The sequence below is a fragment of the Actinomycetospora straminea genome (assembly GCF_028737255.1).
Classification (GTDB): Bacteria; Actinomycetota; Actinomycetes; order Mycobacteriales; family Pseudonocardiaceae; genus Actinomycetospora; species Actinomycetospora straminea.
Genome location: NZ_JAQZAN010000002.1, coordinates 57,168 through 283,609, shown reverse-complemented (window position 1 = coordinate 283,609; position 226,442 = coordinate 57,168). Strand labels below are relative to the sequence as shown.

Annotated in this window: 216 protein-coding genes and 2 pseudogenes (2 of these 218 cut by a window edge); 124 read left to right on the top strand and 94 right to left on the bottom strand. The window is 75.3% G+C overall.

Annotation, left to right across the window (positions count from 1 at the left end; genetic code table 11):
* Window positions 1–1,015: the 3' portion of a dual-specificity RNA methyltransferase RlmN gene (gene rlmN / locus PH190_RS04590; protein WP_274230311.1), read on the top strand. The gene continues 167 nt to the left of window position 1, outside the view; 1,015 of the gene's 1,182 nt are visible here — the last part of the coding sequence; the start codon falls outside the window, past its left edge; its stop codon occupies window positions 1,013–1,015.
* Between the two features lie 19 nt (window positions 1,016–1,034).
* Window positions 1,035–2,297 (top strand): GNAT family N-acetyltransferase, encoded by a 1,263-nt coding sequence (locus PH190_RS04585; RefSeq protein WP_274230310.1) that lies wholly within the window; start codon window positions 1,035–1,037, stop codon window positions 2,295–2,297.
* On the opposite strand, the gene ligD is transcribed toward PH190_RS04585, so the two are convergent.
* Complete coding sequence (gene ligD / locus PH190_RS04580; RefSeq protein WP_274230309.1) at window positions 2,294–3,238, bottom strand: non-homologous end-joining DNA ligase; 945 nt, start codon at window positions 3,236–3,238, stop codon at window positions 2,294–2,296. The genes PH190_RS04585 and ligD overlap by 4 nt on opposite strands.
* 51 nt (window positions 3,239–3,289) lie before the next feature.
* On the opposite strand from ligD, the gene PH190_RS04575 reads away from it, so the two are divergent.
* Entirely contained in the window at window positions 3,290–4,672 is a 1,383-nt protein-coding gene (locus PH190_RS04575; protein ID WP_274230308.1) for an FAD-dependent oxidoreductase, read from the top strand.
* A 63-nt stretch (window positions 4,673–4,735) separates the two neighbouring features.
* On the opposite strand, the gene PH190_RS04570 is transcribed toward PH190_RS04575, so the two are convergent.
* Together PH190_RS04570 and PH190_RS04565 are read right to left on the bottom strand one after the other, a co-directional pair.
* Window positions 4,736–6,715 carry an APC family permease gene (locus tag PH190_RS04570; protein ID WP_274230307.1) on the bottom strand — a complete coding sequence of 660 codons (1,980 nt, stop codon included), beginning with the start codon at window positions 6,713–6,715 and terminating at the stop codon, window positions 4,736–4,738.
* The gene (locus tag PH190_RS04565; RefSeq protein ID WP_274230306.1) at window positions 6,712–7,017 is read right to left on the bottom strand and encodes a DUF2631 domain-containing protein; all 306 of its coding nucleotides are present in this window, start codon (window positions 7,015–7,017) and stop codon (window positions 6,712–6,714) included. Before PH190_RS04565 ends, PH190_RS04570 begins: the two co-directional genes overlap by 4 nt.
* A 107-nt stretch (window positions 7,018–7,124) precedes the next feature.
* Between PH190_RS04565 and dxr the strand changes: the two genes are divergently transcribed.
* The 11 genes from dxr (at window position 7,125) to PH190_RS04510 (ending at window position 19,399) form a co-directional block, all read left to right on the top strand.
* Window positions 7,125–8,312 carry a 1-deoxy-D-xylulose-5-phosphate reductoisomerase gene (gene dxr, locus PH190_RS04560; protein ID WP_274230305.1) on the top strand — a complete coding sequence of 396 codons (1,188 nt, stop codon included), beginning with the start codon at window positions 7,125–7,127 and terminating at the stop codon, window positions 8,310–8,312.
* Between the two features lie 70 nt (window positions 8,313–8,382).
* A complete protein-coding gene (locus tag PH190_RS04555; RefSeq protein WP_274230462.1) occupies window positions 8,383–9,675 on the top strand; it encodes a M50 family metallopeptidase in 1,293 nt (430 codons plus the stop codon).
* Between the two features lie 84 nt (window positions 9,676–9,759).
* On the top strand, window positions 9,760–10,923 hold the full coding sequence (gene ispG / locus PH190_RS04550) for a flavodoxin-dependent (E)-4-hydroxy-3-methylbut-2-enyl-diphosphate synthase (protein ID WP_274230304.1): 1,164 nt from the start codon (window positions 9,760–9,762) through the stop codon (window positions 10,921–10,923).
* 607 nt (window positions 10,924–11,530) lie between these two features.
* Window positions 11,531–13,552, top strand: a complete 2,022-nt coding sequence (locus tag PH190_RS04545) for a S9 family peptidase (protein ID WP_274230303.1) — start codon at window positions 11,531–11,533, stop codon at window positions 13,550–13,552.
* A gap of 52 nt (window positions 13,553–13,604) precedes the next feature.
* Window positions 13,605–14,438, top strand: coding sequence for a GNAT family N-acetyltransferase (locus PH190_RS04540; RefSeq protein ID WP_274230302.1), 834 nt, complete (start codon window positions 13,605–13,607; stop codon window positions 14,436–14,438).
* A 16-nt stretch (window positions 14,439–14,454) separates the two neighbouring features.
* Window positions 14,455–14,838, top strand: a complete 384-nt coding sequence (locus PH190_RS04535) for a DUF3054 domain-containing protein (protein ID WP_274230301.1) — start codon at window positions 14,455–14,457, stop codon at window positions 14,836–14,838.
* A gap of 9 nt (window positions 14,839–14,847) precedes the next feature.
* The gene (gene map / locus PH190_RS04530; protein WP_274230300.1) at window positions 14,848–15,705 is read left to right on the top strand and encodes a type I methionyl aminopeptidase; all 858 of its coding nucleotides are present in this window, start codon (window positions 14,848–14,850) and stop codon (window positions 15,703–15,705) included.
* A gap of 4 nt (window positions 15,706–15,709) precedes the next feature.
* Complete coding sequence (locus PH190_RS04525; protein ID WP_274230299.1) at window positions 15,710–16,717, top strand: dihydrofolate reductase family protein; 1,008 nt, start codon at window positions 15,710–15,712, stop codon at window positions 16,715–16,717.
* A gap of 23 nt (window positions 16,718–16,740) precedes the next feature.
* Complete coding sequence (locus tag PH190_RS04520; protein ID WP_274230298.1) at window positions 16,741–17,259, top strand: hypothetical protein; 519 nt, start codon at window positions 16,741–16,743, stop codon at window positions 17,257–17,259.
* A gap of 41 nt (window positions 17,260–17,300) precedes the next feature.
* The gene (locus tag PH190_RS04515) at window positions 17,301–17,876 is read left to right on the top strand and encodes a pyridoxamine 5'-phosphate oxidase family protein (protein WP_274230297.1); all 576 of its coding nucleotides are present in this window, start codon (window positions 17,301–17,303) and stop codon (window positions 17,874–17,876) included.
* Complete coding sequence (locus PH190_RS04510) at window positions 17,873–19,399, top strand: cobyric acid synthase (protein ID WP_274230296.1); 1,527 nt, start codon at window positions 17,873–17,875, stop codon at window positions 19,397–19,399. The genes PH190_RS04515 and PH190_RS04510 overlap by 4 nt, the downstream gene beginning before the upstream one ends.
* Here the strand turns inward: PH190_RS04510 and PH190_RS04505 are convergent.
* Both PH190_RS04505 and PH190_RS04500 read right to left on the bottom strand, forming a co-directional pair.
* A complete protein-coding gene (locus PH190_RS04505; RefSeq protein WP_274230295.1) occupies window positions 19,378–20,601 on the bottom strand; it encodes a saccharopine dehydrogenase family protein in 1,224 nt (407 codons plus the stop codon). The genes PH190_RS04510 and PH190_RS04505 overlap by 22 nt on opposite strands.
* Window positions 20,602–20,734: 133 nt before the next feature.
* Window positions 20,735–21,136, bottom strand: coding sequence for a nitroreductase/quinone reductase family protein (locus PH190_RS04500; RefSeq protein WP_274230461.1), 402 nt, complete (start codon window positions 21,134–21,136; stop codon window positions 20,735–20,737).
* Window positions 21,137–21,298: 162 nt separating this feature from the next.
* On the opposite strand from PH190_RS04500, the gene PH190_RS04495 reads away from it, so the two are divergent.
* Together PH190_RS04495 and PH190_RS04490 are read left to right on the top strand one after the other, a co-directional pair.
* The gene (locus PH190_RS04495) at window positions 21,299–21,973 is read left to right on the top strand and encodes a TetR/AcrR family transcriptional regulator (RefSeq protein ID WP_274230294.1); all 675 of its coding nucleotides are present in this window, start codon (window positions 21,299–21,301) and stop codon (window positions 21,971–21,973) included.
* 65 nt (window positions 21,974–22,038) lie between these two features.
* Window positions 22,039–22,314: a hypothetical protein gene (locus PH190_RS04490; protein WP_274230293.1), complete on the top strand. Its 276-nt coding sequence runs from the start codon at window positions 22,039–22,041 to the stop codon at window positions 22,312–22,314.
* Window positions 22,315–22,323: 9 nt separating this feature from the next.
* Here the strand turns inward: PH190_RS04490 and PH190_RS04485 are convergent, their stop codons facing one another.
* Window positions 22,324–22,965 (bottom strand): TetR/AcrR family transcriptional regulator C-terminal domain-containing protein, encoded by a 642-nt coding sequence (locus PH190_RS04485; protein ID WP_274230292.1) that lies wholly within the window; start codon window positions 22,963–22,965, stop codon window positions 22,324–22,326.
* Between the two features lie 76 nt (window positions 22,966–23,041).
* Between PH190_RS04485 and PH190_RS04480 the strand changes: the two genes are divergently transcribed.
* Both PH190_RS04480 and PH190_RS04475 read left to right on the top strand, forming a co-directional pair.
* On the top strand, window positions 23,042–24,022 hold the full coding sequence (locus tag PH190_RS04480; RefSeq protein ID WP_274230291.1) for an ATP-binding cassette domain-containing protein: 981 nt from the start codon (window positions 23,042–23,044) through the stop codon (window positions 24,020–24,022).
* Window positions 24,022–24,897 carry an ABC transporter permease gene (locus tag PH190_RS04475; protein ID WP_274230290.1) on the top strand — a complete coding sequence of 292 codons (876 nt, stop codon included), beginning with the start codon at window positions 24,022–24,024 and terminating at the stop codon, window positions 24,895–24,897. Before PH190_RS04480 ends, PH190_RS04475 begins: the two co-directional genes overlap by 1 nt.
* A 4-nt stretch (window positions 24,898–24,901) precedes the next feature.
* On the opposite strand, the gene PH190_RS04470 is transcribed toward PH190_RS04475, so the two are convergent.
* Window positions 24,902–26,284, bottom strand: coding sequence for a mycothione reductase (locus PH190_RS04470; RefSeq protein ID WP_274230289.1), 1,383 nt, complete (start codon window positions 26,282–26,284; stop codon window positions 24,902–24,904).
* Window positions 26,285–26,637: 353 nt separating this feature from the next.
* On the opposite strand from PH190_RS04470, the gene PH190_RS04465 reads away from it, so the two are divergent.
* The 8 genes from PH190_RS04465 (at window position 26,638) to PH190_RS04430 (ending at window position 34,908) form a co-directional block, all read left to right on the top strand.
* Window positions 26,638–27,489: a S1 family peptidase gene (locus PH190_RS04465; RefSeq protein WP_274230288.1), complete on the top strand. Its 852-nt coding sequence runs from the start codon at window positions 26,638–26,640 to the stop codon at window positions 27,487–27,489.
* Window positions 27,490–27,684: 195 nt separating this feature from the next.
* Window positions 27,685–29,805, top strand: a complete 2,121-nt coding sequence (locus tag PH190_RS04460; RefSeq protein WP_274230287.1) for a VWA domain-containing protein — start codon at window positions 27,685–27,687, stop codon at window positions 29,803–29,805.
* 55 nt (window positions 29,806–29,860) lie between these two features.
* The gene (gene cobO, locus PH190_RS04455; protein ID WP_274230286.1) at window positions 29,861–30,475 is read left to right on the top strand and encodes a cob(I)yrinic acid a,c-diamide adenosyltransferase; all 615 of its coding nucleotides are present in this window, start codon (window positions 29,861–29,863) and stop codon (window positions 30,473–30,475) included.
* Between the two features lie 2 nt (window positions 30,476–30,477).
* Complete coding sequence (locus tag PH190_RS04450) at window positions 30,478–31,827, top strand: cobyrinic acid a,c-diamide synthase CobB (RefSeq protein ID WP_274230460.1); 1,350 nt, start codon at window positions 30,478–30,480, stop codon at window positions 31,825–31,827.
* Window positions 31,824–32,171: a cobalamin biosynthesis protein gene (locus tag PH190_RS04445; RefSeq protein ID WP_274230285.1), complete on the top strand. Its 348-nt coding sequence runs from the start codon at window positions 31,824–31,826 to the stop codon at window positions 32,169–32,171. The genes PH190_RS04450 and PH190_RS04445 overlap by 4 nt, the downstream gene beginning before the upstream one ends.
* Before the next feature lie 72 nt (window positions 32,172–32,243).
* Window positions 32,244–33,269: a methyltransferase gene (locus tag PH190_RS04440; protein ID WP_274230284.1), complete on the top strand. Its 1,026-nt coding sequence runs from the start codon at window positions 32,244–32,246 to the stop codon at window positions 33,267–33,269.
* A 92-nt stretch (window positions 33,270–33,361) separates the two neighbouring features.
* On the top strand, window positions 33,362–33,820 hold the full coding sequence (locus PH190_RS04435; protein WP_274230283.1) for a LapA family protein: 459 nt from the start codon (window positions 33,362–33,364) through the stop codon (window positions 33,818–33,820).
* Window positions 33,817–34,908: a cysteine--tRNA ligase gene (locus PH190_RS04430; RefSeq protein ID WP_274230282.1), complete on the top strand. Its 1,092-nt coding sequence runs from the start codon at window positions 33,817–33,819 to the stop codon at window positions 34,906–34,908. The genes PH190_RS04435 and PH190_RS04430 overlap by 4 nt, the downstream gene beginning before the upstream one ends.
* Window positions 34,909–35,197: 289 nt before the next feature.
* On the opposite strand, the gene PH190_RS04425 is transcribed toward PH190_RS04430, so the two are convergent.
* On the bottom strand, window positions 35,198–35,521 hold the full coding sequence (locus tag PH190_RS04425) for a hypothetical protein (protein ID WP_274230281.1): 324 nt from the start codon (window positions 35,519–35,521) through the stop codon (window positions 35,198–35,200).
* A 114-nt stretch (window positions 35,522–35,635) separates the two neighbouring features.
* Between PH190_RS04425 and PH190_RS04420 the strand changes: the two genes are divergently transcribed.
* The 3 genes from PH190_RS04420 (at window position 35,636) to PH190_RS04410 (ending at window position 38,451) form a co-directional block, all read left to right on the top strand.
* Window positions 35,636–35,863 carry a hypothetical protein gene (locus PH190_RS04420; protein ID WP_274230280.1) on the top strand — a complete coding sequence of 76 codons (228 nt, stop codon included), beginning with the start codon at window positions 35,636–35,638 and terminating at the stop codon, window positions 35,861–35,863.
* A 99-nt stretch (window positions 35,864–35,962) separates the two neighbouring features.
* On the top strand, window positions 35,963–37,714 hold the full coding sequence (locus PH190_RS04415; protein WP_274230279.1) for a proline--tRNA ligase: 1,752 nt from the start codon (window positions 35,963–35,965) through the stop codon (window positions 37,712–37,714).
* 35 nt (window positions 37,715–37,749) lie between these two features.
* Window positions 37,750–38,451, top strand: a complete 702-nt coding sequence (locus tag PH190_RS04410) for a hypothetical protein (protein WP_274230278.1) — start codon at window positions 37,750–37,752, stop codon at window positions 38,449–38,451.
* Here the strand turns inward: PH190_RS04410 and PH190_RS04405 are convergent.
* Entirely contained in the window at window positions 38,444–39,739 is a 1,296-nt protein-coding gene (locus PH190_RS04405; RefSeq protein WP_274230277.1) for an MFS transporter, read from the bottom strand. The genes PH190_RS04410 and PH190_RS04405 overlap by 8 nt on opposite strands.
* Complete coding sequence (locus PH190_RS04400; RefSeq protein ID WP_274230459.1) at window positions 39,736–40,383, bottom strand: HAD-IA family hydrolase; 648 nt, start codon at window positions 40,381–40,383, stop codon at window positions 39,736–39,738. The genes PH190_RS04405 and PH190_RS04400 overlap by 4 nt, the downstream gene beginning before the upstream one ends.
* Window positions 40,384–40,446: 63 nt before the next feature.
* Here PH190_RS04400 and PH190_RS04395 point away from each other — a divergent pair, with 63 nt between their 5' ends.
* A complete protein-coding gene (locus PH190_RS04395; protein ID WP_274230276.1) occupies window positions 40,447–41,634 on the top strand; it encodes an ROK family transcriptional regulator in 1,188 nt (395 codons plus the stop codon).
* Here PH190_RS04395 and PH190_RS04390 read toward each other — a convergent pair.
* Entirely contained in the window at window positions 41,631–42,041 is a 411-nt protein-coding gene (locus PH190_RS04390) for a secondary thiamine-phosphate synthase enzyme YjbQ (protein ID WP_274230275.1), read from the bottom strand. The genes PH190_RS04395 and PH190_RS04390 overlap by 4 nt on opposite strands.
* A 79-nt stretch (window positions 42,042–42,120) precedes the next feature.
* On the opposite strand from PH190_RS04390, the gene PH190_RS04385 reads away from it, so the two are divergent.
* Together PH190_RS04385 and PH190_RS04380 are read left to right on the top strand one after the other, a co-directional pair.
* Window positions 42,121–42,903: an SDR family NAD(P)-dependent oxidoreductase gene (locus PH190_RS04385; protein WP_274230274.1), complete on the top strand. Its 783-nt coding sequence runs from the start codon at window positions 42,121–42,123 to the stop codon at window positions 42,901–42,903.
* Between the two features lie 80 nt (window positions 42,904–42,983).
* Window positions 42,984–44,378 (top strand): hypothetical protein, encoded by a 1,395-nt coding sequence (locus tag PH190_RS04380; RefSeq protein ID WP_274230273.1) that lies wholly within the window; start codon window positions 42,984–42,986, stop codon window positions 44,376–44,378.
* Here PH190_RS04380 and PH190_RS04375 read toward each other — a convergent pair whose 3' ends face one another.
* Window positions 44,379–44,861 carry a DUF4439 domain-containing protein gene (locus PH190_RS04375; protein ID WP_274230272.1) on the bottom strand — a complete coding sequence of 161 codons (483 nt, stop codon included), beginning with the start codon at window positions 44,859–44,861 and terminating at the stop codon, window positions 44,379–44,381.
* Window positions 44,858–45,355 (bottom strand): hypothetical protein, encoded by a 498-nt coding sequence (locus PH190_RS04370; RefSeq protein ID WP_274230271.1) that lies wholly within the window; start codon window positions 45,353–45,355, stop codon window positions 44,858–44,860. The genes PH190_RS04375 and PH190_RS04370 overlap by 4 nt, the downstream gene beginning before the upstream one ends.
* Window positions 45,356–45,585: 230 nt before the next feature.
* On the opposite strand from PH190_RS04370, the gene rimP reads away from it, so the two are divergent.
* The 8 genes from rimP (at window position 45,586) to PH190_RS04330 (ending at window position 54,386) form a co-directional block, all read left to right on the top strand.
* Complete coding sequence (rimP, locus tag PH190_RS04365; protein WP_274230270.1) at window positions 45,586–46,269, top strand: ribosome maturation factor RimP; 684 nt, start codon at window positions 45,586–45,588, stop codon at window positions 46,267–46,269.
* A complete protein-coding gene (nusA, locus tag PH190_RS04360) occupies window positions 46,266–47,345 on the top strand; it encodes a transcription termination factor NusA (protein WP_274230269.1) in 1,080 nt (359 codons plus the stop codon). The genes rimP and nusA overlap by 4 nt, the downstream gene beginning before the upstream one ends.
* Before the next feature lie 3 nt (window positions 47,346–47,348).
* Window positions 47,349–47,759, top strand: coding sequence for a YlxR family protein (locus PH190_RS04355; protein WP_337993793.1), 411 nt, complete (start codon window positions 47,349–47,351; stop codon window positions 47,757–47,759).
* 61 nt (window positions 47,760–47,820) lie between these two features.
* Window positions 47,821–51,033, top strand: coding sequence for a translation initiation factor IF-2 (infB, locus tag PH190_RS04350; RefSeq protein WP_274230267.1), 3,213 nt, complete (start codon window positions 47,821–47,823; stop codon window positions 51,031–51,033).
* Between the two features lie 99 nt (window positions 51,034–51,132).
* Window positions 51,133–51,429 carry a DUF503 domain-containing protein gene (locus PH190_RS04345; RefSeq protein ID WP_274230266.1) on the top strand — a complete coding sequence of 99 codons (297 nt, stop codon included), beginning with the start codon at window positions 51,133–51,135 and terminating at the stop codon, window positions 51,427–51,429.
* Window positions 51,430–51,455: 26 nt separating this feature from the next.
* A complete protein-coding gene (gene rbfA / locus PH190_RS04340) occupies window positions 51,456–51,980 on the top strand; it encodes a 30S ribosome-binding factor RbfA (RefSeq protein ID WP_274230265.1) in 525 nt (174 codons plus the stop codon).
* Between the two features lie 73 nt (window positions 51,981–52,053).
* Window positions 52,054–53,064, top strand: coding sequence for a DHH family phosphoesterase (locus PH190_RS04335; RefSeq protein ID WP_420791572.1), 1,011 nt, complete (start codon window positions 52,054–52,056; stop codon window positions 53,062–53,064).
* Window positions 53,061–54,386, top strand: a complete 1,326-nt coding sequence (locus PH190_RS04330) for an MATE family efflux transporter (protein WP_274230263.1) — start codon at window positions 53,061–53,063, stop codon at window positions 54,384–54,386. Before PH190_RS04335 ends, PH190_RS04330 begins: the two co-directional genes overlap by 4 nt.
* Before the next feature lie 95 nt (window positions 54,387–54,481).
* Here the strand turns inward: PH190_RS04330 and PH190_RS04325 are convergent, their stop codons facing one another.
* Window positions 54,482–55,753 (bottom strand): geranylgeranyl reductase family protein, encoded by a 1,272-nt coding sequence (locus PH190_RS04325; protein WP_274230262.1) that lies wholly within the window; start codon window positions 55,751–55,753, stop codon window positions 54,482–54,484.
* A 63-nt stretch (window positions 55,754–55,816) separates the two neighbouring features.
* On the opposite strand from PH190_RS04325, the gene PH190_RS04320 reads away from it, so the two are divergent.
* The 8 genes from PH190_RS04320 to dapB all read left to right on the top strand — a co-directional run bounded on the left by PH190_RS04320 (window position 55,817) and on the right by dapB (window position 64,696).
* Window positions 55,817–56,839, top strand: a complete 1,023-nt coding sequence (locus PH190_RS04320) for an alcohol dehydrogenase catalytic domain-containing protein (protein WP_274230261.1) — start codon at window positions 55,817–55,819, stop codon at window positions 56,837–56,839.
* Between the two features lie 35 nt (window positions 56,840–56,874).
* Window positions 56,875–57,828, top strand: coding sequence for a tRNA pseudouridine(55) synthase TruB (gene truB / locus PH190_RS04315; RefSeq protein ID WP_274230260.1), 954 nt, complete (start codon window positions 56,875–56,877; stop codon window positions 57,826–57,828).
* Window positions 57,829–57,903: 75 nt separating this feature from the next.
* A complete protein-coding gene (locus PH190_RS04310; protein ID WP_274230259.1) occupies window positions 57,904–58,854 on the top strand; it encodes a bifunctional riboflavin kinase/FAD synthetase in 951 nt (316 codons plus the stop codon).
* A gap of 101 nt (window positions 58,855–58,955) precedes the next feature.
* Window positions 58,956–59,504 (top strand): transcriptional regulator, encoded by a 549-nt coding sequence (locus PH190_RS04305; protein ID WP_274230258.1) that lies wholly within the window; start codon window positions 58,956–58,958, stop codon window positions 59,502–59,504.
* Window positions 59,505–59,701: 197 nt separating this feature from the next.
* Window positions 59,702–59,971, top strand: a complete 270-nt coding sequence (gene rpsO, locus PH190_RS04300; RefSeq protein ID WP_274198811.1) for a 30S ribosomal protein S15 — start codon at window positions 59,702–59,704, stop codon at window positions 59,969–59,971.
* Between the two features lie 284 nt (window positions 59,972–60,255).
* On the top strand, window positions 60,256–62,571 hold the full coding sequence (locus tag PH190_RS04295) for a polyribonucleotide nucleotidyltransferase (protein WP_274230257.1): 2,316 nt from the start codon (window positions 60,256–60,258) through the stop codon (window positions 62,569–62,571).
* 101 nt (window positions 62,572–62,672) lie between these two features.
* Window positions 62,673–63,965 carry a M16 family metallopeptidase gene (locus PH190_RS04290; RefSeq protein WP_274230256.1) on the top strand — a complete coding sequence of 431 codons (1,293 nt, stop codon included), beginning with the start codon at window positions 62,673–62,675 and terminating at the stop codon, window positions 63,963–63,965.
* Window positions 63,962–64,696 (top strand): 4-hydroxy-tetrahydrodipicolinate reductase, encoded by a 735-nt coding sequence (gene dapB / locus PH190_RS04285; protein WP_274230255.1) that lies wholly within the window; start codon window positions 63,962–63,964, stop codon window positions 64,694–64,696. Before PH190_RS04290 ends, dapB begins: the two co-directional genes overlap by 4 nt.
* Window positions 64,697–64,757: 61 nt before the next feature.
* On the opposite strand, the gene PH190_RS04280 is transcribed toward dapB, so the two are convergent.
* Window positions 64,758–65,351: a GNAT family N-acetyltransferase gene (locus PH190_RS04280; RefSeq protein WP_274230254.1), complete on the bottom strand. Its 594-nt coding sequence runs from the start codon at window positions 65,349–65,351 to the stop codon at window positions 64,758–64,760.
* A gap of 145 nt (window positions 65,352–65,496) precedes the next feature.
* Between PH190_RS04280 and PH190_RS04275 the strand changes: the two genes are divergently transcribed.
* The gene (locus PH190_RS04275; RefSeq protein ID WP_274230253.1) at window positions 65,497–65,988 is read left to right on the top strand and encodes a beta-class carbonic anhydrase; all 492 of its coding nucleotides are present in this window, start codon (window positions 65,497–65,499) and stop codon (window positions 65,986–65,988) included.
* Window positions 65,985–66,755, top strand: a complete 771-nt coding sequence (locus tag PH190_RS04270; RefSeq protein ID WP_274230252.1) for a hypothetical protein — start codon at window positions 65,985–65,987, stop codon at window positions 66,753–66,755. The genes PH190_RS04275 and PH190_RS04270 overlap by 4 nt, the downstream gene beginning before the upstream one ends.
* Here the strand turns inward: PH190_RS04270 and PH190_RS04265 are convergent.
* From PH190_RS04265 to PH190_RS04255, 3 genes are all read right to left on the bottom strand, one after another.
* Window positions 66,716–68,026 (bottom strand): wax ester/triacylglycerol synthase domain-containing protein, encoded by a 1,311-nt coding sequence (locus PH190_RS04265; RefSeq protein WP_274230251.1) that lies wholly within the window; start codon window positions 68,024–68,026, stop codon window positions 66,716–66,718. The two genes, PH190_RS04270 and PH190_RS04265, sit on opposite strands and share 40 nt — an antisense overlap.
* Window positions 68,023–69,315, bottom strand: coding sequence for an acetyl-CoA hydrolase/transferase family protein (locus PH190_RS04260; RefSeq protein WP_274230250.1), 1,293 nt, complete (start codon window positions 69,313–69,315; stop codon window positions 68,023–68,025). The genes PH190_RS04265 and PH190_RS04260 overlap by 4 nt, the downstream gene beginning before the upstream one ends.
* 89 nt (window positions 69,316–69,404) lie before the next feature.
* The gene (locus tag PH190_RS04255) at window positions 69,405–69,671 is read right to left on the bottom strand and encodes a hypothetical protein (RefSeq protein ID WP_274230249.1); all 267 of its coding nucleotides are present in this window, start codon (window positions 69,669–69,671) and stop codon (window positions 69,405–69,407) included.
* A gap of 99 nt (window positions 69,672–69,770) precedes the next feature.
* Between PH190_RS04255 and PH190_RS04250 the strand changes: the two genes are divergently transcribed.
* Window positions 69,771–71,015 (top strand): winged helix-turn-helix domain-containing protein, encoded by a 1,245-nt coding sequence (locus tag PH190_RS04250; protein ID WP_274230458.1) that lies wholly within the window; start codon window positions 69,771–69,773, stop codon window positions 71,013–71,015.
* Here the strand turns inward: PH190_RS04250 and PH190_RS04245 are convergent.
* A complete protein-coding gene (locus PH190_RS04245; RefSeq protein WP_274230248.1) occupies window positions 70,985–71,929 on the bottom strand; it encodes a LysR family transcriptional regulator in 945 nt (314 codons plus the stop codon). The two genes, PH190_RS04250 and PH190_RS04245, sit on opposite strands and share 31 nt — an antisense overlap.
* Before the next feature lie 76 nt (window positions 71,930–72,005).
* Between PH190_RS04245 and PH190_RS04240 the strand changes: the two genes are divergently transcribed.
* From PH190_RS04240 to PH190_RS04230, 3 genes are read left to right on the top strand one after another with little or no spacing between them, the layout of a single operon-like run.
* Entirely contained in the window at window positions 72,006–72,701 is a 696-nt protein-coding gene (locus PH190_RS04240) for a succinate dehydrogenase cytochrome b subunit (protein ID WP_274230247.1), read from the top strand.
* 2 nt (window positions 72,702–72,703) lie between these two features.
* Entirely contained in the window at window positions 72,704–74,680 is a 1,977-nt protein-coding gene (locus tag PH190_RS04235) for a fumarate reductase/succinate dehydrogenase flavoprotein subunit (RefSeq protein ID WP_274230246.1), read from the top strand.
* A gap of 24 nt (window positions 74,681–74,704) precedes the next feature.
* Window positions 74,705–75,460, top strand: a complete 756-nt coding sequence (locus tag PH190_RS04230) for a succinate dehydrogenase/fumarate reductase iron-sulfur subunit (protein ID WP_274230245.1) — start codon at window positions 74,705–74,707, stop codon at window positions 75,458–75,460.
* 29 nt (window positions 75,461–75,489) lie between these two features.
* Here PH190_RS04230 and PH190_RS04225 read toward each other — a convergent pair whose 3' ends face one another.
* Both PH190_RS04225 and PH190_RS04220 read right to left on the bottom strand, forming a co-directional pair.
* Entirely contained in the window at window positions 75,490–76,443 is a 954-nt protein-coding gene (locus tag PH190_RS04225) for a DUF4097 family beta strand repeat-containing protein (RefSeq protein ID WP_274230244.1), read from the bottom strand.
* The gene (locus PH190_RS04220; protein WP_274230243.1) at window positions 76,440–77,309 is read right to left on the bottom strand and encodes a hypothetical protein; all 870 of its coding nucleotides are present in this window, start codon (window positions 77,307–77,309) and stop codon (window positions 76,440–76,442) included. The genes PH190_RS04225 and PH190_RS04220 overlap by 4 nt, the downstream gene beginning before the upstream one ends.
* A 115-nt stretch (window positions 77,310–77,424) precedes the next feature.
* Between PH190_RS04220 and thyX the strand changes: the two genes are divergently transcribed.
* From thyX to PH190_RS04205, 3 genes are all read left to right on the top strand, one after another.
* Window positions 77,425–78,177 (top strand): FAD-dependent thymidylate synthase, encoded by a 753-nt coding sequence (gene thyX, locus PH190_RS04215; protein ID WP_274230242.1) that lies wholly within the window; start codon window positions 77,425–77,427, stop codon window positions 78,175–78,177.
* Window positions 78,178–78,211: 34 nt separating this feature from the next.
* Window positions 78,212–78,844, top strand: a complete 633-nt coding sequence (locus tag PH190_RS04210) for a TIGR03085 family metal-binding protein (protein WP_274230241.1) — start codon at window positions 78,212–78,214, stop codon at window positions 78,842–78,844.
* A gap of 76 nt (window positions 78,845–78,920) precedes the next feature.
* Window positions 78,921–80,735, top strand: coding sequence for a ribonuclease J (locus PH190_RS04205; RefSeq protein WP_274230240.1), 1,815 nt, complete (start codon window positions 78,921–78,923; stop codon window positions 80,733–80,735).
* Here PH190_RS04205 and PH190_RS04200 read toward each other — a convergent pair.
* Window positions 80,732–81,118, bottom strand: a complete 387-nt coding sequence (locus tag PH190_RS04200) for an NUDIX hydrolase (RefSeq protein WP_274230239.1) — start codon at window positions 81,116–81,118, stop codon at window positions 80,732–80,734. The genes PH190_RS04205 and PH190_RS04200 overlap by 4 nt on opposite strands.
* A 38-nt stretch (window positions 81,119–81,156) precedes the next feature.
* On the opposite strand from PH190_RS04200, the gene PH190_RS04195 reads away from it, so the two are divergent.
* On the top strand, window positions 81,157–81,759 hold the full coding sequence (locus PH190_RS04195) for a hypothetical protein (protein WP_274230238.1): 603 nt from the start codon (window positions 81,157–81,159) through the stop codon (window positions 81,757–81,759).
* Between the two features lie 138 nt (window positions 81,760–81,897).
* Window positions 81,898–83,112 (top strand): formaldehyde dehydrogenase, glutathione-independent, encoded by a 1,215-nt coding sequence (fdhA, locus tag PH190_RS04190; RefSeq protein WP_274230237.1) that lies wholly within the window; start codon window positions 81,898–81,900, stop codon window positions 83,110–83,112.
* 61 nt (window positions 83,113–83,173) lie between these two features.
* Here the strand turns inward: fdhA and PH190_RS04185 are convergent, their stop codons facing one another.
* The 12 genes from PH190_RS04185 to PH190_RS04130 form a co-directional block, all read right to left on the bottom strand.
* Window positions 83,174–84,244 carry a sodium/calcium exchanger protein gene (locus PH190_RS04185; protein WP_274230236.1) on the bottom strand — a complete coding sequence of 357 codons (1,071 nt, stop codon included), beginning with the start codon at window positions 84,242–84,244 and terminating at the stop codon, window positions 83,174–83,176.
* Window positions 84,245–84,254: 10 nt separating this feature from the next.
* Window positions 84,255–84,842: a TMEM165/GDT1 family protein gene (locus tag PH190_RS04180; protein ID WP_274230235.1), complete on the bottom strand. Its 588-nt coding sequence runs from the start codon at window positions 84,840–84,842 to the stop codon at window positions 84,255–84,257.
* Window positions 84,843–85,053: 211 nt separating this feature from the next.
* A complete protein-coding gene (gene pqqE / locus PH190_RS04175) occupies window positions 85,054–86,196 on the bottom strand; it encodes a pyrroloquinoline quinone biosynthesis protein PqqE (RefSeq protein WP_274230234.1) in 1,143 nt (380 codons plus the stop codon).
* Complete coding sequence (pqqD, locus tag PH190_RS04170) at window positions 86,189–86,470, bottom strand: pyrroloquinoline quinone biosynthesis peptide chaperone PqqD (RefSeq protein ID WP_274230233.1); 282 nt, start codon at window positions 86,468–86,470, stop codon at window positions 86,189–86,191. The genes pqqE and pqqD overlap by 8 nt, the downstream gene beginning before the upstream one ends.
* A complete protein-coding gene (gene pqqC, locus PH190_RS04165) occupies window positions 86,467–87,219 on the bottom strand; it encodes a pyrroloquinoline-quinone synthase PqqC (protein ID WP_274230232.1) in 753 nt (250 codons plus the stop codon). The genes pqqD and pqqC overlap by 4 nt, the downstream gene beginning before the upstream one ends.
* A 5-nt stretch (window positions 87,220–87,224) precedes the next feature.
* On the bottom strand, window positions 87,225–88,121 hold the full coding sequence (gene pqqB, locus PH190_RS04160; protein ID WP_274230231.1) for a pyrroloquinoline quinone biosynthesis protein PqqB: 897 nt from the start codon (window positions 88,119–88,121) through the stop codon (window positions 87,225–87,227).
* 93 nt (window positions 88,122–88,214) lie between these two features.
* Window positions 88,215–88,307, bottom strand: a complete 93-nt coding sequence (gene pqqA, locus PH190_RS04155; protein ID WP_274198783.1) for a pyrroloquinoline quinone precursor peptide PqqA — start codon at window positions 88,305–88,307, stop codon at window positions 88,215–88,217.
* A 72-nt stretch (window positions 88,308–88,379) separates the two neighbouring features.
* Window positions 88,380–89,144, bottom strand: a complete 765-nt coding sequence (locus PH190_RS04150; RefSeq protein ID WP_274230230.1) for a ribonucleotide-diphosphate reductase subunit beta — start codon at window positions 89,142–89,144, stop codon at window positions 88,380–88,382.
* A gap of 13 nt (window positions 89,145–89,157) precedes the next feature.
* Window positions 89,158–89,373, bottom strand: a complete 216-nt coding sequence (gene rd / locus PH190_RS04145) for a rubredoxin (RefSeq protein WP_274198781.1) — start codon at window positions 89,371–89,373, stop codon at window positions 89,158–89,160.
* Window positions 89,374–89,466: 93 nt separating this feature from the next.
* Window positions 89,467–89,556 carry a pyrroloquinoline quinone precursor peptide PqqA gene (pqqA, locus tag PH190_RS04140; protein WP_116706250.1) on the bottom strand — a complete coding sequence of 30 codons (90 nt, stop codon included), beginning with the start codon at window positions 89,554–89,556 and terminating at the stop codon, window positions 89,467–89,469.
* Window positions 89,557–89,598: 42 nt separating this feature from the next.
* Window positions 89,599–91,290 (bottom strand): PQQ-dependent dehydrogenase, methanol/ethanol family, encoded by a 1,692-nt coding sequence (locus PH190_RS04135; protein WP_274230229.1) that lies wholly within the window; start codon window positions 91,288–91,290, stop codon window positions 89,599–89,601.
* 42 nt (window positions 91,291–91,332) lie between these two features.
* Window positions 91,333–91,791: an MSMEG_3727 family PQQ-associated protein gene (locus PH190_RS04130; RefSeq protein ID WP_274230228.1), complete on the bottom strand. Its 459-nt coding sequence runs from the start codon at window positions 91,789–91,791 to the stop codon at window positions 91,333–91,335.
* A gap of 581 nt (window positions 91,792–92,372) precedes the next feature.
* Here PH190_RS04130 and PH190_RS04125 point away from each other — a divergent pair.
* Together PH190_RS04125 and PH190_RS04120 are read left to right on the top strand one after the other, a co-directional pair.
* Window positions 92,373–93,149 carry a hypothetical protein gene (locus PH190_RS04125; protein ID WP_274230227.1) on the top strand — a complete coding sequence of 259 codons (777 nt, stop codon included), beginning with the start codon at window positions 92,373–92,375 and terminating at the stop codon, window positions 93,147–93,149.
* Window positions 93,150–93,211: 62 nt separating this feature from the next.
* Window positions 93,212–95,977 carry an FtsK/SpoIIIE family DNA translocase gene (locus PH190_RS04120; protein ID WP_274230226.1) on the top strand — a complete coding sequence of 922 codons (2,766 nt, stop codon included), beginning with the start codon at window positions 93,212–93,214 and terminating at the stop codon, window positions 95,975–95,977.
* A gap of 40 nt (window positions 95,978–96,017) precedes the next feature.
* Here PH190_RS04120 and PH190_RS04115 read toward each other — a convergent pair whose 3' ends face one another.
* The 9 genes from PH190_RS04115 to PH190_RS04075 form a co-directional block, all read right to left on the bottom strand.
* The gene (locus tag PH190_RS04115) at window positions 96,018–98,249 is read right to left on the bottom strand and encodes a DUF222 domain-containing protein (RefSeq protein ID WP_274230225.1); all 2,232 of its coding nucleotides are present in this window, start codon (window positions 98,247–98,249) and stop codon (window positions 96,018–96,020) included.
* Between the two features lie 63 nt (window positions 98,250–98,312).
* A complete protein-coding gene (locus tag PH190_RS04110) occupies window positions 98,313–98,576 on the bottom strand; it encodes an Ada metal-binding domain-containing protein (protein WP_274230224.1) in 264 nt (87 codons plus the stop codon).
* A complete protein-coding gene (locus tag PH190_RS04105; RefSeq protein WP_274230223.1) occupies window positions 98,573–99,226 on the bottom strand; it encodes an alpha-ketoglutarate-dependent dioxygenase AlkB family protein in 654 nt (217 codons plus the stop codon). Before PH190_RS04105 ends, PH190_RS04110 begins: the two co-directional genes overlap by 4 nt.
* 112 nt (window positions 99,227–99,338) lie before the next feature.
* Window positions 99,339–100,358 carry an amidohydrolase family protein gene (locus PH190_RS04100; protein ID WP_274230222.1) on the bottom strand — a complete coding sequence of 340 codons (1,020 nt, stop codon included), beginning with the start codon at window positions 100,356–100,358 and terminating at the stop codon, window positions 99,339–99,341.
* Window positions 100,355–101,323, bottom strand: coding sequence for a fumarylacetoacetate hydrolase family protein (locus PH190_RS04095; protein ID WP_274230221.1), 969 nt, complete (start codon window positions 101,321–101,323; stop codon window positions 100,355–100,357). The genes PH190_RS04100 and PH190_RS04095 overlap by 4 nt, the downstream gene beginning before the upstream one ends.
* Window positions 101,323–102,258: a VOC family protein gene (locus PH190_RS04090; protein WP_274230220.1), complete on the bottom strand. Its 936-nt coding sequence runs from the start codon at window positions 102,256–102,258 to the stop codon at window positions 101,323–101,325. Before PH190_RS04090 ends, PH190_RS04095 begins: the two co-directional genes overlap by 1 nt.
* Before the next feature lie 12 nt (window positions 102,259–102,270).
* Window positions 102,271–103,404 (bottom strand): FAD-dependent monooxygenase, encoded by a 1,134-nt coding sequence (locus tag PH190_RS04085; protein ID WP_274230219.1) that lies wholly within the window; start codon window positions 103,402–103,404, stop codon window positions 102,271–102,273.
* Window positions 103,404–104,390: a cyclase family protein gene (locus PH190_RS04080; protein WP_274230218.1), complete on the bottom strand. Its 987-nt coding sequence runs from the start codon at window positions 104,388–104,390 to the stop codon at window positions 103,404–103,406. Before PH190_RS04080 ends, PH190_RS04085 begins: the two co-directional genes overlap by 1 nt.
* Complete coding sequence (locus PH190_RS04075; protein ID WP_274230217.1) at window positions 104,387–105,319, bottom strand: fumarylacetoacetate hydrolase family protein; 933 nt, start codon at window positions 105,317–105,319, stop codon at window positions 104,387–104,389. Before PH190_RS04075 ends, PH190_RS04080 begins: the two co-directional genes overlap by 4 nt.
* Before the next feature lie 269 nt (window positions 105,320–105,588).
* On the opposite strand from PH190_RS04075, the gene PH190_RS04070 reads away from it, so the two are divergent.
* Together PH190_RS04070 and PH190_RS04065 are read left to right on the top strand one after the other, a co-directional pair.
* Complete coding sequence (locus tag PH190_RS04070) at window positions 105,589–106,557, top strand: LysR family transcriptional regulator (protein WP_274230216.1); 969 nt, start codon at window positions 105,589–105,591, stop codon at window positions 106,555–106,557.
* Between the two features lie 86 nt (window positions 106,558–106,643).
* Window positions 106,644–107,891 carry an MFS transporter gene (locus PH190_RS04065; RefSeq protein WP_274230215.1) on the top strand — a complete coding sequence of 416 codons (1,248 nt, stop codon included), beginning with the start codon at window positions 106,644–106,646 and terminating at the stop codon, window positions 107,889–107,891.
* A 70-nt stretch (window positions 107,892–107,961) separates the two neighbouring features.
* Here PH190_RS04065 and PH190_RS04060 read toward each other — a convergent pair whose 3' ends face one another.
* Complete coding sequence (locus PH190_RS04060) at window positions 107,962–108,984, bottom strand: NAD-dependent epimerase/dehydratase family protein (protein WP_274230214.1); 1,023 nt, start codon at window positions 108,982–108,984, stop codon at window positions 107,962–107,964.
* 44 nt (window positions 108,985–109,028) lie between these two features.
* On the opposite strand from PH190_RS04060, the gene PH190_RS04055 reads away from it, so the two are divergent.
* Both PH190_RS04055 and PH190_RS04050 read left to right on the top strand, forming a co-directional pair.
* A complete protein-coding gene (locus tag PH190_RS04055; RefSeq protein ID WP_274230213.1) occupies window positions 109,029–109,709 on the top strand; it encodes a response regulator in 681 nt (226 codons plus the stop codon).
* Window positions 109,706–111,727, top strand: a complete 2,022-nt coding sequence (locus tag PH190_RS04050) for a sensor histidine kinase (RefSeq protein WP_274230212.1) — start codon at window positions 109,706–109,708, stop codon at window positions 111,725–111,727. Before PH190_RS04055 ends, PH190_RS04050 begins: the two co-directional genes overlap by 4 nt.
* Here PH190_RS04050 and PH190_RS04045 read toward each other — a convergent pair.
* Window positions 111,724–112,269 carry an amino-acid N-acetyltransferase gene (locus tag PH190_RS04045; protein ID WP_274230211.1) on the bottom strand — a complete coding sequence of 182 codons (546 nt, stop codon included), beginning with the start codon at window positions 112,267–112,269 and terminating at the stop codon, window positions 111,724–111,726. The genes PH190_RS04050 and PH190_RS04045 overlap by 4 nt on opposite strands.
* 95 nt (window positions 112,270–112,364) lie before the next feature.
* Between PH190_RS04045 and PH190_RS04040 the strand changes: the two genes are divergently transcribed.
* The 4 genes and pseudogenes from PH190_RS04040 (at window position 112,365) to PH190_RS04025 (ending at window position 116,266) form a co-directional block, all read left to right on the top strand.
* Window positions 112,365–113,882, top strand: a complete 1,518-nt coding sequence (locus PH190_RS04040; RefSeq protein WP_274230210.1) for a MiaB/RimO family radical SAM methylthiotransferase — start codon at window positions 112,365–112,367, stop codon at window positions 113,880–113,882.
* Window positions 113,879–114,496: a CDP-diacylglycerol--glycerol-3-phosphate 3-phosphatidyltransferase gene (gene pgsA, locus PH190_RS04035; RefSeq protein ID WP_274230209.1), complete on the top strand. Its 618-nt coding sequence runs from the start codon at window positions 113,879–113,881 to the stop codon at window positions 114,494–114,496. The genes PH190_RS04040 and pgsA overlap by 4 nt, the downstream gene beginning before the upstream one ends.
* Before the next feature lie 156 nt (window positions 114,497–114,652).
* A pseudogene (locus tag PH190_RS04030) lies at window positions 114,653–114,869 on the top strand (helix-turn-helix domain-containing protein); the annotation flags it as partial.
* A 545-nt stretch (window positions 114,870–115,414) separates the two neighbouring features.
* Window positions 115,415–116,266, top strand: a complete 852-nt coding sequence (locus PH190_RS04025) for a PspA/IM30 family protein (RefSeq protein ID WP_274230208.1) — start codon at window positions 115,415–115,417, stop codon at window positions 116,264–116,266.
* 4 nt (window positions 116,267–116,270) lie between these two features.
* Here the strand turns inward: PH190_RS04025 and PH190_RS04020 are convergent, their stop codons facing one another.
* The 3 genes from PH190_RS04020 to PH190_RS04010 form a co-directional block, all read right to left on the bottom strand.
* The gene (locus tag PH190_RS04020; protein WP_274230207.1) at window positions 116,271–117,086 is read right to left on the bottom strand and encodes an AraC family transcriptional regulator; all 816 of its coding nucleotides are present in this window, start codon (window positions 117,084–117,086) and stop codon (window positions 116,271–116,273) included.
* A gap of 21 nt (window positions 117,087–117,107) precedes the next feature.
* Entirely contained in the window at window positions 117,108–117,725 is a 618-nt protein-coding gene (locus PH190_RS04015) for a hypothetical protein (protein WP_274230206.1), read from the bottom strand.
* Between the two features lie 106 nt (window positions 117,726–117,831).
* A complete protein-coding gene (locus PH190_RS04010; RefSeq protein ID WP_274230205.1) occupies window positions 117,832–120,591 on the bottom strand; it encodes a helix-turn-helix transcriptional regulator in 2,760 nt (919 codons plus the stop codon).
* 96 nt (window positions 120,592–120,687) lie between these two features.
* On the opposite strand from PH190_RS04010, the gene PH190_RS04005 reads away from it, so the two are divergent.
* Window positions 120,688–121,104 (top strand): DUF2000 domain-containing protein, encoded by a 417-nt coding sequence (locus tag PH190_RS04005; RefSeq protein ID WP_274230204.1) that lies wholly within the window; start codon window positions 120,688–120,690, stop codon window positions 121,102–121,104.
* Between the two features lie 2 nt (window positions 121,105–121,106).
* On the opposite strand, the gene PH190_RS04000 is transcribed toward PH190_RS04005, so the two are convergent.
* The 3 genes from PH190_RS04000 to PH190_RS03990 form a co-directional block, all read right to left on the bottom strand.
* Window positions 121,107–121,982 carry a DNA-formamidopyrimidine glycosylase family protein gene (locus PH190_RS04000; protein ID WP_274230203.1) on the bottom strand — a complete coding sequence of 292 codons (876 nt, stop codon included), beginning with the start codon at window positions 121,980–121,982 and terminating at the stop codon, window positions 121,107–121,109.
* Between the two features lie 44 nt (window positions 121,983–122,026).
* Window positions 122,027–122,347: a hypothetical protein gene (locus PH190_RS03995; protein ID WP_274230202.1), complete on the bottom strand. Its 321-nt coding sequence runs from the start codon at window positions 122,345–122,347 to the stop codon at window positions 122,027–122,029.
* 78 nt (window positions 122,348–122,425) lie between these two features.
* On the bottom strand, window positions 122,426–124,228 hold the full coding sequence (locus PH190_RS03990) for an MFS transporter (protein WP_274230201.1): 1,803 nt from the start codon (window positions 124,226–124,228) through the stop codon (window positions 122,426–122,428).
* A gap of 152 nt (window positions 124,229–124,380) precedes the next feature.
* Here PH190_RS03990 and PH190_RS03985 point away from each other — a divergent pair, with 152 nt between their 5' ends.
* Together PH190_RS03985 and PH190_RS03980 are read left to right on the top strand one after the other, a co-directional pair.
* Window positions 124,381–125,895, top strand: coding sequence for a M28 family metallopeptidase (locus PH190_RS03985; protein WP_274230200.1), 1,515 nt, complete (start codon window positions 124,381–124,383; stop codon window positions 125,893–125,895).
* Between the two features lie 104 nt (window positions 125,896–125,999).
* On the top strand, window positions 126,000–126,812 hold the full coding sequence (locus PH190_RS03980) for an IclR family transcriptional regulator (RefSeq protein ID WP_274230199.1): 813 nt from the start codon (window positions 126,000–126,002) through the stop codon (window positions 126,810–126,812).
* Window positions 126,813–126,926: 114 nt separating this feature from the next.
* Here the strand turns inward: PH190_RS03980 and PH190_RS03975 are convergent, their stop codons facing one another.
* Both PH190_RS03975 and PH190_RS03970 read right to left on the bottom strand, forming a co-directional pair.
* On the bottom strand, window positions 126,927–127,913 hold the full coding sequence (locus tag PH190_RS03975) for a hypothetical protein (protein ID WP_274230198.1): 987 nt from the start codon (window positions 127,911–127,913) through the stop codon (window positions 126,927–126,929).
* Window positions 127,914–127,998: 85 nt separating this feature from the next.
* Entirely contained in the window at window positions 127,999–132,750 is a 4,752-nt protein-coding gene (locus tag PH190_RS03970; RefSeq protein WP_274230197.1) for an ATP-dependent helicase, read from the bottom strand.
* Between the two features lie 70 nt (window positions 132,751–132,820).
* On the opposite strand from PH190_RS03970, the gene PH190_RS03965 reads away from it, so the two are divergent.
* A complete protein-coding gene (locus PH190_RS03965; protein ID WP_274230196.1) occupies window positions 132,821–134,047 on the top strand; it encodes a patatin-like phospholipase family protein in 1,227 nt (408 codons plus the stop codon).
* A complete protein-coding gene (locus PH190_RS03960; RefSeq protein ID WP_274230195.1) occupies window positions 134,044–134,715 on the top strand; it encodes a GAP family protein in 672 nt (223 codons plus the stop codon). Before PH190_RS03965 ends, PH190_RS03960 begins: the two co-directional genes overlap by 4 nt.
* A 21-nt stretch (window positions 134,716–134,736) precedes the next feature.
* Here PH190_RS03960 and PH190_RS03955 read toward each other — a convergent pair whose 3' ends face one another.
* Window positions 134,737–134,877: a hypothetical protein gene (locus PH190_RS03955; protein ID WP_274230194.1), complete on the bottom strand. Its 141-nt coding sequence runs from the start codon at window positions 134,875–134,877 to the stop codon at window positions 134,737–134,739.
* 97 nt (window positions 134,878–134,974) lie between these two features.
* Here PH190_RS03955 and PH190_RS03950 point away from each other — a divergent pair, with 97 nt between their 5' ends.
* The 3 genes from PH190_RS03950 to PH190_RS03940 all read left to right on the top strand — a co-directional run bounded on the left by PH190_RS03950 (window position 134,975) and on the right by PH190_RS03940 (window position 137,159).
* Window positions 134,975–135,169 carry a DUF3046 domain-containing protein gene (locus PH190_RS03950; protein ID WP_274230193.1) on the top strand — a complete coding sequence of 65 codons (195 nt, stop codon included), beginning with the start codon at window positions 134,975–134,977 and terminating at the stop codon, window positions 135,167–135,169.
* Between the two features lie 257 nt (window positions 135,170–135,426).
* The gene (gene recA, locus PH190_RS03945) at window positions 135,427–136,467 is read left to right on the top strand and encodes a recombinase RecA (RefSeq protein ID WP_274230192.1); all 1,041 of its coding nucleotides are present in this window, start codon (window positions 135,427–135,429) and stop codon (window positions 136,465–136,467) included.
* An 89-nt stretch (window positions 136,468–136,556) separates the two neighbouring features.
* Window positions 136,557–137,159, top strand: a complete 603-nt coding sequence (locus PH190_RS03940) for a regulatory protein RecX (RefSeq protein WP_337993792.1) — start codon at window positions 136,557–136,559, stop codon at window positions 137,157–137,159.
* Between the two features lie 8 nt (window positions 137,160–137,167).
* Here the strand turns inward: PH190_RS03940 and PH190_RS03935 are convergent, their stop codons facing one another.
* The gene (locus PH190_RS03935) at window positions 137,168–137,635 is read right to left on the bottom strand and encodes a GNAT family N-acetyltransferase (RefSeq protein ID WP_274230191.1); all 468 of its coding nucleotides are present in this window, start codon (window positions 137,633–137,635) and stop codon (window positions 137,168–137,170) included.
* 299 nt (window positions 137,636–137,934) lie between these two features.
* Between PH190_RS03935 and PH190_RS03930 the strand changes: the two genes are divergently transcribed.
* From PH190_RS03930 to PH190_RS03920, 3 genes are read left to right on the top strand one after another with little or no spacing between them, the layout of a single operon-like run.
* Complete coding sequence (locus PH190_RS03930) at window positions 137,935–138,771, top strand: hypothetical protein (protein WP_274230190.1); 837 nt, start codon at window positions 137,935–137,937, stop codon at window positions 138,769–138,771.
* On the top strand, window positions 138,771–140,789 hold the full coding sequence (locus tag PH190_RS03925) for a fumarate reductase/succinate dehydrogenase flavoprotein subunit (RefSeq protein ID WP_274230189.1): 2,019 nt from the start codon (window positions 138,771–138,773) through the stop codon (window positions 140,787–140,789). The genes PH190_RS03930 and PH190_RS03925 overlap by 1 nt, the downstream gene beginning before the upstream one ends.
* A gap of 2 nt (window positions 140,790–140,791) precedes the next feature.
* The gene (locus tag PH190_RS03920; RefSeq protein ID WP_274230188.1) at window positions 140,792–141,661 is read left to right on the top strand and encodes a succinate dehydrogenase/fumarate reductase iron-sulfur subunit; all 870 of its coding nucleotides are present in this window, start codon (window positions 140,792–140,794) and stop codon (window positions 141,659–141,661) included.
* 77 nt (window positions 141,662–141,738) lie between these two features.
* Here PH190_RS03920 and PH190_RS03915 read toward each other — a convergent pair whose 3' ends face one another.
* The 6 genes from PH190_RS03915 to PH190_RS03890 form a co-directional block, all read right to left on the bottom strand.
* Entirely contained in the window at window positions 141,739–142,380 is a 642-nt protein-coding gene (locus PH190_RS03915; RefSeq protein ID WP_274230187.1) for a DUF3592 domain-containing protein, read from the bottom strand.
* A gap of 82 nt (window positions 142,381–142,462) precedes the next feature.
* Window positions 142,463–142,978: a GNAT family N-acetyltransferase gene (locus PH190_RS03910; protein ID WP_274230456.1), complete on the bottom strand. Its 516-nt coding sequence runs from the start codon at window positions 142,976–142,978 to the stop codon at window positions 142,463–142,465.
* A gap of 76 nt (window positions 142,979–143,054) precedes the next feature.
* Window positions 143,055–143,912 carry an amino acid ABC transporter permease gene (locus PH190_RS03905; RefSeq protein WP_274230186.1) on the bottom strand — a complete coding sequence of 286 codons (858 nt, stop codon included), beginning with the start codon at window positions 143,910–143,912 and terminating at the stop codon, window positions 143,055–143,057.
* Window positions 143,909–144,553, bottom strand: coding sequence for an amino acid ABC transporter permease (locus tag PH190_RS03900; RefSeq protein ID WP_274230185.1), 645 nt, complete (start codon window positions 144,551–144,553; stop codon window positions 143,909–143,911). Before PH190_RS03900 ends, PH190_RS03905 begins: the two co-directional genes overlap by 4 nt.
* Window positions 144,554–144,621: 68 nt before the next feature.
* Entirely contained in the window at window positions 144,622–145,521 is a 900-nt protein-coding gene (locus PH190_RS03895; RefSeq protein ID WP_274230184.1) for a glutamate ABC transporter substrate-binding protein, read from the bottom strand.
* Window positions 145,522–145,539: 18 nt separating this feature from the next.
* Window positions 145,540–146,268 carry an amino acid ABC transporter ATP-binding protein gene (locus tag PH190_RS03890; protein ID WP_274230455.1) on the bottom strand — a complete coding sequence of 243 codons (729 nt, stop codon included), beginning with the start codon at window positions 146,266–146,268 and terminating at the stop codon, window positions 145,540–145,542.
* A 232-nt stretch (window positions 146,269–146,500) separates the two neighbouring features.
* Here PH190_RS03890 and PH190_RS03885 point away from each other — a divergent pair, with 232 nt between their 5' ends.
* Complete coding sequence (locus PH190_RS03885; protein WP_274230183.1) at window positions 146,501–147,175, top strand: response regulator transcription factor; 675 nt, start codon at window positions 146,501–146,503, stop codon at window positions 147,173–147,175.
* Window positions 147,176–147,178: 3 nt separating this feature from the next.
* A complete protein-coding gene (locus tag PH190_RS03880; RefSeq protein ID WP_274230182.1) occupies window positions 147,179–148,633 on the top strand; it encodes a sensor histidine kinase in 1,455 nt (484 codons plus the stop codon).
* 46 nt (window positions 148,634–148,679) lie between these two features.
* On the opposite strand, the gene PH190_RS03875 is transcribed toward PH190_RS03880, so the two are convergent.
* A complete protein-coding gene (locus PH190_RS03875) occupies window positions 148,680–149,636 on the bottom strand; it encodes a TAXI family TRAP transporter solute-binding subunit (protein ID WP_274230181.1) in 957 nt (318 codons plus the stop codon).
* 71 nt (window positions 149,637–149,707) lie between these two features.
* Here PH190_RS03875 and PH190_RS03870 point away from each other — a divergent pair, with 71 nt between their 5' ends.
* From PH190_RS03870 to PH190_RS03860, 3 genes are read left to right on the top strand one after another with little or no spacing between them, the layout of a single operon-like run.
* Complete coding sequence (locus PH190_RS03870; protein WP_274230180.1) at window positions 149,708–151,120, top strand: APC family permease; 1,413 nt, start codon at window positions 149,708–149,710, stop codon at window positions 151,118–151,120.
* Window positions 151,121–151,142: 22 nt separating this feature from the next.
* Window positions 151,143–152,645, top strand: a complete 1,503-nt coding sequence (miaB, locus tag PH190_RS03865; RefSeq protein WP_274230179.1) for a tRNA (N6-isopentenyl adenosine(37)-C2)-methylthiotransferase MiaB — start codon at window positions 151,143–151,145, stop codon at window positions 152,643–152,645.
* 3 nt (window positions 152,646–152,648) lie between these two features.
* On the top strand, window positions 152,649–153,092 hold the full coding sequence (locus PH190_RS03860; RefSeq protein WP_274230178.1) for an Rv2732c family membrane protein: 444 nt from the start codon (window positions 152,649–152,651) through the stop codon (window positions 153,090–153,092).
* Here PH190_RS03860 and PH190_RS03855 read toward each other — a convergent pair whose 3' ends face one another.
* Window positions 153,093–154,532 (bottom strand): DUF349 domain-containing protein, encoded by a 1,440-nt coding sequence (locus PH190_RS03855; RefSeq protein ID WP_274230177.1) that lies wholly within the window; start codon window positions 154,530–154,532, stop codon window positions 153,093–153,095.
* A gap of 139 nt (window positions 154,533–154,671) precedes the next feature.
* On the opposite strand from PH190_RS03855, the gene PH190_RS03850 reads away from it, so the two are divergent.
* Both PH190_RS03850 and miaA read left to right on the top strand, forming a co-directional pair.
* A complete protein-coding gene (locus tag PH190_RS03850; RefSeq protein WP_274230176.1) occupies window positions 154,672–155,415 on the top strand; it encodes a class III extradiol ring-cleavage dioxygenase family protein in 744 nt (247 codons plus the stop codon).
* Window positions 155,412–156,326 (top strand): tRNA (adenosine(37)-N6)-dimethylallyltransferase MiaA, encoded by a 915-nt coding sequence (miaA, locus tag PH190_RS03845; RefSeq protein ID WP_274230175.1) that lies wholly within the window; start codon window positions 155,412–155,414, stop codon window positions 156,324–156,326. The genes PH190_RS03850 and miaA overlap by 4 nt, the downstream gene beginning before the upstream one ends.
* A gap of 111 nt (window positions 156,327–156,437) precedes the next feature.
* On the opposite strand, the gene PH190_RS03840 is transcribed toward miaA, so the two are convergent.
* Together PH190_RS03840 and PH190_RS03835 are read right to left on the bottom strand one after the other, a co-directional pair.
* Window positions 156,438–158,354 (bottom strand): MFS transporter, encoded by a 1,917-nt coding sequence (locus tag PH190_RS03840; protein WP_274230174.1) that lies wholly within the window; start codon window positions 158,352–158,354, stop codon window positions 156,438–156,440.
* A 65-nt stretch (window positions 158,355–158,419) separates the two neighbouring features.
* Window positions 158,420–159,022, bottom strand: coding sequence for a TetR/AcrR family transcriptional regulator (locus PH190_RS03835; RefSeq protein ID WP_274230173.1), 603 nt, complete (start codon window positions 159,020–159,022; stop codon window positions 158,420–158,422).
* Window positions 159,023–159,111: 89 nt separating this feature from the next.
* Here PH190_RS03835 and dapF point away from each other — a divergent pair, with 89 nt between their 5' ends.
* From dapF to PH190_RS03820, 3 genes are all read left to right on the top strand, one after another.
* Entirely contained in the window at window positions 159,112–159,954 is an 843-nt protein-coding gene (gene dapF / locus PH190_RS03830) for a diaminopimelate epimerase (RefSeq protein WP_420791582.1), read from the top strand.
* Between the two features lie 61 nt (window positions 159,955–160,015).
* Window positions 160,016–161,572 (top strand): GTPase HflX, encoded by a 1,557-nt coding sequence (gene hflX / locus PH190_RS03825; protein WP_274230171.1) that lies wholly within the window; start codon window positions 160,016–160,018, stop codon window positions 161,570–161,572.
* Between the two features lie 32 nt (window positions 161,573–161,604).
* Complete coding sequence (locus tag PH190_RS03820) at window positions 161,605–162,627, top strand: SdiA-regulated/phytase-like domain-containing protein (protein WP_274230170.1); 1,023 nt, start codon at window positions 161,605–161,607, stop codon at window positions 162,625–162,627.
* 46 nt (window positions 162,628–162,673) lie between these two features.
* Here PH190_RS03820 and PH190_RS03815 read toward each other — a convergent pair whose 3' ends face one another.
* The 3 genes from PH190_RS03815 to lexA form a co-directional block, all read right to left on the bottom strand.
* Window positions 162,674–163,852: an MFS transporter gene (locus tag PH190_RS03815; protein ID WP_274230169.1), complete on the bottom strand. Its 1,179-nt coding sequence runs from the start codon at window positions 163,850–163,852 to the stop codon at window positions 162,674–162,676.
* Window positions 163,849–164,517 carry a FadR/GntR family transcriptional regulator gene (locus PH190_RS03810; RefSeq protein WP_274230168.1) on the bottom strand — a complete coding sequence of 223 codons (669 nt, stop codon included), beginning with the start codon at window positions 164,515–164,517 and terminating at the stop codon, window positions 163,849–163,851. Before PH190_RS03810 ends, PH190_RS03815 begins: the two co-directional genes overlap by 4 nt.
* A gap of 111 nt (window positions 164,518–164,628) precedes the next feature.
* Entirely contained in the window at window positions 164,629–165,390 is a 762-nt protein-coding gene (lexA, locus tag PH190_RS03805) for a transcriptional repressor LexA (RefSeq protein WP_274230167.1), read from the bottom strand.
* Window positions 165,391–165,606: 216 nt separating this feature from the next.
* On the opposite strand from lexA, the gene PH190_RS03800 reads away from it, so the two are divergent.
* The 3 genes and pseudogenes from PH190_RS03800 to PH190_RS03790 all read left to right on the top strand — a co-directional run bounded on the left by PH190_RS03800 (window position 165,607) and on the right by PH190_RS03790 (window position 170,216).
* On the top strand, window positions 165,607–166,251 hold the full coding sequence (locus PH190_RS03800; RefSeq protein ID WP_274230166.1) for a hypothetical protein: 645 nt from the start codon (window positions 165,607–165,609) through the stop codon (window positions 166,249–166,251).
* 445 nt (window positions 166,252–166,696) lie between these two features.
* Window positions 166,697–167,137: pseudogene (gene nrdR / locus PH190_RS03795) on the top strand (transcriptional regulator NrdR); the annotation flags it as partial.
* Window positions 167,138–167,354: 217 nt separating this feature from the next.
* The gene (locus tag PH190_RS03790; RefSeq protein ID WP_274230165.1) at window positions 167,355–170,216 is read left to right on the top strand and encodes a vitamin B12-dependent ribonucleotide reductase; all 2,862 of its coding nucleotides are present in this window, start codon (window positions 167,355–167,357) and stop codon (window positions 170,214–170,216) included.
* A 217-nt stretch (window positions 170,217–170,433) separates the two neighbouring features.
* Here PH190_RS03790 and PH190_RS03785 read toward each other — a convergent pair whose 3' ends face one another.
* Window positions 170,434–171,225, bottom strand: coding sequence for an endonuclease/exonuclease/phosphatase family protein (locus PH190_RS03785; RefSeq protein ID WP_274230164.1), 792 nt, complete (start codon window positions 171,223–171,225; stop codon window positions 170,434–170,436).
* A 52-nt stretch (window positions 171,226–171,277) separates the two neighbouring features.
* On the opposite strand from PH190_RS03785, the gene PH190_RS03780 reads away from it, so the two are divergent.
* From PH190_RS03780 to PH190_RS03745, 8 genes are all read left to right on the top strand, one after another.
* Window positions 171,278–171,961, top strand: a complete 684-nt coding sequence (locus tag PH190_RS03780; RefSeq protein ID WP_274230163.1) for a nucleotidyltransferase — start codon at window positions 171,278–171,280, stop codon at window positions 171,959–171,961.
* Between the two features lie 19 nt (window positions 171,962–171,980).
* Entirely contained in the window at window positions 171,981–172,751 is a 771-nt protein-coding gene (locus PH190_RS03775) for a HipA family kinase (protein WP_420791568.1), read from the top strand.
* The gene (locus tag PH190_RS03770) at window positions 172,748–173,140 is read left to right on the top strand and encodes a DUF3037 domain-containing protein (RefSeq protein WP_274230161.1); all 393 of its coding nucleotides are present in this window, start codon (window positions 172,748–172,750) and stop codon (window positions 173,138–173,140) included. Before PH190_RS03775 ends, PH190_RS03770 begins: the two co-directional genes overlap by 4 nt.
* Window positions 173,141–173,253: 113 nt before the next feature.
* On the top strand, window positions 173,254–175,635 hold the full coding sequence (ppsA, locus tag PH190_RS03765; RefSeq protein WP_274230160.1) for a phosphoenolpyruvate synthase: 2,382 nt from the start codon (window positions 173,254–173,256) through the stop codon (window positions 175,633–175,635).
* 97 nt (window positions 175,636–175,732) lie between these two features.
* On the top strand, window positions 175,733–176,101 hold the full coding sequence (locus PH190_RS03760) for a hypothetical protein (protein ID WP_274230159.1): 369 nt from the start codon (window positions 175,733–175,735) through the stop codon (window positions 176,099–176,101).
* Entirely contained in the window at window positions 176,044–176,544 is a 501-nt protein-coding gene (locus PH190_RS03755; RefSeq protein WP_274230158.1) for an esterase-like activity of phytase family protein, read from the top strand. The genes PH190_RS03760 and PH190_RS03755 overlap by 58 nt, the downstream gene beginning before the upstream one ends.
* 70 nt (window positions 176,545–176,614) lie before the next feature.
* Window positions 176,615–177,514, top strand: a complete 900-nt coding sequence (locus PH190_RS03750) for a patatin-like phospholipase family protein (RefSeq protein WP_274230157.1) — start codon at window positions 176,615–176,617, stop codon at window positions 177,512–177,514.
* Entirely contained in the window at window positions 177,511–178,713 is a 1,203-nt protein-coding gene (locus tag PH190_RS03745; protein ID WP_274230156.1) for a CynX/NimT family MFS transporter, read from the top strand. Before PH190_RS03750 ends, PH190_RS03745 begins: the two co-directional genes overlap by 4 nt.
* Here PH190_RS03745 and PH190_RS03740 read toward each other — a convergent pair.
* The gene (locus PH190_RS03740; RefSeq protein WP_274230155.1) at window positions 178,706–179,422 is read right to left on the bottom strand and encodes an alpha/beta fold hydrolase; all 717 of its coding nucleotides are present in this window, start codon (window positions 179,420–179,422) and stop codon (window positions 178,706–178,708) included. The two genes, PH190_RS03745 and PH190_RS03740, sit on opposite strands and share 8 nt — an antisense overlap.
* Before the next feature lie 27 nt (window positions 179,423–179,449).
* Window positions 179,450–180,202 carry a TetR/AcrR family transcriptional regulator C-terminal domain-containing protein gene (locus PH190_RS03735; RefSeq protein WP_274230154.1) on the bottom strand — a complete coding sequence of 251 codons (753 nt, stop codon included), beginning with the start codon at window positions 180,200–180,202 and terminating at the stop codon, window positions 179,450–179,452.
* Between the two features lie 60 nt (window positions 180,203–180,262).
* Here PH190_RS03735 and PH190_RS03730 point away from each other — a divergent pair, with 60 nt between their 5' ends.
* Window positions 180,263–180,661: a VOC family protein gene (locus PH190_RS03730; protein WP_274230153.1), complete on the top strand. Its 399-nt coding sequence runs from the start codon at window positions 180,263–180,265 to the stop codon at window positions 180,659–180,661.
* Between the two features lie 21 nt (window positions 180,662–180,682).
* Complete coding sequence (locus tag PH190_RS03725) at window positions 180,683–181,171, top strand: GNAT family N-acetyltransferase (RefSeq protein WP_274230152.1); 489 nt, start codon at window positions 180,683–180,685, stop codon at window positions 181,169–181,171.
* A gap of 45 nt (window positions 181,172–181,216) precedes the next feature.
* On the opposite strand, the gene PH190_RS03720 is transcribed toward PH190_RS03725, so the two are convergent.
* From PH190_RS03720 to PH190_RS03690, 7 genes are all read right to left on the bottom strand, one after another.
* Window positions 181,217–183,286: a prolyl oligopeptidase family serine peptidase gene (locus PH190_RS03720; protein ID WP_420791567.1), complete on the bottom strand. Its 2,070-nt coding sequence runs from the start codon at window positions 183,284–183,286 to the stop codon at window positions 181,217–181,219.
* 48 nt (window positions 183,287–183,334) lie between these two features.
* Window positions 183,335–184,180, bottom strand: a complete 846-nt coding sequence (locus PH190_RS03715; protein WP_274230453.1) for an alpha/beta fold hydrolase — start codon at window positions 184,178–184,180, stop codon at window positions 183,335–183,337.
* A gap of 220 nt (window positions 184,181–184,400) precedes the next feature.
* A complete protein-coding gene (locus PH190_RS03710) occupies window positions 184,401–185,183 on the bottom strand; it encodes a PadR family transcriptional regulator (protein ID WP_274230150.1) in 783 nt (260 codons plus the stop codon).
* 181 nt (window positions 185,184–185,364) lie between these two features.
* A complete protein-coding gene (locus PH190_RS03705) occupies window positions 185,365–185,622 on the bottom strand; it encodes a DUF6295 family protein (RefSeq protein WP_274230149.1) in 258 nt (85 codons plus the stop codon).
* A 3-nt stretch (window positions 185,623–185,625) separates the two neighbouring features.
* Window positions 185,626–186,381, bottom strand: coding sequence for a dienelactone hydrolase family protein (locus PH190_RS03700; RefSeq protein WP_274230148.1), 756 nt, complete (start codon window positions 186,379–186,381; stop codon window positions 185,626–185,628).
* Window positions 186,382–186,534: 153 nt separating this feature from the next.
* A complete protein-coding gene (locus tag PH190_RS03695; protein ID WP_274230147.1) occupies window positions 186,535–187,149 on the bottom strand; it encodes a FumA C-terminus/TtdB family hydratase beta subunit in 615 nt (204 codons plus the stop codon).
* Window positions 187,146–188,027, bottom strand: coding sequence for a fumarate hydratase (locus PH190_RS03690; RefSeq protein WP_274230452.1), 882 nt, complete (start codon window positions 188,025–188,027; stop codon window positions 187,146–187,148). The genes PH190_RS03695 and PH190_RS03690 overlap by 4 nt, the downstream gene beginning before the upstream one ends.
* 89 nt (window positions 188,028–188,116) lie before the next feature.
* On the opposite strand from PH190_RS03690, the gene PH190_RS03685 reads away from it, so the two are divergent.
* Window positions 188,117–189,244: a baeRF2 domain-containing protein gene (locus tag PH190_RS03685; RefSeq protein WP_274230146.1), complete on the top strand. Its 1,128-nt coding sequence runs from the start codon at window positions 188,117–188,119 to the stop codon at window positions 189,242–189,244.
* A 115-nt stretch (window positions 189,245–189,359) separates the two neighbouring features.
* Here PH190_RS03685 and PH190_RS03680 read toward each other — a convergent pair whose 3' ends face one another.
* Together PH190_RS03680 and sthA are read right to left on the bottom strand one after the other, a co-directional pair.
* Window positions 189,360–190,520 (bottom strand): aminotransferase class V-fold PLP-dependent enzyme, encoded by a 1,161-nt coding sequence (locus PH190_RS03680; protein ID WP_274230145.1) that lies wholly within the window; start codon window positions 190,518–190,520, stop codon window positions 189,360–189,362.
* Window positions 190,498–191,913 carry a Si-specific NAD(P)(+) transhydrogenase gene (sthA, locus tag PH190_RS03675; protein WP_274230451.1) on the bottom strand — a complete coding sequence of 472 codons (1,416 nt, stop codon included), beginning with the start codon at window positions 191,911–191,913 and terminating at the stop codon, window positions 190,498–190,500. The genes PH190_RS03680 and sthA overlap by 23 nt, the downstream gene beginning before the upstream one ends.
* 247 nt (window positions 191,914–192,160) lie before the next feature.
* Here sthA and PH190_RS03670 point away from each other — a divergent pair, with 247 nt between their 5' ends.
* Window positions 192,161–193,303: a DUF4192 domain-containing protein gene (locus PH190_RS03670; protein WP_274230144.1), complete on the top strand. Its 1,143-nt coding sequence runs from the start codon at window positions 192,161–192,163 to the stop codon at window positions 193,301–193,303.
* A gap of 11 nt (window positions 193,304–193,314) precedes the next feature.
* On the opposite strand, the gene galE is transcribed toward PH190_RS03670, so the two are convergent.
* Complete coding sequence (gene galE / locus PH190_RS03665; protein WP_274230143.1) at window positions 193,315–194,325, bottom strand: UDP-glucose 4-epimerase GalE; 1,011 nt, start codon at window positions 194,323–194,325, stop codon at window positions 193,315–193,317.
* 51 nt (window positions 194,326–194,376) lie between these two features.
* Window positions 194,377–195,105, bottom strand: a complete 729-nt coding sequence (locus PH190_RS03660; RefSeq protein WP_274230142.1) for an iron-dependent transcriptional repressor DtxR — start codon at window positions 195,103–195,105, stop codon at window positions 194,377–194,379.
* Window positions 195,106–195,190: 85 nt separating this feature from the next.
* Here PH190_RS03660 and PH190_RS03655 point away from each other — a divergent pair, with 85 nt between their 5' ends.
* The 4 genes from PH190_RS03655 to PH190_RS03640 all read left to right on the top strand — a co-directional run bounded on the left by PH190_RS03655 (window position 195,191) and on the right by PH190_RS03640 (window position 200,654).
* Window positions 195,191–196,111, top strand: a complete 921-nt coding sequence (locus PH190_RS03655; protein WP_274230141.1) for a sulfurtransferase — start codon at window positions 195,191–195,193, stop codon at window positions 196,109–196,111.
* 39 nt (window positions 196,112–196,150) lie between these two features.
* Entirely contained in the window at window positions 196,151–197,347 is a 1,197-nt protein-coding gene (locus PH190_RS03650) for an acetoin utilization protein AcuC (RefSeq protein WP_274230140.1), read from the top strand.
* Window positions 197,348–197,375: 28 nt separating this feature from the next.
* Window positions 197,376–200,069, top strand: a complete 2,694-nt coding sequence (locus PH190_RS03645; protein WP_274230139.1) for a bifunctional acetate--CoA ligase family protein/GNAT family N-acetyltransferase — start codon at window positions 197,376–197,378, stop codon at window positions 200,067–200,069.
* 81 nt (window positions 200,070–200,150) lie between these two features.
* Window positions 200,151–200,654 carry a hypothetical protein gene (locus PH190_RS03640; RefSeq protein ID WP_274230138.1) on the top strand — a complete coding sequence of 168 codons (504 nt, stop codon included), beginning with the start codon at window positions 200,151–200,153 and terminating at the stop codon, window positions 200,652–200,654.
* Between the two features lie 253 nt (window positions 200,655–200,907).
* Here the strand turns inward: PH190_RS03640 and PH190_RS03635 are convergent, their stop codons facing one another.
* From PH190_RS03635 to PH190_RS03625, 3 genes are all read right to left on the bottom strand, one after another.
* Window positions 200,908–201,915 (bottom strand): sigma-70 family RNA polymerase sigma factor, encoded by a 1,008-nt coding sequence (locus PH190_RS03635; RefSeq protein ID WP_274230137.1) that lies wholly within the window; start codon window positions 201,913–201,915, stop codon window positions 200,908–200,910.
* A gap of 189 nt (window positions 201,916–202,104) precedes the next feature.
* Window positions 202,105–202,530, bottom strand: coding sequence for a D-aminoacyl-tRNA deacylase (gene dtd, locus PH190_RS03630; RefSeq protein ID WP_274230136.1), 426 nt, complete (start codon window positions 202,528–202,530; stop codon window positions 202,105–202,107).
* 7 nt (window positions 202,531–202,537) lie between these two features.
* On the bottom strand, window positions 202,538–204,046 hold the full coding sequence (locus PH190_RS03625) for a DUF7782 domain-containing protein (RefSeq protein ID WP_274230135.1): 1,509 nt from the start codon (window positions 204,044–204,046) through the stop codon (window positions 202,538–202,540).
* Window positions 204,047–204,286: 240 nt separating this feature from the next.
* On the opposite strand from PH190_RS03625, the gene acs reads away from it, so the two are divergent.
* Window positions 204,287–206,224 (top strand): acetate--CoA ligase, encoded by a 1,938-nt coding sequence (gene acs, locus PH190_RS03620; RefSeq protein ID WP_274230134.1) that lies wholly within the window; start codon window positions 204,287–204,289, stop codon window positions 206,222–206,224.
* Window positions 206,225–206,342: 118 nt separating this feature from the next.
* Here acs and PH190_RS03615 read toward each other — a convergent pair whose 3' ends face one another.
* The gene (locus PH190_RS03615) at window positions 206,343–207,215 is read right to left on the bottom strand and encodes a lysophospholipid acyltransferase family protein (protein ID WP_274230133.1); all 873 of its coding nucleotides are present in this window, start codon (window positions 207,213–207,215) and stop codon (window positions 206,343–206,345) included.
* A 12-nt stretch (window positions 207,216–207,227) separates the two neighbouring features.
* Window positions 207,228–207,914, bottom strand: coding sequence for a M50 family metallopeptidase (locus tag PH190_RS03610; protein ID WP_274230132.1), 687 nt, complete (start codon window positions 207,912–207,914; stop codon window positions 207,228–207,230).
* A 151-nt stretch (window positions 207,915–208,065) separates the two neighbouring features.
* Here PH190_RS03610 and PH190_RS03605 point away from each other — a divergent pair, with 151 nt between their 5' ends.
* A complete protein-coding gene (locus PH190_RS03605; RefSeq protein WP_274230131.1) occupies window positions 208,066–209,391 on the top strand; it encodes an SAM-dependent methyltransferase in 1,326 nt (441 codons plus the stop codon).
* Entirely contained in the window at window positions 209,388–210,200 is an 813-nt protein-coding gene (locus tag PH190_RS03600) for a DUF1295 domain-containing protein (protein WP_274230130.1), read from the top strand. The genes PH190_RS03605 and PH190_RS03600 overlap by 4 nt, the downstream gene beginning before the upstream one ends.
* Window positions 210,201–210,206: 6 nt before the next feature.
* Here PH190_RS03600 and PH190_RS03595 read toward each other — a convergent pair whose 3' ends face one another.
* Window positions 210,207–210,668, bottom strand: coding sequence for a peroxiredoxin (locus PH190_RS03595; protein ID WP_274230129.1), 462 nt, complete (start codon window positions 210,666–210,668; stop codon window positions 210,207–210,209).
* Window positions 210,669–210,773: 105 nt separating this feature from the next.
* Here PH190_RS03595 and PH190_RS03590 point away from each other — a divergent pair, with 105 nt between their 5' ends.
* The 9 genes from PH190_RS03590 to PH190_RS03550 all read left to right on the top strand — a co-directional run bounded on the left by PH190_RS03590 (window position 210,774) and on the right by PH190_RS03550 (window position 216,678).
* Window positions 210,774–211,217, top strand: coding sequence for a helix-turn-helix domain-containing protein (locus PH190_RS03590; protein WP_274230128.1), 444 nt, complete (start codon window positions 210,774–210,776; stop codon window positions 211,215–211,217).
* Window positions 211,218–211,227: 10 nt separating this feature from the next.
* Entirely contained in the window at window positions 211,228–211,659 is a 432-nt protein-coding gene (locus tag PH190_RS03585; RefSeq protein WP_274230127.1) for a VOC family protein, read from the top strand.
* Complete coding sequence (locus tag PH190_RS03580; protein ID WP_274230126.1) at window positions 211,656–212,246, top strand: maleylpyruvate isomerase family mycothiol-dependent enzyme; 591 nt, start codon at window positions 211,656–211,658, stop codon at window positions 212,244–212,246. The genes PH190_RS03585 and PH190_RS03580 overlap by 4 nt, the downstream gene beginning before the upstream one ends.
* Before the next feature lie 28 nt (window positions 212,247–212,274).
* On the top strand, window positions 212,275–212,979 hold the full coding sequence (locus tag PH190_RS03575) for an alpha/beta fold hydrolase (protein ID WP_274230125.1): 705 nt from the start codon (window positions 212,275–212,277) through the stop codon (window positions 212,977–212,979).
* 12 nt (window positions 212,980–212,991) lie between these two features.
* Entirely contained in the window at window positions 212,992–214,233 is a 1,242-nt protein-coding gene (locus PH190_RS03570; protein WP_274230124.1) for an NAD(P)/FAD-dependent oxidoreductase, read from the top strand.
* Window positions 214,227–214,973, top strand: a complete 747-nt coding sequence (locus PH190_RS03565) for a DUF1365 domain-containing protein (RefSeq protein ID WP_274230123.1) — start codon at window positions 214,227–214,229, stop codon at window positions 214,971–214,973. Before PH190_RS03570 ends, PH190_RS03565 begins: the two co-directional genes overlap by 7 nt.
* 18 nt (window positions 214,974–214,991) lie before the next feature.
* Window positions 214,992–215,519: a GNAT family N-acetyltransferase gene (locus PH190_RS03560; protein WP_274230122.1), complete on the top strand. Its 528-nt coding sequence runs from the start codon at window positions 214,992–214,994 to the stop codon at window positions 215,517–215,519.
* A gap of 4 nt (window positions 215,520–215,523) precedes the next feature.
* Window positions 215,524–216,114, top strand: coding sequence for an HhH-GPD-type base excision DNA repair protein (locus PH190_RS03555; RefSeq protein ID WP_274230121.1), 591 nt, complete (start codon window positions 215,524–215,526; stop codon window positions 216,112–216,114).
* 126 nt (window positions 216,115–216,240) lie between these two features.
* Window positions 216,241–216,678, top strand: a complete 438-nt coding sequence (locus PH190_RS03550; RefSeq protein ID WP_337993788.1) for a DUF3099 domain-containing protein — start codon at window positions 216,241–216,243, stop codon at window positions 216,676–216,678.
* Window positions 216,679–216,705: 27 nt separating this feature from the next.
* Here PH190_RS03550 and PH190_RS03545 read toward each other — a convergent pair whose 3' ends face one another.
* Window positions 216,706–218,757 (bottom strand): DUF1996 domain-containing protein, encoded by a 2,052-nt coding sequence (locus PH190_RS03545; RefSeq protein WP_274230120.1) that lies wholly within the window; start codon window positions 218,755–218,757, stop codon window positions 216,706–216,708.
* Window positions 218,758–218,871: 114 nt separating this feature from the next.
* On the bottom strand, window positions 218,872–220,446 hold the full coding sequence (locus PH190_RS03540; RefSeq protein WP_274230119.1) for a hypothetical protein: 1,575 nt from the start codon (window positions 220,444–220,446) through the stop codon (window positions 218,872–218,874).
* Between the two features lie 170 nt (window positions 220,447–220,616).
* Here PH190_RS03540 and PH190_RS03535 point away from each other — a divergent pair, with 170 nt between their 5' ends.
* The gene (locus PH190_RS03535; protein WP_274198675.1) at window positions 220,617–220,868 is read left to right on the top strand and encodes a DUF3039 domain-containing protein; all 252 of its coding nucleotides are present in this window, start codon (window positions 220,617–220,619) and stop codon (window positions 220,866–220,868) included.
* 45 nt (window positions 220,869–220,913) lie between these two features.
* A complete protein-coding gene (locus PH190_RS03530; protein WP_274230117.1) occupies window positions 220,914–222,692 on the top strand; it encodes a DEAD/DEAH box helicase in 1,779 nt (592 codons plus the stop codon).
* Window positions 222,693–223,107: 415 nt separating this feature from the next.
* Here the strand turns inward: PH190_RS03530 and PH190_RS03525 are convergent, their stop codons facing one another.
* Window positions 223,108–223,302, bottom strand: a complete 195-nt coding sequence (locus PH190_RS03525) for a DUF7455 domain-containing protein (protein ID WP_274230116.1) — start codon at window positions 223,300–223,302, stop codon at window positions 223,108–223,110.
* A gap of 342 nt (window positions 223,303–223,644) precedes the next feature.
* Here PH190_RS03525 and PH190_RS03520 point away from each other — a divergent pair, with 342 nt between their 5' ends.
* Window positions 223,645–225,000, top strand: a complete 1,356-nt coding sequence (locus PH190_RS03520) for a type I glutamate--ammonia ligase (protein ID WP_274230115.1) — start codon at window positions 223,645–223,647, stop codon at window positions 224,998–225,000.
* 7 nt (window positions 225,001–225,007) lie between these two features.
* On the opposite strand, the gene PH190_RS03515 is transcribed toward PH190_RS03520, so the two are convergent.
* The 3 genes in view from PH190_RS03515 to gvpJ are tightly spaced (at most 58 nt apart) and all read right to left on the bottom strand, a layout consistent with a single transcriptional unit that may run on beyond the window.
* Window positions 225,008–225,790, bottom strand: coding sequence for an inositol monophosphatase family protein (locus tag PH190_RS03515; RefSeq protein ID WP_274230114.1), 783 nt, complete (start codon window positions 225,788–225,790; stop codon window positions 225,008–225,010).
* Window positions 225,791–225,848: 58 nt separating this feature from the next.
* Window positions 225,849–226,139 (bottom strand): hypothetical protein, encoded by a 291-nt coding sequence (locus PH190_RS03510; RefSeq protein WP_274230113.1) that lies wholly within the window; start codon window positions 226,137–226,139, stop codon window positions 225,849–225,851.
* Between the two features lie 30 nt (window positions 226,140–226,169).
* Window positions 226,170–226,442, bottom strand: the 3' portion of a protein-coding gene (gvpJ, locus tag PH190_RS03505) for a gas vesicle protein GvpJ (RefSeq protein ID WP_274230112.1). 108 nt of this gene lie beyond the right edge of the window; the window shows 273 of its 381 coding nt (coding positions 109–381); its start codon lies off the right edge, out of view — the gene reads right to left on this strand; its stop codon occupies window positions 226,170–226,172.

The window sequence follows — 226,442 nt, the reverse complement described above, 5'->3', positions numbered from 1 at the left end:
CGAGCTCGGCCTGCCCGCCTTCCGCGCCGACCAGCTCTCCCGCCACTACTTCACGCGCCTCGAGGCCGACGCCGACGCGATGACCGATCTGCCCGCCGCCGCCCGCGAGGCGCTCGGACCGGCGCTGCTGCCCGAGCTGCTCACGCCCACCTCGGTGGTCGACTGCGACGGCGGCGCCACCCGCAAGACGCTGTGGCGGGCGAACGACGGCGCGCTCGTCGAGAGCGTCCTCATGGGCTACCCGGACCGCGCCACCGTCTGCATCTCCAGCCAGGCCGGCTGCGGCATGGCGTGCCCGTTCTGCGCCACCGGCCAGAACGGCCTGGAGCGCAACCTGTCCACCGCCGAGATCGTCGAGCAGGTCCGCTCGGCGGCGGCCGTCGTGCGCGACGGGGCGCTCGGTCGCGACCTCAGCCGGCTCTCGAACGTCGTGTTCATGGGCATGGGCGAGCCGCTGGCCAACTACCGCCGGGTCGTCGACGCCGTGCACCGCCTGTGCGACGCGCCGCCCGCCGGGCTGGGGCTCTCGCAGCGCTCGGTCACCGTCTCGACGGTCGGCCTCGTCCCGGCGATCCACCGCCTCGCCGACGAGGGCCTGCAGGTGACCCTCGCGGTCTCGCTGCACACGCCCGACGACGAGCTGCGCGACAGCCTCGTGCCGGTCAACCAGCGCTGGCCGGTCGCCGAGGTGTTCGGCGCCGCCCGCCGCTACGCCGACGTCACCGGGCGGCGCATCTCCATCGAGTACGCGCTCATCCGCGACGTCAACGACCAGCCGTGGCGCGCCGACCTGCTCGCCAAGCTGGCCTCGAAGCACCTCGGCCGGCTGGTGCACGTCAACCTCATCCCGCTCAACCCGACGCCGGGCAGCAAGTGGGACGCGAGCCCGGCGCCGGTGCAGGCCGAGTTCGTCCGGCGGGTGCGCGACGGCGGCGTGGCGTGCACCGTCCGCGACACCCGCGGCCGGGAGATCGCCGCGGCCTGCGGCCAGCTCGCGGCCACCGCCCGCCCCTGACCCCCGGCATGATCGCCGCGTGAGCACCCCGGAGGTCCGCCGCCTCGTCCCGCACGTCGTCGAGGGCGTCGCGGACGCCGACACGGTGACGTGGGCGCGGGCGATGACGGCGGCCTTCCTGCGCCCGCGGGTCGAGCCCGCCGACCTGGCGCGGGCCGCCGCGTCCTACGCCGGACAACGGCTGCGCGGGGTCTACGAGACCGGCGACCCGGCCCCGGTCGTGACGCTGCGCTCGTGGGACTCGCAGATGACGGTGCCCGGCGGCGAGGTCACCGTCGACGCCGTCACCTCGATCGGCGTGCGCTCCACCCACCGCCGCCGCGGGCTGCTGCGGGCGGTGCTCGTCGACGACCTCGCCGAGGCCGCGCGCGCCGGCACGCCCGTCGCCGCGCTGACCTCCACCCAGGGTGCGCTCTACGAGCGCTTCGGGTTCGGGCTCGCCTCCTGGACGCGGTCGCTGCGCCTCGACGCCCGCGCCGCGCGGTTCCGCGTGCCCGAGCCCACCGGCCGGCTGCGCACCCTCGACGTCGCGACCCTGCCCTCGGCCGCGGCGCCCGTGCAGGACCGCGCCCGGCGCCGCCACCCCGGCTCGATGGACCGCGTCGGGCACTCGTGGTCCGCGCTCATGACCGGCCTGAACACCTTCTCCGGCATGGTGCCCGACCGTGGCCGGCACGCCGTGCTGTGGTCCGACGCCACCGGCCGGCCGGGCGGCTACGTCGTCTACCGCGTCGCGCGGGACTGGGTCGCCGAGGACGGCGGCGAGATCGCGGTGCTCGACCTGCAGGCCACGACGCCCGAGTCCTACCGCGAGCTGTGGCGCCACCTCGCCTCGCTCGACCTCGTCGGGTCGGTGACCTGGTCGGACGCCTCGGTCGACGAGCCGCTGCCGTGGCTGCTCGACGACCACCGCCCCGTCACCGCGGGCACCACGCGCGAGATGCTCTGGCTGCGGATCCTCGACGTCCCGGCCGCGCTGGGTGCCCGCCGCTACCCGGTGACCGACCGGGTCGTGCTCGCGGTCGACGACCCCGCCCGGTACGCCGCGGGCACCTGGGCGCTCGACACCACCGACCCGGTCGCGCCGCGCGCGTCGAGCACCACCGACGAGCCCGACGTCGCCCTCGACGCCGCGACGCTCGGCGCGCTCTACCTCGGCGGCGTCGACCCGCGGGTGCTCGCCCGGGCCGGGCGGCTGGAGGAGCGCACGCCCGGCGCCGCCGGCCGCCTCGCGCGGCTGCTGGCCGCGCCGAGCGTGCCCTGGAACGGGATCCGCTTCTAGACCTCGGGCGGCTCGTCGGGCACGCCATCGTCGCGGTCGGCCCACTCGAGCAGGGCGCGCAGGTCGAACACCGCCTCGTCGATGCCGTCGGTCAGGTCGCCGACCCGCGCGTAGCGGGCCGGCATCGTCGCGATCGTGAAGTCGCCGGGCTCGGCGTCGTCGACCTCGTCCCACCGCAGCGGCGCCGACACCCGCGCCTCGGGCGTCCCGCGCACCGAGTAGGCCGAGGCGATCGTGTGGTCGCGGGTGTTCTGGTTCCAGTCGAGGAAGACCGTCCCGGGCGCGCGGTCCTTGCGCCACCAGGCGGTCGTGACGAGGTCGGGGGCGCGGCGCTCGACCTCGCGGGCGAAGGCCAGCGCCGCGCGCCGCACCTCGGTGAAGGAGTGCTCGGGGCGGATGCGCACGTAGACGTGCAGGCCCTTGCCGCCGGAGGTCTTGGGGAAGCCGACGGCGCCGAGCTCGTCGAGCACCTCGTGGACGACGGCGGCGACCCGCCGGATCGTCGGGAACTCGACGCCGGGCATCGGGTCGAGGTCGATGCGCCACTCGTCGGGCGTCTCGACGTCGGCGGCGCGGGTGTTCCACGGGTGGAACTCCACCGTCGACATCTGCACAGCCCAGATCACGTCGGCCGGGCTCGTCACGCACAGCTCGTCGGCGGTGCGGTTGTAGCGGGGGAAGTGGACGCGCACGGTGCGCACCCAGTCGGGCGCGCCCTTGGGCAGGCGCTTCTGGTGCACCTTCTCGCCGTCGACGCCGGTGGGGAAGCGGTGCATCATGCACGGCCGCTCGCGCAGCGCGCGGACGATGCCCTCGCTGACGGCGAGGTAGTAGTGCGCGAGATCGAGTTTGGTTTCCCCCCGCGCCGAGAAGTACACCCTGCCCGGGTTGGTCAGCCGCACGGTCCGGCCGTCCACCTCGATCTCCGCAGCGTCCGCCACGGCGGCACCATACCGCCGCGGCGGCCCGATCCCCGGCACGAACGGAGCCCCATGAGCAAGCGGATCGTCGTCCTCGGCGGCGACGCCACCGGCATGTCCGCCGCGTCGACCGCCCTGCGCCACGCCGGGGACGGCGAGCTCGAGGTCGTCGTCCTCGAGCGCGGGCACTACACGTCGTACTCCGCGTGCGGCATCCCGTACTGGATCTCCGGCCACGTGGAGGACGGGGACCAGCTCATCGCGCGCTCGCCCGACGAGCACCGCCGGGCCGGCATCGACGTGCGGATGCGCACCGAGGCCACGGCGATCGACCTGGAGAAGAAGTCGGTCAGCGTCCGCGGGCTCGACGACGGCGCCACTTACGAGCTCGGGTTCGACGAGCTCGTCATCGCCACCGGCGCGGTGCCGACGGTGCCGCCGCTCGAGGGCGCGGACGCGCAGGGCATCTTCGGGGTGCAGTCGCTGGAGCAGGGCGAGGAGATCGTCAAGGATCTCGCCGACGGCGACCGCCGGAAGGCCGTGGTCGTGGGCGCCGGCTACATCGGCGTCGAGATGGCCGAGGCGATGGTCGTGCGCGGCATCGACACCACGGTCATCGAGCACGCGCCCGAGCCGTTCACGCAGGTCGACCCCGACATGGGCGCGCTGATCCGCGACGCCATGGAGGGCGAGGGCATGACCGTGGTCACCGGGGTCGCGGTCGACGGCTTCGACGTCGGCGAGGACGGCCGCGTGCGCGCGGTGCGTGCCGGCGACGCCGTCTACCCCGCCGACATCGTGATCATGGGGCTGGGCGTCAAGCCGAACGCGCAGCTCGCCGCCGACGCCGGCCTGGAGATCGGGCCGTCCGGCGGCATCGTCACCGACGTGCGGATGCAGGCCGCGCCCGGCGTCTGGGCCGGCGGCGACTGCGCCGAGGTGCACCACCGCCTGACCGGCAAGGGCGTGCACATCGCGCTCGGCACCCACGCCAACAAGCACGGCCGGATCATCGGCACCAACATCGCCGGCGGCTACGGCGCCTTCCCGGGCGTCATCGGCACCGCGATCAGCAAGGTCTGCGACCTCGAGATCGGGCGCACGGGCCTGAGCGAGCGCGAGGCGCAGCAGGTCGGGTTCGGGTACGTCGCGACCACGGTCGAGTCGACGACGACCGCCGGCTACTGGCCCGGGGCCGAGACCATGACGGTGAAGGTGCTCGCCGAGCAGCGCACCGGGCGCCTGCTGGGCGCGCAGATCGTGGGCCGGGCCGGGTCGGGCAAGCGCATCGACGTTTTCGCCACCGCGATCTGGAACGGCATGACCGTCGAGGAGATGACGTTCATGGACCTCTCCTACGCCCCGCCGTTCTCGCCGGTCTGGGACGCCGTGCTCGTCGCGGCCCGCAAGGCGGCCAAGAAGGTCCAGGGCGAGGTCCCCGCCTCGCCGGTCTGAGGTGCGCTCCGCGCAGGTGAGCAGAAAGAAGTGCTCCAGCACTTCTTTCTGCTCACCTGGGCGTCAGCCCACGTGGACGGCGGGGCGGCGGTCGCGGTCGGGCTCGGCCTCGCGGAGGACCTCGCGGGTCACGGGCGCGACCTCGCCGACGCCGAAGAGCAGGAAGCGCGCGAGGTTGGTGGCCGGACTGCCCTCGTCCCACTCGAAGTAGACGTGGGGCACCCGGCCGGTGACGTCGCGCAGGTGCAGCAGGAGCGCCGCGATCGCGTTCGGGACGGTCGCGCTGCGGGCCCGCAGGATGCGGTAGCCGTGGCGCTCCTCGCCGAGGACGTAGAGGTCGCTCTCGAAGTTCGAGGGGTCGTCCACGGTGATCTCGACGAAGATCACGACGTCGCCGGACGGGATGTGGTGGTCGAGGCGCTCCTCGAGCTCCTTCTCCTCGTACTCGCGGCGGTCGCGCCGGCCCGGCTCGTTGGCGACCAGCCGGATCGTCGCGTGCGGGTCCTCCTCGCGGGCCTCGCGGACGATGCGGCGCGCGGTCTTGTCGAGGTGCACGTCGGAGATCCGCAGCTCGGTGCTGCGCAGGGCCCGCGAGGCGAACGACACGACGAAGATCGCCGCCACGAACATCAGGCCGATCTTGAGGCCCTCCGGGCGCTCGATCATGTTCGCCACGGTGGTGTAGACGAAGACGATCGCGATGGCCCCGAAGCCCATCGTCGCCGCCCGCTGGCCCTTGGCGCGCGCCGAGAGCGTCACCGCGATCGAGGCCGAGGTGATGAGCACGAGCACGCCGGTGGCGTAGGCGCCGCTCTGCGCGTCGACCGAGGCGTCGAAGGCGATCGTGATGACGATGCCGAGCGTGGTGAACACCAGCACCATCGGCCGCACGGCCCGCGCCCAGTTCGGCGCCATGCCGTAGCGGGGGAGGTAGCGCGGGACGAGGTTGAGCAGCCCCGCCATCGCCGAGGCCCCGGCGAACCACAGGATGGTGATCGTCGACAGGTCGTAGGCCGTGCCGAGCACCGGCCCGAACTGCTCGTGCGCGAGGTAGGCCAGGGCGCGCCCGTTGGCCTGGCCGTCCGGGCCGAACTGCTCGAGCGGGATGAGCAGCGTGCACACGAAGCTGGACGTGACGAGGAACGCGCTCATGATCAGCGCGGCGGCGGTGAGCAGCTTGCGCGCCCCGGCGATGCGTCCGGCCGGGTCCTTGTGCGTGTCGCCCGGCGCGCCCCGCACGAGCGGCATGACCGCGACGCCGGTCTCGAAGCCGGACAGGCCGAGCGCGAGCTTGGGGAACACGATCAGCGCGATGCCCACGATGATCAGCGGGTTGCCGTGCTGGGTGAGCAGCGCGTCGCCCCAATCGGTGACGCGCGTCGGCTCGGTGGCGACGCGGTAGAGCGCCCCGGCGACGACGACGAGGTTGAGCAGCAGGAACACGCCGACGACGACCACCGCGATGCCGATGGCCTCGGCGAACCCCATGAGGAACACGACGCCGAGCAGGATCACGAGAGCGCAGGTCAGCGGCACCTCCCACCCGTGCAGGGCGCTGCCGACCAGGGGGTTCTCGACGATGTGGGCCGTGGCGTCCGCGGTGGAGAGCGTGATCGTGATGAGGAAGTCGGTGACGGCGAAGCCGAGCAGCACGAGCACCAGCAGCTTCGACCACCAGTACGACAGCAGCCGCTCGAGCATCGCCACGGAGCCCTCGCCGTGGGGGCTCTCGCGCGCGACCCGGCGGTAGATCGGGAGGGCGCCCGCCAGCGTCAGCACGACGAGCACGAGCGTCGCGATCGGCGAGATCAGCCCGGCGGCGACGACGGCGACGGCCGGCTGGTAGCCCAGGGTGGAGAAGTAGTCGACGCCCGTGAGGCACATGACGCGCCACCACGGCTTGCCCTCGTGCTCGGGTGCCGGACGCGCGTGCGGTCCGGAGTACTGGGCGCTGCGGTCGGCGAGGCCATCGAGGAGCCACCGGCGGAGCGCCGAGGTCGACCGGCCCCGACCCTCGGGAGGCGCGGCCGGTGGGGCGCTCACCGCCGCCAGGACGTCCGGGAACGGATGATGGCACCGAGCGAGAGCGCGAAGAAACCGACGGCCAGGGCCACCAGCCAGATCTCCTCCTGGCGGCCCTCGTGGTTGCCCCAGAGCATCACCAGCAGGATCGCGGCGACGAGGAAGCCCGAGAGGCGCGCGACCTTCGGGTAGTGGCCGTGCCAGCCCCACTCGACCGAGGGCTCCTGATCGGAGGACACGCCGTTGACCACGACGCCGGCCTCGTCGCGGTGGGCGACACCACCGCCGCCCTGGTTCTGGCGGGCGGGGCTGTTCGTGGCCACGGTGACTCCTGGAGGGATCGCTCGTGCGGGCGCGCCCAACCTACCGCGCCCCCGGCCGCCGCGCCGTGGGTGTCGCACGCCGCGCGCGCCCGTGATGATGGCTCGCGATGAGCACACCCACCGAGCCGTCCGGGTCGTCCGACCCCCGCCGGCTCGTCGTCCTCGGCTCCACCGGGTCGATCGGCACCCAGGCCCTCGACATCGTCCGCGCGCACCCCGACCGCTTCGTCGTGACGGGCCTCGCCGCCGGCGGCGGGCGCCCCGACCTGCTGGCGCAGCAGGCCGCCGAGTTCGGGGTCCCGACGCTCGCCGTCGCCGACCCCGCGGCCGCCCCGGACCTGCGCGGGCGCAGCGGGGCCGAGGTCCTCGCGGGCCCGGACGCCGCCGCCGAGCTCGCCGGGACCGGCGCCGACGTCGTGCTCAACGCCATGGACGGCTCCCGCGGGCTCGCGCCGACCCTGGCCGCCCTGGCCGCGGGGTCGACGCTGGCGCTCGCGAACAAGGAGTCGCTGGTCGCCGGCGGCCCGCTCGTGACGCGGACGGCGACGCCCGGGCAGATCGTGCCGGTCGACTCCGAGCACTCGGCGCTCGCGCAGTGCCTGCGCGGCGGGCTGCCCGAGGAGGTCGCGCGCCTCGTCCTCACCGCCTCCGGCGGGCCGTTCCGCGGCCGCCCGCGCGCCGAGCTCGCCGCGGTGACCGTCGAGCAGGCCCTCGCCCACCCGACCTGGGCGATGGGACCGGTGGTGACGCTGAACTCGTCGACGCTGGTCAACAAGGGCCTCGAGCTCATCGAGGCCCACCTGCTGTTCGGCATCCCGTACGCGCGCATCGACGTCGTCGTGCACCCCCAGTCGATGATCCACTCGATGGTCACCTACGTGGACGGCGCCACGATCGCGCAGGTCAGCCCGCCGGACATGCACATGCCGATCGCCCTGGCCCTGGCCTGGCCGCAGCGCCTCGCGGGGGCGAGCCGGCCCGAGACCTTCGCCGACCCGACCAGCTGGACCTTCGAGCCCGTCGACACCGAGGCCTTCCCCGCCCTCGAGCTCGCCCGGGCCGCGGGCACGGCGGGCGGGTGCCTGCCGGCGGTGTTCAACGCCGCCAACGAGGAGGCCGTCGCCGCCTTCCTCGCCGGGCGCTGCGCGTGGACCGGGATCGACGAGACCCTCGCCGCGGTGCTCGACGACGCCGGCGACTGGGCCGCCGACCCCCGCGACGTCGCGGACGTGCACGCCGCCGAGGCCTGGGCGCGGCGGGCGGCGGGGGAGCGGCTGTCCTCGCCGGTGGGGTGAGCTCCGGAGCGGGTCGGTCGCGGGCCCCACGTCGGGCACACGGAGGTCGGGGCTACCGTCGTCGTCCGTGATGCTCGTCCTCGGGATCGTGCTCTTCGCGCTGGGGCTGCTGCTCTCCATCGCGTGGCACGAGCTCGGCCACTACTCCACCGCGCGGCTGTTCGGCATCCGCGTCCCCGAGTTCATGGTCGGTTTCGGGCCGACGGTGCTCTCGTTCCGGCGGGGCGAGACGGAGTTCGGGATCAAGGCGATCCCGCTCGGCGGCTACATCCGCATGATCGGGATGATCCCGCCGCCGCCGGGCGAGACGATCGGGCGCAGCCGCCGGTCGGGGCCCTTCCAGGGCATGATCGACGACGTCCGCGCCGACTCCGTGCGCGACATCCGGCCCGGCGACGAGGACCGCCAGTTCTGGACCCGCAAGCCGTGGCAGCGGATCATCGTCATGCTGGCGGGTCCGTTCATGAACCTGGTGCTCGCGATCGTGCTGTTCGCGATCGTGCTCATGGGCTTCGGCGTCGCGACCCCGCAGCCGGTGGTGAGCGCGGTCAGCGAGTGCGTCGTGCCGGCCTCGCAGGTCACGCCCGGCTGTCCCCCGGGGGCGCCGCCCACGCCGGCCGCGCAGGCGGGGTTCCGCGCGGGCGACCGGATCGTGTCGTTCGACGGCCGCGCCTACCCGGACTGGGAGAGCCTGCAGCGGGCGATCCGCGACGCCCGCGGCACCGTGCCGGTGGTCGTCGAGCGCGAGGGGCAGCAGCTCACGCTCTACCCGACGCTCATCGAGAACCAGGTGCCCGACCTGGACACCCCGCTCGGCGCCGACCCCACCTACGTCACCGCCTCGTTCCTCGGGCTGTCGCCGATCGAGCCGGTCATGCGCCAGAGCGTCGGCCAGGTCACCGAGCGCATGGGCGAGATGCTCGAGGGCTCGGTCTACGCGATCGCGCGCCTGCCCGAGAAGGTGCCGGCGCTGTTCGGGGCCGTGTTCCTCGGTGAGGAGCGCGAGGCCAACGGGCCGGTGAGCCTCGTCGGCGTCTCGGTCATGGGCGGCCAGGTGCTCGAGCAGGAACGGCCGGTCGCGGTGGAGATCGCCCTGTTCCTCAACCTGCTCGCCGCGGTGAACCTGTCGCTGTGCCTGCTCAACCTGCTGCCGCTCCTCCCGCTGGACGGCGGGCACGTGCTGCCGGCGGTGTGGGAGGCGGTCAAGAAGCGGATCGCGCGCCTGCGCGGGCGCCCGGACCCCGGCCCGGTGGACCTCGCCCGCCTCATGCCGATCGGCGTGGGGTTCGCGGCGGTGATCATGGCCTACGGGGCGCTGGTGATCGTGGCGGACATCGTCAACCCGATCGACCTGGGGCTGTAAGCCGCGCCACCGGCGGGTGTCCGCGTTCTGGGGGAGACTGGATCGTGACGCGCCCACGTCGTCTCTGATGAGTCGAGGAGAGAGATGACCGTCGACCTCGGTCTGCCCGAAGCTCCCGCCGTGCTCGCCCCGCGCCGCAAGACCCGCCAGCTCGACGTCGGCGGTGTCGGTGTGGGCAGCGACCACCCGGTCTCGGTGCAGTCGATGACCACCACGCTGACCGCGGACATCAACGCGACGCTGCAGCAGATCGCGGAGCTGACCGCGGCCGGCTGCGACATCGTGCGCGTCGCCGTGCCCAGCGCCGACGACGCCGAGGCGCTGCCCGCCATCGCGAAGAAGTCGGGGATCCCCGTGGTCGCCGACATCCACTTCCAGCCCAAGTACGTCTTCGCCGCGATCGACGCCGGCTGCGCCGCGGTGCGCGTGAACCCGGGCAACATCAAGAAGTTCGACGACAAGGTCGGGGAGATCGCCCGCGCCGCGAAGGACGCCGGCACCCCCATCCGCATCGGCGTCAACGCGGGCTCGCTCGAGCCGTCGATCATGGCCAAGCACGGCAAGGCCACGCCCGAGGCGCTGGTCGAGTCGGCGCTGTGGGAGGCCTCGCTCTTCGCCGAGCACGACTTCCACGACATCAAGATCTCGGTGAAGCACCACGACCCGGTGACGATGGTGCGCGCCTACGAGCTGCTCGCCGAGCAGTGCGACTACCCGCTGCACCTCGGCGTCACCGAGGCCGGGCCGACGTTCCAGGGGACGATCAAGTCGGCGACGGCGTTCGGCGCGCTGCTCTCGAAGGGCATCGGCGACACGATCCGCGTCTCGCTCTCGGCGCCGCCGATCGAGGAGGTCCGCGTCGGGCTCTCGATCCTGGAGTCGCTGAACCTGCGCCCGCGCAAGCTCGAGATCGTCTCCTGCCCGTCCTGCGGGCGCGCGCAGGTGGACGTCTACAAGCTCGCCGACGAGGTCACCGCCGGTCTCGAGGGCATGGAGGTGCCGCTGCGCGTCGCCGTCATGGGCTGCGTCGTCAACGGCCCGGGCGAGGCCCGCGACGCCGACCTGGGCGTGGCCTCCGGCAACGGCAAGGGCCAGATCTTCGTCAAGGGCGAGGTCATCAAGACCGTGCCCGAGGCCCAGATCGTCGAGACCCTCATCGAGGAGGCCATGCGCCTCGCCGAGGAGGCGGGCGAGGACGAGCTGGCGGGCGGCACCGCCGGCGGCACCCCGACGGTCACCGTCGGCTGACCGCACCGGCCGACGTCGCGGGGAGGACCCCCGGGACCTATGGCCGTGATCGTGTCGAGAGCGACGCGACGTGCCGGCTCGGCGGGTGGTTCCTGGCGGGGTCCGCGGTGTGTTCGGGCGCGTCGGCCTGGTGGTGTGCGGTCGGGGCTCGGGTCGGCGCGGGGCCGGGCGGCACGACCGGCGCAGCCCGTCACCCCGACCTATGCCGATGATCTCGTCGAGAGCGACGGGTGCGCTGATCGGGGCGACGTGGCAGCGACCACGACCATCCCGTCCCGCCTCGGTCCGTACGGCATCCCGGGCGGCGAGGGCAGGCCGGGGTCTGCAGCTTTCGCAGGGAGCGGTGGGGTGTGCTGTCTCGACGCGATCATGCGCGTAGGTCGTGTCGGACCTCGTCCTCGACCCCCGGGCGGCGAAGGGCGGGCCGGACCCGCCTGCCGCCCGCGGGCGTGAGCAGCCTGGGCGGTCTCGACGCGATCATGCGCGGAGGTCTCGGGCGGCGGTCGTCGATGGCCGGCCGTCGTCGGCCTCGACGCGATCTCGGGCACAGGTCGTCCGGCGCTGGTCCGGCGGAGCGATGCGCGCGCATGCGTGATCGGATGGGCGCGTGAGCACGTTCGACGACCTCGACGCCTTCGTCGCCACCCGCCGCTGCGCCGGCCTCGCGCTGTCCCCGGACGGGACGCGGCTGGTCACCACCGTCTCGGAGCTCTCCGCGGACGGGAAGAAGTACGGGACGTCGCTGTGGGAGCTCGATCCGCAGGGCACCCGGGCGCCGCGGCGTCTGACCCGCTCCACGACCGGCGAGTCGTCCGCGGCCTTCACCCCCGAGGGCGACCTGCTCTTCACCTCGCGCCGCGCCGACCCGACCGCCGAGAAGCCGTCCGAGGACCGCACGGCGCTCTGGCAGCTGCCCGCCGCGGGCGGCGAGGCGCGCCCGGTGGTCGAGCGCCCGGGCGGGGTCAGCGGCTTCGCCGTCGCGCGCGACGCCGGCACGCTGACCGTCGTCACGCCGAAGCCGGTGGTGGGCGACGCCGAGGAGCAGCGTGAGGCCCGGGACAAGGAGGGTGTGTCGGCGCGCCTGCACACCCACTTCCCCGTGCGCTTCTGGGACCACGACCTCGGCCCCGGTCGCGCGCACCTGCAGCGCTGCGCGCCCCCGGACCCCGCCGACCCGGAGGCCCCGTACGGCGAGCCCGAGCACGTCGCCCCGCACGGCGACGAGCGCCTCGGCGGCTCGGCGATCAGCCCCGACGGGCGCACGGTCGCGGTGGTCGTCGACGTGCCCGACCCCGCCGACCCCGCGTCCTGGCGCCGCCGTCTCGAGCTGCACACCGACGAGGGCACCGTCGTCGTCGGCGACGAGCCGGGCGCCGACCACGAGGCGCCGGTGATCACGCCCGACGGGCGCTGGCTGCTCTGGGTGCGCGAGCGCCACCCGCGCCCCGGCCGCGGCATGGCGCACACGCTCAAGGCCCGCTCGCTGGCCGACGGCGCCGAGCGCGACGTCCTACCCGAGGAGGCCCAGCAGGTCCGCGGCGTCACCGGGGCGCCGGACGGGGACGTCGTGTACGTCGTCGTCGACGAGGCCGGGCACGGGCCGGTGCTCCGGGTGTCGATCACCGACGGCACCGTCACCCGGCTCACCGCGACCGGCGCCTACTCCGACGTCGTCGCCGCACGGGACGGCTCGGCGCTCTACGCGCTGCGCTCCGCGGTCGACGCGCCCCCGACGCCCGTGCGCCTCGACCCCGAGGCCCCCGACCAGGAGCCCGCCGGCGTGGGGACCGGGGGCGTGCTGCGCGGCGTCACGGCGATCGACCCGCTGCCCGGCACGCTGACCGAGGTCCACGCCACGGCGGCCGACGGCACCCCGCTGCGCGCCTGGCTGGTGCTGCCGGGCGGGGCGTCGGCGAGCGCTCCCGCCCCGCTGGTGCTGTGGATCCACGGCGGCCCGCTGTCGAGCTGGAACGCCTGGTCGTGGCGCTGGAACCCGTGGCTGATGGCCGCGCGCGGCTGGGCGGTGCTGCTGCCCGACCCGCGCCTGTCCACCGGCTACGGCCAGGCGTTCCTCGACCCGGCCACCGGCGCCTGGGGCGAGCTGCCCTACACCGACCTCATGACCACCACCGACGCCGCGCTCGCCCGCGACGACGTCGACGCGACCCGCGTGGCGGCCATGGGCGGCTCCTTCGGCGGCTACATGGCCAACTGGATCGCCGGGCACACCGACCGCTTCGCCGCGATCGTCACGCACGCGAGCATCTGGCACCTCGACGGCTTCGTCGGCACCACCGACGCGTCGTTCCACTGGCGCCGGGAGTGGGGCGACCCGCTCGACGAGCGCGAGCGCTACGACACGCACTCTCCGCACCGGCACGTCCGGTCGATCACCACGCCGATGCTGGTGATCCACGGCGACAAGGACTACCGCGTCCCGATCTCCGAGGGCCTGCGGCTCTGGTACGACCTGCAGCGCAGCGGGGTGCCCTCGCAGTTCCTGTACTTCCCCGACGAGAACCACTGGGTGCTCGCGCCGGGGGACGCCAAGCTCTGGTACCGCACGGTGTGGGCGTTCCTCGACCACCACGTCCTCGACCGGCCGTACGAGCGTCCGTCGCTGGTGTAGCGACACGGGACTCCACTGGGAGTTCGGGTACCCGACGTGGCAGGCTGAGAGGGTGCTCCGTACCGCCGGTGCGCGGCTGCTCGACGACCGGGACCGGTCGAAGGTGCGGAGCGCCCTCGACGCCGATCCCGTCGCCACGTGCATGGTCGCGTCGCGGGTCGAGACGGTCGGGGTGGAGCCCTGGCGCCTGGGCGGCGAGCTGTGGGGCGTCGGCGGCCGGCTCGACGGTCTGTGCTTCTCCGGGGCCAACCTCGTGCCCCTGCGCGGCGAGCGCACCGAGGTCCGCCACTTCGCCGAGCGTGCCCGCCGGCAGCGTCGCCACTGCTCCTCGCTGGTCGGGCGCCGCGAGCTCGTGCTGCCGCTCTGGGAGGAGCTGCAGGAGTACTGGGACGCCGCCCGCGAGGTCCGTCCCGACCAGCCGCTGATGGCCACCGCGACGGCCCCGTCGATCGACCCCGACCCCGCGGTCCGCCAGACCCGCCCCGACGAGCTCGAGCGCTACCTCCCGGCCGCGATCGCCATGTTCCTCGAGGAGGTCGGCGTCGACCCCCGCCTCGGCGACGGCGGTGCGGGCTACCGGGCCCGGGTCGCCGAGCTGATCGGCGCCGGCCGGGCGTTCGTGCGCTTCGAGCAGGGCGAGGTCGTGTTCAAGGCGGAGATCGGCGCGCTGTCGTCGCGGGTCGGGCAGATCCAGGGCGTGTGGGTGCACCCCGACTGGCGCGGCCGCGGCCTCGGGCAGGCCGGCACCGCGGCCGTCGTCGCGCACCTCGTGCGGGCCCGGCGGGTCGCGAGCCTGTACGTCAACGCGTTCAACACCCCGGCGCGGCGCGCGTACGAGCGCATCGGGTTCGAGCAGGTCGGGTCGTTCGCGACGGTGTTGTTCTGATCATGGGCTTCTCCTGATGGTCACGCTGACCCCGACGCGCAGCGGTGCCTGGATCGCCCTCGACGCCGTCGCCGTCGTGGCCTTCGCCGCGCTCGGGCGCGCGAGCCACGCCGAGGACCTCGCCGGCACCCTGCTCACCGCCGCCCCGTTCGTCGCCGGCGCCGCGGTCGGCACGCTCGCCGGCCGCACCTGGCGGGCGCCCTTGGCCTGGCGCTCCGGGCTCGCGGTGTGGGCGGGCGCGGTGGTCGTCGGCCTGCCCCTGCGCGCGGCCCTGACCGGGCGGCTGCCGCTGTCCTTCGCGATCGTGGCCACGGTCGCGATCGGGGTGCTGGTGCTCGGCTGGCGTGCCGCTGTCCACGTGGCCGCCCGGCTCGTCACGCGGTCGCGGCGCGACGCCTAGGCTGGGGACATGCCGGTCCGCGCTCCGCTGCGGCCGGGGCAGCAGACGCCGCTGCGCCCGGTCCCGCCCCAGATCCCCCGCCCCGAGTACGTGGGCAAGCCCGCGCCGTCGCGCAGCACCGACCCGTGGGTACAGACGCCCGAGATCATCGCGGGCATGCGGGTGGCGAGCCGGATCGCCGCGCAGGCCCTGCAGGCCGGCGGCGAGGCCGTCAAGCCCGGCGCGACCACCGACGACGTCGACCGCGTGGTGCACGAGTTCCTCGTCGACCACGACGCCTACCCCTCGACGCTGGGCTACCGCGGCTTCCCGAAGTCGTGCTGCACCTCGCTCAACGAGGTCATCTGCCACGGCATCCCCGACTCGACGGTCATCGAGGACGGGGACATCGTCAACATCGACGTCACCGCCTTCATCGGCGGCGTCCACGGCGACACCAACGCGACGTTCCTCGCCGGCGAGGTCGACGAGGAGGACCGCCTGCTCGTCGAGCGCACCCACGAGGCGACGATGCGCGCGATCAGGGCGGTGAAGCCCGGCCGCGAGCTCAACGTCGTCGGCCGGGTCATCGAGTCCTACGCCAACCGCTTCGGCTACGGCGTGGTGCGGGACTTCACCGGCCACGGCATCGGCCGCGCGTTCCACTCCGGGCTCGTCGTCGTCCACTACGACGACCCGACCCGGCACGAGGTGCTCGAGCCGGGCATGACGTTCACGATCGAGCCGATGATCACGCGCGGCACCGTCGACTACGACGTCTGGGACGACGGCTGGACGGTGACGACGAAGGACAAGTCCCACACCGCCCAGTTCGAGCACACGATCCTCGTCACCGACACCGGCAGCGAGATCCTCACCCTGCCCTGAGCGCATGCGCCCCCACGTGCTCGCCTCGGCGGCGGTGTCGATCGACGGGTTCCTCGACGACGCGTCGCCCCGGCGGCTCGTGCTGTCCGGGCCCGCCGACCTCGACCGCGTCGACGCCGAGCGGGCGGGGGTGGACGCGATCCTCGTCGGCGCCGGCACCGTCCGGGCCGACGACCCGCGGCTGCTCGTGCGCTCGCCCGCGCGGCGCGCCGAGCGCGTCACCCGCGGCCTCGGGCCCTCGCCGCTGCGCGTGGTGCTCTCCGCGCACCCGGTCGACCCCGCCGCGCGCGTGCTCACCGAGGGCCGTGACGTCGCCGACACCGTGGTCCTGCACGGCACGCCCCACGAGGTGCTCGAGCGGCTCGCGGGCCACGGCGTCGTGCGGCTCATGGTCGAGGGCGGAGCGGCGGTGCACCGCGCGTTCCTCGGCGCCGGGGTGGTCGACGAGCTGCAGCTCGCGGTGGCCCCACGCCTCGTCGGCGACGGGCCGCGCTTCACCGGCGCCCCGGCGTCGGCGCACCTCCTCGAGACTAGGGCGATCGGCGGCGACGTGCTGCTGCGCTACCGCTTCGGGCCCGCCGACGCGCGATGGCTCGCCGAGGCGTGCTCGCTGGCCGAGCGCTGCCCGCCGTCGCCGTCGGCGTTCTCGGTGGGCTGCGTGGTGGTCGCCGCCGACGGCACCGTCCTCGCGACCGGGCACAGCCGCCGCGACGACGTCCTCGACCATGCCGAGGAGGTCGCCCTGCGCGACGTCGACCGGTCCGACCCCCGCCTGCCCGGCGCCACCCTCTACACCTCGCTCGAGCCGTGCGGGCAGCGCGCGTCGCGGCCGGTGACGTGCGCGCAGCACATCCTCGACGCGGGCATCGGGCGCGTGGTCATGGCGTGGCGCGAGCCGCCGCTGTTCGTCGGCCACCCCTCGGGGGCGGCGCGGCTGGAGGCGGCCGGCGTCGAGGTCGTCGAGTGCCCCGAGCTGGTCGAGCTCGCGCGGCGTCCCAACCGGCACCGGTAGGCCGCCTCGGTCATCGTGGGGGCGTGCGCTCGCTGCCGATCCTGCTGCCCGCCGCGGTGATCCGTGCCCGCGCCTGCCCGCTCGCCTCGATCCGCCAGATCCGCACGTGGCGGTTGCGGTTCGTCGAGCGCTCCGGGAACCCGACCCTGGACGACCTCCCGCGCCCGGCGGGCTGGTCCGACGTCGTCGAGGCCTCCGCGACGCCCCACGGCGGCGCGGTGGCGCTCCACGGGGACGGGTTCCGCGCGGTGTGGGACGCACCGCGCCCGGTGACCGGCCCTGTGCGCCTGCGCGGCGACCTCGTCGTCGATCCCCTCGACGGCCTCGAGACCCGCGGCCGCATCCTGCGCCTGCGGCTGCTCACCGAGACCGTCCGCGAGGACACGGCGGGGGAGCGGGTGGTCGCCCTGACCGCGCGGGACCTCTCGGCGATCCCGAAGGCGGTCGACGACGGCTCGCGGGAGGCAGCCGGCGACACGGCCCTCGACGTCCGCACCCGCGACCGGGGGGTCCTGCTCGACGTGGAGCTGGGGGTCGCCTGAATCACGTGCGGACGGTCGGCCCGCCGTGCCACTGTGCGGGCGTGGCCAAGGTCTACGAACGCATCGAGCCCCGCCTGGCGCGGTGGATCGGCGAGCAGCCGGTGTTCTTCGTGGGCACGGCGCCGCTGGCGGGCGACGGGCTGGTCAACGTGTCGCCGAAGGGCCTGCGCGGCACGTTCGGGGTGCTCGACGACCACACCTTCGCCTACGTCGACATGACCGCGAGCGGGGTCGAGACCATCGCTCACCTGCGGGAGAACGGCCGCGTGTGCGTCATGTTCTGCTCGTTCGACGGCACCCCGAACGTCGTGCGCCTCCACGGGCGCGGGCGGGTGGTGACGCACGGCGAGCCCGGGTTCGACGCCGCGCTCGAGCCGTTCGCGATGGGCCTGGCGTCGCGGCGCACCGAGGCGCGCGGCGTCGTCACCGTCGACGTGACCCGGGTGGCCGACGCCTGCGGCTACGCCGTGCCGCGCATGACGCTGGAGGGCGACCGCGAGCTGCTCGACTCCTGGGCCGAGCGGCACAGCCCGGAGTGGCTGCGCGACTACCGGCAGCGGAAGAACCAGCACTCGCTCGACGGCCTGCCCGGCCTCGCGGGCCTGCCCGAGTGGTGAGCGGCGCGCTGCTCGTCGCGGGCACGACGTCGGACGCGGGCAAGAGCGTCCTGGTCGCCGGCATCTGCCGCTGGCTGCACCGCAAGGGCGTCGACGTGGCGCCGTTCAAGGCCCAGAACATGTCGAACAACAGCGTGGTGTGCGCCGACGGCGGGGAGATCGGGCGCGCCCAGGCCCTGCAGGCCGCGGCGTGCGGGCTCGCGCCGAGCGTGCGGTTCAACCCGGTGCTGCTCAAGCCGGGCAGCGACCGCAGCTCGCAGGTGGTCGTGCGCGGCGTCGTCGACGGGACGGTGTCGGCGGCGAGCTACCGCGAGCGCAAGGCGGCGCTGCTCGAGGTCGTCACGCAGACCCTCACCGAGCTGCGCGCCGCCCACGACGTGGTGGTCTGCGAGGGCGCCGGCTCGCCGGCGGAGATCAACCTGCGCGCCACCGACATCGCCAACATGGGCCTCGCGCGCGCCGCCGACCTGCCGGTGATCGTCGTCGGGGACATCGACCGCGGCGGGGTGCTGGCGCACCTGTTCGGCACCCTCGCGGTGCTCGAGCCGGCGGACCAGGCGCTGGTCGCGGGGTGGGTGGTCAACAAGTTCCGCGGCGACCCGGCCCTCCTCGCGCCCGGCCTCGACCAGCTGCGCGCGCTGACCGGCCGCCCGACCCTCGGCGTCCTGCCCTGGAGCCCCGAGCTGTGGCTCGACGCCGAGGACTCGCTGGGCCACGTCGCCGACGGCGTCGTGGGGCGCCCGGCACCGCCGCGCGGGCGGGACTGGCTGCGGGTCGCGGTGGTGCGCCTGCCGCGGGTGTCCAACGGCACGGACGTCGACGCGCTGAGCTCCGAGCCGGGCGTGGCGGTCCGCTGGGTGACCGAGCCGTCGCGCCTCGCCGACGCCGACCTCGTCGTCCTGCCGGGTTCGAAGACGACGGTCGCCGACCTGGCGTGGCTGCGGTCGACCGGGCTCGCCGACGCGGTGGCGGCGCACGCCGCGGCGGGTCATCCGGTGCTCGGGGTGTGCGGCGGCTACCAGATGCTCGGGCGGCGCATCCACGACCCGCACGGCGTCGAGGCGGCGCCGGGCACGGTCGCGGGGCTGGGCCTGCTCGACGTCGAGGTCACCTTCGACGTCGCCAAGCACCTGGGGACGCCGACGGGCACGGCGCTGGGCGAGCCGGTGGCCTTCTACGAGATCCACCACGGCCGCGAGCTGCGCTCCGACGCGACCCCGCTCGTGACCCTCGCCGACGGCACGCCCGAGGGCGTCGACGCCGGGCACGTGCTCGGTACCCACGCCCACGGGCTGCTCGAGAACGACGCCCTGCGCCGGCGCCTGCTCGCCCGCGCCGCGGCGGCCGCCGGGCGGGACTTCACCGCCGCGCCCGACACGTCCTACGCGGCGGTGCGCGCCGCGCAGCTGGACCTGCTCGGCGACCTCGTCGAGCAGCACCTGGACACCGACGCCCTGGCGCGGCTCATCGAGCGGGGCGCGCCCCGGGGACTGCCGACGGTTCAGGCCTTCGCGACGTCGTAGACGTGCCCGGCGGTGCGCAGGCGCTCGACCAGCGCCGGGCCCATGGCCGTGGCCGGGGTGAGCGAGCCGGTGCGCTCCGGCAGGCGGTCGCCGTCGAGGGCGAGGCAGAGCGCGCTCTCGCCGAGCATCACCGCGGTGGCGGCGTAGCCCGGGTCGCCCGAGCCGGAGACGCGGGCGGTGTAGCGCGCGCCGGTGGTGGTCGTGGCGTCGACGTCGTGGCGGAACCAGCCCTGCTCGCGGGCCTTTTCGCTCGGGCCCTCGCCGGGCTTCGGCAGCACGCGGTCGAGGACCTGGCGCACGCCCGGGGTGGACAGGCCGGCGAGCATCGCCCCGAGCCCCGCGGTGATCCCGGCGGCGGTGACGGCGCCGACCGGGCCGCTGCCCGCGCCCATGACCTCGCCGTAGCGCAGGCCCTTGCCGTAGGCGTAGCCCGCGATCGCGTTGGAGCGCCGCACGATCCGGGTGTTGTAGGACGCCATGACGAACGGCGCGACCCAGCGGCCCTCGACCTGGTGCGGGCGGGGGACGTCGCTGGGCTGGCGGGTGTCGGGCTCGGCGTCGCGCTCGGGGGAGAGGCCGTAGGGGTCGCGCATGAGCTTGTAGACCGAGCGGTCGGCGCGCGAGGCGTCGGCGAGCCCGCGCATCGAGTCGATCGTGCCGCCGGAGACGCCGCCCCGGATGCGGGCGACGGTGGTGACGTCGGCGAGCTCGCCCTCGCCGTCAGCCTGCACCCGGCTGTGCAGCAGCAGGACCGCGAGGTCGGAGGGGATCGAGTCGTAGCCGCACGAGTGCACGAGCCGCGCCCCGTTCGCGCGGGCCGGCTCGTCGCAGCGGTCGATGGCCTCGCGGGCGAACTGCACCTCGCCGGTGAGGTCGGCGTAGTGGGTGCCGGCGGTGGCGCACGCCTCGACCACGGGCAGGCCGAACTTGGCGTAGGGGCCGACGGTGGTGGCCACGACGTCGGCCGACGCCGCCATGCGGGCCAGCGCGTCCTGGTCGCCGGTGTCGGCGACGACCAGGGGCCAGTCGCCGCCCGGGGCGGGCAGCCGGTCGCGGACCTTCTCCAGGCGCTCGCGCGAGCGCCCGCCGAGCGCGATCCGGGTGCCGGCGGGGGCGTGGCGGGCCAGGTAGGCGGCGGTCAGCTCCCCGACGAAGCTCGTCGCGCCGAACAGGACCAGCTCGTGCTCACGATCACCCGACATGGCCGCGACCCTAGCGAGGGCCCCGGGCCCCGGCAGGCTCGGAGATCGTTCGGGGGTTACTGGCCCGTATCCCTCGCCCGGCGAGCGATACGAGCCAGTAACCGCCGCCCACGCCGCCGCCCCCCACCGCCGCTCACGCGGTCTCGATCGCGAAGACCGGGTGCCGGGGCGCGATCGCCGCGAGCTCCTCGTCGCTCGCGTCCGCGCCGACACCCTCGAAGAACGCGCCGACCTCCCACGCCCAGGCGCGCAGGTAGGCGCGCAGGACCGGCACCTTGGCGGCGTCGGGGAGCTCGGTGGCGCGGACGGTCTCGGTGCGCCGGCCGACGGTCAGCCGGGCCTCGCCGGCGACGCGCAGGTTGCGCACCCACTGCGTCGTGCCGCGCGCCGCGACGAGGTAGCGGGTGCCCTCGAACGTCAGCGGGTTGACGGGCGTGGTGCGCACCTCGCCGCTGGTGCGGCCGCGCACGCCGAGCACGGCCGAGCCGGCGAGCGGCAGGCCGAGGCGGGTGAGCCCGGCGACGAGCGGGTTCATGAGACGGCGGGTCAGCAGTCCGGGCGCCAGGTAGTGGGTGGTGGGCACGGGGTCCTCCTCGGGGACTCGTTGCGAGAGCACTGCTCTCGCACGAGACCGAGTGTGCCCCGGACCCTCGGCCACGTCAAGAGCACTGCTCTCGCTCATGGCACCATGGCCGCCATGCCCCCCGGGACCCGCGCACGGGCGCGCGCCGAGACCACCCGCGCGATCCTCGACGAGGCGCGCCGCCAGCTCGCCGAGCAGGGCGCGGCCGCGCTGTCGCTGCGCTCGGTGGCGCGGGAGGTGGGGATGGTGTCGTCGGCGGTCTACCGGTACGTCGCGAGCCGCGACGAGCTGCTGACCCGGCTGATCATCGAGGCCTACGACGCGGTGGGCGAGCGCGCCGAGGCGGCGCGCGACCCGCAGACGCCGCCGCGCGAGCAGTGGCGCGCGGTCTGGCGCGCGGTGCGGACCTGGGCGCTCGAGCACCCGGCGGAGTACGCGCTGGTCTACGGCTCGCCCGTCCCCGGCTACGCCGCACCGGCCGAGACGATCCCGGCCGCCGAACGCGTCGCGGTGGTGCTCGCGACCATCGTCGCCGAGCACGGCGACCCGGCGGCCGGCGACGGCTGGCCCGCGGTGGTGCGCGCCGACGTCCTGCCCGCGGTGCCGCCCGCGCTGGTCACGCCCGCGGTGGGGGCGTGGACGCAGCTCTACGGCACCGTCGGCTTCGAGCTGTTCGGGCAGTACGAGAACGTCGTCGAGGACCGCGAGGCGTACTTCGACGCCGTCGCCGAGGCGGCCGCGACGGCGGTGGGTCTGCCCGCTCGCCGCGCGGGTCGCCCGGACTCTTGACGCGGGGGCCCGGGCGCCGGACGGTGGCGACGTCGAGGACGACGACGTCGGAAGGGATCACCGAGATGCCCGAGCACGGCGAGCAGGAGCACGTGGCCCCGCCGATCCCCGAGGCCGTCCGGCGCGAGCGCGAGCAGGAGGAGACCGCCGAGCGCGACGACTCGCTGGCCGCCACCGAGCGGCGCGGACGCACGACGTCCGCCGGCGCCGGCACCGACCCCGACACCTCGCTGCCGGGCACCGAGCGCCGCGAGCGCGAGGCCGCCGCGGACGCGGACGCGGAGGCGGCCCGGCGCGAGGAGCCGCCGATCCCCGGCGAGGAGTACCGCCACCGCGGGTGACGGCCGCGCTCAGCGCGCCGGGTCGGCGAGCCGGGCCCGCAGGCCGTCGATCATGAGGTCCAGGCCGTGACGGACGACGTCCTCGTGTCGGGCGCCGTCGGGCGGCCCCATGGCCGTGGCGACCGCCGCGAGCGTCGGGTGCGCCGCCGCGTCGTGACCGCCGTGCGGCACCGGGCTGGCCTCCGCCGCCCGCGCTCGCTCCGCGTGGTACTCGACGGCCGAGCCGATGACGAAGTGGCCGACGCTCATGAGCGTCAGGAACGCCTCGCGTGGCCCGAGTCCCGCGCCGACGAGCGTCGCCATCGTCGCCTCGACCGCGGGCAGCGCGTCGTCGGTCGGCCGGTTGCCGGCGACGACGAGCGCGGCGTCGCGGTGGGTGACCAGCGCCCGGTACTGCGACAGCGCACGCTCGCGCAGCCATGCCGCCCAGTCCTCGCCGGGCGCGAGCGGCGGGGCGGAGCGCCACTGGTCGGCGAGCAGGCGCTCGGCGACGTGGTCGAGCAGCGTGCGCTTGTCCGCGACGTGCCAGTACAGCGTCGGTGCGCTGACCCCCAGCTTGCGCGCGAGGCGGCGCAGCGACAGGCCCTCGAGGCCGACCTCGGCGAGCAGGTCCACCGCGGCGTCGACGACGTCGTCGCGGGTCAGCGCCATGCCACCTCGCTCCCTCGAGCTTGCCCTCTCGAACGCTGTCAGAGTAGCGTCCCTAACGCTGTTAGAGGAGGCGTGGATGGGCACACCGGCGGTCGCGGTCCGCGGCCTGGTGAAGCGCTACGGCGCGGTGGAGGCGGTCCGGGGCATCGACCTCGAGGTCGCGCGGGGGGAGACGTTCGGCTTCCTCGGTCCGAACGGCGCGGGCAAGTCGACCACGATCAACATCCTGTGCACGCTCGTCGAGCCCACCGACGGGCAGGCGGAGGTCGTCGGCCTCGACGTCGTGCGCGACCGGGCCGCCGTGCGCCGGCGGATCGGGCTGGTGTTCCAGGACCCGACGCTCGACGCCCCGATGTCGGGCGAGCAGAACCTGCGCTTCCACCAGGAGCTCTACGGCGTCGACCGCCGCCGCGCCCCCGCGCGCCGCGAGGAGGTCCTGCGCATGGTCGGGCTCTGGGACCGCCGCGGCGACGAGGTGCGCACCTACTCGGGTGGGATGCGGCGACGCCTGGAGATCGCGCGCGGCCTGCTGCACAGCCCCCAGGTGCTCTTCCTCGACGAGCCGACGATCGGGCTGGACCCGCAGACCCGCGGCACCATCTGGGACTACGTCGCGCAGCTGCACCGCACCGAGGAGATCACGGTCTTCGTCACCACCCACTACATGGACGAGGCCGAGCACTGCGACCGGATCGCGATCATGAACGAGGGCCGGATCGTCGCCCTCGACACCCCCGACGCGCTCAAGGCCCAGGTCGGGGCCGACCGGGTCGCGATCACCACCGACGACGACGAGGCGGCCCTGCGCGCGCTGCGCGCCGAGCTCGGGCTCGAGGGAGCGGTGCGCGAGGGCGCGGTGACGGTCGCGGTGCCCGACGGCGCGGGGTTCGTGCCGCGGCTGTTCGACCGGCTCGGCGTCCACGGCGTCGCCATCCGGTCGGTGACCGTCACCCGGCCCAGCCTCGACGACGTCTTCCTCGCCCACACCGGCACGACGATCCGCGACGCCGAGGCGGGCCCGGACATGCACCCGATGGCGATGCGGATGAGGCGCTGATGACCACCGAGACCTCCACCGGGACCCCGACCGAGTCCGTCCGCGTCCCCGCGGGCAGCCTCGCCACCGAGGCGCGCGCGACGGCGGTCGTCTGGCAGCGGGAGATGATCCGCTTCGTCAAGGACCGCTCGCGCATCCTGTCGTCGCTGGCCCAGCCGCTGCTGTTCCTGTTCGTGCTCGGCAGCGGGCTGGGCTCGCTGCTGGGGAGCAGCACCGGCGGGACCGTGCAGTTCACGACGTTCCTGTTCCCCGGGGTCATGGCGATCTCGGTGCTCTTCACCGCGGCCTTCGCCGGCATCTCCATCGTGTGGGACCGCGAGTTCGGCTTCCTGCGCGAGATGCTCGTCGCGCCCGTCTCGACGACGTCGATCCTCGTGGGCAAGGCGCTCGGCGGGGCGTCGGTGGCCACGCTGCAGTGCCTGGTGCTGCTGGCGCTCGCCGGTCTGGTCGGGGTGCCCTACGACCCGCTGATGCTGCTGGCCATGATCGGGCTGATCTTCCTCATGGCCTTCATGGTCACGACGCTGGGCCTGCTGCTGGCCGCGCGCGTGCGCCAGATCCAGTCGGCGATGCCCCTGGTCCAGCTCGTGATCACGCCGCTGATGTTCCTGTCCGGGGCGCTCTTCCCGCTCTCGGGCCTGCCGACGTGGCTCGCCGTCCTCACGCTCGTCAACCCCATGACCTACGCCGTCGAGCCCCTGCGCTCGGTGGTGTTCGACCACCTCGACGTCGACGCCGCCGCCCGCGCGCGCTTCGACCCGGGCATCGTCTGGGGCACGTGGCCGGTCCCGGTCGGGGTGCAGATCCTCATGACGGTGGGGTTCTGCGTCGTGCTCATGACCCTGACCGTGTGGCGTTTCCGCCGGACCGAGTGACGGGTCAGACGCGGTCGAGCGGGAGCCCGAGCAGCGCGTTCTCGATCACCTCGGGCAGGGCCGGGTGGATCCAGTACTGCTTCTCGGCCATGGTCCGGGCGTCGAGGCCGAACGTGATGGCCTGGATCAGCGGCTGGATCAGCGAGGACGCCTCGGGGCCCATGAGGTGGGCGCCCAGCAGCGTCCCGTCGGGGCTCGCGACGAGCTTGACGACGCCGGTGGTGTCCTCCATCGCCCAGCCGAAGGCGACGTCGCCGTAGCGCTGGACCTTGGTGACGTAGGGGATGCCGCGGTCGCGGCAGTCCTGCTCGCGCAGGCCGATCGACGCGATCTGCGGGTCGGTGAACACCGCCGACGGGACGTGGGCGTTGTTCGTCCGGCGCGGCTCGTCGGGGTGGAGCAGGTTGTGCCGCACGACGGCCGCCTCGTGGTTGGCGACGTGCTTGAGCTGGTGCTCGGAGCTCACGTCGCCGAGCGCCCAGACGCCCGGCGCCGTGGTGCGCTGCTGCTCGTCGACGACGATCCGGCCGTCGGGGTGCAGCGCGAGCCCGCCGGCGGCGGCGTCGAGGTGGTCGCTGTTGGGGATGCGGCCGGTGGCGACGAGCAGGGCGTCGCCCTCGATCGCGCCGTGCCGGCAGTGCACGAGGATCGTGCCGTCGGGCCGCTGCTCGGGCGAGGCGGTCGGCGCGGCCTCGAGCAGCACGGTCCAGCGTCGCGCGGCGAGCTCGGTGAAGCGCCCCGAGATCTCCTCGTCCTGCTCGCGCAGCAGCGCCGGCCCGCGGGTGGCGATGGTGACCTCGGCGCCCAGCGCGGAGAAGACGTGCGCGAACTCGGCGGCGATGTAACCGCCGCCGATGATCGTCAGACGGCGGGGGACCTCGTCGAGGCGCATGACGTCGTCGGAGGTGTGGAAGGGCACGCCGCTCGAGGCGATGATCTCCGGGATGCCGGGGCGGGCCCCGGCGGCGACGACCACCCGGTCACCGGTGACCGTGACCGGCGGGCCGCCGTCGGTCGGCGCCACGTCGAGCGTGCGGTCGCCGGTGAAGCGGGCGTGGCCCAGGTAGACCGTGGTGCCCGTCTGGCCCTGCCGGTAGCGCTGCCCGCCCGCGGAGATCGGGTCGATGCGCCCGAAGACCCGGTCGCGGATGTCGGCCCAGCGGATCTTGTCGATGCTGGCGTCGACGCCGTAGGTGCCGGCGTGCCGGATCGTCTCGGCGACGTCGGCCGCGTAGACGTACATCTTCGTCGGGATGCAGCCCACGTTGAGGCAGGTCCCGCCGTAGACGCCGTGCTCGACGATCGCCACGTCCATGTCGGCGAACCGCTCGTCCGGGATGGTGTTGCCGGACCCGGTGCCGATGATGACGAGGTCGTGGTGGGGCACGCCCCCACGGTAGTGCGCCATCGGAGCGGGTGCGGTCCGCGTCCGCGAGGTGCACCCGGCGTCACCCACGACGTCACCACCCGCCCCGGGCGCGCGGCCCGCGCGACGGACGGTCGCGACGATCTCCGCTCGTCGCTGATCGACGACCGCTCGTCGGCTGTCCGACCATCCGTCGGTGTCGTTTACCGACGAAAATCGACCGTTCGTCGTCGCTCGGCGGAGCGAACCTGCCCGCGTCCGCCTTGTCGGGCGGCGTTGCGGCTGCTGTCGTCTCCGGCCAAGGCAGCTGACCGCTGAGCCGAACGGCACACGGGGAGCGCGCCGAACGGCCGAGCAGCGGAGGGGCGGACCGGATGACGAACGGCGTGCGCGAGGGACTGGTCACGGGTCGACGGGCGCTCGTGCTCCTCGGGGTGGCCCTCCTGCTCGCGCTGGCCGGGACCGTCGGTGCCGTCGGGACGGCGCGGGCGACGGAGGGCGGTGACGACGCCGGCGACGGCGGCACGGTCGTCGTCGACGCGGGGACGCGGGTGGTCGGCGGGGCGCGCACGACCACCGACGAGCACCCCTGGGCCGTGTTCCTCACCGACGCCGCGGGCTTCCAGTTCTGCGGCGGCACGCTCGTCGCGCCGACCAAGGTGCTCACCGCCGCCCACTGCATGGCGACGACGACGGCCGACAAGGTCCGGGTGGTCGCGGGCCGCGACGACAAGCAGTCGACCACCGGCGAGACGGCGGGCGTGCGGTCGGTCTGGGTCAGCCCCGAGTTCGAGGGCGTCGGGCGGGGCGCCGACCTCGCCGTGCTGACGCTGGACGCCCCGAGCGCCCGCACCCCGCTGCCGCTCGCCGGCGCCGGCGACGAGGCGCTCTACGCCGACGGGCGCGCCGCCCAGGTCTACGGCTGGGGCGCGACCGCCGAGAACGCCACGCCCTCGCGCTACCTGCTGACCGCGACGGTGCCGATGCGCGGCGACGACTACTGCCGCGCCGGCGACCGCGGCTTCGACCCGCGCCGCCTGACCTGCGCCGGCTTCGACCAGGGCGGCGTCGACTCCTGCCAGGGCGACTCGGGCGGCCCGCTCGTCGCCGCCGGCAAGCTCATCGGGGTCACGTCCTTCGGCGACGGCTGCGCCCGCGCCGGGCGCCCCGGCTACTACGTGCGCGTCGCGGCCGTCGGCCCGCTGCTGAGCGCGCAGCTCGCCTGACACCACCCGCCCGACCCCACACGTCCGGACCGGAGGGCAGACCGGTCCGACGAGACGGAAGCGGGACCCGGACCCACCTGCCCCCGGGTCCGGGTCCCGCTCCGCGGAGCCGGCGTCACCTTCATCTCAGCGGTCGCTCAGATGTCGTGGGTTAGGGTCGGCCGTCCCTCCCGCTCTCGATCCTGAGGACCTTCCTTGGCCTTCCCGTTCTCGGCCGTGGTCGGCCACGAGGACCTCCGACTGGCCCTCATGCTCACGGCGGTCGACCCGGGCATCGGCGGCGTGCTGGTGCGCGGGGAGAAGGGCACGGCGAAGACGACGATCGTCCGCGCGCTCGCCACGCTGCTGCCGCCGGTGGAGGTCGTCGCCGGGGACCGGTTCTCGGTCGACACCGCCGCCGGCGAGGAGAGCCCCGACGGCCCCTTCGCCGCCGACGCCCCGCGCGAACGGCGCCCCGTGCGCCTCGTCGAGCTGCCCGTCGGGGCCTCCGAGGACCGGGTGATCGGGTCGCTGGACCTCGAGGAGGTCCTCGCCCACGGCCGCGCCACCGTGCGCCCGGGCCTGCTCGCCGCCGCGCACCGGGGGCTGCTCTACGTCGACGAGGTCAACCTCCTGCACGACCACCTCGTCGACCTGCTGCTCGACGCCGCCGCCACGGGCCGCGCCACCGTCGAGCGCGACGGCGTCTCGCTGACCCACCCCGCGGCGTTCCTGCTGGTCGGGACCATGAACCCGGAGGAGGGCGAGCTCCGCCCGCAGCTCCTCGACCGGTTCGGGCTGACCGTGCACGTCACCGCCTCCCGCGACGTCGCCGAGCGCACCGAGGTGGTGCGGCGGCGCCTGGCGCACGACGCCGACCCCGCGGGGTTCGCGGGGCGGTACGCCGGGGACGAGGACGCGCTGCGGGCGCGGCTGGTAGTGGCGCGGGCCCGTCTCGGTGCGGTCTCCCTGCCCGACGCCGAGCTCGTGCGGATCGCGGCGCTGTGCGCGGAGGTCGAGGTCGACGGGATGCGCGCGGACGTCGTGCTCGCCCGGACCGCGGTCGCCCACGCCGCCTGGCGCGGGGCCGAGGCCGTCGACGCGACCGACGTGCGCGCCGCCGCCCGCCTCGCCCTGCCCCACCGGCGCCGCCGCGACCCGTTCGACGAGCCCCACCTCGGCGACGACGAGCTCGACGAGGCGATGCAGCGCGCGGACGAGGCGGCGCAGGAGGCCGAGCCGGACCCGGAACCGCCCGAGCCGCCGGAGGGCCGCGACGGCGGTCCCGGGGACGAGGGCCCCGACGACGGCGGGCCCGACGGACCGGAGGGTCCGGACGACGGCGGCGGGGGACCGGGCGGCGGGGCGCCGGGCCTACCGCCGAGCGGGGGCTCGTCGGAGGGGACGCCGCCGGGGACGTCGGACGGGACACCGCCGGGGTCGTCGGAAGGGACGTCCGAGGGGTCGCCGCAGGAGCCGCCGTCGCGGGAGCCCTCGCCCGAGCCGGAGCCCGCCGGGGTGCCCGTGGGCGCGCCGGCGCGGACGCGCCTGAAGGCCCGGCGCTTCGAGGTCCGCGGCACGGGAGAGGGTGCGCCGGGCCGCCGCTCGCGGGCGCGGGGGCGGCAGGGCCGGGTGGTGCGCGCGGTGCCCGATCGCCGCGACGACACGACGCTGCACGTCCCGGCGACGGTGCTGGCGGCGGCCGGGCGGGGCCGTCGCGTCGCGCACGACGACCTCCGGCACGCGGTCCGGGAGGGCCGCGAGGGCAACCTCGTCCTGTTCTGCGTCGACGCGTCGGGCTCCATGGCGGCGCGCCGGCGGATGTCCGCGGTGACCGGGGCCGTCGCGGCCCTGCTGCGCGACGCCTACCAGCGCCGCGACCGGGTCGGTGTCGTGACGTTCCGGGGGTCGTCGGCGACGGTGGCCCTCCCGCCCACGACGTCGGTGCACGCCGCCCACGCGCGCCTGCACGACCTGCGCACCGGCGGGCGCACCCCGCTCGCCGAGGGCCTGCGCACCGCCCGCGCGGTCCTGCGCACCGAGCGCACCCGCGACCCGCGCCGCCGGGGCCTGCTCGTGCTGCTCACCGACGGGCGCGCCACGGCGTCGGGGGGCCTGGACGCCGCCCTCGTCGCCGCGCGGGGGCTCGCCCGCGACGCGGGGGCGGCGGGGCGCGGGGCGAGCATGTGCACGGTGGTCGTCGACTGCGAGTCGGGTCCCGTGCGCCTCGGGCTCGCGGGTCGCGTGGCCCGCGTCGCCGGCGGCGCCGTCGTGACCCTCGACGAGCTGACCGGCGAGTCCGTGGCGGGCGTGGTGGAGCAGTTCCGGGCCTCGTGAGCGCTTGTCACGGCTACAGCCGTGACAAGCGCTCACATACGGAAGGAGGGCAGACGTGCCGCAGGGAGTCCCGACGACGATCCCGCAGGACGGGCTGACGACGCGCCAGCGGCGCCGTCGCCCGCTGCTCGTCGTCCACACCGGGGTGAACAAGGGCAAGTCGACCGCGGCCTTCGGGCTCGCGCTGCGGCAGTGGACCGCCGGCTCGTCGATCGCGGTGTTCCAGTTCGTCAAGAGCGCGAAGTGGCGCGTGGGGGAGGAGACCGCCCTGCGCGCGCTCGGCGACCTCCACCGCGACACCGGCCAGGGCGGGCCCGTCGAGTGGCACAAGATGGGCGAGGGCTGGTCGTGGTCGCGCAAGCAGGGGTCCGAGGAGGACCACGCGGCGGCCGCGCGGGAGGGCTGGGCGGAGATCCGGCGCCGCCTCGAGGCCGGCGCGCACGACTTCTACGTGCTCGACGAGTTCACCTACCCGCTCAAGTGGGGCTGGATCGACGTCGACGAGGTGGTCTCGGTGCTCCGCGACCGGCCCGGCCACCAGCACGTCGTCGTCACCGGCCGCGACGCCCCGGACGCGCTGATCGACGCCGCGGACCTCGTCACCGAGATGACGAAGATCAAGCACCCGATGGACGCGGGGCAGAAGGGGCAGAAGGGGATCGAGTGGTAGCCCTGCCGCCCCGGGTCGTCGTCGCGGCCCCGTCCTCGGGCAGCGGCAAGACCACCGTGACGACCGGCCTGCTCGGCGCGCTGGCCGCGCGGGGCACCGCCGTCGCCCCGTTCAAGGTCGGCCCCGACTACGTCGACCCCGGCTACCACGCGCTGGCCGCCGGCCGCCCGGGCCGCAACCTCGACCCCGTCCTCGTCGACCCCGCGACCCTGCCCGGCCTCGTCGTCCACGGCGCCCGGGGCGCGGAGCTGGCCGTCGTCGAGGGCGTCATGGGGCTCTTCGACGGGCGGATCGGCCGCGACCCCGAGTCCGACGGCTCCACCGCTCACGTCGCCCGCCTGCTCGACGCGCCCGTCGTGCTGGTGGTCGACGCGCGCGGGCAGTCCCGCTCGGTCGCCGCGCTGCTCGCCGGGTTCCGGGACTTCGACCCGCGGCTGCGCCTGGGCGGGGTGATCCTCAACCGCGTCGGGTCGCACCGCCACGAGGAGGTCCTGCGCGCCGCCTGCGCCGAGGTCGGCCTGCCGGTGCTCGGCGTGCTCCCGCGCCACGCCGAGCTGGCCGTCCCCTCCCGCCACCTGGGGCTCGTCACCGCCGCCGAGCACGGCGTCGCCGCCCGGTCCGCCGTCGACGCCATGGCGGGCCTCGTCGCCGACCACGTCGACCTCGATGCCGTCACCGCCCTCGCCCGCTCCGCGCCCCCGACGCCCGCGACGGCGTGGGACCCGGCGGAGGCGGTGGGCACGGTCGTCGAGGGCGCGCCCGTCGTCGCCGTCGCCGGGGGAGCGGCCTTCACCTTCGGCTACCCCGAGCACGCCGAGCTCCTCGCCGCGGGCGGGGCGCAGGTCGTCACCGTCGACCCCGCCCACGACGAGGCCCTGCCCGCCGGCACGGCCGGGCTCGTGCTGCCCGGCGGTTTCCCCGAGGAGCACGCGGCGACCCTGAGCGCCAACGCCCCGCTGCGCGCGGCCGTGCACGCGTTCGCGGCGTCGGGCGCGCCGGTGCACGCCGAGTGCGGCGGGCTGCTCTACCTGGCGCGGTCGCTGGACGGGGCCCCGATGTGCGGGGTGCTCGACGCCGACGCCGCGATGGGCCCGCGCCTCGCCCTGGGCTACCGGACGGCGACCGCCACCGCCGACTCCCCGCTCGCCGCCGCCGGCGAGACCGTGACCGGCCACGAGTTCCACCGCACCGTCACCACCCCGCGCGCCGGGACCGCCCCGGCGTGGCGGTGGGACGGCGCCGAGCCCGAGGGGTTCGTCGCGGCCGGGGTGCACGCCTCCTACCTGCACACCCACCCGGCGGGCCGCCCGGCCGGCGTGGCGCGGTGGCTGCGCCACGTGGCGGGTCGGTGACCGTCCTCGGCGTCGGGATCGAGCCGGGCACGCCGCTCGCCCACCTGCAGGACGCCGTCGACGCGCTGGACCTCGCCGGGTTCGCCGTCGTCGCCACCATCGACACCCGCGCCGCCGAGCCCGCCGTCGTGGCCCTCGCCGCCGGCCGGACCCTGCGCACCTACCCGGCCCGCGAGCTCGACACCGTCGACGTCCCGCACCCCTCGCCCGTCGTCCGCCGCCTGACCGGCACCGGCAGCGTCGCCGAGGCCGCCGCGGTCCTGGCCGCCCGCGAGGTCGGCGAGGGCGTGCTCGTGGTGGCGAAGCAGCGCGGCCGCGGGGTCACCCTCGCCGTGGCGCGCTGAGGCCGCACCCGGAGGGGTGCCGCTGATCGGGCCGCGGGTGGATGCTGGTCGGTCCGACGGAGGGGGACGCCGATGACCGGGCAGGCCGACCAGCTGACACCGGAGTACCACGCGCTGCTCGGCATCGTGCGGGGCTACGAGCGCTCGCGGGCGGTCACCGTCGCGGCCGAGCTCGGGATCGCCGACCTCCTGCGCGACGGCCCGCGGGACGTCGCCGGGCTGGCCGCCGCCACCGAGAGCCACGCCCCGACGCTCTACCGCCTGCTGCGCGCGCTCGCCGCGATCGGGGTGTTCGCCGAGGACGACGACGGCCGGTTCTCGCTGACGCCGATGGGCGAGTACCTGCGCCGCGACCACCCGCTGTCGGTCGACCCGCCGGCGCGGATGTTCGGTGCCGACTACGAGTGGCGGGCCTGGGGCGACCTCCCGCACAGCGTGCGGACCGGCGAGACCGCCGCCCAGCACGCCCTCGGCGTCGACGTGTGGGAGTACCGGCGCCGCCACCCAGAGCACGGCGCGATCTTCGACGCCACCATGCGGACGTTCTCCCGCGCCGACTCCGCGCGCCTGGTCGCCGCCCACGACTTCGGCCGCTACGGGTGCGTCGCCGACGTCGGCGGCGGGACCGGCGCCGTCCTCGCCGCGGTGCTCGCCGCGCACCCCGGGGTGCGGGGCGTGCTCGCCGACCAGGAGCACGTCGTGGCCGGTGCCCCGGCGGTGCTCTGCGAGGCCGGGGTCTCCGACCGGGTGACGATCGCGCCCGCCGACTTCTTCCACCGCGTGCCCCGCGGCGCCGACGCCTACCTGCTCGTGCGGATCCTCCACGACTGGCCCGACGACGAGGCCGTCCGCATCCTGCGCACCGTCCGGGCGGCGCTCGGGCCGCACGGGCGCGTGCTCATCGTCGACGCCGTGGTCGGGCCGCCCGGCGAGGACCCGCTGACGAAGTTCCTCGACCTCATGATGCTGGTGTCCGCCGGCGGCCGGGAGCGCACGGGGCCGGAGTGGCAGGACCTCGTCGCCCGGGCCGGGCTCGGCCTGCTCGGGTCGACGCCGGTCGGGCCGACCCGCCACCTGCTCGAGGCCGTCGCGGTCTGACGGCGAGTGGCTGCCGAGCCCGTGCTGCGCCGTCGGCGTGGCGTCGCCCCCGTGATCCACGCCGGAGCCGCGGACGCGCGAAGATGACGGGCATGAGCGAAGAGCCCCGGTACGGCGCGCCGTCGCCCGCCGACGGGCCCACCACGCCGGGCACGGGCGCGATCTCGCGGGCGGAGCTCGCCGGCGACCGGCAGGCAGCGACGGGGCCGCCCTCCGGACCGCTGCCCGGCGCCCCGGCGGAGTACCCGACGATCCCCGACGGCGCGGCCGCCGCCCGCCCCCGCGCCCGGGTGTCGCCGGGGCGCACGCGGATCGGCGGCTTCTGGATCGGGATGATCCTCGGGGCCGTCGTGCTCGTGTTCCTGCTGGTCTTCATCCTCCAGAACCTCGACCCGGCCCGCGTCGTGTTCCTCGGGCTGGAGGCCACCCTGCCGCTCGGCATCTGGCTGCTCTTCGCCGCGATCGCCGGGGTGCTGCTGCTCGCCATCCCCGGCCTCGGGCGGATGGTGCAGTGGCGTCGGGCGGCCAAGCGCACCGGGAGGACCCGTTGACCCCGTCGCTCCGCCTCGCCGGCGCGCCCCTGCCGCTGGTCGGGCGCGCCCGCGCGTACATCTGCGGCATCACGCCGTACGACACGACCCACCTCGGCCACGCCTCGACGTTCGTCTGGGCCGACGTCGCCGCGCGGGTGCTGCGCCGCACCGGCATCGAGGTCGTGAGCTGCCGCAACGTCACCGACGTCGACGACGTGCTCGACGCCGCGGCCGAGCGGGCCGGGGCCCGGTTCGACAGCTTCGCGGCGGTCGGGCAGTTCCGTTTCGACCACGACATGGCGTCCCTCGGGGTCCGGCCGCCGACGCACGAGCCCCGCGCGCACAACCACGTCGACGGCGTCGTCGCCCTCGCCGCCGCGCTGCTCGAGCGCGGCGCCGCGTACGAGCGGGACGGGGCGGTGCTCTTCCCGGCCTCCCGCCTGCCGTCGGTGGAGCCCGCCGCCGGCAGCCGGGACGCCGACACGTCGAGCGAGGCGCCCTGGCCCGGCGCCGACGACCCGGGCGACGCGCTGGTCTGGCGCCCGGCCCAGCCCGGCGAGGCGGCCTGGCCGAGCCCGTGGGGCGAGGGGCGGCCGGGGTGGCACGCGGAGTGCGCGGCGATGGCCCTGACCGTCCTCGGGCCCGCCGTCGACCTGCACGTCGGCGGCGCCGACCTGCGCCACCCCCACCACACCACCCAGGCCGCCCTGGCCGAGGCCGTCACCGGCGTCGCGCCCTTCGCCCGGGCGCGGCTGCACGTGGGGACGGTGCGGGTCGACGGGGAGAAGATGGCGAAGTCGGCCGGGAACCTGCTGCTGGTCGGCGAGCTCCTCGAGACCCACCCGGCCGCGGCCGTGCGCCTGCTGCTGCTCGACCGGCCGTGGGCGCAGCCGTGGGACGTCACCACGGCCGCGCTGGACGACGCTGCGGCGCGGCTGGAGCGGCTCTACGGCGCCGCGGCCCGGTACGGCGGGAGCGAGGCCGCGGGAGGCGCGGTGCTCGAGCGGCTGCTCGACGACCTCGACGTCCCCGGCGCCCTCGACGTCGCCGAGACCGAGGGCGGCGACGCGGCCCGGACGACGCTGGCGGTGCTCGGGCTGGCCTGAGCCCGGTCGGTTCTCCGCCGACGGACCCGCGTCTCGAGCGGGATCGGTGCCGGTCGCGGGCGTGACGGGGAGGACGGATCCGCGCGTGTCCTGGCGCGGCGCGCCGGATCCGGGCGGGCGTCCGCCTACCGTGCATCCCGCGCGCCGTGTGCGGCGTCGCGCCCCGGCGGCGGAGGGGAGGTGGCACGTGGCGGTGGGCACCCGGTGGTGGCGTCGGACCGAGGCCGAGATGGGCGCCGACGTGTGGGGCGGTCCCGACGAGGTGACGATCGCGCCCGAGCCCCGCGAGTCACCCGACGACGCCGCGGCCGCCGCGCGCGAGCAGGCGGAGCGCGAGGCGCGGGAGACGTCGGAGCGCGAGGCGCGTGAGGTAGCCGAACGCCAGGCCCGTGAGCAGGCCGAACGCGAGGCCCGCGAACAGGCCGAACGCGAAGCCCGCGAAGAGGCCGAACGCCAGGCCCGCGAGGAGGCCGAACGCGAAGCCCGCGAAGAGGCCGAACGCCAGGCCCGCGAAGAGGCCGAACGCCAGGCCCGCGAGCAGGCCGAACGCCAGGCCCGCGAAGAGGCCGAGCGCCGGGCCCGCGAGCAGGCGCAGCGCGAGGCGCGCGAGCATGCCGAGCGCCGGGCCCGCGAGTTCGCCGAGCGCCGTTTCCGCGAGCAGGTCGAGCGGCGGGCCCGGGAGCAGGCGGAGCGGGAGGCCCGGGAGCAGGCGGCCCGCGAGGAGCGGGTGTCGACCCTGCCGGGCGAGGCGGCGGTCGGGCCGGGCGTGGCCCGGGACGCGGCGAGCCGGGAGGCCGCGGCGCGGGAGGCCGCGCGGGTCGACCGGAAGCGCCGCCGCCGCCGCGTGCTCCTGATCTTCCTCGTCGCCGCGCTGGCCGTCGCCGCCGTGTGGATCATCCCGTGGCTGATCGGGCTGGCGATCGACCTGGTGACCGCGGTGCTCGGCGGCTCCTAGCGCTCGGCCCCGCCGTCGAGCGTCCCGGGCGCCACGAGCACGCCGAGACGGCGCAGGTCCGCGCGATCCCCGTCCCGGGGGCGTCGTTACGCTCGGAACATGGCACGAGAGGTCACGCGGATGTCCGGTCTGTTCCTGCGCACGCTGCGCGAGGACCCGGCCGACGCCGAGGTGATCAGCCACAAGCTGCTCGTCCGCGCGGGCTACGTCCGCCGGGTCGCGCCGGGCATCTACTCCTGGCTGCCGCTGGGCATGAAGGTGCTGCGGCGCGTCGAGAAGATCATCCGCGACGAGATGGACGCGATCGGCGGCCAGGAGGTCCACTTCCCGGCGCTGCTGCCCCGCGAGCCCTACGAGGCGACGGGCCGCTGGACGGAGTACGGCGACACCCTCTTCCGGCTCAAGGACCGCAAGAAGGCGGACTACCTGCTCGGGCCGACGCACGAGGAGCTGTTCACCCTCATGGTCAAGGGGGAGACCAGCTCGTACCGCGACTTCCCGATCACGCTCTACCAGGTCCAGACCAAGTACCGCGACGAGGAGCGTCCCCGCGCGGGCATCCTGCGCGGCCGCGAGTTCACGATGAAGGACTCGTACTCGTTCGACCTCACCGACGAGGGCCTCGCCGAGTCGTACGCGAAGCACCGCGAGGCCTACCAGCGGATCTTCGCCCGGCTGGGGCTCGAGGTGCAGATCGTCTCGGCGATGTCGGGCGCGATGGGCGGCTCGGCGTCGGAGGAGTTCCTGGCGCCCTGCGAGGCCGGCGAGGACACCTACGTGCGCTGCCCCGCGACGGGCTTCGCCGCCAACGTCGAGGCCGTGACGACGCCCGCGCCGCCCGAGCAGTCGGTCGCGGACAAGCCCGAGGCGGTCGTGTACGACACCCCGGACACGCCGACGATCGAGACGCTCGTCGCGCACGTCAACGGCCTCGGGCTGGGCCGGACGTTCACCGCGGCGGACACGCTGAAGAACGTCATGGTCAAGACCAGGCTGCCCGGCGCGACGGAGTGGACGCTGCTCGGGGTGGGCGTGCCCGGCGACCGCGAGGTCGACCTGAAGCGCCTCGAGGCCTCGGTGTCGCCCGCCGAGGTGGCGCTGCTCGAGGACGCCGACTTCGCCGCGAACCCGTTCCTCACCAAGGGCTACATCGGCCCGGTCGGGCTCGCGAAGAACGGCGTGCGCTACCTCGTCGACCCGCGCATCGTCACCGGCACGGCCTGGGTCACGGGCGCCGACGAGCACGGCCGCCACGTCGTCGACCTCGTCGCCGGCCGCGACTTCACCCCGGACGGCACGATCGAGGCCGCCGAGGTCCGCGAGGGCGACCCCTCGCCCGACGGCGGCGGCCCGCTGGTCGCCGCGCGCGGCATCGAGATGGGCCACATCTTCCAGCTCGGGCGCAAGTACGCCGAGGCGCTCGGGCTCACCGCCCTGGGCGCCGACGGCAAGCCCGCGACGGTGACGATGGGCTCCTACGGCGTCGGGGTCACGCGCGCCGTCGCGGCGATCACCGAGCAGCACGCCGACGCCAAGGGCCTGGTGTGGCCGGCCGAGGTGGCCCCGTACGCGGTGCACATCGTCGTCGCCGGCAAGGACCCCGCCCAGGCCGAGGCGGCCGACCGGATCGCGACCGGGCTCGCCGACGCCGGCCTCGACGTCCTGCTCGACGACCGCAAGGCCTCGCCCGGGGTGAAGTTCGCCGACGCCGAGCTGCTCGGGATGCCGACGACCCTCACCGTCGGGCGGGGGCTGGCCAACGGCGTCGTCGAGGTCACCGACCGGGCGTCGGGCGAGCGCCGCGAGGTCCCCGTCGACGACGTCGTCGCCGAGATCGCTCGAACGGGCTAGTTCTTCGCGAGGGATGGCTACCTAGAGTCACATCCGTGGCGCCGGTGCTCACCCTCGACCAGCTCCTCGAGCACCGGCGGACGGTGGTCACGTGGTGGGTGGTGGGCCTCGTCGCCCTCGCGGCCTGCCTCCTGCCCTTCGTCGCCCTGGTCCTCGTGGAGACCTTCGACGGGCCGCCGTGGCCGTGGCTGGTGATCACCGTCCTCGGGGCGTTCCTGGTGCTCGGGGTGCCCGTCGTGCCGTTCGTCGAGGCCGACCGTCGCCGGTCGGCCCGCGTCGCGCGCGAGATCGTCGCGGAGGGCACCGCGCGCGGGCTCCCTCCGGCGCCGGCCGCCGAGCTGGTCGTCGGTGCCGGGCGGCCCGGCACGGTCACCTGGGCCGGCCGCGCCGTGGGACGGGTCGACGGCGCCGGGCTCGCGGAGGTGGTCCCGTTCGGCGAGGCGATCGTCCCGCCGCGTCGGCAGATCACCCCCGGCGGCGACCAGTACCGCTGGCTGCGCCTCGAGCTCCGGGGACGGCGCTACCTGCTCATGGGGATGACCCGGCTCCACCTCGTCGACGACACCGGACGCTGCTGGCCGCTCCCGCGGGCCGCGAAGGTCGACGACGCCGCCCCGCTGCGGCTGCTCCTGCCCGGCGACCTGGACGGCACCGACGTCGTGGCGGTCCTGCAGGCGCTGACCGTGTTCGAGTCCCGCGTGCGCGCGAACCAGCGGGCGCTGAGCGCGATCAGCTGACGCGCCGGCGGCGCTCCAGCCCGACCGACACCGCCAGCACGACGAGGCCGATCAGCGGCAGCACGGCGCCGACGGCGGCCGGGGCGTCGTAGCCGAGACCGGCGGCGAGCACGAGCCCGCCGATCGCCGCGCCGACGGCGTTCGCGACGTTGAACGCGGAGTGGAAGCTCGCGGCGGCCAGCGACGGGCCCTCGGCGGCGAAGTCGATGAGCCGTCCCATCAGCGCCGGTCCCGCCGACATCCCGACGAAGCCCAGCGCGAACAGGCCGACGGTGGCGGCGACCGGGTCGTGGGCGGCGAACACGAACGCCACCAGCACCGCCGAGTAGACGACCAGCGCGATCGCGATCGTCGCCCGCGGGGCCCGCTCGGCGAACCGGCCGCCGGCGACGTTGCCGACGGTCATGCCGACGCCGAGCGCGCCGAGCATGAGCGGGACGGTCGTGGCCGACACCTGCGCCTGGTTGGTGAGGATCGGGTTGATGTAGCTGTACACCGCGAACAGCCCGCCGAACCCGGCGGCGATGACGCCGAGCGTGAGCCAGACCTGCGGGCGCCTCAGGGCCGTGAGCTCGCCGGCGATGCTGCCGCCCCCGGCCTCGCGCGGGTTCGGCACGAGCGTGACGACGGCGAGCACCGTGACCAGCGCGATCACCGTGACCGCGACGTAGGCGCTGCGCCAGCCCAGGGTCTCGCCGAGCCAGGTCGCCGCGGGCACGCCGATGATGTTCGCGATCGTCAGCCCGAGCATCACCGTCGCCAGCGCGCGGGCGCGCCGCTCCGGGGGCACGAGCGCGGCGCCGAGGACGGCGGCGGTGCCGAAGTACGCGCCGTGGGGCAGGCCCGCGAGGAAGCGCAGGCCGACGAACGGCAGGAACGACGGCGCGATCGCCGAGAGCGCGTTCGCCACGACCAGGAACACGGCCAGGGCGACCACGAGCTGCTTGCGGGGCCACCTCGCGCCGAGCAGGGCGATCAGCGGCGCGCCGACGACCACGCCGAGGGCGTAGGCGCTGATGGCGGCGCCGGCGGTGGGCACGGAGACGCCCAGGTCGGCGGCGAAGCCGGGCAGCACGCCCATGCTCGCGAACTCGGTGGTGCCGATGGCGAGGCCGCCGAGCGACAGGGCGGCGAGGCTGACCCCGGCGGGGACGCGCGAGGCGCGGGCCGGGGGCTGCTCCGTGACGGCGCGGGCCGGGGACGGGGCGGGGGTCGTCGTCGCCGGGGCGGCCGCCGAGGCGGTCGTCGGGGCGGTCTCCGGCGCGTCGGTCGAGGTCGGCGGGGTCACGCGGGCACCTCCTGAGCGAGCAGGGCCGGGATGTCGTGGAGGGTGGCGACGGCGAGGTCGGCGGGCTGGCCGCGCAGGCCGGCGACGACCGCACCCGCGGCGCGGCCGGCGGCGACGCCCACGGCGGAGTCCTCGACGACGAGGCAGTCGGCGATGTCGACGCCGAGGAAGTCCGCGGCGCGCAGGTAGCCCTCGGGGTCGGGCTTGCCCCGCGTGACCATGTCGCGGGGGACCAGGACGGGGAACTCGAGGCCGGCGGCGCCCAGGCGTGCCCGGGCGAGCCGGGTGTCGGCGCTCGTAACGACCGCCCAGGGCGTCAGGGTCTCCTCGAGGTGCGCGACGAGCTCGTGCGCGCCGGGCGCGGCGACGACGTCGGCGAGGTCGACGTACTCGTGCTCGAGGTGGTCGCGGGTCGCGGCGGCGACCAGGGCCTCGTCGAGGTCGGGGCGCACGCGGCGCACGGTGGCCTCGGCCGGGTGCCCGGGCATCACCGCGAGGACGGCGGCGGGGTCGGCGCCCCAGCGACGCGCCCACGTGCGCCAGGAGCGCTCGACGGCGGCGTCGGAGTCGACGAGGGTGCCGTCCATGTCCAGCAGCACGGCGGCGAACCGGGTCGTCGTCCGATGGGGCGCCTCGGCGGGCATCACCACGGCAGGTCCTCTCCGGGGAGTGTTGAATAAACTCGCTCTCCGAGCATAATCGGGGCCATGAGCGCGTCAACGGAGACGGGACGTGAGCCCGGTCGCGCCCGCGTCGACCGCTGGCGCACCAGCGCCGAGGTCCTCGGGGAGGTCCGGCGCACCCCGGGACTGACCCGCGTCGAGCTCGCGCGCCGGCTCGCGCTGTCGAGCGCGTCGGTCACCGAGACGGTCACGCGGCTGCGCGGGACGGGCTGGTTGTGCGAGCACCGCGCGCCGGTGTCGGGCCGCGGCCGGCCCACCACCACGCTCGAGCCCGCCCCCGACGGCCCGCGGGTGGTCGCGGTGGACCTGCGCCACGAGGACTGGCGGGTGGGCCTGGCCGGGCTCGACGGCGTGGTCACCGACGTCGTCGGGGCCCGTCACGACCGGGACCCCGCACGCGTCACCGCCGCGCTGCGCGACGCCGTGGCGACCGTGGCCGGGGGGCACCGTGCCGTGGCGGTCGGGCTCGCCGCGCCGGCACCGGTCTCCGACGACGGCCTCGTGCGCGCCACGGAGCTGTCGTGGGAGGCGGTCGACCTCGGGTCGGTCACGGCGTGCCTCGGGCCGGGCCCGGTCCCGCTGCGCGTCGGCAACGACGCCACGCTCGCGGGGGTCGCCGAGGCCCGCACCGGTGCGGCCGCGGGGGCGGCGACGGCGGTCTACCTGACCGTCGAGGTCGGCCTGGGCGGCACGCTGCTGCTCGACGGCCACCCGCACCTCGGCGCGCACGGGGCGGCGGGCGAGTACGGGCACCTGCCCTTCGGCGACCCGGCGCGCCGCTGCGCCTGCGGGGCCGCCGGCTGCTGGGGCCCCGAGGTCGACGGGCGCGCCCTGGCCCGCCGGCTCGGCGACCCCGTGCCCGACGACCCCCGCTCCTCCGCCGAGGACGTCCTCGCGCGGGCAGCGGGCGGGGACGCCGCGGCCGCCGACGCGGTCGGGGTGGCCGCGACGGCGCTCGCCCGGGGCATCGCCGGCGTCGTCCACGTCCACGACCCGGACGTCGTCGTGCTCGGCGGGCTCGCCCGCGGGCTGCGGGCCGCGCCGGCCTTCGACGAGGCCTACGTCGGCGCCCTCATGGCCTTCCGGCGCGACCACCCGGTGCCCGTGCTCGACGCGGTGCACGGCGACCTGGGCGCCCTGCACGGGGCCGCCGCGCTCGCCCTCGACCACGCCACCAGCGCCGAGGGCCTCGCGGAACGCTGCGGCGACTAGCCCGCGAGCAGGCTCAGGCGGACCTTGCGGGCGGGGTTGTCGCCGTTGGTGTCGACGAGGCACACCGACTGCCAGGTGCCCAGCGCCATGGTCCCGCCGAGCACCGGCACCGACATCGACGGCGCCACGAGCGCCGGCAGGACGTGGTCGCGGCCGTGACCGGGCGAGCCGTGGCGGTGCGACCAGCGGTCGTCGGCCGGCAGCAGCTCGCGGAGCTGGGCGAGCAGGTCGTGGTCGCTGCCCGCGCCGGTCTCGATGATCGCCACACCGGCCGTCGCGTGCGGCACGAACACGTGCAGCAGCCCGTCGTCGGACCCCGCGCCGTCGAGGAAGCGGCGGCACTCCCCGGTGATGTCGCGGACGGTCTCCCGGTCGCCGGTGCGGACCTCGATCTCCTCGCTGTACACGGGCGACCAGGGTAGGCGCCGGGCGTTGCGACGGACGGTCCAGAATGCCGCCGTGCACCCGGACTCCGGACAGGGACGAGTGGCCGTCGCGGTCGTGACCGGCGCGGGCCGCGGGATCGGCGCCGGCCTCGCCGCCGCGCTGTCGGCGCGTGGCCACCACCTCGTCGTCACCGACGTCGACGCCGAGGCCGCGCGGGCCACCGCCGAGGCGCTCGACGGCCCCGCGACCGCCATGCCCCTCGACGTGCGCGACGCCTCGGCGCACCGCGCGGTCGCGCTGGCCGCCGCGGACCTCGGCGACGTCACCGTCTGGGTGAACAACGCCGGGGTGCTCTCGACGGCGCCGGCCTGGGAGGCCTCCGACGAGGACGTCGCCGCCACCTTCGAGATCAACACCATCGGGCTGGTCCACGGCTGCCGCGCGGCGGTGTCGGTGATGCGCCGCGGCGACGTCCTCAACGTCGTCTCGCTGTCGGGTCTCGGTCCGACGCCCGGGTTCGCGACGTACGGCGCCAGCAAGGCCGCCGCGCTGAGCTACTCGCAGGCGCTGGACATCGAGCTCGCCGCCGCGCGCCGCCCGGTGCGGGTGCGGGCGCTGTGCCCCGACGTGGTGGACACCTCGCTGGTCAGCAACGTCGCCCACCGGCCCAGCGCGGCCCTGCTGTTCACCGGCACGCGGCTGCTGTCGGTGGACGAGGTCGTCGACGCGGGGATGGGGATGCTCGGGTCCCGGCGGGCGTTGCGTACCGTCCCCGCCTGGCGCGCGGCCCTGCAGCGCACCTCGGCGGCGTTGCCGGGGATGGCCCGGGTCGCCGTGCCGTTCGTCGCGCGGCTGGGCGAGCGGCGGCGGTTGTCCCGCTGAGTCGGCGGGGGTCGTGATCGGATCGTGACCCTCTCGGCTACGTTGAGCGCGGTCCATGTCCCCCGAACGTGGAGGATCGGATGCTGGTCCTGGCCCCCGATCCCCGCCTCGGTATCGCTCCGGAGCGGGTGGCGCGGGCGCGCGCCCTGCTCGAGGAGGCGGAGCGGGCCGCCCCGGTGCCCGGTGTCGCCGTGGCGCTGCCGGGCGGACCCGACGGCCCCCTCGACGCCCTCGTGGTGCGTCCCGACGGCGTCCTCGGCCTCGCCCCGCTGCCCGCGGCCGAGCGCGAGGTCGCGCGCGAGTCGGTCATCGCGGGCGGGGGCCGGGGGCCCGACACCCCGCCGAGCGGCCTCGCCCGCACCGGGGGGCCGACGGCCGCGCAGGTCGCCGACGAGCTCGACCGCCTGCTCGGACTGCCCGACCCGCCCTGCGGCGCGCCCCGGCGCATCCTCCCGACCGTCGGCGAGGAGGAGGAGAGCGGCGTCGCCGCCAGCCGCGCCGCGCTGACCGCGCCCGTCGGCTCCTTCCGCGTCCTCGACGTCGACGACCTGCGCCGCCTGCTCGTCGCCTTCCGGCTCGGCGACCACGTGCCCGAGGACGACCGCCTCGCCGAGGCCGGCTTCCTCGCCCCCGAGACGCCCGTCCTGCACGCCGGCGCCGCGCCCGAGACGACGCCGGTGCCGGCCCAGGTGGCGCCCGGGACGGACGCCGCGAGCTCCTCGCCCCCCGACGCACGCCCCTCGCTCCCGCGGACCGGGCGGCTGCCGGTCGACGAGCCGTCACCGGCCATCTCGGCCACCTCGGCGTCCGCCCCCAGCTCCTCCGGGCCGCCCGTCCCGGGCGGGATCGGGAGCCTCGCGCGCGCCGGCCGGGCGGCCCGCTCCGCCCGCGCCCGCTCGGCGCGCCGCCTGCCCGACTGGGTCTGGGGCTGGCGGGGGCTGACCGTCGCGGCCGTCGCCGCCTTCCTCGTCGCCCTCGCCCTCGCGGTCCTCGTCGGGCGGGCGGCGACCGGCGACGACCCGTCCGCCGACCTCGCCGCGACGCGCGTGGTCGACGGCGTCACCTTCACCCGCCAGGTGGCGACCACCGACGTCTCCTGCGAGGGCCACGCCTACGGCCAGGCGGCCAACTTCCTGCGCGAGCGGGGGTGCCTGCACCTCGACCGGTCCCTGTGGTCGGGGTTCGCGGAGGGGCAGCAGGTGGTCGTGGCCGTCGCGACCGTGCAGATGCCCGACACGACCACCGCGACGGCGTTCCGCTCGCTGGTCGACAGCAACGGCACCGGCAACATCTCCGACCTCATCCGCGAGCAGCGCGGCTACCCGGGCGCCCCGCCCGCGCTGTCGGGGCAGGGCTACGCGTCGGCGCAGCTCGGCGACCGCGTCGTGGTGTCCGAGGCCGACGGCATCGACCCGGGCTTCACCGACGGCGAGGCCCTCGACCGCATCTCCCGCGCGGGGCTGGCGCTGCGCTGATCAGGTCGCCGAGCCGTCGCCGGGGAAGGCCGGCACGAGCGGGGTCCGGCCGGCGAGGCCGCGCCAGGTGACAGAGGTCGTGGCCGCCTGCGTCAGCGCGTCCAGCGCGAGGCGGCGCAGCTCGCCGCCGCTGTCGGGCTCCGTGCGCTCCGCGACCGCCCGCCAGGCCGCGGCCACGTCGTCCTCGGCGACGGCGGCGAGCGCGGCGGCCGAGGCGGCGTCGGTGACCGGCGACGGCGGGCGGTAGGCCGCGGCGGCCGGGGGCGCGGTGACGCCGGTGCGCGCGAGGAGGGCCACGACGGCGTCGCGGCGCTCCCGGTGGGCGAGCGAGGCGGCCGTGACCGCCGACGCCGTGCTCGCCGGCAGGAACGCCGACACGAGCCCGTAGACCCACACCGCGGCGTGCTCGGTGCCCAGGGCGACGAGGACGGCGCCCTGGAGGTCGTCGTCGAGCGGGGGCGGGGCGGGCGGGGAGGGTGTCACGCGAGCACCACCGCGAGGCCGGCGCAGCTCGCCGCGATCGACGTGAGCAGGCCGCAGCGGTACGACGCCGTGGTCAGCGCGACCGCCCCGGCGCCGTCCCGGGCGGTGCCGAGCGAGCCGCGCAGCGCGGCCAGCGCGGCGGCCGCGCTCGCCGGCGCGGGGGCCGCCGGGGGCGGGGCGTCGACGGCGGGCGCGCGGTCGGGCCGGGCGCGGCGGATCTCGGCGGCGAGGGCGTCGGCGTGCGCGCGGCGGGCGTCGGCGAGCGGGGGCAGGCGGTCGGCGAGCTCCGGGAAGGCGGCGCCCGCGGCGCCCGCGGCGGCGGCGTCGGCGCGAGCGGCGGCGAGCGGCCCCTCGAGCTCGTCGGGGCCCTCGGGGGCGGCGCAGCCCGCGGCGGACAGGCCCGCGACGCCGGTCAGCGCGACCAGCAGCCCCGCGCCCTGCAGCACCGTGCGCCGCGACGGGCCGGGGCGGGCTTCCTCGTCGACGGCGACCACGGGCGGCCAGTCTGCCAGCCGCCGGCCGGTCGGCCGGGACGACACCGCGAGGGTCACCCGCAAGCCCGGCGGCGCGGCGGGGCCCCGGTCGGCCGAGCGCTAGGCTGGACCATCGCGCGCCGGCATCCCGGCCGCTCGCCCGTCCCGTCCGCCGCGCCCGGTGTCGCCGTCAGAGCACGTCCTGCGGCGACCGTGCCGCCCGTGGCGGACCCGCTCGTGAGGAGCCCCCGTTGTCCCGTGGGACGTCCCCCGCACCCGCCGGTGGGGGCGGCGGCACCGCCGCCGCCGAGCGCCTGCGCCCGGCCGTCGTCGAGGTCGTCGAGGCCGCCGGCTTCGTGCTCGACGACCTCGAGGTGCGCCCGGCCGGCCGGCGCCAGGTCGTGCGCGTGGTGGTGGACACCGCCGACGTCCCGGGCCCGCACGACCCGCCCGCGCCCGGCCCGGGTCTCGACGAGGTGGCCGGCGTGAGCCGCGAGCTCTCGCAGCTCCTCGACACGATGGACCAGGGCGGCGGCGAGGGCACCCCCGAGGGCGAGTACACGCTCGAGGTGACGACGCCGGGCACCGACCGTCCGCTCACCCGCCCGCACCACTGGCGGCGGGCGTGGTTGCGCAAGGTCGCGATCACGCGGACCGACGGCGGCACGCTCAGCGCGCGGGTCGGCCCGGTCGGCGCGTCGGGGGAGGGGGCCGACGGCGGGTCGGACGGCGCGACGGTGACCCTGGCGGAGGGCACCCCGAAGGGGCCGGTGCTGCACCGGCTGCCGCTGGCGGAGGTGCGCCGGGCCGTGGTCGAGGTCGAGTTCAAGCCGGCGCCGCCCGCCGAGGTCGAGGCCCTCGTGGTCGCGGCCGGCGGGGACCCGGACGCCCGGCGGGCCCAGGACGTGCAGGACGGACAGGAGGAACGGTCGTGAAGGTCGACATCGCCGCGCTGCGCGCCATCGAGCGGGACAAGGAGATCCCGTTCGAGACCGTGCTCTCCGCGATCGAGACCGCGCTGCTCACCGCCTACAAGCAGAACGGCGGCGAGAACCCGCGCGCCCGCGTGGAGGTCGACCGCAAGAGCGGCGCCGTCGCCGTCCTCGTCCCGGAGACCGACCAGGACGGCGAGGTCGTCGGGGAATACGACGACACCCCCGAGGGTTTCGGTCGTATCGCCGCGTCGACGGCGCGCCAGATCGTGGTGCAGCGCCTCCGCGACGCGGAGCACGAGCGGACGTACGGCGAGTTCTCCGCCAAGGAGGGCGAGGTCGTCGCCGGCGTCGTCCAGCGGGACGCGCGGGCCAACGCCCGCGGCGTGGTCGTCGTGGAGATCGGCTCGATCGAGGGCGTGCTGCCGGCCGCCGAGCAGGTGCCGGGCGAACGCTACGAGCACGGGGCCCGCATCCGCTGCTACGTCGTCGGGGTCAACCGCGGCGCGCGGGGCGTGCAGGTCACGCTGTCGCGGACCCACCCGAACCTGGTGCGCAAGCTGTTCGCGTTCGAGGTCCCGGAGATCGCCGCGGGCCACGTCGAGATCGTCGCGGTGGCCCGGGAGGCCGGTCACCGGACCAAGATCGCGGTGCGGTCGAAGGTCCAGGGCCTCGGGGCCAAGGGCGCCTGCATCGGCCCCATGGGGGCGCGGGTGCGCGGGGTCATGAGCGAGCTCAACGGTGAGAAGATCGACATCATCGACTGGGCCGAGGACCCCGCCGAGTTCGTGGGCAACGCGCTCTCGCCCTCGAAGGTGGTCTCGGTGACCGTCGTCGACGCGAAGACCCGCACGGCCCGCGTCGTGGTGCCGGACTTCCAGCTCTCGCTGGCCATCGGCAAGGAGGGGCAGAACGCCCGCCTGGCCGCGCGGCTCACGGGCTGGCGCATCGACATCCGCTCGGACGCCGAGGCGATCCCGGAGGAGGCCGACGGGACCGACGGCACCGACGATCCCGGCGGCGTCGGGGTCCGCGGAGGCAGCGGGGTCGAGCAGCCGTCGAGCGGCGCGGTAGAGTGACCGGTGGCCCGAACCCGCGAGCCCGGTCGTGGGGTGGCACCGGAACGTGACCGTCGAGACGACGGTCGGGGCCCGGTGCGCACCTGCATCGGCTGCCGTTCGCGGGCCTCGGCGTCGGAACTCCTGCGGGTGGTGGCCGCGGACGGGATCGCCGATCCCGACCCGCGACATCGGAAGCCCGGTCGCGGTGCGTGGGTGCACCCCGATCCGGACTGCCTGACCCGCGCGGAGCGCCGGTCGGCGTTCCCCCGCGCACTGCGCGTCCCGGGGCCGCTCGACACCGGAGCCCTGCGCGCGCTGCTCGATCCGGACTCCGCCGTCACACCCGCCGGGCACGACAGGCGCGACGACCGTCGCGTGCGTACGAGGAAGCAGGTCGACCCCCATGAGCCAGCCGTGAAGCCCTCCCGATGAAGGCGCAGGCGTAGGAGACGAGGTCGCGGGCCCCCCGCTGACCTCGAGGATGAGGAGATCAGTGGCAGGTAAGGCCCGGGTGCACGAGCTCGCGAAGGAGCTCGGCGTCACCAGCAAGCAGGTACTCACGCAGTTGGAGTCCCTCGGCGAGTTCGTCAAGTCGGCGTCCTCGACGGTGGAGGCCCCCGTCGCGCGCAAGCTGCGCGACTCCATGTCCGGCGGCGGCAACGGCTCCGGTCGTCAGCCGCGCCCCGGCGCCACCCCCGGCCCGCGGCCCGGTGGCGCACCCAAGCCCGGCCCGTCGGGCTCGTCCGGTGGCGCCCCGCGCCCCGGCGCGACCCCCGGCCCGCGTCCCGGCCCCGCGCCCAGCGGCGGCGGTGCCGGCGGGAACGGCGGCGGCAACGGCTCGGCCGGCTCGTCCGGCTCGTCCGGTGGCGCCCCGCGTCCCGGCCCGCGCCCCGGCGCCCGCCCCGGCGACCGCCAGGGTCAGTCCGCGCCGGCGGCGGCGTCCGCCGCGTCGGCGCCCGCGGCCCCGGCCGAGCGCACCGAGCGTCCCGAGCGGTCCGACCGTCCCGGCGGTCAGGCCCCGCAGGGCCCGCGTCCGGGCGGCGACCGTCCGCGTCCCGGTGGCGACCGTCCCCGTCCCGGCGGCATCCCGCGGCCCGGTGGCGAGCGCTCCTCGGAGCGCGGCGGCGACCAGCGCCAGGGCAACCGTGACGGGCAGGCGCCGCGTCCCGGCCCGCAGCAGCGTCCGGCGGCCGCGCAGGACGGCCAGGCCGCGGCGGCCGCCCAGGGCGGCTCCCCGGGCGGCTCCCAGGGCAGCGACGCGTCGACCGTCGCGCCGCGCCCGTCGGCCCCGAAGCCGGGGCCGAAGACGCCGCGCGTCGGCAACAACCCGTTCGGCGTCGGTTCCGGCGCCCCGCCCCGCCCGCAGCGCCCCCAGCAGGGCCAGCCCGGGCAGGGTGGCCCCCGTCCGCCGCGTGACGGCGAGTCCGGCGGGGCCCCGGCGCCGCGCCCGCCGCGCGACGGCGAGCGTCCGGCCGCGGCCGACCGTCCGCCGCGTCCCGGCGGCACGGGCGGCGCGACGCCGGGCAACATGCCCCCGCGCCCGAACCCCGGCATGATGCCGTCCCGCCCGTCCGGCCCGCCCGGACGCGGTGGTCCCGGCGGCCCCGGCGGCGGTCGTGGCGGCCCCGGCGGCGGCCGTGGTGGCCCCGGTGGCGGTCGTCCCGGTGGCGGCGGCTTCCGTCCCGGTGGCGGCGGCGGTGCCGGCGCGCCCGCGGGCGGCGGCGGGTTCCGCGGTGGCGGCGGTGGCCGTCCCGGCGGTCCCGGTGGCCGTGGTCGTGGCGGCGGTGCCGCGGGTGCCTTCGGGCGTCCCGGTGGTCCCGCGCGTCGTGGTCGCAAGTCGAAGCGGCAGAAGCGCCAGGAGTTCGACAACATGCAGGCGCCGTCGGTCGGCGGCGTCCGCCTGCCCAAGGGCAAGGGCGAGACCGTCCGGCTGCCCCGCGGCGCCTCGCTGACCGACTTCGCGGAGAAGATCGACGCGAACCCGGCCTCGCTGGTCCAGGTGCTGTTCCACCTCGGTGAGATGGTCACCGCGACCCAGTCGGTGTCGGACGACGTGCTCGAGCTGCTCGGCGGCGAGATGAACTACGACGTCCAGGTCGTGTCCCCCGAGGAGGAGGACCGCGAGCTGCTCGAGTCGTTCTCGATCAGCTACGGCTCCGACGAGGGCGGCGAGGAGGACCTCGAGGCCCGCCCGCCGGTCGTCACGGTCATGGGTCACGTCGACCACGGCAAGACGCGCCTCCTCGACACCATCCGCAAGACGCGGGTGGCCGAGGGCGAGGCGGGTGGCATCACCCAGCACATCGGCGCGTACCAGGTCGACACCGAGCTCGAGGGCGTCGAGCGGAAGATCACCTTCATCGACACCCCGGGTCACGAGGCGTTCACCGCCATGCGTGCCCGTGGGGCGAAGTCCACGGACATCGCGGTGATCGTGGTCGCGGCCGACGACGGCGTGATGCCCCAGACGATCGAGGCGATCAACCACGCGCAGGCGGCCGACGTGCCGATCGTCGTGGCGGTCAACAAGATCGACAAGGAGGGCGCCAACCCTCAGAAGATCCGCCAGCAGCTCACCGAGTACGGGCTGGTGGCCGAGGAGTACGGCGGCGACACGATGTTCGTCGACATCTCGGCCCGCCAGAACATCAACATCGAGGGGCTGCTCGAGGCCGTCCTGCTCACCGCGGACGCCTCCCTGGACCTCCGGGCCAACCCGGACATGGAGGCCCAGGGCGTCGCGATCGAGGCGCACCTCGACCGCGGCCGCGGTCCGGTGGCGACGGTGCTGGTCCAGCGCGGCACGCTGCGCGTCGGCGACTCCGTCGTCGCGGGCGACGCGTCGGGCCGCGTCCGGCGGATGCTCGACGAGTTCGGCGAGGACGTGAAGGAGGCGCTGCCCTCCCGACCGGTGCAGGTCATCGGCTTCACGTCGGTGCCGGGCGCCGGCGACACGTTCCTCGTCGTCGACGAGGACCGCGTGGCCCGTCAGATCGCCGACCGGCGCCGTGCCCGCGAGCGCAACGCGCAGCTCGCGAGCCGTCGCAAGCGCGTCAGCCTCGAGGACCTCGACGCCGCGCTGAAGGAGACCAACGAGCTCAACCTGATCATCAAGGGTGACAACTCGGGAACCGTCGAGGCTCTCGAGGACGCGCTCATGAAGATCGACGTGGGCGAGGAGGTCCAGCTGCGGGTGCTGCACCGCGGTGTCGGTGCGATCACCGAGGGCGACATCAACCTCGCGATCGCCTCCGACGTCATCGTCCTGGGCTTCAACGTCCGGGCCGAGGGCAAGGCCACGGAACTGGCCACCCGCGAGGGCATCGACATCCGCTACTACTCGGTGATCTACCAGGCGATCGACGAGATCGAGCAGGCCCTCAAGGGCATGCTCAAGCCGATCTACGAGGAGGTCGAGCTCGGCACCGCGGAGGTGCGCGAGGTCTTCCGCTCCTCGCGCGTCGGCACGATCGCCGGCTGCCTGGTCACCGAGGGGATCATCCGGCGCAACGGCAAGGCGCGCCTGGTCCGCGACGGTGCGGTCGTCGCCGAGAACCTCACGGTGAGCTCGCTGAAGAGGTTCAAGGACGACGCGACCGAGGTCCGCGACGGCTACGAGTGCGGTCTGACGCTCGGGTCGTTCAACGACATCAAGGTCGACGACAAGATCATGACCTACGAGATGCGGGAGAAGCCCCGCGAGTGAGTCGGCGTCGCCGCAGGCGACCGTCGAGCACGAGCGCCCCCGGGACGGCTGGTCCGGCCGTCCCGGGGGTCACTCCACCCCGGACCGGCTGATGTGAGCATGTACGTCGGTGCGCTCGAGCTGGACCTCCTGCTCGGCGACGTCGCTTCGGTCAAGCAGAAGCGCTCGGTGGTCCGTCCCGTCGTGGCGGAGCTGCGGCGCAAGTACGCCGTCTCGGTCGCCGAGGCCGGCCATCTCGACCTGCACCGCCGCGCCCTGATCGGGGTCGCGGCGGTCGCGGCCGACCCCGAGCACGTCACCGACGTGCTCGACCACTGCGAGCGGCTGGTGGCCTCCCACCCGGAGTTCCAGCTGCTCTCCGCGCGGACCCGCTGGCTGGGTCCGCACGACGACTAGCCCCCATCGACACAGGAGGGACCGCCATGGCCGACGCGCCACGGGCCCGCAGGCTCGCCAAGCGGATCTCCCAGATCGTCGCCTCGACGCTGGAGCACGAGGTCAAGGACCCGCGCCTGGCGATGGTGACGATCACCGACACCCGCGTGACCGCCGACCTCCGCGAGGCCACGGTCTTCTACACCGTCTACGGCGACGACGCGGAGCGCGCCGGGTCGGCGGCCGCGCTGGCCAGCGCCCGCGGCGTGCTGCGCACCGCCGTCGGCCGGCAGACCGGGGTGCGGTTCACGCCGACCCTCGAGTTCGTCCCGGACGCGGTGCCCGAGGGCGCCGCGCGGCTCGACGAGCTGCTCGAGGGCGTCCGGCGCGCCGACGCCGAGGTCGCGACGCTGGCCGTCGGCGCCTCCTACGCCGGCGAGGCGGACCCGTACCGCAAGCCGCGCGAGGAGGACGAGGACGTCCCGGTCGGCGACGGTCTCGAGGAGTCCACCGAGGACCTCGACGAGGATCTCCCGGCCGAGCCCGGTCACGGGGCGCGGTCGACGGGCTGACGACGACTCCGTAGCGTGATGCCGTCGTCCCCGGTGCGGGGGCACCGGCGGCACACGAGGAGGCGCACCGGCCATGGTCGCGGCGGAGGAGAGCTGGGGGGTGAGCCGGCCGGTCGCCCTCGACGAGGCGGTGGGGCTGCTCACCGGAGCGCACCAGGTGGTGCTGCTCGCCCACGTGAACCCCGACGCGGACGCACTGGGCAGCGCGCTGGCCCTCGGGCTCGCGCTGCACCGCCACGGCGCGCAGGTGCAGGTGTCGTTCGGGGCGCCGGAGGAGCCGGCGGAGTCGCTGCGCGACCTCGACGTCGCGGGCCTCGTGGTGCCGCACCACGGGGTCGCGCACGTCCCCGAGCTGCTCGTCGTGCTCGACACCGGCAGCGTCGACCGCCTCGGTCCGCTCGCCGACCGCGCCGAGACGGCCGGGACGACGCTGGTCATCGACCACCACGCCTCGAACTCGGGCTTCGGCACGCACTACTACGTCGACCCGCGGGCCGAGGCGACCGCGGTCATGGTGCTGCACCTGCTCGACGCCATGGGCGCGCCGGTCGACCTGCCGACCGCGCGCTGCCTCTACGCCGGCCTGGTCACCGACACCCGCAACTTCCGGGCCGCCTCGCCCGACACCCACGCCATGGCCGCCCGGCTGCTCGTCGCCGGGGTCGACGCCGAGGCGGTGACCCGGCCCCTGCTGGACACGCACCCGTTCTCCTGGCTCTCGATGCTCTCGACGGTGCTGGCGACCGCCCGCCTCGAGGTCGGCGAGGCCCGCGGGCTCGGGCTCGTGCACGCGCGCATCGGCTCCGCGCACGTCTCGGGCGGGCGGCAGGAGGAGATCGAGAGCGTCATCGACGTCCTGCGCACCACCGCCGAGGCCGAGGTGGCCGTGGTGCTCAAGCAGGTCGGCGAGCACCGGTGGACCGCCTCGATGCGCTCGAAGGGCCGCCTCGACGTCGCCGCGGCCGCGTCGGCACTGGGCGGGGGCGGGCACCGCGTCGCCTCCGGGTTCACGCTCGACGGCGAGTGCACCGACATCCTCGACCGCGTCCGGCACGCGCTGGCGGACGCGCCGCTCCTGGGATGACGAGCGCACCGGACACGACGGTCGACCCCGGGGCCCGGCGGGTCCTCGCGCTGGCGTCGTCGGCGCTGGTGGTCCTGGTCGCCGAGCCGCTCTACCTGCTCGTCGACACCGCGGTCGTCGGGCACCTCGGCGCGGTGCCGCTGGCGGGGCTCGCGGTGGGCGGGGTGGTGCTGGCGCAGGTCGCGAGCCTGGGCACGTTCCTCGCCTACGGCACGACCGCCCGCGCCGCCCGCCACCACGGCGCCGGCGACCGCCCCGCCGCGGTGCGCGAGGGCGTCGCCGCGACCTGGATCGCGCTGGGCGTGGGGCTCGCGGTCGTGGCGGTCGTGTGGCTCGCGGCCCCGTGGCTGGCGGACCTCCTCGGCGGCGGGGGCGCCGTGGCCGACGCCGCCACCGGCTGGCTGCGGATCGCGGTGTGGGGCGCGCCGGGCATCCTCGTCGCGCTCGCCGGGCACGGGTGGATGCGCGGGGTGCAGGACACCCGCCGCCCGATCGTCGTGGTGCTCGCCGGCAACGGGCTCTCGGCGATCCTGTGCCCGCTGCTCGTCCACGGGCCCGGCCCGTTCCCGGCGCTCGGGCTGGAGGGCTCGGCGTGGGCGAACGTGGGCGCGCAGGCGACGGTCGGGCTGCTGTTCGTCGGCGCACTGGTGCGGGAGCGCGTGTCGCTGCGCCCGGTGCCCGCGGACATGCGCGCGCAGTTCGGGCTGGGCCGCGACCTGCTGCTGCGCAGCGCCGCCTTCCAGGCCTGCTTCCTCTCGGCGACGGCGGTGGCCGCCCGGTTCGGCGCGCCGTCGGTGGCCGCGCACCAGATCGTGCTGCAGCTCTGGATGTTCATGGTGACGGTGCTCGACGCGCTGGCGATCGCCGCGCAGTCGCTGGTCGGGGCGGCGCTGGGCGCGGCGTCGGTGGCGACGGCACGGCGGGTCAGCGGGCGGGTCACGCGCTACGGGCTGGTGCTGGGGCTGGTCGCCGGCATCGTGTTCGCGGTGACGGCCGGGGTGCTGCCGGGGGTGTTCACGCCCGACCCGGCGGTGCGCGACGTGGTGCCCGAGGCGTGGTGGTTCTTCGTGGCGCTCCAGCCGGTGGCGGCCTACGTGTTCGCGCTGGACGGGGTGCTGCTGGGCGCGGGCGACGCGGCGTACCTGCGCCGCATCACCGTGGGCTCGGCGCTGGGCGCGTTCCTGCCGACGATCTGGCTCTCGCTGGTCCTCGGCTGGGGGCTCGTGGGGATCTGGGCGGGGCTGACGCTGTTCATCCTCGCCCGCGCCGTGGCCGTCGGCCTGCGCGTGCGCGGCGACGCCTGGGCGGTCACGGGGACCTGAGTGCGCCGACCACGGTGATCAGCAGGCCGATACGCACCTCGGCGGGACCGTCGAGGTGCTCGGCGTCCTGCTGATCTCCCCGAGCGCCGGCGCCCTCAGCTCGCGGCGACGGGCCGGCGCAGGTCGGCGGCGGGGAACGGGGGCAGGTCGTCGGCGCGCAGCGACGCCCGCCCGGCCACCCGCCAGGCCCGCGCCACGAGGTCCGCGTCCTCCTCGGTGACGAGGTTGCCCATCACGCGCAGGGCGACGGTCATCAGCGCCCGCGAGCGCATCCCCACCGGCCCGGCGAGCGGCAGCAGGCGGGGCGTCGTCAGCAGCGTCGCGAGCCGGCGGGCGATCGAGAACGCCGAGCCGTAGTGGCGGCGCAGGGTCGCGGGCCAGGCGAGGGAGAGATCGTCGTCGGCGCCCAGCAGCCCGGCGACGGTGCGCCCGCTCTCCAGGCCGTAGTCGATGCCCTCGCCGTTGAGCGGGTTCACCAGGCCGGCGGCGTCCCCGACCAGCGCCCAGTTGCGCCCCGCGACGCCCGACACGGCGCCGCCCATCGGCAGCAGGGCCGAGGCGACGTCGCGCACCTCGCCGTCGAGCTGCCAGTCCTCGCGGCGCTGGCAGGCGTAGTGGGCGATCAGCGAGCGCAGCCGCACGTTCGCGGGCCGCGCCTCGGTCGCGAGGGTCCCGACGCCGATGTTGACGTGCCCGTCGTGCAGCGGGAACACCCAGCCGTAGCCCGAGAGCACCTCGTCCTCGGTGCCCCGAAGCTCCAGGTGCGAGGAGATCCACGCGTCGTCGTGGCGCCCGGAGCGGACGTAGCCGCGGGCGGCGACGCCGTAGGCGGTGTCGCGGTGCCACTCCCGCCCGAGCACGCGCCCGAGCGTCGAGCGGGCCCCGTCGGCGACGACGAGGCGCCGGCAGCCGACGGTGGTGGACTCCCCGTCGGCGGTGGTGAACACCACGCCCGTGACCCGGTCGCCGTCCCGCTCGACGTCCACGGCGCGGGCGCCCTCCACCGGCACCGCGCCCTTCGTCAGGGCGACGGTGCGGATGCGGGCGTCGAGCTCCGTGCGCGCGACGGCCCCGCCGTGCGCGGGGAGTGAGCCGCCGGGCCAGGGCAGCTCCAGCAGCTGGCCGAAGCCGGCGGCGCGCAGGCCCCGGTTCGTGCCCCGCCCGCGCACCCACTCGCCGAGGCCGAGGTGCTCGAGCTCCTCGATCGCCCGGGGCGTGAGGCCGTCGCCGCAGGCCTTGTCGCGGGGGAAGACGGCGGCGTCGGCGAGGACGACGTCGTGGCCGGCGTCGGCGGCCCACGCCGCGGCGGCCGACCCGGCGGGGCCGGCGCCCACGACGAGGACGTCGGTGCGCGTCGGGATGGTCACCTCTCCAGCATGCCTGCTGGTCGGTGATCGGGCCGGGCCGGGAGACCGGGGAGACTCGACCCCGTGCGCGCGGTGCTCGTCGAGGAGTTCGGGGTCGCCCCGACGGTGGTGCAGCGGCCCGACCCGGTCCCGGCGCCCGACGGGGTGGTCGTGGCCGTCGAGGCGACCGGGCTCTGCGCGAGCGACCGCTTCGCCTGGCGCGGGCACGACGCCGGGGTGGTGGTGCCGTTCGTCCCGGGTCACGAGCTCGTCGGCCGGGTCGTGGCCGTCGGCGCGGACGTGGCGCGGGCCCGCGTCGGCGACCGGGTGCTCACCCCGTTCGTCCAGGGCTGCGGGCGTTGCGCGACCTGTGCGGCGGGCCAGGCGCAGGTCTGCCCGCACCAGGAGCAGCCCGGCTTCACCCACGACGGGTCGTTCGCCGAGCTCGTCGCTCTGCGGTTCGCCGACGCCAACCTCGTCGCGGTCCCCGACGACCTCGACGCCGGGGGAGCGGCCCTGCTCGGGTGCCGGGTCGCCACCGCCTTCCGCGCCGTCGCCGACCGGGGCGGGGTGCGGGCCGGCGACCGACTCCTCGTGCTCGGCGCGGGCGGGGTGGGGCTCGCCGCGGTCCTGGTGGCCCGCGCGCTCGGGGCCGAGGCCGTCGTCGTCGACCCGGCACCGGCGGCCCGGCAGCGGGCCCTCGACCTCGGCGCGACGGACGCCCTCGACCCGGCCGTCGGGCCCGACGGGGTGCGCGCGGCCGTCGGGGGCGACGGCCCGCGGGTCGCGGTCGAGGCGGCCGGCCGGGCGGACTCGCTCGCGCTGGGGATCCGCGCGCTGCGGCTCCAGGGAACCCTCGTGCAGGTCGGGCTGCTGGCCGCCGAGCCGACCGTGCCGGTGCCCGACGTGATCGCCCGCGAGCTCGCCCTGCTCGGCAGCCACGGGATGGCCGCCGCCGACTACCCGCGCCTGACCGAGCTCGTCGCGAGCGGGCGGCTCGACCCGGCGCTGCTCGTCACGCGCCGCGTCGGGCTCGACGCCGCCCCGGCCGCGCTCGCCGCGCCACCGGTGCCCGGCGAGGTGGTCGTCGTCGAGCCGAGCCGCTGACCCCGGGCCCGCCGGGTCCGGCATGATGGACGGCCGTGTCCGGACGAGGCGGAGAGCGCGGCGAGCGGGCCGAGCGGCGCGAGCGGCGGGAACCCCCGCCCCCGGGGCTGCTCGTCGTCGACAAGCCCGCGGGGTGGACCTCCCACGACGTCGTCGGGCGGGCGCGCCGGCTGATGGGCACCCGCAGGGTCGGGCACGCGGGCACCCTCGACCCGATGGCCACCGGCGTGCTCGTGCTGGGCATCGAGCGGGCGACGAAGCTGCTCGGCCACCTGGCCCTCGACACCAAGAGCTACCTGGCCACGATCCGCCTCGGTCTCGCGACGACCACCGACGACGCCGAGGGCGAGCCGCTCGGCGCGCCGGCCGACACCGGCGCGCTGACCGACGCGGCCGTCGACGAGGGCGTCGCGGCCCTGACCGGCGAGATCGCCCAGGTCCCGAGCAGCGTGTCGGCGATCAAGGTCGACGGCCGGCGCGCCTACGAGCGCGCGCGGGCGGGCGAGGACGTGGTCCTCGGGGCCCGGCCGGTCACCGTGTCCCGCTTCGACGTGCTCGCGACCCGCACCGAGGGCCCGTTCCGCGACCTCGACGTCCTCGTCGACTGCTCGTCGGGCACCTACGTCCGCGCGCTGGCCCGCGACCTCGGCGCGGGGCTCGGCGTCGGCGGGCACCTGACGGCGCTGCGCCGCACCCGGGTCGGGCCCTTCACGCTCGCCCGGGCGCGGACGCTCGAGGTCCTGGGCGCCGAGCAGGAGGAGCACGGCCGGGCGGGGCTCTCGCTCGACCTCGACGCCGCCGTCGCCGTCGCCTTCCCGCGCCGCGACGCCGACGCCGACGAGGCGGCCGGTCTCGCGCACGGCCGCCCGCTGCCCGCCGGGGGCGCGGCCGGCACGGTCGGCGTGTTCGGGCCCGACGGGCACGTCATCGGGCTGGTCGCCGACGACCGCGGCGCCGCCCGGCCGGTGCTCGTGCTGGCCCCGGCGTGAGCCGCGCCTCCGGGACGGCGGTGATCCACCCACCGACACGGCGTGACCGCGGGGACCGCCCGTAGGCTCGCCGCCGTGCAACGCTGGCGGGGACTCGACGGGGTGCCGTCGGGCTGGGGTCGGTGCGTCGTGACCATCGGCGTGTTCGACGGCGTGCACCGCGGCCACCAGCAGCTGATCGGCCGGGCGATCGCCCACGCGCGCGAGCTCGGCCTGCCCACGGTGCTCATCACCTTCGACCCGCACCCCGCGTCGGTGCTGCGCCCGGGCACGCACCCGGCACGCCTGACGACGCTGACCCGGCGCGCCGAGCTGGTCGCCGAGCTCGGCGTCGACGCGTTCTGGGTGCTGCCGTTCACGCCGGACCTCGCGCGGGTGGCGCCCGACGAGTTCGTCCACGAGCTGCTCGTCGACCGGCTGCACGCGGCGATGGTGGTGGTCGGGCGCAACTTCACGTTCGGTCACAAGGCGGCCGGTGACGTCGCCGAGCTCGTGCGGCTCGGCCAGCGCTTCGGGTTCGCCGCCGAGGGCGTCGACCTCGTCACCGAGCCGATCGGCGCCGCCGCGTCCGGGTCGACGGTGACGTTCTCGTCGACCTACGTGCGCGCCTGCATCAGCGCCGGCGACGTGCGCGCCGCAGCGGAGGCCCTGGGCCGCCCGCACCGCCTCGAGGGCGTCGTCGTGCGCGGCGACCAGCGCGGCCGGGAGCTGGGCTACCCGACGGCCAACGTCGACTGCGGCGAGCACGCCGCGATCCCGGCCGACGGCGTCTACGCCTGCTGGTTCCACCACCAGGGCCGCGTCCTGCCGGCGGCGACGTCGGTCGGCACCAACCCGACCTTCTCCGGGCGGGTCCGCACGGTCGAGGTGTTCGTCCTCGACTCCGACGAGGACCTCTACGGCGCGCGCGTCGGCGTCGACTTCGTCGAGCGGCTGCGCGGCATGGACCGCTTCGACTCGATCGACGAGCTGATCGTCGCCATGGACGGCGACGTGGCCCGCACCCGCGAGGTCCTCGGCATCTAGTCCCCGCGACCTCTCCCGAACGGCCACCACCGCCCGCCGCCGGGTGCCACCATCGCCCGGCCGGGGCGGCACGGGGAGGGGACGGAGGCGGGGTGACGCGCGTGGGCCGATCGGAGCCCGCGGGAGGACGACCGGCCGGGACGGGGGACGACCCCGGAGACCGCGCGGCCGCCCTGCGCCGCAACCGGGAGCTCCAGCGCCGGTTCTACGGCGAGCCGCTGGGCGACCGCCTGCGGCGCCTCCTCGGCGCCCTCGACGTCTCGCAGGCCGCCCTCGCGGCGGCGCTGGGCGTCAGCTCGCCGCAGCTCTCGCAGCTGATGAGCGGGCGGCGCGTCAAGATCGGGACGCCGGCGGTGCTGGGGCGGCTGGTGCTGCTCGAGCAGGCGGTCGCGCGGCTCGGCGGCGGCCGCCCGACCACCCCCGACCGGGCGACCGTGACGCAGCTGCTCGACGAGGTCCGCGCTGCCGAGCCGCGGGCCACGGCGGGGTCGTACGACCTGCTGCGCACCGTCGCCGGCCCCGACGAGCTGGCCCGCGCCGCGGACACCCTCGACGGCGGCTTCCCGTCCCTCGCGGGCCTGCTCCGGCGCGCCGCGACCGGGGACCCGGCGGCCGGGACGACCGACGAGCGGCCCGACCCGGGCCGCTGATCGGGCGACCCGGCCCGTCGGTACACTGGGTACCGATTCGCCTGGCTGCGGTCCGTGGTGGCCGGGCGGCGGGTGGTGCGGCCGTGGTGCCGACCCCCGCGAGCGCGTCGCCCACCGTCAGCGACTCCGTCCTCGGGGCGTGGTGGGTGTCGGCCCTCCGCACGGCACCGACGACAGCAGACAGGAGCACCACCCCCGTGGCACTGACCACCGAGCAGAAGAAGGCGACCCTCTCCGAGTACGGGGTCCACGAGACGGACACCGGGTCGCCCGAGGCGCAGGTCGCGCTGCTGACGCAGCGGATCGTGCGGCTCACCGAGCACCTCAAGATGCACAAGCACGACCACCACTCGCGTCGTGGTCTGCTGCTCCTCGTCGGCCGCCGTCGCCGGCTGCTCAAGTACGTCGCCTCCGTCGACGTGGCCCGCTACCGCTCGCTCATCGAGCGGCTGGGGCTGCGTCGCTGACCTGACGGAGCACCCCTGATCACCGCGTACGCACCGCGCCGACCGGCCACGACGCCGGCCGGCGCGGTGCTGCGCGCACGACCCATGACCGGCCCCGCCGCCATCGCCCACGAACCCGGGACGCCCGCGCGTCGGCCGGTCCTCGGTAGTGGCCCCCGGACACCGCAGTCGGCACCGTCGCCGGCACCGCGTCCGTGGGCTTCGATCGAAGACCGCTCGTCGCGGACCGCGTCGCGGGGAGCCGTGGACGGCTCGCGGTAGGGGCCCTGCAGAGGAGAACCCCCATGACCGAGACCGACTCGGGCGTCCACGAGACCACCGCGGTCCTGGACAACGGTGCCTACGGCACCCGCACCGTCCGCTTCGAGACGGGCCGCCTGGCCCGTCAGGCGGCCGGCGCCGTCGTCGCCTACCTGGACGACGACACGATGCTGCTCTCCGCGACGACCGCCTCGAAGCGGCCGAAGGACAACTTCGACTTCTTCCCGCTGACGGTCGACGTCGAGGAGCGCATGTACGCCGCGGGCCGGATCCCCGGCTCGTTCTTCCGGCGCGAGGGCCGCCCGTCGACCGACGCGATCCTCACCTGCCGGCTCATCGACCGGCCGCTGCGCCCGACCTTCACCGGCGGCCTGCGCAACGAGGTCCAGGTCGTCATCACGGTCCAGAGCCTGGACCCGAAGGACCCCTACGACGTCCTCGCGATCAACGCCGCGTCGGCGTCCACCCAGATCTCGGGCCTGCCGTTCGACGGCCCGATCGGCGCGACCCGCGTGGCGCTGATCAACGGGCAGTGGGTCGCGTTCCCGACCTGGGAGCAGCTCGAGAGCGCCGTGTTCGACATGGTCATCGCCGGTTCGGTGACCTCCGACGGCTCCGACGTCGCGATCGCCATGGTCGAGGCCGAGGCCACCGACCACGCCTGGAAGCTCATCGGTGAGGGCGCGCAGGCGCCGACCGAGGAGATCGTCGCCCAGGGCATGGAGGCGGCCAAGCCGTTCATCCGCACCCTCTGCGAGGCGCAGAAGGAGCTCTACACCGCGACCGGTGTGACGACGAAGGACTACCCGACCTTCCCGGCGTACCAGGACGACGTCTACTCGGCGGTCGAGAGCGCGGTCGGCTCCGACCTCGACGACACCTTCACGATCACCGGCAAGCAGGAGCGCGACCAGGCCCAGGACGCCGTCAAGGACCGCCTCGTCTCCGAGCTCGCCGACAAGTTCGAGGGCCGCGAGAAGGAGATCGGCGAGGCGTTCCGCGCGCTGACCAAGAAGACGGTGCGCCAGCGGATCCTCGCCGACGGCTTCCGCATCGACGGCCGCGGCACCACGGACATCCGTCCGCTGGCCGCCGAGGTCGAGGTCATCCCGCGGGCCCACGGCTCGGCGCTGTTCGAGCGCGGCGAGACCCAGATCCTGGGCGTCACCACGCTGAACATGCTGCGCATGGAGCAGTCGATCGACTCCCTCACGCCGGAGACGACGAAGCGCTACATGCACCACTACAACTTCCCGCCGTTCTCCACCGGCGAGACGGGCCGCGTGGGCTCGCCGAAGCGCCGCGAGATCGGCCACGGCGCGCTGGCCGAGCGGGCGCTCGTGCCCGTCCTGCCGACGCGCGAGGAGTTCCCCTACGCGATCCGCCAGGTCTCCGAGGCGCTGGGCTCCAACGGCTCGACGTCGATGGGCTCGGTCTGCGCCTCGACGATGTCGCTGCTCAACGCCGGCGTGCCGCTCAAGGCGCCGGTCGCGGGCATCGCCATGGGCCTGGTCTCCGGCGAGGTCGACGGCAAGGAGACCTTCGTCGCGCTCACGGACATCCTCGGCGCCGAGGACGCGTTCGGTGACATGGACTTCAAGGTCGCCGGCACCAAGGACTTCGTGACCGCGCTGCAGCTCGACACCAAGCTCGACGGCATCCCGTCGGAGGTGCTCGGCCGGGCGCTGACCCAGGCTCACGGGGCCCGCCTCGCGATCCTCGACGTCATGGCCGAGGCCATCGACGCGCCCGACGAGATGAGCGAGTTCGCGCCGCGCATCACCACGGTGAAGGTGCCGGTCGACAAGATCGGCGAGGTCATCGGCCCGAAGGGCAAGATGATCAACTCGATCACCGAGGAGACCGGCGCCGACATCTCCATCGAGGACGACGGCACGATCTACGTCGGTGCCGCCGACGGGCCGAGCGCCCAGGCCGCGATCGACCGCATCAACGCGATCGCCAACCCGCAGCTGCCGAAGATCGGCGAGCGCTTCCTCGGCACGGTGGTCAAGACCGCCGCGTTCGGCGCGTTCGTCTCGCTGCTGCCGGGCCGTGACGGCCTCGTCCACATCTCGAAGCTGGGCGGCGGCAAGCGCATCGGCAAGGTCGAGGACGTCGTCAACGTCGGCGACAAGCTGCGGGTCGAGATCACCGACATCGACAACCGCGGCAAGATCAGCCTGATCCCGGTCAAGGAGGAGGACACCGCCACCGACGCGGCGCCCGCCTCCGACGCCCCGGCCGACGGCGCCGAGTCGACCCCGGCCGCCCCGACCGGGCCGGCCGCCACCACCGGCGCCGTGACCGGCGCCATCGGGGGTTCGTCGCCGGAGTGACCGGTGCGCAGCCGCGGCGCCGCACGCCGGTGGCACACGCGACGCAGGAGCGTGTGGCGCCGGAACGGCCTGCCGCGGAGACACAGCACCCGGCCCCCGGCGTGGCACGCACGGTGCTGCCCGGGGGCCTGCGGGTGGTCACCGAGCACGTCGCCGGCGCGCGGTCGGCGTCGGTCGGGCTCTGGGTCGAGGTGGGCTCGCGCGACGAGCCCGCCCTCGGCGCCGGCACGCACGGCGCCGCGCACTTCCTCGAGCACCTGCTGTTCAAGGGGACGCGGCGGCGCTCGGCGCGGGCGATCGCGGAGGAGATCGACGCCGTCGGCGGCGACCTCAACGCGTTCACGGGCAAGGAGCACACCTGCTTCTACGCGCACGTGCTCGACCGCGACATGCCGCTCGCGGTCGACGTGCTCGGCGACGTGGTGCTCGACGCCGTGATGGCGGCCGCGGACGTGGAGCTCGAGCGCGACGTCGTGCTCTCGGAGATCGCCGGGCGGGACGAGGACCCCGAGGACCTCCTCGCCGACGACTTCGACGCGCTGCTGTTCGGCGCGCACCCGCTGGGCCTGCCGGTCATCGGCACCGAGGAGACGGTCACGGGCATGACCCGCGACCGGCTCGCGGACTTCCACGACCGCCACTACGGCCCCGCGCGCTCGGTGCTCGCGGTCGCCGGGAACGTGGCCCACGCGGACGTGCTCGCCGCGGTCACCGAGGCCTACGGGTCGCGGCTGGACGGGCCGGCGACGGCGTGGCACCGCGGCGCGCAGACCGCGCCGGGCGCCCCCGCCGACCGCCTGTCCGTGCGCGACGAGGACACCGAGCAGGCCCACCTCATGCTCGGCGTGCCGTCGCTGGCGCGCCCCGACGAGCGGTGGCCGGCGCTGCAGGTGCTCTCCACCGTGCTCGGCGGGGGCATGAGCTCGCGGCTGTTCCAGCAGGTCCGCGAGCAGCGGGGGCTGGCGTACTCGGTGTACTCGTCGACGACGGGCTACGCCGACACCGGCACCCTCGCGGTCTACGTCGGCTGCGCGCCCGAGCGTCTCGGCGCCGCGGCGGCGGTGGTCTCGGGCGAGCTCGGCGACCTCGCCGCGCACGGCATCACCGCCGCCGAGCTCGCCCGCGCGCAGGGCCAGCTGCGCGGGGAGCTCGTGCTGGGCCTGGAGGACACCTCGTCGCGGATGACCCGGCTCGGGCGCCGCGAGCTCGACCACGGCGGCCTGGACCGCGCCACCGACCTCGCCACCACGCTCGAGCGGATCGACGCCGTCGGCGCGGACGACGTGGCCTCGCTGGCGTCCGAGCTGCTCGCCGGGCCCCGCGCCGCCGCCGTCGTCGGTCCCTACGGTGACGTCGACGAGCTGCCGGGCGAGGTGCAGGAGATGATCACGTGATCAAGGTCGGTGTGCTGGGCGCGCAGGGCCGCATGGGTTCCGAGGCGTGCGCCGCCGTCCGCGGCGCCGAGGACCTCGAGCTCGTCGCCCGGGTGGACATGGGCGACGACCGCGAGGTCCTCCGGGCCGCGGACGTCGTCGTCGACTTCACCCACCCGGCGGCGGTCGCGGACAACCTGCGCTGGTGCGTCGACGCCGGCCTGCACGTGGTGGTGGGCACCAGCGGCGTCGGCGAGGACCTCCTCGACGACGTCCGCGGGCGCCTGCAGCCGGGGCAGGCCGTGCTGGTCGTCCCCAACTTCGGGATCGGCGCGGTGCTGATGATGCGCTTCGCGGCGCAGGCGGCGCGCTTCTACGACTCGGTCGAGGTCGTCGAGCTGCACCACCCGCGCAAGGCGGACGCGCCGTCGGGCACCGCGACGCGGACGGCGCAGATGATCGCCGCCGCCCGCGCCGAGGCGGGTCTCGGACCCGGCCCGGACGCGACCACCCACGACCCCGATGGCGCGCGCGGCGCGACGGTCGACGGTATCCCGGTGCACGCCGTGCGGATGGCGGGCCTCGTCGCGCACCAGGAGGTCCTGCTGGGCTCCGAGGGCGAGACGCTGACGATCCGCCACGACTCGCTGCACCGCAGCTCGTTCATGCCCGGCGTGCTGCTGGCGTGCCGCAAGGTCGCCGAGCACCCGGGCCTGACCGTCGGCCTCGACGACCTGCTCGACCTCGACTGAGCGCGCGGGGAGTGCCAGCGTGGCGTCCACGCCGGCGCTGAGCGCCAGGAAAGCCCCCACGTCAGGGCAGGAGCGGCAGGTCCAGGTCGTCGAGGGAGGGCTCGGGGCGGAACTCCAGGTCGAGGTCACCGGCCACCCGGATCTCGCGCAGGGGCCGCCCGCCCGCGTCGAGGGTGCGGACGGTGCCGTCGGGGTCCCAGCCGGCGCGCTCGAAGAAGCGGCGCGAGGCGGCGTCGCGCTCGGGCACCCACGCGATCCCGCGGGTCGCGCCGGCCTCCCGCAGCGCCGCCGCGGCCTCGACGAGCAGCCGCCCGCCGTGCCCCCGCCGCCCCCAGCGGGGCTCGACGAGCAGCGTCGCCACCGCCGCCACCGACGCCGCGTCGTCCGGGACGCTGCCGGCGGCGTCGGCGAGGTCGTCGGGGGAGGCCGGACCGGCGGCGCAGAAGCCGACCAGGGCGTCGCCCTCGGTCGCGACCCACACCGCGCCCGCCGCGATCGGCGCCGCCCAGCCGGCGGCGACCGCGGCCTCGTCGAAGCCCTCCACCGCGCCGGGCGGGAGCAGGTCGGCGTAGGCCGAGGTCCAGACCGTGCGCTGGACGAGCGCTATTGCGGCGGCGTCGTCAGGGGCGGCGAGGCGGACGGAGGCGAGCGCCATGGGCACAGACCCTAGAGACCGACCCCGGAGACCGATCTCAGAGACCACCGTCACCGCACGCGCGGGCACGCCACGGGGTACAGCGCGACAGACCGGAGTGCACGGCAGGGTGGCCGCGACGATCCTCGGACCCACGGGAGGCGACATGACCGCGACCGACGAGATGCTGGCGGCGAACCGCACCTTCGCCGAGGGCTTCGGCGCCGCCGGCCTGCCCGGCCCGCCGTCGCGCGGCGTGGCCGTCGTGGCCTGCATGGACGCCCGCCTCGACGTCTACCGCGTGCTGGGGCTGGGCGACGGCGAGGCGCACGTCATCCGCAACGCGGGCGGGGTGGTGACCGACGACGTCCTGCGCTCGCTGACGGTCAGCCAGCGCAAGCTGCAGACCCGCGAGGTCGTGCTGATCCACCACACGAAGTGCGGCATGGCGACGTTCGCCGACGACGACTTCGTCGCCGAGCTCGAGGCCGACACCGGGCAGAAGCCGGCCTGGAGCCCCGGCGCCTTCCCCGACACCGAGCAGGACGTCCGCGACTCGATCGCCGCCGTGCGGGACTGCCCCTTCCTCGTCCACACCGACGCCGTGCGCGGGTTCGTCTACGACGTCGACGCCGGCACGCTGACCGAGGTGTCGTGACGCCGGGCCGGCCCCTCGACGTCTCCGCCGAGCTCGACGTCCCCCACCGTCCCGACCTCGCGCCCGTCGGTCGCCAGCTCGACGCGCTCGGCCCGGTCGCCGCGCGGTTCCTCGTGCCCGACAACGCGACCGCGCGCGCCGCGGTCGCCGGGCTGGTCGTGGCGGGCGAGGTGCGCCGGCGCGGCCACGAGGTGGTGGCGGTGCTCAACGCCCGCGACCGCAACACCCTGGGCCTGCGCCGCGACCTGCTCGGCCTGCTCGCCCTCGGCGTGCACGAGGTGCTGCTGCTGCGCGGCGACCGCCCCGAGGACGACCGCGAGGACGGCCCGCTGACCGTCGGCGCGATGCTCCGTGAGGCCCGCGCGCTGGCCGCGGAGCACGAGGTCGCGCTGCGGGTCGGGGTGGTCGCGGCGCAGGGCCGGGACCTGCCGGCGTGGAAGCGCGACGCGGACGTCGTCTGGCTGGCCCCGACGTTCTCGGTGCCCGTGGTCGCCGACTGGCGCGAGCGCCACGCCGACCTGGGCCGCCCGGTCCGCGCGGGCGTGCTGGTGCCCACCGGGCCGCGGATGGCGCGCGGGGTCGCGGAGGGCATGGACCTGGAGCTGCCCGATCACCTCGTCGACGCGCTGCGCGACGACGAGACCGCCGGTGTCGACCCGGCCGTCGAGCATGCCCTCGCCCTGCGCGACGCGGGCGTCGACGGCATCCACCTGGTCGCGGTGAGCCGCTACCGCGAGGTCGCGGCGCGGCTGGCCGGGCTCGTCTGAGCGGCCGTCACGAGCAGCTCGGCCTCCGCGCGCAGGCCGTCGGCGAGGACGTCGACGTCGGGTACGAGGCCCGGGTCGACGGTGATCCCGAACGACAGCACGTCGACCATCGACGCGGCGGTGACCCGCAGCGCGTGGTGGAACCCGATCTCGGCGAGCGGCCAGGTCGCGCGCACGCGGCGGTCGAGCACCGCGACCGGCGTCCGCGGCCCGGGCACGTTCGACACGCTGACGGTGAACGCGCGGGCGGTGGCCCGCAGCCGGTCGCAGACGCGGCGCAGCGGCGGGGAGACCTCGGCCAGGCGGTGCAGCAGGTCGTCGAGCCGGGCGGCGTCGCGGGCGTCCTTGCGGGCGGTGGTCAGCTCGTGGACCACCCGCAGGCGCTCGAGGGGGTCGACGACGTGCACCGGCAGCGGCAGGTCGAACGCCGAGTCGCGGTTGGCCTGCGACGGGTCGTCGCGGGGCAGGCTGACCGGGACGCGGACCCGCAGGTCGGTCACGGTGCCCGCGTGGTGGTCGACCCAGCGGCGCAGCCCGCCCGCCAGCACCGCGAGGAACGCGTCGTTGACCGTCGCGCCGGCCGACCGGGCGGCGGCGTGCAGGGCCGCGAGGTCGGTGTCGACGAACGCGACGTCGCGGCGGGTCGAGAGCTCGCCGTCGAACGGTGAGTGCGCCGGGCCGACCGTGAACTCGCGCTCGATGACGCCCATGAGGTGGGCCCGCCGGCGCTCGTGGTCGGCCCGGACGGTCGCGGGCGGGGACGCCGCCGTCCCCGTCGCGGGGCCCGCCGGCTCCTCGTCGTAGAGCACGGTGTGCGACAGCCGCGTCATCGTCGCGCCGTCGGCGAGGGCGTGGTGGACGCGCCAGAGCAGGGCCGTGCCCCCGCCCGCCAGCGGCGCCACGTCGAGCGACCAGAGGGGCCGGGTGCGGTCGAGGTGCTGGGCGAACCGGTGGGCCACCAGCGCGCGCAGGGCGCCCTCGTCGTACGGCCCGTCGGGGGCGTCGACGACGTGGTGGGCGAGGTCGAGCTCGGCGTCGGGCACCCAGACGGGGACGCCGTCGCGCTCGTCGAGGCGGTAGCGCAGCTCGGGCGCCGCGGGCAGGCGGGTGGCGATGTGCGCGCGCAGCTCGCCGGCCGTCACCGGCGTGCCCTCGAGCATCGCCATGTGCAGGACGTGCCCGACCACGGTGGCGCACTCGAGGTCGAGGATCGCGCGGTCCTCGTCGGAGAGCGGCACGCAGGCCGGCTCGGGCATCCCGGGGCCGCTCACAGGTACCCCAGCGTCCGGGCCTGCGCGGTGAGCTCGTCGCGGAAGTGCGGGTGCGCGATCGCGATGAGGCGCGCGGTGCGCTCCGCGATCGAGGCGCCGCGCAGCTCGGCGACCCCGTACTCGGTGACGACGTGGTCGACGATGTTCTTGAAGGTCGTGACCGCGGCGCCGGGCTGCAGCTGCGGGACGATGCGCGACACGGTGTCGTCGTGGGTGGCCGAGTGCAGGACGATGAACGCGGCGCCGTGCTCGGACATGATCGCGCCGCGCGCGAAGTCGGGCTGGCCGCCCGAGGAGGAGAAGTACTGGCTGCCCAGCGACTCCGAGGCGCACTGCCCGAGGAAGTCGACCTCGAGGGTGGCGTTCACCGATCGGATCAGCGGTTCGCGGGCGATGTTCCACGGGTCGTTGGTGTGGTCGACGGGGTGGAACTCGACGCCGGCGTTGTCCGCGACGAAGTCGAAGAGCCGCTGGGTCCCGAGCGCGGCCGTCGTCACGATCTTGCTGCGGTGGGTGGCCTTGCGGGTGCCGGTGACAACCCCGGCCTCGACGAGGTCGACGAAGCCGGTCCCGAAGACCTCGGAGTGCACGCCCAGCTCGCGGTGGTCGTGCAGGCTCGCCAGCACCATGTCGGGCACCGCGCCGATCCCGATCTGCAGCGTCGCCCCGTCGGGGATGCGCTCGGCGACGAGGGCGGCGATCGCCCGGTCCCGGTCGGTCGCGACCGGGGGCGGGAGCTCCGCCATCGCCCGGTCCGCCTCGCACCAGCCGACCACGTCGCTGACGTGGAGCTGGTTGCCGCCGAAGGTGCGCGGCATCTGCGCGTTGACCTCGACGAAGAACGGCACCTCGCCGATGAACGCGGCGGTGTAGGTGGCGTCGGTGCCCAGCGAGAACCAGCCGTGGCGATCCGGCGGCGACACCGAGGCGATGACGAGGTCGGGCCGGACGGAGCGGCGCATCAGCCGCGGCACGTCGCTGAAGTTGTTGGGCACCAGGTCGCAGTGCCCGGCGCGGAACGCCTCGCGCGTCGCGGGGGAGAGGAACCACGAGACGTGCCGCAGCCCCGGGATCTTCCCGTCGATCGACGCCCGCGGGCGCGGCGCGAGCATCTGGTGCAGCCGCACGCCGTCCAGGCGGTCGCCGCCGGCCTCGAGGGCGTCCAGCACCGTCGCGGGATCGCCGTTGGACGAGTTCACGACGATCTGGCTGCCGGACCCGACGTGGTCCAGGACGGCGTCGGCGGGCCGCCGGGCGGCGGCGACCATGTCCGTGATCGAGGGGGCCACGGTCGTGATCCTCCGGCAGGGATCTCGCCCTGACCAGCACGATCGCCGCCCGTGCCCGCCCGGTCACGGGGTGTCCGCCCGGGCCGGGCTCAGGCCGGTCGCGGCAGCGGCAGCGCCGGCGGCTCGTCGTCGGCCAGCCGGGCCTGCCCGGCCGGGTGCTCGACGAGCGCCAGCACCCGCGAGGACATGAACCTCGCGGTGCGCACCGGCGTCCCGCCGCGCGTCACCTCGCTGACCTCCACCACGCCGCGACCGTGCGCGATGTCCACGCGCCGCCCGGCCTTCGTGGCCTCGACCTCCCACGTCCGCGTCGCGCCACCGGCGTCGACGACGATCTCCACACGGTCCCCGACCATGCGTCCTCCTCTGCTCGTTCTTCCAGGTCAACGCCGGTGCGGGCCGGGTGATTCCGCGCACTGTCGGGGGGCTGGGGCAGGATCGGCGACGTGGAGAGGATGTCGGCGGCGCAGGCGCGACGGGCCGCGGTCGCCGCCCAGGGGCTGACGGGTCCGGCGCGGCCCGCGCGGCCGTCGCGGCGCACGCTCGCGGCGGCGGTCGAGCGCCTCGGCCTGCTGCAGCTCGACTCGGTCAACGTCGCCGTCCGGGCCCACTACGCGCCGCTGTACGCCCGGCTCGGCCCCTACGACCGTGAGGTCCTCGACGCGCTCGCCTGGCCCCGGACGCGCGCGGAGGCCCGGCGCCGCACCCTCGTGGAGTACTGGGTGCACGAGGCGAGCCTGCTGCCGGTGGACGACTGGCCGCTGTTCCGCTGGCGCATGCGCGACAACGCCGCGCGCGAGAACCGGTGGCTGGGCAACGCGCTCGACCACCGGCCCGACGTCCTCGACGCCGTCGTGGCGGGCATCGCCGAGCACGGGCCGCTGGAGGCGGGCCAGCTCGCGGAGGTGCTCGGTGATGCGGGCGACCGGCGCGCCCGGGCCCACGGCGGCTGGTGGCAGCGCTCGGACGTCAAGGTGGCCTGCGAGCACCTGTTCGCCACCGGGGTGCTCACCACGGGGACGCGGCGCGGCTTCCGGCGGGCCTACGACCTCGCCGAGCGCGTGCTGCCGCCCGACGTCCTGGCCCGCGACCCGGACCGCGAGGAGGCGATGCGCACGCTCGTCGCGAAGGCCGCGACGGCGCTGGGCGTCGCCACCGAGCCCGACCTGCGCGACTACTTCCGGCTGCCGCCCGCGGAGAGCCAGGCCGCCGTCGCCGCGCTCGTCGACGCCGGCGAGCTCGTGCCGGTGGAGGTCGAGGGCTGGCCCGCGCCGGCCTACCGCCCGCCCGACGCCCGGCTGCCCCGCCGCGTGCGCGGGTCGGCGCTGCTCGCGCCGTTCGACCCGCTGATCTGGTTCCGCGCCCGCACCCTGCGGATCTTCGACTTCCACTACCGCATCGGCATCTACACGCCCGCCGAGAAGCGGACGCACGGCTACTACGTCTTCCCCTTCCTGCTCGACGGACGGCTGGTCGCACGGGTCGACCTCAAGGCCGACCGGGCCGACCGGGCGCTGCGCGTGCCCGAGGCGTTCCTCGAGGACGGCGCCGACCACCCGGGCGAGGCCGCCGTCGCGGACGCCCTCGCCGCCGAGCTCGCGACGATGGCGCGCTGGCTCGACCTCGACGGCGTCGTCGTCGAGGGCGGCGACCTCGCGCCCGCGCTGTCTCAGGCCGTCAAGGCCGGGGGGTGGACGTAGCGCACGCCCGGGGGCAGGTGGCCCGTGCGGGACGTGCGGGCGAGCACGGCCAGCAGGTCCTCGCGGAACGCCTGCGCCGCGCGGGTGGGGGCGACGTCGGTGCGGTGCGCCAGCGAGATCGTGCGGTGGCTCCACGCCCCGCCGTCGAGGCGGGTCGCGCGCAGGGTCGGGTGCCCGGCGAGCACGAGGCTCGGCACGATCGCCACGCCCAGCCCGCGCTCCACCATGCGCAGCAGGGCGTCCATCTCGCCGCCCTCGACGGCGATCCGTGGTGTCACGCCGGCGGCGTCGCAGGCCGCGAGCGTCACCTCGCGCAGCTCGTAGCCCTCGCGGTTGATCACCAGCGGGTGCTCGGCGAGCTCGGCGATGCCGATGTGCCCGCCGAGGTGGGGCCAGGACCGGGCGGCGACGACCACCAGCTCCTCGCGCAGCACCGGGGTGAACGCGAGGTCGCCCACCGTCTCGCCGCGGTCGATGACGAGCGCGAGGTCGAGCTGGCCGCGCTGCAGGTCGGCGACGAGGTCCTGCGAGCCGCCCTCGGCGATCTGCAGGCTGATGCCGGGGTAGCGCCCGTGGAACACCTCGAGGACGTCGGCGACGACGCTGACGCACAGGCTGGGCGTGGCCCCGAGCCGCAGCCGGCCCCGGCGCAGCCCGGCGAGCTCGGCGATCTCCATCCGCGCGGTCTCGGAGTCGGCGACGATGCGCCGGGCGAGGGGCAGGAGCGCCTCACCGGCCGCCGTGGGTGTGACGTTGTCGTGACCGCGCGTGAGCAACGTCTCGCCCAGGTCCTCCTCCAGGCTGCGGATCTGCCTGCTGAGGGTCGGCTGGGCGACACGGCACAACGCCGCTGCCTGCGTGAATCGGCCGGTGTCCACCACAGCGAGGAAGTAGCTGAGCTGTTTGATGGTCATCGCCATAGCTCCACGCTATGGGAAGACCGTGTTGCATGCATTAGCGCTTCCCCATGTGGCGACTTACCGTCTTCACGTGGTCATCACCCCGCAGCGCAACATCGTCTCGAGGACGTGGGGCACCTCGGTCGGCAAGAAGACGGTCATCGCCACGACCGGCGCCGTCTTCCTGCTCTACGTCATCGCCCACATGCTCGGGAACCTCAAGGTCTTCTTCGGCATCGAGTCGTTCGACGCCTACGCGCAGCACCTGCGCGAGATCGGCGAGGCGATCTTCGGGTACGAGGGCGTCCTGTGGATCCTGCGCGTGGTCCTGCTGGCGAGCCTGGTGCTGCACATGTGGGCCGCGTTCTCGCTCTGGTACAAGGCGAAGCGCGCCCGTCCCGTCGGGTACCAGCACCGGCAGCGGTGGGAGGGCAGCTACGCCGCGCGGACGATGCGGTGGGGCGGGGTGATCATCTTCCTGTTCCTGGTCTGGCACATCCTCGACCTGACCACGGGGACGGTGAACCCTCTCGGTGGTGACGAGAGCGCGTACATGAAGCTCGTCGCGAGCTTCGACCGCTGGTACGTGGCCCTCTTCTACGTCCTCGCGGTGGTGGCCCTCGGGTTCCACATCCGGCACGGCCTCTGGTCGGCCATCCAGACCTTCGGCGCGAACAGCGCGCTGAAGCAGAACGCGCTCAAGACCTTTGCCTTCGTCGTGGCAGCGGCCATCACGATCGGGTTCGCGATCGTCCCGCTGTCCGTGATGTTCGGTCTGGTGAGGTGACCATGTCTGAACTGCAGCAGGAGCCGACGGCCGTCCAGGGCGAGGGCCGCTACGTGCTCGGCGACCCGATCGGGGACACCCGCGCCCCGGACAGCCCCATCGCCGACCGGTGGAGCGACCGCAAGTTCTCCGCGCGCCTGGTCAACCCGGCCAACCGCCGCAAGATGAGCGTCATCGTGGTGGGCACCGGTCTCGCCGGCGCCGCGGCCGCCGCCACCCTCGGCGAGGCCGGCTACAACGTGAAGTCGTTCTGCTACCAGGACAGCCCGCGGCGCGCGCACTCCATCGCCGCCCAGGGCGGGATCAACGCCGCGAAGAACTACCGCTACGACGGCGACTCGATCCACCGCCTCTTCTACGACACGGTCAAGGGCGGCGACTTCCGCTCGCGCGAGTCGAACGTGCACCGCCTGGCCGAGGTCAGCCTCAACATCATCGACCAATGCGTCGCCCAGGGCGTCCCGTTCGCCCGCGAGTACTCGGGCCTGCTCGACACACGGTCCTTCGGCGGCACGCAGGTGTCCCGCACCTTCTACGCGCGCGGTCAGACGGGCCAGCAGCTGCTGCTGGGCGCCTACCAGGCGCTCGAGCGCCAGGTCCACGCCGGCACGGTCGAGGTCCACCCGCGCACCGAGATGCTCGACCTCATCGTCGTGGACGGGAAGGCGCGCGGGATCGTCACGCGCAACCTGTTCACCGGCCAGCTCGACACGCACCTCGCCGACGTCGTCATCCTCTGTTCGGGCGGCTACGGCAACGTCTACTACCTGTCGACGAACGCCAAGGGCTCGAACGTCACGGCGGCCTGGCGGGCGCACAAGCGGGGCGCGCTGTTCGCGAACCCCTGCTACACGCAGATCCACCCGACCTGCATCCCGGTCTCCGGCGAGTACCAGTCGAAGCTGACCCTGATGTCGGAGTCGCTGCGCAACGACGGCCGGGTGTGGGTGCCCAAGGAGTGCGGCGACGACCGCGACCCCAACGACATCCCCGAGGACGAGCGCGACTACTACCTCGAGCGCCAGTACCCGGCGTTCGGCAACCTGGTCCCGCGCGACATCGCCTCGCGCGCCGCGAAGAACATGTGCGACGCGGAGCACGGCGTCGGCCCCAGCGGGCTCGGCGTGTACCTGGACTTCAAGGACGCCATCGAGCGTCTCGGCCGGTCGGCCGTCGAGGCCAAGTACGGCAACCTCTTCGAGATGTACGAGCGCATCACCGGCGACGACCCGTACGAGACGCCGATGCGCATCTACCCGGCGATCCACTACACGATGGGCGGGCTGTGGGTCGACTACGACCTGCGCTCGACCATCCCGGGCCTGTTCGTGGGCGGCGAGGCCAACTTCTCCGACCACGGCGCCAACCGCCTCGGCGCGTCGGCGCTGATGCAGGGCCTGTCCGACGGGTACTTCGTGCTCCCGACGACGGTGGCCGACTACCTCGCCGACGCCCCGTTCGACGAGGTCCCGCAGGACCACCCGGCCGTGCAGGAGGCCGTCGACGCGACCCGCGCGCGCATCGACAAGCTGCTCTCGGCCAACGGCCATCGCACCGTCGACTCGTTCCACCGCGAGCTGGGCCAGCTCGTCTGGGACCAGTGCGGCATGGCCCGCAGCAAGGAGGGCCTGGAGAAGGCCCTCGACCGCATCCCCTCGCTGCGCGAGGAGTTCTGGCGGGACGTGAAGATCGTCGGCACCGGCGACGGCTTCAACCAGTCGCTGGAGAAGGCCGGCCGGGTCGCCGACTTCATGGAGCTCGCCGAGCTCATGTGCATCGACGCCCTGCACCGCGAGGAGTCCTGCGGCGGCCACTTCCGCGTCGAGTCCCAGACCGAGGACGGCGAGGCCCAGCGCGACGACGAGAACTTCTCGTACGTCGCGGCCTGGGAGTACGCCGGCGACAACCAGCGCCCGGTGCTGCACAAGGAGGACCTCGAGTTCTCCTACGTGCACCCGACCCAGCGCAGCTACAAGTAGCTGCTCCGACCACGGAGTCACCACGTGAAGCTCACCCTGCGCATCTGGCGGCAGGCCTCGCCCGAGGCCAAGGGCAAGATGCAGTCCTACGTGCTCGACGACGTCGAGCCCGACATGTCGTTCCTCGAGATGCTCGACGTGCTCAACGAGAAGCTCGTCATCGACGGCAAGGACCCGGTGTCGTTCGACCACGACTGCCGCGAGGGCATCTGCGGCTCGTGCGGCATGGTCATCAACGGCAACGCGCACGGCCCGCAGCAGTACACGACGACGTGCCAGCTCCACATGCGGCACTTCGACGACGGCGACACGATCGACATCGAGCCGTGGCGGGCCCGGGCCTTCCCGGTGGTCAAGGACCTGGTGGTCGACCGCAGCGCGTTCGACGAGATCATCAAGTCGGGCGGCTACATCTCGGTCAACACCGGCTCGGCGCCCGAGGCGCACGCGATCCCGGTGGACAAGGTGTCGGCGGACGACGCGTTCGACGCCGCCACCTGCATCGGCTGCGGCGCGTGCGTCGCGGCCTGCCCGAACGGCAGCTCGATGCTGTTCACGGCCGCGAAGGTCACCCACCTCGGGCTGCTCCCGCAGGGCCAGCCCGAGCGCCAGACCCGCGCGATCAACATGCTCGCCAAGCAGGACGAGCTGGACTTCGGCGGCTGCACCAACGTGGGCGCCTGCCACGAGGTGTGCCCCAAGGGCATCCCGCTGGCCTCGATCGCGCAGCTCAACCACGACGTCCTCGGCGCCACCCTCACCGGGGCGCGCTCGGACTAGGCACGTCGTGATCTGAGCGGGCCGCGCCGTCAGGAGGGCGCGGTGAGCGCCGGCCGCGGGCGGGCGGTGGCGACGGTGACGTCGCCGGCCCCGGTGCGGGCGCGGACCCGCAGCGGGGCGCCGGCCGGGGCGTCGCTCCGACCGGCGTCCGCGGTGTCGGACGCCGGCCGCTCGTCCCGCACCGGCAGGTCGCTGCGCACGCGCCCGACCGTGGCGTGGAGCTCGACCTGGGCGTCGACGCCCGGGTGCACGCCGACCCAGAGCGAGCCCACGCCGGTGCCGAGCTCGAGGTCACCGGCCAGGGCGTCGGCGACCCGGACGTCACCCGCCGCGGCCCGGACCGCGACGTCGGCGTGCACGTCGCCGAGCCGGACGCGCCCGGCGCCGGTGGTGATCTCGGCGGGCGCGAGGACGTGCTCGATCCGCACGCCGCCCGCGCCGCCGGTCATGCGCAGGGGCCCGGCGAGGCGGGCGATGCGCACCTCGCCGGCGCCGCAGCGCAGGTCGACCCGCCCGGCGACCTCGTCGAGGCGGACCTCGCCCGTCCCGTGCACCGACACCTCGTCGGCGCGGCCCTCGACCACGACCCGCGCGGCGCCGGCGCGCAGGCGCAGGCCCGAGTCGCGCGGCGCCCGCACGGTGACCGCGAGCGGGACACCGCGCAGCGCCCAGTCCTGCGGGCCGCGGACGACGAGGCGGCGGGCGCCGGCGTCCCAGTCGAGCGTGGTGGCGGCGACGGCGGCCGCGGCGCGCTCCTCCGGGGTGGTCGGCGAGCGGTCGACGCCGAGGAAGCCGAGCAGGCCCGAGAGCCCCCGCATCCAGCCGGGCGGGGCGTCGGGGTCGGCCTCGACCCGCAGCCGCACGGTGTCCTCGCCGGCCGGCTGGGGGTCCAGGTGCACGCGGACGGTGCCGGCGTCGAGCGCGACGTCCAGGGTCACCGGCTCGGTGCCGGCGCCGGTGACCTCGCGCGCCGGGGCGCTCATCCCCGCACCCACCCGGACACGTCGTCGCCGCCGTCGTCGCGACGGTCGGTGCCGCTGGTCGAGCCGGTCGGCCCGGTGTCGCCCGTGGGCCCCGCGGGCCCCGTGGGCGAGGACGGCGGAGTGGGCGGGGTCGGGGGAGCGTCGCTCCCGGTCGACCCGGTCGACCCGGTCGACCCGGTCGAGCCGGTCGACCCGGTGTCCCCGGGCCGGCCCTGCTCCCAGCCCTTGCGCCAGTTCTCGTCCCAGCTCTGGTCGCGGCCGCTCTCGTCACCGGACGACCGCCCGCTGTCCCAGCCCGCGTCCCACCGGCCGAACGGCCCGCCGCGGCCGCCGTACTGGCCCTTGAGGGCGCCCTGCACGGCCTGACCGATCCAGGAGTTCAGCGACATCCCCTGCGCGGCGGCGGCCTTCTCGGCCTGGCCCTTGATCTGGTCGACCAGGCGCAGCGTCATCCGCGAGATGTCGCCGACGTCCGGGCCGCCGGGGCCGCCGAAGCCGGCGCCCCCGAAGCCGGGGCCGGGCGGGGGCGGCGGGGTGTGGCGACCCGGGCCGCCGGGGCCACCGCCGGGCGTGCCCGCGAAGGGCGACGACGAGGGGCCGGCGAAGAAGCCGTCCTGGTCCGAGGCGTCGCGGTCGACGACGACCTCGACCTGGCGGCCGGAGAGGCGCAGCGAGACGGTGCGGTCGCCGAGCTTCTCCGAGACCTCGCCGGCGAGGTCGGACAGGGCGTCCATGAGCGCCAGGCGGACGGCGGGCTCGAGGGCGGCGGCGAGCGAGGAGCCCGCCCGGGTCGTGGCGTCGTCGCCGACCGCGGCGGCCGCGGCGAGGTCGTCGCGGAGGGAGGCGACGTACGGTGTCAGGTCCATGACACCATTGTGACACCACGACCTCCTGATCGCCACCACCGTGGTGTCACCATGCTGTCGGCGAACACCGGCGAGGGCGGCGAGCACCGTCGGGGGCGACTTGTACCGTGGGCCCGTGCCGGAGACCGTGCAGCCCGAGGTCACGCTGATCGCGAAGACCGAGTTCTTCGCGCCGCCCGGGGTCCCGTGGGAGACCGACGCCGACGGCGGGCAGGCGCTCGCCGAGTTCGCGGGGCGGGCCTGCTACCAGTCGTGGAGCAAGCCGAACCCGGCGACGGCGACGAACGCGGGCTACCTGCGGCACATCCTCGAGGTCGGCCACCTCTCGGTGCTCGAGCACGGGACGGTGAGCTTCTACCTCACGGGGATGTCGCGCAGCCTCACCCACGAGCTGATCCGCCACCGGCACTTCTCGTACTCGCAGCTCTCCCAGCGCTACGTCCCGGAGACCGACGCGGCGATGGTCGAGCCGGAGGTCATCGCCGAGGACCCCGAGCTGCACCGCCAGTTCCTCGAGGCCGCCGAGGCCGCGCGCGAGGCCTACGAGAAGCTCCTGGTGGGCCTCGAGGAGCGCTTCGCCGACGAGCCGAACCGCACGCTGCGCCGCAAGCAGGCCCGCCAGGCCGCGCGCGCGGTGCTGCCCAACGCCACCGAGACCCGCATCGTCGTCACCGGGAACTACCGGGCCTGGCGCCACTTCATCGCGATGCGCGCGAGCGAGCACGCCGACGTCGAGATCCGCGACCTGGCGATCACCTGCCTCAAGGTGCTGCAGGCCGAGGTGCCGAACGTCTTCGCCGACTTCGAGATCCGCTGCCTGCCCAGCGGCTCCGAGGTCGCGAGCAGCCCGTTCGTCGCCGAGGGCTAGAGCGGCCCGGCGACGGAACGGGTAGGGAGTGACCATGAGTGCCGCCCAGATCGCCGACGCCGAGCGCCGCGATCTCGCCGACCTGTTCCTGCGGCTCGGCCCCGACGAGCCCACGCTGTGCGGGGGCTGGACCACGCGTGACCTGCTCGCGCACCTGATCACCCGCGAGCGGCGCCCCGACGCGGCGCCCGGCATCCTCATCCCGCCGCTCGCGAGCTGGACCGAGCACGTGCAGGCCTCGATCGCGCGCGGCGACTTCGGCGAGCTGGTGGGCACGCTGCGCTCCGGCCCGCCGTTCTGGAGCCCGCTGGCGCTGCCGCCGCTGCGCGCCGTCGACGTCCAGGAGTTCTTCGTCCACCACGAGGACGTCCGCCGCGCCCAGGCCGGCTGGTCGCCGCGCCCGCCGGACGAGGCCCGCGACCGCCAGCTGTGGCGCATGGTCGGCCTGCTCGGGCGCCTGAGCTACCGCTCCAGCCCGGTGGCCGTGACGCTGCGCCGCCCCGACGGCGAGGAGCACGCCGTGCGCTCGGGGCCGCGCACGGTCATCCTGACCGGTGAGCCCGGCGAGCTGCTGCTGCACGCGGCCGGCCGCGACGAGTGCGTCGTCCACCCCGAGGGTGAGCCCGCCGACGTCGCCACCGTCATGGCCCTCGACCGGGGCCTGTGAGGGCCCCGCACACCCGTCCGTACCAGGAGGACCCGATCACCGCCCGTCTCCCGCGTCCCCTCCCGGGGAGCGCCCGATGAGCCGTTCCACCGCCCGCCGGCCCGAGCCGAACCAGCAGGGCCAGCAGAACCAGCAGGCCCAGCAGGGCCGGCAGAACCAGCAGCACGACCCCGCGAGCCACGACTGCGCGCGGGGATCCGGCGTGCCGACCCAGTCGGTCCCGGGCTCCGAGGGCGCCCCGCCGCCGACCCCGGACGGCGCTCTGCGCGTCGTCGCCCTCGGGGGCATCGGCGAGATCGGGCGCAACATGACCGTGCTCGAGTACGACGGCCGCCTGCTGATCGTCGACTGCGGCGTGCTCTTCCCGTCCGAGGACTCGCCCGGCGTCGACCTGATCCTGCCCGACTTCCGGGCCGTGGAGGACCGCCTCGACGACGTCGACGCGCTGGTGCTCACCCACGGGCACGAGGACCACATCGGCGCCGTGCCGTTCCTGCTGCGCCAGCGCCCCGACCTGCTCGTCGTCGGGTCGCGCTTCACGCTCGCGCTGGTCGCGGCCAAGTGCCGGGAGCACCAGCTCACCCCGCACCTGCTCGAGGTCCGCGAGGGCGAGCGCAACCACCACGGGACGTTCGACTGCGAGTTCTTCGCGGTCAACCACTCGATCCCCGACGCGCTGGCCGTCGCCGTCCGCACGCCGGGCGGCACGGTGCTGCACACCGGCGACATCAAGCTCGACCAGCTGCCCCTCGACGGGCGGCTCACCGACCTCGCCGGCTTCTCCCGCCTCGGCGACGAGGGCGTCGACCTGCTGCTCGTCGACTCGACCAACGCCGAGGTCCCCGGCTTCGTCACCCCGGAGCGCGACATCGCCCCGGTGATCGACGACGTGTTCCGGAAGGCACCGAGCCGACTCATCGTCGCCTGCTTCGCGAGCCACGTGCACCGCGTCCAGCAGATCCTCGACTCCGCCACCCAGCACGGACGGAAGGTCTGCTTCACCGGGCGCTCGATGGTCCGCAACATGGGCATCGCCAGCGACCTCGGCCTGCTGCGCGTGCCCGAGGGGCTGCTCGTCGACCTCGACGTCGCGCTGGCGATGCCCGAGAAGGACGTCGTGCTGGTCTCGACGGGCTCGCAGGGCGAGCCGCTCTCGGCGCTCGGCCGGATGGCGCGCGGCGACCACCGCCAGATCACGATCATGCCCGGCGACACGGTCGTCCTGCTCTCGAGCCTCATCCCCGGCAACGAGACCGCGGTGTTCGCCGTCATCAACGGCCTGACCCGCCTCGGGGCCGAGGTCGTGCACTCCGGCGTCGCCCGCGTCCACGTGTCCGGGCACGCGTCGGCCGGCGAGCTGCTGTTCCTCTACAACGCCCTGCGCCCGCGCAACGTCATGCCGGTCCACGGCGAGTGGCGCCACCTGCGCGCCAACGCCGAGATCGCGCGCCGCACCGGCGTCGAGAACGTCGTCATCGCCGAGGACGGCGTCGTCGTCGACCTCGTCGACGGGCGCGCGGCGATCAGCGGGCGGGTCGAGGTCGGCCACGTCTACGTCGACGGCAACCAGGTCGGCGACGTCGGCGAGTCGACGCTGTCGGACCGGCTGGTGCTCGGCGAGGGCGGCTTCATCGCGATCACCGTCGCCGTCGAGGCCGCGACCGGGCGGGCGGTCGCCCCGCCGCGCATCTCCGGACGCGGGTTCTCCGACGATCCCAAGGCGCTCGAGGACGTCGTCTCGCTGGTCGAGATGGAGCTCTCGCGCACCGAGGCCGAGGGCATCACCGACACCCACCGCATCGCCCAGGCGGTGCGCCGCGTCGTCGGGCGCTGGGTGGGCGAGACCTACCGGCGCCGGCCGATGATCGTCCCGACGGTGCTGCCCGTCTAGCGTCGCCGGATCGTCTTGTCCAGGTGGGCGCGCACGGGCGCCCACAGGTCGGGGAGCACCATGTCGACCTGGTCGTGGAGGTACCAGGCGGCGCGGACGCTCTCCGGGATCCCCTCGGGGTCGACGGGGTGCACCGGGCTCGCGGCGACGTAGATGGTGACGATGCCGTCGTGGTTGAAGCGCCCGAGCTGGCGCCCGGCGCGGACCTCCACGCCGGTCTCCTCGAGGCAGCCGCGGGCCGCGGTCGCTCCGGGCGACTCCTTGTCCTGGGGGCGCCCGCCGGGCAGCACCGCCGGCGGGACCTCCCCGGGCCGGTGGACGAGCAGGAGGCGGCCCGGGGGCGCCGTCACCACGGCCAGCACGAGGTGCACCTGCCGACTCACGCGTCCTCCCCTCGGTCCCGGCACCTAGGCTACGGCGCGTGACGGCCGCCGAGGTGACGACGCCCGCCCGCCGCGTCGCCGCGGCCGTCACGACGGCGACGTCCCCGACGCTCCTGCTCGCCGTCCTCTACCCCGTGGTCGGGGCGCTGGCCGCCGGCGTCGTGGGGATCGCCTGGTCGCTGGTCGGCATGGTGTTCACCGTCGCGATCCCGGCGGTCGTCGTCGACCGCGGCGTGCGGTCCGGGCGCTACACCGACCACCACCTGCGCGAGCGCGAGCAGCGCGCGGTCCCGCTGGGGCTGGCGGCGCTCTCGGTGGCGACGGGCGTGGTGGTGCTGTTCGTGGCGGGCGCGCCCCGGGCGATCGCGGCGCTGCAGGTCGCGGTGCTGGTGACGGTCGTCGTCGCCACGGCCATCACGCTGGTCTGGAAGGTCAGCTTCCACACGGCCGTCGTCGCCGCCGCGGCCGCGGTGCTCACGCTGCTCGGCGGCGGGTGGTGGGCGGTGTCGTGGCTCGCCGTGCCGGTGGTGGGCTGGGCGCGCCTGGTGCTCCGCGCGCACACGGCCGCGCAGGTCGTCGCAGGGGTGGTCGTGGGGGCGGGGGTGACGACGGCGGTGCTCCTGGTCGCCGGGGTGCCGTGAGGAGCGACGGACGACGCGCACCTCGTCCGGGCACGACCGGACTCCGCGTCCGACCCAGTGACGACGGGGCCGCCGAGGGGGATCGCCTCCGACGTCCGCCCGAGTGACGCCGGTCACCGACGGGCCGAGAATCGGGGGATGAAGGCCGTCGCGTACATCGAACCGATGAAGGTCGAGATCCAGGACATCGAGTACCCGAGTCTGGAGCTCAGGGACGGACCGGGGGTGAACCCGGCCAATGTCGGGCGGCAGTGCCCGCACGGCGTCATCCTCAAGCTCGTCGCCACCAACATCTGCGGGTCCGACCAGCACATGGTCCGCGGACGGACCACCGCGCCGGCCGGGCTCATCCTGGGCCACGAGATCACCGGCGAGGTCGTCGAGGTCGGCCGCGACGTCGAGTTCATCCAGCAGGGCGACCTCGTCTCGGCGCCCTTCAACATCGCCTGCGGGCGCTGCCGGATGTGCAAGGAGGGGCACACCGGGGTCTGCCTCAACGTCAACCCGGACCGCCCGGGCTCGGCGTACGGCTACGTCGACATGGGCGGCTGGCAGGGTGGCCAGGCCGAGTACGTCATGGTCCCGTACGCCGACTGGAACCTGCTGAAGTTCCCCGACCGCGACCAGGCGATGGAGAAGATCCTCGACCTGACGATGCTGTCGGACATCTTCCCGACCGGGTACCACGGCTGCGTGAGCGCCGGCGTCACCACCGGCTCGACGGTCTACGTCGCCGGCGCCGGCCCGGTGGGCCTCGCCGCCGCGGCGTCGGCGCAGCTGCTGGGCGCGGCCGCGGTGATCGTCGGGGACATGAACGAGGAGCGCCTCCGCCACGCCCGCGACGTCATCGGCGCCGAGACCATCGACCTGTCGCAGGAGGGGTCGCTGCCCGACAAGATCGAGCAGATCGTGGGCGAGCCGGTGGTGGACGCCGCGGTCGACGCGGTCGGCTTCGAGGCCCGCGGGCACGGCAAGGACTCCGACCACGAGCAGCCCGCGACGGTCCTCAACTCGATCATGGAGGTCACCCGGGCGGCCGGGAAGCTCGGCATCCCGGGCCTCTACGTCACCGGCGACCCCGGCGCGTCCGACGACGCCGCCAAGGAGGGCAGCCTGTCCATCCGCATCGGCCTGGGCTGGGCGAAGTCGCACTCGTTCACCACCGGCCAGTGCCCGGTGATGCGCTACCACCGCCAGCTGATGAACGCGATCCTGCGCGACCGGGTGCAGATCGGGAAGGCGGTCAACGCCACCGTCATCTCGCTCGACGACGCCCCGCAGGGCTACGCCCAGTTCGACTCGGGCGTGGCGAAGAAGTTCGTCATCGACCCGCACGGGTCGATCGCGGCCTGACCACGGCCTGACCACGGCCTGACCACGGCCTGATCGACGGCGGCCCGGTCGGGGGCACGACTCAGTCCCCGACCGGGACCCCGCCGAAGGACACCAGGCTGACGACGACGTAGGCGACGTACGCGGCGAGCAGCACGACCCCATGGCGGCGGCGCAGCCGCCCGGACGCGAGGAACACCGCGGACGTCGCGGTCAGGAGCACGAGCACCGGCAGGTGCCAGCGCACGACCTCGTCGGTGACGACCATCGTCCCGCCGGCCAGCAGCAGGATCCCGAGCTTGCCGGTCACCGAGAACACGACACTGCCGACGACGTTGGCGACGCCGATCTCCGGCGCGCCGCGTCGCGCGGGCTCGACGGTGAGCAGGAGGTCCTCGAGGGACAGGGCGAGCGTGGCCACCGTGACGCCGAAGACCGTGCCCGGGAGCGCGAACTCCTCGAGGATCCCCTCGGTGCCGGCCCCGGCCACGGCGGCGCCCACGACGAGCCCGGCGAGCGCGAGGACGGCGAGCGCCACGGCGGTCGCCGGCGAGCGGCGCCGGGCGCGCAGGAAGCCCGCGTCGACGCGGACGCCGGGCGGGGGAGCGCCGGCCGGGCCCGCGGGCTCCGGGCGGCCGCGCCGGGACGCGATCCCGCCGCCGAGGGTCACGCGGTCGATCTGCTCGTAGAGCGCCGCGTCGCGCCACACCGGGCGCCGCGCGGCGTACTCGCGCAGGCCGATCCACGCGACGAAGGCGGCGAACAGCACGAGGAGCACGACGCCGGTGAGGGCCGTCAGGCGCCCCGTGAGCGCGAGGGCGTACATGACCACGGGGGCCCCGGCGTAGAGGGCCAGGTAGTCGCGGGGCACCGCCACCGACGTCGGGGCCACGGCCGCGGCGACGGCGAGCACCAGCCCGGGCATCGCGATCGTGGTGCCGATGACGGTGCCGAGGGCGACCTCGTGGAGGTCCTCGAGGCCCAGCGCGAGCCCGAGGGCGAGGTCGTCGACCTCGACGCCGGTGAACACCAGGGCGACGAGGAAGAGCGAGATCGCCCACCGGCTCGCGACCCCGACCAGCTGGCCGATCAGCTTCTCGGCGCAGTACACGAGGACCGCGACGCCCAGGACGAACGTGAGGACCGGGATCACGACGGGGTGCTCAGCCGCGGATGGCCGCGACCGCGCTGATGATCGCGAGGACCACCATGATCGCGGCCGCCACGATCGCCACCCACTTCACCGGCACGATCTGCCGGAGCCGGCTGCCCCCGTAGATGGCGAGGGCGGAGACGGCCCAGAGGCCCAGCAGCGACCCGATGCCGACGAGCAGCGGGTCGCCGTACTGCGCGGTCAGCGTCGCGGTCAGGATCTGCGACGGGTCCGCGAGCTCGGAGAGCGCGGTGATGCCGAACGCCGTCGCGACCACCGCCCAGCGCGTCCGCGGCGCCTCCCGCTCCTCGTCGTCGTCATCGTCATCGTCCTCGTCCTCCAGCCCCTCGCGGAGGGTGAGGGCCGCACCGATGAGGAACATGACGGCGAGGATCGCCTCGAGGGGACGTTCGGGCAGCAGGCCGACAAGGCTCCCGGCGGCGACGGCGATGCCGACGTGCACGAGCATCCCGGCGAAGACGCCGATGAGCACCCAGCGCGCGGGGAAGCGGGTCGCGAGGACGAGCGTCACGAGACCGCTGGTGTCCGCCACCTCCGCCAGGGCGATGACGACGAAGGTGATCGCGACCACGGACACGGGGCATGGTTACTGCACGCGGCTCCCGGCCGCAAGCGTCACCGCAGGGGTGTGGGCGCGGCGACGGAGGTGCGCGGCCGGTCCGACGACGGCTCGCCGCGGTCGTTCGGCCACACGAGCTCGAACTCGAGCTCGATCTTCCCGCCGCCACCCGACATCGCGGGTCTCCTCTCTCCGGGTCAACCCGGGAGAGCCCCGTACGACCGACCCGTCACTCGTCCGCCCGGTGGGGCCGGGACACGAGCGCGGGGACCGGCACGAGGACAGGTTCGCGGGCCGGCTCGTGGGACGGCACAGCCGGCCCCTCGTCGCTGTTCGCGGCCTCGACGGCGGCGTCGATGATCCCGCGGTCCGGCGAGAGCACGCAGACCGGGTCGGTGCGGGTCATGTCGCCGGTGAGCTGGAAGGCCTGGCAGCGGCAGCCGCCGAGGTCGACCTCGCGGCGCTCGCAGCTGCGGCACGGGTCGGGCATCCAGTCGGTGCCGCGGAACGCGGTGAACAGCGGGGAGGACCGCCAGATCCAGCCGAGGTCGTGCTCGGTCACGTTCGCCCGCGGCAGCGGCAGCTCGTGGGCCGACAGGCACGGCCAGGCGTTGCCCTCGGGGCCGACGACGAGCTGGCGCGAGCCCCAGCCGCCCATGCAGGGCTTGGGGTAGCGGCTGTAGTAGTCGGGGATGACGTAGATGACGTCGGTGCGCCCGCGCAGGCGCTCCCGGGCCTCGCGCGTGACCTGCTCGGCGCGCTCGAGCTGTTCGCGGCTCGGCAGCAGGGCCTCGCGGTTGCGCAGCGCCCAGCCGTAGTACTGGGTGTTGGCGAGCTCGACGCGGTCGGCCTGGAGCTCCTCGACCCGCTCGAGGATGGCGCCGATGCGGTCGATGTTCTGCCGGTGCAGCACGACGTTGAGGGTCAGCGGCCAGCCGAGCTCCTTGACCAGCCGCGCGGCCTCCATCTTCTTGTCGAACGAGGAGATGCCGGCGAGCTGGTCGGACAGCACGGGCTCGTCGGCCTGGATGCTGACCTGGACGTGGTCGAGGCCGGCGTCGCGCAGTGCCTCCGCCCGTGGCCGGGACAGCCCGATCGCGCTGGTCACGAGGTTGGTGTAGAGGCCGAGCCCGCTCGCGTGGGCGACGAGGTCGACGATGTCCCGGCGCAGCAACGGCTCGCCGCCGGAGAAGTGGCTCTGCAGGACCCCGAGGTCGGCGGCCTCGTCGAGCACGCGGCGCCAGTCGTCGGTGGTCAGCTCCGCGGAGCGCTTCGTCAGCTCCAGCGGGTTGGAGCAGTAGGCGCACGAGAGCGGGCAGGCGTGGGTCAGCTCGGCGAGCAGGCCGAGGGGGCCGTCGGGCGTCTCAGTCATCGGGGATCTCCACCCAGCGCCGGGACGCGAGGCGCTCGAGGAACGAGGTCACCTCGTCGTCGACGACGCGGTCGTACCGGCGGCCGAGCTCGTCCACGATGTCGCCGACGCTGTGCGCGCCGTCGCAGAGACCGAGGATGTCGGCGCCGGTCGGGTTGAGCACCACGACCGTCTCCGGCCCGAGCAGCACCTGGCGCTCGCGGGCCTTGTCGTAGCGCATCTTGACGAACCGGGCGAGCCGCGGCCGCCCGGTGCGCGGCACGGTGCTGGTCACGACGGGGACGCCTTCTCCGCCGGGTAGGCCTTGTCGATCGCGTCCATCATGCTCCACAGCACGTCGTTCTTGAACGCGAGCGCGGCGACGGCGGCGTCCTGCTGCTCCGCGGTCCGGCAGCGCTCCTTGACGATCTCCAGCGCGTGCTCGGAGTCGCGCGGCGCCTGGTGGAGCCGGTTGCGGAAGTAGTCGAGGCCGTCCTTGTCGATCCACGTGTAGTGCTTCTCGAACGCCGCGAGCCGCTCGGCCATGAGGCCCGGGGCGAACAGCTCGGTGAGCGAGGAGGCGACGGCCTCGACCCACGGCCGGGTGCGCGCGAAGGTCACGTAGGCCTCCACCGCGAACCGCACGCCCGGGACGATGTGCCGGCCGTCCTCCATCTCCGCGCGGGGGACCCCGCACGCCTCCCCGAGACGCAGCCAGGCCTCGATGCCGCCCTCGGTGGTGTCGGTGCCGTCGTGGTCGGTGATCCGTCGGATCCAGCGCTTGCGGACCTCGCGGTCGGGGCAGTTGCCCAGCACCGCGGCGTCCTTGCGCGGGATCGCCTCCTGGTAGCAGAACCGGTTGGCGACCCAGCCGCGGATCTGGTCGGGCGAGAGCTCGCCGGCGTTCATGCGCACGTGGAAGTCGTGCTCGCTGTGGTAGCGCGTGGCCTGGGAGCGCAGCCGCTCGACGAGCGCGTCGGGGCCGACCGCCGTCCCGGGCCTGGTGGGTGTCGCGGTGCCGGTGGTCGCGTGTGTCGCCGTCATCCGCCTCAGACCTCCACCTCGAGCCCGTCGGTCGCGACCTCGGCCCCACGGGCGGTGACCGTCGCGTACTCCGCGGAGTCCTCGAGCAGCATCGGGTTGGAATTGTTGATGTGCACGTAGATCTTGCGCTCGGCCCGCAGGCCCGACAGGACCGCGAGGCTCCCGTCCGGGCCGTCGACGGCCAGGTGGCCCATGTCGCGGGCGGTCTTCGACGCGAGGCCCAGCCGGATCATCTCGTCGTCGGTCCACGTGGTGCCGTCGACGAGCACGACGTCCGCGGCCGCCAGCTCGTCGTGCACCGCGGGCGTGACCTCCTGGACGCCGGGCAGGTACACGGCGGTCCGGCCGGAGGTGGTGTCGGTGAAGCGGTAGCCGACGACGCGGCCCTCGATGTCCGTCCCGCCGCCGAAGCGCGCCTTCTTCACCGTCGGCACGTCGAACGCGGTGTAGCTCAGGCCCTCGGCCAGCGCGACGGTCTCGCCCGGCACCACCACGTGCCGGGTGACCTGCGTGTACCGCTCCAGCGTCGGGACGAAGCCCGTGCCGTCGGTGAGCGTCGCGAACGACGCGTCGGTGGCGTGGACCGCGACGCCGGGCCCCTCGCGCAGCAGCAGCAGACCCATCGTGTGGTCGAGCTCGGCGTCGGTGAGCAGCACGGCGGCGATCGGGCTGTCCCGCTTGTCCCGCGGGCGCAGCTCCGGGGCGGCCTCGATCTGGGCCCGCAGGTCGGGGGAGGCGTTGACGAGGAACCACGTGGTGCGGTCGGCGCTCACGGCGATCGACGACTGCGTCCGCGGCGAGGCGGGACGCGAGCCCTCGCGGACCGCGCGGCAGCCCGGGCACCCGCAGTTCCACTGGGGGAAGCCGCCGCCCGCACCGGCGCCGAGCACCCGCAGCCACATCGCTGTCGTCCCTCCTGTCGATGTCACACGTCGCCACCCGACGGCGACAGGGGCGCCGGAAAAGCGATCTCCGGCGCCCCTGTCGGTAGGTCGTCAGTCGTCGAGCTGGGCGACGTACATCGTCACCTCGGGGGCGACGCCGAGTTCTTCGAACTCGGGGGTCTCCCAGATGGAGAGCGACTCCATGATGGCGTGCCACCTCCTCTCGTCGATAGCGATCAACCTACCCGCGCGCGCCGAGTCCCTCGGCGCGCGAGATCACCAGAACTTGATGCCGACCGACTTCAGGCGCCGCTGGTGGAGGTGCTCGACCTGGGCGATGTCGTCCTGCGAGATCAGGTCGCCCCACGCGGATGCCGCCTTGACACCCTGGGTGAGCAGTTCCTCCATCTGGTCGTCGACGACGTCCGCGCTCTGGATGACGCGGGAGCCGAAACCGATGTGCCAGCGCTCGTCGCGGAGCACGAGCTCCATTCCCTTGTGCGTGCCCGGCATCTGGACCGACAGGCCCTTGAGCGTCTGCAGCAGGGCGTGCTGGCCGGCCGTGAGCACCACGCCCTCGAGGATCATGTGGTAGAGCCCGACGGCCGCCGTGAGCTGCGAGTGGTCGTCGGCGACCGAGGCCGCGATGGCCGGCAGCTTCTCCTCGAAGAGCTCGAGGAGGTCCGGGCTGATGCGGTCGCGCAGGACGTCGATGCGCTCGGCCATGTTGTTCCCGGGCACGCCCGCGACCTCGCGCACGACCCGGTCGAAGAAGCGGGCGTGGCGCGCCTCGTCCCGGGCCTGGGCCTGGAGGACCTCGACCATGCGGTCATCGGTGCTGGCCGCGGCCTGGAACGACGTCAGGTGGGTGGCGACGGAGGTCTCGCCGACGCAGAAGCCGGCGAGCAGCCCGAGGACCTGGTCGTACTCCTCCTGCTCGAGCTTGCCCCAGGCCTCGATGTCGGCCGTGAGGTCGATGGTGGTCTCGTCCCACTGGAGCGATTCGGCGAGCTGCGCGAAGTGGCCGTACCCGGTGATCATTCTTGCTGCTACCTCACATCTCCGGGAACTCGCCCGGGGCCAACTCACGGAAGTCCGACTTCTCGGCGCCGCAGATCGGACACATCCAGTCGTCCGGGATGTCCTCGAAAGGCGTCCCGGGCGGGATGCCGCTGTCGGGATCACCCTCCTCCGGATCATAGATGAACCCGCACATTTCGCAGAGCCAGCGCTTGGCCTCGGGCCTCGCCTCGGTCTGCTCGACCGTCATGACACCTCCTGCGGATCCCCGATCGCGGACGGACACCGGACACCGCGAAGGGGCGCCGGAATCGCTTCCGGCGCCCCTTCGTGGTTCCGTCCGCTAGTCGTCCATCTGGGCGACGTACATCGTCACCTCGGGCGCGACGCCGATCTCCTCGAACTGCGGGGTCTCCCAGACGTGCATCTCCATACCGATCTCCTCTCGATCAGTGCTCCACGGGGGGAGCGGTGGTCAGCTCTCGGGCAGCGCGAACACGAACAGCGCGTCGCCGGCGGAGGCGCCGAGCAGGCCGGGCAGGAAGCCCTCGACCCAGCCGCCCCAGCCGGTCGGCACGGCCACGTACTGGCGCCCGTTGACCGAGTAGGTCGACGGGCTCGAGTGGTGGCCGCTGCCGCACTGGAAGGAGTACAGCTTCTCGCCGGTGTCCGCGTCCAGCGCCACGAGCTCGCCCGTCGGCGTGCCCTGGAAGACCAGGCCGCCGGCCGTGCTCAGCGTCGAGGCGCACATCGGGTACTCGTTGTTCCAGCGCCACTTCTCCTCGCCCGTGAGCGGGTCGATCGCGGCGACGTAGCCGTAGAAGTCGTCGAGGTCGACGGCCACGCCGGCGCCCCAGTAGGGGATGCTCTCGCGGAACTCGCGGCGGCGGCGGGTCGCCGTCGCCCCGACCTCCTGGACGGGCACGTAGATCAACCCGGTGTTCGGGTTGTACGACATGTGCGTCCACTCCTTGCCGCCGGCCGGGCCGGGCCAGAAGTGGACGGGCACACCCTCCTCGTCCGGGTACACCTTCGGCGTGACCTTGCCGTCCGGCGTGATCTCGCCCCAGGTGATGCGGTCGACGAAGGGGAAGACGCGCACCAGCTCGCCGTTGGTGCGGTCGAGGACGAAGAAGTAGCCGTTCTTGTCGGCGTGCGCGAGCAGCTTGCGGCCGTCGGGCGCGTCGAAGAGAAGGTTCTCCATCGTCGAGTCGTAGTCCCACAGGTCGTGGGGCGTGAACTGGTAGTGCCAGCGGATCTGGCCGGTGTTCACGTCGACCGCGATGGTCGAGTCGGTGTAGAGGTTGTCGCCCGGGCGCACGTCGCCGTCGAAGTCGGGCGCCGGGTTGCCGGTGCCCTGGAACAGCAGCTCGAGCTCGGGGTCGTAGGACGGGGTGACCCAGCAGTTCGCGCCGCCGCGCTGCCACGCCTCGCCGGCCTCGTCGCCCCACGTCTCCGAACCGGGCTCGCCCGGCTTCGGGATCGTGTAGGTGCGCCAGCGGCGCTCGCCGGTCTGGGCGTCGAAGGCGTCCATGTGGCCGCGGAGGCCGAACTCGCCGCCGGCGCTGCCGACGATGACCATGTCCTTGACGATCAGCGGCGCGACCGAGCCGCTCTCGCCGGCCCGCACGTCGCCGTTGACGACGTCCCACACCAGCTCGCCGGTCTGCGCGTCCAGGCAGATGAGGTGGGCGTTGAGGGTGTACATGTACACCTTGCCGTGGCCCACGGCGCAGCCGCGGTTGACGTTGCCGCAGCACAGCGACACGTCGTACGGCGAGGCGTGCTTGTAGCGCCACAGCTCCTCGCCGGTGGCGGCGTCGATCGCCCAGATCTTGCCGTCGGGGCCGGTCACGTACATGACGCCCTCGACGACCAGCGGGCAGGCCTCGAACGAGTACGTCGACGCGCCGGAGTGGAGGCCGTTCATGCCGGCCTGGAAGACCCACGCCGGGGTCAGGCGCTTGACGTTGTCCTTGTTGATCTGGTCGAGCGTGCTGTAGCGCTGCGCGTCGTAGGCGCCGTAGTAGGTGAGCCAGTTCTCCGGCTCGTTGCGGGCCTGCTGGATGCGCTCGTAGTTGACGTCGCTGGTCGCCGGGGCCTGGCCCTTGGTGGCGGACAGCGTGCGGTGCGGGACGGCCTCGCCGGCGTCCACGTAGTCGGTCATCGGTTTCCTCTCGAGTCTCTCCGGTCTCTACGCACCTGGGGGCTACGGACGCGGCTGCGGGGGACGGTCCTGCTTCGCGTCGTCGGGGACCTCGCCGCCGAACACGAGCGCCGCCGTGAGCCCGCGGCCCTCGTCGTTGCCGGTCGTGGAGCCGTAGTAGTAGGTGCCGGGGCCGCCCAGCGAGAGGCGGGCGGTGCCCTTGGAGTGGTTGACCAGCCAGATGATCTTGGGGTCACCGTTGTGGGGCAGCACCGCGCAGTGGGTGTTCTTGTCGTCGTTGATGAGCGTGAGCTCGACCTCGCCGCCCTGCGGGAAGACCACGATCGAGGGCTCGAAGATCAGCTCGTCCTCCGGGATGCGCACCGTGGCGCGCATGATCCCGTCGTCGCCGACCTCGGCGTGCCCGACGTTGCCGGTGCCGAGGAGCCGGCCCAGCGCGGTCCTGTTCTGCCCGTCCAGGCCGGCGGCGTGCAGCTCGTCCGATCGATCTGTGGACGTCATCCGACGTACCTCCTCATGGATGTCCTTCCTGCCCGTGGCGGCGGTGCCACCTCGGAGCCCGTCTCCGCCGGGCCGACCCCCGTGCCGATGGCGCGGGGCGTCGCTCGGGCGTGGCGCACCGGCGGGCACGGGACGGCGCCGGCCGGCGGGGAAGCGCGTGGGAGGAGCCCTGGCTGCCGCCGGTCAGTCGACCGTCCGGCCGACGATGTCGACCACTGGGCGGCAGGACACACGGCTTTCGGCGGCGGCCGGTTGGTCCCGGCTGCCGAGCGGTGTGTGCTGAGCCACAGGCGACAGTAGGGAGCCGACCCGACGTCGGCAAGGGTCGTCCGGGGTCTTTCGGGTGCGGATCGTGCTCGGCTGTGTGCCATCCCGCGTTTGTGCTGGGCGGACTACGCTGAGTGGCTCACTCGTCCGATCGTGTCGGGCGCGGGGCGGTCCGGGAGCGGGAGGGGGTCGACCCTGTCCGTACGGTCAGGTTCGGCCCGCGGCGGTGGGCTGCATCACTCCGCCGCGGTTAGGGTCGCCGACGGGTGTCGACGCCGGCGGGAGGTGGTGACATCCGAGGGGAGGTCGACCGGGTGGGCAGGTTCGGATCGGCCGAGGCGCTCGCGTGGCTCGCCACACACGGAGCTCACGCGGACAGCGTCGAGCTCAAGACGCTGCTCGTGCCACCGGCCGGGGCCGCCGCCGAGGCCCTCACCGGACGCCACGGGCCCACCTGGAGCGTCCGGCAGACCTACCTGCTCGACACCGCCGCGCTGGACCTGCTCCGCGCCGGCGTGGAGATCCGCCTGCGCCGGCGCGCCCGGGGGCGCTTCGACCTCGCGGTGTCGGCACGCCGCCGGGGCTCGGATCGCGAGCGGGCGGTGCCGAAGGGCGCGCGCGTCGAGTACGACGTGGTGCCCGAGGGCGTGTGGCAGGACATCGAGGTGCGCCGCGACATCGACGCCGCCCTGGCCGCTGCCGTCATCGCCGGGTCGGCGAAGGCCCGTGACCTGCTCTCGGCGACCCAGTGCGCGTGGGCCTGCGGGGGCGGGGCCGAGGCGGTCGACGACGCCCGGCTCAGCGAGCTCGAGGTGCACGGGCCGCTGGTGGTCCGGCGCGTCAAGGTCACGGCGGCGGCCCTGGGCCTGCCGCGGGTCGACCTGGAGCACTTCCGCTTCCCCAGCGGCCGCGAGCTGGTGGAGCTGTCCACCCGCTGCTGCCCGCGCGACGTCCCGGCCACCGCCGCGGGGTTCGAGCAGCTGCTCGAGGAGCGGGCCGTGGTCGTCGCGCCGGAGTACTGCACGAAGACCGCCGTGTGGCGGGAGGAGGTCTCGTCGCGGCGCGGTGGCGCCGCGCGGGGAGATCGCTAGCTCACCCTCCGGGACGCGTGTGGCTACCGGGGCTCGTGGTGCCCGCGGGCTACCGTGGCGCCATGGCCGGGCGGACCGACACACCAGAGAAGCGCGCGACCCGCAGCCGCCCGATCACGGGTGGGCGGACGCCGCGCCGCCGCGGTGACGGTCCGGACGCCACCACGCGCTCGCCGCAGCAGAAGCGCCCGGCACGGGGCGGGACGAAGCGCCCGGCCGGCAAGGGCCGCGCGCCCGCCCGCCGCTCGGGACCCGGGCCGATCGTGCGCGCGTTGCGCGGCGGGTGGGTGCTGACCGCGCGCGGACTCGGGTCGCTGGTCCGCACGCTCGGGCGCGCCCGGGACGTCGACGCCGCGCACCGCCGCGACGGGGTGGCGCTGGCGCTCGTCGTGCTCGCGGTCCTGACCGCCGCCGGCGTGTGGTGGCGGGCGGGTGGCCCCGTGGGTGCCGGCCTGGACATCGGGCTGCGGACGGTCATCGGCGCCGCCGCGCTCGTGCTGCCCCTGGTGCTGCTCTTCGTCGCGGTGGTGCTGCTGCGCACCGACCCGGTCCCCGAGACCCGCCCGCGCACCGTCGTCGGCGCCCTGCTGCTGGGCATCGCGGTCCTCGCCGTCTGGCACCTCGTGGCGGGGGCGCCCGCCGACCTCGACGGCCGCCGCTCGGGGGGCGGGGTGATCGGTGCGGTGGTCGCCGATCCGCTCGCCCGCGGGGTGACGGTGTGGCTCGCCGGCGTCGTGCTCGTGCTGGTCGGGTTCTACGGCCTGCTCGTGCTCACCGGCACGCCGGTGCGCGAGGTCGGGGAGCGCCTGCGCGCGCTCGTCACCGGCGAGTACCCCGACGACGAGTGGGGCGGCCCCGAGGACGTCGACGTCGACGGCGAACCCGTCGAGGACGACGGCACCGCGCCCACCACACGCATCCGGCGTCGCGGGCGGCGCGGCGAGGGATCGGGCGAGGGGGTCGACGGGGCCGAGGGCGGCGAGGGTGCCGACGGCTCCGGTGACGCGGCCGCCCACCCGGCCCGGCACCGCGACCGGGCGTCGTCCGTGCCCGACCTGACCACGCCGCCCGAGGGCCTGCCGACGGCCGAGGCGGGACCGGCGGCGGGCGGACGCGGGCGCTCGTCGAAGCGTGCGGGATCCGGGGCCGCGCCGGCGGCGGCGACCGGGGCCGTCGCGGCCTCGGCGGTCTCGGCGGCCGCCTCGTCCGCCGTGCCCGACACGACGGCGCCGGCCGAGACCGAGGTCGATCCGCAGGCCGCGACGTCGTTCAGCTCCCACCGCGCGGACCCCGACAGCGACTACCACCTCCCGCCGACCGACCTCCTCACCGCCGGCGAGCCGCCCAAGGCCCGCAGCGCCGCGAACGACGCGATGATCGACGCGATCACCGGCGTGCTCGAGCAGTTCAAGGTGGACGCCGAGGTCACCGGCTTCACCCGGGGCCCCACGGTCACCCGCTACGAGGTCGAGCTCGGTCACGGGGTGAAGGTCGAGAAGATCACCGCGCTGCACCGCAACCTGGCCTACGCGGCGGCGACCGACCGGGTGCTGCTGCTCGCGCCGATCCCGGGCAAGTCGGCGGTGGGCATCGAGGTGCCCAACACCGACCGCGAGATGGTCCGGCTCGCCGACGTCCTGAACTCGTCGACGGCGCGGGCCGAGACCCACCCGATGGTCATCGGCCTCGGCAAGGACATCGAGGGCCGGATGGTGACGGCCAACCTCGCGAAGATGCCGCACCTGCTGGTCGCGGGCTCCACGGGCTCCGGCAAGTCGAGCTTCGTCAACTCGATGCTGGTCTCGCTGCTGACGCGGGCCACGCCGGACGAGGTCCGGATGATCCTCATCGACCCGAAGATGGTCGAGCTGACGCCCTACGAGGGCATCCCGCACCTCATCACGCCGATCATCACCTCGCCGAAGAAGGCGGCCACCGCGCTGCAGTGGCTGGTCGAGGAAATGGAGCAGCGTTACGCGGACATGCAGGCCAACCGCGTGCGGCACATCGACGACTTCAACCGCAAGGTGCGCTCCGGGGAGATCCAGGCACCGCTGGGCAGCGAGCGCGTCTACCGGCCCTACCCGTACATCCTCGCCATCGTCGACGAGCTCGCCGACCTCATGATGACCGCGCCCCGCGACGTGGAGGACGCGATCGTCCGGATCACGCAGAAGGCCCGCGCGGCCGGCATCCACCTCGTGCTCGCGACGCAGCGGCCGTCCGTCGACGTCGTCACCGGCCTGATCAAGACGAACGTGCCGTCACGGCTGGCGTTCGCGACGTCGTCGCTGACGGACTCGCGGGTCATCCTCGACCAGCCCGGCGCCGAGAAGCTCATCGGCATGGGCGACGCGCTCTTCCTGCCCATGGGGGCGGGGAAGACGAACCGCCTGCAGGGCGCGTTCATCGGGGACGACGAGATCGCCGCGGTGGTCGACCACTGCAAGGAGCAGGCCGACCCCGACTACACCGAGGGCGTCACCACCGAGGCCGCGGGCGAGAAGAAGGAGATCGACCCCGACATCGGCGACGACCTCGAGCTGGTCGTCGCGGCGGCCGAGCTCATCGTCACCAGCCAGTTCGGGTCGACGTCGATGCTGCAGCGCAAGCTGCGGGTCGGGTTCGCCAAGGCGGGACGGCTCATGGACCTGCTCGAGACGCGCGGCGTGGTCGGCCCGTCCGAGGGGTCGAAGGCCCGGGACGTGCTGTTCAAGCCCGACGAGCTGCCCGACCTCCTCGCCTCCCTGCGCGGCGAGCCGGCCCCGGCGCCCGCGGCCGACCCGGACTCGGACATCCCGCCGCCCATGGAGGACGGGGACCGGTAGGGGGCTCCTGCCCTGACCTTCCTGCCCGGAACCCTCCTGCCTAGAACGGCGGGGCGTCGTCGTCGGGGTCGGGGACGGGCGTGGTCTTCGGGGACGTCGGTGCCGGGCGCGCGGAGGGCGCGGGCGTGCTCGGCTGCTGCTCGAGGTCGAGGGCGTCGTGAGGCTGGGCGTCGTCCTGTCGGGCCAGGCCGAGCGAGCCGTCGTCGGGCATCTGACCGGGCTCGGCGTCTTGGGTCTGGGCCTCGTCGTGCCAGCCGTCGTCGGGCAGGGGTCGGGGCTCGACGGCGGGCCGTGGTCCCGGGAGGGGCTCGAGGACCCGCGGTGGTCGGGTGGTGTGGGTGACCCCGGCGCGGGTGCGCACGACGAACCACCCGGGCGAGGGCTGCCGCACGCGCCAGCCGCCCAGGTGCTTGAGGCGGTGGTGGTGGGTGCACCAGGCGCCGAGGTTCCAGGTCACGGTGGGGCCGCCGGAGGCGTGGCCGCGGGTGTGGTCGATCTCGGCCCGGTGCGCGTGCTGGCGGCAGGCCGGAGCGACGCAGTGCCGGTCGCGGACCCGGACCCAGCGTTCGGCCTCGGCGCCGGGTCGACGCCGGACCCACTGGTCGGGGCCGGAGTCGGCGTCGGGTGGGCGCCCGAGGTGACCGTGCGCCACCAGGTCTCGGAGCCGTTGCCGGAGCTCGTGGAGCAGGGGCGCCCAGTCGCCGTGATCGTCGGGTTCCAGGGCGGCGAGCACCGCCGTCGGGACCTGGATCTCGACGATCGCGCCTGTCCGGGTCGCGCCCGGTGCCCGCCCCCGCGCCCGGTCCCGGCCGCGGGGGCGGGATGGTCGCCGGCGGGCGAGCAGCACGTGCTGGAGGTGCCCGTCGGGATCGGTGAGCACCACACGCCATTCGCCGTCGTGGTGGCGGGCGACCAGCTCGCGGGCCACGGGCGCGGTGATCGCGCCGTAGCCGGGCACGGTGGCGGGGTGCTGGTCGAGGCCCAGCGCCGTGGTCAGCCGCAGCCGCACCTCGACGGTGCCCTGGCGGACTTGCCCCGCGCGCGACTCCGGCGGCCCCGACCCGGGCGACTCGTTGTCCTCGGGCCGGTCTGGTGCGCTAGCGAGTGCGAGGGCGTTGTGGTCGGCGGACGAGCGGGGCGGGGACAACGTCGGCGAAGCCCCGTCGGACAGGGCGTCCGAGGTGCTGTGGCCGCGATAGTCGTCATCCGTGGCACCCGAGGGCTGGTCGTCACCGGCGTCGCCTCCGCCGCCGGGGCCGTCGAGCGGCGCGTCGTCCGGCTCGTCGCTCCCCGGACCGCCGCCGGGGCTGCCGTCGTCGGGGCCCTCGTCGGGCTCGCCGTCCGTGCCGTCCGATCCCTCGTCGTCGGGACCGTCCGAGTCGTCGGGCGCAGAGCGCGGGTCGACGGGGCCCTGCTCGCCCGGACCGTCGTCCGGTGCGCCCTCGGGGCTGCCGGTGGCGTGGTACTCGGCGGCCAGGAGTGCGGCGATGGCCTCGTCGGTCATGCCGGCCGTGGAGCCGTTGAGCAGCCGCATCCCGACCTGCATCCGCAGCTGGCTGATCGGGACCAGCACCCCCAGCCGGCGCACCGCGGCGGCCAGGGCCTCGATCCGCGCCATCGAGGCGATGCCCTCGGTCGCGGGCGCGTCCACCAGCGCCAGGGTCGCCGTGCCGGAGGGGTTCGCCGACAGCAGCACCCGCCCGCGGGCCTCGGCGCGCCGGCGCCGGCGCTCGGCCCAGTCCGGGTCGAGGTCGAGCGCGATCTGCTCGAGCCGCTCCCGCAGCGCCGCCACCGGCAGCTCCGGGGCCTCGGGCAGGACCTCGGCCGCGGCGAAGCGGGCGTGGTCGTCGCACAGGTCGCCGGTGAGCTCGCTGATGGCCCGGACCTTTGGCTCGTCGAGCAGGCCCTGCCACATCGCGGCGCCCACCGCCGGCAACCGCTCGGCGAGGTCGTCGGCCAGGTCCAGCCGGCGGGCCGCCATCGTGCGCGACCAGCCCAGCAGCGCGGCGACCTCGTCGCCGGAGAACTCGTCCGAGCTCGCGAGCCGGACCGTGCGCCCCTCCCGGGCGGTGCCGAGCTCCCGCAGCCCGGCCAGCAGCTGGGCCTCGGCGTGGTTGTGGACCCGCCACCGCGCCCGCACGTACGAGGCCAGGGCCTCCCCGGTCAGCGCGGTCGGGTCGATGTCGTCGAGCGTCGCCACGAGCTCGGCATCGGGCGCACGACCGTCGAGCACGGCCGCCGGGCCGGCGCTCAGGTCGTGGTCGATGCTCACACCCGGAACGCTAGGACCGACCCCCGACAGTGCCGGGCCGGAGACGGTGCCACGAAGCCCCGGTCAGGTCACGGAACGATGACGATTCCCTGCCCAGACCCGGTAGGCCTCCGGCAGGCACCGTGCGCAGGGCCGGTAGCCGGCGGCCCGCGCGGTGGCCTCGTCGGCGAAGAACACGCGATGTCGCGCGTACTGGCCCCGGGCGAGCCGGCGCAGGGCGCTCGGGCAGTCGAGGCGTCCGTAGATCCGCAGGCGCCGGTGGCCGCCGAGCGTGCCGGGCGTCGGCGAGTCGTATGGGCCGTCAGCCCCGAGCAGGCGGTGGGTCACGCGAGACCCGAGACGCGCAGGGTGATGTTGATGCGCTCGCCGGGGGCGGTGCCGACGTCGGGCACGTCGCGGTCGGGCAGGAGCCTCGGGACGCCGTGGTACGCGAGGCGGTGCTCACCGCCGAAGACGACCAGGTCGCCGGAGAGCAGCTCGACGTCGTGCCACGGGCCGCGGCGGTGGTGCGGGCTGCCGATCCGGAACACGCAGGCGGCGCCGAGGCTCAGCGACACCACGGGGTCGGGCGCGCGCTCCTCGCGGTCCTGGTGCACGCCGAGGCGGGCGTCGCCGCGGTAGGAGTTGATCAGCGCGACGTCCGGTCGGTACACGACCTCGGGCGCCCCGTAGGCGTCGGCGACGGCCCGCGCGCCGAGGTCGGCCAGCCACGCCGGGAACGGCCTGACCGGCGATCCCCCCTGGTCGTCGCGGGTGCGGCTGTAGCGGTACGGGATCCAGTGCCAGCCCAGGCAGACGGTCTCGACGCTCATCCGCGCCCCGCCGGGCAGCGTCGCGTGCCGGGCCCCGGGACCCTCCCGCGCCCACGCCTGCGCGGCCCCGACCAGCCGCTGCTGCGCGGGCACGTCGAGCCAGTCGGGCACGTGGACGACGCCGGGCAGGAGCGTCCGCCGCTCGCGCGGGATCAGTTCGAGCACGGGCCCTCCTCCGGCGTCTCCGGACCAGGGAACACCGCGTCGCCCGCGCTCGTGGCGCCGGGCCGGAGACCAGGAGCGACGTCGTGCACCCGGGGACGCCCGGCGAGGGGCGTCAGGTGCTCCTGATCGGCGGCCGGGCGGGCGCGAGCAGGGCCGCCGCGCTGCCCGCGCGCACCAGCTCGGCCTCGGCGGGGTCGAGGCCCGCGGCGGCGAGGCGGTCGAGGGGGTCGGTGACGCCCATGTCGAAGGGGTAGTCGGTGCCGATCGCGACGCGGTCGGCACCGGCCACGGCGACGAGGTGGCGCAGGGCCTCCGGGGTGTGGACGAGCGCGTCGAACCACAGCCGTCGCAGGGCCCGGCTCGGCGGCGCGGGCGCGACCCGGTCGCCGGGACGGGCGTGCCAGGCGTGGTCCTGGCGCGCCGAGCCGTACGGGAAGAACCCGCCCCCGTGCGCCGCCAGCACCCGGACCCCCTCGGGCAGGGCGTCCGTCGCCACCAGCCGCGAGAGCGCGACGGTGGTCTCGACCGGGTTGCCGACGCTGTTGGACAGGTAGCCGACGTCGAGGCGCTCGCCCAACGTGCATCCCCAGGGGTGCACGAACACGATCGCCTCCAGCTCGGCGGCCGCGGCCCAGAACGGCGCGAGCGCCGGGTCGTCGAGCTCCCGGCGCACCCCGTCCGGCCCGGCGACGAACGTGCCGATCTCCACCCCGCGCAGGCCCGCGGCGACCGCGGCGCGCAGGACTTCGACGGCGAGGTCGGGGTGCTGCAGCGGCGCCGTGCCCAGCCCGACCAGGCGCTCCGGCGCGCCCGCACAGTGCGCCGCGACCCCGTCGTTGACCGTCGCCGCGTACCGGGCGGCGAGGTCCCGCCCGGCCCAGGTGTGGTGGATCGGCATCGGGCTGACCAGCTGCACCTCGGTCCCGGCCGCGTCCATCGCCGCGAGCCGCAGGTCCCGGTCGGTGAGCGCCGGGCCGAGCGCCCCGATCTGCTCGCGGTTGACGCGCGCGGACGCGGGCCCGGCCGCCCGCGCCTCGGTCGCCCGGGCGGCCGCGAGCGCCGGCTCGTCGGCGACGAGAGCCTCGGCGGCGGGGACCAGCAGGTGCGCGTGGACGTCGGTGGTCGGGCTCATGCGGGCTCCCTGTCGCCGGGCCGAGTGCGGGGACGGGAGCGGGCGCCGGGGATCGGGACGGGGTCGGTGCCGGGGACGACGCGCGAGGTCAGGGTGCCGATGCCCTCGACCGTCAGCGTCACCTCCGAGCCGGGAGCCAGCGGCGGCCGCTCGTCGCGGGAGGTCCCGCGGCCCCAGAGCTCGCCGAGGCAGCCGCCGTGGCCGCAGGTGCCCGAGCCGAGCACGTCGCCGGGGCGGACCTCGGTGCCGCGGGACGCGTAGGCCACGAGGTCGCCGAAGGGCCAGCCCATGTTGGACAGCAGGTCCTCGCCGACGACCGTCCCGTCGACCGCCGCGGTCATGGCCAGGTCGAGGAAGCCCTCGGGGTCCGGCGCGAACTCGTCGGCCGTGACCAGCCACGGCCCGAGCGTCGTCGCCGTGTCCTTGCCCTTCGCCGGCCCGAGCCCGACCTGCATCTCCCGGGACTGCAGGTCGCGGGCCGACCAGTCGTTGAGGATCGTCAGCCCCGCGACGTGCGACCACCCGTCCGCCGGGGCGACGTCCCGGCCGGTGCGGCCGACGACGGCGCCGATCTCGAGCTCGAAGTCGAGCACCGTGCACCCCGGCGGGACCGGGACGTCGTCGGCCGGGCCGAGCGTCGCGTAGGGGTTGGAGAAGTAGAACGTCGGCGCGTCGTACCAGGCCTCCGGGATGCCGGCCAGGTTCCGCATCCCCTCGACGTGCTCCTCGAACGCGACGAAGTCGCGCACCGTCGGCGGCTGCAGCGGGGCGAGCAGGCGGACCGCGTCCAGCGCCACGGCCGGCGCCGACAGGGCGTCGCGCCCCGCGTCGAGCAGCGCGCCGGCCTGCAGCAGCTCGAGCACGGTGACGGACCGGTCGAGCAGGTGCACCCGCTGGTCGCCGCCGTCGTCGACCACCACCCCGACACGGTGCGACCCCTCGTGGAGGACCGAAGCGATCTTCATCAGAACGGTGGCGCGACGAAGACGCCGCGGTCGGGGTCGTTGAACGACTTCTTGGCGACGAACTCGCTCATCGGGTTCGCCGTGCCCCACTGGTCGGAGACCTCGGGGTTCGTGAAGTCGTACAGCGACGGGTGCCAGGTGTCCTCGTCGAGGCACTCCAGCTCCGTCGTGTACTCGACGGTGTTGCCCTGCGGGTCGAGGAAGTACGAGAACGTGTTGTTGCCGGCCAGGTGCCGGCCCGGCCCCCACACCTTCTCGACGCCCGCGCGCAGCAGCCGCCCGGTGCCGCGCATGTACTCGTCGATGCCGCGCAGCTCGAATGACGCGTGGTGCAGCGACACGTGCGGGCAGCGCGCGATCGCCAGCGAGTGGTGCTGGGGGTTGCAGCGCAGGAACCACATCATCTCGCCCATGTGGGGAGAGAACAGCGTGTCGGAGAGCTTGAAGTCGAGGTGGCGGTCGTACCAGGCGACCAGGGCCTCGGGCTGCGGCGAGTTGATCACCACGTGCGAGAGCTTGACCGGCACCGACTCGCCCTCGGAGACGCGGCGGTGCGCGCGGGTGGCGACGTCGGCGGAGACCTCGATCGTGCGGCCCTCGAGGTCGAAGAACCGGAAGCCGTAGCCGCCGCCCGGGGTCTGCAGCTTGTCCGGGGTGGAGACGAGCGTGACGCCGTCGCGGCCCAGCTTCTCGGCGAGGGCGTCGACGTCGGCGGCGGTCTCGGCCCCGAACGCGATGAGGTCGACCCGCTTCTCCGCGTCGGCGCGCAGCCGCACCTGGTACTGCTCGGGCGAGCCCTCGGCGGCGAGGAACGCGATGCCGGTGTCGGTGGTCTCCGGCGCGAGCTTCCACAGGTCGCGGTAGAAGGCGAGCTGGGTGTCGAAGTCGGGCACGGCGAGGTCGACGTGCCGGAGGTGGGTGATGAGGCGGTCCATGGTGTCCTCTGGTCAGGGGCGCTGCGCGAGCAGCGCGGAGGTGCGGGCCATCAGCCCGGGGACGTCGGCGGCGCCGCCGGCCTGCGGCGGGGGCTCGTGGTCGAGCAGCCAGCGGGCGAGCTGCACCGAGCCCGCCACGACCGTGCCGGCGCGTTCCCGGCGACGGGTGGTGTAGGCGGTCAGCGCGGCGTCGAGGTCGTCCCCGCCGAGCAGCTCCTCGACCAGCACCGCCGCGTCCTCGAGCGCCATCGCCGCGCCCTGGGCGAGGGTGGGCGGGCACGAGTGGGCGGCGTCGCCGGCGAGCACGACGCGCCCGCGGTGCCACGGGCCGTCGACGAGGTGGTGGGTGAACCACGTGTAGTTCACCCGCGACGGGTCGGTCATCCGCTCGCGGATCTCGGTCCAGGGGCCGCCGTAGTGCCCGGCCAGCTCGCGCATCGTGGCGAGCTGCTCGTCGGGGGACAGGCCCGTCCGGTCGGCGGCGTCCTCGACGAGGTACGCGTAGATCGAGTCGTCGCCGGTGGGGCAGTAGCCGGCGATGTAGGCCGCACCGCCGTAGGTGAGGTCGGTGCGGGTGATGCTCGCCGGCCGCGTCGTGAAGACCCGCCAGATGCCCATGCCGAGCGGTTCCGGCCGGGTGTCGATCCCGATCGCGGCGCGGACCACGGAGTTGAGGCCGTCGGCGCCGACGACGAGGTCGTAGGTGTCCCGCGTGCCGTCGGAGCACGCGACCTCCCCGGCCTCGGTGACACCCTCCAGGCGGACCCCGGTACGGACCTTGACGCCGACCTCGGCGGCCCGGACGGCCAGCAGCCGGGCCATCTCCCCGCGCGGCATCCCGACGGTCGCGGGCAGGTCGGGCCCACCGGTGCGCGCGTCGGGGATGACGGCCAGCACGCCGCCGTCGGGCGTGCGCAGTCCGACCTCGTCGAACGCGTACCCGGCGGCGAGGACGTCGTCGAGCACCCCGAGGTCCCGGAAGACGCGCAGGGCGTTGCCCTGCAGGGTGATCCCGGAGCCGGAGGCCCCGATCTCCGGGCTGGCCTCGACGAGGTCGACGGACACCCCGGCGCCGGCCAGCAGGATCGCGGTGGCGGTGCCGGCGGCGCCGCCGCCGACGACGAGGACGTGCTCGGGGCTGGTCATCACATCACCGCGATCGGGTTGACGGGGGAGCCGACGGCGCCGGTGATCCGAAGCGGCGCGGCGGTGAGGAAGAAGTCGTGGCGGCCCTCGGCGGCGCAGGCGTCGGCGAGGCCGTCGAGGTCCCACATCTCGCCGAGGAACAGGCCCAGGTGCGGGATGGCGACCTGGTGCAGCGGCTGGAAGGCGACCTCGAACTCGTTGGGCCGCACCTCCACGCCCCAGGTGTCGGTGGCGATGGCGGCGATGTCGGAGTCGCGCAGCCAGTCGAGCGTGGTGAACGACAGCCCGGGCGCCGGGCCGCCGGCGTAGCCGCCCCAGCCCTCGCGGCGGGTGCGGGCGTACTGGCCGGTGCGCACGCAGACGATGTCGCCGGCCCGGACCTCGACGACCTGGACCCGCGCGACCTCGTCGAGCTCCTCGGCGGTGATCGGGTAGGCGTCCGGGAGCTCGCCCTGCTCGTCGCCGAGCACCCGCCCGGCGTCGAGCAGGACCCCGCGCCCGGCCAGGTGGGCGGCGGCGGTCTCGATGCCGGTGAGCCGGTCGCCCTCGACCCGCACCACCGCCGCGGCGTCCCGGCCGTTCCAGGCCTTGCCGTGGTCGAAGATGTGGCCCAGGCCGTCCCACTGCGTCGAGCACTGCAGCGGCATGGCGATGACGTCGTCGGCGCCGCCGATGCCGTGGGGGAACTCGCCGTCGAGGGCCTCGTGGCCGGTGCCGAGCATGGTGTGCACCGGGTTGGTGCGCTTTTTCCAGCCGTTCTGCGGGCCGGTCTCGTCGAAGGGCTGGGACAGCGAGAACGCGGTCCCGGTGCGGACGCACGCCGCGCCCTCCACCCGCTTGGCCGGGGTGAGCAGGTTCAGCGAGCCCAGGACGTCGTCCGGACCCCAGCGGCCCCACCGCGAGACGCGGGCGGCGACGGCCGCGACGGCCTCCTCGGGCTTGGCCGGGTCGTGGCCGGCGGCCACGATCGCGCTGGTGTCGGTCACTCCGCCACCACCCGCGTCTGCTGGGTGCCCAGGCCGGTGATCGACCCGGTCACGACGTCGCCGTCGCGCAGCAGCCGGCCGAGCGCCATGCCGTTGCCGGCCGGGCTGCCGGTGAGCACGAGGTCGCCGGGCCGCAGCGGCGTGATCTCCGAGGCCGCGGCCACGAGGGCGGCGACGTCGAAGAGCATGTCCTTGGTGGTCTCGTCCTGCATCACCTCGCCGTTCAGGTCGAGGCGGATGCGCAGGTCGGTCGGGTCGACGTCCCGGGCGGGCACGAGCCACGGGCCGAGCGGGGTGAAGCCCGGGCCGTTCTTCCCGCGGAACCAGTCGGTGCCGATCTCGGGCATGTCGCGGCGGAACACCTGGTCGCGGGCCGTGAGGTCGTTCGCGATCGTGTAGGCGGCGACGTGCTCGAGGGCACGCCTCCGGTCGACGCGGAACGCCGCGCGTCCGATGACCGCGGCCAGCTCGAGCTCCCAGTCGAACTGCTGCGTCCACGCCGGGATGACGACGTCCTCGCGCGGGCCGGTGACCGCGGACGGCAGGCCGATGAACAGGTAGGGCGTGCCCTCGGCGGCGCGCCGGTCCATCATCTCGGCGACCTCGGCGCGGATCTCCGCATCGGGCCGGGTCCCGCGCTCGGCGTGGTGCGCGGCGGCGAGGTCGATGACGTGGGTGCGGTAGTTGGCGCCCGACTGCAGGATCTGCCCGGGCTCGACCGGGGCGTGCACGCGCAGCCCGGCCAGCGGCTCGCCGCCGGTGCGGGCGTCCAGCGCGGGGAGCACGTCGTCCCAGCCGGCGAGCAGATCGCGGGTGCCCGCCGCGAGGTCGGACAGGTCGTCGACGCGCTCGGCCCCCTCGTCGCCGGTCACGAGCCCCGGGAAGGGCCGGTCCTCCCCGGGCCGCGAGAAGGTCCCCAACCTGATCATGCGTCCTCCGCAGCGCCCTCGGTGTGGTCCCGCCCACCATGCGGTCACCGTCGACGGCCCGGGAACCGCGAACTGCTGATGCCGGGCATCGCCGCGGTCGATGCCTCGGCCACGGCACCGCCCTTGTTCCGTGATCAGCAGGTCGGAAGGCACGTGCGGCGGGGCCCGGGAGGTGCCTTTCGGTCTGCTGATCACGTGGCGTGGGTGATCCGGACGCAGGGGGGCGCGCTGCGGTAGGGCTGCGGGAGGGAGTGCGGTAGGGATACGGGATGGACGAGGACGCCCCGCGACCCCTGCGGCTGGCGAACCTCGACCTCAACCTCCTGCTCTCGCTGCGCGCCCTGCTCGCCGAGCGCAACGTCACCCGCGCCGCGGCCGTGCTCGGGCTGTCGCAGCCCGCGGTGAGCGCGGCGCTCGCCCGGCTGCGTCGCCACTACCGCGACGACCTGCTCGTCCGCGTCGGCAACCGCTACGAGCTGACGCCGCTCGCGCTGCGCCTCGTCGAGCGCACCGAGAGCGCCGTGGCCGGCATCGAGGGCGTGTTCTCGGCGGCGCCCGACTTCGACCCGGCGTCGACGACCCGCGAGTTCACGTTGCTGGTCTCGGACTACGCGACGACGGTCCTCGGGGTCCCGCTGGCCGCGGCGCTGGCCGAGCGCGCGCCGTGCGCCCGGCTCTCGTTGCGCCCGCACAGTCCCGAGGACGTCGTGGGCGGCGCGGCCAGGCTGCGCGGGGTGGACGGGCTGGTCATGCCGCACGGGTTCCTCGACGACCTGCCCTACCTCGACCTCTACGCCGACCGCTGGGTGCTGCTCGCGTCGGCCGACAACGCCCGCGTCGGCGCCCGTGCCACGTTGGACGACCTCGCCGTCCTGCCGTGGGTGACGATCTACCACCGCCCGACGGCGTTCACCCCGGCCGCGCTGGCGCTGCGCACCCTGGGCATCGAGCCGCGCGCCCAGGTCGTCGTCGAGTCCTTCCTGCCGGTGCCTGACCTCGTCGCTGGCACCGAGCGCGTCGCCCTCGTCCAGTCGCGGCTCGCCGCCCGTCTCGCCCCCGGCGACGGGGTCCGCGTGCTGGACCCGCCGTTCGAGGTCGCCCCGCTGCTCGAGGCCCTGTGGTGGCACCCGATGTACGACACCGACCCGGCCCACCGGTGGTTGCGCGCGCTGCTGACCGAGGTCGTCGCCGACCTGCCCGCCATCAGCGACGCGGATGGCGACCCCCAACCGGAGTGATTTCCGATCACCCGCCGCCCGCCCGGACACTTCGCCGCACGTGTGGTGCCGATCACGGCCCCCGGGAGAGAGTGCGGAGGACGACCGTGACGGTCACCGGCGAGGACGCGGGCCAGGGCCGGGCGGCCCGGACCCGGGGTGCGATCGGGCAGGGCGCGAGCGGGCAGCGTGCGAGCGGGCAGGGTGCGATCCTGCTGGCGGGCAGCTGCCTGCCCGTCCTGGGCTCGGTGCTGCTCGCCCCGGTGCTGCCGCGGATGATGGAGGCCTTCGCGGGCACGGCGGGCGTCGAGGCCCTCGTGCCGATCGTGCTCACCGCGCCCGCGCTCGTCATCGGCCTGCTCGCGCCGGTCGCCGGCCGGATCGTCGACGCCGCCGGGCGCAAGCGGGTGCTCGTCGCCGCCCTCGTGGTCTACGCGCTGTTCGGCACCGCGCCGCTCTACCTGGACTTGCTCGGCGCGATCGTCGCCAGCCGGGTCGGGGTCGGCATCTGCGAGGCCGCGATCATGACCGCCTGCACGACCCTGCTCGCCGACCTGTTCGAGGGCACGGCCCGCGACCGCTGGTTCGGCCGGCAGACGATCGCGACGACACTCGCGGCCACCGTCTTCTTCGGCCTCGGCGGCGCGCTCGGCGCGGTGAGCTGGCGGGCGCCGTTCGTCCTCTACTTCTCCAGCCTCGTCATCGCGGTGCTCGTGGCGGTGTTCGTGCGCTCCACCGGGCGGACGCCGGCCGCGGCGCTGCCGCCGGTGCCGTGGCGCCTCATCGCGGTGCCGTGCCTGGTCACGCTGTTCGGCGGCATCGTCTTCTACACCCCGATCGCCGAGCTCTCGCTGGTGCTGGCCTCGGTCGGCGTGACGTCGACGGCCACGATCGGCCTGCTGTCCGCCGTCGCCTCGCTCGCGACGGCGGCGGGCGGCTACACCTTCGGCCGGGTGGCCCGGCGCGGCACGCGGGTCCTGCTCCCGGTGGCCCTCGGGCTCGCGGCCGTCGGCCTCGTCGTGGTCGGGATCTCCTCGGCCGTGCCCGTGATCGCCGTCGGCGCCGTCGTCGCGAGCGCCGGCACCGGCCTGCTGCTGCCGACGCTGCTGACCTGGGCGCTGTCGGGCCTGGGCTTCGCCGAGCGCGGCCGGGGCACCGGCTTCTGGACCGCCGCGATGTTCATCGGCCAGTTCTTCTGCCCGCTGGTGCTGCTCGCGGTCGCCGGCCCGCTCGGTTCGCTCTCCACGGCGATCCTCGCCCTCGGCGTCGTCACCGCGGCGGTGGCGGTGCTGGCGCCGGCGATCGTCCGGGCCCAGCGGTCGAGCCGGGCGCCGGTGGCGACGCCCGCCCCGTAGGCCAGGACGACCGCCGGCACCGGTGGGCCCGGGCTCGCCGGTCCGAGTCCCCGGGAGTGGGCGGCCCTGCTCAGCGCCGGATCGTGTCCCGCCACGCCCCGATGCCCGTGAAGCGGGGCCGCCAGCCCAGCTCCTCCTTCGCGCGGGTCGTGTCCATGATCGCCGGGTAGGTCGTCGCGGCGACCCACTGCAGGGGCAGCGGGAGCGGGAGGGTCATCGCCGCGCGGGACGGCACCTCGGCGACCCCGGCGGGCAGCTCGAGCACCGTGGCCCCGAGCTCGCGCACCAGACCGGCGAGGGTGACGGGGCCGTCGCCGGCGATGTTGTAGGCGCCCGCCGGGCCCTCGCCGAGCGTGCAGCGCGCCAGGGCGTGGCCGACGTCGTCGTGGTGGACGAGCTGCAGCGGGAACGCCGGCACGGCCAGCGGCAGCCCGAGGCGGGCGTAGCCGCGCGCCGCGCCGAGCAGCCCGCGCCCGAGGGCCGCCAGCGGGCCGGGCAGCGGGAGCTTGGCGCCGGCGAGGTCCGGCCCGACGACGCCGCTGGGGCGCAGGACGTGGACCTCGACCTCGGGGTGCGCGGCCGACTCCTCGGCCAGCATCTGCTCGCTGCGCGCCTTGTCGCGGGCGTAGAAGAAGGGGTCGTCGACGGCGAGCGGGTGGCTCTCGGGGATGCGCGGCGGGTGGTGGGCGCTGAAGCCGTACGCGCCGAGCGAGGAGGCGTAGACGAAGCGGCGGGCCCCGGCGGCGACCGCGGCCCGGAACGCCGTGCGCACGCCCTCCTGGTTCACCGTCTCGACCGCGCCCGGATTGGTCGCGCCGACGATGTCGTAGGCGAGGTGCACGACGACGTCGGCGCCGGTGAACGCGCCGGTCAGCGACTCCTCGTCGCGGACGTCGCCCCGGCGGAAGACGGCGCCGTGGCCGAGCCCGGAGCCGCTGTCGGGGTGCCGGGAGACGCCGACGACGTCGCCGACGCGGGGGTCCTCGGCGAGCAGGGGCAGCAGGCCGCTGCCGAAGGTGCCGGTCGCGCCGGTGACGGCGACGGTCAGGCGGTCGGTGGCGGGCCCGGCCGGGGTCGAGGGGCCGGTGGTCACGGGTGAGGCGGACACCGGGGCGGTTACCCGCCGGCCCTGGCACGATGCGGCCCGTGGGGATCCGGGTGCTGCTCGTCGACGACCAGCCGATCGTCCGCACCGGCTTCCGCACCGTGCTCACCGCCGCGGGCGGCATCGACGTCGTCGCCGAGGCCGGCGACGGGCCCGCCGCCGTGGCCGCCGTCGCGTCCTACCGGCCCGACGTCGTGCTCATGGACGTGCGCATGCCCGGCGGCGACGGGCTGACCGCCACCGAGCGGATCACCGCGCAGCACCCCGCCACCCGGGTCCTGGTCGTCACCACCTTCGACGTCGACGACTACGTGCGCCGCGCCCTGCGCGGGGGCGCCAGCGGCTTCGTGCTCAAGGACTCCGACCCCGAGGACCTCGTGCGCGCGGTGCGCACCGTCCACGCGGGCGAGTCGCTGCTCGCGCCGTCGGTGACGACGCGCCTGGTCCGCGACTGGGTGGCCCAGGAGCCGGCGCTGCCCACACAGCCCGCGCCGGCGGGGCCGCCCGAGGGCCTCACCGCGCGCGAGCACGACGTGCTCGTGCTGGTCGCCCGCGGGCTGTCGAACGCGGAGATCGCCGCGGAGATGGTCGTCGCCGAGTCGACGGTGAAGACCCACGTGGCCCACCTGCTGCGCAAGCTCGACCGCCGCGACCGCGTGCAGCTCGTCGTGCACGCCTTCGAGCGCGGCCTGGTGCCCACCCGATCATCGTGAACGCCCGCCACGTCGACCTGCTGCCGGAGCTCAGGGCGACCGACGGCGTCGTCATCGGCCTGCTGCTGCTCATGGTGGTGCTCACCGGGCTGGCGACGGAGACGTGGGCGCCGGGAGCCGGCCCCGGCGCGGTCCTCGCGGTGATGGCGACGGGGACGCTGCAGACGGTGCCGGCGCTGTGGCGGCGCGAGCGGCCGATCGGCGCGCTGCTCGTGTTCGGGGCGAGCGTGCCGGTGGCCTGGGCGATCTCCAGCACCGTCGCGACCTGGGTGTGGGCGGTCCTCGTGTACGCCGTGGTGCGCCGGGCGCGCCCGCTGCCCGGCGCGCTCGCGGCCGTCGGGGTGACCGTGGTGGCGCCGCTGCTCGCCGGCCTCGTCGCGCACCCCGGCGCGCCCGACCGGGCGGTGGGCCTCGCGCTCGGCCTCGACCTCACCCTGGTGCCGGTCGCGCTCGCGGTCACCGCGCTCGCCGTCGTCACCCGCCTCCGCGCCGCCCGGGCCGCGCTCCGGCGTCGCCGCGCGGAGCACGAGCGCCTCGCCGACGCCCTCGCCGCCCAGCGCGACCGCCTGGCCGGCGACCTGCGGGAGCTGGTCGCGGTCCGCGTCGAGCGGGTGGTCACGCGCACCCGCGCCCTCGCCGGCGAGGCCGACCCCGGCCCGCGGCTCGTCGCCATCGCCGCCGAGGCCCGGGCGGCGCTGGCCGGCATGCGCCGGGCCCTGACGGTGCTGCGGGCACCGGCGGCCGAGACGGGGCCCGCCCCCGCCGCCGCCGAGGCCCCGGGCGACGCGCCGTCGTGGCGCCCCTCGCGCGGCGGCCTCCTGCTCGGGGCCGGGATGCTCGCGCTCGTCGCGCTGTCGGGGGCCGCGGCGGCCGCGGCGGCGCCGGCGCTGGAACCGGGCAGCCCGGCGACGGCGAGCCTGGCCGTGCTCGACGTCGACCCCACGCGCCCGCTCGCCCTCGTGCCGCTGGTGGTGCAGGCGCTGGCGCTGGGGTGGTGGCGCCGGGCCCCGCTGCCGGCGCTGGTCGTGGCGACGGCCGCGTCGACCGCCGCGGGGCTCCTGGGCAGCACGCACCTGCTCACCGAGGCCTCGTGGGGGGTGATCGTCTTCGGGGCGGGCCTGGCGGCGGGCACCACCGCGGCCACGGTGGTCTCCGCCGTCGTGGTCACCGCGTGCACGGCCGCGGTGCTGGTGACGACGACGGTGATCGGGATGCCCGCGGGCTTCGGCGGCGACCGGTGGACGGTGGCCGTCTCCTACCTGCTCGTCCCCGCGGTCTGGGGTCTCGGGGTGCTCCAGCGGCGCTCGGCGCAGGCCGAGGCGCGCCGGGCCGCCGCGCGCGCCGCCGACGAGGCCGCCCGGGCGGTGCACGCGCAGCGCCTCGGCCTGGCCCGCGAGCTGCACGACGTCCTCGCCCACGAACTCTCCGCGCTGGTCGTGACCGTGCACGCCGCCCGCGTCGCGCCCGAACCGGCGACGCTCGCGACGATCACGGAGGAGGGGGAGCGGATCGCCACCGCGCTCCCGACGCTGCTCGCCGGCCTCGGCCCCGGCGTGGCCTCCGGTGACGCCGCCGAGCACATCGAGCTGGACGCCACCGCGCTGGCGGCCCTGGCGGCGCCGGTGCGCGAGGCGGGGCTGCCGGTGACCGTGACCGTCGCGGGCACCGCGCCCTCCGACCGGCCCGAGGCGGACGTCATCGCCGCGCAAATCGTCACCGAGGCCCTCACCAACACCCTGCGCCACGCCGGGCCCACCCCGACCCGGGTCGCGGTGCGCCACGACGACGAGGCGGTGACCGTCGAGGTCACCGACGACGGCCCGCGGCCCGGGCACCGGGCGGTCGCCGAGGGCTCGGGGCTCGGGTTCGTCGGCATGCGCGAGCGGGCCGCGCTCGTCGGCGGGACCGTCGAGGCCGGGCCCCACGGGCCGGGCTGGCGGGTCGCGGCACGCCTGCCGCGGCGCGACGCGGGCGTGCTGGGGGAGGAGGAGGGGCGGCGGGTCGAGCCGGTCGGCTAGAGGTCGAGCAGCATCCGGCTGTTGCCCAGCGTGTTCGGCTTCACGTAGGCGAGGTCGAGGAACTCCGCGACGCCCTCGTCGGCCGACTGCATCATCTCGGCGTAGACGTCGGGGCTCACCGGCGAGCCCTCGATCTCGCGGAAGCCGTGCCGCTCGAAGAACGCCACCTCGAAGGTGAGCACGAACACGCTGCGCAGCCCGAGCGCGCGGGCCTGGGCCACCAGCTCGTGCACCAGCCCGTGGCCGATCCCCGCGCCCTGCATGCGGGGGTCGACGGCGATGGTGCGGATCTCGGCGAGGTCCTCCCACAGCACGTGGAGGGCCCCGCAGCCGACGACGTCACGCCCGCGCACGGCGACGCGGAACTCCTGGACCGTCTCGTAGAGGGTCACGAGCGGCTTGCGCAGCAGGATGTTGTCGTCGGCGAACGAGTCGACGAGCGTCTTGATGCCGCGCACGTCGGCCGTGCGGGCCCGGCGCAGCAGCACCGGGGCGGCCGATCCGACCACCGCCTCCCGCGCCGTCTCGTTGCTCGAGGTCACCGGCAGCTCACCACCAGCGGAGGGTAGGCCAGGGGCCGGGCCGATAGGCTGGGGAGGTGGTCGAGCGCTCCCCCCGTACCGAAGAGCGTCCCCGGGTGGCGCTGGTGACCCTCGGGTGCGCCCGCAACGACGTCGACTCCGAGGAGCTCGCCGGCCGGCTCGCCGCCGAGGGCTGGGACGTCGCGGCGTCGCCCGACGGGGCCGACGGCGACGCGGACGTCGTCGTCGTCAACACCTGCACCTTCGTCGAGCAGGCCAAGAAGGACTCGGTGGACGCCGTGCTGGCCGCCGGGGGCGGGGACGCGAAGGTCGTCGCCGTCGGGTGCATGGCCGAGCGGTACGGCGCCGAGCTCGCCGAGGCGCTGCCCGAGGCGGCCGCGGTGCTCGGTTTCGACCACTACGGCGACCTACCCTCCCGCCTCGACGACGTCCTCGCCGGGCGCCCCCTCGCCTCCCACACGCCCACCGACCGCCGCACGCTGCTGCCGATCAGCCCGGTGAAGCGGCCGGAGGCGGTGCGCGACACGAGCATCCCCGGGCACGAGTGGGTGCCCACGGTGCCCCGGCGCCGGCTCGACGACGCCCCCGTCGCGCCGCTCAAGCTGGCCTCGGGGTGCGACCGGCGCTGCAGCTTCTGCGCCATCCCCTCCTTCCGCGGCGCCTTCGTCTCCCGCGACCCCCGCGACGTCGTCGCCGAGGCCGCCTGGCTCGCCGACCACGGCGTCGCCGAGGTGCTGCTGGTCAGCGAGAACTCCACGTCCTACGGCAAGGACATCGACACTCGCGGCGCGGCCGGCGGGGCGCTGGAGCGCCTGCTCGGCGAGCTGGCCGAGGTGCCGGGGCTGCGCCGGGTGCGGGTGTCGTACCTGCAGCCCGCCGAGGTGCGCCCGCCGCTGCTCGCGGCCATCGCCCGGACCCCGCGCGTCGCGTCGTACTACGACCTGTCCTTCCAGCACGCCAGCGCCCCGGTGCTGCGCCGGATGCGCCGCTTCGGGTCCCGCGAGACGTTCCTGGCGCTCTGCCGCGAGATCCGCGCGCTCGACCCGGAGGCCGGCATCCGGTCCAACGTCATCGTCGGCTTCCCCGGCGAGACCGAGGACGACCTGCGCGAGCTCGAGGCGTTCCTCGCCGAGGCGGAGCTCGACGCGGTCGGCGTGTTCGGCTACTCCGACGAGGACGGCACCGAGGCCCTCGGCCTGCCCGACAAGGTCGACCCGACCGAGGTCGCCGCGCGCGTCGAGCGGATCACCCGGCTCGCCGAGCACGTCGCCGAGGACCGTGCCGCCCGCCGGGTGGGCACCACCGTCGAGGTGCTGGTGGAGCGGCAGGACACGGTCGAGGACGGCTTCGACGACGGCTCGGCCGACCCAGACGAGCCTGACGACTCCGAGCTCGTCTGGGTCGGCCGGGCCGCGCACCAGGGGCCCGACGTCGACGGGGAGTGCCTGCTCTCCGGCGACGAGGACCTGCTGGCGGGGCTCGCCCCGGGCGTCGTCGTCGCCGCCCGCGTGGTGGACGCCCAGGGCATCGACCTGGTGGTCGAGGCGCTGCGGGTCCTCGGCCCCGAGGAGACGCTCGACACCGCGGCGCCCGTCGGCGCCGGGGCGCGATGACCGGCCCGGGTCCCGACGGCACCTCGCCGTCCGGGGCCACCGGGGTCGTGACGCCCCCCGTACCGCTGGTCAACATCGCGAACGCCCTGACCGTCGTGCGGCTCGTGCTCGTGCCCGTGTTCCTCGTCGTGCTGTTCGTCGACGGCGGGCAGAGCCCGGCGTGGCGCTGGGCGGCGTTCGCGGTGTTCGCGATCGCGTCGCTCACCGACACCTTCGACGGCGACCTCGCACGCCGCTGGGGTCTGGTCACCGACTTCGGCAAGATCGCCGACCCCATCGCCGACAAGGCGCTGACCGGGGCCGCGCTGGTCGGGCTGTCGATGCTCGGGGAGCTCGCGTGGTGGATCACGATCACCATCGCGGTCCGCGAGCTCGGGGTGACGGCGCTGCGGTTCTGGGTGCTGCGCCACGGCGTGATCCCGGCCAGCCGCGGCGGCAAGATCAAGACGTTCCTGCAGACGATCGCGCTCGGGCTGGCGATCATGCCGCTGCCCGCGGTGCTCGACCCCGGGGTCGCCGTCCTCATGCTGGCGGCCGTCGTGGTGACGGTCCTCACCGGCGTCGACTACCTGGTCCGCGCGCTGCGGCTGCGGGCGCGGGCGAAGGCCCGGTAGCGGCCACCGACCTGTTCGCTCTCGACGAACAGCCCCGGGCCCGCGCCGGCGTCGCCGTCCCGGCGATCTCGGTACGGTGGACGGACACGGTCGTCGACGCCCCGCTGTCGGGGCGTCACCCGGGGTTCCCCGGCGGCCGGTGCTGGGAGGTGTGCCATGTCGCTGCTGTTGCGCGAGGCCATCGGCGGAGCCGTCCGCCGCGCGCGGACCGAGCGGCGCCGCACGCTGCGCGACGTCTCGCGGGAGGCGCGGGTCAGCCTCGGCTACCTCTCGGAGATCGAGCGGGGCCGCAAGGAGCCGTCCAGCGAACTGCTCGCCGCCATCTGCGACGCGCTGGCCCTGCCGCTGCCCGAGCTGCTCGACGAGGTCGCCGACACCCTGCGTCCCGTCCCGCGCCGCGTGCCCGCCGGCGTCGGCGGTCGCGGTCTCGACGGGGACGGCACGCCGGTCGACGAGGAGCTGCGCACCGCGGTCGAGGAGGCGTTCGAGCCGGAGCAGGGCGCGGCCACGGGTGACGGTGCCGGAGCCGGTGCCTCGGCGAGCATGTCTGCCCGCATCCCCACCCCGCCCGAGCCCGAGGACCCGGCGCCGCCGCGCACCGTCGCGCTGCCCGAGCCCGAGGGCGCCCCGGGCCACGACACGGGCGAGGAGGTCGTGGCGCCCGTGGACGGGGCCACGACGGTCCGGCTCGTGGGGCTCGCGGGCACCGGGGGCGGCGCCCGCACGGTGCCGCTGGTCCGCGTCGCGGCGTGAGCCGGGTGATCGGTGTGAACGCGCTGTGAGCAGCACGCCGGTCGTGATCGTCGGACCCGGCGGGTCGGTGGAAGCCGCCGCGGGGAGGTGAGACCATGGACATCGAGACCAGGCGCGGATGTCGCGGCCTGAGCCGAGTCGACGTCACGAGTTGGGCGGGAGCAGATGGCCAACCCCTTCGTCAAGGCCTGGCGGTACTTCTTGGCCGCGTTCTCCTCGCGGATCGATGAGCACGCCGATCCGAAGGTGCAGATCCAGCAGGCCATCGAGGACGCGCAGCGGCAGCACCAGGCGCTGTCGCAGCAGGCCGCATCGGTGATCGGCAACCAGCGCCAGCTGGAGATGAAGCTGAACCGTCAGCTCGCCGACATCGAGAAGCTGCAGGCCTCCGCGCGCCAGGCGCTGGTCATGGCCGACGACGCCCGGGCCAAGGGCGACGAGCAGGGCGCGCAGCGCTACGAGCAGAGCGCCGAGCAGTTCGCGTCGCAGCTGGTCACGGCCGAGCAGAACGTCGAGGACCTCAAGACGCTGCACGACCAGTCGATCGGCGCCGCGCAGCAGGCCAAGCAGGCCGTCGAGCGCAACGCGCAGGTGCTGCAGACCAAGATCGCCGAGCGCACCAAGCTCCTCAGCCAGCTCGAGCAGGCCAAGATGCAGGAGCAGGTCTCCGCGTCGCTGCGCCAGATGAGCGAGGTCGCGGCGCCGGGGAACACCCCGTCGCTCGACGAGGTGCGCGACAAGATCGAGCGCCGCTACTCCACCGCGCTCGGGCAGGCCGAGCTCGCGCAGAACAGCGTCCAGGGCCGGATGCTCGAGGTCGAGCAGGCCACGCGCGACTACGCGGGCAAGAGCCGCCTCGACCAGATCCGCGCCTCGATGGGGCAGGGCCAGGTCGGCCAGGGCCAGCCGCAGGGCCAGCCGCAGGTCCCCGCGGGCCAGACGACGCAGGCGCAGCCCGCGCCGGCGCAGCCCCAGCAGCAGCCGACCCAGCAGCAGCAGGCGCCCCGCCAGTACTGACCGGTCACGACGCGCCCCGGGCCGCGAACCGGCCCGGGGTCGTGCCGACCACCCGGCGGAAGTGCCGGGTGAGGTGCGCCTGGTCGTGGAAGCCCGCGGCCGTGGCCACCGCCGCCGGCGCCATGCCCTCGAGCACGAGGCGCCGGGCCCGGTCGACGCGCCGCCCCGTCAGGTAGCGGTGCGGCGGCAGCCCGAACTCGGCGCCGAACGCCCGCACGAGGTGCGTCGGGTGGGCGTGGAGCAGCCGCGCGGCCTCGTCGAGCGCGAGCCCCTCGACCAGCCGGGCGTCGAGCAGGTCGCGCAGCCGGTGGGCGAGGCCCGGGTCGCGGCGGTGCCGGCCGTGGTGGGGCAGGTCCGGGCGCGCGCCGAGGTGGGCCGCGAGCCGCTCGGTGACGAACGCGAGGCGGCTCTGCGCCGCGAGCTCCTCGCCCGGCTGCGCCAGCACGTGGTGCAGCTGGTCGACGCGGCGTCGCAGGACGGGGTCGTCGACCGCCGGGTGGTCGACGGCGCGGCCCACCGACGGGGCGTGGAGAGCGGCGTCGTCGAGGTAGACCACCCGCTTGCGGAAGCCTTCGGGCCGCGCCGACCGACCGTCGTGCGCGACGTGCGGCGGCAGCAGGGTCACCGACGCCGGCACCGCCCCGTGCTCGTGGCGGTCGAGGTCGTAGCGCACGGCGCCGTCGTCGACGATCAGCAGTGTCCACGTCTCGTGGGTGTGCGACGGGTAGGCGTGGTCGACGAACCGTGCGTGGAAGACCTCGGCGACGCCCGGGACGGCGGGACGCCAGGCGCGGACCCGGTCCCGTGATCCCGCCGCCACGGCCCGAACGTACTCCCGCCCTCAGCGCGCGATCGGCGCGTCCACGGCGCCCACGTCGAAGCGCTCCATGCGGTCGGGCGGCGAGACCAGCGCCGGGTCCTCGCCGGCGGCGGGGTCGGTGGCGTCCACGGCGCCGCGGGACGCGTCGAGGGTGGCCGGGTCGGCGGCGAAGAGCAGCGCGCGCATCGACCGGGAGAGGTGGTCCCACAGGACCATCAGCCGCACCGTGCCGGGCAGCGCCTGCAGCGCGGGGATGATGTTCCGGCGGTGCACGCGGTCGGTCGCGGCGCGGCCGGCGTCGCTCATCGGCCCGTCGAAGGCGGCGACGGCGACGACCACCGGTTCGGCGTCCGCGGCGGCGCCGGGCTCGTCGTCGATCACCTCGTAGACGGTGTCCTCGACCATCGCCGGGCGCGGGACGTCGCCGGTGGCGGCGCGCGTGCGGTCGGAGGCGGCGCGGGCGTCCTCCTCGGTGGCCCACAGCGTCACCAGGGCCCGCACCGCGGTCGACCCGGAGACGAGGAAGTAGGCGCCGCCGTAGCCGGCGTGGCGGCGCAGGATGTCGGTGAGCTCGCGGCGGCTGCGGTCGGGATCGTCGGTGGGGGGCAGCGCGCTGACGGTCTGGAATCGGGCGAACACGGCGTCCACGTCCTCTCGGTGGTGGGGTGGGGTGCCACCGAGCGTGGCGGGGACGGGGTCCGGTCGACCTCCGCGCTGGTACGGAGATCGCGGTACGCAGAGCGCCTCAGGCCCGGGCCCCGTCGCGTGTCCCCGCGGCCCACGAGGCGAGCTGCGTGCGGTTCTGGAGCCCCAGCTTGGCCAGCGCGTTCCGGACGTGGGTCTCGACGGTCCGCTCGCTGATGACGAGCCGGGCAGCGACCTCGCGGTTGGGCAGGCCGGTGGCCACGAGCGCGACGGTCTCGCGCTCGCGGGCGGTCAGGGACGCCGCCCCCGCGCCGAGCCCGGTGAGCTCGGCGAGCAGCGCCGACGCGCCCTCCAGGGTCGGGCGCAGGCCCAGCCGGCGCGCCACCGTCCGCGCCTCGTCGAGGACCTGGCGGGCCCGCTCCCGGTCGCCGGGCGCTCCGCGGGCGGCGAGCGCGCGGCCCAGCTCGAGGTCCGACTGCGCGAGCCCCGGCGCCGCGCCGAGGCGCCGGTCGGAGCTCACGGCCTGCTCGGCGAGCCGGACGGCCTCGTCGTGCTCGTCGGGCGTGCGGGCGAGGTGGCGCGCGACCCGCGTGGCGAAGCGGGCCACGGGGCCGACCGAGCCGGTGCTGCTGTCGCCGCGCAGGGCCGTGTGCGGGCGCAGCTGCGCGAGCAGGGCCCGCGCCACCTCGGTGTCGTCGAACGCGACGGCCAGCTCGCTGCCGCAGCAGGCGATCGGGCGCCACCGGCCCGTCGGCGGCACCGCCCAGAGGTGCGGGCGCAGCTCGTCGTAGAGCGTGTGGGCGAGGTCCCGGTCGCCGCGGTCGAGGAAGGCGACGCCGGCGGTGGCCCAGAAGACCGGGACGTGCCGCATCCGGGCGAAGGCCTCCTCGTCGGGGTGCCACGACGCGAGGGTGCCGAGGTCGCGGTGGAGCAGGCTCGTGAATCCCTCGAAGAGGGGGTCGGCGGTGGGGTCCTGGCCGCGGCGCCCGACCTCGCGGAACCGGTGGGCGAGCGTGAACGCGTCGGCGTAGCGGCCGGCGAGGTGGGCGCGGGCGGCGCGGGCGCGCAGCTCGTGCCAGCGGGCGAGGGTGCCGCCGAGCTGGTCGGCGACCGCGCCGAGGGCCTCGATCCCGGCGTCGACGACGTCCGCCGCGCCCAGCTCGAAGGCGTCCTCGATCCGCCAGACGTGGCCCCAGATCAGCGCCTCGGGGCGTTGCGAGGAGGCGCCGAGGGCGATGGTGCGCCGCCCGACGGCGAGCCGGTCCTCGACCAGGGCGGGCCCGCCGCACACCTCGTAGCGGGCGTGCAGCGCGTGCAGGACGGCGTCGACGCCCTCGGGCTCGTGCTCGTGGCGGTCGGCCATCGCGAGCGCCCGGGCCGAGGTGTCCGCGGCCTCGTCCGGGTGGCCGCGCACCGCCGCGATCATCGCTTCCTGGGCGAGCACGCGGGCCCGCCGCGCCGAGTCCTCCCCGGCGAGCAGCGTGCCGGCGCGCTGCACGAGCCCCTCGATCCGGCCGGCGACGAGGTCGGGGCCGACGCCGCGCACCACGACGGCCGCGCCCGCGGCGAGGTCCGTGCGCCCAGCCTGCTCGGCGGCGTCGAGGACCGCGGCGGCCTCGGCGAGCGCGTCGGTGGTGCGGTCGGCGCGGGCGAGCGCGCGGGCGAGGGCCAGGCGGACCTCGGCGCGGGCCACGGCGTCGTCGGTCACGTCGAGGGCGCGGCGGTACCAGGCGGCGGCGTCGTCGGGGGCGCGCCGGGCGGTCGCGGCCTCGGCCGCCCGCCGGCAGGCGTCCGCCGCGGCGGCCCGGGCGGCGGGGGAGTCGGCGGCGGCGAGCCGGTGGCCGGCGATCTCGCCGGGCTGCCTGGACGGGAGCGCGGCGGCGAGCCGGCGGTGCTCGGCGAGGCGGCGGGCGGCGGGGAGCCCGTCGCGGCACGCGGCGCGCACCAGTGCGTGCGACCACCGCACCCGCCCCGCGTCCTGCGCGTCCTCGACCAGCAGGCCGGCGGCCAGGGTCTCGACGAGCGCGGCCGGGTCGTGGTCGCCGAGGAGGTCGCGCGCGACGTCGTCGCCGGCGACCGCGGCGGTGGCGACGAGGTCCCGGGCGGCGGGGGAGAGGCCGGCGACGCGGCGCCGGACCAGGGGCGCGACCGCCTCCGCGTGCACGTCGGGAGCCGCCAGCAGCTCGCGCAGGTGCAGGGGGTGCCCCGCGCTGACCCGCAGCAGGGTCTCGACGTCGTCCTCGGCGGGCGTGGTCCCGTCGCGGCGGCGCAACAGCTCGCGGATCGCCGCGCGCCCCAGACGCCCCGGGCGCAGCACGACCGGCAGCGCGGCCTCGAGCCCCGCCGGCGCCGGGTCGCGCGTCGTGGCCACCAGCAGCAGGGACGGGCCGCGCGTCGCCACGACCTCACCCGCGAGGTGGCGCAGCAGGGCCAGCGAGGCCTCGTCGGCGGCGTGCACGTCCTCGAGGGCCACCACGACCCCGCCGTCCGCGGCCGCCGCCAGGGCGTCGACGGTGTCGGCCACCGCCCGGAACCGCGCCTGGGCGTCGCTGACGCCGGGGCCCGTCGCGCCGGGGTCGAGCACACGCGGGTCGAGGCCCCGGTCGCGGGCGGCGGGGCTGGCGAGCAGGCGCAGCCACGGCCAGAACGCGGGCGCGCCGAGGTCGTCGCTCGCCCGGCCCAGCAGCGCGGGTACGCCCCGGCGCTCCGCCGCGTCGAGCAGCGCCGCGAGCACCGTCGACTTCCCGATCCCCGCCTCGCCGGCGACGAGGACGGCCGTGCCCCGGCCGGCGCGGGCGTCGTCCAGCGCCCCGGCGAGCACCGCCGTCTCGTGCTCGCGGCCGGGCGGCACGGGGTCCATCGGGGCAGTGTGGACCCGCGTCGCCCGCCGTCACAGTCCCGCCGGACGCCAGGAACGTACAAGACCGGGTCGGCCCCGAGGGGTGATCGTCGGGCCATGAGCAGCGGATTCGACACCAAGATCGCCGTCGTGCTGCGCGACGACCTCGCCGGCTGGCAGTCCCTCAACGTGACCGCGTTCCTCGTCAGCGGCATCACCGCGGCGGTCCCCGAGCTGGTCGGCGAGCCCTACGCCGACGCCGACGGCACGCGCTACCTCGCGATGCTCGGGCAGCCGGTGATGGTCTTCGCGGGCGACGCCGACGTCCTGCGCGCCGCCCACCGGCGCGCCCTCGACCGGGGCCTCGCGCCGGCGATCTTCACCGCCGACCTCTTCGCGACGGGCAACGACGCCGACAACCGCGCCGCGGTGGCGAAGGTGGCCCGCGCGGACCTGGACCTGGTGGGGATCGCGGTGCACGGCCCGCGCAACGCCGTGGACAAGATCGTCAAGGGGGCCCGGATGCACGGGTGAGCTCAGTAGCGGGCCTGGCGACCCGACTGCTGCTGGGGCCGGCGGCCGCGGCGGCGCTCCAGCGGCGGGTGGGGCCCGGGCTGGCAGGTGGGGCAGAAGTAGGCGATCCGGTCCTCGCGGTCCGGGGATCCGTCGTCCTGCCCGGCGGTGCGCACGACATCGCGGCAGCGCCGGCAGCCCCGGCCGCCGCGCTCGAACACCCAGTGCTGGGCGCCCTCACCGAGGTCGCCGGTGGTCGACTGCTCGGGGCGCCAGGCGTTGCGGACCAGCAGCTTGTGGGCCCAGGCGACGGCGTCGTGGACCTGCTTCTCCGTCAGGTCACCGACCCGCGTCCACGGCGAGACGCCCAGCAGGAAGCAGATCTCCGCCTTGTAGAGGTTCCCGACGCCGCAGGCCACCCGCTGGTCGAGCAGCGCGGCGCCCAGTTCGCGGGCGGGGTCGGCGCGCAGGCGTCGCTCGACCTCGGCGGCGTCGTCGGGACCCCACGACCCGCCGAGCAGGTCGGGGCCGAGGTGCCCGACCCAGGTGTCCTCGCGCGCGGTGGGCAGCAGGTCGAGGTCGTGCAGCCGGAAGCCGACGGCCACGCGCTCGGGCACCTCGAGGATCGCCCGCACCTGGTGCTCCGGGCCCCGCCACGGGCGCCCGGGGCGGTAGAGGTGCCACGACCCGTCCATGCGGAAGTGGCTGTGCAGGCTCGTGGCGTCGTCGAAGCGCGTGAAGAGGTGCTTGCCGACGCTGACGACCTCGAGCACCGTGCGGCCCGCCAGGTCGTGCTCCACCAGCCGCGGGTGCCGCAGCTCCCCGCGCGTCAGGGTCCCGCCGGCCAGCGCGTCGTGCATCCGCCGACCGGCGAGGAAGACGGTGTCACCCTCCGGCACCCCGCCATCGTCCCACCGCGGGCCCGACGCCGCGGATCCGCGGATCAGTCGTCGGGCGTGCCCGAGCGCGCGGCGACCGCCTCCGCGTCCACCCCGTCGCGGGGGTCGCCGGTGAACGGCCCGGGGGCCAGGGCGCCGGAGAGGCGTTCGCGCAGCGTGGCGAGGTCCCGGTTGTGGGGATCGCGCGGATCGGTGGTCGCGCGGTCGACGCTCTGCAGCACGTCGACGAGCTGCTCGAGCAGCGCCCGCGCCTCGATCCCGAGCATCGCGAGGTCCTCGGTGTCGAGCGGGCGCGTCACCGTGCCCGCGCGCAGCGCCGAGATGGCCTGGCGGACCGCCACCACCGGGGTGTCGTCGCTGGACATGCGTCCCTCCGGCTCCGTCGTCGTCAGGAGTCCACGGGGTGCCCCGCCACCGGGCGCGCCGAACGCGCCCGGGCGGGATCAGGAGGGCGAGGGGCAGCCGGCGGGACGGGCGACCTCGGGGATCTCCGCCAGCGGGTCCGGGATGCGGGCGAGCACCAGCGGCCGGTCGAGGGTGTCCTGCCCCGGCGCCACGTGCACCGCGGTCGGCTGGGCGCCGGTGAGCCCGGCGATGACCAGCACGGGGCGGTCGGCGCCCGGGTCGGCGGCGAAGGCGCCGTCGGGGTCGACGGGGGTGACGGCGAGCTGGCGCCCGTCGTGGCCCACGAGCGTCACCCGGGCACCGGTCGCCGGCACGCCGTGGTCGTCGAGGACCCGGCCGCGGACGAGGGGACGCGACGCGGGCCCGGGCTCGGCGGCCTCGACGGGCTCGTCGTGCTGGTCGGGCTCCTCGGGCCCGACGCGCTCCACGTGCTCGGTCGGCTCGGGCAGGTTCGGCACCGCGAGGCTCACGACCAGCGCGAGCAGCGCGCAGCCCGCGGCGATGAGCAGCGTGGTCCGCAGCGCCCCGAGAGAGGGCACGAGCGTGCCCTCGACCGGGATCGTCGACGCCGAGAGCACCACGGCGGCCACCGCCGAGGCGGTCGAGGTGCCGATCGAGCGCATGAGGGTGTTGAGCCCGTTCGCGGCGGCGGTGCGCGTGGTGGGCACCGCGCGCATGATCAGCGCCGGCAGGGAGCCGTAGGCCAGGGCCACCCCGGCGCCGATCACCGCGATGACCAGCGAGACCTGCCACGCCGCCGACAGCAGGAACGTGCCCGCGCCGTAGGCGACGGCGATGACGACCAGGCCGATCCGCAGGGAGGCGCGCGGGCCCCAGGCCGCGGAGACGCGGGCCGTCACCGGCGACATGAGCATCATGACGAGGCCGTTCGGCGCCAGCGTCAGGCCGGCGACGAGCAGGCTGAGCCCCAGCCCGTGCCCCGACGCGAGCGGCGCGGAGAGCAGCTGGGGGAAGACGACCATGCCCGTGAACATCGCGACGCCCACGGGGATCGAGATGAGGTTCGGCAGCAGCACCGCGCGGCGGGCGTTGAGCCGCAGGTCGACCAGCGGGTCGCGCACGCGCAGCTCGTAGAGGCCCCAGGCGAGCAGGGCGACGACGGCCACGCCGGCCGAGGTGAGGGTGGCCGCGCTGGTCCAGCCCCACTCGCCGCCCTTGGAGACGGCGAGCAGCAGTCCGATGAGCCCGATCGAGAGCCCGACCGCGCCGCCGGTGTCGAACCGCCCGCCCGAGCGGGTCGCCGACTCCGGGATGACGATCGCGACGAGCAGGAGCCCGGCGAGCCCCAGGGCACCCGCGACCCAGAACAGGGCGTGCCAGTCGGCGACCTCGACGATGACGGCCGCCAGCGGCAGCCCGAGCCCGCCGCCGATGCCCAGCGTCGCGCTCATCAGCGCGATCCCCGAGCCGAGGCGCGCGGGCGGGAGCGTGTCGCGCATGAGACTGATGCCCAGCGGCACCGCGCTGACCGCGACGCCCTGCAGCGCGCGGCCCACGAGGACGGGCACGAGGTCCGTGCTCACCGCGCACAGCACCGAGCCGACGACGAGCAGGCCGAGCGTCCCGAGCAGCACGCGGCGCTTGCCGACCATGTCGCCGAGACGCCCGGCGATCGGCGTCGCGACCGCGCCGGCGAGCAGGGTCGCGGTGATGACCCAGGACGCGGTGGCCGTCGACGTCCCGAGCAGCTGGGGGAGCTGCGGCACCAGCGGCACCACGAGCGTCATGCAGAGCGCCGCGACCAGGCCGACCGACGACAGGACCGTGACCACCACTGCCGGGCGGGGACGGGCCGCCTCCGGTGCCTCGGGCTGCGGCACGCACCCTCCTCGGGACGGCGACGAGATCGTTGGCTGTGCCAACCAACTGTAGCGGGCGGGTATTCCGGACGGAGGTGAACCTCGTCGCCACGGACGGGCCCTCGGGTGGTTCGTGTCACGACGTCCCGGACCATCCGCTACCGTCCGTGAGCATGATCGCGACGCGTCGGGGGGCCGTCACCGCCCTCGCCCTCAGCGCCCTCCTCGCGGTCGTGACCGCCTGCGGCTCCGGCGACGGCGCTGCCGCCCCGACGGCCGCCACCTCGAGCAGCCCCGCGGCCGCCGGCCTGGCGCCCGACCGGGACCTCGCGCGGCGCCTCGCCGAGCAGGCCACGGGCGACGGCGCGTTCGCGCACCTGCAGGAGTTCCAGCGCCTCGCCGACGCCAACGGCGGCAACCGCGCCGCGGGGCAGCCGGGCTACGACGCCAGCGTCGAGTACGTCGCGGGCCGGCTGCGGGCGGCCGGGTTCCGGGTGGAGACGCCGAGCTTCCCGTTCGACACCTTCAGCGCCGAGGCCCAGACGCTGTCCGTCGGCGGCGCCCCCGGACCCGCGGTCACCGCCCTGACCTACTCGCCGACCACCCCGCCCGAGGGCGTCACCGGCCCGCTGGTCGCGGCCCCCGACGCCCCGGCCGACCCGTCGCCGGGCTGCGAGGCGACCGACTACGCGAACCTCCCGGCCCGCGGCGCCGTGCTCCTCGTCCGCCGGGGGACGTGCACGTTCACGCAGAAGCAGCAGGTCGCGGCGGAGGTCGGCGCGGCGGCGGTGCTCGTCGGGAACAACGCGCCCGGCCCGCTCGGCGGCACCCTCGGCTCGGTCGCCGACGGCCGCCTGCCCACCGGCGGGCTCGTGGCGCCCGACTTCGACGCCCTGCTCGCCCGCGCGGGCACGCCGGCGACGGTCACGCTCGTCACCCGCTCGCAGACGATCACCACCCGCAACGTCGTCGCCCAGACGACCACGGGCCGCACCGACGAGGTCGTCCTGAGCGGCGCCCACCTCGACTCGGTCGGAGAGGGCCCGGGCATCAACGACAACGGCTCCGGATCGGCCGCCCAGCTCGAGGTCGCCCTGCGCCTCGGCAGCGCCCCGCCGGTCGCCAACGCCGTGCGCTTCGCGTGGTGGGGCGCCGAGGAGGTCGGGCTGCTCGGCTCGACGGCCTACGTGCAGGGGCTGACGCCCGAGGCGCGCCGCGACATCGCGGTCGTGCTCAACTCCGACATGCTGGGCTCGCCGAACCCGGCCTACCTCGTCTACGACGGCGACGACTCCGACCGGCAGGGCGCGCCGCCGGGGCCGGGCGGTTCGGACGGCATCGAGCGCACCCTCGCCGGCGCCCTGGCCGCGACCGGGGTGCAGCCCCGCGGCACCGACTTCGACGGCCGCTCCGACTACGGCCCCTTCATCGCGGCCGGCATCCCCGCGGGCGGGCTCTTCACCGGCGCCGAGGAGGTCAAGACGCCCGAGGAGGCCGCGCTCTGGGGCGGCCAGGCGGACCAGCCGTTCGACCGGTGCTACCACCAGGCCTGCGACACCCTGGCGAACATCGACCGCGTCGCCCTCGACCGGATGCTCGACGCCCTCGCGGTGGGCGTCGGCACCTACGCCGTCGACCTCGGAGGCCCCAACGGCGTCCCCTCGCGCGACCAGCGCCAGACCCGCTGAGACCCGGTAGGGTTGCGTGATCCGCAACCCGAGGCCGCGTCGGGTGGGCTGAACGGCCCCCCGCTCGCCGTCCGGGTCCCCCTGGTCGGCGAGGATGGAGGGTGATGACGTCCACCGACGGCGACGACGGCGGGTCCGGTCGTGAGCGCAGCGAGCCCTCGCTCGTCCGCTCGGTCGACCGGGCGGTGACAGCTCTCGAGGTGGTCGCGGCCCGCGGCGAGGTCGGGATCACCGAGCTCGCCGAGGAGCTCGGGGTCCACAAGTCGACGGCCTCGCGCCTCGTCGCGGCCCTCGCTCGCCGCGGCATGCTCGAGCAGCTCGGGGACCGCGGGAAGGTGGCGCTCGGGTTCGGCGTCGTGCGCCTCGCGGCGTCGGCGACCGGCCGGATGGACATCGCCCGGCTCGGCCAGCCGACCTGCCAGCAGCTCGCCGAGCTCGTCGGGGAGACCTGCAACCTCGCCGTCCACGACGGCGAGGCGGCCATCAACGTCGCCCAGGAGTTCGGCAGCGCGTCGATCACGACGCAGAACTGGGTGGGCCGGCGCACCCCGCTGCACGCGACCTCGGCCGGCAAGGTCCTGCTGGCCTACATGGGCGACGCCGAGCGCCGGACCTTCCTGCGCCGCCGCCTGCCCCGCTACACCGAGTCGACGATCACCGAGCCGGCCGCCCTGCGCACCGAGCTCGCGCGAGTCGTCGACGAGGGCCACGCGCGCTCGTTCGAGGAGCTCGAGGTCGGGCTGCACGCGGTCGCCGTCCCGGTGTGGGGCGCGGCCGGCGACGTCGTCGCGGCGCTCTCCGCCGCCGGCCCGGCCTACCGGCTGCCGCGCCGCCGGGCCCGCGCGATCGTGCCCGACCTGCGCTCCGCCGCCGAGGAGCTCTCCACCCGCCTGGGCTGGCTCGGCGAGACCCCCTGACCCGCCGCGCCCGACGTGGGGTGCAGCGAACGCGCTGTTCGCTGCTTCTAGCGCAGCGAACAGCGCGTTCGCTGCCTCCGGGGTGGGCGCGCCACCCTCGTCGGCGGGCGGCGGCTACGTGAGGTCCGGGTGGTCCTTGACCCACCACAGGAACTGGCGGGCGTGGTCGAGGTCGACGAACCGGTCGCCGATCAGCCCGACGAGCAGGTCGTTGCTCCAGTAGGCGAGCCGGCCGATGGTCTGCGACGACGTCTCGGGCGCGGGCAGCTCGATGCCGAACACCTGCCGGGCGATCTCGCGCTTGCCGCCGGCCGGGCTGGTGTAGATCAAGATCGGCAGGAAGCGCTCCGGCTCGGCGATGCACAGGACGCGCGTCAGCATCGCCTCGCGGAAACCGGGCATCGCCGGCGGCGCGTCGGAGGTGATCAGCTCGGTGAGCCGGTCCTCCGGCGCGGGCGGATCCTCGCCCCGCAGCAGGTGGTCGATGACGCCCCGGAACGCCTCCGCGGCCGCCACGTTGCCCAGCGCGCGCCACTCGTCGTTGAAGCGGCTCATGTTGCCGGGGCGGGCGACGACCTTGCTGTTGGCGAAGTCCTTGAGCGCCATCGGCGTCGTGTACGGCAGCGCGTCGGCCTCGAACGCCTGTCGGTAGACGTCGCGGTAGCGGCCGGCCTCCTCGTCGGGGTGCGGGAAGTCGGCGAGGAACTCGCGGCGCAGGCCCTCGATCACCCGCCAGCGCTCGGGCGGCACGTCGTGCGCCGTCGCGGTGAAGCGCCGCCGCGCGGTCTCGACGTCCTCGGTGCCGCGCGCCGGCCGCACCGGGCCGCGCGTGCCCGCCGTCCGCCCGGCCGAGCCGGTCACCGACGTCGACGAGCGGGTGGGGGCCCGGCTCGCGGGGGTCCGCGTGCTCCTGGTGCCGCTCTTGCTCGTGGTGGTCGAGCGCGAGCGCGTGGTCTGGCTGATCGCCCGCGGCGAGACCGGCTTGGCGCCGAGCACCCACTCGTGCCCGCAGGCGGTGCACCGCATCATGTTGCGGCCGTCGTCGGCCATGCCGAGGTACTCGGCCGCCGACTCCTCACACGTCGGGCACGCCAGTGCCATGACACTCCCTGCTCGTCGGCTGCTCGGTGTCGACGCCCAGCCTGCCGTGGCGCCGGCGGTGGCGCGCGGGGAGGGTGCGGTGGCCTCAGGCGCGCAGCCGCAGCCCCTTGGGACTGTGGCGGAACCCCGCCTCGGTGAGGACCTCGGCCAGCACGCCGTCGAGCGCGCCGGAGCCGTCGGCCTTCTCCACCGCGATGCTGCCCAGCCAGCCCTCGCGCACGGCCGTGGCCAGCGCGGACGCGCCGGCGGCGAGGGCCTCGCGGTCGGTGGTGAAGCTCAGTAGCGACTTGCCGCCCCGCTCGACGTAGATGCCGGGCTCGCCGTCGACGAGCACCACCAGCGCGCCCGCCTTGCGGCCCGGCCGGTGGGAGGTGCCGCCGTCCTGGCTCGCGACCGTCGCCGGCCACTCCAGCGCCGCACCCCAGGGCTGGGCGGGGTCGGTGGCCGCGAGCACGAGGGCCGTCGGCGCGCCACCGGAGTCCTCGTCGCGCGACTCGGCCCGCAGCCGGTCGATGGCGCCGGGCACCGCGAACTGCGCCGCGCCGAGCCCCTCGATGACGTAGCCGCGGCGGGCGCGCCCGTTCTCCTCCATCGCCCGCAGCACCGGGTAGATGCCGGCGAAGCCCCCGGTGGCGCGCTCGGTGTCGAGCGCGCCGCGGGTGAGCACGCCGTGGCGCTCGAGGAACGCCTCGGTGCGGGCCTGGGCCCGCCGGGTGGGCTCGGCCTCGCGCGCCGGCACCCCCGACCAGCGCCCGGCGGCCGTCGGCGGCCCCGTGCGCGAGGGCATCGGCGCCCGCCCCAGCCGGGCGTAGCGGCCCCGCGCCCCCGCCCGACGCTGGCGGTGGGCGCCACCCCGCGACCCGCCGGACCCGCGCGAGCCGCCGCCGGCGACCAGCGCCCGCACCGGGGCGAGCGTGTCGTTGGTGGCGAGGCCCGCCCAGACCAGGTCCCACAGCGCGGCGACCAGCGCGGCGTCGTCGGGCATGGCAGTTTCCGACTCGCCCGCGGCCCGCAGCACCGCGTGGGTGCGCTCGCCGAGCTGGCGGAAGAACAGCGCGCCGCCGGCCTGGAGCGTCTCGAGCAGGGCGCGGTGCACCGGGGTGTCGGCGAGGTCGGGCTCCGGGTCGGGGAGCAGGAGGTCGGCGAGGTCGGTCGGCGCCACCGCGAGCCAGCCGTCGCCGCCCGCGAGGGTGCCGCAGCCGGTCCACGTGACCTCGCCGGCGCTGGTGAGCTCGTCGAGCAGCGCGGGCGAGTAGCCGGGCAGCCGGGCCGGGAGCACGAGGCTCTCGAGCGCGCTGGCCGGGATCGGCGCGCCGGCCAGCTGCTCGACGACACCGAGCACGTCGTCGGGACCCGGCGCCCGGCGGATGCGCCGCCCCACCCCGTGCCACGCGGGCAGGAACCGGCCGAGGGCGGCGGGCTCGACGGGCTCGACCTCGGCGCGCAGCCGGGCCAGCGAGCCGCGGCGCAGGCGGCGCAGGACCTCGGCGTCGCAGGCGTCGGGACCCGAGGCGGGCGGGTCGGCCGGCACCCCCGGCAGCGGCGGCGACCCCTCGGGGCGCAGCTCGCCGCGCACCAGCCGCCCGGAGGACACCAGCCGGTCGACCACCCCGCCGACCACGGCCACGCCCAGCCCGAACCGGTGGGCCGGCGCGGCGACCGGGAACGGCCCGCGGGTGCGGGCGAAGCGGGCCAGCAGGTCGCCCAGCGGGTCGGCGACCGGCTCGGTGAACGCCTCGGGCACCCCGACCGGCAGGCCCGCGCCGAGCGCGTCCCGGAACCGGCCGGCGTCCTCGATGGCGATCCACCGCTCCTCGCCGGCGACCCGCACCCGGATGGCGCGCCGGGCCGCCTCGAGCTCGGTGAGCCACTCCTCCTGCACTCCGCGGGCGGCCGCCTCGGCGGTGGTGAGGTCGCCGACGAAGCGCAGCAGGTCGGCGGTGCCCTCGGCGTCGCGGACGTGGCGCTCGGGATCGGTGCGCTGGAGCTGGCCCTCGATCTCGGCGAGCACCTCGGCATCGAGCAGCTCGCGGATGGCCTCCGAGCCCAGCAGCTCGGCGAGCAGCGTCGAGTCGAGCGAGAGCGCCGCGGCCCGCCGCTCGGCCAGCGGCGCGTCGAGCTCGTAGAGGAACATCCCGACGTAGCCGAACATCAGCGTCCGCGCGAAGGGCGAGGCGCTCGCCGTGGCGACGTCGACCACCTGGACCGCCCGCGAGCGCACGTCGCGCATCAGCTCGGTGAGGCCCGGGACGTCGTAGACGTCCTGGAGGACCTCGCGCATCGTCTCGAGCACCACCGGGAACTGCTCGAACCGGCTCGCGACCGAGAGCAGCTGCGCGGCGCGCTGGCGCTGCTGCCACAGCGGCGTGCGGCGGGTGGGGTCGCGGCGCGGCAGCAGCAGAGAGCGGGCCGCGCACTCGCGGAACCGCGCGGCGAACAGCGCCGAGTTGCTCACCTCGCCGGTGACGATCTGCTCGACCTCGTCCGGGTCGAGCAGCACGTCCTCGGCCGTCGGCAGGATCTCCTCGCCGCTGTCGTCGAGGGCGTCGGGCAGGCGCAGGACGATGCCGTCGTCCGCGCTCGCCGCCGAGACCTCCAGGCCGCGCTGCTCGCGGAACCGCGCCGCGATCGCCAGCGCCCACGGCGCGTTGACCTGCGCGCCGAAGGGGGAGTGGACGACGAGGCGCCAGTCGCCCAGCTCGTCGCGGAAGCGCTCGACGACGATCGCCCGGTCGCTCGGGACGTGGCGCGTGGCCTCCTTCTGCTCGCGCAGGTAGGCGAGCAGGTTGTCCGCCGCCCAGTCGTCCAGCCCGGCGGCCTGCGCCCGCCCGCGCGCCGCCTCCTCGTCGGCGGCCGCGACCTCGCGGACGAACGCCCCGAGCGCCCGGCCCAGCTCCAGTGGCCGGCCCGGGGCGTCGCCCTTCCAGAACGGCATCCGCGCCGGGACACCGGGCGCGGGCTCGGCGACCACCCGGTCGCGCGTGATGTCGAGGACCCGCCAGCTCGTCGAGCCGAGCAGGAACGTGTCGCCGACGCGGGACTCGTAGACCATCTCCTCGTCGAGCTCGCCGACCCGCGACCCGCCCGTGCCGCCCTCCCCGGACCCCGGCGTCACCACCGTGTAGAGCCCGCGGTCGGGGATCGTGCCGCCGCTGGTGACCGCGAGGCGCTGGGCGCCGGGGCGGCCGGCGAGCTGGTCGGTCACCCGGTCCCACGTGATGCGGGGGCGCAGCTCCCCGAAGTCGTCGCTGGGGTAGCGCCCGGCGAGCATGTCGAGCACGGCGCCCAGCGCCGAGTCGGGCAGCCCCGCGAACGGCGCGGCCCGGCGGACCAGCGCGGTCAGCTCGTCGACCGACCACGGCTCCATCGCCGTCATGGCCACGACGTGCTGGGCGAGGACGTCGAGCGGGTTGCGCGGGTAGTGCATCGCCTCGATCGCCCCGCCGGCCATGCGCTCGGCGACGACCGCGCACGACACCAGGTCGCCCCGGTACTTGGGCATGACGACCCCGGTGGAGACCGCGCCCACCTGGTGGCCCGCGCGCCCGACGCGCTGGAGCCCGCTCGCCACCGACGGCGGCGCCTCCACCTGGATCACCAGGTCGACCGCGCCCATGTCGATGCCCAGCTCGAGGCTCGACGTCGCGACCACGCACGGCAGGTGGCCCGACTTGAGCGCCTCCTCGACGTTGGTGCGCTGGGTGCGGCTCATCGACCCGTGGTGGGCGCGGGCGACGATCACCTCGGCGGGCTCGGCGACGCCCGACTGGCCGACCGCCTCGGCGGGGAAGGGCCCGATGACCGGCGCGAGCTCGTCGGCCTCGTCGTCGGTGTCGTGGCTCTCCTCGTCCAGCTCCACCGGCGCCTGCTCGGCCGCGGCGTGGGCCCGCTCGGTGGCCAGCTCGTTGATCCGTGCGGTGAGCCGCTCGGCCAGCCGCCGGGAGTTGGCGAACACGATGGTCGAGCGGTGCTCGCCGACCAGCTCGAGGATGCGCTCCTGCACCGCGGGCCAGATCGAGGCGCGCTGGGCCGCCCCGGCCGCCGAGCCCTCGACCTCCTCCTCGACCCCCGGGCCCGACTGACTCACTGGCCCGTCGTCGAGCGCCGCCATGTCCTCGACCGGCACCTCGACGCGCACCTGCACCGTCTTCGCCGTCTCGGGCGCCACGACCCGCACCGGGCGGCCGCCGCCGAGGAACGCGGCCACCTCGTCGATCGGGCGCACCGTCGCCGACAGCCCGATGCGCTGGGCCGGCGCGTCGAGCAGGGCGTCGAGGCGCTCGAGGGACAGGGCGAGGTGTGCCCCGCGCTTGCTGGCGAGCACCGCGTGCACCTCGTCGACGATCACCGTGTCGACCCCGCGCAGCGACTCCCGCGCCGCCGAGGTGAGCAGCAGGAACAGCGACTCCGGCGTCGTCACGAGGATGTCGGGCGGCGTGCGGTTGAAGGTGCGCCGCTCGTCGGCGGGCGTGTCGCCGGTGCGCGACCCGACGGTGACGTCGGGGCGGGCGAGGCCCAGGCGCTGGGCCGCCTGGCCGAGCCCGGCCAGCGGCGAGCGCAGGTTGCGCTGGACGTCGACCGTCAGCGCCTTCATCGGCGAGACGTAGAGGACGCGGCAGCGGCGCGTCGGCTCCTCGGGCGGCGGCGTGGTGGCCAGCCGGTCGAGCGCCCAGAGGAACGCCGCCAGCGTCTTGCCCGACCCCGTCGGCGCCACGACCAGGGCGTGCTGCCCCTCGGCGACCGCCTCCCACGCGCCCGTCTGCGCGGGCGTCGCGCCCGCGAACGCGCCGGTGAACCAGTCGCGCGTCGCGGGGGAGAAGCGGTCGAGGACGTCCATGGGTCCATGGTGCCCGCGACCCCCGACAACGACGCCCGCGGCGACACCGGTGATCCCCTAGCGTGGCGGGATGAGGATCGCGCTCGCGTTCCAGGGCGGCGGCAGCCACACCGCGTTCACGGCGGGCGTGGTGGCGCGCTGGGTGCGGCGCGGGGCGTTCGACGGCGACGAGGTGGTGGCCGTCAGCGGCACGTCGGGCGGGGCGATCAACGCGCTGCTCGTGTGGTCGGTGCTGCGCGAGGGCCGGCTCGACCGGGCGCCGGAGGTGCTCGAGGCCTTCTGGGAGGACAACGCCGCGCGGGGGCCGTTCGAGCGGTTCGGCAACGCCGTCGCCGTCGGCGCGGGCCTCGCGCAGAGCGTGGGCCTCGCCCCGCCGCTCAACCCCTACCTCCTCCCGCCGCCGTTCGACGGGCGCGCGGAGTTCCGCCGGCTCGTGCGCCGCCACGTCGACCTCGACGCGTTCGGGGTGGACACCGACGCCCGCCACCCGCGCCTCGTACTGGGCGCGGTCGACGTGCTCAGCGGCGCCTTCCGCGCCTTCGACAGCCGCCGTGACGTGATCACCGCCGACACCGTGCTCGCCTCCGCGGCCATCCCGACCCTGTTCCGCGCGGTCCGCCTCGACGGCGGCGCCTACTGGGACGGCCTGTTCTCCCAGAACCCGCCGGTGGCGCCGCTGCTCGACGACGACCCCGACGAGCTGTGGGTCGTGCAGATCAACCCCACGCGCCGCGACGACGAGCCGCGCACCACGCTCGACATCGCCGACCGGCGCAACGAGCTCGCCGGCAACCTCTCCCTCTACCAGGAGCTGGCGTCGATCGAGCGGATCGACCAGCTCCTCGCCGCCGGCACCCTCGTCCCGGAGAGCGGCTACCGGCAGGTCGCCGTCCGCGTCCTCGAGCTGACCCGCACCCCCGGCGCGGGCCTGCTCGGCGCGGCGTCGAAGGTCAACCGCGACGTGGCCTTCCTGCGCGAGCTGCGCCGTCGCGGCCGCCAGCAGGCCGACGTCTTCCTCGCCGCCCTGCGCTTCGAGCGGGCCTGGACCGACGGCGACGTCGCGGCGCTGCGCGCGCTGCTCGTCGACGCCGTGGTCACGATCCCTGACGCGCCCGACGACCCCGTCGCGTTCCTCGCCCGCACCGTCGTGCGCGACCCGACCCGCAAGGAGCTGGTCGGCGACGAGGTCACGTGGCGCGTGACCACCGCCGGCGCGCCCGGCGTGCTGACCGCCGTGTTCGTCGGCACGCACCTCGTCGCCCTGGGTCTCGGGCCGGTGCCGGAGAACGAGCGGTGAGCCCCGAGGCCCTGGTCCTGGGCCTGCTCAGCGCGGTCCGCGGCGTCCCGCTCGCGATCGTCTACGCCTTCCTGCTCACCGATCAGCCGCGCCGGCTCCTGCTCGCCTACGTCGCCGCCGGCGTCGTCGTGACCCTCGGCGTCGGCGTCGTCGTCGTGACCTGGCTGCACACCGGGACGCGCGAGGCGGACGACACCACCGGGCGGCTGCTCGTCGACCTCGTCCTCGGCGCCGTGGCCGTCCTCTGGGCCCTCCTGCGCCTGTCCGGTCGCGAGCTGCGGCGCGCCCGGACCCGGCCCGCGCGCAGCAGCGTCGTCCCGCCGGCCCTCGAACGCCGGCTGCGCGCCCCCACCGTCCCGCTGGCCGGGGCCGCAGGGTTCGCGACGAACCTCCCGGGCCTGTACTACCTGGCCGCCCTCGTCGCGATCCTCCAGACCCATCCGTCGGCGGTCTCGGGCATCGCCCAGGTCGCCGTCTACACGCTGCTGCGCTTCACCGTGCCCGTCGGCGCCCTGCTGCTCGTGGCCCTGCGCCCCGACCGGACGCTCGGGACCGTGCGCTCGCTGCACGCCTGGGGACGGCGCCACGCGCGGGTGCTGCTGGCGCTGCTGGTCGGGGCGGTGGGCGTCTACCTGCTGGTCAAGGCGCTCACCGGTCTCCTGGCCTGAGGACCTCCGGGTCGCGCCCGGTCAGCGCCCCCGGTTCTGGAACCACCACCGCAGCAGCAGCACGAGCGCCGCGAGGAGCCCGAGGATCGCCACGATCGTGCTCAGCGTGCCCCCGGTGGGGTCGAACGACGTGGCGGCGAGCGGGAGGTCGGGGACGGCCACGACCCGAGGCTACGCCCGGTTCGTCACGATCAGGCGCTGCTCCGGCTCTGCTCCGGGGCGGGTCGGGCGCCCCCGGGCGCCGACCTATCGTGGAGCCGTGCGGCTGACTCACTTCCGGCAGCTGATGGACGAGGAGTTCGGCGGCGTCCGCGCCGCGTCGATCTCCCGCGACCACGTCTTCGGCGGCCTCGGCGGGCGCACCGTCGAGCAGGCCCTCGAGGACGGTGACGAGCCCCGCGACGTCTGGCGGGTGGTGTGCGCGGAGTTCGAGGTGCCCACCGAGCGCCGGTGAGCGCCGGTGAGCGCCGGTGAGCGCCGGTGAGGACGCCGTTCGGCGCCCGACACGCCCGGACCCTGCCGGCCTCCCGGATCGAACACGTGTTCGTCTACCCTCCTCCGTACGGTCGTGCAGCGGCCCCAGCGCCGCCGCCGTCCGTCCACAACCGTCCCGTCCGTCCCCAGGGCGACCGGCTCCGCCACCGCGCTGTCGGACCCTCCGCCTAGCGTCGGCGTCCGAGAGTCGACCCCCTGACACCGAGGTGACACCCCATGCCACAGGCACCGGATCGCGACAAGGCGCTCGAGCTCGCCCTCGCGCAGATCGACAAGCAGTTCGGCAAGGGCTCGGTCATGCGCCTCGGGGACGAGGGCCGCGCGCCGATCAACGTCATCCCCACCGGATCGATCGCGCTCGACGTGGCTCTCGGGGTCGGCGGGCTGCCCCGGGGCCGGGTCGTCGAGATCTACGGGCCGGAGTCCTCGGGCAAGACGACGGTGACGCTGCACGCGGTCGCCAACGCCCAGGCCCAGGGCGGCATCGCGGCGTTCATCGACGCCGAGCACGCGCTCGACCCGGAGTACGCCAAGGCGCTCGGGGTCGACACGGACGCGCTGCTGGTGGCGCAGCCGGACACCGGTGAGCAGGCGCTCGAGATCATGGACATGCTGATCCGGTCGAACGCCCTGGACGTCATCGTCGTCGACTCGGTGGCCGCGCTCGTGCCGCGCGCCGAGATCGAGGGCGACATGGGCGACAGCCACGTCGGTCTGCAGGCGCGCCTCATGAGCCAGGCGCTGCGCAAGATCACCGGTGCGCTGAACGCCTCGGGCACGACGGCGATCTTCATCAACCAGCTGCGCGAGAAGGTCGGGGTCATGTTCGGCTCCCCGGAGACCACGACGGGTGGCCGGGCGCTGAAGTTCTACTCCTCGGTCCGCCTCGACATCCGCCGCATCGAGACGCTCAAGGACGGCGCCGACGCGGTCGGCAACCGCACGCGGGTCAAGGTCGTGAAGAACAAGGTGGCCCCGCCGTTCAAGCAGGCCGAGTTCGACATGATCTACGGCCACGGCATCTCGAAGGAGGGCTCGCTGATCGACATGGGTGTCGAGCAGGCGATCGTCCGCAAGTCGGGGGCCTGGTACACCTACGAGGGCGACCAGCTGGGGCAGGGCAAGGAGAACGCCCGCAAGTTCCTCAAGGACAACCCGGACGTCGCGCTCGAGATCGAGAAGCGGATCAAGGACAAGCTCGGCATCGGGCCGAAGCTCGACGCCGACGACAGCGCGCCCGCCCCGGTCGACTTCTGATCGGCGTGGCCGGCCGCCAGGGGGGTGCCCGCGAGGGGGTCGGGCGGCGCCGGACGCCGCGGGGGCGCGCGCCGGAGTCGTCCGCTCCCGTGGACCCCGACGGCACCGGCAGCACGCACGCCGCCGGCAGCACGCACGCCGCCGGCAGCACGCACGCGGCCGGCGACGACCCGCCCGCCGACCCCGAGTCCGTCGCGCGCACGATCTGCCTGAACCTGCTCACCAGCCGTGCCCGCTCCCGGGCCGAGCTGGCCGACGGTCTGGCCCGTCGCGGCGTCGAGGACGACGTCGCGCGCCGCGTGCTCGACCGGCTGGCCGCGGCCAAGCTGGTCGACGACGCCGCGTTCGCCGAGCAGTGGGTGTCGTCGCGGCACCGCCACCAGGGGCTCGGCAAGCGGGCGCTGGCCGGCGAGCTGCACCGCAAGGGCGTCGACCGGGAGACCGCGAGCGCGGCCGTCGACGAGATCGGGCGTGACGACGAGCGCGCCCGTGCCCGCGAGCTGGTCGACCGCAAGCTGCCCGCGATGGCCCGGCTCGACCACGCCGTGGCCGCCCGCCGCCTCGTCGGCATGCTCGCCCGCAAGGGCTACGACGCGGGCGTCGCGTACGCCGTGGTCCGCGAGGCGCTCGCCGAGCGCGACGCCGCCGAGGACACCCTCGAGGCCCTCCACGAGGCCGCCGACCACGACTGACGGCGCGTTCAGGACGTGAGGGTCCACCGGTGCGGGCCGCCGGTGCCGCCGAGGCGGCGCAGGAGCCGGGCGGAGGCGTCGTTGCCCTCGTCGACGTAGCCCATCACCTGGCGGACACCGTGCGCGGTCGCGTGGTCGAGCACCGCCCGGGCCGCCTCGGTGGCCCAGCCGCGGCCCCAGCGCTGCCGGGCCAGGCTGACGACGAGCTCGACCTCCTCACCGTTGGTCCGCGTCCCGCAACTGCCCTCGAGCGGGCCGTCCTCGCGTTCCCGGATCACCCACAGGCCGATGCCGGGCCGGGCCTCGCCGGCCGCGCGCACCGCTTCCGCGACGGCGGCGTCGTCGACCTCGACGCCGTCCCAGAGGAACCGGCGCACGTCGGGGTCCCGGTAGTGACCCACGAGGTCGGGCACGTCGGCGTCGGTCGCCGGGGTGAGCACGAGCCGCGGGGTGTAGAGGGGTACCGAGTCGGCCACGACGCCATCTTCGTCCCGGGTGGCCCCTGCCGCGGGACGGGGCCGCGGTGACCCGACGGGCGCCACCGCGACCCCGCAGGACGAGGGCTGCCGGGGGAGACGATCACCGAAGTGTCCATCGTCACGCCGTGGCACGAGGGTGACCCGGGCGACATGGGGGTTTGACGCGTCGTAGTGTGCGGCGCACCACAGAGCGTCGCCTCCGCGGAACGCGTCGCCACCGGCCGGGTCGGTCGGCGGCACGACCCGCCGATGTGCGCCCGTCACCGCAGACGAGGACCAAGACGAGGACCGGTGCCGTGACCACCACACACGACTCCGGGACGTACCGGCCACCGGCGCCGGGGCGACCCGACATCCGACAGCGCACCCTGCGCACCGACCGCTGGTGGCTGCCGCCGCTGGCGAACGCGCTGGGGCTCGCGACCTTCGTCGTCTACGCGACGATCCGGTCGCTCTGGGGCTCGGCGTACTACGTCGAGCAGTACCACTACCTCTCGCCGTTCTACTCGCCGTGCGTGAGCGCCTCGTGCATCCCGGAGGCCAGCCACCTCGGCCAGTGGTTCGGCGAGATGCCGTGGTTCCTGCCCTACGCGCTGGTCTCGCTGCCGTTCCTGCTGCTGTTCCGGCTAACGTGCTACTACTACCGGAAGTCGTACTACCGGGCGTTCTGGGCGTCGCCGCCCGCGTGCGCGGTCGCGGAGCCGCACACCACCTACAGCGGTGAGACGCGGTTCCCGCTGATCCTGCAGAACGCGCACCGGTACTTCTTCTACGTCGCGTTCCTGATCTCGATCCTCAACACCTACGACATGGTGCTGGGGTTCCAGAGCACCGACCCGATCACCGGGCAGACGTCGTTCGGGCTGGGGCTCGGCACGCTCATCCTGCTGATCAACGTCATCGGGCTGTGGCTCTACACGCTGTCGTGCCACTCGTGCCGCCACGTCACCGGCGGGCGTCTCAAGCACTTCTCGAAGCACCCGGTGCGCTACCGCCTGTGGACGACGATCTCGAAGCTCAACACCCGGCACATGCTGTTCGCCTGGCTGACGATCGGGACGCTGATCCTGACCGACTTCTACGTCATGCTCGTCGCGAGCGGCACCATCTCCGACCTGCGGATCGTGAACTGATGACCGACCCCGGAACCACCACGGCCTTCCAGGCCAGCGAGGCGGAGGCGACCGGCGACACCGCCGTCACCCACCACACCTACGACGTCGTCGTCATCGGCGCCGGCGGCGCGGGTCTGCGCGCCGCGATCGAGGCCCGCCTGCGCGGCAAGCGGGTCGCGATCATCTGCAAGTCGCTGTTCGGCAAGGCCCACACGGTCATGGCCGAGGGCGGCATCGCGGCCTCGATGGGCAACGCGAACCCCCGCGACAACTGGGAGGTCCACTTCCGCGACACCATGCGCGGGGGGAAGTTCCTCAACAACTGGCGCATGGCCGAGCTGCACGCCAAGGAGGCGCCGCAGCGCGTCTGGGAGCTCGAGACCTACGGGGCGCTGTTCGACCGCACCCCCGACGGCAAGATCAGCCAGCGGAACTTCGGCGGGCACAACTTCCCGCGCCTGGCCCACGTCGGCGACCGCACGGGCCTCGAGCTGATCCGCACCCTGCAGCAGAAGATCGTCTCGCTGCAGCAGGAGGACTTCGCGCGCACCGGCGACTACGAGTCCGACCTCGCGGTCTTCCACGAGTACACGATCACCGAGCTGCTCAAGGACGGCGACCGGATCGCCGGCGCCTTCGGCTACCGCCGCCCCACCGGCGACCTCGTCTGCTTCCACGCGGCCGCGGTGGTGCTCGCGACCGGCGGTGTCGGCAAGTCGTTCAAGGTCACGAGCAACTCGTGGGAGTACACCGGTGACGGCCACGCGCTGGCCATGCGCGCCGGGGCGAAGCTGCTCAACATGGAGTTCGTCCAGTTCCACCCCACGGGGATGGTCTGGCCGCCCAGCGTCAAGGGCATCCTCGTGACCGAGTCGGTCCGGGGTGACGGCGGCGTCCTCAAGAACTCCGAGGGCGAGCGCTTCATGTTCAACTACATCCCCGAGGTGTTCCGCGAGCAGTACGCGACCAGCGAGGACGAGGGCGACCGCTGGTACACCGACGCGGACAACAACCGGCGCCCGCCCGAGCTCCTGCCCCGGGACGAGGTCGCGCGCGCGATCAACAACGAGGTCAAGGAGGGGCGCGGGTCGCCCGCCGGCGGCGTCTACCTCGACGTCTCCAGCCGCATGCCTGCCGCGGAGATCACCAAGCGCCTGCCGTCGATGTACCACCAGTTCAAGGAGCTGGCCGACGTCGACATCACCGCCGGGCCCATGGAGGTCGGCCCGACCTGCCACTACGTCATGGGCGGGGTCGAGGTGGACCCGGACACGGCGGCGTCGGCGGTGCCGGGTCTGTTCGCGGCCGGCGAGGTCGCGGGCGGCATGCACGGCTCCAACCGGCTCGGCGGCAACTCGCTGTCCGACCTCCTGGTCTTCGGCTGCCGCGCGGGCGCCGGGGCGGCGGCGTACCTCGACGGGCTCGGCGGCTCCGTGCCGACCGTGTCCGACGAGTCGGTGACGGCGGCCCGCGAGGACGTGCTGCGCCCGATCGAGAACTCCGGCGGCGAGAACGCCTACACGGTGCACCAGGAACTGCAGCAGACGATGAACGACCTCGTCGGCATCATCCGCAAGGCCGACGAGATGGAGCTGGCGCTCAAGAAGCTCCACGAGCTCGCCGACCGCATCCCGCGGGTCGCGGTTGACGGGCGCCGCGCCTACAACCCGGGCTGGCACCTCGCGCTCGACCTGCGCAACATGCTCATGGTCAGCGAGTGCATCGCGATGGCCGCGCTCGAGCGGCAGGAGAGCCGCGGGGGCCACACCCGCGACGACTACCCGACGATGGACGAGAACTGGCGCCGCGAGTTGCTCGTCTGCTCGCTGCGCGACGGTGAGGTGCAGCTCGAGCACCAGGGCCAGCCGGCCATGCGCTCCGACCTCTTCGACCTGTTCGAGATGGACGAGCTCAAGAAGTACTACACCGGCGACGAGCTGGGCGGGCACCGCTCGGACGCGCCGCCGCGCACGGAACGCGGCACCGAGGACGCGGGCGGCGACCCGGGCGGCGAGCTCACCGGAGGGGGAGCGTAGGCATGGGCTACCAGGCGAAGTTCAAGGTCTGGCGGGGCGACGCGGAGGGCGGCGACTTCGTCGACTACCGCGTGGACGTCGAGGAGGGCGAGGTCGTCCTCGACATCATGCACCGGCTCCAGGCCACCCAGGCCGGCGACATGGCGGTGCGCTGGAACTGCAAGGCCGGCAAGTGCGGCTCGTGCAGCGCCGAGGTCAACGGGCGTCCGCGGCTGATGTGCATGACGCGGATGTCGACGTTCGGCGAGGACGAGGAGATCTCGGTCGCGCCGATCCGGACGTTCCCGGTGATCCGCGACCTCGTCACGGACGTCGACTTCAACTACGCCAAGGCGCGCGAGGTCCCGGCGTTCGCGCCGCCCGAGGGTGTCGCGCCCGGCGAGTACCGGATGTCCCAGGTGGACGTCGAGCGCTCGCAGGAGTTCCGCAAGTGCATCGAGTGCTTCCTGTGCCAGAACGTCTGCCACGTGGTGCGCGACCACGAGGAGAACAAGGAGCCGTTCTCCGGCCCGCGCTTCCTCATGCGGATCGCCGAGCTGGACATGCACCCGCTCGACGTCCGCAACCGCAAGGAGGACGCGCAGGAGGACCACGGTCTCGGCTACTGCAACATCACCAAGTGCTGCACCGAGGTCTGCCCCGAGCACATCAAGATCACCGACAACGCGCTGATCCCCATGAAGGAGCGCGTCGTCGACCGGAAGTACGACCCGCTGGTGTGGCTCGGTAAGAAGATCTTCAAGCGGCAGGAGCTGGAGCAGCGCGGGCCGGCGGGCGCCCGCTCGCTCGACGCCCCGGGGCCCGACAACGGCTCCGCGCTCGACGCCGACCGCATCGGGCACATCGAGCAGCGGGGCGGGGCCCAGGCCTGAGTCGCCCCGAGCCGCGCGGCGGACCCGTGTCCCGGGGACACGGGTCAGCCGGGCTCGGGCGTCGGGTGCGCGCGGGCTCAGCCGTCCCGGGGTGGGGCAGCGGTCCCGTCGCCGGTCGTCCCGCCGGTGGTCCCGCGGGTCGCCCCGCCGGTGGTCCCGCGGGTCGCCCCGCCGGCGGGTTCGTCCGTGACGGCGGTCGGCTCGTCGGAGGCGCTGGCCGGCTCGTCGGGGTCTTCGGCGCCGGGATCCAGCTCGCGGTGGTACACGGGCTGGCCGCAGGCGAAGCCCAGCATGAGGAGTGCGAGCAGCGCGGCGAACGGGGCGATGAAGAACGGCATGGTCGTGGCGAGCCAGGGCCAGCCGTCGGACTCGAGGTCGGCGCGGGTGGGGTCGGCCGGGTCGACGACGACGTCGACCACGGCGCCCACGGGGATGTCCTCGCGGAAGGTGCTGATCTCCACCGGGATCGTGGTCCCGGCGGGGACGACGTCGAGCTCGTCCGCCATGCCCATCTTCGTGTGCAGGTCGACCTCGACCACCCGGGCGGAGACGACCTCGCCGCGCACCGCCAGCATCAGCGCGTCCCAGGTGGCCGAGCCGCCCTGCCACAGGAGGAAGACGGTGCCGCACACGAATCCCAGCGTGGCGACGGCGTACCCCACACGCCCGGCGCGCGTGGGCCTGACGTAGCCGGGCGGCAGCTCCTCGACATCACCCATCTGCCACTCCTTGTCCGCCTTGAGTTGCACAGAGAGTAGCAGTAGTCGTGAGTCGACACCGTTGAGGAAGCTCTGAGAGCCGTCAGCGATCACCGACGGTGAGATCGCGGCGCATGGCGACCCGGGGCCAGCGGTCCAGCCCCCGGGCGATCTCGGCCCGGCGAACGGCGCGCAGGCCCGGGCCGAGCTCGTCGTCGTCCAGCGCCCGGAACCCGAGCCGGGCGTAGTACGGCGCGTTCCACGGGACGTCGACGAACGTGGTCAGCGTGATCGCCGACCGCCCCGCCGCGCGGGCGCGGGCCACCAGGTCCTCGACCAGCGACGCCCCGATCCCGCGCCGGGCGTGGGAGGGGTCCACCGACACCTGCTCGAGGTGCGCCTCGCCGTCGACGACGTCGTCCATGAGGTATGCGACGGGTCGGCCGGCGTCGGCGACCACCCACAGCCCGCCGCGGTCCCGCGCGCCCTGCAGCACGACGGTGGAGGGCGGGGTGTCGTCGGCGATCTCGTCCATCCCGACCTCGCGGAACACCGCCCCGGCGGCGATCTCGACCTGCCGGAGGAGGTCGAGCTCGTCGCCGCGTGCGGCGCGGAGCACCAGCGGTGCCGACGGGTGGGCGCCGGACGTCACCGCGCTGCCCCGCGGTCGACGGCGGGCCCCCTCCCGCCGGTGGTCACGCGTCGTCCGGGCGCTCGGTCGGCGCCACCGTGAGGACGTTCGGGTTGCGTCGCGTCCGGGCCTCGAGCCAGGTGGCCAGCGCCGACAGCACCAGGCACAGCGCGATGTAGATGACCGCGACCACCATCGCGACCGGGATGAGCGGCGAGCCCAGGGTCGCGTTGGATCCGAGGAACTGGGCCTGGAAGAGCAGCTCCGGGTAGGTGATGAGGAAGCCCAGGGCCGAGTCCTTGAGCAGCACCACGAGCTGGCTCACGATCGCCGGGAGCATCGAGCGGATCGCCTGCGGCAGCAGCACCAGCCGCATGACGCCGGACTTGCGCAGGCCCAGGGCGTAGGCGGCCTCCGACTGCCCGCGCGGCACGGCGAGCACGCCCGCGCGGAAGACCTCGGCGAGGACGGCGCCGTTGTAGAGCGTCAGCCCCAGCACCACGGCGGCGTAGGTCGAGACCGTGATCCCGACCGACGGCATGCCGTAGTAGAAGAGGAACATCAGCACGACCAGGGGCACCGCCCGGAAGAGCTCGACGATCCCCGTCGAGAAGGAGCGCAACCAGGAGTGGTCGGAGAGCCGCCCGAGGGCGAGCGCCGCACCGAGGACCAGCGCGAGCACGGCACCGGACGCGAACGCCCGCAGGGTGTTGACCAGCCCGTCGAGCAGCGCGAGCTGGACGTTCTCGTAGAGGATCCACTCCCACGCGCGGGCGTCGAGCTGGCCGGTCGCCGCCAGCCGCCAGATGACGACGCCGACGAGGGCGGCCACCACCAGCAGCGTGATGACCCCGGCGGTGGTGTTGCGGGCCCTCGCCTTCGGCCCCGGGACGTCGAAGAGGACCGCCGTGGGGGCGCTCACCGGGCCACGCTCCAGCGCTTCTCGAGGCGCCGCTGCAGCAGCGTCAGGGGGATGACCAGGACGATGAAGCCCAGCGCGACCCACAGCAGGGCCACCAGCGTCGAACCGCCCTGCTCGTTGACGGCCCGGTAGAAGCCGCCGGCCTCGAACACGGAGAAGCCGGCGGCGACGGTCGTGTTCTTGAGCAGGGCGATCTGGACGCTGGTCAGCGGCGGCATCACCGAGCGCACCGCCTGCGGCAGCACGACGACCGTCAGCGTTTGGCTGAAGCCGAGCCCCAGCGCCCGGGCCGCCTCGGCCTGACCGGCGGAGACGGTGCTGATCCCGCCGCGCACGACCTCGCAGACGAACGCCGCGGTGTAGAGCGAGAGGCCGATCACGGCGAGGAGGAAGAACGGCAGGTAGAAGAAGAGCTTCGTGAACCCGAGCGCGAAGAAGAACAGCACGAGGGTCAGCGGGGTGTTGCGCAGCAGCGTCACGTAGGCCGTGCCCGTGATGCGCATGGCGGGGACCGGGCTGACCCGCATCGCGGCCAGCACGACGCCGAGGATCAGCGACGCGATCGCGGACAGGACGAACAGGCCGATCGTGCCGCCGAAGCGGGTGAGGTACTCCGGCAGGTTGCCGAACAGGACGTCCATGGGCCCTCCCTCCGCCGACCCGTGGGTGCTCGCCCGGGCGGGGCGGACACCCACGGGGCGCGGATGGCTCAGTAGCGCTCGATGGGCGGGGGCTGCGGGGCCGGGGTGCCGGAGCGGCCCAGCGTCTCGTTGTAGAGCCGCGTCCAGGTGCCGTCGTTCTCGGCGGCCTGCAACAGGTCGTTGACCTTGGCGCGCATCGCCGCGTCGTCGCGGTTCATGCCGATCCCGTACGGCTCCTGGGAGAACGTCTGGCCGACGACGCGCAGCTGGTCGGGCGTCTGCGCGGCGTAGCCGGCGAGGATCGCGTTGTCCGTGGTCACGGCGTCGACCTGACCGCCGCGCAGGGCGTCGACGCACTGCGAGTAGTTCTGGAACTCGACCACGTTCTGCGTGAGGTTCTGCTCGCGGACCCGCTGGATCGGGGTCGAGCCGGTCGCCGAGCACACCCGCTTGCCCTGCAGCGTCTGCGGGCCGGTGATCGACTGGTCGTCGGCGCGGACGAGGAGGTCCTGGCCGGCGACGAAGTACGGGCCGGCGAAGCCCACGCGCTGCTTGCGGCTGTTGTTGATCGTGTAGGTGCCGACGTAGAGGTCGACGTCGCCGCGCGAGATCGCGTCCTCGCGGGCCGCCGACGGGATGACCCGGTACTCGATCTGCTCGGGCGGTACGCCCAGCCCGGCGGCGACCATCCGGCCGATCTCGATGTCGAAGCCGGTGTACTGGCCGGTGGTCGGGTCCTGGATACCGAGGCCCGGCTGGTCGTTCTTGACGCCGAGCACGAGGCGCCCGCCGCGCTGCTGGATCGCCGCGAACGTCGGCGAGCCCGGGACCTGCACGTTCTGGGCGACGGGCGACCCCGCCACGGGCTGGCCTCCCGGACTGCCCTCGCGACCGCACGCGGCGCCGAACGCCATCGCGAGCACCGCGAGGAGCACGCCCAGGGTGCGGAGTGAGACGAGACGTCCCATTCGACGGCTCCTTCCGATCTAGTGGGTGAGGATCTTCCCGAGGAAGTCGCGGGCCCGTTCGGTGGCGGGCCGGGAGAAGAAGCTGTCCGGCGTGGTGTCCTCGACGATCTCGCCGTCGGCCATGAACACGACGCGGTGCGCCGCGCGCCGGGCGAAGCCCATCTCGTGGGTGACGACGACCATCGTCATGCCGTCCTTCGCGAGGCCGCCCATGACGTCGATGACCTCGCCGACCATCTCCGGGTCGAGCGCCGAGGTCGGCTCGTCGAAGAGCATGACCTTGGGCTCCATGGCGAGGGCGCGGGCGATGGCCACGCGCTGCTGCTGGCCGCCGGAGAGCTGGGCGGGGTACTTGCCCGACTGGTCGCCGATGCCGACGCGGTCGAGCAGCGCCCGCGCCCGCTCCTGCGCCTCGCCCTTCGGGACGCCGCGCACGCGGGTCGGCGCGAGGGTGACGTTGTCGAGGATCGTCATGTGGGCGAACAGGTTGAACTGCTGGAACACCATGCCCACGTCGGAGCGCAGCTTCGCGAGCTCGCGCCCCTCGGCCGGCAGCGGGACGCCGTCGATCTCGATGGTGCCGCCGTCGATCGGCTCGAGGCGGTTGATCGCCCGGCACAGCGTCGACTTGCCCGAGCCGGACGGCCCGAGGACGACGACGACCTCGCCGCGGGCGACCTCGAGGTCGATGTCGCGCAGCACGTGCAGGTCGCCGAAGTGCTTGTCCACCCCGGCCATGCGCACCATCGGTGTCCCGGACCCCGGTGTGGGGGCGGGTGCGGGGGGCGCTCCCGCGTCCGGCGCGGTCTCGTCGCTCATCTCCCGCGGACCTCCTCGCTGTGCCGTGCGTCACCGGTGGTGGACGGACGGTGCCAGCGCCACGAACGGGGCGTCCACGCTCTTGAGGAAGACTTAGGGTTGCCGCACCGGGCCGTCATCCGGGGGTTACTCCGGACGGCCGTGGCGGGAGGAGGCGGACGTGCGGGTGCTCGTCGTGGAGGACGACGACCGGGTCGCCGCCGCCCTGCGCGCGGCCCTGACCCGCCACGAGATGCAGGTCGAGCGGGTCGGCCACGGGCTCGCGGTGCTCCCGAAGCTGGCCGGCGCCGACGTCGTGCTGCTCGACCTCGGCCTGCCCGACGTCGACGGGCTCGAGGTGTGCCGGCGCATCCGCGACGCGGGCGACGTCCCGGTGATCGTCGTCAGCGCCCGGGGCAGCGTCGACGAGCGCATCCTCGGGCTGCACCACGGCGCCGACGACTACCTGGTCAAGCCCTACGACGTCGGCGAGCTCGTGGCCCGCATCCACGCCGTGCGCCGGCGCCGGGGGAACGGGGCGCCGCACGCCGCCCCGGCCCCGGTGACCGACCTCGGCGACGGCGTCGTCCTCGACCGCGCCCGTCACACGCTGACCGTCGACGGCGCCGACGTCGCGCTCTCGCGCAAGGAGTTCGCGGTGCTCGCCCTGCTGGCCGACGCCGACGGGGCGGTGTGCACCCGCGACCGCATCGTGGCCGAGGTGTGGGGGCGGCGGTGGCCGGGCGCGGACCGCACGCTCGACGTCCACGTCGCCACGCTGCGGACCAAGCTCGCCCGCCCCGGGATGGTGGCGACGGTGCGGGGCGTGGGGTACCGGCTCGCCGCGGGGACCTGATCCGTGCGCGCCCGGCTGCTCGTCGTCTTCTCGGTGCTGGTCGGGCTGCTGGTGCTCGGGCTGGGGCTGCCGCTCGCGGCGGCGTCGGCGGCGGCTGCGACGTCGGGGCTGTTCGCCGACCGCCTCGGCGACACGACCCGCTTCGCCGCGCTCGCCCAGCGCCCGGTCGGCGACGGCGACACGAGCGCGCTGGCCGCCGAGCTCGTCCGCTACGACGAGATCTACGGCATCGCCGCGCTGGTCGTCGACCGGGACGGGCGGGTGCTGGCGTCGTCGCGACCCACGGTCCCGGAGCCCGCGGCACGCCGGGTGCAGCTCGCGCTCGCCGGGCAGCGGTCGGAGCCCCCGGAGGCCGTGTGGCCGTGGGACGGCGAGCCGCTGCTGCTGGCCGAGCCGGTGCTCGTGGGCGGCGAGGTCCGCGGCGCGGCGGTGACGATCTCGCCGACGACCCCGGCGCGCTGGGAGACGCTGCGCGCGTGGGCGGCGCTCGCGGGAGCCGGCCTGGTGGCGCTGGCGGTGGCGGCGGGGCTCGCGCTGCCGCTGGTGCGCTGGATCCTCGCGCCGGTCGAGAGCCTCGACGCCGGCACCGCCCAGGTCGCCGCTGCGGTCCGCGCGGGTCGGGCGCCCCAGCCGGTCGGCGACGGGCGCGGCCCGCCCGAGCTGCGGCGCCTGAGCCGGCACTTCGACCAGATGGCGGCCGGGGTCAGCCAGGCGCTGGAGTCCCAGCGGGCGTTCGTCGCCGACGCCGGCCACCAGCTGCGCAACCCGCTGACCGCGCTGCGGTTGCGGATGCAGAACGTCGGCGCGGCCCTCGCCGTCCCCGACGCCCGGGTGGACCCCGACCTGATGGCGGCGCTGCGCGAGGAGCACGGGTCGGCCCTGGAGGAGGTCGACCGTCTCGGTGAGGTGCTCGAGTCCCTGCTCGCGCTCGCCCGCACCGACGGGCGGCCCGTCGACCCCGTCCCCGTGCGCGTCGACCCCGTCCTGGTCGACCGGCTCGATGCGTGGCGCGTGCTCGCCGAGCACGACGGCCTGCGGCTGACCCGGCGTGGCCCCGGGGGGCTGGTCATCAGCTCGGACCCGGTCCTGCTCGCCACCGTGCTCGACGCGGTGCTCGACAACGCGGTGAAGTACTCACCGGCCGGCGGCGAGGTCGCGCTCACCACCGCACGGGTCGACGGGAGGGTGGAGATCGCGGTCCGCGACCACGGTCCGGGTCTCGCCCCGGCGGACCTCGCCCGCGCCACCGACCGCTTCTGGCGGGCGTCCTCGACGGCGGGCGAGCCCGGCAGCGGGCTGGGTCTGGCGATCGCCGCGCGGGGTGCGGAGCGCGGAGGAGGGGAGCTCGCGCTGGAGCTGCCCGACGACGGTGGCCTGCGGGTGGTGCTGCGCTTCCCGCGGCCGGACGCGGCCGCGGGGAGCGCGGTCCCTCCGGCGGACGCCGCCGGAGGGACCTGAGCGACGCCTCCCGGTCAGCGTCACGACCACGTCAGGTGGTGACGGCTCAGAGTCCCTTCGCCGCGCGGAAGGCGGCGAGGGCTCCGACGTGCAGGGGAACGGGTTGGGTGCCGATGGCGGTGCGCGGGTCGATGCTGCGTCCCGCGGGGTCGGCGGACGCCAGGGTCGCGCGGCTGGCCAGCATGACGCGCACGAGGTCCTCGGCGAGGTCGGCCGGCAGGTCGGCGGTGACCAGCAGGACGTTGCGCACGGTCGTCGTGCTGATCGGGTCGACGAGACCGTAGGTGCCCGCCGGCACCGTGGTGACGTCGTAGACGGGGTAGCGGGTGCGCAGGCGCGCGGTCTCCTCACCGAGGTCGAGCAGGCGGACGGGGCGGGCGCCGGCGAGGCCGTCGACGCCGGTGGTGGGCACCCCGCCGGACCAGAAGAAGGCGTCGATCTCCCCGCGCTCCAGGGCCGCCGCGGAGTCGTCGAGGCCGAGCAGCACGGCGTCGGTGTCGCGCTCGGCGGTGAGGCCGACGGTGGCGAGCAGGCGCGGGGCGATGACGAGCACGCCGGAGTTGCGCGCGCCCACCGACACCCGGCGGCCCGCGAGGTCCGCGAGCCGTCGGATCGGCGACTCGGCGGGCACGACGACGTGGATCGCGTCGTCGTGCACCCGCGCCAGCGCCTGGAGCGGGAACCGCGGCCGCGCCCCGTCGACGGCGCCGTCGACCGCGACGTCCGCCGCGCAGAACGCCACCCGTGCGCGACCGGACACGAGCATCCCGACGTTGTCGACCGACCCCTCGCTGCCCAGCACCCCGGTCGGCACCCCCGGGTCGGTGCGCCACAGCGCGGCCAGCGCCTCCCCGAGGCGGCGGTAGACGCCCTGCGGGCCCCCGGTCGCGACGACGACCGGGGTCGCGTCCGGCGGGGCGCAGCCCGCGGCGAGCAGCGCGGCGCCCAGCCCGGCGCCCAGCCCGCCGCGCAGCACCGCGCGACGACCCACGGCCCGGCTCATCCGCGCATCGTGCCAGCCCGGCGGCGCGATCGACGGGTGCGCGATCCACTCATCCCGGGCAGGCTTCCCCCGTGCCCGACGACACCGCGAACGCCACCGCGACCGACGCCCCGGGCGAGGGGTCCCTGGTCCGGGCGATCGGCCCCAAGCTGCTCGTCTTCTTCATCATCGGCGACATCCTCGGCACGACGATCTACGCCCTGACCGGGACGGTGTCCGAACGGGTCGGCGGCGCGCTGTGGCTGCCGTTCCTGCTCGCGTTCGTCGTCGCGTTCATGACGGCGTTCAGCTACCTCGAGCTGGTCGGCAAGTACCCCCGCGCGGCGGGCGCGGCCCTCTACACCCAGCTGGCGTTCCGCCGGCCGTTCCTCACCTTCGTCGTCGCCTTCACGGTGATGTGCTCGGGCATCACCTCGGCGGCCTCGGCCGCGCAGGCGTTCGGCGGGCGCAACCTCGAGGCGATCGTCGGCGAGCTGCCGGGATGGGTGACGCCGCTGGTGGTCGTGGCGTTCCTGCTGATGCTGGCGGTCATCAACTTCCGGGGCGTCGGCGAGTCGGTGCGCGTGAACGTCGTGCTCACGACCATCGAGCTCCTCGGCCTGGCGATCGTCATCGTGCTGGGCGCCTGGGCGGTGATCAACGGGGCCGGCGACGCCTCGCGGCTGGGGCAGTTCGCGACCTCGGCGCCCGACAGCTCGATCTTCTCCGAGCCCGCCGTGCTGCTGGCGATCTCGTCGGCGACCGCGCTCGCCTTCTTCGCCATGGTCGGCTTCGAGGACTCGGTCAACATGGCCGAGGAGACCGTCGACCCGCCCCGGACCTTCCCGCGGGCGATGCTGCTCGCCATGGGCATCACGGCCACGATCTACCTGGTCGTCGCGCTGCTGGCCTCGACGCTGGTACCCACCGAGGAGCTCGCCGCGGCGGAGAGCGGGGCCCTGCTCCGGGTGGTCCAGACCGCGTCGCCGTCGTTCCCGGCCGTCGTGTTCGCGGCCATCACGCTCTTCGCCGTCACGAACACGGCGCTGATCAACATGATGATGGCCAGCCGGCTGCTCTACGGGATGGGACGCGAGCGGATCATCCCGGACGCCTTCTCCAAGGTGCACCCCGGCCGGCGCACGCCGTGGCTCGCGATCGTCGTCACCAGCGCGCTCGCCATCGTGCTGGTGCTGCTGCTCGAGATCTCCGAGCTCGGCAGCATGACCTCGTTGCTGCTGCTCGCGGTGTTCACGCTGGTCAACATCGCGGTGCTGGTGCTGCGCCGCGACGAGGTCGGCCACCGGCACTTCCGCGCCCCGACGGCCGTCCCGATCGTGGCCGCGGTGCTGTGCGCGTTCCTCGCGAGCCCCTTCTCCGGGCGCCCGCCCAAGGAGTACCTGTTCGCCGGGATCCTGCTGCTGCTCGGCGTCGCCCTGTGGGGCGTGAACCGCCTGACCACCGGGCGCCGGGAGGACTTCGACGCCAGCACGCTGGGGAAGTGACGGGCGCCTACCCTGGGCGGTGATGACCGCAGGCAGCTTCCACATCCGCACCCACGGGTGCCAGATGAACGTGCACGACTCCGAGCGCCTCGCGGGCGTGCTGGAGGAGGCCGGCTACTCCCACACCGACGACGCCGACGCCGCCGACCTCGTCGTGTTCAACACCTGCGCGGTCCGCGAGAACGCCGACAACAAGCTCTACGGCCAGCTCGGGCGCCTGGCGCCGGAGAAGGCGCGGCGGCCCGGGATGCAGATCGCGGTCGGCGGCTGCCTCGCGCAGAAGGACCGCGACACGGTCGTCGCGAAGGCGCCGTGGGTCGACGTCGTGTTCGGCACCCACAACACCGGCTCGCTGCCGGCGCTGCTCGAGCGCGCGCGGCACAACGGCGAGGCGCAGGTGGAGATCCTCGAGGCGCTCGAGACCTTCCCGTCGCACCTGCCCGCGCGCCGCGACTCCGCCTACGCGGGCTGGGTGTCGATCTCGGTCGGCTGCAACAACACCTGCACCTTCTGCATCGTCCCCTCGCTGCGCGGCAAGGAGGTCGACCGGCGGCCCGGCGAGATCCTCGCCGAGGTCGAGGCGCTGGTCGCCGAGGGCGTCCTCGAGGTGACGCTGCTCGGCCAGAACGTCAACGCCTACGGGGTCTCGTTCGAGGACCGCGCGAGCGGGCGCACCGCGTTCGCCGACCTGCTGCGCGCCTGCGGGCGGGTCGACGGTCTCGAGCGGGTCCGGTTCACCAGCCCGCACCCGCGCGACTTCACCTCCGACGTCATCACCGCGATGGCCGAGACCCCGAACGTCTGCCCGCAGCTGCACATGCCGCTGCAGTCGGGGTCGGACCGGGTGCTCAAGGCGATGCGCCGCTCGTACCGCGCGAAGCGCTACCTCGACATCGTCGACGAGGTCCGCGCGGCCATGCCCGACGCGGCGCTGACCACGGACATCATCGTCGGCTTCCCCGGTGAGACCGAGGAGGACTTCGCCGAGACGCTGCGCGTCGTCGAGGCCTCGCGGTTCAGCCAGGCCTTCACGTTCCAGTACTCGCCGCGGCCCGGGACGCCGGCCGCGACGTTGCCGGACCAGGTGCCGAAGGCGGTCGTCCAGGAGCGCTACGACCGGCTCGTCGCGCTGCAGGAGGACATCGCGCTGCAGCTCAACCGGGAGCAGGTCGGGCGGGAGCTCGAGCTGATCGTCTCCACCGGCGAGGGCCGCAAGGACACCGCGACCCGGCGGATGAGCGGGCGGGCCCGCGACGGCCGGCTGGTGCACTTCACGCCGACGGGCACCGCCGACGCGATCCGCCCCGGGGACGTCGTCACGGTCCGGGCCACCTACGGCGCGCCGCACCACGTCGTCGCCGACGGGGACGTCCTGACCCACCGCCGCACCCGCGCGGGCGACGCCCACGCCGCGGGGCAGCGGCCCACCACGCCGCGCACCACGGGGCTGGGACTCCCGACGCTGGGGCCGCCGGCCGTCGCCCCCGAGCCCGCGGGCTGCTCGGCGACCCTGCAGGAGGTCTGAGCCGTGACCGACCGCTCCACCGACGGCCGCCCGCCGGCGCCGCCCCGGCCCTCGGCGCGGGTCGACTTCGGGCCCGGCGCGCTCGTCGCCGCCGTCGCGGTGCTCGTGCTGCTCCTCGCCGCGGTGCTGCCGTGGACCGGGCTCGGCGCCTCGGGCTGGGAGGTCGTCCTCGGCCGGCCCGGCGTCACCGGCCTGCCGCAGCTGTTCGGCACGCTCGCGGTGGTGTTCGGCGTGGTCGGCACCGCGGTCTGCCTGCTCACCGGGCGCTGGCCGGCGGTGTTCGTCACCGCGGCCGGGTGCACCATCACGTCGGTGACGGGGCTGTGGGCGATCTGGTCGCAGAACACCAGCGCCGGCACCGGGCCCGGGATCGGGCTGTGGCTCGCCCTGCTGGCGATGATCGTGCTCGCCGTGCGCTGGGCGAGCTACGCGTTCTCGCGGCGGTAGCTACCGGGTCGCGTCCTCCGCGGCCGCGAGCCACTCGCGCCACTGCGCGGCCTGGCGCTCGGCCTCCTGCGCGCGGCGGCGGTCGCCCGCGGCGTGGGCCTTCGCGGCCTGGGCCTCGTACTGCTCGACCCGCGCCCGGAACTGCCCGACGCGCGCCTCGGTCTCGGGGTCGGTGGCCTGCCAGCGGCGGTCGACCGCGGCCCGGACCCGGTCCTCGACCTCCTTGAGCCGCGCGGAGAACTCGCGCACCCGCTCGCGGGGCACCTTCCCGATCGCGTCCCAGCGTTCCTGCACGTCCCGCAGCGCCGCGCGGGCCGCGTCGGTGTCGGCGAGGTCGATGCGCGCGGCCTCGGCGAGCAGCTCCTCCTTGGCCGCCGCGTTGCCCTCGAACTCGGCGTCGCGGGCGGAGAACGCCGCCGACCGGCGGGAGAAGAACGTGTCCTGGGCACCCCGGAACCGCGCCCACAGGGCGTCGTCGGCCTCCTTGCTGGTGCGCCCGGCGGCCTTCCAGTCGGCCATGAGCTCCTTGTAGCGCCCGGCCGTGGGTCCCCAGTCGGTGGAGTCGACGAGCGACTCGGCCTCGGCGACCAGCTCCTCCTTGCGCCCCTTGGCCGCGGTGCGGGCCCGGTCGAGCTCGGCGAAGTGGGCGCCGCGGCGGCGGGCGAAGGTCTCGCGCGCCCGGGAGAAGCGCTTCCAGAGGGCGTCGTCGGTCTTGCGGTCGATCCCCTTGACCGACTTCCACTCCTCGATCATCGCCTGGAAGCGGTCGCCGGCGTGCTTCCAGCGCGTCGTCTCCTCGGCCAGCGTCTCGGCCTCGGCGATGAGGGCCTCCTTGCGCGCGACGGCGTCGTCGCGGGCGCCCGCGCGGGCCGCGCGCTCGGTCTCCTCGGCCTGCTCGGCGGCGGTGACGACGGCGTCGAGACGGTGCCCGAGCCCGACGACGTCGCCGACGACCGCGGCGTCGGCGAGGCGCTCGCGCAGGGCGGTGGCGCTGCGCAGGATGGCGCGCGCGTCCCCGCGACCGGCGGTGAGGCGGCGGACCAGCAGGTCGGTCTCGGTGCGCAGGTCGTCGAAGCGCAGCGCGAAGTGCGCGAGGCCCTCGGTGGCGTCGCCGGCCTGCCAGGAGCCGACCGCCCGCTCGCCCTCGGCCGTCGTCACGTACACCGTGCCGTCGGCGTCGACGCGCCCCCAGCGGCCCGGGTCGCTCGCGGCGGAGCTCACCGACGGGAACGACGGCGCGCTCCCGGTGGGGCCGGGGGTCGGCGCGGCCGCGACCGGCGGGGCCGGTGGGACGGCCCCCTCGGCGGGGTCCGCCCCGTCGGGGACGTCGGGGACGTCGGCGGCCTGCGGGGCCTGCGGGGCCTGCGGTGCCTCGGGGGCCTCCGGGGCGCGCGTGACCGCCGAGGCCACCGGGACCTCCGCGGCCTGCTCGTCGGTCATCGAGCCCGACACCTCCCGCTCCTACGGTCCGGGCATTCAAGCAGGTCCGGCGACCGGGCCGGAACTCCCTGCCCGGTCGGGGGCACGGTGGGGGCCGCAGCGTGTGCCGGACCGCCGCCGCGCGGATAGCCTCGGCACAGTGATCGTGACGGCGGCGGTGGTGCCCCACCCGCCCCTGCTCGCCGCGGAGCTCGCCGGGACCGCGGCGGCCGAGACGGCCGCGCTCCGCGACGCGTGCCGCGCGGTGGCGCTCCGTCTGGCCGCGGCCGGCGAGCGCTGGCTGGCCGTGGGCGCCGGCCCGGCGGCGTCGGCGTACCCGCCGGGCACGTGCGGCACCTTCGCCGGCTTCGGCGCCGACGTCCGCGTCGCCCTCGCCGGTCCCGCCACCCCCGAGGCGGACCCCGCCCGCGCGCCCGACCCGGAGCTGCCGCTGCCGGTGCTCGTCGCCGGGTGGCTGCGGGGCCAGGCCGGGCCCGCCGGCGACGCGGTGCGGATCGACGCCCGCGTCCTGCCGCGCGACACCACCCCCGAGGACGCTCGGCGGGCGGGGGAGGACCTCGCCGCCGCCGACGGCCACGACGTCCTGCTCGTGCTCGGCGACGGCGCCGCCACCCACACGGCCCGGGCCCCCGGCGCCCTCGACGAGCGGGCGTGGCCCTACGACCGGGTGGTGGCCGACGCCCTGGCCGCGGGGGACGCGGCGGCGCTCGCGGGCCTCGACCCGGCGCTCTCCGACGAGCTGCTCGTCGCCGGTCGGGTGCCGTGGCAGGTGCTCGCGGGGGCCGTGCCGCGCCCGGCCTCGGCGCGCCTCGAGCACACCTCGGCGCCGTACGGGGTCGCGTACCACGTGGCGGTGTGGGAGCTGGCAACCTCGACCGCGTGACCCGTCCGATCGCCCTGCTCGGCCCGACGGCGACCGGCAAGTCCGACCTCGCCCTCGACCTCGCCGAGGAGCTGGCGCGCCGGGCACCCGGGGCCGAGGTGGTCAACGCCGACGCGATGCAGCTCTACCGCGGGATGGACGTCGGCACCGCGAAGCTCCCGCCCGAGCACCGGCGCGGGGTGCCGCACCACCTGCTCGACGTCCTGGAGGTCACCGACACCGCCACCGTCGCCGCCTACCAGCGCGACGCCCGGGCCGCGGTCGACGCGATCCGCGAGCGGGGGCGCGTGCCGCTGGTGGTGGGTGGGTCAGGGCTCTACGTCCAGGCGGTGCTCGACGACCTCGACTTCCCGGGCACCGACCCGGCCCTGCGCGCCCGCCTGGACGCCGAGCTGACCGAGGTCGGCGCGCCGGCGATGCACGCCCGCCTCGCCGCCCGCGACCCCGACGCCGCGCAGACCATCCTCGCCAGCAACGGGCGGCGGATCGTGCGGGCGCTCGAGGTCGTCGAGCTCACCGGGCGCCCGTTCGCGGCGAGCCTCCCGCGGCCCGGCACCCCGCGCCACGACGCCGTGCTCGTGGGCCTCGACCGCGACACCACCCGGCTGGACGAGCGGATCGCGCAGCGGGTCGACGGGATGCTCGCGGGCGGGCTCGTGGAGGAGGTCCGCCGGCTCGCCGGTCGGGGGCTGCGGGAGGGGGTCACGGCGTCGCGGGCGGTGGGCTACCGCGAGGTGCTCGACCACCTCGACGGCGCGATCGACCTCGACGAGGCCCGGCGGCGCACGGTCGTCGCCACCCGGCGGCTGGTGCGCCGCCAGCGCTCGTGGTTCCGGCGCGACGCCCGCGTGCACTGGCTCGACGCCGACGCCCCGGACCTCGTGCGCGCGGTGCTGGCCCTCGTGGACTGAGTGCCCGGGTCCGAGATCAGCAGGACGCCACGCACCTCGGGGCGTCCGCGGAGGTGCCTTTCGGCCTCCTGATCACCCCGAGGTGGTGGCGGGGGAGGTGGTGGCGCCGCCCTACCGCTCCGCGGCGAGCGACACCGTCGGCGCGTCGAGCCCGGCGCGGGCGTGCCGCCCGGTGGCCGCGAGGTCGGTGACCAGGGCGACGTCCCGGTCCTGCGGGCCGGTGGTGCCGCCCAGCGCCTCGACGTGCGGGGTGCCGCGCCACTGCACGACGAGCAGGTGCGGGCGCCCCGCCGTCGCCGCGTCGAGCGTGTAGACCCCGTCGGCGCCGGCGACCGCGCGCCCCAGCTGGCGGCCGTCGGCGTCGACCAGCGTCAGCACCGCGCCCGGCGCTGGTTCGCCCTCGTGACGCACGGTCCCGCGCAGGGCGGGACGGCGCAGGCGCACCGTGTCGGCGCCGGTCGCGCCGGTCCCGGCCTCGTGCCGGGCGGCGGGCGCGATCTCCTCGACGTCGATCGTGCGGCGCAGGGGCACCTCGTGCAGGAACAGGATCGCGATCAGCGCGATCAGCGCCAGCGGGGCGGCGACGAGGAACAGGGTGGCGATGGCGTCGCCGTACGCGTTCTCGATCACCGTCCGCACCGGGGCGGGCAGCGTCGCGAGGTCCGGGATCTGCCCACCCGACACGCCGGCGCCCGGGAGGCCGAGCGCGGCGAGCCCGGAGCTGATCGCGCTCGTGACCTGGGTGGACAGCAGCGCGCCCAGCGCGGCCACGCCGGCGGCGCCGCCGAGCGAGCGGAAGAACGCGACGGTGGAGCTGGCCGCACCCATCTCGCTCATCGCGACCTGGTTCTGCACCGCGAGCACGAGGTTCTGCTGGGTCGCGCCGACCCCGACGCCGACCATCGCCATGAACACCGCGAGCACGCCGTAGGGGACGGTCGCGCTGACGAACAGCCCCTCGCCGAGCAGGCCCAGGGTCAGCAGGACGCCGCCGCCGACGAGGTAGGGCTTCCACCGGCCGTGGCGGGTGATCAGCTGGCCGACGATCGTCGACGCCAGGAACAGCCCGGCGATCATCGGGAGCGTGAGCAGGCCGGCCTCGGTGGCCGTCGCGCCGCGGGCGAGCTGGAAGAACTGCGACAGGTAGACCGTGGAGCCGAACATCGCGACGCCGACGAACAGGCCCGCGACGGTGGCCAGCGCGACCGTCGGGTTGCGGAACAGGTGCAGCGGGACGATCGGCTCGCGCACCCTCGACTCGACGACCACGGCCAGCACGAGGGCGAGCACGCCGCCCCCGACCCAGGCGACCGACGACCACGAGCCCCACGCGAACCGGTGTCCGGCGAGCGAGGTCCAGATGAGCAGGGCGGACACGCCGGCCGCGATGAGCACGGCGCCGACGTAGTCGATGTGCACCTCGCGCTCGACGGTCGGCACCGTCAGCGTGCGCTGCAGGACGACCAGCGCGACGACCGCGATCGGCACGGTGACGTAGAAGCACCAGCGCCAGCCGATGGTGTCGACGATGACGCCGCCGATGAGCGGGCCGCCGACCGTCGCCACGGCCATGATCGCGCCGAGGTAGCCGGAGTACCGGCCGCGCTCGCGCGGCGGGATGATGGCGGCGATCACGACCTGGGCCAGCGCCATGAGCCCGCCCATGCCGAGGCCCTGGATCACGCGGAAGCCGATGAGCTCGGCGGTGCCCGTCGTCAGGCCGCAGAGCATCGAGCCGACGATGAACAGCGTGATCGCGATCTGGACGAGCAGCTTCTTCGAGAAGAGGTCGGCGAGCTTGCCCCAGATCGGCGTCGACGCGGTCATCGCCAGCAGCGACGCCGTGACGACCCAGGTGTACTGCGCCTGGGTGCCGCCGAGGTCCGCGAGGATCCGGGGCAGCGCGTTGGACACGATCGTCGAGGACAGGATCGCCACGAACAGGGCCATGAGCAGCCCCGACAGGGCCACGAGGACGTGGCGGGTGGCGGGGGCCGTCGAGGGGGCCGTCGCCGTCGGCGAGGACATGGAGGTTCTCCGGGAGGGGAGCGAGGGGTGGTGGGGCCGGACCGGCGTCGGGTGCGGGCCGGGCGTCACGGACCGGGGGCGGGCGCGTCGCGCAGGCCGTCGGCGAGCAGGTCGATGACGCGGTCGACCACGCCGGCGAGGTCGCCGTGCTCGTCGGACTCGAGCCAGCGGGTGGTGGCCACACGCATCGCCGCCATGACCGCGGCCGCGGTGACCGCCGGGTAGAGGTCCGTCGCGTCGAGGCCGGTGCGCTCGGCGAGGATCGCGGTGAGGCGGCGCTCCGAGGCGGCGTAGGCCGCGAGCTGCTGGGGCACCAGCGACGGCTCGGACTTCACGAGGCGGGCCTGGGCGATCCACTCCCGCGAGCGGGGGGCGTCGCCGAGCATCGCGCGCATCACCGCGCGCACCGACTCGAGCACCGGCTCGCCCGCGGGACGGGCGGCGAGGCGCTCGCCCATGTCGCGCGCCCGCTCGACGTCGGCGGCCACGACCGCCTCCTCCTTCGACGAGAAGTAGTTGAAGAAGGTGCGCGGTGAGACGTCGGCGGCCTCGGCGATCTGCTCGACCGTGACCTCGGCGAGCCCGTGGGTGACGGCGAGCTCGAGCGCCGCCGCGCCGAGCGCGCGCCGCGTCCGGAGCTTCTTGCGCTCGCGCAGTCCCGTGGTCACGACGACCACTCTAGGCCGATCTTGCAGTCTCTGCATATTTGCGGAGTGGGAAGTTGTGCAGCTCACGCAGGGACGCGGGCGTCGCTACGCTGGACGTCGTGGAGTTCGTCAAGGGGCACGGCACCGAGAACGACTTCGTGGTGCTCCCCGACCCCGACGGCGTCGTCGACCTCGACGACGGCCTCCTCGTGCGCGCGCTCTGCCACCGCCGCCGGGGGATCGGGGCCGACGGGGTGCTGCGCGTGGTCCGCACCGACACGCCGGTCGCCGCCGCCGCGCAGGTGGACGGCGGCGAGGCGACCTGGTTCATGGACTACCGCAACGCCGACGGCTCACTGGCCGAGATGTGCGGCAACGGCATCCGGGTCTTCGCGCGCTACCTCGTCGCGGCCGGTCTCGTCGCCCCCGGCGCCCACCCCGTCGCCACGCGGGCCGGGACCCGCTGGGTGACCGTCGACCACTCCGGCCCCGTCACCGTCGACATGGGCCCGGCCGAGCTCGGGCCGTACTCCACGACGGTCGTCGGTGGCGTCGAGCTGGACGGTGTCGCCGTCGACGTCGGCAACCCGCACCTCGCGTGCGTGACCACCACCGATCTCGAGGGCCTCGACCTCGCCCGGCCGCCCCGCTACGACACGTCGCTCTTCCCGCGCGGGGTCAACGTCGAGGTGCTGACGCCGCTGGCCGACGGGGCGGTGCGGCTGCGGGTGCACGAGCGCGGGTCGGGCGAGACGCGCTCCTGCGGCACGGGCACCGTCGCCGGGGCCGTCGCGGCGCTGCACGCCGTCGGCCGGGGCACCGGCACCGTCACCGTCGACACCCCCGGCGGCACCCTGCTCGTGGGCGTCGACGGGGCCACGACCTCGCTGACCGGGCCCGCCGAGCTCGTCGCGCGCGGGACGTGGGGCGCGCCGGTCGCCGCGGGCGTCTGACCCCCGCCAGGCGCATTCCGGTGGTCCTCGCCTCGCCGCTCGTGGAACCATGGACGGCGACATGACAGAACCCGCACCGCAGGACCCCCGCACGCCGACGACCCGCGTCCCGACGGGCCGCCGCGACCGCAGCAGCGACATCCGGCTCGGCGCCCCGCTCGACGCCCCGTCCGACGCCGCGTCCGCCGCCTCCGAGGACGAGCGGCACGGCGAACCCACCGGTGGCGCGCTCGACCTCGAGGAACGCACGAGCCTGCGGCGCGTCCCGGGGCTCACCGGGTCGTCCACCGAGCTCACCGACGTCACCGAGGTCGAGTACCGGCAGCTGCGCCTCGAGCGGGTCGTGCTCATCGGCGTGTGGACACAGGGCACCGCCCGCGAGGCCGACGCCTCGCTCGTGGAGCTGGCCCGCCTGGCCGAGACCGCGGGCTCCGAGGTGCTCGACGGCCTCATCCAGCGCCGCCAGACGCCCGACCCCGGCACGTTCGTCGGCTCGGGCAAGGTGGCCGAGCTGCGCGAGACCGTCCAGGCCACCGGCGCCGACACCGTCATCTGCGACGGCGAGCTCTCGCCCGGTCAGCTGCGCAACCTCGAGGAGAAGCTCAAGGTCAAGGTGGTCGACCGGACCGCGCTGATCCTCGACATCTTCGCCCAGCACGCGAGCTCCCGGGAAGGCAAGGCCCAGGTCGAGCTCGCCCAGCTGCGCTACTTCCTGCCCCGCCTGCGCGGCTGGGGCGAGTCGCTGTCCCGGCAGGGCGGCGGCGCCGGCGGTGGTGGCGGCGCGGGTGGCGGCGGCGTCGGCACCCGCGGTCCCGGTGAGACCAAGCTCGAGACCGACCGCCGCCGCATCCACCGGCGCATCGCCAAGCTGCGCCGCGAGATCGAGGGCATGTCGACGGTCCGCGACACCAAGCGCGGGCGCCGCCAGCGTCGCGCCGTGCCGTCGGTCGCGATCGCCGGCTACACCAACGCGGGCAAGTCGAGCCTGCTCAACGCGATCACCGACGCCGGGGTGCTGGTCCAGGACGCGCTGTTCGCGACCCTCGACCCGACGACCCGGCGCTGGGAGACCGAGGACGGGCGCGAGGTCACGCTCACCGACACCGTCGGCTTCGTGCGCCACCTGCCCCACCAGCTCGTCGACGCCTTCCGCTCGACGCTGGAGGAGGTCGCCGACGCCGACCTGCTGCTCCACGTCGTCGACGGCTCCGACCCGTCGGCGCAGGACCAGATCGCCGCCGTCCGCCAGGTGATCGGCGAGCTGGAATCGCCCGCGCCGCAGGAGCTGCTCGTCGTCAACAAGGTCGACGCCGCCGAGCCGATGGCGCTGGCCGAGCTGCGCGGGGCCCTGCCCGGCGCGGTGTTCGTCTCGGCGCGCACCGGCGAGGGGCTCGGGCGGCTGCGGGCACGCCTCGCCGAGGAGCTGCCGCATCCCGACGTCGAGCTCGAGGTCGTGCTGCCCTACACCGAGGGCGGGCTGGTCGCCCGGGCCCACTCCGACGGCGAGGTGCTCGCCGAGCGCCACACCCCGGAGGGCACGGTGCTGCACGCCCGGGTCGACGAGGAGCTCGCGGCCGCCCTGCGCGCGGCCGCGGTCGACCCCGCCCGCGTGCCCTGAGCGTCGCCGCCTGCCGGCTCGCCCTCGTCCTGTTGGCGGCCGTCGGTCTGGTGGGGGTCCTGCTCGCCGTGCCCGGGGTGGCCGCCGCGGACCCGCAGGTCCGGTGCACGCTGTCGGACCCGCGGCTCGCCGAGGCGTCCGGGCTGGTCGCGGGCCCGGGAGACGGCTACGAGGTCGTCGACGACAGCGGCAACCCGAGCACCGTGTACCGGCTCGACGACGGGTGCGCGGTGGTCGGCGAGACCGCGGTGTCCGTGCAGGGCCGCGACGTCGAGGACCTCGCCCGCGGCGCCGACGGGTCGCTGTGGCTCGCGGACATCGGGGACAACAATCGCCGGCGCGCGACGGTGGCGATCCTGCGGGTGAGGCCGGACGGCACCACGGTCACCCGGTTGACCTACCCCGACGGCGCGCACGACGCCGAGTCGCTGCTGCTGCCCGCCGACCACCGCCCGGTCATCGTCACCAAGGACCTCGGCGGGCGCAGCGGCGTCTACGTCGCCGCCGAGCCGGTGGGCGGGGGCGGCACGGGGACGCTGCAGCGGGCCGGCGAGGTCGTCGTGCCCGGCGAGGCGATCTCGACGCTGGGCTCGGGCAGCTACACCGGCGGCGCGATCTCCGCCGACGGCCGGGTCGTCGCGCTGCGGACCTACGCCGACGCCTGGCTGTACCCGGCGCCCGCGGGGACGGCGACGGCCGAGGACGTCGTGGGCGCGCTGCGCGGGGCGCCGGTGCGGGTGCCGCTGCCGGGCGAGGTGCAGGGCGAGGCCATCGCCTTCGCGCCGGACGGGACCCTGCTCACCACGAGCGAGACGCCCTCGGGGCAGCCGGCGGCGCCGCTGCACGCGGTACCGGACGCGGTGGGGCTGGTGGGGGACGGGCGGGCAGGGTCGGGTGCGGGAGCCGCGCCCGTCCCGGCGGCCACCCCGGCCGGAGAGCCTGCCCGGGCCGGCGTGCCCGAGCCCCTGCGCAGCATCGGCCTGGTCCTCGCCGTCGCGGTGGGCGCGGGCCTGCTCGTGGGCGTCGTGGCGCTGGTGCGGCGGCGGGCGGGGTGAGTCGCAGCGAACGCCCTATCGGCGTGCTCCCCTGGATTCGCTGCTTCTACGCGCGCGAAGGCCCCGTTCGCTCCGGCTGCTCGGGCTCCGGCCGGTCGGTGAGGGGCAGGGTGAGCAGGGCCGCGAGCGCCGGGCCGGCGATGAGCACCGCGAGGGCGAGCGTGGTGCCCCGGTGGTCGGCGAGGGCCCCGAGCGCCGGGGACGCGAGGCCGCCCGCGCTGACCGCGAGCCCCAGCGTCACCGACGCGGCGAGCCCGAGGTGTCCGGGCAGGTATGCCTGGCCGAGCGTCGTGTGCACCGGGACGGGGACGCCGAGGGCCGCGCCGAGCAGGCCCGTCGCCGCGAGCGCCAGCACCGGCGACGGCGCGAGGAGCGTCGCGGCCAGCAGCGGGACGGCCGCGACGTACGACCCGCGCAGGACCGCCGTCCGCCCCCACCGCCGCGTCAGGGCGCTGCTCGCGACGGTCGCGACGGCCCCGGCGCCCGTGAAGATCCCGAGGGTGGCGGCCGCGAGCCCCGGGCCGAAGCCGAACCGCATCGTCAGGTGCACGGCGAGGAAGGCGCTCAGGCCGTAGAAGGCGACGGACCGGGTGACGACGACGCCGGTCAGCCAGCCGAAGCGCCGCCAGTCGTCGCGGCCGGTGCCGGCGACCGCCGGCGCGCTCGCGCCGCTCGTGGTCGCGGGCCCGGGACGGCGCCTCGGGAGGAGCCCGACCAGAGCGGCGGCCGCGGCGGGCAGCGCGAGCAGCGGCGTCGCCGCCAGCCCCAGCCCGCCGACCACGGCCCCGACGGCCGCGGGCCCGACGGCGAACCCGGCGAGCCCGCCGACGGTGAACCACCCCATGCCGCGGTCGCCGGTGCCGGTGAGGTGCACCGCGCGCGCCGCCTCCGGGTGGTAGGCGGCGACCCCGAGGCCGGAGAGCAGGACCGCCGACCACGTGGCGACGTACGAGTCGACGAGCCCGACGGCGCCGACCCCGGCCGCGGCGAGCAGCATCCCGAGGATCCGCAGGTGGGGAACGCGCCGGCGGTCCGCGAGCACCCCGAACAGCGGCTGCGCGACCGACGACAGCACGGTCGCGGCGAGGACGATCCCGCCCGCCCGGGTCAGGTCCCAGCCGCGGACCGCCACGAGCGCGGGGACCAGCGCCGGCACCGCGCCCTGGTAGAGGTCGTCCACCCCGTGCTCGACGGCGAGACCCAGCGCCCGGCGACGGCCGGTCACCGAGGAGTCTCGCCGAGCAGGCTCCGCAGCTCCTGCTCGCACGCGTCGAGGTAGCCGCGGGTCGCCGCGGCCGCCGCGTCGGGGTCCTGCCGGGCGATCGCCGCGACGAGCGCGTCGTGCTCGCGGGCGGTGTCGACACCGGAGCCGGGGTCGGCGCTCTGCTGGGTGAAGGTGTCGTGGACGCCCTCGGCGAGCGCGTCGAAGACGCGGGCGAGCACCGGGTTGTGGGTGGCGGCGACGACGGCGCGGTGCAGCGCGAGGTCGGCCTCGGCCCACTCGCCGGTCGCGCCGCAGGTGCGGGCCTTGCGACGGTCGGCCGCGGCCGCCTCGATCACCAGGAGGTCGTCGTCGGTGCGGCGCAGGGCCGCGAGCCGGGCCGCCTCGATCTCCGGGCCGCGCCGCGCCTCGTAGACGTCGCGCGCGGCGCTGCGCGCCAGGCGCAGGGACCAGGCGTCCTCACCGGACCGCGGGGTGGCGACGAACGTTCCTCGGCCCTGCGCGACCTCGAGCAGGCCGTGGTGCGCCAGGGCCTGCACGGCCTCGCGCACCGTCGAGCGCCCGACCTCGAGCTCGGCGGCGAGGTCGGTGACCGCCGGCAGCCGGTGGCCCGGCGGCCAGTCGCCGCGCTCGATCGGCGCGCTGAGCGCGTCGATCACCTGCTCCACGAGCCCGCCCCGCCGTACCGGCCGCACTGCCACCCCTCAGGTCATCTGATGACCTGAACGCTAGGTCGCACCGCGCCGCCGGGCAAACCGGGGCGCGGGCGACCGGAGCGCCTACAGTCGGCGCAGGACCGCGACGACCTTGCCCAGCACCGTGGCGTCCTCGCCGGGGATGGGCTCGTAGTCGACGTTGTGGGGCAGCAGCCAGATCCGCCCGTCCTTGCGCTTGAACGTCTTCACCGTGGCCTCGCCGTCGATCATCGCGGCGACGATCTCGCCGTTGTCGGCGACGGGCTGCTGGCGCACGACCACCCAGTCGCCGTCGGTGATGGCGGCGTCGACCATCGAGTCGCCGGCGACGCGCAGGAGGAACAGCGACCCCTCGCCGACCAGCTCGCGCGGCAGCGGGAAGACCTCCTCCACGGCCTGCTCGGCGAGGATCGGCCCACCGGCGGCGATCCGGCCGACGACCGGCACGAAGGTCGGGGCGGGCCGGTCGGCGCGGATCTCCTCGGTGTGGTCCGGCGCCTCGGTGCCGGCGCCCTCGAGCTCCTCGGGCAGTCGCACGTCGAGCGCGCGCGGGCGGTTGGGGTCGCGCCGCAGGTAGCCCTTCTTCTCGAGCGTGCGCATCTGGTGGGCCACCGAGGACGTCGAGGTGAGCCCGACCGCGTCCCCGATCTCGCGCACGCTCGGCGGGTAGCCGTTGCGCTCGACATGGTCGCGGATGACCTCGAGCACCTTGCGCTGCCGCGGCGTGAGCCCGGGCGACGCGTCGGCGTCGGCGGGCTCCGGGAAGGGGTGGACCCGGGCGGCGACGACGGCGTCGGTCGCCACCGGCTCCTCGGGGGCGTCCGGCCCCTGGGGCGTGCGTGCCATCGCCGTGTCCTTTCCGACGTCGTCCCGCGGCGCCCGGGAGGTCGCCGCGCCCGCCGGGGTGGCGGGGGGTTCGACGGCGAAGCTAGCGCCGAGCACCGACGGGATCAAACACGTGTTCGAACGACACGCCGGTCGATTCGTCGACGTTGTCGGGGGTCGATGCTAGACATCGCACACGCGTTCGATCGAACGCGTGTGCGAGTCGAGGAGGTCGACATGTCCGTGGGGACGACCGGTCCGCAGGGCCGCTGCGACGTCGAGGTGCCGGGTGCGCGCGAGGAGGCCGGGGGTGCCGCGGGCGCCGTGGGCGCCGTGGGCGCCGGGGGTCCGGTGGGTGTCGGCGGCCCGGTGTCCCCGGCGCACCCCGCCCTCCGTCCCGCCGGGCGCCCGCAGCCCGCCGGCTCCCGCCCCGCCCGCCCCGCCGGCCTCGGCGACGTCCGCGGCCCGGTCCGCCCCGCCGGACGGCGCAGCCCGGCCGCGCTGCCGCCGGTCCGGCCGCGGGTCGCGGGCGGGGGTGCGGCGCGCCGCGTCGAGCTCGTGCCGGCCGTCGCCCCCGCGGTGCTGCGCCGTCGCCGGGTCGCCGCCGTGGTGGTGCTGGGCGTCCTGCTCGGCGTGCTGGTCGGGGTCCTCGCCGGCCTGGTCGTCCCGTCCACCGCGCCCGGCGCCGCCCCGACGCCGGTGCCCGCGGGCACCACCGTGGCCGTCGTCGGCGCGGGGGAGTCGCTCACCGACGTCGCGGGCCGCGTCGCCCCCGGCGCCGACACCGACGCGGTGGTCACCCGCATCCGCGAGCTCAACGGGATGGAGGGCGCGTCGTCCCTCGCCCCCGGTCGTCCCCTCGTGGTGCCCGCGGCGGGCTGAGCCCGCCCAGTGGCCCTCCCGCTACCGCGCGCCCGTGTCGGGCGCGCCACCCACTCGGGCACCGCCCGCCCCCCGTTCCCCACCGGGAGGCCGCCCGTCCGGACGTGACGCCCGCTCGGCGCCCCGGTGTCCGGGCACCGTCCGGGGAGTTGCATCGCGAGTCCGCGCGTCGCTACCGTCCCACCCCAACATCTAGTGGTTACACTGGTGTAGTTAGTCCACAGCTTGTGCACACCGGTGAGGGACTCTCCACAGGGTCCTCCACCGCACGACGGTGGTGCTCCACCGGTCGGACCGCTCGATCCACGGACCGGGCCCGACGATCCCCAGTTCCGTCCCCAGGGGCGGCGGGGACCCGGGCGACGATCCCCAGGGTCGGACGGTGATCCCCAGGGATGGGGACAACCCGACCGGCGGGGCGACGACGAGGGAGGGGGAGTCCGACATGCGGTGCCCGTTCTGCCGGCACGCCGATTCCCGTGTCGTCGACTCGCGCGAGGCGGACGAGGGGCAGGCGATCCGGCGACGCCGGTCGTGCTCGTCGTGCGGCAAGCGCTTCACCACCGTCGAGGAGCCCGTGCTCGCCGTGCTCAAGCGCAGCGGGGTCACCGAGCCGTTCAGCCGCGACAAGGTCGTGCGCGGCGTGGCCCGGGCCTGCCAGGGCCGTCCCGTCGACACCGATGCACTGGCCCAGCTGGCGCACCGGGTCGAGGAGACGATCCGCGCCGCGGGTACCGCCGAGGTGCCCAGCCAGGAGGTCGGCATGGCCATCCTGGGGCCGCTGCGCGAGCTCGACGAGGTCGCCTACCTGCGGTTCGCCAGCGTCTACCGCAACTTCTCGTCGGTGGCGGACTTCGAGGCCGAGATCGCCGATCTGCGCAGCTCGCGGGAGGGCCCCGGCTCTCCCGACGGCACCCAGGACGGCACTCCGGACGGCACTGTCGGGGGTCGGCGCGACACTGCAGGGGCGAGGGCGGGCGAGGCGGCGAGGGACGCCGCGGGAGCACGGGCCGGGGACTGACGGTCGGGGAATCACAGTGACGACTCGGAGCGTGGGGAAGCGCCGCCGGCTCGCCGCGAACGACGAACAAGGGATGACACCCATGACGGAGACCGTCGGCACCACGTCCGAGGAGTCGGACACCGCCGCGCCGCGGCGGGGCCTGACCATCGAGCGTGTGCACACCACTCCCGGCGTCCACCCGTACGACGAGGTCGTGTGGGAGCGCCGTGACGTGGTGATGACGAACTGGCGCGACGGCTCGGTCAACTTCGAGCAGCGGGGCGTCGAGTTCCCGCAGTCGTGGTCGGTGAACGCCGTCAACATCGTCACCAGCAAGTACTTCCGCGGGGCGCTGGGCACCGAGGCGCGCGAGTCGAGCCTGCGCCAGCTCATCGACCGCGTGGTGCGCACCTACACCGAGGCCGGCTCGCAGCACGGGTACTTCGCGACGCCCGAGGACGCCGAGCTGTTCTCCCACGAGCTGACCTGGATGCTGCTGCACCAGTACTTCAGCTTCAACTCGCCGGTGTGGTTCAACGTCGGCACGAGCTCGCCGCAGCAGGTCAGCGCCTGCTTCATCCTGTCGGTCGACGACACGATGGAGTCGATCCTCAACTGGTACCGCGAGGAAGGGCTGATCTTCAAGGGCGGCTCCGGTGCCGGGCTCAACCTCTCGCGCATCCGCTCCTCGAAGGAGCTGCTGTCCTCGGGCGGCACGGCCTCGGGCCCGGTGTCGTTCATGCGGGGCGCCGACGCCTCGGCCGGCACCATCAAGTCCGGCGGGGCCACGCGCCGCGCCGCGAAGATGGTCGTGCTCGACGTCGACCACCCCGACGTCGCCGACTTCGTCGCCACCAAGCGCGACGAGGAGCGCAAGATCCGGGTGCTGCGCGACGCCGGGTTCGACATGGACCTCGGCGGCTCCGACATCACGTCGGTCCAGTACCAGAACGCCAACAACTCGGTCCGGGTCTCCGACGAGTTCATGCGCGCGGTGCAGTCGGGCGGCGAGTTCGGGCTGCGCGCCCGCACCACGGGCGAGGTCGTCGACACCGTCGACGCCAAGAAGCTCTTCCGCAGCATGGCCGAGGCCGCGTGGGAGTGCGCCGACCCGGGCCTGCAGTACGACGACACCATCAACGACTGGCACACCTCGCCGGAGTCGGGGCGCATCACCGCGTCCAACCCCTGCTCGGAGTACCTGCACCTGGACAACTCCAGCTGCAACCTCGCGTCGCTGAACCTGATGAAGTTCCTCGACGACGACAACTCGTTCCGCGTCGACGACTTCGTGCGCTCGGTCGAGCTGGTCATCACCGCGATGGACATCTCGATCTGCTTCGCCGACTTCCCCACCGAGTCGATCGGTGAGACGACGCGCGCTTTCCGTCAGCTCGGCATCGGCTACGCCAACCTCGGCGCGCTGCTCATGGCCACCGGCCGGGCGTACGACTCCGAGGGCGGGCGCGCGCTGGCGGCGTCGATCACCTCGCTGATGACCGGCACGGCCTACCGCCGCTCCGCCGAGCTCGCCGGGGCGGTCGCGCCGTACGACGGCTACGCCCGCAACGCCGACGCCCACCGCCGGGTCATGCGCAAGCACGCCGCCGCCAACGACGCGATCCGCACCGTGCACCGCGAGGACGCCCGCATCCGCGACGCGGCCACCACGCAGTGGCAGACCGGGCTCGAGGTCGGCGCCCGCAGCGGCTGGCGCAACGCCCAGGCCAGCGTGCTCGCCCCCACCGGGACCATCGGCTTCATGATGGACTGCGACACCACCGGGGTGGAGCCGGACTTCTCGCTGGTCAAGTTCAAGAAGCTGGTCGGCGGCGGCTCGATGCAGATCGTCAACCAGACCATCCCGCGCGCCCTCGACGTGCTCGGCTACCAGGCCGAGCAGAGCGAGGCGATCGTCGAGTACATCGCCGAGCACGGCCACGTCATCGACGCCCCGGGCCTGCGCCCCGAGCACTACGAGGTGTTCGACTGCGCGATGGGCCAGCGCTCGATCGCGCCGATGGGCCACGTGCGGATGATGGCCGCGGTCCAGCCGTTCATCTCCGGGGCCATCTCCAAGACGGTCAACATGCCCGAGCAGGCCTCGGTCGAGGACATCGAGGAGATCTACTTCGAGTCCTGGAAGCTGGGGCTCAAGGCGCTCGCGATCTACCGCGACAACTGCAAGGTCGGCCAGCCGCTGTCGACGGGCAAGGCCTCCGGGTCCACCGCCGAGTCGACCACCGGCAAGGAGGTCGCGGCGGCCGACCCGCGCCCGGTGCGCAAGCGGCTCCCGAAGAAGCGCCCGAGCGAGACGGTGTCGTTCGCGGTCGCGGGCGCGGAGGGCTACCTCACCGCGGGCTCGTACCCCGACGACGGCCTCGGCGAGATCTTCGTCAAGATGTCGAAGCAGGGCTCGACCCTCGCCGGCGTCATGGACGCGTTCTCCATGGCCATCTCGATCGCGCTGCAGTACGGCGTGCCGCTGGAGACCTACGTCTCCAAGTTCGTCAACATGCGCTTCGAGCCGGCGGGCATGACCGACGACCCCGACGTCCGCATGGCCACGAGCGTCGTCGACTACCTGTTCCGCCGCATCGCGCTCGACCACCTGCCCTACGAGAAGCGCGCCCAGCTGGGCATCTTCTCCGCGGACGAGCGCTCGGCCCAGGTCGCGGCCACCGACTACGGCACCGGGGCGCCGGCGGCCGCGGCGGCCCCGGCCGCCGAGCCGGTCGACGTCGAGTCGCTCCGCACCTCGGTGGACGTCACGCCCACCGAGCAGGGCCCCAAGGACCGCCGCAAGGCCGACGTCTCGGTCGGCAGCTCCACCGAGCTGCTCGAGCTGCAGCAGGGCAAGGCGGCCGACGCGCCGCTCTGCCTGACCTGCGGCACGAAGATGCGGCCCGCCGGCTCCTGCTACGTCTGCGAGGGCTGCGGCTCCACCAGCGGCTGCAGCTAGCTGGTCCGGCGCAGCCGGACCCACCCCACCGAGGCCCGCTCCCCGGCCCCGCCTGGGGCGCCCGGCGTCACCCCGACGCCGGGCGCCCCGCGCGCCCGCGCCGATCGACGGAGCGGGAGCTCCGCACGCCGCACCGGTCCCGGGAGCGGGCACCCGCACCTCGGCACGCAGCCAGGGCGTCCCTCGCTGCCCGCCACGCAGCGAGGGACGCCCTCGCTCACTCCGCCGGCACCACCGTCGCCGAGAGCGCGCGGTGGTCCGACAGCGGCGGGTGGTGCACCTGCGGCGCGGTGGCGACGACGCCGCGCCCGAGCACGTGGTCGATCTGGCGCTGCGGGGCGTCGGCCGGGAACGTCAGCCCCGCGACGAGACCCGGCAGGCCGCTGCCGAGGCGGGCGCGGCGGACGCCGAGGTTGAGGTCGCCGGTGACCACCAGGGGGTCCTCGTCGCGCAGGGCCCGCACGAGGTGCCGCAGCTGGACGAGGTTCCAGCCGGGGATGAACGACAGGTGGGTGGTCGCCACGGTCACGGGCCCGTGCGGGCCGACGACGCGGGCCGCGAGCGCGGTGCGGGGCTCGTCGCGCACGAGGACCGGGCGGCGCGGGCTCCCGAGCAGCAGCGGGACCCGGCGCGGCAGCCGGGGGAGGGGCAGCACCCACCAGTCGACCACCGGCAGCCGGGACACCAGGGCGATCCCGTACGCCGGCGACGTCCCGGGCGGGGGGCGGGTGTCGCCCGCGGTCGTCTCGCCCACCGGGTCCGGCGCGGGCACCCAGTCGCCGGGCACGCCGTGCAGGGTCGGGGCGAAGCGGTGCTCGACGGCGCCCATCGCCTCGGCCGCGACCGCCGCCAGGTCCGCGCCCTCCGACCGGGGCTGGGCGCGGTCGACCTCCTGCAGCCCGAGCACGTCGACGTCGAGCGCGTCGACGGCCTTCGCTAATCCGTCCACGTCGGCCGGGCCGGTGGCCGTCGCGGCGCCGTGCAGCACGTTCCAGGTCCCCAGTCGCACGAGCCCCAGGGTGCCCGGTTCGCTCGCGATCTCCCCGGGTACCGCCCTCGGGGTGAACGGACCTTCGGACGATCCCGGTCACCCGCCCGACGGCGTCGGTCGCCGCGAGGCGCTCAAGCGCGTCGCGGTCGCCCTGCGCACGGGCGGGATCGGCTTCGCGCTGGCCGGCGGGTACGCGGGCTGGGCCCTGGGCGGGCCGGAGCCGGAGAACGACGTCGACTTCGTCGTCGCCGAGGCCGACGCGGAGCGCGCCGCGGAGGCCCTGACCGCCGCGGAGCTCGACGTCCGACACCCGCCCGAGGACTGGCTGTTCAAGGTCTACAGCGACGGCGCGCTGGTCGACGTGCTGTTCCGCCTCGCCGGCGTGTCCGTCGACGGGGAGCTGCTCGCCCGGGCGCGCGAGCAGGAGGTGCTGTCGGTGGCGATGCCGGTCGTCGACGCCACCGACCTCCTCATCGGCAAGCTCGCCGCGCTCAACGAGCACGCCTGCGACCTCGCCAAGGTCCTGCCCACCGCGCGGGCGCTGCGCGAGAAGATCGACTGGTCGCGGGCGGAGGACGCCACGGCGTGGAACGACATCGCCGTCGCGTGCCTGTTCCTGCTGCGGCGGATCGGGGTCGCGCCGCAGGTCGAGCACGCCGAGCACCGGGTCGACCACCGGCCCGATCACCAGGTCGACCGGGCCGACCACCGTCCCTGCCACCATCCTGATCACAGCGCACCCCGAGACCGCTGACCCGACCGCGCCCGGCACGATGACGCCCGTGGACGAGGGCGGGGCGGGGCTGCGGCGGGTCGTCGCCACCCGGTACGTCACCCCGCTGCGCGAGGGCGGCTCGCTGCCGGGGCTGGTCGAGGCCGACGACCTCGGCACCTACGTCGCGAAGTTCGTCGGGGCGGGGCAGGGCGCGAAGGCGCTGGTCGCCGAGGTGATCGCGGGCGAGCTCGCCCGGCGCCTGGGGCTGCGGGTGCCCGAGCTCGTGGTGCTGGACCTCGACCCCGTGATCGCCCGCGCGGAGCCCGACTGGGAGGTCCAGGAGCTCCTCGCGCGCAGCGGCGGCGAGAACCTCGGCATGGACTTCCTGCCCGGTGCCATCGGCTTCGACCCGGTCGCGCACCGGATCGACGCCGCCGAGGCCTCGCGGGTCCTGTGGTTCGACGCGTTCGTCGAGAACGTCGATCGGTCGTGGCGCAACCCGAACCTGCTGCGCTGGCACCGCGACCTCTGGCTCATCGACCACGGCGCCTGCCTCTACTTCCACCACTCCTGGGCCCGCGCCGACGCCGTGGTCGCGCGCCCCTACGACACCGGCGACCACGTCCTCGCCCCGGCGGCCACGGCGCGGGCGGAGGCCGACGCCGACCTCACCGGCACGGTCGACCGGGCGCTGCTGACCGACGTCGTGGCCCGGGTGCCCGACGGGTGGCTCGACGAGCCGGGCACCGAACCTGGTGCCCGCCGCGACGCCTACGTCGAGCACCTCCTGGGTCGGCTCGCCGCCCGCGAGGCGTGGGTGCCGCGATGAGCGCCGCCGGCACCCGGGACACCTTCGAGTACGCCCTGCTGCGCGTGGTGCCCGACATCGAGCGCGGCGAGCTGGTCAACGTCGGCGTGCTGCTCTACTGCCGCCACCGCGAGCACCTCGCCGTCCGCACCGACCTCGACCCGGACCGCGTGCGCGCCCTCGCGCCGCACGCCGACCTCGACGCCGTGCGCGACGCCGTCGCCGCGTGGGAGCGGGCGGTCCGGGGCGAGGGACCCGCGGCGGTGCTGTCTGCCGGCGAGCGGTTCCGCTGGCTGACCGCGCCGCGCAGCACCGTCCTGCAGCCCGGGCCGGTGCACACCGGGCTGACCGCGGACCCCGAGGCCGAGATCGACCGGCTGGTGGCCCGGCTCGTGCGCGCGCCGTCCTGAATCGTTCCGCCGTTTTCCCCGGCGCCGCCACGGGGGATTCCGCCCGGTGCTCGGCCGCGCGCAACCCGTCCCGGGAGGGACCGGCGACGCGGCCACGGACGGAGGAGGACGCGGTGGCCGACGAGGTGCGCTGGCTGGAGACGGTGGGGTCCGGCGACGTCGAGGAGGTGGGCGGCAAGAACGCCTCGCTCGGCGAGATGATCGGGAACCTGGCCGGGCGCGGCATCCGCGTCCCCGGCGGCTTCGCGACGACGGCGACGGCCTACCGCACGTTCCTCGCCCACAACCACCTCGACGAGAAGATCGCCGGCATCCTCGGCGAGCTCGCCGACGGCTCCCGCGAGCTCGCCGACGCCGGCGCGGCCGTCCGCGACCTGTTCGCGCAGGCCGAGTTCCCGGAGTCGACGGCGGAGGCGATCCGGTCGGCGTACGCGGAGCTGGGGGAGCGCTACGAGACGACCGACGTCGACGTCGCCGTGCGCAGCAGCGCGACCGCCGAGGACCTGCCCGACGCGAGCTTCGCCGGCCAGCAGGACACCTACCTCAACATCACCGGCGCCGACGCCCTGCTCGCGGCCTGCCGCGACTGCTACGCCTCGCTGTTCACCGACCGCGCGATCAGCTACCGCGTCGAGCAGGGCTTCGAGCACACCGACGTCGCGCTCTCGATCGGCATCCAGAAGATGGTGCGCTCCGACCTCGGCTCCGCCGGCGTCATGTTCACGATCGACTCCGACACCGGCTTCCCCGACACCGCGATCATCAACGCCGCCTGGGGCCTTGGCGAGAACGTCGTCGGCGGCGAGGTCACCCCCGATCAGTACACGGTCTACAAGCCCTTCCTCGACCGCGAGGAGCTCGTCCCGATCCTCGCGAAGACGATCGGGGCCAAGGAGCGCAAGCTCGTCTACACCGACGCGGGTGACGAGCCGACGGAGAACGTCGAGACCACCGACGAGGAGCGCCGGGCGACGGTCCTGTCCGACGAGGAGATCCTCGCGCTCGCCCGTTGGGGCTCGGTCATCGAAGAGCACTACGAGCGCCCGATGGACGTCGAGTGGGCCAGGGACGGGCGCAGCGGCGACCTGTTCGTCGTCCAGGCGCGGCCCGAGACCGTGCAGTCGCGCGCGGGTGCCGGGACGCTCTCCACGTTCAGCCTCACCGAGACCGGCGAGGTGATCCTGTCGGGCCTCGCGATCGGGCAGGCCATCGCGGCGGGCGAGGTCCAGGTCATCGCGTCCGCCGACGACGTCGACCAGTTCGAGGACGGCAAGGTCCTGGTCACCGAGATGACCGACCCGGACTGGGTGCCGATCATGCGCCGCGCCGCCGCCATCGTCACCGACCGCGGCGGGCGCACCTCGCACGCCGCGATCGTCAGCCGCGAGCTCGGCGTGCCGGCGATCGTCGGGTCCGGCAACGCGACCGAGCTGCTCGCCGACGGCCGCGAGGTGACGATCTCCTGCGTCGAGGGCGACGAGGGGCACGTCTACGAGGGCCTGCTCGCCTACGAGGAGCGCGAGCTGGACCTCGAGTCGGTGCCGCAGCCGACGACGCGGGTGATGATGAACATCGGCAGCCCCGCGGCGGCCATGCAGTGGTGGCGCCTGCCCGCCCACGGCATCGGGCTCGCGCGGATGGAGTACCTGGTCAACAACGTCATCCAGGCCCACCCGCTGGCGCTGCTGCACCTCGACGAGGTGTCCGACGCCGAGGCGAAGGCGCAGATCGAGGAGCTCACCGCCGGCTGGGACGACAAGGGCGAGTACTTCGTCGACCACCTCGCCCGCGGCGTCGCCACCATCGCCGCGTCGCAGTACCCGGAACCGGTCGTCGTGCGGCTGTCGGACTTCAAGACCAACGAGTACGCCGGCCTGCTCGGCGGGGCGCAGTTCGAGCCCGACGAGGAGAACCCGATGCTCGGCTGGCGCGGGGCGTCGCGGTACTACAGCGACGACTACAAGGAGGCGTTCGCCCTCGAGTGCCGGGCGCTGCGGCGCGTGCGCACCGAGATGGGCTTCACGAACGTCGTCGTCATGGTCCCGTTCTGCCGCACGCCCGAGGAGGCCGACCGGGTCCTGGAGGTCATGGCCGAGTACGGGCTCGAGCGCGGGCAGGACGACCTGCAGGTCTACGTCATGGCCGAGATCCCGTCGAACGTGCTGCAGGCCGACGAGTTCGCCGACCGCTTCGACGGCTTCTCCATCGGCTCCAACGACCTCACCCAGCTCACCCTCGGCATCGGCCGCGACGACGACCGCCTCACGCACCTGTTCGACGAGCGCAGCCCGGCGGTCAAGAAGATGATCACGATGCTGATCGAGGCGGCCCACGCCAAGGACCGCTACGTCGGCATCTGCGGCCAGGGCCCCAGCGACCACCCGGACCTCGCGGAGTTCCTCGTCGAGCAGGGCATCGACTCGATGTCGCTGAACCCCGACAGCGTGCTCACCGTCATCGAGCGCGTCGCCGAGGCCGAGTCGCGCCGCGGCTGAGGGGTGTCAGCGACGTGCCGTCGCTGACACCCAGCGTCCGTATCGGTACGTCGATCACGGTCGCCGTCCGTTCACCTCGGTGGGGCACGGTGCCGCGGTGACGAGAGCAGCGGCGGTCGGGCTCCTCCTGGTCGTGCTCGCCGCATGCGGGTCGGGCTCGGGGCCGAGGTCGGCGACCGTCGCGCCGCAGCCCTGCTCGCCGGCCGTCGCGATCGCCGGCTTCTCCGACGTCCTCGACGGCCGGGGGTACGGGGCGCGGCGTACCTGGCCGGTCACCGGCCTGTCCGGGCTCGGCGTCGACCGCGACGGGACGCTGCTGGCGCTGAGCGACCGGTCGGTGCTGTTCACGCTCGACCCGGGCCGCCGCGAGCCGACCGGCGCGACGCCGTCCTGGCCCCGGGCGTCGTGGTGGCGTCGGTCGAGGGCGGGCTCACCGGCGACGACCCGGGCGTGCGCCGCCTCCTGACCTGGACGACCGGGACGCCGGGCCCGCAGTGCGCGTACCGCCCCGACCCCGGCCTCGACCTCGCCGAGCTCGCCGCCACGGGCGACGGGCGCCTGCTCGTCGTCGAGCGCTCCTACACGCCCGGGGTGGGCAACACCGTGCACCTCGCGCTCGCCGACCCCCGCGGCGCCGCCGACGTCACCGCCATCCCGTCCCTGCCGGCCACCGGTGGACCCGCCCCCGTCGCCCGCACCCCGCTCGCGGACCTCGGCGCCTGCCCGGACCTCGGCGCCACCGCCAGGCAGGCGCAGGCGAACCCGCTGCTCGACGACGTCGAGGGCATGACGGTCCTCGGGCGCACCCCCGACGGCGCGCTGCGGGTGCTGCTCGTCAGCGACGACAACCAGAATCCCGAGCAGACGACCCGGCTCGATGACCTCGTGGTGCGCCTGCCCCCGCCGTGACCCGGCCGAGCGGAGTGCGATCCGTGACACCGCGCGTGCGGAGCGTGCCGCGGAGGTGGAGGGTGGCGCCGTGACCGCCGACGCTCGCACCCGTCCGACCCGCGCCCTCGTCCTCGGCGGCGGAGGCCTCGCCGGCATCGCGTGGGAGGTGGGCGTGCTCGTCGGTCTGGCCGAGGGCGGCGTCGACCTCGGCCTCGCGGACCGTGTCGTGGGCACCTCCGCCGGCTCCGTCGTCGGCACGCTCCTGACCACCGGCGTGGACCTCGCCGCCGTGCACGAGGAGCACCTCGCCGGGTCGTCGGGCACCACGGGCCCGCCCGCGAACCTCGACATGGAGGCCCTCGGCGCCGAGCTCGTCGCCGCCATGGACGGCGCCCGGGACGCGGGGGAGATGCGGGCCCGGCTCGGCGCGTGGGCGCTGGCCGCGGACACGCCCCCGGAGGCCGAGCGGCTCGCGGTGATCGACGCCCGCCTGCCGGTCAAGGAGTGGCCGGCGACCGACCTGCGCATCACCGCGGTCGACGCGCGGTCCGGGGACCTCGCGGTGTTTACCCGCGACGCCCGCGTCCGGCTCGTCGACGCGGTGGCCGGGAGCTGCGCGGTGCCCGGTGTGTGGCCGCCGATGACGGTCGGCACGTGGCGCTACATCGACGGCGGCGTCGCGTCGGTGGTGCACGTGGCGCGCGCCGACGACGACGGCTTCGAGATCACCGGCCCCGCCGACCGGCTGCTCGTCGTCGCCCCGCTCGACCCGCCGGCGGGCGGCCCCTTCCGGTCGGTGACCCAGGAGATCGAGCACCGCCAGGAGCAGTACCCGGACACCACCGCGATCGCGATCCTCGCCGACGAGACCGCGGTCGCGGCGTTCGGCACGAACGTGCTCGACCCGGCCACGATGCCGGCGTCGGCGACGGCCGGCCGGGAGCAGGGCTGCGCTCGCGCCGCCGAGGTCCTGCGGTCCTGGGCATGAGTGCCCCGACCGCCACCGCGACGACGGTGCGCCGCGGCGGCGCGCTCGCCGCGTTCGCGGTCCTGCTGCTCGCGGCCAACCTGCGCCCGCCGGTGGTCGGCGTCGCGCCGCTGGTCGACCAGGCGCGTGACGCGCTCGGCGTCTCCAGCGGCGTCGCGGGGCTGCTGACCAGCCTGCCGGTGCTCTGCTTCGGTCTCCTCGCCCCGGTCGCGCCGCGCCTGGCCCGCCGCTGGGGTCTCGAGCGGCTGCTCGTCGCGGCGCTGGTGGTGCTCGCGGTCGGGATCGCGCTGCGGCTGGTCTCCTCGCTGGCCGTCATCCTCGTGGGCAGCGTGTTGGTCGGCACCGCGATCGCGGTCGGCAACGTCTCGCTGCCGACCCTGGTCAAGCGCGACTTCCCGCACCGCACGGGCGCGATGACCGGCGCGTACTCGATGGTGCTCACCGGCGGCGGGGCCGTGGCCGCGGCGGTCACCGTGCCGCTGCAGCGGATCACGGGCCTGGACTGGAGCGCGACCCTCGGGCTGTGGGGGCTCCTGGCGCTCGCGACGCTCGTCGTCTGGCTCCCGCGGGCGCGGCGGCGCACGGTGCCCCCGCCGCCCGCGCGGGAGGGGCCGACGCTGCGCAGCGCGCTGCTGCGCGACCCGCTCGCGTGGCAGGTCACGCTGTTCATGGGCCTGCAGTCGCTGCAGTTCTACGCGCTGTCGGCGTGGATCCCGACGATCTTCGTCGACGCCGGGCGCACCCCCGCCGAGGGCGGTCTGCTGCTCTCGCTCGCCGGCTTCGTCGGGCTGGTGTTCTCGGCGACGGCGCCGTCGTTCGCGATGCGCCGCCCGTCGCAGAGCCTGGTCGTGACGACGACCTGCCTGTTCTACGTCGTCGGCTACGTCGGGCTGCTCCTCGCCCCCGACTCGCTCGCGGTGCTGTGGATGGTGCTGCTCGGGATCGCGCAGGGCTCGAACATCGCGCTCGGGCTGCTGCTCATCACGCTGCGCTCGCCCGACACCGAGCACACCGCCGAGCTCTCGGCGATGGCCCAGGGCGTCGGCTACACGCTCGCCGCGCTCGGCCCGTTCGCCCTCGGTGCGCTCCACGACGCCACCGACGGGTGGACGGTGCCGCTGGTGGTGATGCTGGTGCTCGTCGTGCCGCTGATCGCGGTGGGGTGGGGCGCCGGGCGGGACCGGCACGTGCTCAGCTGACGATCCCCAGGAGGACCCGGGCGGTCCCGTCGGGATCGGTGACCATCGCGTCGTGGCCGGTGTCGAGGACCTCGACCCCGCGCCACGTCGCGTCCCCGCGGGCGGCGTCGGCGACGCCGGCGAAGACGTCGAACCCGGGCTTGTCCGTGCAGTGGACGTACCAGCGGTCGAGCGTCGGGACCGGCGCGTCGGGCAGCGGGTCGTCGGCTCCGCGGCGGGGCTGCGGGGTCAGGCGCGGTCCCACCCAGGCCCGCAGGCGCTCGTCGCGGATGGCCCAGCCGTCCATCGCGACCTCGGGGTCGAGCACGATCCGGTCCTCGTCGTCCACCCGGCTCAGGAAGAACGCGCGGCGCTCCGGGGGCAGCAGGTCGTGCAGCGAGCGCCCCGGCTCGGGGACGAACGCGTCGAGGTAGACCAGGCCCGCGATGCGCTCCGGGGCGTGCTGCGCGACGCCGGTGATGACCACGCCGCTCGAGCTGTGCCCGACGAGCAGGACGTCGTGGAGATCCTCCATGTGCAGGGTCGCGACGACGTCCTGCACGTGCGTCGCGAGCCCGACGTGCGGCCCGTGGAGGTGCGCGCGGTCGCCGACGCCGGTCAGCGTCGGGGTGTGCACCTCGTGGCCGGCGGCGCGCAGCCGCGCGGCGACCGGGCGCCACACCCAGCCGCCGTGCCACCCGCCGTGCACCAGCACCGCCACCGCCGCCACGGGTCCATGGAACCGCGGAGCGCCGCGTCAGTCGATGAGGGCCGCGAGGCCGTCGAGGACGCGCGCCAGGCCGAAGCGCCAGGCGCGGTCGGGGTCGCGGGCGGAGTCCTGCGCCGCGCCCGCCGCGGCCCCGACCCGCACCGCGCGCGGGTAGCGCTCGGGGTCGAGGACCTGCTCGAGCACGGGAGCGCGGGCGGCCCACCACGCCGTGCCGTCGCTGGGGCCGGTGGACTGCTGCTCGACCAGCGCCGCCGCGCGCACGACGTCGAGCAGGAACGTCAGGGCGGCGTCGCGGTCGACGTCGTCGAGGTCCGCGAGGTCGGCGAGCTCGTCGAACGCGGCCAGCTCGTGCTCGTACTTCGCGGTCTCGCCGGGGCCCAGCACCGGCCGGCCCGGGTCGACGCGCGCGGCCCAGGGGTGGGCGCGGTGGAGCGCGCGGTTCTCCTCGGCCACGGCGGTGAGGCGCTCGCGCCACGGCCGCCCCGTGGTGTCGCGCCGGGCCATGGCGGCGTAGGCGGCGTCGACGACGAGGTCGGCGAGCTCCTCGCGTCCGGGCACGTAGGTGTAGAGCGTCATCGGGGCGACGCCGAGCTCCCGGGCGAGCGCGCGCACGGAGAGGCCCGCGAGCCCCTCGGGGCCGCCGGCGTCGGCGAGGGCGGTGGCGCGGGCGACGACGTCGTCGAGGTCGAGACCGCGCCGCGGGCCGCGGGCGCCGGCCGCCGGCTCGACCCGCCACAGCAGCGCGAGCGTGCGCGCGGGGTCGGGGGCCACGGCGGTCATCCTGGCACATCCTCTCCGTACAGCGTACGTTGTACAGCGTACGGAGAGAGAGGGGTCCTCATGCAGATCAGCGCCTCCGCGGTGTCGCTCAACGTCGCCGACCCGGCCGCCTCGGCGGCCTTCCTCGTCGAGCACTTCGGGTTCACGCAGGCCATGGCCGCCGACGGATTCGCGTCACTGGCGCGCGAGGACGCCGGGATGTCGGTCGTCTTCCTGCGCACCGGCCTGGCGTCCCTGCCCGCCGACCAGCGCGACGAGCACGCCGCCGGGCTGATCCTCGCGTTCGTCGTCGACGACCTGGAGGGCGAGCTGGCCCGGCTCGAGCGCGAGGGCGTGGCGATCACGATGCCGCTGACGCCGGAACCGTGGGGCGAGCGCGCGTTCCAGGTGCGCGACCCGAACCGGGTGATCGTGCAGCTCGTGGACTGGGAGGGCGAGGTGGCTCCCGAGTACCGCTAGGGCCGTCGGCAGGATGGGGGTGTGGAGATCGCCCTGACGGCCGTGCGCCCCGATTCGCCCGACGGGCTGACCGCCCTGCGCGCCTACGCCGGCGAGCTCGCCCGCCGGTGGCCCGACAGGGCGCCCGAGCCGCAGTGGTCCGAGGAGCTCATCGCCGACGACCCGCTGGCGCTCACCCCGCCGTCCGGGATCTTCGTCGTCGCCAAGCAGGGCGAGCGGGTGGTCGCCTGCGGGGGCCTGCGGCTCGAGGGCGGCGACGTCCCGCCCGGCGCGGGGGAGATCAAGCGGATGTGGGTCGACCCGGACGTGCGGGGCCAGGGCCTGGGCCGGCGGGTGCTCGCGCACCTCACCGACCTGGCCCGCGAGGCCGGCCTGCGCCGCCTCGTGCTCGACACGGCCGACGACCTCCTCGAGGCCCGCGCGCTCTACGCCCGCGAGGGGTTCGTCGAGACCGAGCCCTACAACGCCAACCCCTACGCCCACCACTGGTACAGCCGCGACCTGTGGTGACGGCCCCATGTGAGTACTTTCCATGGCGACAGCCGTGGAAAGTACTCACATAGCGGACCCGACCTGCTGCCAGCAGAACGTGAACACCAGCGCCCACTGGAAGGCGCGCTGGGCGTTGTCGGCGGCGCCGCCGTGCCCGCCCTCGATGTTCTCGTAGTACTCGACGCGGTGGCCCTGCTCGCGCAGGCGGGCGACGGCCTTGCGCGCGTGGGCGGGGTGCACGCGGTCGTCGCGGGTCGACGTCGTCACGAGCACCGGCGGGTAGGCCGCGTCGGCGCGCAGGTTCTGGTACGGCGAGTACTGCGAGATCCAGCCCCACGCCTCGGGGTCGTCGGGGTCGCCGTACTCCGCCATCCACGACGCCCCGGCGAGCAGCAGGTGGAACCGGCGCATGTCGAACAGCGGCACCATCACCACGATCGCCCCGAACAGCTGCGGGTACCGCGTGAGCATCACGCCCATGAGCAGCCCGCCGTTGCTGCCGCCGTGGATCGCGAGCTGCGAGGCCGTCGTGATCCCGCGGTCGACGAGGTCGCGCGCGACGGCGGCGAAGTCCTCGTAGGCGCGGTGGCGGTGCTCGCCGAGCGCCGCGGTGTGCCAGGTGGGGCCGTACTCGCCGCCGCCGCGGATGTTGGCGACGACGTACGTCCCGCCGCGCGCGAGCCACCCGCGCCCGATGACCCCGCTGTAGCCCGGGGTCAGCGCGATCTCGAAGCCGCCGTAGCCGGTCATCAGGGTCGGGCCGGGGGTGCTCGACGGGTCGCCCACCACGAAGTACGGGATCCGCGTGCCGTCGTCCGAGGTGGCGAAGAACTGCCGCACCTCGAGCCCGCTCGCGTCGAAGCGCGCGGGCGCGGTGCGCAGCACCTCGGGTGCCGGGTCCGACTCGAGGCCGAGCTCGCCGCGCAGGAACGTCGAGGGCCGCGTGTAGCCGTCGGTGTCGAGGAAGTACTCGTCGCTCTGGTCGGGGTCGACGCCGACGACGTCGACCGACCCCAGCTCCGGGCCGGCGGGCAGGTCGCGGCGGGCCCAGTCGCGCGACGGCGTGAGCACCTCGAGACGGGTGACGACGTCGGTGAGCACCGTGAGCACCAGGTGGTTCTTCGTCCACGCGTGGTGGCTCAGCGACCGGCTCGCCGTGGGCGCGAAGAGGACCCGCGCGGTGCGGTCGCCGGCGAGGTAGGCCTCGAGGTCGAAGCAGAGCAGGGAGCCCGCGGGGTGCTCCTCGCCCGCGACGGTCCACGGCGAGCGGGTCCGCACGAGCAGCCACTCCCGCTCGACGTCGGTCTCGGCGTCCGGGGGCACGTCGATGAGCACCTGCGTCCCGTCCGGGCGCAGCAGGTACTCCTCGGTGGTGTGGAAGTCGGGGCTGCGGCCGACGAAGTCGCGCTCGTAGCCGGGGGTGTGGTCGTGGCCGGCGAAGGCCGCGACGTCGGTCTCCTCGGCGGTGAACACGACCTCGGCGTCGGTGACCGACTGCCCGCGGCGCCAGCGCCGCATCACCCGCGGGTAGCCCGACGTCGTCAGCGACCCGGGACCGAGGTCGGTCCCGACGAAGACGGTGTCGTCGTCGATCCAGCCGATGCGGCTCTTCGCCTCGGGCAGGGTGAAGCCGTCGGTCACCCAGCCCTTCGTCGGCAGGTCGAACTCGCGCACGACGGTGGCGTCGGCGCCCCCGCGCGAGAGCTGGACGAGCGCGCGCGAGTAGTCGGGGTAGCGCACGCCCGCGCCCGCCCACACCCAGTTCTCGTCCTCCGCCGCGGCCAGCGCGTCGACGTCGAGCAGCAGCTCCCAGTCGGGGTCGCCGGTGCGGTAGCTCTCCAGCGTCGTGCGCCGCCAGAGGCCGCGAGGGTGCTCGGCGTCCTGCCAGAAGTTGTAGAGCAGCTCGCCGCGGCGCCGGACGTAGGGGATGCGGTCGTCGGCGTCGAGCACCGCGCGCAGGCCGTCGCGCAGCTCGTCGAACTCCGCGGAGCCGGTGAGGACCCCGAGGGACTCGGCGTTGCGCTCCTGCACCCACGTCAGGGCCTCGTCGCCGGTGACGTCCTCGAGCCAGAGGTACGGGTCGTCGGCGGCCTGCGTCGTCGTCGGGGAGCTCACCCGGCCATCCTCACCCATCGCCGTGGGTCCCTGCCCGCGGGCGTGGTGCGGCGGGCGGCACGCGCTTCAGTCGCGGCCGCGCCGCAGCAGCGCGCGCCACTCGGCGGCGCTCCAGTGGGCGGGCTCGGTGTCGGCGAGGAACGCCCGCAGCGTCGCGAGGACCTCGGCCGGGTGGCTGTGGAACGGGAAGTGCCCGGCGCCGTCGAACACCTCGAGCCGGCTGCCCGGCATCGCGTCGTGGGCGAGCTGCGCGTGCTCGACCGGGACGATCATGTCGTCGGAGCCCCACAGCAGCAGCGTCGGCATGCCGGCGGTGAGGTAGCAGCGGTCGAGCATGGTCACGACCTGCCCGCGCCAGTCGACCACCGCGCGCAGCGTGCGCAGGAACGCACTGCGGCTCGTGGCGTCGGGCAGGGCGTCGACGAGCCGGACGAGGTCCTCGGCGTCGCGGCCCAGCGGGTGGTCGAGGCGGGTGAGCGCCCACAGCACGGCCTCGGTCTGTGTCCGCATCCCGGGCAGCCCGAGCATGCCGAGGACGAGCTGCGCCCCCGGCAGGGACGCCGCGCGCAGCGCCGGGCTGACCGACTGCGAGACCCCGCCGGCGCCGACGAGGACGATCCGCTCGGTGCGCTCGGGGTACTGGTAGGCGAACTGCATGGCGACGCCACCACCGAGCGAGTGTCCGACGAGGGTGGCCCGGTCGATGTCGAGGACCCCGAGCAGGTCGCGCATGCCGTTGGCGTAGGCGGCGACCGAGTAGTCGCCGCGCGGCTTGTCCGAGCCGCCGTGCCCGAGGAGGTCAGGGGCCAGGACGGTGTGGTCACGGGCGAGGTCGTCGAGCAGCGGCCGCCAGGTCGACGAGTCGTCGCCGATGCCGTGGATCAGCAGGAGCACCGGCCCCGAGCCCGCCATGCGGAAGGCGCGGCGGTACCCGTGGACGGTGCGGTACTGCAGGGCCCACGCCTCGCCCGGGACGTCGCGGAGGACGGGCCCGGGCGAGGGGGGTCCCGACGGGGGTCGGCGCAGGAGCACGGCCGGTCCTCGGGCCTCCTCGGTCTCGCCATCTGCGGGATCGGGAGCCTAGGCCGTCCGTGTGACGCCCGGTGACGTCCGCGTTGCCGGCCCGTCACGGTCACCCGTCGTCCTCCGTGGTGTCGGTCGGCTCGGCCGTGCCCTCACCCGCGAGCAGCAGGTAGAGGCGCCGGCGGGTGTCGTCGAGCAGGCGCACCGCCTCGGCGACCTGCTCGTCCCGCCCGACCTGGGCGACCTGCGCCACCGCGCCGAACAGCCCGCGGCCGGCCTCGCGCAGGGCGCCGAAGCCGTCCTCGGCCGCCGCGGTGCTCCACACGGCGTCGAGCTCCTCGCGGTGCTCGTCGACGTGGGCGCGCCCGGCGTCGGTCAGGTGGATCACCGAACGGCCCTCGGCCTTCTCGGTGCGCACCAGGCCCTCGTCCGCGAGCTGCGCGACGGTCGGGTAGACCGAGCCGGGGCTGGGTCGCCACGAGCCGCCGGAGCGCTCGCCGATCTCCTGGATGATCTGGTAGCCGTGCATCGGCTCCTCCGCGAGGAGGGCCAGCACCGCCGTGCGCACGTCGCCGCGCGCCCGGCGTCCGCGGTGCCCGCCGCGCGGGCCGCCACCATGGCCACCGGGACCGAACGGTCCGGGGCCGCCGAAGCCTCCGAAGCCGAAGCCTCCGGGGCCGCCGGGACGGCCGAACGGGCCACCCCGTCCGCCGCCACGCCGGAACCCGCCGCGCGGGCCGCCGTGGCCGAAGAGTCCCTCGCGGGCGAACCCGCCGTGGCGGCGCGGGCCGTGCCCGTGCCCGCCGCCGTGACCGCCGTGGTGGCCACCGTGACCCCGGTGCTCGGGGTCCTCTCCGTGTCCCCGTCCGTCGGGGAAGTCGTGCCAGTTCATGTCGCTCCTCCTTCGTCGTTCGTTCGCGACACGTCGACGATATATCGTGACTGTCGGCCGAGCAAGGAACTCCCGAGCGAAGGGCCCCGTCGCTCGCGGAGACGGGCGAGGGGTGCCCTTCGCCGCGTGTGTCCCGGCGGCGTCCTGGCCGAAGGGCCGCTCCGCTCGAACGGCGACCGGGTCAGTGCTCGGCGGCGCGCTCCACGGTGACCTGGAGGGCGGCGAGGAGCTCGCGGGCCGCGTCGAGGCTCAGCTCGACGGCGACCCGGGCGCCGGCCCCGCGCTCGGGGTTGAGGAAGTCGATGTTCACGGTGTGCGGGTCCGGGGCGTGCACGGGGTGGTCGTAGTAGACGGTCGCGGTCTGCAGCGGGAACCAGCCGTCGGGACCCTTGCCGCTCGATCGCGTGAGGTCGAGCTTCTCGGTGCTGTAGGTGCACATGGTCTACGCCTCCCGGGTGGCGAGGTGCCGCGCGAGGAAGTCGGCGATCCGCTGCCAGCCGTCGACGGCCGCGGCGGGCCGGTAGCTGGGCCGGTCGACGGCGAAGAAGGCGTGGCCGGCGTCGTCGTAGCGGTGGAACTCGTAGGTCTTGCCGTGCTCCTGGAGCAGCTTCTCGAGCTCGTCGACCTGATCGGGGGAGGGGTAGGAGTCCTCGTTGCCGAAGAGGCCGAGCAGGGGTGCCCGGAGCTCCGGGATGCGGTCGGCGAGCGGGGAGACCTGCAGCGGGAAGCCCTCGGGCGGGGCGCCGACGACGAACGCGCCGTAGCAGTCGATCGCCGCCTGGACGTCGAGCGCGATCCCGGCGAGGACCGCCTGGCGCCCGCCGGAGCAGAAGCCGATGGCGCCGACCCGGCCGTTGGACGTGGGGAGCGAGCGCAGCCAGCGCGCGGCGCCCGCGGCGTCGCCGACGAACCGCTCGTCGGGCACCCCGCCCTGGGCGCGGGCGGCGGCCGCGGCGTCGTCGGGGGCGGCGCCGGGGGCCTCGCGCGTGTAGAGGTTCGGGCAGATGGCGTGGTAGCCCATGGTCGCGAAGCGCCGCGTGATCTCCTTGGTCGCGGCGTCGTAGCCCGGCATGTGGTGGATGACGATCATGCCGCCGCGCGGGGCGGCGTCCATCGGCCGCGCGGTGTAGGCCTCGATCTCGTCGTCGCCGTGCCCGCGGATGCCGATCGTCTCGGCCAGGACCGCGTCGTGCTGCATGTTCTCTCCTCCGGTCTGGGGCTGGCGGGCTCGATCAGAGCACCCCGCGACGACCGGGGCCGGGGGAGGGCGTGGTTCGCGTGGTCTGCGAGGCCCGGGGTCGTGCCAGCGTGGCGTCCACGCTGTCACTGGACGCGAGGAAAGCCCCCACGATCACCGCGGTGCGCGCCGCCAGCGAGCGGGGCCGTCGCGGTAGAGGTCGCCGCCGTGGAGGTCGTTGACGACGAGCGCGGGGAAGTCGCGGACCTCGAGGCGGTGCACGGCCTCGGCGCCGAGGTCGGCGTACGCGATCACCTCCGAGGACGTCACGCACTGCGAGAGCAGCGCCGCGGTGCCCTCGATCGCGCCGAAGTAGACGCACCCGTGCTCGCGCATGGCGTCCTGGACCGCGTCCGAGCGCCGGCCCTTGCCGATCATGCCGCGGAGCCCCCGCTCCACGAGCAGCGGCGACCAGGCGTCCATCCGCGACGCCGTGGTCGGGCCGGCGGCGCCGATCGGGTGGCCGGGACGCGCGGGTGTGGGGCCGACGAAGTACAGCGTCTCGCCGGCCGGGTCGAACGGGAGGTCCTCGCCGGCGTCGATGGCCGCGGCGAAGCGGGCGTGCGCGGCGTCCCGGCCCGTCACCAGGGGCCCGGAGAGGAGCACCGAGTCCCCGCTGCGCAGCTCACGCACCGTGTCCGCGTCGAGGGGGAGCCGGATCGAGGTGGGGGATTTCCTGGCCTTGGACGCCGGCGTGGACGCCAGGCTGGCATCGCGCGAGCCCGTCACAGGGTCACGGTCCGCACGCGGTGGGAGTGGCAGTCGAGGTTGACGGCCACGGGGAAGGCGGCGATGTGGGTCGGGTAGGCCTCGACGTGCACGGCCACCGTGGTCACCGTGCCCCCGAAGCCCGCCGGCCCGATGCCCGTGGCGTCGATCGCGTCGACCAGCTCGGCCTCCAGCTCCGCCAGCTCCGGGACCGGCGACGGCGACCCGGTCGGCTCGCGGGTGAGCGCCTTCTTCGCGAGCACCGCGGCGCGGTCGAACGTCCCGCCCATCCCGATCCCCACGGTGACCGGCGGTGACGCCGACGGCCCCGCCGCCTCGATCGTCTCCACCACGAAGCGCTTCATGCCCTCCACGCCGGCCGCGGGCGTCAACATCCGCAGCGCCGACATGTTGTCGCAGCCCGCGCCCTTGACCAGCAGCGTCAGGCGCACGCCGGACCCCTCGACGAGGTCGTAGTGGACCATCGCCGGGGTGTTGTCGCCGGTGTTGGTGCGGTCGACGGGCGAGCGCACCAGCGAGGCACGCAGGTAGCCCTCCCGGTAGCCCTCGGCGACGCCCCGGTCGAGCGCCGCGGCCAGCGAGCCCCCGGTGAAGTGCACGTCCTGCCCGATCTCGAGGAAGCACACCGCGTACCCGGTGTCCTGGCAGAACGCGATCCGCTCGCGCGCGGACACCTCGGCGTTCGCGAGCAGCCGGTCGAGCACCTCCTGCCCGATCGGGGACTCCTCGCGCTCCCGGGCCCGCCGCAGGGCGTCGACGTGGTCGCCGCGCAGCTCGTGGTTGGCCTCGACGCACAGCCGCCGGACGGTGTCGGCCACCTCGTCGACCGGAATCTCCCGCACGCCGCAGGGCTTACCGCACACCCGCCGGGGACGCATGCCGGACCGGGCGAGAGGGTAGGCGTCGAGCACGGAAATCGACGTTCCCCGCCCCACACCGGGGCGGGGTGGAGCAGGAGGAACACCGGATGGACCTGTCGCGTACTCGGGACATCTTCGAGCGGCCGGGGCCGTTCGCGACGGTCTACCTGGAGGCCGTGCAGGCCGGCGAGAACTCGGCCAAGCAGGTCGAGCTGCGGTGGCAGCACCTGCAGAAGCAGTTGAAGGACGCCGGCGCCGACGACAAGACGCTCGCCGCGCTCGACGACGAGCTCGCCGACGAGCGCTCGGGTTCGATCACCGGGGTCGGGCGTGTCCTCGTGGCCTCGTCGGAGGGGATCCTCTTCGACGACGAGGTCGAGGCCGTCGACGCCGCCGGTGACGTCGCGATCTGGTCGCCGCTGCCGGAGCTCGGCCGCTACTACCGCAGCCAGAGCGGGTCGGTGCGCGTGCTGCTCGCCGTGGTCGACCAGACCGGCGGCGACCTCTACCAGGTGATCGCCGACAACTCCGAGGGCGCCCGCGAGCTCGACGAGGAGACGATCAAGGGCCAGGCCCTGGAGACCGTGCACAAGGCCCGCGGTGGCGGCGTCGGCAACCGGACCCGGCAGAACCGCCACGAGATGGCCTCGTACGAGAACGCCGACGAGGTGGTCAAGGGCATCCGCAGCGCCGTCAAGCAGTTCCGCCCCGAGGTCATCGTCCTCGCCGGCGAGGTGCAGGGGCGCTCGTCGGTGCGCAACGAGCTGCCCGGCGACCTCGCGGAGATCACCCGCGAGATCGAGGCCGGCAGCCGCGCCGCGGGCGCGTCGGAGGACGCGCTCGAGGACGCGATGCTCACGGCGGCCGGCGTCATCGCCACCGAGCGCGAGACCGGCGTGCGCGAGCGCTTCGCCGAGGCCAAGGGCCACGGCAACGCCGTCGAGGGCTTCGAGCCGGTGCTCGAGGCCGCGCGGCAGGGCGCCGTCGACACGCTGCTGGTGATCGACGGCAAGGACGTGCCGGGCGAGCTGTACGTCGGCTCGTCGCCGGAGCAGATCTCCACGGACCCGAAGAACCTCGAGCAGCTCTCGGACACCGAGCCGGTCAAGCGCCCGGCCGAGCAGGTGCTGCTGCGCACCGTCGGCGCGCTCGGCGGCAACGTCGACGTCCTCGGCGGGGGCACCGACCTCGTCGACCACATCGGCGCGATCCTGCGCTTCCCGACCGGGAGCTGAGCCGCCGGATCCCGCACGACCCGCACGACCCGGCACGGCACGAACGCGCCGTTCGCTGCTTCTAGCGCAGCGAACGGCGCGTTCGCTGCTTCAGCGGGCCCGGTCGGGCGGCGCGCTACCGCAGCGCCGCGAGCTCGCGGGCCGCGGTGCGGGCGTCGTCGAGCGTCACGTAGGGCGCCGCGAAGCCGAAGCGCAGCAGGTCCGGCGGGCGGGCGTCGACGACGACCCCGCGCCGGGCCAGCGCCGCGCACATCCCGTCGGCGTCGCGCACCCGCACCGCCACGTGCCCGCCCCGGCGCTCGTGCTCCCGCGGGGTGACGACGTCGGCACCCGCCGGCAGGGCCTCGAGGAACGCGTGCCCGAGCGCCAGCGACGCCGCCCGCACGCCGGCGAGGTCGGGGCTGTCGACGTCGTCGAACACCGACAGCGCGCCCTCGAGGGCGAGCATCGAGAGCATCGGCGGCGTCCCGACGCGCAGGCGCCCCACGCCCGGCGCGGGCGTCCACGCCTCGGTCATCCCGAACGGGTCGGCGTGCCCGGTCCAGCCGGTCAGCGGGGGGTCGAGCACCTCGTGGTGCCGCGTCGCGACGTAGGCGAAGGCGGGCGCGCCGGGCCCGCCGTTGAGGTACTTGTACGTGCAGCCGACGGCCAGGTCGACGCCCAGCGCATCGAGCTCGACGGGCATGACGCCGACCGCGTGCGAGAGGTCGGCGACGACGACCGCGCCGGCCGCGTGGGCCCGCTCGACGATCGCGGCGAGGTCCCACCGCTCGCCGGTGCGGAAGTCGACGGCGGGCACGGCGACGACGGCGGTGTCGGCGTCCGGGGCCATGGCGTCGGGCGAGGTGGTGCGCAGCGTCAGTCCGCTCAGGCGCGCCACCGACGTCGCGAGGTAGCGGTCGGTGGGGAAGTGCCCGGCGTCGGAGAGCAGCACGCGCCGGTCGGGACGCAGGCGCGCCGCCGCGATGAGCAGCCCGAAGAGCTGCACCGACGTCGAGTCGCCGACGACCACCTGCCCCGGCGCCGCCCCGACCAGCGCGCCCACCCGGTCGCCGAGGCGCTGCGGGGTCGCCCACCAGCCGCAGTCCTCCCAGCCGGCGACCCCGACCCGCGCCCACTGCTCGTCGACCGCGGACAGCAGCGCCGCCCGCGCGGCGTGCGGCTGCGCGCCGAGCGAGTTGCCGGCGAGGTAGACGGCGTCGGCGCCGTCGGGGGCGCGGGGGAGGGTGAAGGCGGCGCGGGCCCAGCCGGGCTCAGGCGAACTGTTCGAGGGCACGGATCTTGTTCGTGGCGTCGAGGGCGGCGACCTTGTAGGCCTCCGAGAGCGTCGGGTAGTTCAGCACGGCGTCGACGAGGTAGTCCACGGTCCCGCCGCAGCCCATGATCGCCTGACCGATGTGCACCAGCTCGGTCGCCGACGTCCCGAACACGTGCACCCCGAGCAGCGCGTGGTCCTCCGGCGACACGAGGAGCTTGAGCATCCCGTAGTCGTCGCCGACGATCTGGCCGCGCGCGAGCTCGCGGTAGCGCGAGATGCCGACCTCGTAGGGGATCGCCTTCTCGGTCAGCTCGGCCTCCGTCGCGCCGCAGTAGCTGACCTCGGGGATCGTGTAGATCCCGTACGGCGACACCTCGGCCATGGAGTGCGCGGGCTCGTCGAACGCGTGGTACGCCGCCTGCCGGCCCTGCTCCATCGACGTGGCGGCGAGCGCGGGGAAGCCGATGACGTCGCCGACGGCGTAGATGTGCGGCACGGCGGTGCGGAAGTGGTCGTCGACCTTGATCCGCCCGCGCGCGTCGGTCTCGAGCCCGGCGCGCTCGACGTCGAGCTGGTCGGTGACGCCCTGGCGCCCCGCCGAGTACATGACGGTCTCGGCCGGGATCTTCTTGCCCGACGCGAGGGTGGTGACCGTCCCGCGCTCCGACACCGACACCCCCGACACCTCCTCGCCGAAGCGGAAGGTCACCGCGAGGTCGCGCAGGTGGAACTTCAGCGACTCGACGACCTCCGCGTCGCAGAAGTCGAGCATGGTCGGGCGGCGCTCGACGACGGTGACCCGGGTCCCGAGCGCGGCGAACATCGAGGCGTACTCGATGCCGATCACCCCGGCCCCGACGACGACCATGCTCGCCGGGATGTGCTCCATCGCGAGGATGCCGTCGGAGTCGACGACGCGGCGGTCGTCGAACTCGACCTGCGGCGGGCGCGCGGGCCGGGTACCGGTGGCGATGACGAAGCGGTCGGCGGTGACGGTCTGGTGCTCACCGCGGTACACCCTCCCGTCGCTCCGCTCGCCCAGCCGCTCGCCGACCACCTCCACGGTGTGGTCGTCGAGGAAGCGGGCCTCGCCGCCGAGCAGGTCGACCCGGTTGCGCTGCAGCTGCGCCCGGATCACCTCCTCCTCGCGCCCGATGACGAAGTGGGTGCGGGCGAGCAGGTCCTGGACGGTGATGTCCTGCTTGACCCGGTAGCTCTCGCCGTAGAGCCCGCGCATCGCGTAGCCGGTGAGGTAGAGGACGGCCTCGCGCATCGTTTTCGACGGGATCGTGCCCGTCTGCGTGCAGACCCCGCCGATCATGCCGCGGCGCTCGACGACGGCGACGCGGCGCCCGAGCTTGGCGGCCGCGATCGCCGCCTTCTGCCCGCCGGGTCCGGAGCCGATGACCACGAGGTCGTAGTCGCGGCGCGCGGCGGCGCTGCTCGCGGGCTCGGGAGCCGGCGCGAGGCTGGACGCGGGCGGGGTGTCCGTCGCGGGATCCACCGGGTGCACCCGCCCACCCTCGCCGCCGCGGGGGGTGCGGGCAAGCGGATCACCGGTGACGGTGCCGCGAACTCCCGCGAGCCGCGGTCGCGAGTTGTCCACAGGCCCGGGAATCCGTGGGAGCCGTCGGGGCCGGGCGTGCGTCGGAACCCATGTGAGCAACCGTCACCGTCCCGCCCGCCCCCGACCCGGGCCGCCGGGGTCCTCGTCCGCCGACGAGGAACCCCTGCGGCTGCGCCTGCACGAGCCCGGCGAGCTCGTCGCCGCGGTGCCCCACCTGCTCGGCTTCCGGCCCGTCGCCTCCCTCGTCCTCGTCGCGGTGCACGACGACCTCGGTGGTGCGTCCGGCCGGCGGCGCCTCGGCGTCGTGGCCCGCGCCGACCTGCCCGCGCCCGGCGACGTCGCGGCCGTGGTCGGCGCGTGCGCCACGCGCATGGTGCCCACCGGGCCGACGGAGGTGACGGCGGTCGTGGTGGCGGAGGGTCCCGACGACGCTCCCGACGACGCTCCCGACGACGCTCCCGAGGACGCCGGCGCCCCGCCGCGGACCGACGTCGCCGACACCGTGGGCTCGGTCTTCGCCGGGCACGGGATCGTCGCGCCGACCCGGCTGTGGGTGCCGCGGATCGCGGCGGGCGCGCCGTGGCGCTGCTACCCGCCGTGCGACTGCCGGGGCCGGGTCGCCGCCACCGACGACTCGCCGCTGGCCGCGGCGTCGGCGTGGCTCGGGCAGGTCACCTACGAGTCCCGCGCCGCCCTGGAGGCCTCGCTGGCGCCCGGGCCGCCCCACCCGCGTCTCGCCGAGCTCGTCGACGCCGAGTGGGAGGCCGCCGTGCTCGACCGCGAGCTGGGCGGGCCGGCCGCCGCGCGCCGGGACCTCGCGGCCGTCGCGGCGGCGCGGGACGAGGTGGCGGCCGGGCGCCCGCTGGGCGACGGGGAGCTGGCGCGGCTCGCCGTGGCGCTGGCCGACCCCGGGGTGCGCGACGTCGTCATGGGCTGGGCGCTCGCCGACGAGGGCGTCGCCGTGGCCGCCGAGCAGCTGTGGACGCTGCTGGTGCGGGCGCTGCCGGCCCCGGAGGTCGCCGAGCCCGCGGTCCTGCTCGCCTGCGCGCAGCTGGTGCGCGGGGGATCGGCGCTGGTCGGCGTCGCGCTCGAGCGGGCCCGGCGCGCCGACCCGGGCCACCGCCTCGCCGGCCTGCTCGAGAGCCTGCTCGCGAGCGGCGCCGGCCCCGACGCCGTGCGCACCGTGATCCGGGAGGCGAGCACGGAGTCCGCGGCCCGCCTGCGGGCCGGGTGAGCCGGGTGGGCTCAGGTGGCGCGGCCGCGGGCGAAGGCCCAGGCGTCGGCCACGATGCCGTCGAGGTCGGTGTGCGTGGGCTTCCAGCCCAGCTCGGCGCGGGCGCGGGCCGAGGACGCGACGAGGACGCCCGGGTCGCCGGTGCGCCGCGGGGCGACGCGGGCGGGGATCGGGTGCCCGGTGACCCGCCGGCACGCCTCGATCACCTCGAACACCGAGAACCCGGTGCCGTTGCCGAGGTTGCACACGAGGTGGCCGCCCGCCTCGGCCACCGCGGCGCCCGCCTGTCCGAGCAGGTCGAGGGCGAGCAGGTGGGCCTCGGCGAGGTCGTCGACGTGGATGTAGTCGCGCACGCAGGTGCCGTCGGGGGTGGGCCAGTCGTCGCCGAACACGGCGATCTCCTCCCGCTGCCCGAGGGCGACCTGGAGCACCAGGGGGATGAGGTGGGTCTCGACGGCGTGCCGCTCGCCCAGCGCGGGCGCGCCGCCCGCACCGGCGTGCGCGCCCGCGACGTTGAAGTAGCGCAGGCTCACCGCGGCCAGCTCGCCCTGCGACGCCGCGGCGTAGGTGCCGATGGCGTGGTCGATGGCGAGCTTGGTGGCCCCGTAGGTGTTGGTGGGGCGGGTCGCGGCGTCCTCGGTGATCGGCGAGGTCTCGGGCTCGCCGTAGGTCGCCGCGGTGGACGAGAACACCAGGCGCGGCACGCGGTGGCGGCGCAGCGCGTCGAGCAACGCGATCGAGGTGACGACGTTGCCGTGCCAGTACTTCGCGGGCTCCACGGCCGACTCGCCGACCAGCGAGCGCGCCGCGCAGTGCACGACGCCGTCGACCCCGCCGGCCCCGAGGACCTCGTCGGCGACCGCGGCGACGTCACCCTCCACCAGCCGCGCCCCCGCGGGGACGGCGTCGCGGTGCCCGGTGGACAGGTCGTCGATCACCACCACGTCGTGCCCCGCGTCGAGCAGGTGCTGCGCGCAGACGCTGCCGACGTAGCCCGCCCCGCCCGTGACCACCAGCGTCATGCACGTCAGTGTGCCGGGCGGAGCCGGGCGTGCCCCGGGCGGGGCAGGCGACTACTGGGCGCGGACGAGCACCGCGTGCGCGACCAGCGGGTCGACCTCGGAGCGCGCGCCCTTGTGGCCGACGCCCACCGCGTCGCCGAAGCGGGGGATGGCGACGACGTCGACGTCGCTGCCGGGCAGCACGCCGGCCTTCTTGAGGTGCGCCATCAGCGGCTCGTTGAGCTGGATGTGCTCGGCGATCCGGCGGACCTCGACCTTGCCGCCGCCGCTGCGGGCGAACTCGTCGAGGCGCACGAGGCCGGCCTCGTCGGGCGTCGGGGTGCGCTGCGGCGCAGTGATCTCGCCGTCGATGTCGGTGCCGCTGCGCAGCGCCTCGAGGCCGGGGATGGGGTTGCCGTACGGCGACACCGAGGGCTCGCCGAGCAGCGTGAAGAGCTTGCGCTCCACCGCGTCGCTCATGACGTGCTCCCAGCGGCACGCCTCGACGTGCACGTGCTCCCACTCGAGCCCGATGACGTTGACGAGGAGCAGCTCGGCGAGGCGGTGCTTGCGCATGACGGCCACGGCCTTGGCGCGCCCGGAGGGGGTGAGCTCGAGGTGGCGGTCGCCGGCCACGTGCACGAGACCGTCGCGCTCCATGCGCGCCACGGTCTGGCTCACGGTCGGCCCGCTCTGCTCGAGACGTTCGGCGATGCGGGCTCGGAGGGGGACGACCCCTTCCTCCTCGAGCTCGTAGATCGTGCGCAGGTACATCTCGGTGGTGTCGATGAGGTCGTTCATGCCCACCCCTTTCCGCCCGGCCATCCTACCGACGGCGGACCCCACCGGACGGCGGCCTCGTCGTGGGGCAGGGCACGATCGTGACATGGCCACCTCGCCGGGTCCCCTGCCCACGCCGGTCGTGCCCGTCGCCTGGCTGCGCGACGCGCTGGAGCGGTCCGACGGGAAGCCCGTCGTGCTCGACGTGCGGTGGACCCTGCGTCCGCCGCCCCGCACCGCCAAGGAGCGCAAGGCCGCCGCCAGGGAGGACCCGCCGGGCCTGGTGGAGCACGAGGCCGGGCACGTGCCGGGCGCGGTCTACGTCGACCTCGACACCGAGCTCGCCGGCCCGCCCGGGCCCGCGGGGCGCCACCCGCTGCCCGACCCCGACGTGCTCGAGGAGACGCTGCAGCGGGCCGGGGCGGGCGCCGACTCCGAGATCGTCGTCTACGACGGCGGCGACGGGATGGCCGCCGCGCGCGCCTGGTGGGTACTGCGCTGGGCGGGCGTGCGCGCGGACCGGGTCGCGGTGCTCGACGGCGGGTGGCCGGCGTGGGTGGCCGCCGGCGGCGAGGTCTCCACCGCCGGCGGCGGGGTCCGCCGGCCGGGCGACCTGCAGATCCGCACCGGCGCCATGCCCGTGCTCACCGCCGACGCCGCCGCGGGCCTGGCCGCGGGCGGGGAGGGCGTGCTGCTCGACGGCCGGGTCGCCGAGCGGTTCCGCGGCGAGACCGAGCCGATCGACCCGGTGGCGGGGCACGTGCCGGGCGCCGCCAACCTGCCGGCGGCCTCCCTCATCGCCGACGGGCGGTGGCGCGCCCCGGACGACGCCGCCGAGGTGCTGCGCCCGCTGGTCGAGGACGCCGGGGCCGTCGGCGCCTACTGCGGCTCCGGGGTGAGCGCGGCGATGCTCGTGCTCGGCCTCGAGCACGCGGGGCTGCGCACGCCCGACGATCCCGCCGGGCTCTACGTCGGCAGCTGGTCGCACTGGTGCGGCACGGGGCGCCCGGTGGAGACCGGGGACTAGATCGCCGCCCGGCGCCCCGGGTCCCGGTACGGTTCTGGCGTGACCAGCTCCGGGGCGACGGTGGACCCGGCCCGCGTGGCCGTGGTGTGGGACGAGAGCCTGCTGGGCTACAAGCTCTCGGAGTCCCACCCGCTGCACCCCGTGCGCCTCGACCTCACGATGCGCCTGGCCACGGCGCTCGGGGTGCTCGAGGGCGTCGAACCGCTGGTGCCCACGCCCGCGCCCGACGAGGAGGTCGAACGCATCCACGTGGCGTCCTACCTCGACGCCGTGCGCCGCGCGCCGCTCGAGGGCGACGATCCGCGCCACCAGCTCGGCACCACCGACAACCCGATCTTCGAGGGCATGCACGAGGCGAGCGCGCTCGTGTGCGGCGGCTCGATCGCGGCGGCTCGCGAGATCGCCGAGGGCCGCGCCGACCGCGCGGTGAACATCGCCGGCGGGCTGCACCACGCGATGGCCGACCACGCCTGGGGCTTCTGCGTCTACAACGACTGCGCGGTCGCGATCTCGTGGCTGCTCGACCACGGCTACGACCGCATCTGCTACATCGACACCGACGTCCACCACGGCGACGGCGTGCAGGCCGCGTTCTACGACGACGACCGGGTGCTGACGATCTCGACGCACCAGCACCCGCGCACGCTGTGGCCGGGCACCGGGTTCGCCTCGGAGCTCGGGGGCGGGCGGGCGTCGGGCACCGCGGTGAACCTCGCGCTCCCGCCCGGCACGCGCGACGCCGGGTGGCTGCGCGCGTTCCACGCGGTGGTGCCCGGGCTGCTGCGCGCGTTCCGGCCGCAGATCCTGGTCACCCAGTGCGGGGTGGACACCCACCACGAGGACCCGCTGGCCGAGCTGTCGCTCACGGTCGACGGGCACCGGGCGATCTACCGGTCGCTGCGCGCGCTGGCCGCCGAGCACAGCGACGGCAAGTGGCTCGCCCTCGGCGGGGGCGGCTACGGCCTCTACCGCGCGGTGCCGCGGTCGTGGACGCACCTGCTGGCCACGGTGCTCGACCGGGACGTCGACCCGTCGCGCCCGATCCCGGCCGACTGGACCGCGTACGCCAGCGAGAAGACCCGCCGGCCGCTGCCGACCTCGATGACCGAGGAGGCGCCGACCGACTTCGAGCCGTGGGGCGGCTTCACCGAGGTCGAGGTCGACCCGTTCCTGCTCGAGACGCGTCGCGCGGTCTACCCGCTGCACGGCCTCGACCCCCAGGACACCCGCGACTGACCCCCCACCCCTGAGCCAAAGGGCGAGGATGACCGACACGGCGGACCCCGACGCCATCACCGCAGAGGTCCGGGCAGTACCCGACGCGCCCTACCCCGCGCACTGGGAGGCCGACGTCGTCGCCTCCGACGGCGCGACGGCCCACCTGCGGCCGATCTCGACCGAGGACGCCGACGACGTCGTCGCCTTCCACGGGCGTCTCTCCGACCGCACGCGCTACTACCGCTACTTCAGCCCCTACCCGAAGATCCCCGAGCGCGACCTCAAGAACTTCGTCGAGGTCGACCACCACGACCGGGTCGCCCTCGTCCTGTGGTTGGGCCGGGAGATCATCGCGATCGGGCGCTACGTGCGGCTCGCGGAGTCGACGGCCGCCGAGGTCGCGTTCGTCGTCCGCGACGACCACCAGGGCCGCGGGCTCGGGTCGATCCTGCTCGAGCACCTCGCCGCCGCCGCGCGCGAGTGCGGGCTGACCCGGTTCGTCGCCGAGGTGCTCACCGAGAACCAGCAGATGGTGCGGGTGTTCCGCGACGCCGGGTTCGAGGTCAGCCGGGCGCTCGAGGGCTCGACGCTGCACCTGGAGTTCGACGTCGCGTCGACCTCGCGCAGCCGCGAGGTGCAGCTCGCCCGCGAGCAGCGCGCCGAGGCCCGCAGCGTCGCCAACGTGCTCTCGCCGCGGTCGGTCGCGGTCGTCGGCGCCTCGCCGGACGAGAACAAGATCGGCCACGTGGTGCTGGCGAACCTCCTGCGCGCCCGCTTCACCGGCCCCGTCTACCCGGTGCACCCCGAGGCCCGCTCGGTGCGGGGCGTGCGCGCCTACCCGACGGTGACCGACATCCCCGACGACGTCGACCTCGCGGTGCTCGCCGTCCCGCCCGACGAGGTCCCGGGCGTGTTCGACGCCTGCCTGTCGAAGGGCGTGCGCGCGCTCGTCGTCATCACCTCGGGGTTCGGGGAGACGGGCCCGCTGGGGCTCGCCGCGCAGCGCGAGCTGGTGGCCGACGCCCGGGCGAACGGCATGCGGGTGGTCGGGCCGAGCGCCCTCGGGGTGATCAACCTCGACGCGCGGGTGTCCCTCAACGCCTCGCTCGCCCCGACCCTGCCGCCGCCCGGGCGTGTCGGGTTCTTCTGCCAGTCCGGCGCGCTGGGCATCCAGATCCTCGAGGCCGCCGCGAGCCGCCGCCTGGGACTGTCGTCGTTCGTGTCGGCCGGCAACCGCGCCGACCTGTCGGGCAACGACCTCATGCAGTACTGGGACACCGACCCCGACACCGACGTCGTCCTGCTCTACCTCGAGACCTTCGGCAATCCGCGCAAGTTCGCGCGCGTCGCCCGGCGGCTGGCGCGGCAGAAGCCGGTGATCGCCGTGAAGACCGGGCGCCACGTGGCCGCCGCACCGGGGCTGGCGGGCAGCGCGCAGCCCATCGACGAGGCCGCGGTCGGCGCCGTCTTCGACCAGTCCGGGGTCATCCGCGTCGACTCGGTCGACGAGCTCTTCGACGCAGCCCAGCTGCTCGCCCACCAGCCGCTGCCGCCCGGACCGCGCGTCGGGATCGTCGGCAACTCGACCGCCCTCGGGGTCCTCGCGGCGGACGTCGTGCTCGCCCAGGGGCTCTTCCTGGCCCGCGACCCGGTCGACCTCGGCACGTCCAGCGGCGCCGAGGAGCTGCGCGCCGCGGTCGCCGACCTGCTCGCCGACGACCAGTGCGACGCCCTCGTCGTCGTGTTCGTCCCGGCGGTCACCACCGACCCGACCGACCACGCGCGGGCCCTCGCCGAGGCGGTGCACGGCGCCGAGAAGCCGGTGGTCTCGACGTTCGTCGCCTCGGAGGGTGTCCCCGAGGTGCTCACGGTGCCCGACGGCCCCCGCGGGGGGCCGGGGCGCGGGAGCATCCCGTCGTACCCGAGCCCGGAGCGCGCGGTGCTCGCCCTGGCCCGGGCGGTGCGCTACACGCAGTGGCGCTCGCGGCCCGTCGGCGAGTTCGTGGTGCCCGACGGTGCGGACGTCGAGGCCGCGCGGGCGCTCGTCGCGGAGATGGCGCCGGCGCCGCGCACCGTGCTCTCCGACGAGCAGGCCGACGCGCTGCTGCGCTGCGTCGGGGTGGTCGTCGCCCCGTTCCGCCGGGTGACCTCGGCCGAGGCCGCCGTCGCCGCGGCCCGCGAGCTGGGCGGGGCGGTGGTGCTCAAGACCGCCGACCGGAGCTGGCGCCACCGCACCGACCTGCGCGGGGTGCACGTGGGGCTCACCGAGTCCACGGCGATCTCGACCGCGTACGCGCAGCTGGTCGAGCTCTCGGGCAGCGACGAGGTGTACGTCCAGGTGCAGGCGCCGCCCGGCATCCCGTGCGTCGTCGAGGTCCGCGACGACCCGTCGTTCGGCTCGCTCGTGTCGTTCGGGCTCGCCGGGGTCGTCGGCGAGCTGCTCGACGACCGCGCCTACCGCGCCACGCCGCTGTCGACGATGGACGCCGCGACGCTCGTGCGCGCCCCGCGGGCGGCCCCGCTGCTCGACGGCTACCGCGGGGCCCGCCGCGTCGACCTGCCGGCGCTCGAGGATCTCGTGCTGCGCATCGGTGTCCTCGCCGACGCCGTGCCCGAGATCCGCTCGCTGGTGCTCGACCCGGTCCTCGCCGCCGACCGCGGGGCCCACGCCACCGGCGTCACCGTCGTGCTGGGCCCGCCGCCGGGGCCCCGCGACGGCGGCCCGCGCCGGCTGCGCTGACCCGGGAGGGCGAACCCCACCCGCACGGATGACCCGGCGCGGGCGCGGGGGACGGCGCAGGCGCCCTACGGTCGGACGACCATGCGCACCGCCCCCGTGACTCCGCCGATCGTGCGGCTCGGCCTGCTCGCGGCCGTCGTCCTGCTGGCCGCGGGCTGCGGGTCGTCGGGGACCCCGGAGCCGCCGGACCCGGCGCCGCGGCCCCCGTCGTCGACCATCCCGACCGACGCCCCACCCTCGAACCGGCCGTCGCCGGCCGCGCCGGACCCGCTGGTCGCGACCCCGCCGCCCGGGGCGAGCGCGCTGGCGGGGGAACGGGTCGACGCGACCGGTCTGCCGGCGGGCCTGCCGACGCTGGTCTGGACGCGCGACGACCGCGTCGTCGGCGTCTACGGGCGTGGTGGCGGGTGCACGGACGCGCGCCTGGAGGTGGTCGAGCAGGGCGAGCGCGTCGTCCTGCGCGTCGTGCAGTTCAGCACCGGACCGGGTCCCTGCACGCGGGAGCTGGTCTACCCGCCGCTGGAGGCGACGCTCGACGCGCCGCTGGGGGAGCGCCCCGTGGTGCTCACCGGCGAGGTCCCGTAGGCACGTCCCGTGGGCACGACGAAAGCCGGAAGACCGGGCCGGCCCCCGACCGTCCCGGTCTCCCGTCGCTGACGGGCCGCGCCCGTCTCGTGGTTGGCCGGACCGATGGCCCCACGTGAGTGGGGTCACACGCGGCCCGTGCGGTTCAGACTGCCGTTACCCGCGAGTCACCGTCAAGGCGGCGATGGGGCGGAGGTCACCGGACCGATCCGGTGACGCTCCGTACCCATCGAGCACCCGAGTCGCCCCGGTGTCAGCTCGCCGCGTAGGCCTTGAGGCGACGCGCGCGGTCACCGTCGCGCAGCTTGACCATGACCTCGCGCTCGATCTGGCGCACCCGCTCGCGGGAGAGCCCGAACTGGCGCCCGATCTGGTCGAGCGTGCGCGGCTGGCCGTCGTCGAGGCCGTAGCGCAGCCGGATGACGTTCTGCTCGCGCTCGTCCAGCGTCGCGATGACGCGGCGCATGTCGTCGTGGAGCAGGCCGGAGATGACCGTGGACTCGGCGTCGGTGGCCTCGGCGTCCTCGATGAAGTCCCCGAGCGGGGCCTCCTCCTCGGAGCCGACCGGCATGTCCAGGCTCACCGGGTCGCGGCTGTGGTCGAGCAGGTCGGCGACCTTCTCGACGGCCAGGCCCGACTCCTCCGCCAGCTCCTCGTTGGTGGCCTCGCGGCCGAGGGTCTGGTGCAGGTCGCGCTTGATGCGGGCCAGCTTGTTGACCTGCTCGACCAGGTGGACGGGCAGGCGGATGGTGCGGGCCTGGTCGGCCATGCCGCGGGTGATGGCCTGACGGATCCACCACGTCGCGTAGGTCGAGAACTTGAAGCCCTTGGTGTAGTCGAACTTCTCCACGGCCCGGATCAGACCCAGGTTGCCCTCCTGGATCAGGTCGAGCAGCGGCATGCCCCGGCCGGTGTAGCGCTTGGCCAGGGACACGACCAGGCGCAGGTTGGCCTCGAGCAGGTGCGCGCGGGCGCGGCGGCCGTCACGGGCCACGGCCCGGAGGTCGGCGGCGCGCCGGCCGTCGAGGACCTCGCCGTCCGCGCCGGACTGCTCGAGCAGGTGCGCGGCGTACACGCCCGCCTCGATGCGCTTCGCCAGCTCCACCTCGTCGGCGGCCGTCAGGAGCGCGGTCTTTCCGATACCGTTGAGGTAGACGCGGACGAGGTCCGCCGCAGGGCCCTGGGCGTCGAGGTCGCTCTCAGCAGGCCCGGTGGGCACGGCCGCGTCGGGGCCGGCCTGCGGTGCGAGTGTCGCCGTCATTGCTTCCTCCCTGCGCGGCGCGAAGGTGCTGTGGCGCCGCGTCACATGGTCGAACGCGTCGGGGGCGGCGTTCGTTCCCGTCGTGGGATACAACAGCGGGGTGCCCGGTGTGGCGTGCCCGACGCATGGCGCGCGCCACCGCGGGGCAACGTCCCGGGATCTCCGACCGGGACGACGGACGGTCCGGCGTCAGATCTCCACGATCACCGTGAACGGCCCGTCGTTCACCGACGCAACGCGCATGTCGGCCCCGAACTTCCCGGTGGCCACCGGCGCCCCGCGGCCGCGCAGCGCCGCCACCACGGCGTCGACCGCGGCCCGCGCGTCGTCGGGCGCCGCGGCCGCCGACCACGACGGGCGCCGCCCCTTGCGCGTGTCCCCGTAGAGCGTGAACTGGCTGACGACGAGCAGGCCCGCGCCGGTCTCCGCGCACGAGCGCTCGTCGCGCAGCAGGCGCAGCTCGTGCAGCTTGCGGGCCATCGTCCCCGCGGCGTCCGGGCCGTCGTCGCGGTGCACGCCGAGCAGCACCAGCAGCCCGGGCCCGTCCAGCGCCCCGACGGTCTCGTCGTCCACGACCACCCGCGCCTCGGTCACGCGGCTGACGACGGCCCTCACGGTGTCCTCACGTCGGTCCTCCTGCCGGCACCAGCATCCCGTGGTGCACGAGGTCGCGGACGACGGGCAGCGCGGCGACCGCCAGTTCCTCGGGGTCGCGGCCGTGCGCGACGGCGAGCAGGTCGACGAGGTCGCGCAACGGCAGGTGGCCGCGGCAGCCGGCGAGGAGCGCGACGCCGAGCTCGTCGACGTCGTGGCGCCACTGCGGGCCGTCCAGGCGCACGAGCGTCGCCGCCACGGGGTCCCAGCCCTCGTCGGTCGACACCAGGCCGCGTTCGAGGGCGACGGTGTCGGGGACGCGCAGGCGGGCGTCGAGCAGGGCGTCGCCGGGGTGCCCGGCGAGCCAGGCCGTGCGGTCGAGCCAGGCCTCGATCTCGGGGCCGAGGGGGTCGTCGTGGGACTGGCGCAGATCCTCGCAGACCACGGTGCCCGGCACGTCCGGCGCGGTGCGACGCAGCGTCACGAAGCCGAACCCGATCGCCAGGACGCCCTCGCCGGCGAGGTAGTCGAGCCACCGCTCCGAGAGCACCGTCCCCTCGGGCGAGGCCGGGTCGACGCCCGCGTCGCGCAGCCAGGTGCCGACGTGCAGGGCCGGGTCGGCGACGTCGCGCTGCACGACCCATGCGTCGAGCCCGCCCGGTGCCGCCGTGCGCGCCGCCTCGGCGAGCCAGGTGCGGGGACGCTCGGTCCAGTCGTCGGAGGTGACGAGCCACGACGCGAGCAGCTGCGCGACCCCGCCCTCGGTCAGGTGCGCGGGCAGGGCCCCGACGAGCAGCGCGGAGGCCCCGTCGCCGCCGAGGCCCGCGTCGCGGTAGACGTGGTCGACCTGCGGCGGTCCGGGTACGAACGGCGGGTTGCTGACGATCTGCTCGAAGCGCCGCCCCGCGACCGGCTCCAGCCACGGCCCCGCGAGCAGCTCCACCTCGACGTCCGAGAGCGCCGCGGTCACGCGGGCCATGGCGAGCGCGCGCGCCGAGACGTCGGTGCCCGTGAGCCGCGCGGCGTGCCCGGAGGCGTGCAGGACCTGGACCCCGCACCCGGTCCCCACGTCGAGCAGCGTGTCCACCGGCCGGCGGACCATCGCCCGCGCGAGCGACAGCGACGCCGCCCCGGTGCCCAGGACGTGCTCGCGGTCGGCCGTCCGTGTCGTCGGCCCGACCTCCAGGTCCGAGAGCACCCACCACGGCGCGGCGTCGGGGATCGAGGCGTCGCCGTGCGGGCGCAGGTCCAGCGCGGCGGTCACCTGCCCGCCGGTGTCGACCAGCAGCCCGGCCCCGATCGCCTCGTCGAGATCGGCGGGCGCCAGCGCCGACGCGGCCTCGGCGCGGGGGACGGGGTCGCCGAGCAGGAACAGGCGCACCAGCGTGCCCGCGTCACCGGCGCCGCGGACCGCGCGCCGGGCCGGCGTCGTCTCGCCGCGGTCGAGCGCCGCGCGGGCCGCCGCGCCGAGGAGCGAGGCCACGCCGTCGACGGTGAACTCACCGCGTCCGAACGCCGCGAGTAAGCCACGCCACATTCGGGCATCAGGAACGACAGCACCCGCCGCGAGGGAGCGGTGTGTGTCGGAGTGGTCAGGTCGTGACACGCGCAGATCGTCACACTGCACGCGCAGTCGATCTTCGCGGCCCTGCTCCCGACCCCTCCGAACGCACCGTTGCCTCGGGACGGGTGGTGCGTGAGGCTGCGCACACCGCAAGGGGCACCGCGCGTCGTCGGGCGCTGGCGGTGCGGACGACGACCGGGAGGGCACACACGGATGTCGGAGCAGACGGCCACCGAGGGAAAGACCTACCCGCCGGACCCGGAGCTGTCGAAGACGGCGAACGTGCGGCCGGAGATGATGGAGCAGGACCTCCGGGAGTTCTGGGACGAGCAGGCCAAGCAGCGCCTCGACTGGTTCGAGCCGTACGACGAGGTCCTCGAGTGGAACCTCCCGTACGCGAAGTGGTTCGTCGGGGGCAAGCTCAACGCCTGCTACAACTGCGTCGACCGCCACGTCGAGAACGGCAAGGGTGACAAGGTCGCCCTGCACGTGGTGCCCGACGAGGGCCCGGACTCGCCCGAGGCGCGGGACATCACGTTCTCCCAGCTCCAGCGCGACGTCGTGAAGATGGCCAACGGGCTCAAGGAGCTCGGGGTCGGCAAGGGCGTACCGGTCGGCATCTACATGCAGATGATCCCCGAGGCGGTCGTCGCGATGCTCGCGTGCGCCCGCCTCGGCGCGCCGCACACCGTCGTGTTCGGCGGCTTCAGCGGCAAGGCCGTGGCCGAGCGGTGCAACGACCTCGAGTGCAAGGTCCTCATCACCCAGGACGAGGCGATGCGTGGCGGCAAGGCCGGCGCGCAGAAGACCAATGCCGACGAGGGCCTGGACGCCGGCCCCACGACGGTCGAGAAGGTCGTCGTCGTCAAGCGCAGCGGCGCGGACATCCCGATGAGCGACCGCGACATCTACCTCGACGACCTGACGGCGAACGTCTCGGACGACCCCGAGAGCTGCCCGTGCGAGCCCATGGACTCCGAGGACCTGCTGTTCCTCCTCTACACCTCGGGGTCGACGGGCAAGCCCAAGGGCGTCGTGCACACCACGGCCGGCTACCTGCTGGGCGTCGCGACCACCCACAACCTGGTCTTCGACGTCAAGGACGACTCGGTCTACTGGTGCGCCGCCGACATCGGGTGGATCACGGGCCACAGCTACATCACCTACGGCCCGCTGGCCAACGCGTGCACGTCGGTGCTCTTCGAGGGCGTCCCCGGTTACCCGGACAAGGACGTCTGGTGGAAGATCATCGAGAAGTACGGGGTGACGATCCTCTACACCTCGCCGACGGCGATCAAGTCGCACATGAAGGCGGGCGAGCAGTACCTCGAGGGCCACGACCTGTCGTCGATCAAGATCCTGGGCAGCGTCGGTGAGCCGATCAACCCCGACGTCTGGGAGTGGTACCGCAACCACGTCGGTGGCGGCCACGCGCCGATCATGGACACGTGGTGGCAGACCGAGACCGGTCACATCCTGATCACTCCGCTGCCGGGCATCACCACCCTCAAGCCGGGCATGGCGCAGCAGCCGTTCCCGGGGGTGCGGCCGGAGATCCGCGACGACGAGGGCAACCAGCTCGACGTCGAGCAGACCGGCAACCTCGTGCTCACCCAGCCGTGGCCGGGCATGATGCGCACGCTCTACAAGGACGACGAGCGGTTCAAGGACACGTACTGGTCGAAGTACTCCGACGCGTACTTCGCCGGTGACGGCGCGAAGTACGACGCCGACGGCGACATCCAGCTGATGGGCCGCATCGACGACGTCGTCAACGTGTCCGGGCACCGTCTCTCGACCTTCGAGGTGGAGAGCGCGCTGGTCGAGCACGAGGACGTCGCCGAGGCCGCCGTCGCGGCGCGCAAGGACGACGACACCGGCCAGGCGATCATCGCCTTCGTGTCGCTCAAGGGCGACAAGCAGGGCACCGAGGAGCTGGAGCAGGCGCTGCGCGAGCAGGTCGCCCAGTCGATCGGCAAGCTCGCCCGTCCGGCGTCGGTGATCTTCGCCAACGACCTGCCGAAGACGCGGTCGGGGAAGATCATGCGGCGGCTCCTCAAGAACCTGGCCGAGGGCGAGGAGCTGGGCGACACGTCCACGCTCGTCGATCCGACCGTCGTGGAGGAGATGCAGAAGCAGATGAACAACTAGGGGCCCGCCCGCCCCGTCGAGCGAACGACGCCCTCGCTGCTCCCGGAGCGGCGAGGGCGTCGTTCGTTCGTGGCCTGGTCGGGCGGGTGGTGTGCAGCGAACGCGCTGTTCGCTGCTTCTAGGCGCCCGAAGTCCCCGTTGATCGAGGCTCAGCGTCCGCGCCCGGCGCCTCGGGCTTCGGCGGCGGGTCCTCCTGCCGCAGCACCGCGAGCTGCTCGGTGATGCGGCCCATGATCCGATCGGTCGCCTCCTGCAGCGAGCGACGCCCGATGCGGCCCTCGCGCAGGTCGTCGAGGGCGACCGGCGAGCCGGCGAGCACGTGCAGCGTCGCCCGGGGCCAGAGCGTCGGGCGCGTCGCGCTCGGGGGCAGCAGGTGGTTGGAGCCCCACTGCGCCACCGGGATCACCGGCGCGCCGGTCTCCAGGGCCATCCGCGCGATGCCGGTGCGGGCGGCGCGGGGCCAGCCGTCGGAGTGCGTGGCGAACCCGCCCTCGGGATAGACGACGACCACCTCGCCGCGACGCACCGCCTCCACCGCCGCGCGATAGGCCTCGATGCCCGACGCCGAGCGGTCGACCGGGATGTGCCGACCCCCGCGCAGCGGCGCGCCGACCACCGTCTGGGACCACAGCTCCTTCATCGCGAGGAACCGCGGCACCCGGCCCTGCGCCACCACGTACGACACCAGCACGATCGGGTCGACATGGGAGAGGTGGTTGACCGCGAGCAGGGCCCCGCCCGACGTCGGCACCCGCTCACCGCCGCGGAAGTCCCAGCGGGCCACGGCCATGAGCACCGGCCACAGCAGGTCGATCGCGAAGCCGTACCAGAAGCCGCGGTCGGTGCGGGGGTAGAGCACCCAGATCGCCAGCTTGCGCCAGAGCCGGATCGCCCGCCCCGGCCGCCGACGGTCGTGTGCCTGGGAGATCCGCCGGAGTCGGTCCTGCCGCGCCATGCCCCGGATCATGTCGGGCCGGGCCGGGGCGCGCATGCGTGGATGTCCCTAGCCGAGCATGTAGCCGGGGCGCAGGAGCAGCTGGCCGCCGACGATGAGGGCGACGACGGCGATGAAGAGCCAGATGAGGTTCCAGATGGCGTTCGGGATCCAGGTTCTGCTGAACAAGGCGTCGCCGTCGCCCGTCCTGCCGCTGAGGTTCCGAATGGTCTGGAGGAGGCCGCCGAACAGGAGGACCCACGCGAGGCCCACCGCGACGGCGGCTTGGAGGGCGCTCGAACCAGCGAGCAGCAGCCACGTGAGGCCGGTGACGATCAGTGCCGGGACGATGAATGCGAGACCGTTCCGGGACAGGCCGACGGCCAGGATGCACAGGACGATGGTCGCGAGGAGAACGGCCCAGGGGTTTCCCGCCGCGATGAGTGCCGCTGCTCCGAGGCCGAGCAACGGGGGTGCGGTGTAGCCGATGAAGGACCCGAGGTTCTTCCTGATCCAGCCGCCGGCGTTCTTCCACTTCGTCCCGGCCTCGGCGTTCTCCTCGAGCTCCCATCCGTCGTTCCCTCGTAGGAGGAAGAGATTGGCGAGCATGTGTCCACCCTCGTGAGCCAATGTGAGGGGGTAGCCGATGATGTATCGAGAGATCAGGACGAGCAGTAACGCTATGAAGCCCGTCCCGTACGCCACCGGTTCCCCCACGATCGGGACAGCATTGACCCCCAGGTCCACCCCCACCATGGAGTGAATTCGAGCACGTTCCGTACTCGCATCACCTGAACGACACTCCGTGCACGCCCGAACGGAGCGCCCTCCGTGCGCCCTCTGCCAGCACCGAACCGCCCGGCCCCCCTCGCCCGATCACGCATCGACACGGCGGAGGGAGATCAGGGTGGGTGCAGGGGCAGCACAGCGGGTGGTCGGCGCGGTCGGGGCGTTCCTCGACGGGCCGGTGCCGGTGCGGATCCGGGCCTGGGACGGGAGCAAGGCCGGGGCGGGACCGGGCCCGGGGGTGCCGACGGTCGTGCTGCGCTCGCGCCGGGCGCTGCGCCGCCTGCTGTGGGAGCCGGGCGAGATGGGGCTGGCGCACGCCTACGTCTCCGGTGACCTCGACGTCGACGGCGACCTCGCCGCGGGGCTGTCGACGATGTGGGCGCTGGTGCGCTCGGGGACCATCGCCGCGCGCCGCCCGCACGCCCGCGAACTGCCCGGACTCGGCGTCACGGCCGCCCGGCTGGGGCTCCTCGGCCCGAAGCCCGCGCCGCCGCCCGAGGCCATCCGCATCCGGGGTCGCCGGCACAGCCGCCGGCGCGACCGGGACGTCATCGCCCACCACTACGACGCCGGCAACGACTTCTACGCCCTGCTCCTCGACGACTCGATGGCCTACTCGTCGGGCTACTGGACCTCCCCGGACCACACCCTCGCGCAGGCCCAGCACGACAAGCTCGAGCTGATCTGCCACAAGCTCGACCTCGGCCCCGGCCGGCGCCTGCTCGACATCGGCTGCGGGTGGGGATCGCTCGCGGTCCACGCCGCGCGCGAGCACGGCGTGCAGGTCCGCGCGGTGACGATCTCCCGCGAGCAGCGTGACCGGGTCAACGCCCGCATCCGCGCCGAGGGCCTCGCCGGGCAGGTGCAGGTCGACCTGCTCGACTACCGCGACGTCGCCGCGCGGATCACCGCCGCCGACGGCCCGTTCGACGCCGTCAGCGCGATCGAGATGGGCGAGCACGTCGGCGACGAGCACTACCCGACGTTCGCCGCGACGCTGCACGGCGCGCTGCGCCCGGGCGGGCGGGCGCTGGTGCAGCAGATGTCGCGGGGCGCCGACGCCCCGGGCGGCGGCGCGTTCATCGAGACCTACGTGACCCCGGACATGGTCATGCGCCCGGTCGGCGACACGCTCACCTTCCTGCAGCGCGCGGGCCTCGAGGTCCGCGACGTCCACGTGATGCGCGAGCACTACGTCCCGACGATCCGCGCCTGGCTCGCCACGCTGGAGGAGCGCTTCGACGAGGCCGTGGCGCTGGTCGGGGAGCGCGGCGCGCGGATGTGGCGGCTCTACCTCGCAGGCGGCGCGCTGGCGTTCGAGGAGAACCGCATGGGCGTCGACCAGATCCTCCTCGTGCGGCCCACCGACCGCGGCACGAGCAGGATGCCGGCCACCCGCGACGACTGGACGGTGGCCACCCGCCGCGACGCGGAGACCTCGTGATCGCCGCCGGCGTCCTGCTGGCCGGCACGGTGGTCACCGTCCTCGTGGCGTTCGGCGTGACGCTGGTGGTGGCCCGGGCGACGGGGCGCCACAGCGTCGTCGACGTCACCTGGGGGCTCGGCTTCGTCGCCGTCGCCGTGGTGTCCTTCGTGCTCTCCGGCGTCCTGGGGACCGGCGACGTGCTGGTGCGGACGGTCGTGCTCGCCCTCGTCGCGATCTGGGGGCTGCGCCTCGCGGTCTACATCGGGCGCCGCAACCACGAGAGGGGCGAGGACCCGCGCTACGCCGCGATGCTCGGCGACGACCACCCGCCCGGCGCGGTGACGGCGACGGTGCTGCGGCGGGTCTACGTGCCCCAGGCGGCCGTCATGCTCGTCGTCGCGCTGCCCGTGCTCGCGGCGATGCTGCGTCCCGCGACGGTGCTGCCGGTGGTGGTCGCGGGCGTCGTCGTGTGGCTGGTCGGGTTCGTCTTCGAGACGGTCGGCGACGCGCAGCTCGCGGCGTTCAAGGCCGACCCGGCGAACCGGGGCCGCATCCTCGACACCGGGCTCTGGCGCTTCACCCGCCACCCGAACTACTTCGGCGACACCTGCGTCTGGTGGGGCGTGTTCGTGGTCGCCGCCGGTCACCCGCTCGCGCTGGTGACGGCCGTCGGGCCGACGCTGATGACCTACCTGCTGGTGTCGGTGACGGGCAAGGAGCTCACGGAGCGCTCGATGTCGGGACGGCCGGGGTACGCCGAGTACGTGCGGCGCACCTCCGGCTTCCTGCCGTTGCCCCCGGGCACGCGCGCGGCGCGCGCCACCTGACGGGCGTCAGGCGCCCTGGCGCGACCGCAGCAGCGCGAGCGCGTCGTCGGCGTGCTGGTCGAACTTCATCTCGCCACCGATGACGCCCAGGACGGTGCGGTCGGTGTCGATGACGAACGTCCTGCGCTTGATCGGCAGCATCGGCAGCCACGACCGCTTGGCGTCGAACTGCTTCGCCACCTCGCCGTCGGGGTCGGACAGCAACGGGTAGTCGAAGCCGTGGGCCTCGGAGAAGGCGCGCTGCTTCTCGACCGGGTCGGCGCTGATGCCGACCCGCTGGGCGCCGACGGCCGCGAACTCCCCGGCGAGGTCGCGGAAGTGGCAGCTCTCCTGCGTGCAGCCGCCCGACGAGGCCAGCGGGTAGAAGAACAGCACCACCGGGCCGTCGGCCAGGAGCCCCGCGAGCGTCCGGCGGGTGCCGGTGTCGTCGGCGAGCTCGAAGTCGGGGGCGAGGTCTCCGGTCTTCATCGGTGTCCTTCCGAGGGGCGGGTCGGCCGCGAGCGCGTTCGCGGCCGGGCCGTCGGCGGTTCGGCGACCGTGACGCCGGACGGTCCGGCCCGCGATGATGGCGCCGTGCCCGCGTCGACCTCCCACCCGGTCGAACGCCACCTGCTGCGCGCGCGGGACCTCGCCGACCGGTCCTACGCCGAGCCGCTCGGGGTCGCCGACCTCGCTCGCGCCGCGGGCCTGAGCCCCGCCTACTTCAGCGAGCGGTTCGCCGCGGCGTTCGGGGTGACGCCGCACGCCTACCTGCTCACGCGCCGGCTCGAACGGGCGGCGTGGCTGCTGCGCCACACCGACCACTCGGTGGCCCGGATCTGCACGGAGGTGGGTCTGAGCAGCGTCGGCAGCTTCACCGTCAGCTTCCGGCGGGTCCTCGGGCGCACGCCCACCGCCTATCGCGCGGCGTTCCCGCCCGCCCACGACCACGCGCTGGTGCCGGGCTGCGTCGTGCGTTTCCACGGCCGTCCCCGGAACCGGAGCTTTCGAGAGGACCCGGCGGCGGGCGCTTCCTAGGCTCGGACGCGTGATCGCCGTCCACCGCGTCAACGTCTGGGTGCACGACCAGCAGGCCGCGTGCGCGTTCTGGACGGAGAAGGTCGAGTTCGAGCTGCGCGCCGACGCGACCTTCCCCGAGCTCGGCGGGTTCCGGTGGCTGACCGTGGGGCCGCCGGGCGGGGGCGGGCCCGAGCTCGTCCTCATGGCCATCCCGGAACCCCCCGTCGTGACCCGCGAGCAGAGCGACCTGATCCGCACGGTGACGTCCCAGGGCCTCGGCGGGGCGATCTTCCTGGCCACCGACGACGTGCGCCGCGACCACGCGCTGCTCACCGCCCGCGGCGTCGAGTTCACCGAGGAGCCCGAGGCCCGGCCCTACGGCCTCGACGCCGGCTTCCGCGACCCGTCGGGCAACCAGGTCCGGCTCACCCAGTCACGCCACGACGGAGGAACGGCATGACCACGCTCGACGCGCTCGTCGCGGGGGAGTTCGCCGCGCTGGCGGACGCGCTCGCCCCGCTCGGGCCCGACCGGTGGGCGGCCGCCTCGCTGTGCGCGGGCTGGTCGGTGGCCCACGTCGTCGCCCACCTGACGACGGCCGCGCGGTACCCGGCCGACCGCTTCGGCGCCGAGCTGGCCGCCGACGGGTACGACGTCACCCGCACCTCCGACCGTCTCGCCGACGCGGACACGGCGCTGCCGCCGGAGGCCCTGCTCGCCGACCTGCGCAGCGCGACGATGGCCGGCTTCGCGCAGCCGGGCGGCGGGATGGCCGGCTCGCTGGCCCACGTCGTGATCCACGGGCTGGACGTGACGGTGCCGCTGGGGCTCGGCCGGGTCGGCGCCGACGAGGCCGCGCGGACCGTGCTCGACCAGCTCGTCGCCCCCGGCGACCGCACCGTGTTCGGCGTCGACCTCACGGGCTCCGCACTGCGGGCCACCGACCTCGACTGGGCGCACGGCCGGGGCGAGCCCGTCACCGCCGGCGCGGCCGAGCTGGTCCTCACCCTGTCCGGCCGCTCCGTCGGGTCGGCGCTCGCGCGCTGAGACGGGCTCGCGGCCGCAGGATGGTGACGTGACCCTGCCGCGCCTCGACCGTGTCCGCCCCGCCACCCGGCGGCCCGTCACGGGCGCGGTCCTCGTCCTGCACGGCGGCCGGCCGGAGGGGCGCGACGCTGCCGACGGGCTGCGGTTGCCCTACCTGCGGATGGTGCCGTTCGCCCGCAGCCTGGCCGCCGCCGGCGCTCGCCGCGGCGTCGACGTCGGGCTGCTGCGCTACCGCTACCGCGGCTGGAACGCCCCCGACCTCGACCCCGTGCAGGACGCCCGGTGGGCCCTGCGGGACCTGCGGGCGCGGCACGGCGATGTCCCCGTCGTGCTCGTCGGGCACTCGATGGGTGGCCGGGCCGCGTTGCGCGTCGGCGGCGACCCGGGCGTCGTCGGGGTGGCCGGGCTCGCGCCGTGGATCGAGCGCGACGAGCCGTGGGCGCACCTCGCCGGGCAGACCCTGCTCGTCGCCCACGGCGACCGCGACCGGATGACCAGCCCGCAGGCGTCGCGGTGGTTCGCCGGGCGGGTCGCGACGGTCTCGGACCGGGTGGCGGGCTTCGAGGTCCTCGGCGACGGCCACGCGATGCTGCGACGCGCGGGCGCGTGGCACGACCTCGCCTCACGGTTCGCCCTCGGCGCCCTCGGACTCGAACCGTTCACCGAGTCCGTCGCGAAGGCCATGGCGGCCGGGGACCCCGACGGACTGGCGGTCCCCCTCGGCGATCCGTAGGGGAGTGGTGGCGTGCGCGAGCGGGTGGCGGTCGTCGGGGCGGGTGTGGCGGGGCTGACGGCGGCGTACCTGCTGCAGCGGCGCCACGACGTGACGCTGTTCGAGGCCGAGGACCGCCTCGGTGGTCACGCGCACACCCACGACGTCGGCGCGCTCGCCGTGGACACCGGCTTCATCGTCCACAACGACGTCACCTACCCGCACCTGCTGCGCCTGTTCGCCGAGCTGGGGGTCGCGACGCGGGACTCCGAGATGAGCATGAGCGTCCGCGACGAGGCGAGCGGGCTGGAGTACGCCGGCGCCCGTGGCCCGCGCGGCCTGTTCGCCCAGCCGCGGAACCTCACGCGGCCCCGCTACCTGCGGATGCTCGGCGAGGTCCTGCGCTTCCACCGCGCCGCGCGTGCCGTGGTCGACGGGACGTCGCCGCTGGCCGAGGACGTGACGTTCGGCGAGTTCCTCGACGCCGGCGGCTACTCGCGCTTCTTCGTGGAGATGTTCGCGGTCCCGGTGGTGTCGGCGGTGTGGTCCTCGGGCCCGGAGCTCTCGCGGCGGTACCCGGCGCGCTACCTGTTCGCCTTCCTCGCCCACCACGGGATGCTCTCGGTCGGCGGCTCGCACCGGTGGCGCACCGTCGTCGGCGGCTCGCGGTCCTACGTCGAGCGCGCGGCGAAGGGGCTCGCGGCCGTGGAGGTGTCGACGCCCGTGCGCGCGCTCGTCCGCACCGGCGACGGGGTGCTCCTGCGCGACGACGCCGACGTCGAGCACCGCTTCGACCGCGTCGTCGTCGCCGTGCACGCCCCGGACGCCCTCCGGATGCTGTTCGCGCCGCGGCCGGCCGAGGTGGACGTGCTCGGGGCGTTCCGCTACTCGCGCAACGAGACCTGGCTGCACACCGACACCTCGGTGCTCCCGCGCGCCGCCGGCGCCCGCGCGTCGTGGAACCTGCTGCGCGTGCCGGGGGAGTCCCGGGTGCTGGTCAGCTACGACATGACGCGGCTGATGGGCCTCCCCGGCCCCGACACGCACGTCGTCACCCTGAACGCGACCGACCGCGTGGACCCGGAGACCGTGGTCGCGCGGATGGTCTACGAGCACCCCGCCTACACCCCGGAGTCGGTGGCCGCGCAGCGCCGGCTGCCGGAGCTGTCCGACGACCGCGTCGCCTTCGCCGGCGCCTACCACGGCTGGGGGTTCCACGAGGACGGCTGCGCGTCGGGAGCGCGGGCCGCGGCGTCGTTCGGCGTCGCGTGGTGACGGCCTGGCTCTACGAGGCCGAGGTCGGGCACCGTCGCCTCGAGCGCCTCGACGACGCGTTCACCCACCGCCTCTACCTCTGGCTCGTCGACCTCGACGACCTGCCCCGCCTGCCCACGCCGCTGCGGCCGTTCGCGCGGTTCCGCAGCGCCGACCACCTCGGGGACCCGGGGCGCTCGATCCGCGAGAACCTCGACGCGTTCCTCGCCGCGCGGGGGATCGCGCGCCCGGCGCGGGTGCTGATGCTCGCCCACGCCCGCGTGCTCGGGCACGTGTTCAACCCGATCACCCTGTACTGGTGCCGCGACGCGACCGGGGCGCTGGTCGCGGTCGTCGCCGAGGTCCACAACACCTACGGCGGGCGACACCACTACCTGCTCGACGTCGCGGACGATCCCGAGGCCGGCCGGGCACGGGTCGACAAGGCCTTCTACGTCTCGCCGTTCTTCCCGGTCGACGGCGAGTACCGGATGCGGGTGCCCGAGCCGGGAGCGACGCTCGCCGCGACCGTCGTCCTGCGCCGCGAGGGCGCGACCGCCTTCGTCGCCACGCTGCGCGGACGCCGTCGCGCGGCCACCCCGCGGGCCGTGCTGGCCGCCGTCGTCCGCCACCCGGCGGTGACCCTGCGCGTCGCCGCGGCCATCCGGCACCGCGGTGTGCGGCTCTGGGCGCGCGGGGTGCCCGTCGTCCCGCGGACCCCGGCCGACAGCGACCGCGGGCTGGGCCGGCTCACCGGCTGACGGGCAGACTGGGGCTCCGTGACCGCCTCTCTCACCGTCCGCGTCGCCGACGCCGCGGACGTGGACTCCCTGCTGGCCCTCGTCCACAGCGCCTACCGCGGACCGTCGGGACGCCAGGGCTGGACGTCGGAGGCCGACCTCATCGACGGCCCGCGCACCACCCGCGACCTGCTCGCCGCCGACGTCGCCGACCCCGCGATCACGGTGCTCGTCGCCGGCGACCTCGTCGGCTGCGCGGCCGTCACCCTCGCCGAGGGCGCGAGCACCGCGTCGTTCGGCATGTTCGCGGTCCGCCCGGACGTGCAGGCCGGCGGCGTCGGGTCGACCCTGCTCTCCGCCGCGGAGGAGAACGCCCGCGAGCGCGGCGCCACGGCCATGGAGATGTGCGTGATCGACCGGCGCGCCGAGCTCATCGCCTGGTACGAGCGTCGCGGCTACGTGCGCACCGGCGAGACGCGGCCGTTCCCCTACGGCGCCGAGGGCGTCGGCGAGCCCCGCGGCGACGACTTCGTGTTCGCCGTGCTGGAGAAGGATCTGCGAGGCTGACCCCGTGCCCGACCTGACCCTCGCCCAGGACGCCGACGCCGACGCGGTCCTGAGCGCCAACCCGCTCGCGCTGCTCATCGGGATGCTGCTCGACCAGCAGTTCCCGATGGAGCGGGCGTTCGCGTCGCCGGCGCTGCTCACCGAGCGCCTCGGCGGCCCCCTGACCGCCGCCGGCATCGCCGAGTACGACACCGAGGCGCTCGTCGCGGCCTTCACCGGCCCGCCCGCGCTGCACCGCTACCCGCGCTCGATGGCCGAGCGGGTGCAGGCGCTGTGCCGCCAGCTCGTCGCCGACTGGGGCGGCGAGGCGGAGCGGCTCTGGGTCGACGCGGCGTCGGGACGCGAGGTGCTGGCGAACCTGCAGTCCCTGCCCGGGTTCGGCAAGCAGAAGGCCCAGATCTTCACGGCGCTGCTCGGCAAGCAGTGCGGTGTGCGGCCCGAGGGCTGGCGCGAGGCCGCCGGGTCGTACGGCGACGAGGGGTCGCGCCGCTCGATCGCCGACGTCGTCGACCCGGTGACGCTCGGCGAGGTCCGCGACTTCAAGCAGGCCCAGAAGAAGGCGGCGAAGGCCGCGAAGGCCGAGTCGGCGTCCTGATCGGGCCCTGACCGGCGCCCACCCGGGACCGCTCACGGCGTTCCGGTGGCGCGCGACCCGTCCAGGGTTCAGGGTGGTGTGTGCGGGCACCCGCGGGGGACGGCAGGTGCCGAGGAGGCGACGAGCGTGAACCGACGTCACGACGACGACGGGCAGCCCATCCTGATCACCGAGGCCGCGATCTCGTACGACGAGGAGTTCGCGGCCCGGAAGAAGCGGTACTCGCTGATCATGGCCTGCCGCATCCCGTGCCTCGTGCTGGCCGGGATCTTCGGCATCGCGTTCCAGTGGCCCTGGGTCGCGGTGGCGTTCATCGTGCTGTCCGTGCCGCTGCCGTGGGTGGCGGTGCTCATCGCCAACGACCGGCCGGCGAAGAAGGCGGAGAAGCCGAACCGCTACAAGCGCGAGTCGACCCAGCTCGGCGCGGTCCCGGACGCCCGGATCATCGAGGCCGCCGAGGTGCTCGAGGGCCGCAGCCCCTACGTCGGACACAGCGAGCGCCCGCGCCAGCCGCGGCAGGACTCCGCCGACCACGAGCCCCCGCGCACCGGCACCGGGGGTTAGTCACCCGACGCCGCCCGCCGTGCCGGGTCAGGTGCCGTGCTCGGCGACGGGGCCGGGCGACGTCAGCGGGGCGGCGAGACCCGGGAGCGGCGCGACGCCGGGCAGCCGTCCGAGCGTGGCCGGCGGCGTGAGGGCGGGGGAGGACCCGCGGGCCCGGTCGGGGTCGGCGACCGAGGCCGGGACCGCGCCCAGCGCCGGGCCGGCGAGCGTGCGGCCAACGCCGCCCGCTCCGCTCGCTCCGGCCGCGTGACCGTCGTGGCCGGCGTGCCCGTCACGCGGGGCGGCGAGGCCCGGGGCGGCCCCGGGATCGGAGGCCGTGCCCGGTGTGCGGTGCGCGCCGGGGGTGCCGTGGGTGCCGTGTCCCGGCGGCACGACCCGGGCCGCCGGGTGCTTCTGGCCGTGCCGCGCGTGGGTCGCGAGGGCGTGGGCGAAGGTCTGCGAGCGCGGCACCCGGTCGACGGCGTCCGTCGACCCGGCGGCCGCCGCGTCCTGCTCGGGGCCCTGCACGCACCGCCGCGCGGCGTTGATGCACTCGGCGCCCTCCCGCGCGCGGCGCTCGGAGGAGAGGTACTCGAGCAGCGCGTGGTCGGTGATCGGGTTGTGCTGCTGTTCGGGGAAGCTGTCGATCGCGAACTGGCGCCCCGGCGGCGGGTCCTCGTAGTTCACCGTGATGCGCAGCGCGGGCACCGGGATGAGGTCCTGGGCGCACTCGCCGTCCTCGTCCGGGTAGACGATGTGGCTGCTGTGGTCCTCGGAGTCGAGGTCCTGTCCGTTCCAGCAGCTCGGGAAGTCGTAGACCCGCTGCAGGGTCGAGCCCTGCGGGCACATCGGGTAGAGGTCGGTCATCCGCCCCCCGGAGCCGGTGCAGGTGAACTTGGCGTTGCTGCCCTCCCCGCCGGTGGTGCCGGCCTTCGCCGAGCCCGTGACCAGCGCGATGTTCAGCGGCAGCGGCTCGGTGCGCCGCGTGCCGTGGCCGTGGAAGGTGAAGTCGACCGCGGACGGCTCGATGAACGACCCGACGTTGCCGTCGAGGCTGCCGCCGTCGGCGCCGACGTCGGGGCCCTGGCCACGCAGGTCGCGCAGGACGGGCCAGAAGATCGGGGAGCGGTCGCCGTTGGTGCAGGTGGTGGTCGACTCCTCGAGCGTCTCGTCCTCGCTGGCGAAGTTGGTGCCCTCGTTGCCCGCGTAGTCGTGGGTGTGCTGGGCGCCGTTGCGCACGCCGGGGGCGATGATGAAGTTGTCGGAGTTGTGGTGGGCGCTCATCGCGCAGCGGATGGTGTAGCTCCCGCCGGAGAACACCCCGCCCTCGCCCCGGACCCCCTGGTCGGCCTGCTCGATCGAGATGTACTCGTTCGCCGACGCCCGCCCGGCCTGGTCGCGGTTGGGGAACTCCTCGCCGCCCTCGGCACCCGCGCCGCCGGCCTGGCCGCCGCCACCACCGCCGCCGCCGCCGTCCTGCTCGCCGCCCTGGTCGCCGCCCTGGTCGCCGCCCTGGTCGCCGCCCTGGTCGCCGCCCTGGTCGCTGCCCTGGCCACCCTCGTCGCCCTGGTCCTGCGCGCCGCCGGAGCCGGAGCCCGAGTCGGAGCCGCCACCGGAGCCGGAGCCCGAGCCGGAGCCGCCACCGGAGCCCGAGCCGGAGCCGGAGCCGCCACCGGAGCCGGAGCGTGAGCCGGAACCAGAGCCGGCATCGGACCCGGAGCCCGAGTCGTCATCGGAACCCGACCCGCCGCCGGAGCCTGACCCGCTGCCGGAACCGGAGTCCGGCCCGCCGCCGGAGCCTGACCCGCTGCCGGAACCGGAGTCCGACCCCGACCCGGAGTCCGAGCCCGAGCCCGAGCTCGACCCCGACCCCGAGTCCGAGCCCGACCCCGACTCCTCGTCGGACCCCGACCCACCGTCGTCGGACGAGTCCTCGTCGTCGGCGATCGACACCAGCCCGCCGTGGGACACCACGGGCGTGCCCGCGCCCACCGCGACGCCGATGACCAGCGCCGCCACCCCGACCAAGCCGAGCAGCAGCACCGGGAGGCGGCGCGGGCCGGAGCTCCGGTCGAGCGCGGCCCAGGGGCTCTCGGGCACGTCGGACGAGCGCGCGCCGGGACGCCCCGATCCCGCCCGACCACGCCCACCCGGCCCCCACGCCGACCCGCTCATCGCCCTCCGCTCCCTGGTACTGACTCCGTGTCGCGGACGCTAGCGACGCGTCGCGGACGTCGGGTGCGGTTTCGCCGAACTCGTGCCCGGCACCTCGCGCGGGCCGCCGAGCCACGGGTCGGCGTGCTCGGGCGGCACCGCGAGCCCCCAGGCCTCGGCCCGCCGGTCGGCCGGCGCTGAGCCCGACGGCCACCCGGCGGCCCGCGGCGCGCGCGGGCCGCCGGCCCCCCAGAGCGGCACGGGCGCCGACGGCGTCCCGAACACCTGCACCGGACCGGGGTCCCGCTCGCGACTCGGGGGCACCGACCCCGACGGCGGCTCGACCGGCACGGGACCCGACGGCGGGCCGACCGGACGCGACCCGGCCGCCGGCCCACCGACCGGCCGACCGGCCGGCTCACCGGCCAGCTGTCCGACCGGCTGACCGACCGACGCGGGACCGGACGCGCGCCCCACCGCCTCCCGCCGGGGCGGGCCGGGCGCCGGGCCCAGGGGAGGCCGCAGCGGCGGCCCCACCGACGACCGCTGCCACGCCTCGGCCCAGGCCGTCGCGGAGGACCCGTCCCGTCGGCCGACCGGCAGCGGGCCGGACGGCGGGTCGTCCCCCGCGCGAGCGCTCCGCGGCGTCGGCGACCACCCCGGCCGGGCGATCGGGCGCTCGACGACGATCTCGGTGACCTCGCCGGGCGCCTCGGGGACCGCGGCCCGCGCCCGGCCCGGCAGGGACACCCCGGACCTCCCCGCCGACCGCGCCACCACGAGGTCCGCCGGCCCCCAGCCGTCGTCGGGACGGGCCGGAGCGCCGGTCGGCCCCGCCCACGGCCGGTCGAGCAGCGCCGGCCAGGGCCAGCGCTCCTCGAGCCCGCGGCACCGCGCGCACCCGAGCCCCAGGACCAGCCCGAACACGAGGTGCCCCAGCAGGGACAGGGCGACGGTGGTGGGCGTGAGCGGGAACATCAGCCGCTCGCCCCGCGGCGCGATCGCGACCGTGGCGACCAGCCCCGTCCACACCGGGAACACCGCGAACGCCACGGCCGCGGCCACCGTCGCCCGCTCGCCCCAGCGCCGCAGCCCGTTGGCGGCGACGAGCAGGAAGAACGTCACCCCGATGCCGCCGCCGTCGCCGACGTAGCGCCAGAGGTACCCCACGATCGCGCCGGTGGCGGTGGCGCCGCCGGTGTCGCCGAGGATCCAGGTGCCCACGGTCGGGATGAAGTCTCCCCACCAGCCGAGCAGGTAGACGGTGTCGAGGCGGACGGCGTCGTAGACGAGGGTGGCGACGACGCCCCACCCCGCCCCCGTCAGCACGATCCGGTCCTCGCCGACGGGCGCGAAGACGCCGAGCACCAGCACGAGCAGCGTCAGCGGCACCACGAACAGGCCGCCCGTGACGTTCATCGGCGCGAGCCCGAACACGTGCGCCGAGATCGCCAGCAGCGGCAGCGCGGCGACGACGAGGTGCAGCGCGAGGCGCGCCAGCCGAGCGCGGTGCTCGCCGACGACGGCGAGCACGTCGCGCCGGAGCGAGCCCGGGTCGCCGGGGAGCTCGTCCGCGGGCACCGCGACGGCGCCGGCGTGGGCGCGCCGGGTCAGGTGCGGGGCCGGGTGGGCCACGGGGCCTCCTCACCGTCGGTGGACCGGGGCGCGCTCACCGTGACAGCCCGGTCGGCGGCGTAGGTGCCGTTCCGGGGAATCCGCAGGGTGAACGCGGTCCGCCGCATCACGGTCCGCACAAGCGCCCACGAGCGTTCGGCGCCGGAGGCCCGTGGGGCATCATGGGAGCCATGAGCCAGACGACCGTGCTTCCCGACACCCGCCCGCAGGGGACCGACCGCACGGGCGACGACGACCCGAAGATGTTCCACTACGTGCGGAAGAACAAGGTCGCCGAATCGGCCGTCACGGGATCGATGGTGGTGGCGCTGTGCGGCGAGACCTTCCCGGTCACGCGCTCGCCCAAGCCCGGTTCGCCCGTCTGCCCGGCGTGCAAGGAGATCTTCAACAAGATGCCGCGCGGCGGCGACGACGGCGAGTAGGCCCCCGGGTCCGCCCCTCGTCCTCTCGTCCGCCCCGGAGGGCCGTTGAGCAGCCGTACGACGACCAGCGCGACCGGTAGCACCACCAGCACCGAGCCCTCGACAGCCCGTCCGCTGCGGCAGTGGCAGCGACGTGCGCTCACCCGGTACCTCAGCGAGCGTCCCCGCGACTTCCTGGCCGTCGCGACGCCCGGCGCCGGCAAGACGACCTTCGCGCTGCGCGTGGCCGGCGAGCTCCTGGGCGACCGCACCGTCGACACGGTGACGATCGTCTGCCCCACCGAGCACCTCAAGCACCAGTGGGCCGAGGCCGCGCGGGCTGCCGGCGTGGCGATCGACCCGGAGTTCTCGAACGCCGTGGGGCGCACGTCCACCGACTTCCGCGGCGTCGCCGTCACCTACGCGCAGGTGGCCGCGCACCCGGTGCTGCACATGAACCGCACCGAGGGCCGCCGCACCCTGGTGATCTTCGATGAGATCCACCACGCCGGCGACGCGAAGAGCTGGGGCGAGGCGACGCGCGAGGCGTTCGCCGGCGCGACGCGGCGCCTGGCGCTGACCGGGACCCCGTTCCGGTCCGACGACAGCCCGATCCCGTTCATCACCTACGAGCCCGACGCCGCCGGCGTGCTGCGCTCGCGCGCCGACCACTCCTACGGCTACGCCGACGCGCTGGCCGACGGCGTCGTGCGCCCCGTGGTGTTCCTGGCCTACTCGGGGCAGGCGAGCTGGCGCACCAGTGCCGGCGAGGAGATGACCGCGCGCCTGGGCGAGCCGCTGACCGCCGAGCAGAACTCCCGCGCCTGGAAGACCGCGCTCGACCCCAAGGGCGAGTGGATGCCCGCGGTGCTGCAGGCCGCCGACACCCGGATCACGCAGCTGCGCGCCGGCGGGGTCCCCGACGCCGGCGGCCTCGTCATCGCCACCGACCACACCACCGCGAAGGCCTACGCCACGCTGCTGCGCCGGATCGGGGGCGAGGAACCGGTGGTCGTGCTCTCCGACGACCCCAAGGCGTCCGGGCGCATCGCGGAGTTCTCCCGCTCGAACGACCGGTGGCTCGTCGCCGTGCGCATGGTCTCCGAGGGCGTCGACGTCCCGCGCCTGGCCGTCGGCGTGTACGCCACGAGCGCGTCGACCCCACTGTTCTTCGCCCAGGCCGTCGGGCGCTTCGTCCGGTCGCGCCGGCCGGGCGAGACGGCCAGCGTGTTCCTGCCCAGCGTGCCGTCGCTGCTGACGCTGGCCAGCGAGCTCGAGGTGCAGCGCGACCACGTCCTCGGCGAGCCGCACCGCCCGAAGGAGGGCTGGGACGACGAGCTCGTCGAGCAGGCCAACCGCACCGAGGACGAGCCGGGTGAGCAGGAGAAGGCGTTCGAGGCGCTGTCCGCGGAGGCCGAGCTCGACCAGCTGATCTACGACGGTTCCTCGTTCGGCACGGCCGCCGGCGCCGGCACCGACGAGGAGCAGGACTACCTCGGGCTGCCCGGGCTCCTCGAGCCCGACCAGGTGCGCGCGCTGCTGCGCCGCCGCCAGAGCGAGCAGCTCGACCGCGAGGAGGCCCGCGAGGCGCCCCCCGCGCCGGTGGTCACGGCCGAGCAGCCGTCGCCGACCCGCGAGTTCCGCCGCGACGTCGGGGTGGCCGAGCGCCTCAAGGAGCTCCGCCGCGAGCTCAACGCGCTCGTCGCCGCCCACCACCACCGCACGAACAAGCCCCACGGCCAGATCCACGGCGATCTCCGCAAGCACTGCGGCGGGCCGGCCACGCCGATGGCGACGATCGAGCAGATCGAGGAGCGGATCGCGACGCTGCGGTCGTGGCGGTGATCGATCCACGGAGCGTGGCCGGTCGGTGACCTGTGGTGCACATCACACACCGTGGTGGTGGGCCGGTGTCGCGGTCGTCGCCGTCCGACACCGGCGCGTCACGTGGTTCACCGGAGCGTCACCACCGCGGGTGACCGCGCCGACCGTCGCGGCCGGGGGAGCGCGGCGCCGCGGCCGGCCCCGGAAATGCCGCCGAGGTCCGCGACGGGGCGGCACGGGGACGATCACCGGAGATCGTCGGGGTCCGTCGCGGTCCGGACGAACCGGACGCGGCGCCCGACGCCCGCGGGCGGGCGCATGATCACGCCCGCGGACCCCGCACACGACGACGGGCGAGGACCCGGAGGTCCTCGCCCGTCGCGGTCTCGATCTCGATCTGGGGGTGTCGCTGAGGTCTCTGCTGGTCAGGCGACCGTCATGGGCTCTCACCGGTCTGCACGTCCACCGACAGCTCCTTCAGCTTGGCCTCGTGGGCCCGGGCGTGGTGCCCGCAGAAGAGGAGTTCTCCACCGGAGGGCAGTACGGCGCGAACCTTCGCCGCTGCACCGCAGCGATCGCAGCGGTCCGAGGCGGTGAGTTCTGGCCGGGTCAGGGTGCCGGGCATCGTCATCTCCCTCCGTCGAGGCCCTGGACGAGTGTCCGGGCCCGCGAGCTCCGGTCGTGCGACCGTCGCCCCTCCACTGTGGCAGACGCGGCCCGCGACCGCTCGTGTTCACGCGCCGCTTTGTCGTCCGTCACGAACCGCTCATCGTCGGTGCAGGACCGTTCGTTGCGGGGTACGGACAGCGACCACCCGATCGGGAGTCGATCTCCGTCGACGAGTGGTCCGGGCGCCGTGCGGGCCGTCCGTCCGGGGACGGACCACCCGCGCGGGTCGCGTGAGCACCGCGTCGGTGTCGGGGTCGCCCACTAGCCTGTGCGCCACCACGCGGGCGGGCGACGGGAGGACACGGTGCGCGACGCGACGGAGAAGGTGGTCGAGCAGCTGCGGGGGCAGGGGGTCCACGGCGTCACGGTCGTCTGGGCGGACAACAACGGCATCCCGCGGTCGCGCACGGTCCCCGTGGCGACGCTGCCGCGGGTGGCCGAGACGGGGATCGGCGTCAGCACCGTCTTCGCGGTCTTCGACACCAACGACGGCATCCAGTACGGCGCCCCGGGGCGGGAGACGCCCTCGGGCGACGTGCGCCTGGTGCCCGACCTCGACCGGCTCACCCCGCTCGCCGGCCAGCCGGGGCTCGCATGGGCGCCGGGCACGCAGGTCACCGTCGACGGCTCGCCGTGGCCGTGGGACCAGCGCTCGGCGCTGGTGGCGACGGTCGAGGCCCTCGCCGCCCGCGGCTTCTCGGCGCTGGTGGGCTACGAGATGGAGTTCGCGGTCTCGGCGCCGAGCCCGGACGGGGCGGTCGTGCCCTCGTACCGCGGTCCGGCGTACAGCCCGCACGCGCTGCTCGAGATCGACGGCTTCGTCACCGACCTCCTGCGCGACGCGGAGGCCAACGGCCTGCGGATCGGCCAGCTGCACGCCGAGTACGGCCCGGCCCAGGTGGAGCTCTCGCTCGGCGCCACCGATCCCGTGCGGGCCGCGGACGAGCAGCTGCTCGCGCGCCAGACCGTGCTCGCTGCCGCCGCCCGCCACGGCCTGCGGATCAGTTTCGCGCCGCTGCCGTCGTCGCACATGGCGGGCAACGGCTGGCACGCCCACACCTCGCTGTGGCGCGACGGCCGCAACCTGCTCGCCGGCGGCGTCGATGGCCCGGCCGAGCCGGAGGGCGCGGCCTACATCGCCGGGCTGCTGCGGGACCTGCCCGCGGTCGCCGCGGTCACGGCGCCCTCCATCGGGTCGATGGCCCGGCTGCGGCCCGGGTTCTTCGCCGGCGCGTACGGCTTCTGGGGCGTGGAGAACCGCGAGGCGCCGGTGCGCTACGTCGCCGGCTCGTCCCTCCTCGGTGCCGACCACGGGAACGTCGAGCTCAAGGTCTCCGACGCCTCGGCCAACCCCTACCTCGCGCTGACCGCCCTGCTCACGGCCGGCGTCGCCGGCGTGGAGGAGGGCCTCACGCCGCCCGCGCCCTTCGACTCGGATCCGGGCACCTGGACCGAGGACGAGCGGGCCGCAGCGGGCGTCGTGCCCCTGCCGACCACGGCGTCGGCGCAGGAGGCGGCGCTGCTCGCGAACGAGCGGATCACCGGCGCACTCGGTCCCGAGCGTCTCGGCGCCTTCCTCGCGGTCCGGCGCGCCGACGCCGCCTGGGCCGCCGAGCGCGAGATCGACGACGTCCTCGCCGCCTGGCGCTGGCGCTACTGAGCCCTCGTCAGCGGAGCAGGGCCTCGATGATCGCCTCGTGCACCGCGGGGCGGGCGATGAGCAGGTCGGGGGAGTAGGGGTCGTCGGCCCCGAACGGCAGCGGCCGCCCGTCGAGGCGGGTGACGCGCAGCCCGGCTCCCCGGGCCACGGCGGCGGGCGCGGCGTTGTCCCACTCGTACTGCCCGCCGGAGTGCAGGTAGGCGTCGACGGAGCCGTCGACCACGGCGAGCGTCTTCACCCCCGCCGCCGAGAGCGGGACCGTCCGCACCGGCAGCACCGCGGCGAGCCGGCGCAGCTCGACCGGCGGGCGCGAACGGCTGATCGTGACCAGCAGATCGCGCCGGTCGTCGACCGGGCTGTCGGCCACCGGGGCGACGGTGTCGGAGTCGGCCAGCTCGCCGCGGGCGGGCAGGGCGACCGCGCCGGCGACCAGCGCGCCGTCGACCACCAGCGCGACGTGCACGCCCCACTCGTCGCCGCCCCGTCCGTAGCCGCTGGAGCCGTCGAGGGGGTCGACGATCCAGAGCCGGTGCGCCCCGCGGCGCGGCGCCGGGTCCTGGGTGCCCTCCTCGGAGAGGACGGCGTCCTCGGGGCGGTGGCGGCGCAGGGCGTCGACGAGGAACCGGTGGGCCTCCGCGTCCCCGCGGTACTCGCGGTCACGCCCGGGGCCGGTGTCGTCGCGGAGGCCGAGCAGCAGCGCCCCGGTCGCGTCGGCCAGCTCGCGGGCGAGCGCGGCGTCCTCCGCGATCGTCGGCTCGGTGCTGGTCGGCTCGTCCCTCGCGGCGCTCACGCCAGCGATCGTGCCCGACGGGTGTCGTCGCAGCCCGGCGGGAGGGGTGTGACGGGCGTCAGGGCGTCTCGGCGGCGGCGAGCACGGCGGCGAGCTCGTGCAGCACGGCCGCGCGGGCCTCGTCGGCGCCGGGGGCGGTGTCCTCGCGCTGGTCGAGCAGCAGCCGCGCGAGGCTCGCCAGGCTGATCACCTGGGCCGCGAACTCCTCGGGTCCGCCCAGCTCGCCGAGCAGGGCGCCGACGGCGTCGAGGTCGCCCGCGTCCATCCCCTGGATCAGCGCCACCGAGCGCCGGTGGACCTCGGCCGGGTCGGTGTCGGGCAGGGCGTCGGCGGCGGGATCGGGCTGCACCCGGCCAGCATGTCAGGCGGGGTCGGGCGGTCAGTCGGGCTGTCGGCGCTTGCGCCTCTTCTTCTGCTGACGCTCCTCGCGCAGCTCCTGCCACATCTCGTGGCCGGCGTCGAGCACGCCTTTGGTGATGCCCTTGGCGCCGCCGTGGTAGGCCTTCTCGGCCATCTCGCCGGGCAGCTCGGCGAGCCCCTTGCCGCCCTTCTCGTGCAGGTCGAGGCGGTTGGTGGCCTCGGCGAAGCGCAGGTAGGTGTCGACGCTGGCGACGACGATCCGCGCGTCGATGGTGACCAGCTCGATGCCGAC

What these genes read in the sequence shown, in the direction of transcription:
- PH190_RS04575 (WP_274230308.1), top strand. Translation starts at nt 3,290, where the DNA reads ATGAGCAAGCGGATCGTCGTCCTCGGCGGCGACGCCACCGGCATGTCC.
- dxr (WP_274230305.1), top strand. Translation starts at nt 7,125, where the DNA reads ATGAGCACACCCACCGAGCCGTCCGGGTCGTCCGACCCCCGCCGGCTC.
- PH190_RS04555 (WP_274230462.1), top strand. Translation starts at nt 8,383, where the DNA reads ATGCTCGTCCTCGGGATCGTGCTCTTCGCGCTGGGGCTGCTGCTCTCC.
- ispG (WP_274230304.1), top strand. Translation starts at nt 9,760, where the DNA reads ATGACCGTCGACCTCGGTCTGCCCGAAGCTCCCGCCGTGCTCGCCCCG.
- PH190_RS04535 (WP_274230301.1), top strand. Translation starts at nt 14,455, where the DNA reads ATGGTCACGCTGACCCCGACGCGCAGCGGTGCCTGGATCGCCCTCGAC.
- map (WP_274230300.1), top strand. Translation starts at nt 14,848, where the DNA reads ATGCCGGTCCGCGCTCCGCTGCGGCCGGGGCAGCAGACGCCGCTGCGC.
- PH190_RS04525 (WP_274230299.1), top strand. Translation starts at nt 15,710, where the DNA reads ATGCGCCCCCACGTGCTCGCCTCGGCGGCGGTGTCGATCGACGGGTTC.
- PH190_RS04505 (WP_274230295.1), bottom strand. Translation starts at nt 20,601, where the DNA reads ATGTCGGGTGATCGTGAGCACGAGCTGGTCCTGTTCGGCGCGACGAGC.
- PH190_RS04500 (WP_274230461.1), bottom strand. Translation starts at nt 21,136, where the DNA reads ATGAACCCGCTCGTCGCCGGGCTCACCCGCCTCGGCCTGCCGCTCGCC.
- PH190_RS04495 (WP_274230294.1), top strand. Translation starts at nt 21,299, where the DNA reads ATGCCCCCCGGGACCCGCGCACGGGCGCGCGCCGAGACCACCCGCGCG.
- PH190_RS04490 (WP_274230293.1), top strand. Translation starts at nt 22,039, where the DNA reads ATGCCCGAGCACGGCGAGCAGGAGCACGTGGCCCCGCCGATCCCCGAG.
- PH190_RS04485 (WP_274230292.1), bottom strand. Translation starts at nt 22,965, where the DNA reads ATGGCGCTGACCCGCGACGACGTCGTCGACGCCGCGGTGGACCTGCTC.
- PH190_RS04480 (WP_274230291.1), top strand. Translation starts at nt 23,042, where the DNA reads ATGGGCACACCGGCGGTCGCGGTCCGCGGCCTGGTGAAGCGCTACGGC.
- PH190_RS04475 (WP_274230290.1), top strand. Translation starts at nt 24,022, where the DNA reads ATGACCACCGAGACCTCCACCGGGACCCCGACCGAGTCCGTCCGCGTC.
- PH190_RS04465 (WP_274230288.1), top strand. Translation starts at nt 26,638, where the DNA reads ATGACGAACGGCGTGCGCGAGGGACTGGTCACGGGTCGACGGGCGCTC.
- PH190_RS04440 (WP_274230284.1), top strand. Translation starts at nt 32,244, where the DNA reads ATGACCGGGCAGGCCGACCAGCTGACACCGGAGTACCACGCGCTGCTC.
- PH190_RS04435 (WP_274230283.1), top strand. Translation starts at nt 33,362, where the DNA reads ATGAGCGAAGAGCCCCGGTACGGCGCGCCGTCGCCCGCCGACGGGCCC.
- PH190_RS04425 (WP_274230281.1), bottom strand. Translation starts at nt 35,521, where the DNA reads ATGCTCGCGCGCCTCGCGCTGCGCCTGCTCGCGGGCCCGGCGCTCGGC.
- PH190_RS04415 (WP_274230279.1), top strand. Translation starts at nt 35,963, where the DNA reads ATGGCACGAGAGGTCACGCGGATGTCCGGTCTGTTCCTGCGCACGCTG.
- PH190_RS04400 (WP_274230459.1), bottom strand. Translation starts at nt 40,383, where the DNA reads ATGCCCGCCGAGGCGCCCCATCGGACGACGACCCGGTTCGCCGCCGTG.
- PH190_RS04395 (WP_274230276.1), top strand. Translation starts at nt 40,447, where the DNA reads ATGAGCGCGTCAACGGAGACGGGACGTGAGCCCGGTCGCGCCCGCGTC.
- PH190_RS04380 (WP_274230273.1), top strand. Translation starts at nt 42,984, where the DNA reads ATGCTGGTCCTGGCCCCCGATCCCCGCCTCGGTATCGCTCCGGAGCGG.
- PH190_RS04345 (WP_274230266.1), top strand. Translation starts at nt 51,133, where the DNA reads ATGTACGTCGGTGCGCTCGAGCTGGACCTCCTGCTCGGCGACGTCGCT.
- rbfA (WP_274230265.1), top strand. Translation starts at nt 51,456, where the DNA reads ATGGCCGACGCGCCACGGGCCCGCAGGCTCGCCAAGCGGATCTCCCAG.
- PH190_RS04335 (WP_420791572.1), top strand. Translation starts at nt 52,054, where the DNA reads ATGGTCGCGGCGGAGGAGAGCTGGGGGGTGAGCCGGCCGGTCGCCCTC.
- PH190_RS04330 (WP_274230263.1), top strand. Translation starts at nt 53,061, where the DNA reads ATGACGAGCGCACCGGACACGACGGTCGACCCCGGGGCCCGGCGGGTC.
- PH190_RS04295 (WP_274230257.1), top strand. Translation starts at nt 60,256, where the DNA reads ATGACCGAGACCGACTCGGGCGTCCACGAGACCACCGCGGTCCTGGAC.
- PH190_RS04280 (WP_274230254.1), bottom strand. Translation starts at nt 65,351, where the DNA reads ATGGCGCTCGCCTCCGTCCGCCTCGCCGCCCCTGACGACGCCGCCGCA.
- PH190_RS04275 (WP_274230253.1), top strand. Translation starts at nt 65,497, where the DNA reads ATGACCGCGACCGACGAGATGCTGGCGGCGAACCGCACCTTCGCCGAG.
- PH190_RS04255 (WP_274230249.1), bottom strand. Translation starts at nt 69,671, where the DNA reads ATGGTCGGGGACCGTGTGGAGATCGTCGTCGACGCCGGTGGCGCGACG.
- PH190_RS04250 (WP_274230458.1), top strand. Translation starts at nt 69,771, where the DNA reads ATGTCGGCGGCGCAGGCGCGACGGGCCGCGGTCGCCGCCCAGGGGCTG.
- PH190_RS04245 (WP_274230248.1), bottom strand. Translation starts at nt 71,929, where the DNA reads ATGACCATCAAACAGCTCAGCTACTTCCTCGCTGTGGTGGACACCGGC.
- PH190_RS04235 (WP_274230246.1), top strand. Translation starts at nt 72,704, where the DNA reads ATGTCTGAACTGCAGCAGGAGCCGACGGCCGTCCAGGGCGAGGGCCGC.
- PH190_RS04225 (WP_274230244.1), bottom strand. Translation starts at nt 76,443, where the DNA reads ATGAGCGCCCCGGCGCGCGAGGTCACCGGCGCCGGCACCGAGCCGGTG.
- PH190_RS04220 (WP_274230243.1), bottom strand. Translation starts at nt 77,309, where the DNA reads ATGGACCTGACACCGTACGTCGCCTCCCTCCGCGACGACCTCGCCGCG.
- PH190_RS04210 (WP_274230241.1), top strand. Translation starts at nt 78,212, where the DNA reads ATGAGTGCCGCCCAGATCGCCGACGCCGAGCGCCGCGATCTCGCCGAC.
- PH190_RS04205 (WP_274230240.1), top strand. Translation starts at nt 78,921, where the DNA reads ATGAGCCGTTCCACCGCCCGCCGGCCCGAGCCGAACCAGCAGGGCCAG.
- fdhA (WP_274230237.1), top strand. Translation starts at nt 81,898, where the DNA reads ATGAAGGCCGTCGCGTACATCGAACCGATGAAGGTCGAGATCCAGGAC.
- pqqE (WP_274230234.1), bottom strand. Translation starts at nt 86,196, where the DNA reads ATGACTGAGACGCCCGACGGCCCCCTCGGCCTGCTCGCCGAGCTGACC.
- pqqC (WP_274230232.1), bottom strand. Translation starts at nt 87,219, where the DNA reads ATGACGGCGACACACGCGACCACCGGCACCGCGACACCCACCAGGCCC.
- pqqB (WP_274230231.1), bottom strand. Translation starts at nt 88,121, where the DNA reads ATGTGGCTGCGGGTGCTCGGCGCCGGTGCGGGCGGCGGCTTCCCCCAG.
- pqqA (WP_274198783.1), bottom strand. Translation starts at nt 88,307, where the DNA reads ATGGAGTCGCTCTCCATCTGGGAGACCCCCGAGTTCGAAGAACTCGGC.
- PH190_RS04150 (WP_274230230.1), bottom strand. Translation starts at nt 89,144, where the DNA reads ATGATCACCGGGTACGGCCACTTCGCGCAGCTCGCCGAATCGCTCCAG.
- rd (WP_274198781.1), bottom strand. Translation starts at nt 89,373, where the DNA reads ATGACGGTCGAGCAGACCGAGGCGAGGCCCGAGGCCAAGCGCTGGCTC.
- pqqA (WP_116706250.1), bottom strand. Translation starts at nt 89,556, where the DNA reads ATGGAGATGCACGTCTGGGAGACCCCGCAGTTCGAGGAGATCGGCGTC.
- PH190_RS04135 (WP_274230229.1), bottom strand. Translation starts at nt 91,290, where the DNA reads ATGACCGACTACGTGGACGCCGGCGAGGCCGTCCCGCACCGCACGCTG.
- PH190_RS04130 (WP_274230228.1), bottom strand. Translation starts at nt 91,791, where the DNA reads ATGACGTCCACAGATCGATCGGACGAGCTGCACGCCGCCGGCCTGGAC.
- PH190_RS04120 (WP_274230226.1), top strand. Translation starts at nt 93,212, where the DNA reads ATGGCCGGGCGGACCGACACACCAGAGAAGCGCGCGACCCGCAGCCGC.
- PH190_RS04100 (WP_274230222.1), bottom strand. Translation starts at nt 100,358, where the DNA reads ATGAGCCCGACCACCGACGTCCACGCGCACCTGCTGGTCCCCGCCGCC.
- PH190_RS04095 (WP_274230221.1), bottom strand. Translation starts at nt 101,323, where the DNA reads ATGAAGATCGCTTCGGTCCTCCACGAGGGGTCGCACCGTGTCGGGGTG.
- PH190_RS04090 (WP_274230220.1), bottom strand. Translation starts at nt 102,258, where the DNA reads ATGGACCGCCTCATCACCCACCTCCGGCACGTCGACCTCGCCGTGCCC.
- PH190_RS04085 (WP_274230219.1), bottom strand. Translation starts at nt 103,404, where the DNA reads ATGACCAGCCCCGAGCACGTCCTCGTCGTCGGCGGCGGCGCCGCCGGC.
- PH190_RS04075 (WP_274230217.1), bottom strand. Translation starts at nt 105,319, where the DNA reads ATGATCAGGTTGGGGACCTTCTCGCGGCCCGGGGAGGACCGGCCCTTC.
- PH190_RS04070 (WP_274230216.1), top strand. Translation starts at nt 105,589, where the DNA reads ATGGACGAGGACGCCCCGCGACCCCTGCGGCTGGCGAACCTCGACCTC.
- PH190_RS04055 (WP_274230213.1), top strand. Translation starts at nt 109,029, where the DNA reads ATGCGGCCCGTGGGGATCCGGGTGCTGCTCGTCGACGACCAGCCGATC.
- pgsA (WP_274230209.1), top strand. Translation starts at nt 113,879, where the DNA reads ATGACCGGCCCGGGTCCCGACGGCACCTCGCCGTCCGGGGCCACCGGG.
- PH190_RS04025 (WP_274230208.1), top strand. Translation starts at nt 115,415, where the DNA reads ATGGCCAACCCCTTCGTCAAGGCCTGGCGGTACTTCTTGGCCGCGTTC.
- PH190_RS04010 (WP_274230205.1), bottom strand. Translation starts at nt 120,591, where the DNA reads ATGGACCCCGTGCCGCCCGGCCGCGAGCACGAGACGGCGGTGCTCGCC.
- PH190_RS04005 (WP_274230204.1), top strand. Translation starts at nt 120,688, where the DNA reads ATGAGCAGCGGATTCGACACCAAGATCGCCGTCGTGCTGCGCGACGAC.
- PH190_RS03995 (WP_274230202.1), bottom strand. Translation starts at nt 122,347, where the DNA reads ATGTCCAGCGACGACACCCCGGTGGTGGCGGTCCGCCAGGCCATCTCG.
- PH190_RS03985 (WP_274230200.1), top strand. Translation starts at nt 124,381, where the DNA reads ATGATCGCGACGCGTCGGGGGGCCGTCACCGCCCTCGCCCTCAGCGCC.
- PH190_RS03980 (WP_274230199.1), top strand. Translation starts at nt 126,000, where the DNA reads ATGACGTCCACCGACGGCGACGACGGCGGGTCCGGTCGTGAGCGCAGC.
- PH190_RS03975 (WP_274230198.1), bottom strand. Translation starts at nt 127,913, where the DNA reads ATGGCACTGGCGTGCCCGACGTGTGAGGAGTCGGCGGCCGAGTACCTC.
- PH190_RS03970 (WP_274230197.1), bottom strand. Translation starts at nt 132,750, where the DNA reads ATGGACGTCCTCGACCGCTTCTCCCCCGCGACGCGCGACTGGTTCACC.
- PH190_RS03965 (WP_274230196.1), top strand. Translation starts at nt 132,821, where the DNA reads ATGAGGATCGCGCTCGCGTTCCAGGGCGGCGGCAGCCACACCGCGTTC.
- recA (WP_274230192.1), top strand. Translation starts at nt 135,427, where the DNA reads ATGCCACAGGCACCGGATCGCGACAAGGCGCTCGAGCTCGCCCTCGCG.
- PH190_RS03925 (WP_274230189.1), top strand. Translation starts at nt 138,771, where the DNA reads ATGACCGACCCCGGAACCACCACGGCCTTCCAGGCCAGCGAGGCGGAG.
- PH190_RS03920 (WP_274230188.1), top strand. Translation starts at nt 140,792, where the DNA reads ATGGGCTACCAGGCGAAGTTCAAGGTCTGGCGGGGCGACGCGGAGGGC.
- PH190_RS03915 (WP_274230187.1), bottom strand. Translation starts at nt 142,380, where the DNA reads ATGGGTGATGTCGAGGAGCTGCCGCCCGGCTACGTCAGGCCCACGCGC.
- PH190_RS03900 (WP_274230185.1), bottom strand. Translation starts at nt 144,553, where the DNA reads ATGGACGTCCTGTTCGGCAACCTGCCGGAGTACCTCACCCGCTTCGGC.
- PH190_RS03895 (WP_274230184.1), bottom strand. Translation starts at nt 145,521, where the DNA reads ATGGGACGTCTCGTCTCACTCCGCACCCTGGGCGTGCTCCTCGCGGTG.
- PH190_RS03890 (WP_274230455.1), bottom strand. Translation starts at nt 146,268, where the DNA reads ATGGTGCGCATGGCCGGGGTGGACAAGCACTTCGGCGACCTGCACGTG.
- PH190_RS03875 (WP_274230181.1), bottom strand. Translation starts at nt 149,636, where the DNA reads ATGAGCCGGGCCGTGGGTCGTCGCGCGGTGCTGCGCGGCGGGCTGGGC.
- miaB (WP_274230179.1), top strand. Translation starts at nt 151,143, where the DNA reads ATGACCGCAGGCAGCTTCCACATCCGCACCCACGGGTGCCAGATGAAC.
- PH190_RS03855 (WP_274230177.1), bottom strand. Translation starts at nt 154,532, where the DNA reads ATGACCGACGAGCAGGCCGCGGAGGTCCCGGTGGCCTCGGCGGTCACG.
- PH190_RS03840 (WP_274230174.1), bottom strand. Translation starts at nt 158,354, where the DNA reads ATGTCCTCGCCGACGGCGACGGCCCCCTCGACGGCCCCCGCCACCCGC.
- hflX (WP_274230171.1), top strand. Translation starts at nt 160,016, where the DNA reads ATGACAGAACCCGCACCGCAGGACCCCCGCACGCCGACGACCCGCGTC.
- lexA (WP_274230167.1), bottom strand. Translation starts at nt 165,390, where the DNA reads ATGGCACGCACGCCCCAGGGGCCGGACGCCCCCGAGGAGCCGGTGGCG.
- PH190_RS03800 (WP_274230166.1), top strand. Translation starts at nt 165,607, where the DNA reads ATGTCCGTGGGGACGACCGGTCCGCAGGGCCGCTGCGACGTCGAGGTG.
- PH190_RS03790 (WP_274230165.1), top strand. Translation starts at nt 167,355, where the DNA reads ATGACGGAGACCGTCGGCACCACGTCCGAGGAGTCGGACACCGCCGCG.
- PH190_RS03775 (WP_420791568.1), top strand. Translation starts at nt 171,981, where the DNA reads ATGACGCCCGTGGACGAGGGCGGGGCGGGGCTGCGGCGGGTCGTCGCC.
- PH190_RS03770 (WP_274230161.1), top strand. Translation starts at nt 172,748, where the DNA reads ATGAGCGCCGCCGGCACCCGGGACACCTTCGAGTACGCCCTGCTGCGC.
- PH190_RS03745 (WP_274230156.1), top strand. Translation starts at nt 177,511, where the DNA reads ATGAGTGCCCCGACCGCCACCGCGACGACGGTGCGCCGCGGCGGCGCG.
- PH190_RS03735 (WP_274230154.1), bottom strand. Translation starts at nt 180,202, where the DNA reads ATGACCGCCGTGGCCCCCGACCCCGCGCGCACGCTCGCGCTGCTGTGG.
- PH190_RS03730 (WP_274230153.1), top strand. Translation starts at nt 180,263, where the DNA reads ATGCAGATCAGCGCCTCCGCGGTGTCGCTCAACGTCGCCGACCCGGCC.
- PH190_RS03720 (WP_420791567.1), bottom strand. Translation starts at nt 183,286, where the DNA reads ATGGGTGAGGATGGCCGGGTGAGCTCCCCGACGACGACGCAGGCCGCC.
- PH190_RS03715 (WP_274230453.1), bottom strand. Translation starts at nt 184,180, where the DNA reads ATGGCGGGCTCGGGGCCGGTGCTCCTGCTGATCCACGGCATCGGCGAC.
- PH190_RS03710 (WP_274230150.1), bottom strand. Translation starts at nt 185,183, where the DNA reads ATGAACTGGCACGACTTCCCCGACGGACGGGGACACGGAGAGGACCCC.
- PH190_RS03705 (WP_274230149.1), bottom strand. Translation starts at nt 185,622, where the DNA reads ATGTGCACCTACAGCACCGAGAAGCTCGACCTCACGCGATCGAGCGGC.
- PH190_RS03700 (WP_274230148.1), bottom strand. Translation starts at nt 186,381, where the DNA reads ATGCAGCACGACGCGGTCCTGGCCGAGACGATCGGCATCCGCGGGCAC.
- PH190_RS03690 (WP_274230452.1), bottom strand. Translation starts at nt 188,027, where the DNA reads ATGCGTCCCCGGCGGGTGTGCGGTAAGCCCTGCGGCGTGCGGGAGATT.
- PH190_RS03685 (WP_274230146.1), top strand. Translation starts at nt 188,117, where the DNA reads ATGGACCTGTCGCGTACTCGGGACATCTTCGAGCGGCCGGGGCCGTTC.
- galE (WP_274230143.1), bottom strand. Translation starts at nt 194,325, where the DNA reads ATGACGCTGGTGGTCACGGGCGGGGCGGGCTACGTCGGCAGCGTCTGC.
- PH190_RS03660 (WP_274230142.1), bottom strand. Translation starts at nt 195,105, where the DNA reads ATGAACGACCTCATCGACACCACCGAGATGTACCTGCGCACGATCTAC.
- PH190_RS03655 (WP_274230141.1), top strand. Translation starts at nt 195,191, where the DNA reads ATGGCCACCTCGCCGGGTCCCCTGCCCACGCCGGTCGTGCCCGTCGCC.
- PH190_RS03645 (WP_274230139.1), top strand. Translation starts at nt 197,376, where the DNA reads ATGACCGACACGGCGGACCCCGACGCCATCACCGCAGAGGTCCGGGCA.
- PH190_RS03640 (WP_274230138.1), top strand. Translation starts at nt 200,151, where the DNA reads ATGCGCACCGCCCCCGTGACTCCGCCGATCGTGCGGCTCGGCCTGCTC.
- PH190_RS03635 (WP_274230137.1), bottom strand. Translation starts at nt 201,915, where the DNA reads ATGACGGCGACACTCGCACCGCAGGCCGGCCCCGACGCGGCCGTGCCC.
- PH190_RS03625 (WP_274230135.1), bottom strand. Translation starts at nt 204,046, where the DNA reads ATGTGGCGTGGCTTACTCGCGGCGTTCGGACGCGGTGAGTTCACCGTC.
- acs (WP_274230134.1), top strand. Translation starts at nt 204,287, where the DNA reads ATGTCGGAGCAGACGGCCACCGAGGGAAAGACCTACCCGCCGGACCCG.
- PH190_RS03615 (WP_274230133.1), bottom strand. Translation starts at nt 207,215, where the DNA reads ATGCGCGCCCCGGCCCGGCCCGACATGATCCGGGGCATGGCGCGGCAG.
- PH190_RS03610 (WP_274230132.1), bottom strand. Translation starts at nt 207,914, where the DNA reads ATGGTGGGGGTGGACCTGGGGGTCAATGCTGTCCCGATCGTGGGGGAA.
- PH190_RS03595 (WP_274230129.1), bottom strand. Translation starts at nt 210,668, where the DNA reads ATGAAGACCGGAGACCTCGCCCCCGACTTCGAGCTCGCCGACGACACC.
- PH190_RS03580 (WP_274230126.1), top strand. Translation starts at nt 211,656, where the DNA reads ATGACCACGCTCGACGCGCTCGTCGCGGGGGAGTTCGCCGCGCTGGCG.
- PH190_RS03535 (WP_274198675.1), top strand. Translation starts at nt 220,617, where the DNA reads ATGAGCCAGACGACCGTGCTTCCCGACACCCGCCCGCAGGGGACCGAC.
- PH190_RS03525 (WP_274230116.1), bottom strand. Translation starts at nt 223,302, where the DNA reads ATGACGATGCCCGGCACCCTGACCCGGCCAGAACTCACCGCCTCGGAC.